The following is a 230,686-nucleotide window of genomic DNA, read 5'->3' on the forward strand; positions in this document are numbered from 1 at the left end:
GTTTTTTGTATGAAAAAGGCTATGTACGTAATATTGAACACGCCTTTAAACGTTATTTGGGAATGGGAAAACCTGCCTATGTGAAACCGAGATGGAGCAGTTTAGAAGAAGCGGTGAATGTCACCCACATCGCAGGCGGTGTAATTTCGATTGCTCACCCATTACGCTATAAAATGACTGCTCGTTGGGTTCGCCGTTTAATTGCAGATTTCAAGCAAGCCGGAGGCGATGGCATTGAAGTATCAGGCTGCGGACAAACACCCGACCAACGGCAATTACTTACCCGTTGGGCAAAAGAGTTTGATTTATATGGCTCGGTTGGTTCTGATTTCCACTATCCAACCGGCTGGATTGAGCTCGGTAAAAGTTTGGAATTACCCAAAGAATGTAAACCGATTTGGACGTTATTCTAGTGTTATCGGGGCAAATAATTTTCCCCGATTTTTTTATTTTACTTTAACTTGATTAAAGTCTGCCATTACTACACCTAGTTCGGAAACCAGCTCACTGATTTTTGCCATATCCGGCTTTTCAGCGTTCAGATTAATTCGCATTAAACCGAGAATACGTTCAAATTTGCCATAATGGGGAAGACTGATTTCCCGTACTGCTTTTTCCTGTTTTACCCAATTCTTGCCAAACTGATAAGCCGCCCATTTGATTTTGGCGATCTCTTGAGTCGGCACGGTTTGAGCAAGCTCTACATAAAGCGGTGTCATTTTTGCCACAAAATCCTGATGTTTTTTGGCATAACCGCTAGGGTTTTGTTCTTTTTCAAACGCATAGAGTTTTTTAGAAAGGCTCTCTAAGTTTTCAGCATTGGGTGTTTCAATCGCTTTTTTCAGAGCGGTCTGTACTTCAACTCCGGCGAGGGAATCGTGCTGGGTAATCTGCTCAAAATCGTGCTGTAAAGCGGTCAAATTTTGGCTGGATTTTGCAAAATCCCCTTTTTTACTCTCTGCCATTGCATCGGAAAGCTGAACAAATAAGGGGCTGACATTCACTTTGGCAAGCAATAACGTACTCGAAAAGAGTAACGGAATCAGCACTAAGGTTTTTAATTTCATTCTATTTTCCTTTTCTTCCTTAAATTAAATCAAACAAGGCTTTGCCAAGGTAGTCATTTTCATCTTTTACACCGGCAAAACAGGCAAATAAACCACTGCCGATATGAGTGATGTATTCATTCATTTTATCTACATTGCCAAGAGCATTTTGGATTTTGATAAATTGCTCCGGACTTTGTTGGAAAGAGACAAACAACAACCCTGAGTCAAATTGTCCTTTATCATCAATACCGCTGGAATAGGAAAATGAACGGCGTAGGATCTTCAGCCCCGTTTTATTGGCAATATGAGCGTGTGAAACTTCCGGAATTACTGCATTGCCTTTTTCGTCTTTTTTGGCTAAATCTAATTTATCAAATTCGTGCTGATGCCCGATACCGGCTCCGGAATCACGGTGACGACCAAAGGTTTCTTCTTGGGATTGCAGATGGGTGCGATCCCAAGTTTCCAAGAACATTTTAACACGGCGAACGGCTAAGTAAGAACCGCCTTTCAGCCAGCCGTCTTGCTGCACCCATACGGTGTTTTCCTGATCTTTTAAACTTTCTGCGTTGGCAGTACCGTCTTTAAAAGCGAATAAGTTACGAGGCGTGTCTTGATTCGCAAAGGAGTTAAACCCCATTTGCGACCATTTCATTTTGATTTCACCACGGGCAACACGCACCAAATTACGTACAGCGTGGAAAGCCACTTGTGGATCGTCTGCACAGGCTTGAATGCAAATATCGCCACCGGTGTATTCTGCTTGTAGTTGATCACGAGGAAAATGTGGTAAATCTTTTAGTGCTTCCGGCTTATGTTTTTCAATGCCGAGTTTTGTAAAGAAATTGGCACTGACGCCAAAAGTAAGAGTGAGATTTTGTGCCGAAAGGCTATCTGCCTCACCGGTATCTGCCGGTGGAACATAAGCATTGGCACTATAAGGCTTCACATTTTTGCCAAGCGTAAGGTTACGGCTATATTCCGTCCAGTTTTTAAACAGAGTTTTTACTTTGGCGATGTCGGTGGTGTCTAAATCCAATACTAAAAAGTAGATGTGTTTTTGTGCCGGCGTGGTAATGCCGGCTTGATGTTTGCCGTAAAAATCATATTGATTCGGCTGTTGCGGTAATGGGCGTGATTCTAAACCAAAAGCAGGAGCAGACAATAAGCCTGCTCCTACCAATGCGGTATGTTTTAAAAAATCACGGCGAGAAGTGGTTTCTGCCATCATTTTTACTCCATTATTTATTTAAAAGTACGCCAAGTTGAGCTAACGGCTCGCCTAATTGATTGACGGCTTCAGCTAACGCTTTAATATCGGCTTTTGAGAGCGTATCGTAGCCAACATAATCATAGCCACCTGTTTTGGATTTATTATGTTTTTCCAACAAAGCATTTACTGTAGCAAAACGAGAGGCAATCTCTGCTGAGAGTTTCGCATCAACTTGTTCTAATTGTGGTTTGAAAATCTGATAGATTTTTTCTGCCCCTTCAATATTGGCTTTAAAATCGTAAAGGTCCGTTTTAGAGAAAATTTCTTCTTCACCGGTTACTTTAGTGGTAGAAACTTCGTTTAATAAATCTACCGCACCAGTAATCATCAGCTCAGGGGTAACTTCTGCAGTGGGAATTTTCGCACGCAGCTCTTTCACATCTTTTAATAATTGTTCTGCCGTTGCTTTTGTGCCTTTAGTGGTGTTTTTCTGCCACAATACTTTCTCGATTTTATGGAAACCCGACCAATCTTTCTCGGTTTTACCTTCTTCGGCTAAATCTGCCAGACGGGCATCAATACGAGGGTCTAAATCGCCAAAACTTTCTGCAATCGGTTCAGAACGTTCAAAATACATTCTTGCAAGCGGGTAAATTTTCTTCGCTTTTTGCACATCGCCTTTGTTTAAGTAGCCGACAAATTTTTCCGTATCGGTAACCAGTTGGTCAATCTGTTCCACCACAAATTGTTTATAAGCCTCGGTTTCCTTAGTTAAGTCTAAAGCTGCCGCTTGAGTAGCCACAAAAAAGCCAGAAAGTGCAAAAGCAAGTTTGGTTAAACGCATAGAAATTTCCTTTTAATAAAAACAGTTCGGTTATCATATCCTTATTGCGAATTATTCGCAAAAAATAATGCTAATTTTGTGACGTAAATCACATTTTGTTTTGCAAATTATTGCTAAAAATAGACCGCTTGCTTGTGCTAAAATAAACCGATTTTTTAAGACAGGATTTTCTATGAGCAAGCAAGGCAAACCCTTTATTCTCCATTCCCCGTTCAAACCCTCAGGCGACCAACCAAATGCGATTGCTAAACTGACCGAAGGTTTAAATGACGGCTTGGCACATCAAACCTTACTTGGCGTAACCGGCTCGGGTAAAACCTTTACCATTGCGAATGTGATTGCAGGGTTGAATAGACCTGCGATGATTCTTGCCCCGAATAAAACCCTTGCCGCCCAGCTTTATGCCGAGATGAAAGCGTTTTTTCCGGAAAATGCGGTGGAGTATTTTGTCTCTTACTACGACTACTACCAGCCCGAAGCCTATGTGCCGGCAAGCGATACCTTTATCGAGAAAGATGCCTCTATCAATGAGCAAATCGAGCAGATGCGACTTTCGGCAACCAAATCCTTTTTGGAACGCCGAGATACGATTGTAGTGGCGTCCGTTTCTGCTATTTACGGCTTGGGTGATGTGGACGCTTATATGCAGATGATGTTGCATTTGCAAGTGGGGGCGATGATTGGGCAGCGTGAAATTCTCTCTCGCCTTGCCGAATTGCAATACACTCGCAACGATCAGGCATTTCAGCGTTCGACTTTTCGAGTGCGGGGCGATGTGATTGATATTTACCCTGCCGAAAGCGATGAAGTAGCATTAAGGGTAGAGCTGTTTGACGATGAAATCGAAAATCTGTCGCTATTTGATCCGCTTACAGGGCATAGCTTGGGCAAAGTGCCACGCTATACCATTTACCCGAAAACCCACTATGTGACCCCTCGGGAGCGGATTTTGGAGGCAATCGAGCAAATTAAGGTCGAGCTTGCCGAGCGCCGCACCTATTTCATCAAAGAGAATAAATTGCTGGAAGAGCAGCGGATCGCCCAACGCACCCAGTTTGATATTGAGATGATGAATGAGCTGGGCTACTGTTCGGGCATTGAAAACTACTCCCGCTATCTCTCGGGCAGAAAAGAGGGCGAAGCTCCGCCGACCCTGTTTGATTATATGCCGGCGGACGGTATTTTGGTGATTGATGAAAGCCACGTTACCGTGCCACAAATCGGCGGAATGTATCGAGGCGACCGAGCCAGAAAAGAGACCTTGGTGCAATATGGTTTCCGCCTGCCGTCTGCATTGGATAACCGCCCATTGAGATTTGAAGAGTTTGAACGCCTTTCACCGCAGACGATTTACGTTTCTGCCACACCGGGAGCTTATGAATTGGAGAAAAATCCGGATGTGGTGGATCAAGTGGTTCGCCCAACCGGCTTGCTCGACCCGATTATCGAAGTTCGCCCTGTTGCCACGCAGGTGGACGATTTGCTGTCTGAAATCCACAAGCGAGTAGCGGTGGACGAACGAGTGCTGGTGACAACACTCACCAAAAAAATGGCGGAAGATCTCACCGATTATTTGGACGAACACGGCGTGCGAGTTCGCTATCTGCATAGCGACATTGACACGGTGGAACGGGTGGAAATTATACACGATTTACGCATGGGAATGTTTGACGTACTGGTCGGGATCAACTTATTGCGTGAGGGCTTGGATATGCCCGAAGTCTCGCTGGTGGCAATTCTTGATGCCGATAAAGAGGGCTTTTTGCGTTCCGAACGCTCGTTAATTCAGACCATCGGACGTGCCGCCCGAAACCTCAACGGCAAAGCGATTTTATACGGCGACCGCATTACCAACTCAATGCAAAAAGCAATTACTGAGACCGAACGCCGCCGTGAAAAGCAGATGAAATACAACGAAGAACACGGCATCACGCCACAAGCGTTGAACAAAAAAGTCGGCGAATTGCTCGACATCGGGCAAAGCGACAAGCCAAAACGGGGCAAACAAGCGGTCAAAAAAGCCGAAAATTCTGCAAGCGACTACAAGCCGAAATCCCGCAAAGAGTTGGAAAAAGAGCTTAAACTGCTTGAACAACAAATGCGTGATTTTGCGAAAGACTTAGAATTTGAAAAAGCGGCTGCGGTAAGGGATAAAATCGAGCAGTTGAAGGCGTATTTGTTGGAGGTTTAAATATGATTTCTCGTTCATTATTTTCAAAATTAATCTTATTTGCCAAAATTGTTATTTTCTCTCAACTTGTTTTTATGGTGGTTATCTGGATTGCCCACCATATTATGCGGGAGTACAGTAATCCGTTTGAACGATTTGGTACCCTGTTCAATAATGTGTTTTTGACTTTTATTATTCCGATGATGGTAAGTAGTGCGGTTATTGTTTATAAAGGTTATACCCAGAAAAATGAAGATAAAGTGTTTTGGATTTATATGGGGTTCTTTTTAATTTGGATTTTGGGATTTATTTATTTTAAGCCGGCAGTTTATGATAAATCACTGAAGATTTCAGGTGCAGGATTTGGGGCGATGCTCTCTATTATCATTTGCTCGAAGTTATTGCCTAAGGAAACAAAATGAAGAGCAGCTCTAAGATTCTTGTGAAGAAATCTGTTTTCTCGGAGGAAGAAAATGCTTTTTGATAGCCATATCCACCCTGAGGGGGTTTCAGATCAAGATGATGACCGGAAGTAGCCATTATGTTGAATTATTTTGCAAATTTTAGCACTAAGTCGACCGCTTGTTTGGTACGAGCGAAGAAGCTCGCACCATCGTGTAAACAGATTTGCAAAAAAGTTACAAAATTCGACCGCTTACTTGAGCTTATTGATTGCCCAATCTAATCCCGAATGGAAGTCTTCAGTTAGAGTTGGTCTGAGTTGCTCCAGTAATTCGATTAATCGGTTTTTGTTTGGGTGAGTGAGGTTGATATGCCCAACCTTTCTGCCGGCTCGGACTTCTTTGCCATACCAATGTAGTTGGCTAAATGGGAGGCTTAGCCACTGCTTGTTATGTTCAATGCCTATTAAATTAACCATCACGCTTGGGGCAATTTGGTTGAGTGCTGGCGTAGGCAAATCTAATAACGCCCGTAAATGTAACTCAAATTGACTAATAGCAAAGCCGAGTTGTGTCCAATGTCCGCTGTTGTGCACTCGAGGGGCAAGCTCGTTGATGAGTAGCTTGTCGCCCACAACAAAGCATTCCATTGCCATCACGCCGACATACTCTAATTTTTGCATTACCGTAGTGAGCATCTGTTCGGCTTGCTGCTGGTAGAGGGCTTGGTTCGGTAAATTTACGTCAGAGACGGAGTAACGTAGAATGCCGTTTTGTTGTAAATTGTGAGAAATAGGGTAAAAACGGGTTGAGCCGTCACGGAATCTCGCCCCTACAATGGAAATTTCTCCATCAAAGGGGATAAATTTTTCGGCAATCACTTCGCCAAATAATTCAGGTGTAATTTGATCAATCGAGTCTTGGGTTACAATCCATTGCCCACGCCCGTCATACCCACCGGTTCGGCGTTTAACTACCACTTTTTCGCCAATATGCTGAAAAATATCTTGCCATTGTTCGGCATTTTCTAGCAGTTTCCATTTTGAAGTCGGAAGATTGAGCTCATCAAGTAGCGATTTTTGAGTAAAACGATCGGCTAACTTCCCAAACACATTCAGGTTCACAAAGTTAGGGTGATTACCGAGTAATTGCGTTAAAGGTGTGTCTGCCCAGCGTTCGATTTCTGCGGTAATAATGCTGTTTGGATCAATCTCAAACACAGGAGCATCGAAAGCAAGTGGTTTGACTTCAATATCAAGCGGAGCACCGGCATAGCGTAGCATTCGCCCTAGCTGACCGTTGCCTAATACATAAACAGGTGGGTAGATTGCACTTTTTTGCATTGTGATATTCTCAATGAGTTAGAAATAGTCTGATAGTGGTTTGTTTAAGGTTTGGTTGAGCAAAACCATAAGTTTAATGCGAGCTTTTTGCCCGCTTAGTCCTTTGGTAAAAATGATGCCTTGTTGTTTTAGCTGTTTTCCGCCGCCTAAATAATCATAGACATCTTGGGTAATGCCGTTGAATGCTCGGGAGACAATCACAATCGGAATATCAGCATTTACTAGAGCTTTAATCCCCTCAAGGCAGCTTGGTGGTAAATTACCTGCACCTAATGCTTCAATTACCACCCCATCGCAGTTGCTTTTCGCTAATTGTTCCAACAGAAAACTATCCATTCCAGCATAGGCTTTCAGTAGTTGCACGTTAGTTTTGGTTAATTGCTGAATCGGGAAGCGTTCGTAAGCGGTCAATTTTTGGAAAAAAATAACCGATTCTTTCGTCACTAAGCCACAAGGCCCAAAGGTTGGGGTTTGGAATGTTGCCACATTAGTGGTGTGGGTTTTGGTCACAAATTTAGCATTGTGGATTTCATCATTCATCACCACTAATACGCCTTTATCTCGGCTTTCTTCATTTAATGCCACTAAAATCGCACTTTGTAGATTGATTAAGCCATCAGCACCAAGTTCATTACTGGAACGCATCGCTCCTGTAATTGCCACAGGTATATTTACGTTGAGGGCTAAATCCAGAAAATAGGAAGTTTCTTCTAATGTATCTGTGCCGTGGGTGATCACTACGCCATCGACACTTTCCTCATTCACTGCCTTTTCAATCCGTATTTTTAACTGTTGCCAATGTTCAATATTGATATGCGGAGAAGGAATATTAAATAACGATTCTTGCACCAATTTTGCCGGGTGGTTTAAACGTTCTAAGGCTGCTAAGAGGGGGTTTTCGGTGGAAGGGGAGACTTTGCCGTCTTCCCCTTCTTTCATTGAAATAGTGCCACCGGTGTGGAGAATTAATAATTTTTTAGACATCTTTTATACAGTAGTTATTCAACACGAGGATCAGGATTATCTAATACCATCTGAGTTTGGGTTTGACGAAAAATACGCAGTTTTTCTGCAATATCAGGGTTAAAGGCTGCTAAAATTTGAGCGGCTAATAAGCCTGCATTTGCTGCACCTGCCGGCCCGATTGCCAGTGTGCCGACCGGAATGCCTTTCGGCATTTGCACAATCGAATAGAGGCTATCTACACCACTTAACATTGAGCTTTTTACCGGCACACCTAACACCGGCACAATGGTTTTAGCGGCGATCATTCCGGGTAAGTGAGCCGCACCGCCGGCTCCTGCAATAATCACTTTATAACCGTTAGCTTCTGCCGTTTCGGCAAAAGAAAAGAGTTTGTCGGGTGTGCGGTGTGCGGAGACGACTTCAACGTGATAGCTCACGCCGAATTGGTCTAAAATTTGTGTGGCTTCAGACATAGTTGCCCAATCACTCTTAGAACCCATTACGATCGCAATTTCAGCTTTGTTTGGCATTTTAAATCCTTATTGTACTAATGTAAAACAGAGTAATCATAGCATATAAAGCAAACGTTTGCGTAGTGGTTTGATATAATAAAGCCTAATTTTAGGGCTGTTATCTGTTGGTTAAAATATGGTATAATCCACGACCAATTTTATTTTTTAATTTAATCATCGGAGATATAAATGACGAGTAGTATAAACAAACGTTCGGTAATGACTCTTTTTTCGGATAAAAACGATATTTACAGCCACCAAGTGCGTATTGTATTGGCAGAAAAAGGGGTGCCTTATGAAATAGAGAACGTTATGCTAGGCAGTATTTCTGAAGATTTATTAGAATTGAATCCTTACGGTAATATTCCTACATTGGTTGATCGTGAATTAGTGCTGTTTAACCCTCGTATTATTATGGAATATTTAGATGAGCGTTTCCCTCACCCACCATTAATGCCTGTGTACCCGGTTTCTCGTGGTCAGTGCCGTTTAAATATGTATCGCATTGAACAAGATTGGTATTCACAAATTGATATTGTGAATAAAGATCCTGAATCAGCAGAAGGCAAGAAAGCGTTAGCACAGCTTAAAGAAGATGTGTTGGCATTAGCCCCAATTTTTGCGGCTAAACCTTATTTTATGAGCGATGATTTCAGCTTGGTTGATTGCTATATTGCACCGTTATTATGGCGTATGCAAATCTTAGGGGTTAAATTCAGCGGCGCAACGGCAAAACCAATCAATGCGTATATGACCCGTGTATTCCAACGTGATAGTTTTATCCAGTCTGTTGGCGGCGAAGCGCCAAAACATTTAATGGACGATAAAGACTAATGAAACCATTAAGACCTTATCTTTATAATGCCTACTATAACTGGATTATTGATAGCGATAGCACGCCTTACTTATTAGTGAATGCGGAATTTCCAGATGTTGATGTGCCGGTAGAGTTTGTCAAAGAAGGGAAGATTATTTTAAATATTTCGCCTCGTTCCATCGGGCAGTATATTGTGGCTGATGAATACATTAGCTTTAGCGCTCGTTTTCAGGGAATGTTAAGAGATATTTATATTCCTTTTGGGGCAATGGTGGCGATTTATGCGCAAGAAACCGGTGATGGTATTATGTTCCAAGAGGAAGCCTATTACAGTGAAGAGGCTTATCAAGCTAGAGTTAGAGCAGAGGAGCAGCCTAAAAAACTCAAGGCGAAGAAAACATCTACCTTAAAGTTAGTGAAATAAGAGATCTATTTCATCAAAACGCATTACAAGCGGTTAAATTTTTCTGATTATTTGCAAATATCAGTCAAAATTTAACCGCTTGTTTGTTTTGTGACGGAAATCATCAAATTCCACTTGCACTCTGACTAAAAATTGCTTATCTTTGTTTTGTGTTTGTACTGTTGTGATAGTACAGTAATAATATTAAGGAGAGAAAATGAAATTCCATAAAACCTTATTAGTGACGTTGTTAAGTTCACTTTCTGTAGCGGCATTAGCTCAAGATAAAATTCAAAATGTAGCAATTACGGCGATTGTTGAACACCCAGCATTAGATTCAATTCGTAAAGGTGTGGTTGAAGAATTAGCCCGAGAAGGGTTTGTTGATGGTAAAAACATTAAGATCGACTATCAGTCTGCACAGGGTAGTACCGCCACTGCAGCACAAATTGCGCGTAAATTTGTTGGGGATAAAGCAGATATTATTATCCCGATTACGACACCTTCGGCACAACCTGTCGTTGCTGCAACACGTTCTATTCCAATTGTGTTTTCAGGCGTAACTGATCCGGTTGCTGCAAAATTGGTAAAATCTTGGGAGCCAAGTGGCACTAACGTGACTGGGATTTCAGACCACAAATCGATCGCTCCACAAGTGAAATTAATTCAAACATTAGTACCTGATTTGAAAGCAGTTGGCTATGTTTATAGTGCAGGGGAAGTTAATTCTGCGATTGTGTTAGACGAATTAAAACAAGAGGCTCAAAAACAGGGCTTTACTATAGTGCCGGTTGCTGTTCAACGCAGTGCCGATATTGGCACTGCTGCTCGCAGCCTAAACGGAAAAGTGCAGGCTATTTATATTTCTGAAGATAATGCAGTTGTTTCGGCTTATGAGGCCTTACATAAAGCGGCTTTGGAAGCAAAAATTCCGGTGATTGCTGCTGACCGTGATACAGTACAACGTGGTGCAGTGGCAGCTTATGCGGTTAATCAATATGATATTGGTGTGGCAACCGGTAAAGTTGCTGCTCGTGTATTAAAAGGGGAAAAAGCAGGGACAATTCCAACCCAAGAAGTCAGCAAATTAGAGCTTTCAATTAATACTAAAACGGCAAAAGAATTGGGCATTACTATACCAGAGGTATTAATCAAAGAAGCTAAACAAACTTTTTAGTGTAAAAAATAAAAATTTGTTTTATTTGTCATAATCTTGTAGAGTAAAAATTCATTTCAACTCAGCTAAGGAGAATATTATGGGATGGATTGCTGCAATTATTGTTGGCGCTATAATTGGTTGGATAGCTTCGGCTGTAATGAAAAGTGAAGGCGGACTTTGCAAAAATATTATTATTGGTATTGTTGGTTCATCACTTGGACGCTGGATATTTGGTGATGTATTAGGTATTGGTTCCGCTTATAGTGCTGGAGACTTTAATATAGTCAGTATCTTTTTTGGTGTATTAGGTGCAGCTCTTTTGATTTTCATTTTGAGAAAATTAAGCATAATTAACTAATTTCGTATTTCAGAAAGGAAGCAGTTGTTTTATAACTGCTTCTTTTTTGTTAAATATACTCTTTTTGCTCTTGCATCAGTTGTGAGAAAAAATCAATTAGGATTCGCACTTTAGGAGAGAGATAACGACGGTTTGGATAGAGTAAGCTGATTTGTAAAGGTTCCTGTGTCAAAAAAGGCATAATAGGAATCAACTCTCCGTTTTTTAGCTCGTGTTTTATTAAAAACTTTGGAATGTTAATGATGCCCAAACCAGCTTTTGCCATCTGTACTAACGCATAACCATTGTTACTGTAAATTTTACCTTGTGGTTTAATTTGCATTTTTTGTCCTTGTTGAGAAAATTGCCATTGAGGATGGTATTCATAGAGTAGGCAGTCTTGTTCCACTAATGCTTCTAAGCTTTTAGGTTCGCCAAATCGAGCTAAATAATCTGGAGAAGCAACTAAAACCAAATGGGAATCTGCAATTTTTTTCGCCACAATGGAACTATCTGCAAGGCTACCAATACGCAGCACCAAATCAAAGCCTTCTGCAATCACATCTACCCGACGGTCGCTAAATTCAATATGAAGGGCTAAATTAGGGTAATCTTCCATAAATTTCCCAAGGTAAGGGGCAATAAAGCGAGAGCCAAAATCCATTGGTACAGACATTGTTATTTTCCCTTGTAGTGTTGAGTTAATATTACTTACGCTGGCATCAGCCTCTTTTAGTTCATTTAAAATAGGCAAGCATTGCTGATAGTAGAGCAACCCTGCCTCAGTTGGCGTAATTTTTCGAGTGGTTCGTTGTAGTAAACGCACATTGAGATGTTCTTCTAACTGAGCCACTAATTTACTTGCCATTGGTAACGAAATTTGAGCTTGTTGTGCTGCTTGAGTGAAACTTTGGGTTTCAATTACTTTACAAAATAAACTGATTGCGTTTAGTTTATCCATTTTCTCTCTTCTTTATATTGTAATTTGTGTTAAGGCTTGCTATCGTAAAAATAGTGTCTAAAAAAATCAACTTAAAAAGAAATAATTTCAAACAATTTAAAATAATTATTAAAAATTAGGTAATAAATCATGGGAAAATCACTAGTTATTGTGGAGTCTCCGGCTAAGGCAAAAAAAATTAACCAATATCTTGGTAGTAATTATGTGGTGAAATCGAGTGTGGGGCATATTCGAGATTTGCCGAAAAGCGGTAGTGATGAAAAAACGGAAAAAGCAAAGCCAATTTCAACTAAAGGAATGAGTGCTGAGCAAAAAGCGAAAATTAAGGCAGAAAAAGAACGTGTTGCGCTAGTTAAGCGTATGGGAATCGACCCATATAACGGCTGGAAAGCAAATTATCAGATTATGCCAGATAAAGAGAAAGTGGTTTCTGAGCTAAAATCGTTGGCAAAAAAAGCGGATCATATCTATCTGGCAACCGACTTGGATAGAGAGGGAGAAGCGATTGCGTGGCATTTGCGTGAAATCATCGGTGGTGATGACAGTCGTTTTAGCCGAGTGGTATTTAATGAAATCACCAAAGATGCGATCAAAAAAGCCTTTGATGATCCGCAGCCGCTCAATATTGATCGTGTAAATTCCCAGCAAACCCGCCGCTTTTTAGACCGTGTAGTGGGCTTTATGGTGTCGCCATTATTATGGAAAAAAGTAGCTCGTGGTTTATCGGCAGGGCGTGTGCAATCGGTTGCCGTAAAATTACTGGTTGAGCGTGAGCGTGAAATCAAGGCGTTCCAAAGCGAGGAGTTTTGGACTATTCTTGCCAATACGCAAATTAATCGTAAAAAACTACCGCTTGAATTAACCACTTATAAAGGTAAAAAATTCTCGGCAAGCAATGAGGCTGAAGCAAATGTTGCAGTACGTGCTTTGGAGCAGAGCGATTTTATTGTTTCTAATATTGAAGCCAAAGAAACCAGCTCTCGTGCTTCAGCACCTTTTATTACTTCATCGTTACAACGTGCCGCCAGCACCCGTTTAGGCTTTGGAGTGAAAAAGACGATGATGTTAGCTCAACGGTTGTATGAAGCGGGTTACATCACCTATATGCGTACCGATTCAACCAACCTTAGCCGTGAGGCATTGGCAATGGCTCGAGGCTATATTCAAGAGAACTTCGGGGCAAATTATTTGCCGGAAAAAGCAAATGTGTATCGCAGTAAAGATAATGCCCAAGAAGCTCACGAAGCTATTCGTCCGTCGGATGTGAATGTCAAAATGGCAGACTTAAAAGCAATGGATAAAGATGCCGAGCGTTTATACGATTTGATTTGGCGTCGTTTCTTGGCGTGTCAAATGTTGCCTGCTCGTTATGATTCTACCGCAGTAACAGTGTTTGCCGGAGACTATGAGCTAAAAGCAAACGGGCGTGTGATGCGTTTTGACGGCTGGACGAAAGTGCTACCGGTGCAAGGCAAAAATCCGGAAGATCAGGAGTTACCGGCGGTTGAACTGCATCAAAAATTGATGCTTGATGAAGTTTTGCCAAGTCAGCATTTTACTAAACCGCCTGCACGTTTTAATGAGGCGTCTTTGGTTGCTGAGTTAGAAGAGCGAAAAATTGGTCGCCCTTCAACCTATGCTTCAATTATTTCGACGATTCAAGAGCGTGGCTATGTGCGTACCGAAAACAAACGTTTTTATGTGGAAAAAATTGGTGAGGTAGTAACAGATCGTCTCAACGAATCGTTCAAAGATTTGATGAATTATGATTTCACCGCCAATATGGAAGAGGTGCTCGACCAAATTGCAGAAGGCAATAAAAATTGGAAAGAAGAGTTGAATACCTTCTTCAAACATTTCTCTGAAGAGCTGAGCCAAGCTGAATTAGATGAGCTGGAAGGCGGGATGAAACCAAACAGCCTTGTGCCAACCGATATTGATTGCCCGACTTGTGGGCGAAAGATGGCAATTCGTACTGCCTCCACTGGAGTATTTTTAGGTTGTACCGGTTATGCTTTACCACCAAAAGAGCGTTGCAAAACCACAATGAATTTAATTCCAGAGGCGGAATTTTTCAATGTATTGGATTCAGATTCTGAAACCAAAGCTCTAATGGCTCGTAAGCGTTGCCCGAAATGCGATTCGGCAATGGATAGCTATGTGATTGATGCCGAACGTAAATTACACGTTTGCGGTAATAATCCAAATTGTGATGGACATATTATTGAACAAGGCTCATTCAAAATTAAAGGCTATGACGGGCCGGTGGTGGAATGCGATAAATGTGGTTCAGATATGCACTTAAAACTTGGGCGTTTTGGTAAATATATGGGCTGTACAAATTGCGATAACACCCGTAAAATTCTGAAAAATGGGGAAGTTGCTCCGCCAAAAGAAGATCCTATTGCTTTCCCGGAATTAAAATGTGAAAAAGCTGATGCCTATTTTGTATTAAGAGACGGAGCAAGCGGTGTCTTTATGTCGGCTCATAACTTCCCGAAAGTGCGTGAAAGCCGTGCGCCCAAAGTAGCAGAACTGGCACAATATCGTGAACGTTTACCGGAGAAATTGCAGTATCTTGCCGATGCTCCGCAGCAAGATCCGGAAGGAAATGAGGCTATTATCCGTTTTAGTCGTAAAGAGAAACGTCAATATGTGACTTCTGAGAAAAACGGCAAAGCCACCAAATGGATTGTTGATTATCTAGATGGTAAATGGGTTGAGCGTAAGAAATAAAGCTTAAAAGACAAGCGGTAAAATTTTCTAAAAATTTTACCGCTTGCTTTTATATGTTCTGAGCGAGTAGTTCATCAATTGCTTTACTTAATTTATTGCGATCGTGTCGGTAATAAACGTCATTCGCAGATAAGTTTTTTCGCAAGATTTGAATATGTTCGGGAAGTTCAGAACCTTCATCATCAGTCGTAATTACCGCATTAATTCTAGCCTGTCCGATACAGTTCTCCATCCATTCAATTCGCTGATTAAGTGATAGTTGCCCAGCTGGACCATGTTCTTGTCCGATATTATCAATAAAAATGACTTTAGCTTGGCTTTTGGTAATCGCTTGTGCCAGTTCGGAAACTAATAAATTCGGCATAATACTGGTAAAAAAGCTACCTGGGCCTAGCAGTATTAACTCAGCACTTTGAATAGCTGAAATGGCTTCCGGTGTAGCAACAACTATAGTATCTAACGCTAAATGTTGTGGTGTTTCTGCTAAAGAGTCAATTTGCACTTCACCAAATACTGATTCGCCTGAATGCAACTGTGCAATTAAATGCACCGGTGTTTCAGACATTGGGATAAGTTGCGATCTTACGTGCAATAATTCTCGCACTAAATTAATCCCTTCTAGCGGTCGGATTTGCATATTTTCAAGGGCGGTGAGAATTAAATTGCCTAGATTATGTCCAGCGAGTTCGCCTGTGCCAGCAAAACGATACTCAAACAACCGAGAAGCTATCGTTGGTTTAACGATAATTTGATTTAAACAGTTGCGTAAATCTCCCCAAGCAATCACCCCTTGTTGTGAACGTATTCTACCGGTTGAGCCTCCATTATCGGTAGTGGCAACAATGCCGGTAAGCCGTTCCTTTAAAAAAGAGAGTGCGGAGAGCAATCGACCTAAGCCGTGGCCCCCACCTAGTGCAACAACTGCATTGAGTTGGTTTAAATAGTGATGTCGGGTAGGTTTAAAAGGAAGAATATCTGTATTTTCCATCTCTATGGGTAATTTCGTTTATTTTTCTAAAATAATGGCATCTGACTGGGCTGAAGGTAATGCTTGTAATACAGCTTTAACCAAAGTCGCTAAAGGAATCGCAAAAAACACTCCCCAAAAGCCCCATAAACCACCAAAGATGAGTACGGCAATAATAATTGTCAGAGGGTGTAGATTTACTGCTTCAGAAAATAAAAAGGGTACGAGTAAATTTCCGTCTAGCAACTGACTAATAATAAATGCGAGCATTAAATAGTAGAAATCCGGCGATAACCCGAACTGGAATAGAGCAATTAACATTACCGGAATGCTGACTAAAACCGCACCGATGTAGGGAACTAACACTGAAATCCCTACCGCTACAGAAAGTAGTAACGGATAGCGTAAATCAAAAAAGAGGAAAATAATATAAGTGACAACCCCAACAATTAGAATTTCTAAAAATTTACCTCGAATATAGTTGGCAATTTGTTGTTGCATTTCAAACCATACTCGTGTTGCAAGTCGACGGTTTTGCGGTAATACTTTACTAAAAGAACGCATTAAAACGATTTTATCTTTCAGTAAGAAAAAGACCATGAGTGGGACTAAGAAGGTGTAAATGCCTAAGCCAACTAAGCTGATGATAGAGTTGATCGAGAGTGTTAGAAGTGATTCTCCCATACGTAAAATATTACTTTTAGCGGTATTCACAATGGAATCTAGGGTCGCATAATCTACTAATTCAGGGTAATGCTCCGGTAGGGCTTGTAACCAAGCATTGAGCAGATTAAACATCGAAGGTAAATCTTGAATAAAGGTAACTGCTTGATTCCAAAGGCTTGGTAATAGCACTACGCCTAAAAAAGACAATAAAGCGATGAAACCTCCTAACACTAGAATGACACTCAAAGTACGAGGTAATTTGAGTTTGCTCGACAAAAAACGGATTGGCCATTCCAATAAATAGGCAAACACAAGTGCAACCAGAAGGGGCATAAGCAGATCGCTAAAAAAATAGATAATGCCGAAACCGATCAATAGAATACTAAACAGCACAACTATTTGGGGGTCGGTAAATTTTTTTCGATACCAATCTTGCAACATTTGAAACATATGGCGTGCCTTAGATTATGCGATGAAAATTATTTCTGGCTACAGACTGCAATGAACCCTAGCTTTTTGTCCGGATCATTAAACAGTTTGTACATTTTATTAAAGGTTTCGCGATTTTCCGGCTTTAATGCATTGCCGATAATTTTCATAGCACCTAAAACACCTTCATCATGAATCAGACCTTTAGGGGAAAGCAGGGACATTTCTCCGGAAAAGGTATCGACATTACGGAAACCACAACGTTGGAATAATGATTTCCAGTCTGCTTTAGAGAGAGGGGATACAGTGATTTTAATAGCATCACGTAATTCAGCTAACAAGGGAGCAGTGTCTTCACTATGGATAACAATATCGTGCGTTAATAAAAAACCGTTTGGTTTTAATACACGAAAATATTCACGTATTGCCTTTTCTTTCGCTTCTAGAGGAAGCATTGTCAGCATGGCTTCATTAATTACAATATCAAAACTTTCGTCTTCAAATGGCAGTTTTGTTGCGTTGGCGCGCTGTACTTGAATTAAGTGCTCAACATGGTTTTCTTTAATATTTTTACGTGCTTTTTCAAGTGCATCTTCATCTAAATCAATACCAACAATTTGGCATTCAAATTGTTGAGCTAATTGGATTGCAGTAGTCCCCATGTTGCAGGCAACTTCGAGCACTTTTTTATTTTTATCAAAATCCCCGTTTGCAATTAACCAATCGGTTGCTAATTTACCACCCGGGCGTAAACGAGTTTTGCCTAAACGAGCTAAAAAATGATGACCAACTTCTTCTTTTTTCATAAAAACCTCTGGATTTGCAAAATACGTTAAATATATGACCGCTTGTATTGTGATCTATGTTCGTTATTATACTCAATTTTTTCATTTTCTTATATACAACATCAACAGATTTTGCCAGAATACAACCTCATTTTGATATGAGGAAAATAGAATGAGTAAGCAAAAGAATGATTACCTCCACCAGCGAGGTCAAATTAAAGAAAGTGCAGTAAAAGCATTAGTGACTGATCCACTTTTTAGACAGCGTGTAGAAAGAAATCGCAAAGGGAAAGGGAGCTATCGCAGACAAGAAAAACACAAAAAAACTCTCTATGGGCAAAAATAAACCCCATTTAAAAATATTCGGTTAGAGTCTTTTTAAATGGGGTTTTATTTGTAGTTTATTGTAGTTTTATAAGCCTGATAAACACTATGGTTTACTGAAATAGGCCAACAACGGTTCTGGATTTTGAATATAAGAAGAAAGTTCTTTATGCTCTGGGTGACCCATATAGGGAATTTGCCCAAGTAAAGGCGCATTAATTTTTTGTGTCAGTAGTTCAATTAATTCGTGATAATGCCGTAGCCCTGGATTTACTCTGTTTGCGACCCAACCTACTAATTTTACACTACGCTGCAAAATTTCATTCGCAGTAAGTAGTGCATGGTTAACACAACCTTCCTTAATTCCCACCACTAAAACAACCGGCATATTGTTTTGCATTACCCAATCAGCAAAATAGTAATCCTTGTTAATAGGAGTTAGCCAGCCATAGGTTCCTTCTACGACAACATTTGGATAGGCATTTTCTAGTCGTTTTAAATCTGTGTTTAATTTTTCCAGTTGAATATGATGAACTGCATCTAAAGCTGCAAATACAGGGGTACTGGAATGAATAAAAGTATAGCTATTAATATCACGATAGCTAACATTAGTTGGACAGCTGTCTAGTATGGTTAATACGTCTGAATTATCTTCAGTAGCATAATCATATTGAGTAGGTTCTGTGGGTAATGAATCATCACCGCCACAAGCAATGGGTTTATAGCCAATTACAGGAAAACTATGTTTTGTAAGTGTCTGTATGATGGCTCGGGTAACCACAGTTTTCCCTACGTTGGTGTCTGTTCCGGTAATAAATAATGAGGGCATAAATGGCTCCTTTCGAAAATATGGCTGGTAGTTTAACCAAAAATAGATCAATTTATTCTGTCTTTGATCAAATTTCCGTCATAAATTCCTTGTTTTATTGCTGAACAGGCAATTAATGGACTATTCCAATCGTATTGACTGGTAACTAAATCGATTTTTAGGTTTATTTGTAACAAATTATCATGCAATTTTTCCGAAATTTGCGTAAATAACGGCTCTTTTATTTTGATCAATGGTGAGTTTAGCATAATTTTCTCACTAGAGAATATATTAACTAAATTCATTAATGCATAAGCTAAATTATCGGTAATATGCGATAAAATAGCTAATGCAAGCGGTTGATTTTCATCAATTTTTTGACAAAGCCAGCTGATTTTCTGTTCCTGACTTTTTAAATTATTAGGCAAATAACGATCAATGAGTCTCACAATAGCTGGGAACGTCACCTGATTGACTAATTTATAGCGATGAATTTCATCTAATTCAGGGAATATTTCATCACTGAGATGGCTAAATCTAGGCATAAGCATATTATCAACATTCATCTTTGATTGTTTAGACAGCAAACTACCGCTAAGTAATACACTTAGATTCACGGTATCATCTAATTGTAGAAAAATGGCATTATCTTGGTTAATTAATGAACCAACAGTGGATTCTGCAAGCAACCACAGCTGAAAATGTTCACTTAATAAAATAGGACAATGAAACAGCGGCGAGAGTTTAGATGTAATGTTACAGAATATATTTTTGTTTCCCAATTGAGTAATACTGTCTTTTTCTGCATTAATTTTACCGATCACACTAATAGATACAGCCAGGAGCTGACTAGTATTGACACAATATAGTTGGCGGAAATTTGTAATAAAGTTAAGAATAAAATCATTTAGCCTAGGATAATTTTCTGCTGAGATCGTATAATCTTGTTTATAAATTTCTGCACCATTGAGTTTACAAAGTGAAATTTCAATTTTATGAGATGAAACAGTAACACAAAGTAGTTGCCAAAAAAAATTAGAAACAGCTAATCCAACGGAGGGGCGACCTCTGGATAAAGTAGTCTGAACCGTACGTTCTAAAATGAAGTGGTTATCTATTAGTATTTTAGTCAGATTTGTTACTGAAGCTGGGGCTAACCCCGATAGTTTAGCTAAATCTGTTCTTGAAATGAGTTCAAATTGCTCAATTAAATGGTATATTTTACCCAAATGAAGGGCTTTGTTGTCAGAAAACATTTAAAATCCTTATGTTAGAATTTTTAGATGACAATTATTTTTTGATATGAAAAAAATAACAATCTTTTTTTGTTTATAATGAGAGACAGATCACATAATTATTTTTTACGTTTAAATATTTCAGGAAAAGTATATGGAGTCTTTGATTCACTACCAATGGGTTGAAACAAATGAGCAATTAGAGGCCGTATGTGAACAGGCCAGAAAAACAAAAGTAGTTGCCTTAGATACAGAGTTTATCCGTACACGTACCTATTATCCGATATTGGGTTTAATTCAACTCTTTGATGGCCAACAGGTTAGCCTTATTGATCCAAATACGATTTCTGACTTCTCGCCTTTTGTGTCATTATTAGCCGATAAAAATATCATAAAAGTATTACATGCCTGTAGTGAGGATTTAGAAGTTTTTGAGTATCAATTTAAGCAATTGCCAGAGCCGATGTTGGATACTCAGGTGATGGCAGCCTTTGCCGGCATTGGTATTTCGATGGGGTTTGCAAAATTGGTTTCATACTACTTAAATATTGAACTAGACAAAGGCGCTTCCCGAACCGATTGGCTTGCCAGACCGCTAAGCGCTGAACAATTACAATATGCGGCAGCTGATGTTTGGTATTTATTGCCAGTTTATGAGAAATTGGCACAAGCATTAACAAAAAGCACTTGGCAAAGTGCTGTAGCAGAGGAGTGTGTCGCTTTGTTGAAGAAAGCGAAACAGCCTATCAATAAGGAAAAAGCCTATAAAAATATTGCCAATGCTTGGCGATTGAATCGGGAAGAGTTAGCCATATTACAAATATTAGCGAAATGGCGGATTGAAGAAGCACAAAAGCGCAATCTTGCCTTAAATTTTGTCGTGAAGGAGGCAAGTTTAGTTCAAATCGCAAAAAGCTGTCCTAAACACACTTCTTCGTTGTTAGAATTTATGCACCCAAATGAAGTCAGAATTCACGGAAAAAAAATACTATGGTTGGTTGAGCAAGGAAAAGCAATAGAATCGAATGATTATCCTGAACTCATTCAGCGCTTGGTGGATGAAAAGGGTTATAAATATTATATGCAAGCGATGTTGCAAAAATTATTAGAAATTCAACCGCTTGATATCGTACCGGAATTGGTTGCAAGTAAACGCCAATTAAATCAGCTATTTAAATGGTATATTGATGGAAAATCATCAGAAAAAATTCCTGAATTATTAATCGGTTGGCGAAAACCTTTTGGTGAACAGTTGCTATCGGTTTTATCTTAAATTTCATTCGGGTTACATAGACTATTACAGTATAATTGCCTAAAAAGGAGCTTATATGGAAAATAAAAAACCACCAAAAGCATTAGATGCGATTGATTTAAAAATCTTAAACGAGCTACAACGTAACGGGAAAATTTCTAATATTGAATTATCAAAGCGAGTTGGGCTTTCTCCAACGCCTTGCTTAGAACGGGTAAAACGGTTAGAAAAAAATAACGTAATTATGGGCTATAAAGCTTTACTTAACCCTGAATTACTCGATGCCCCTTTACTGGTGATTGTTGAAATTACTTTGGTGCGTGGTAAGCCTGATGTATTTGAGGAATTTAATAAAGCGATTCAACAACTTGATGAAATTCAAGAATGCCACCTGGTATCGGGGGATTTTGATTATCTGTTAAAAACCCGTGTGGCGGATATGGCATCGTACCGTAAGTTATTAGGCACAACATTGCTTCGTTTGCCCGGCGTAAATGACACTCGAACCTATGTGGTGATGGAAGAAGTGAAACAAACCAACTATTTGTTGTTAAAGTAAGGAGAATTGGGTGATTGAACAACTTAAACCACACCTAAAAGGCAAAGAGAACTTGATCAAACTTATGCTTTTGTTGACCGGCTTTTTGGGCGTTTATTTGCTAATTGCTTGGGCAAGTTATAGTCCATTAGATAATGCTTGGTCTGTTGCAAGCAGCATTACACAAACAACCTTGAATAAAACAGGTCACTTTGGTGCTTGGAGTATTGATATGCTCTATGCAATGTTTGGTAAGGTTGCAGTTTTAGTACCTATTGCATTAATTATTTTCTCAATTTATAGCTTAGGAATGGGTTTAAGTGCCGATATGAAATGGAAAACTGTCTTCATTCGCCTAGCCAGTTTCTTATTATTAATGATCGGTCTTGCCGGGTTATTTAGCGTGCTTTTTTCAAACTCAGCTTATTATCTGTCGGGGGGCTTTGTTGGTGGAGTTTGGAAGACAATATTATTTGATACTATCGGGCAATTTGGTGCCTTACTGATTGCAATGCTTTTTACCGTAGCCGGCTTATATTTTTGCTCTGTTCAATCATTATTGCCAATATTAACGCAATTTTATGAGTGGATAATGGCAAAATCAGAGGAGAGTAAAACAGCTGAATCTCTTCAGCATTTGCAAAATACTGAGCAAAAACAACCGCTTGTAACTGAAAATGAGACGGTGGAAGTTGCAGATGATCATAAACCGCAATTTACCGATATCTCCGCCTTTAAACGCCCAAACATTAGTGGTTTAAGACACTCGGAAAATGTAGAGATAGATAACCGAGAAATGTATGAAATTGAAAGAGATCTTGAGCTACCGACTATTAATATTTTGACGCAGCCTGATATGGTTAACCAAGTTGCGGAACAAGCTACATCGGGCTATGAGTTACCAAACGAAGAATCCAATGTACTGCAAATGCCGACCATTCGCTTAAATACCGCTATTGAAAACGAGGTGGACACAATCGAAAATAGTTCATCATTGGAAGACCTGAAAATAGCAGAATCTATGTTACCTCAAATTCAGCTTGATAATGATATTGAAGATGCTGAAGAAGCTATTGACGATGTGCGTGAAATTACACCGGAATTTATGGTAACGCCGCCCAAGGCGATGAAAGATGTGTCTGAGCAGCCAGCCTATCCAAAAGGCTATGGTGATACGTTAATTCACCCGTTGTTACAACGAAAAGTGATAACCGAAAAACCGACAACACCGTTGCCAACGCTAGATTTGTTGGATAAAGCACCGATTCAAAGCCAGCAAATTACCGAACAGGAAATACGAGAAACCTCTGTGCGGCTAGAAGCAGAATTAGCAAACTTTGGCGTAAAAGCTACCGTTGAAGATGTATTGGTCGGTCCGGTAGTGACCCGTTATGAAATCCAACCGGCTGCCGGGGTAAAAGCCTCCAAAATTACCAATTTAGCGAGCGATATCGCTCGTGGCTTAATGTTTAAAGCGATTAGGATTACTGAAGTTATCCCAAATAAACCTTATATGGGTATTGAAACTCCGAATAAACACCGTGAAACAGTGTGGTTGCGTGATGTGCTAGACAGCGATGAATTCCGCAATACCACTGCAACATTGCCAATGGCACTAGGTAAAGACATCAGTGGTGAGCCTGTGGTGGTCGATATGGCGAAAATGCCACACTTACTGGTGGCAGGGCAGACCGGTGGGGGTAAATCGGTTGGGGTGAATACGATGATCTTAAGCTTGTTGTTCAAACTTACACCAGAACAAGTCCGCTTTATTATGATTGACCCTAAAGTGGTGGAGCTTTCCATTTATAACGATATTCCTCACTTATTAACGCCGGTAGTAACCGATATGAAAAAAGCCGCCAACGCACTACGCTGGGCGGTGGAGGAAATGGAACGCCGTTATTTACTGGTAAGCCATTTACAGGTGCGTAATATTGAAGGCTATAACGCCAAAATCGACCAAGCGGCAGCGATGAATTTGCCGATTCCAGATCCAACGTGGCGACCGGGCGATTCAATGGATAGCCTTCCGCCTCCGCTACAAAAATTAAGCTATATTGTGCTGATTGTCGATGAGTTTGCGGATTTAATGATGTCTGCCGGTAAAGAAGTGGAAGAGTACATTATGCGAATTGCTCAAAAAGCCCGAGCGGTAGGAATTCACTTAATTCTTGCTACCCAACGTCCGTCAACAGATGTGATTACAGGCGTGATTAAAGCCAATATTCCAAGCCGGATTGCGTTTACAGTAGCGAGCCAAATTGACTCAAGAACTATTTTAGATTCAGGTGGGGCAGAGGCGTTATTAGGGCGAGGCGATATGCTCTATTCAGGAGCTGGCAGCCCGGATATTATTCGGATACACGGTGCGTTTATGAAAGACGAAGAAGTGCAACGCGTGGCGGATAATTGGCGGGCAAGAGGAAAACCAAACTACTTGGAAAGCATTGTGGAATCCCGCTCGGAAGAGGCTGATGGCAAAAACGATGGCGGAACGGGCGATTTAGATCCGCTATTTGATGAGGTTGTTGAATATATCACGGAAACCGGTTCGGTCTCTATCAGTAATATTCAACGCCGCTTCTCGCTTGGTTTTAACCGTGCGGCTAGAATTGTGGATCAAATGGAAGCTCAAGGCATTGTTTCTGAGCCACTTAAAGGTGGCAAACGAGAAGTGCTGGCGAGGTAAAACACATACAAGCGGTTAGATTTCTGTGAAATTTTGCAAATTTTGACAAAAATCTAACCGCTTGTATTTATCTAATGCTAAATAAGCATAGTATAAGGCTAGTCTTTGGGCTAAAATTAACGCAATTTCTACATCTTTTAAGGTTGAATATATGCGATTAGATGATTTAAGACGCAGTAAAAACGTAGAAGACAGAAGAGCAAGTGGTTCAGGCAGAATGTCTGTCGGCAGAGGCAAAGGCGGTATTCTGACTTTTATTATTGTACTGGTGGGTGCTTATTATGGGGTAGATCTCACGGGTTTAATGGGAGGAGGGCAGGAGAGTTACCAACAATCCTCTAGTTTGAACAGTTCGGAAGAAGCAAAACTGGAAGAGTTATCTTCTAAAGTATTAGCCAGCACCGAAGATATTTGGAGTGCTTATTTCAAACAAAATGGACTGAGCTATAAAGATCCAACCTTAGTGCTTTACAGAGGGGCAACCTCAACCGCCTGTGGTACAGGTCAATCGGCAATGGGTCCTTTCTATTGCCCTGTCGATCAAAAGGTTTATTTAGATTTATCATTCTATGATGATATGCGTAAAAAATTAAGAGCATCGGGCGATTTTGCCTTCTCTTACGTGATTGCACACGAGGTTGGCCACCATGTCCAAAATTTATTAGGCATTACCGGTAAAACCCAACGTGCTCAAATGAAAGCCACTTCTAAAGCAGAAGCGAACCAAATTTCGGTTAATGTCGAATTGCAAGCCGACTGTTTTGCAGGTGTGTGGGGACACCAATTAGCAAAAGCCAATCGATTAGAACAAGGCGATGTAGAAGAAGCCTTTAACGCCGCACAAGCGGTGGGCGATGACCGATTACAGCAACAAAGTCGTGGCTATGTCGTGCCGGATAGCTTTACTCACGGCTCATCAGCACAGCGTTTGGCTTGGTTTAGAAAAGGGTTAAGTACAGGGAACCCTGCAGTTTGTAATACATTTAATTAAAAAATAATTAAATTATTTGAAATCTTTTTATTATCGTACTACTATGGTAGTACGATTTTATTTTCATTTTATTTAGAGAGTGAACACAATGTCTTATATCAAGAATGACGATGTCAGAATTACCAGTATTGAAGAATTACTACCACCTATTGCATTACTGGAAGCCTATCCGGCAAGTGATGTGGCAGCAGAAACTGTTGCTAAAACACGTCAATCTATCCACAAAATTTTACACGGTGCGGATGATCGCTTATTAGTGGTGATTGGCCCTTGTTCCATTCACGATCCGAAAGCCGCATTAGAATATGCACAAAAAATTAAAGCAATGCGAGCTAACCCTAAAATTAATCAGAATTTAGAAGTGGTGATGCGTGTCTATTTTGAAAAACCTCGCACTACGGTTGGCTGGAAAGGGCTAATTAATGACCCATATTTAAATGAAAGCTATGCTCTTAATGACGGCTTACGCATTGCCCGTAAAGTGCTTTCGGATATTAATGATCTTAGTGTGCCGGCAGCAGGGGAGTTTTTAGATATGATTACCCCACAATATGTGGCTGACTTTATGAGCTGGGGAGCAATTGGGGCGAGAACGACTGAATCTCAAGTCCACCGTGAATTAGCCTCTGGTTTATCATGTGCGGTAGGTTTTAAAAACGGCACGAATGGTAGTGTGAAAATTGCATTAGATGCAATTTCTTCCGCAAAATCGCCACATCATTTCTTATCGGTCACCAAATTCGGGCATTCTGCAATTGTTTCTACGCAAGGAAACCCAGATTGCCATATTATTTTGCGTGGTGGCGATAGCGCAACCAACTACGATGCTGACTCCGTTGCAGCGGCTTGTGCTGCGATTGAGAAATCCGGCGGACGTCCACACGTGATGATCGATTTCAGCCACGCTAACAGCCAAAAACAGTTCAAACGCCAAATGGACGTTTGTGCTGATGTCTGCAACCAAATCGCAAGCGGTTCAAGCTATATTTCAGGCGTGATGATTGAAAGCCACTTGATTGAAGGTCGCCAAGACTTAATTGAAGGCAAAGGTTTAGAGGCTTTGGTTTACGGACAAAGTATTACAGACGGTTGTATTGGTTGGGAAGATAGCGAAAAAGCGTTATTTGCACTGGCACAAGCGGTCGAAAAACGCCGACAATTTGCAAAATAATCTTTTCATTGAGGGCGAATACAATTCGCCCTTTCTTTGTTTAACCTTAAAGCAAATTCAATTTGTTCAAACTAAAAATATGATGAAATCTACTATTCTTGCTTTAGATACTGCCACAGAGGCTTGCTCTGTAGCGTTACAACATAACGGAAATATTACTTTCTTAGAAGAAATCAGCCCTCGTTCCCATACTCAACGTATTTTGCCGATGGTAGATGAATTACTTAATCAAGCCAATATCGAACTCAAAGAAGTAAATTATTTAGTATTCGGACGTGGACCGGGCAGTTTTACCGGCGTGAGGGTAGGTGTAAGTGTGGCACAAGGGTTGGCAATGGGAGCGAATTTGCCGGTGGTAGCCGTTTCTAACTTAAAAGCAATGGCAGAAGAGGCATATCAAAAATTAGGGGCAACAAAGGTAATTGCCTTAATTGATGCCCGAATGAATGAAGTTTACTTTGCTCAATTTGAACGAAAGGGTGCAGAATGGAATGAAGTAGTGGCTGAACAAGTCTGTTCGCCCGAAGCTGCAATAGGCCAATTTCAAGTAAGTGAAGAGACTGTGGTGGTTGGCACAGGTTGGGCGGCATATTTGCAATTTTCTGAGCAAAATCTACCGCTTGTTATCAGTGATATTACCTTGCCTTCCAGCCGATATATGCTTTCGATTGCTGAAACTGAGATTCAAAAAGGCAATATCCAATCTGCTTTTGAAATAGAACCGGTGTATTTGCGTAATGAAGTTACTTGGGAAAAACTACCTCATAAGCAATAACACTACGCTTTTTGCTAAATAAAGAAGTATTGCAAGAACCCCGTATAACAAGCAATGCCAAATAAGATCATACCTAGTAGCTTCGTGGTTAATTCGGGGCTTAAAATATTGCGCAATTTCATTGAAAAATAGACCGTAAAAAGCGAACTCATTACCACAATGCCGACAATCGCAAAATTCACATAGCCGATTTGCCAAGTTGCTAAGGTTGAATTCAACACAAAAGGGCGGGATAAGTAGCCATATAAATTGCCGATTCCGCCAATCACCATCATATAGTTAGTATAAACTGCAACCTGTTTCGGTGAAACCGAGCGTATTTGCGTGACAATCGGGGCCATAATTGAACCGCCGCCAATGCCGGTAATACCTGCAATTAAACCGCCTAAACTGCACATTGTGGCATTAGATACTGCTTCTTTTGGTTTAGGTGGTACTATTGCTTTAACTCTTGGTTTGTGAAATAGGGTTTTAAATGAAAGTGTCAGCAGGGTTAGAATAAAGATAGCAATAATGCTGTTATCAGAGAAAATAAAACTGAGCTCAAACCCAATTTGTACGCCTAACATCATCGCAAGTGACCAAATCAACACATTTGTTCGATTGATTTTTATCTGTTGATGGTGGAATAAGCATAAATTAATAGTGGCTGAACCAATCACAATGGTAAGAGAGCAGGCGGAAATCACTTGGAGAGGCAGTTCAGGAAACAGTGAATGTAAAATCGGCATCATTAAAACACCCCCGCCAATCCCAAATAGTGCAGAAGTGATATTGACTATGATGCCACAAATGATCAAAATAATTATCACGGTCATTGTCATAATCCATCTCCTAAAGTGTGATAAGTATGCAAAATTTTCTAAATAAAGGATTATGATCGCAATCATATATGGAAAAAATAAAATAATAAGGATAATCAATGAACAATATGCCAACCCCCGAACAATTGATGTCTTGCCAATTAAGTGTAATGTCTGATCTAGAAAAAGGAGTCGTTATTTATTCTCAGGGTTATCACGCCAGAGAATTTTATTTTTTAAAGAGTGGCTTGATAGGGCTATATCATATGCTGGAAAATGGCAAAGAGAGTCTGGTAAGGGTGTATAAAGCCAATGATTATTTTGGGTTCCGAACCTTTTTTGGCGATAATCGCTATCATTGCTCAGCTCGGGTGTTACAGCCGGCAGAATTGATACGAATTACTCCCTTAAATTTTATTGAGTTTTGGGCAAATAATTCTGCCTTAATTATTTCTCTGTTAAAACAACTCTCTACAGAATTACAAGATGCAGAACATCGTTTATCGATGGTGTCCTACCAAAAAACGCAAGAGCGGGTAATGAACAGCATCCATTATTTACATCAACGTTACCCCAATTATCACTGGACTAACCGTGAAATAGCTGAATTTGCAGGTTGTGAAACCGAAACGGCAATTCGGTTACGGCGGGAATTAAAGAAAATCAGTTAAATTGTCATAAATTATTCATAGTTGTGATCACCATCACATATCTATTATGACAAACATCATATTCTATCGTTAAAAATAAGATTTATGCTATTCCTGTCTCTAATGGGATATGTCATTAATATAGTCATATTGAGGTGAAGAATATGTTATTAACAATAATTACTTTTCTGGTTGTGACTGGACTAGTCGGGTATATATCCTGGCGAAAAACCAGAAATGACGATCTTTCAACATCTAAAGGTTATTTCTTGGCAGGGCGTGGCTTGAGTGCCACGGTTATCGGCTGTTCAATGGTCTTAACCTCGCTTTCTACCGAGCAACTTATCGGCGTGAATGCCAACTCTTATGCCGGTAATTTCTCGATTATTGCGTGGACTGTGCCGGCAGTGATTCCGCTTTGCTTCTTGGCACTTTATCTGTTGCCGAAATATATCCGCAACGGTTACACCACCATTCCGGAGTTCTTTGAAAACCGTTTCGACCGCCAAACCCGTTTGATTATGTCGGGCTTGTTCTTGGTGTTCTATCTTTTCATCGTCATTCCGACCGCACTTTACACCGGTGCGATTGCGTTCAATAAAATCTTCAACCTTGAAACTGCCTTCGGCTTAAGCTATGGGGCGGCGATCACCTACACGGTGATTGCGATTGGTATTGTTGGGGCTATTTATGCGATCTTCGGTGGCTTAAAAGCGGTGGCGGTGTCAGACACTTGGAATGCGGTCTTGTTAGTCATCGGGGCATTATTAGTGCCGGTGTTTGCACTCATCTATTTAGGCAACGGCAGTATGGCGGAAGGGGTGAAAATTATCACCACTACTCATGTTGAAAAATGGAATGCGGTGGGCAGTGCCACCGATGCAGTGCCTTGGCCGACCATTTTCACCGGCATTATGGTGGTGCATTTCTTCTACTGGACGACTAACCAAGCCATTGTGCAACGTGCCTTGGGGGCGAGAGACTTAAAAGCCGGTCAAAAAGGGATCTTAATTGCGGCGTTGTTCTTATTACTGCTACCGCTTATCTTAAACTTACCAGGCTTGCTCAGCTTCCACATTTTAGGCGAGGGCTTGAAACCGATTGACGTATCTTACCCTGAATTGGTGAACAAAACTTTCCCAACCGTGCTACAAGGCTTCTTTATTGCCGCATTGTTCGGGGCGATTTTGAGTACTTTCAACTCGTTCTTAAACTCAGCGGCAACCATTTACTGTAAAGACTTGCTGCCGTCTATCAGCAAAAAACAGTTCTCTGATGCAGAACTCATCAGCTATGCGAAAAAAGTCTCTGCGGTAATGGCGGTGATTACAATGATTTTTGGGCCGTTACTGATGTTCGGCACAGACGGTATTTTCTTACTAACCAAACGCTTCGCCGGTTTTGTGAACATTCCGATTGTGGCATTATTTGCGGTAGGACTATTCAACAAAACTGTATCAGGAAAAGCGGCACGCATTGCCTTGCTCGCACACGTTATTCTCTACTTCTGCATCGTTTGGGTGTTTGATGTAAAAATCAACTTTGTGTATGTGCAAGCCGGCCTGTTCGTGTTCGATGTGGCGTTAATGCTGATTTTAGGTACTTTCTTAAAACGTGCGACTCCGTACGAAGACAACAAAATCAACCACGCCAATGTGGACTTAAGCAGCTGGGAATACGCCCCACTGGCAGTGGCTTCTATCGTACTGGGCTTATTCACGCTATACGCTTTCCTCTCTCCGCTCGGTTTAGCCTCGCCAGACGGCAGCCCTGCGATGGTGCTGGCGGTGTATGCGGTGCTACAAGCGGTGGTTTGTGTCGTGTTTTTTGCAAAATGTAAAGGCAAAAAGGCGGTGAATTAACCAAATAGAAAATTCCCCTCTTTAGCAAAGAGGGGTTAGGGGAGATTTGGCAGTAGTCATTATCGAAGTGAGGGAATGAATAATCCTTAATATATTCGCTTTCCGACCATTTTTTGCTTATTTTCTCCGTTAATTTAGCCTGTCAAATCTCCCCCTGCCCCTCTTTTCTAAAGAGGGGAGTGCATATTTGGAAGACTATTTCATCAGGGTTCTTGCCCTAACAAAGAGGTCATTATGAATAACATCATCTATATTTTGTTAGATCAAGTGCGTAAAGATATGCTCGGAACTTACGGGCATCAGGTGGTGAAAACCCCGAATTTAGATCGCTTGGCGAAAGACGGCATTCGGTTTAACAACGCTTTCACGCCGGCTTCGGTTTGCGGGCCGGCTCGCACCTCGCTGTTTACCGGCTTAATGCCGTCCAGCCACGGGATTATCAAAAACGGCGAAAAAGGCGGCACTGGCGAAATTCCACAACAAAACCCCAACATTGCCGGCGTGGAGGGCTATAACTCCTTTGTGATTGGCAAATGGCACGTTGGTACAAAATCCGTTCCCGAAGATTACGGCATCGCCGGTCATAACTTTGACGGCTATGGCTATCCGGGCAGCCAAGTGTATAAAAACCTCGTGTTTAATCAGCCGCCAACACACTCCAACCGCTACCGTGAATGGTTGGCGGAAAAGGGCTATGATGCACCCGAAGTCAGCCGAGCCTATTTTGGCGACAATCCGCACCTGCGTGTGCAGGAACTCTGTGGCTTGCTTTCCGGCACTCGTGAGCAGACGATAGAGTGGTTTATCATTGACGAGGCGAAAAAATACATTCAAGCCTCCCTTGATGAGAAGAAACCGTTCTTTGCGTGGATCAATTTCTGGGGGCCACACACCCCGTGCGTGGTGCCGGAGCCGTATTATTCAATGTATGACCCAAGCCAAGTGGTGCTGGACGAAAGTTTCTTCAAACCGCTTGAGGGTAAACCGAACCACTTCCGTACCATTTCACAAATGTGGGGAATGTGGGAGGCGAGCGAAGAGCGCTGGAAAGAGGTGATTTCTAAATTCTGGGGCTACATCACGCTGATTGACGATGCGATTGGCGAGCTGTTCCGTTTCTTGGAAGAGAACCATCTCTATGAAAATACCTTCCTCGTTGCCACTGCCGACCACGGCGATGCAATGGGTGCGCATAAGATGATCGAAAAAGGCGAGTTTATGTTTGAAACCACCTACAACATTCCGCTGATTATCAAAGATCCGCACTCCACAAGAGTGAATGAAGTGGACGATAACCTCGTTTATTTGCACGATCTCACTTCCACCGTGTATGATGTAGCAAATCAACCGATCCCGACCGCTTTCCAAGGCGAGAGCATTCTGCCTATAACCAGACAAAGCCAAAACAACGACCGCAAAGGCTTGTTGTGCCAACTGGCAGGGCATTTTGTCTATTTTGAACAGCGTATGTGGCGGCGTAAGGATTACAAATTAGTCTTCAACGCCGCCGACCGCTGCGAACTCTACGATGTCAGAAAAGACCCCGAAGAGATGCACAACCTCTTTTATGACGAAGCCTATCGAGCCGTGAAAAAAGAGATGTTGGAAGAAATGCGACAGGAAATGAAACGCCTCAACGACCCACTGGAAAATTGGGTGTATCGGATTATTGATGAGATATAATGAGTTGCCCTGTACGAGCCGTACAGGGCTTCTTAATCAGAGCTACTCCGTAGCTCGCCCATAAGTCGCAGAGCGACTTGGTTTATTGAACCTAGCACGGCTCGTGCTAGGGAATGATGTAGAGAATTTATGACTACCACCTACTTCCACCTAATGGCAAAACCCAGCAGTTTTCACTGTAATATTCAGTGCGAGTACTGTTTCTATCTGAGCAAGGAACAGACCATTCCGCCGGAAAAATCGCAGTTTATGAACGATGAAACGCTGCAAAACTACATTCGCCATTATATCGAAGCCAACCAAAGCCAACGGGTGGATTTTGTGTGGCAGGGCGGGGAGCCGACCTTGCTGGGCTTAGATTTCTATAAACAAGCGGTCAAATATCAGCAAAAATTTGCAAACAGCAAGCAGATCACCAACGCAATCCAAACCAACGGCATTGCTCTAAACCGCCAGTGGGCGAGCTTTTTCAAAGAGAATCATTTTCTGGTGGGCTTATCCATTGACGGACTGAGCGACATTCACGACCGCTACCGCATTTCCACCAACGGCAAACCGACTTTTGAACGGGTGAAAAGTGCGGTCGATTTATTGAAAGAGGTTGGCGTGGAATTTAACACCCTCACGGTGGTGAACGACCGCAACTGGCAACGGGGGAGAGAAACCTACCAAGCCCTCAAAGCCCTCGGCAGCCGTTATATGCAGTTTATTCCGGTGGTAGAAAGCCACAAGGGTAAATTACAGCCCTTTTCCGTTCCGCCCCAAGGCTACGGGCAATTTTTAGTCGATGTCTTTCACGAATGGTTGCCCGACCGTGGGCAGATTTTTGTGATCGAGTTTGATAACCTGCTCGGGCAGTGGCTTGGCTATCCCTCCAACAACTGCGTCTTCCGTCCGACTTGCGGCAGCTCACTAGTAGTGGAAGCCTGTGGTGATGTGTACAGTTGCGACCATTTCGTCTATCCCGACTACCACATCGGCAACCTCAACCAACAACCGCTGGCGGAGATCGTCTCATCAGCAGCCCAGCTTCAATTCGGGCTGAATAAACAGGCAAAACTCTCGCAAACCTGCCTAAATTGCAAATTCCGCATTCTCTGCCACGGCGGCTGCCCAAAACACCGCATCGTCCCCCAAGACAGCGGTGAAAATCACAACTACCTTTGCCCCTCTTACCAACAGTTTTTTGCCGAGACTTCCGGCGTGATGAGACAAATGAGTGAACAAATTCGGTTTGCAGGAAGGTAACAGAGAGGTAAATAACACAAACAAGCGGTTAAATTTCGCTGAAAATTTGCAAAAATTCCCGAAAATTTAACCGCTTGCTGCTTGTGGCTTATAGTTTGCCTAGCTTCTGTTTGTAATGATAGCGGCAGACAGAGAGATATTTATCATTGCCGCCGATTTGTATTTGTTCACCGTCTTTAATGGCTTCGCCTTTTTCATTTAATCGAACGACAAAATGGGCTTTTTTGCCACAATCACAGATGGTTTTGAGTTCTTCCAGCTCATCTGCCCAAGCCAACAAATATTTGCTACCTTCAAATAATTCAGCTTGGAAATCGGTGCGTAGCCCGTAGCAAAGCACCGGAATTTTGAGTTTATCGACCACATCACTTAATTGATAAACCTGTGTTTTAGTTAAAAACTGAGCCTCATCAATCAAGATACAGTGTAACGCTTTGTTTGAGTGTAATGCCTTAATTTCCGCAAATAGATTGGTATCAGCGGTAAATAAATTGGCTTCTTGTGAAATACCGATACGAGAGCTGACTTTCCCCACACCGAAACGGTCATCAATAGCGGCGGTGTAAACTAAAGTGTTCATTCCACGTTCTTGGTAATTGTAAGAAGATTGAAGCAGAGTAGTAGACTTACCTGCATTCATTGAAGAGTAGTAAAAATAGAGTTTTGCCATAGCTGTAACAAATAAAAAACGGCTAAAAATTTAGCCGTTTGTGCTGAAAATAGAATTAAACGTTGTCGATTTGACCTAAAAGTGAACGTAAACGATCTTGGAAGTTTTGTTGTTCCACTTTTAATTGTTCATATTCGCTGCGCAAGGTGTCGTTTTCTTGTTTCGCTGCATCGTTTTTGCCTTTTAATTCTTCAACTTCTAATTGAAGTAATTGAATAGTTTCAACAGCTTGTTTAATTTTTTCTTCTAATTGGTCTAAAACCGATAATGACATAGTAAATTCCCTCTAAAATAATATAAAAACTTGTAAAGATTATACTCTAAATCTGACTTTATTTTTATAAAAAAGTTTGGCTATTTGTGAATTTTTATTCAAACGCTGATTTTTTAGTAACGTAGCTTGCAGGTTACTGATAAAATATAATCTCTCTTCTTTTAAAGTTTTTCTTTCAAGAAACTAAGGAACAAAAATGAAACGAACTCTTTCTTTTGAATTTTCTCGTGTTACGGAAGCAGCGGCTCTAGCAGCTTACTCTTGGCTAGGCCGTGGGGATAAAAATGCCGCTGATGAAGCTGCGGTGAAAGCAATGCGGTTTATGCTCAACCAAATGGAAATCCGTGGCGAAGTGGTAATTGGTGAGGGCGAAATTGACGAAGCACCGATGCTTTATATTGGCGAGAAAATCGGTTTATCCCGCCTAGAAGATGAGGAAATCAGTATTGCGGTTGACCCGATTGACGGTACTCGTATGACTGCAATGGGGCAGGCAAATGCGTTGTCGGTATTAGCAGCAGGCGGCAAAGAAACCTTTTTAAAAGCCCCTGATATGTATATGGAAAAATTAGTGGTGGGGCAGGAATGCAAAGGAATGATTGATTTAAATCTTCCGCTTGAACAAAATCTTCGCCGTGTCGCCTCGAAAAAGGGCAAATTACTTTCCCAATTAACTATTGCTATTCTTGCCAAACCTCGCCACGAAAAAATAATTGCCGATGTGCAAAAATTAGGGGTAAGAGTGATTGCGATTCCTGATGGCGATGTTGCGGCTGCGGTGCAATGCTGTTTGCCAGAGAGCGAATTGGATCTGCTTTATGGTATCGGCGGAGCACCTGAAGGGGTAGTGGCGGGGGCTGCGGTTCGTGCATTGGGTGGCGATATGCAAGCACGTTTAATTCCTCGCAACCAAGTGAAGGGGAATAGCCCGGAAAATTTAACTGCTACCGAAAAAGAGCTTTCACGCTGTAATGAAATGAATGTGCCGGTGAATACAGTGTTGAAATTAGAAGATTTGGTGCGTGATGACAATATCGTCTTTGTTGCAACTGGCATTACCTCAGGTGAATTGTTAAAAGGGATTAAACGTAGAGGCAATATTGCCAGCACTGAAACCTTACTTATTCGTGGTAAGTCTAGAACCATTCGTAAAATTCAATCCGACCATTATGTCGATCGTAAAGATAACGAACTCCTTTCTTTATTGGATTTATAGCTTTTCTCTGATAAATCGGGCTTTTAGCCCGATTTTTTGTCTTCCCAAAGTAATCAAAATCACTACATTGTCACGCTTACTCTTGTTTGTGAGTATTAATTGCACATAAATTAAAGCCGAGTGTTTCTGCCACAATACAAATTGTCTGAAATTTCACTTGGCTTGGGTCTTTAAATAAGCGTTTTAGGGTAGAGCTTGAAATGCCGGTTTGCATTTCAAGGGTGGTTAATTCTATGCCTAATAGTTTCCGCTGAGCATTAAGCTGCTTGCCAAAATGTGGCAAATCCCCAATTTTGTTTTTTTCAAATAATTTCTGCTCGTCTCGCTCTTGTTTGAGCGCCTGTTTTCGTAACTGATTTAGTTGGTTTATCTGATTTTGTATTTCGTTTGATAGTTTCATTTTATTTTTGAGCTAAAGGTAGATTATTTATGTGTTTATGGGTTAAATATAACCTGTTTGGATATATAAAGGTTATATTTAATCTTAATCTGTTTTGTTTTTGCAATCAAGATCTCAAATATAATCTTTCATCTGTTTTGGTTGGGCTGAATTTATGCTGCGTTTGTGCTAAAATACGTTGAGTTTCGATATAATAAAAAGGAGAAATAATGGATCTCGCTTATTTGGCTAAAATGCCACAAGAAGAATTTACCGCACGCCGTGAGCGTGTGCTTGAGCAAATGCAGGATAATTCTGCGTTATTGGTTTTTACCGAATCGGAAAAACGCCGTAATAGTGACTCTGAATACTTGTTTAGACCTGATAGTTACTTTTGGTATTTAACCGGTTTGGCAGAACCTAAATCAACCGTATTGCTGGTAAAAAGAGAAGGTAAAACAGAAAGTATTATTTTTGTGCGTAAAAAAGACCCTTTAATGGAAACCTGGAATGGCAGACGTTTAGGGGTTGAGGAAGCTCCAAAAACGTTACAGCTTAACGCAGCTTTTGATATTGATGACATGGAAACTGTTCTTGCAAAAAAATTAGAAAATCTGACCGCTTGTTATTGTGCGTTAGGGCTACAACAGTGGGGCGATAAGATTCTGTTTGCAACATTTGAAAAAATGAAAGCCAATCGGCAAAAAGTGCCGACAACCTTGATTGATTGGCAGCCAATGTTGTCGGAAATGCGGTTGATTAAATCAGAGCTTGAAGTTGCCTTAATTCAGCAGGCGTGTCATATTTCTTCAATGGCACATATTCGAGCGATGAAACAAGCTCGCCCGAATCGTTATGAATGGGAAATTGAGGGGGAAATTCAACACGAATTTAGCCGTTTTGGAGCAAGGTTTCCGGCATATAATTCAATCGTTGCCAGCGGTGAGAATACCTGTATTCTTCATTACAATGAAAATGATCAGGTGCTTAAAAACGGCGATTTATTGCTGATTGATGCCGGGGCGGAATTTGCGTATTACGCCGGCGATATTACCCGAACCTTCCCTATCAATGGCAAATTCTCCGAACCGCAAAAAGAGCTGTACGAATTAACCTTAACTATGCAAAAAGAGGCGATGAAGCTTCTTGTGCCAAACAGCTCGATTAAAGCGGCAAACGATAAGGCTGTACAGATTCTCACGCAGGGCTTGGTTCGCTTAGGGATTTTAAACGGTGATGTGGAAAGCCTGATTGAGCAAAAAGCCTATCGCCAATTTTATATGCACGGATTAGGGCATTGGCTAGGGCTAGATGTTCACGATGTGGGGGATTACGGCACGGAGCGGGATCGTCCTTTGCAGATTGGTATGGTGTTAACGGTTGAACCCGGTATATATATTCCTACAGAGGCTGATGTACCGGAGCAATATAAAGGCATTGGGATTCGGATTGAAGATAATTTGCTGATTACCGAATACGGCAACAAAAACTTAACCAGCGGTTGCCCGAAAGAAATTGCGGATATTGAGCAGTTAATGCAATCGTTAAATTAATTCGCAAATTTTTGTAAAAAAATTATTCACAATCCTTGTAAGGATTGTTCACAGCTTCGCTGCCGTTGGCAAAGCCAACGTTCAAAAAGCTATGCTTTTTGTGACCATTTGTTTGATATTTTGGGGAATTTAGCTTAATCTAACCCGACCAAACACAGTGTTTGGGCAATCACAACACGAAGGAGTGTTTATATGTATTTTGAAATTTACAAAGACGCAAAAGAAGAATTTCGTTGGCGTTTAAAAGAGGGTAACCACGAAGTTATTGCAACCAGCCAAGCTTATACGACTAAGCAAGGTTGTCAAAAAGGCATTGAAGCAGTTAAAAAAGTTACACCTGAAACAGAAGTAAAAGATTTAACTAAAGCTGAAGCATAATCTATAAAGCCCTGATATTATTTCAGGGCTTTGTTATTTATGCAAATATGATGCTTAATTATTCAATTTAAGGCTTGCGGATTTTTCTAAAAAAGATAATATGCGTTTATATTATAAAGAGGAAATATATGCAAAACACAGAACTCGCATTAGCTCAATGGTTTAGGCAATCTACACCTTATGTTAATATGCACAGAGGCAAAACCTTTGTGATTATGCTTGACGGCGATGTGATAGAAAGCCCAAATTTTGTCAATATTATCAATGACATCAGCCTACTGCACAGCCTAAATATCAAATTAGTGATTGTATTTGGAGCAAGACCGCAGATTAATCAATTACTGGCTCAAAATAATATTGAACCTGAGTATTACCACAATATCCGTGTAACTAATCCGCAATCGCTAGAATATGTAAAACAAGCGGTAGGGAAAGTTCATTATGATTTATTTGCCCGTCTTTCCTTGCGTTTACCCCATTCTGAAGTGATTAATGTAGTCAGTGGTAATATGATTTTAGCCCAGCCCATCGGCGTGGTGGATGGGGTAGATTATGCACTAAGCGGTAAAATCCGTCGTATTAATATTGAGAGCATTAAGCAGCAACTGGCACAAAATTCGATTGTATTACTTGGTCCGATTGCCCCGTCTGTCACCGGTGAAATGTTTAATCTGCCGTTTGAAGATATTGCCACACAGGTTGCAATTAAACTTCGTGCCGATAAATTAATCGGTTTTTGTGAAGAGCAGGGGATTTTAGATGAAAACGGCAAGCCAATTCCAGATTATCTTCCGCAAGATGGCGAAACCTTGTTACAGCAGTTAATCGAGCGTGGCGAATATCACACCCCGAAAGCTCGGTTTTTGCAGGCGGCGATCACGGTATGCCGAGAGGGAGTGAAACGCTCGCATTTATTAAGCTATAAAGAAGATGGCTCATTGCTTCAAGAGTTATTCTCTCGTGATGGTATTGGCACGCAGTTCTCAATGGAAAGCTCGGAGCAAGTGCGTATTGCGAACTCCAGCGATATTCCGGGATTATTAGATTTAATTCGCCCACTCGAACAGCAGGGCATATTGGTAAAACGCTCTCGAGAACAATTAGAAATGGAAATCGCCAACTATACCATTATTGAGCGTGATGGTGTGGTGATTGCCTGTGCGGCACTTAACCCGTATCCGGAAGAAAAAATGGCGGAAATGGCATGTGTGGCGGTTCACCCTGATTATCGTGATTCCTCAAGAGGGGATATTCTACTGGAAAATATTCAAAAACGGGCAGTGCAACTGGGAATGGAAAAACTCTTTGTGCTGACTACAAGAACCACACAATGGTTCCAAGAACGAGGATTTAGGCTGGCAGATGCCCAAGATTTACCTCGTTATAAACGGGAAAATTACAATTATCAACGTCGTTCTAAAGTATTAATTTTACCGCTTTGGTAAAATATTCAATGTTTTTGACCGTTTGTTACCAGGAGAACTATGAAAAAACATCAACCCATCAAAGGGGCTATGGCAATTATTACCGCAGGTGTATTATTTGCCTGTATCAATACCTTAATTCCCAAATTAACGTCCATTTCACCGATTGATTCGAGCGTGATTGCACTGGTGCAATATTTAGTCGCCTTTATTTTCCTCGTACCCAGTATGAATAATATCGGTTTCTTCTCTTCATTAAAAACCGAGCATTTTGGGCAACACTGTTTTCGGATTTTTCTATCTGCGATTGGTATTCAATGTTGGACAATGGCACTCGCTAACCAATTACCTATTTGGCAGGGCATAGCGTTATTGATGACTTCACCATTGTTTGTGACCATCGGCTCCGGTCTGTTTTTAAAAGAGAAAGTGGATAAAAAGCGTTGGATTGCAACCGCAATGGGGTTTGTTGGGGCAATGATTATTCTAGAGCCTTGGAGTGACCATTTTGAAATGATTGCGTTACTGCCGATTGCTGCGGCTTTTTTCTGGGCAGGTTATTCGCTGATGGTGAAAAAACTCTCTCGCTACGATAGCCCGACTACGATGGTTGCTTACCTGTTTATTTTAATTACGCCTTTTAATTTGTTGATTGCGCTCACAAACCTTAGTCCTAGTGGCTTTAGTTTACCTTCTTGGAGTGATTTCGGCTTTTTAATCTTACTTGGTTTCTTTACGGCTTTAGCACAACTGGCGGTAGCCAAAGCCTACAGTGTAGCAGATGCCTCCTACATTCAGCCGTTTGATTTTATTAAATTACCGCTGAATGTATTAGCCGGTTGGTTGGTATTTAACTGGGTGCCACCGGGTAAATTATGGCTAGGGGCAGCGATTATTATTGCGGCAACCATTTATATTACTCACGCTGAAACTAAACAGAGTAATTAGCAACAAATTCACGTTACATAAAAAATCCCTTTATCTTTAAGATAAAGGGATTTGCAAATTTTAAGCTAAAATTGACCGCTTACAGAGCGTTCTTATCACCACGAGATAGGCTAATCACGCCGGAGCGAACAATCTCTACAATCGTTGTTTCTTCTTTAACTGCCTCAATAAATGCATTGAGTTTCTCGGTAGAACCGGATAATTGAATGGTGTAAAGTTTCGGCGTTAAATCTACAATTTGCCCACGGTAAATATCTACCATACGTTTCAGTTCATCACGAGATGAACCTGTAGCTCGCACTTTTACCAATAACACTTCACGCTCAACGTGTTCATAAGCACTTAAGTTACTCACTTTAAACACATCAATGAGTTTGTGTAGTTGCTTTTCGATTTGTTCTAACACCTGTTCTTCGCCTTGCGCGACAATTGTCATACGGGAAAGGCTTGGATCATCAGTAGGGGCAACGGTCAAGCTTTCAATGTTAAAACCACGTTGTGAGAAAAGGGCAACTACACGAGATAATGCACCTGATTCATTTTCTAATAATACGGCTAATGTTCTACGCATCTGTTCTCTCCGTTTTACTTAACATCATTTCATTCATTGCTCCTCCACGCACTTGCATTGGGTAAACATGTTCCGTTTCATCGACCAATACATCAACAAATACAAGTTTATCTTTAATTGAGAATGCCTCAGTTAATTTTGCCTCCAATTCAGAAGGGTGGTCGATTTGAATCCCAACGTGGCCATAAGCCTCTGCCAATTTAGCAAAGTTAGGTAGAGAATTCATATACACCTGTGAATGGCGGCCAGAGTAAATAATATCTTGCCACTGTTTCACCATACCTAAGAAACGGTTATTTAAGCTGACAATCACAATCGGTGTGTCGTATTGCTTTGCGGTGGAAAGTTCCTGGATATTCATTTGGATACTACCATCACCGGTTACACAAACAACAGTGGCATCAGGGTGGGCAAATTTTACCCCCATCGCAGCAGGTAAGCCAAAGCCCATTGTGCCTGCACCGCCTGAATTAATCCAACGACGTGGTTTATCAAACCCATAATGCAATGCAGCAAACATTTGATGTTGTCCAACATCTGAGGCAACATAGGCTTCCCCATTGGTCAATTTGTGGATCATTCTAATCACTTGTTGTGGCTTAATCACATCACTGTTTTCTTCAAAGGCTAAGCAATTACGAGCTTTCCAAGCATCAATTTGTTGCCACCAAGCGGTTAAATCTACCTGATTTTTTGCAAGATTTTCCTCACCTAATAAAGATAAAAATTCTTCCATTACATTCTTAGCACTGCCTACAATTGGAATATAAGCTTGTACTGTTTTGGAAATTGAGGCTGGATCAATATCCACGTGGATCACTTTTGCATTCGGGCAATATTTTGCTAAGTTATTTGTTGTACGATCATCAAAACGTACCCCAATACCTAAAATCAAATCACTTTCGTGCATTGCATTATTTGCCTCAAAAGTGCCGTGCATTCCTAACATACCTAAGTATTGCTTATCAGAGGCAGGGTAGGCACCTAGTCCCATTAAGGAACAGGTTACAGGTAGATTTAGCTTTTGTGCAAACTCTGTAATTTCTGGGGAACACTCTGCACTAATTACACCACCGCCTACATAAAGTACTGGGCGTTTTGCCACTAATAGTGCTTTTAATGCTTTTTTAATTTGCCCTTTATGCCCTTGAACCGTTGGGTTATAAGAACGCATTGATACTTCTTGCGGATATTCATAGGGATATTTATTTAATGGATTGACTACATCTTTAGGAATATCAATAACTACCGGACCTGGTCGACCGGTTGAGGCAATATAGAAAGCTTTCTTAATGATCGAAGGAATTTCTTCTGTACTTTTTACCAAGAAACTGTGTTTTACAACCGGACGAGAAATACCGATCATATCACTTTCTTGGAATGCATCTGTTCCAATTAAACTTGATGGAACTTGACCCGACAGTATTACCAACGGAACAGAGTCGGTATAAGCGGTTAAAATACCAGTGATTGTATTCGTTGCTCCCGGACCTGAAGTCACTAGCACACAGCCGACTTTACCTGTTGAACGGGCATAGCCATCAGCCATATGTACAGCACCTTGCTCGTGTCGAACTAAAACGTGATTCAACCCAAGTGTATGAATTGCATCATAAATATCGAGTACAGAGCCACCCGGATAGCCGAAAACGTATTCTACGCCTTCATCCTTTAAGGACTGTACAATCATTTCTGCACCAGAAAGTTTTTTCATTGAATCCTCCAACAAAATAGCATTTTCTTCTCTAAGATGGTTGGATTTTGCAGTAAAATTTTATTGATGTCTAGTTCTTATTATGGGATCAAATGCTAGATTTGCTAGATTTATATTCTTTTTTATCTTAAAAGGTTGGGATTTTATAAAAATAAATCTATATATTTGTATTTTTTTGATTTTTAAATCTATATTTTACACTTTTGCTGAAATTTAAAACTTTTTTGACGATAACAGGAATCAGGAAAATAAAAAACCATCAAACAATGGTTTTTTATAAAAAGATTGTAAAAAAATCGATAAATTTAACCGCTTACAATGGCTAATTTTCATCGTTTAAAACTATTTTTTCGTTTGCTTCGGTTGTTATTTTAGCTATTGCATTACGATAGGTAATTTCTAATGTTTCTCGGCTAGTAGCCATAACACCTTGGTCAATCAAGAAACCATCTGTAACATCGTATACCCAACCGTGTAGCGAGAGGGATTTACCCTGTTCCCAAGCGGTTTTAATAATAGAGGACTGACCTAAATTATAAACTTGTTCTGCAACATTTAATCGGGTCAAGACATTTGATCGCTCTTCATAGGGAAGTTTGCCTAGTAAATGGCTGTGTTTAAACCAGATATCACGAATATGTAACAACCAGTTATTAATTAAACCAAGTTCTTTTTGTGCAATTGCCGCATTGATACCACCACAATTAGTGTGACCACAGATAATAATATGCTCAATTTCTAATACATCTACCGCATATTGAACAACCGACAGACAATTAAGATCAGTGTGAATCACCATATTTGCTACATTTCGATGAACAAATAATTCTCCGGGGCCTAACCCTGTGAGTTTTTCAGCAGGCACACGACTATCGGAACAGCCAATCCATAAATAGGTTGGCTTTTGATGTTCCGCTAATTCTTTAAAATAATCCGATTGTTCATCTTTCATCTTAGTTGCCCAGGCGTGATTATTGGCAAATAAGCGTTCAATTTTTTCCATAAATTCTCCTTTTTAACACTAATCTTGATTATATGATTAAATTGAAAAGTCGGGTAGGTAAAAAATAAAAATGCCCTTAGTTTTAAGGGCATTTGGTTTCATTTTGGGAGGGAGTTATTGCGTTGCTTGAATCGCAGTTAATGCAATAGTATAAACGATATCGTCAACTAAAGCCCCACGGGACAAGTCATTTACAGGTTTACGCATACCTTGTAACATTGGGCCGATAGAGACTAAATCTGCCGAACGTTGTACCGCTTTATAGGTGGTATTACCAGTATTTAAATCTGGGAAGACAAATACAGTTGCTTTACCTGCTACAGGTGAATTTGGTGCTTTTGAGCGGGCAACATCTTCCATAATTGCCGCATCATATTGTAATGGACCATCAATGATTAAATCTGGACGTTTTTCTTGGGCAATACGAGTTGCTTCTTTCACTTTTTCTACATCCGCACCTGAACCTGATGTACCGGTAGAGTAGGAGATCATTGCAACACGAGGGTCGATACCAAAGGCTTTGGCAGATTCTGCTGATTGAATAGCAATTTCCGCTAGCTGTTCTGCAGTTGGGTCAGGGTTTACCGCACAGTCACCGTATACTAATACTTGATCAGGTAGTAGCATAAAGAAGATAGAAGATACAATAGAGCTTCCCGGTGCAGTTTTAATGATCTGCATTGGTGGGCGAATAGTGTTAGCGGTTGTGTGAACTGCGCCTGAGACTAAACCGTCCACTTCATTAGCTTCAAGCATCATTGTACCTAATACAACTGTATCTAAAAGTTGCTCACGAGCAACAACTTCAGTCATTCCTTTTGCTTTACGTAATTCAACTAAGCGATCAACATAATTTTCACGAATGCTCGCAGGGTCAATAATCGTTACGCCTTTACCTAATACCACGCCTTGTGCTTCAGCAACACGTTGTACGTCTGTTGGGTTGGCTAATAACACACATTCTGCAATGCCACGCTCAGCACATAATGCAGCCGCTTTCACAGTACGAGGCTCATCTCCTTCAGGTAAAACAATGCGTTTTTTCGCTTGACGGGCATACTCGGTTAATTGATAACGGAATGCTGCAGGTGATAAACGTCTTGCACGAGTAGCGGCTTTAGAAACCTCATCAATGAAACCTACATTAAATTTGCTTGCCATATATTCTTTAATTGCAGCAATACGCTCTTTATCATCTACAGGCACTTCTAAGCTGAAGCTTTGTAGGCTTAATGCGGTTTGCCAAGTGTTACCTTCAATACGGAATACAGGCACACCGGTTTCAAATGCTTGTTGGCAAAGTTTTGCAATTGAGCTATCAATTTTATAACCACCGGTTAGTAAAATAGCACCAATTTCGATGCCATTCATTACCGCCAACGATGCAGCAACTAACACTTCAGGACGATCCGCAGAGGTAACTAATAAACTACCTGCTTTAAAATGATCGACCATATTTGGTAAGTTACGCGCACAGAATGTCACACCGCGAATCCGACGAGCCTTTATTTCGCCTTCATTAATAATTGAAGCGCCTAAATGTTTTGCAACATCAATTGCTCGTGTAGCAATAAGTTCTGCTTTCCAGCTAATACAGCCTAACAGCTTAATTGGACTTTTAGCAAAAAGATGCTCGACTTCTGAAGCATTATTATTTGAGTGCTGAAATGAATCAAAAATTTCAGTCAAATCTGGACGGGTTCTACCTGAATCATCTACTGGTGCATTGAATTTATTGATAATAACGCCCAGTAAATTTGGGTTGTTACGTCCACCAAATTGTGAAGCGGCAGCTTCAACTCGCTCTTTTAATTGAGCTGGTGTATCTGAGGCCGGTGCTGCAACTAATACAATTTCAGCATCAAGGGCTTGAGCCATTTCATAGTTAATGCTGTTAGCGTATGAGTTTTTACGCGTTGGAATTAAACCTTCAACAATGACAATTTCATTATTTTTTGATAATTTTTGGTGGCGTTCTACCACTTTTTCTAACAATACATCCGTTTGGTTTTGACCGATTAATGTTTCAGCTTCGCTTAACATAAACGGCTCACCAACCTCTGTTGTTTGTTCTGCTCTGATAATCGTTGTTGAGCGGTCTAACGTATCTTCACCGCTGATAGGTTGAGAAATCGGTTTTAAAAATCCTACTTTAGAACCTTTTTGCTCCAAAGCATGTACTAAACCTAAGCTAACACTGGTTAAACCAACACCAGTTGAAATAGGGATAAGAATGATCGTTCTAGACATAATATTTCCAAATTAAAAGAAAGTGAAAGGGCAGAATATCTGCCCCTATGATTATAATGCTAATTTAGCGGTATCTTGTGCAATCACGAGTTCTTCATTAGTTGGGATAACAACAGCTTTAAATGTTGACTCGTCCGCTGTAATGACTCCATCTTTACCAAAACGGGCAGCAAGGTTACGCTCTTGATCTAACTTAATGCCAAATAATTTTAAGTGATTTAAGGTTAATTCACGTACTAAGCCTGAATTTTCACCGATACCACCTGTAAATGCGATAGCATCTAAGTGGTCATCGCCTAAAATTGCCATATATGAACCAATATATTTAGCTAAACGATAGCTATATACATCTAAAGCACGTTTTGCTTCCGGTTTTGATACGTCATTGTAATTATCTTCCGCATAACGACAGTCACTAGTTACGCCAGTTAAACCTAAAAGACCAGATTTTTTTACTAGAGTAGTATCAATTTCGTCCATTGACATACCTAAGTTATTGTATAAGAAAGAGATAATCGCAGGGTCTAAGTCACCAGAGCGAGTACCCATTACTAAACCTTCTAATGGAGTTAAACCCATTGAGGTATCAATGCATTTACCATTGCGTACAACAGAAACAGAACCACCGTTACCTAAGTGGCAAATAATGGCATTGGTTTGCTCAACAGACTTACCTGCTAATTCTGCAACTTGTGAGGTGATATAGAAGTGGCTTGTGCCATGGAAACCGTAGCGACGAATACCATTTTCTTTATAGAATGTATATGGAAGTGCATATAAGAATGCGTGTTCCGGCATTGTCTGATGGAATGCAGTGTCAAATACAGCTACGTTTTTGTCTTTTAATTCAGGGAAAATGCGGAATGCTTCTTTAATACCAATTAAATGCGCAGGGTTGTGTAATGGTGCAAATTGCGTTGCATCTTCAATACCTTTAATCACTTCATCGGTAATTACAACTGATGAGGTGAATTTTTCACCGCCATGAACAATACGATGACCAATCGCGCCGATACCTGCTTTTAATTCGTCAGATAACAATTTTTCAGCAATAAAGGTAAGTGCTTCACTATGTGCTGCACCTGCACCTAAATCGGCATTACCTTTCTCCCCGTTTAACTTCCATTTGATACGTGCATCTTCTAAATGAAAAGCTTCAGCAAGTCCAGATAATTTTTCATCACCTGTTTTAGGATCTAAGATAGCAAATTTAAGAGATGAACTACCGCAGTTAAGGATTAAGATTAAGTTTTTAGACATGGTCAAATTACCTTATTTTATGAAATGAGTTTGAAGAAAATACTATTTTTATTGGTGTATTTAAGGTGTAAAGGATACACCTTTCAGCTCTTAAAATAAATGCTTGAACTCAAAGAAAGATAAAAATGTGTTTAAAATTTGATATAACAAGCTATAAATGTGAAAAAATATGGCGAACAAGCGGTTATTTTTCTAAAATATTTTACAATTTACCCTTTCATTTCATTAAGGAGATATTTTATGTTAAATAGAAGAAAATTTATCCAGCTTGGTGCAACTGCAATGCTTGTATTGGGGACACAACCGTCTGCATTTGCACAAACAGCCAAAAATAAAGCTGGCTTGCGTGTCATCGCCACTACGGATATTCACGGTTTCTTAACTGATTTTGATTATTACAAAGATGCTCCAACAGAAAAGTTTGGTTTTACCCGTACGGCAAGCCTAATTAAACAAGCTAGAGCAGAAGTTAAAAACAGTGTGTTAGTCGATAATGGTGACTTAATTCAAGGTAATCCTATTTCTGACTACCAGTCAACCAAAGGTGCAAAAGAGGGCAAACCTGAACCTTCGATTATGGCATTAAATGCGATGCAATATGAAGTTGGAACGCTGGGAAATCATGAATTTAACTACGGTTTAAGCTATTTAGATAATGCTATTAAGCAAGCAAAATTCCCTATTGTTAATGCAAACATTGTGAAGCCAGGGACAGATGAACCATTCTTTACACCTTATGTTATTCAACAAAAAGAAATTTTTGATGAAAAAGGTAACAAACACACACTTAAGATTGGTTATATCGGTTTTGTACCGCCACAAGTGATGATTTGGGATAAAGCTAATCTTGAGAGAAAAGTTGAAGCCCGAGATATTGTGAAAACCGCACAAAAATATGTGCCTATAGTTAAAAAAGAAGGGGCAGATATTGTCGTTGCATTAGCACATACCGGCCCGTCTGACGAACCTTATAAAGAAGGTGCTGAAAACTGTGCATTCTATCTTGCCGATGTAAAAGGCATTGATGCGGTTATTTTCGGGCATTCACATCGCCTGTTCCCAAATAAAGAATTTGCAAATTCGCCAAATGCCGATATTGCAAAAGGAACAATGAAAGGCGTACCGGAAAGTATGGCAGGCTACTGGGGGAATAACATCAGTGTGATTGATTTAAGCTTGGCCGAAAACAATGGTAAATGGGGCGTTGTGGACGGTAGAGCAGAGTTGCGTCCAATTTATAATACGGAAGAGAAAAAAGCAACCGTTGAGAACCACCCTGAAATCGTTGCATTATTAAAAGAAACCCATGAAGCAACCCGTCAATTTGTGTCTCAACCTATCGGTAAAGCAACTGATAATATGTATAGTTACCTTGCGTTAGTTCAAGATGACCCTACCATTCAAATTGTGAACCAAGCTCAAAAAGCGTATGTAGAAAATGTGGTAAAAGGCTTGCCGGAGCTTGCAGGATTACCAATTCTAAGTGCCGGAGCACCGTTTAAAGCCGGTGGACGTAAAAATGACCCGACAGGCTATACCGAAGTCGATAAAGGCGAATTAACTTTCCGCAATGCGGCAGACTTATACCTTTACCCAAATACCTTAGTGGTGGTTAAAGCAACAGGGGCAGAATTAAAAGAGTGGTTAGAGTGCAGTGCCGGAATGTTCAAACAAATTGATGTTGCTTCGGATAAACCTCAATATTTATTAGACTGGACAGGTTTCCGGACCTATAACTACGATGTGATTGATGGTGTGAATTATCAGTTTGATTTAACCCAACCGGCTCGTTATGATGGTGAATGCAAATTAATTAACCCTAATTCGCATCGTGTTGTGAATTTGACTTTTGAGGGTAAACCTGTTGATCCTAAACAAGAGTTTTTAATTGCGACCAATAATTATCGTGCTTATGGTGGTAAATTCCCGGGAACAGGCGATAAACACATTGTGTTCGCCGCACCGGACGAAAACCGCCAAGTGTTAGCGAATTATATTACCACCGAAAGTAAAGCTCACGGGCAGGTAAGTCCGAAAGCGGATAACAACTGGCGTATTGCACCAATTAGCTCAAATGCAAAACTGGATATTCGTTTTGAAACCTCTCCAACAGATAAAGCTAAAGCCTTCATTAAGGAAAATGCACAATATCCGATGGAGTATATCGAAAACGATGAAACCGGCTTTGCGGTTTACCGTATTGATTTAACCAAATAATCAGAGCTAAATACAAGCGGTCTAATTTGCAAAAAAATTAACAAATTTGACCGCTTGTTTCATTCCATTTTTCTAAAATTGTTGTGCTATATTTTGCCGAATTTCATCAAAATTGGTCGATTTGACTAAATTACCATTTTCAAAAACCACCTCTAAAAGATCATCTGAAAAATCATCCAGTGCGGTTAGCTCGTCAACATAATGATCATAAGAGATTACTTTTACTCGCCCTTTTTGCGATTTTTTTAAGCCGTTATCGGTTTTAGGGGCTTTGAAAATCGCCTTTTCGACACCGTTAATTGTAATTGAAGTCGCTTTGATTGCAAAACCCAGTGTATCACGAGTATTGCGTTGATAAGTTTGAGCCCCAACGCCAAACACAATATTGCTGGAAGCAAAACCTTTTGCCGTTAAGCCCTCTAAAATCCGTATCATTTTATCATAAGTGACGCCGTCACCATAAATTGCCCCAATATGCGGATTAAGCACTTTATAACCTTTTTGGTTGATACTACCACCAAAAATATCCCACAAACACTCAATTAGACCTTTGCGTTCGTGCTCAACGGGGGAAGAACTGTCACCGCAAATAATTGCAAAAAAATCACCGCTATCAGGGCGGATAACCAGTTTAGCTGATTCCGGTCGAGCTAAAATTTCTTGTTTTAATAATGGTAAATTAACAGTGATGTTATGCCAGAAATCGGTTGTATCTGCCACAATAGATAGCATATTGTTTGGATATTTTGCCATTAAATAACGGAAAGTCGGCAGCTCATCAACACCGTGTGAACTCATCACCGAATGTTCTGATGCCGGAATAGATGTACCGATTAAATGTTGAGAACCATAATAGGCTGTCACGAATGAAATTGCAGGAATGGTATCTGTGCCTAAAAATGAGGTTAGATGTCCAGCGCCGGAGCTTTCTGCTGATTCTAAGGAACTCATTCCACGCATAGAGAAATCGTGTGACTGGAAGGGTAGATGGCTATTATCATCACAGGTTTGCTCTGAAAATTCGGCTAAAGCTTTACGATAAGCAAATGCAATAGAGGCCGATGTAATCGGCTGCCATAATGACACATTAATCAGGGTTTCCAAATAATTAGTCAGCCAAAAAAAGCTTGAGTGAGTGTTTTCAATTGTCATTAAAGGAACTTTCACTGCAACAGATTTTCCTTCTGGAATAGCTTTAATTCTGATAGGTAAGTAACCGAGCTGATGCAATTGTGCAATATGTTCGCCAGAGTCCTCAATATTCAATGTGTCAGAAATAAATTGAGTATATTCAGAAACAACGTCATGTTGTGAGCGAGAAAAAAAATTATCGTTAAAATAATGAATCAAGTATTTTAAAATAAATGCCTGAAAACCAAATGATACAACACGCGCAACAAATGGAGCATAAATATTACTACGAGGTGTGAATGTACTATATAAAAACTGAGAACCTTCAGGATATTGAATTCGATGTGAAGTTTTATAAAAATCACATAATAATGATGGTATTGCAGTTGAGTTAATTTTTTTACCTAAAATACTATCCATTTTCTTAAAGTCCTTATTTAACTTTTAAGGCTAAAGATTATCATAATTCATTATGACATGAAAAGTATTTATTACAAAACGAGTGTATTTACATAATAACTCATAGATTATGTTGTTACATAGATGTGATGGTGTTTCAATAATACCGCTGATTGATAAAAATAAACAAATCCTTATAAATCAATGACTTACATCATTAATTTTCGCATAACGTATATTATGTTAAATAGATAGTTAAAATAACACATTTAATTAAATCTTTTCGTGTTCCTCTCCTCCTTTATTAAAAAAAGAAAACGGTCAGAGATTGGTAAAATCTATACCTAATATGACCGCTTGTGAATACAAAAAAATTACTTCAACTGTTTAAAGGCTTGCAGTAAATCAGCTTTAATATCTTCAACGTGTTCTAAACCAACAGAAAAGCGCAGTAAATTATTCGTAATGCCTCGAGCGATACGTTCTGCTTCCGGAATATCCATATGGGTTTGTGTTGCAGGATAAGTAATAAAACTTTCTGCACCGCCTAAGCTTTCTGCAAAGGTAATCAATTTAATTGCTTTGAGGAATTTCGGCACCCACTCTTCTTTTTGTAAACGGAAAGATAACATACCGCTTTTACCTGAATATAACACGCTGTCAATTTCCGGCTGCTCAACCAAGAATTTCGCCAACTCTGTGGCATTAGATTGATGACGCTCCATTCTTAACGCCAAGGTTTTCATACCACGCACCGCAAGGTAAGAATCAAATGGTGAAAGCACAGCACCGGCACAGTTCTGGAAATAGAATAAACGCTCAGTCAAGTTCTGCCCGTTGACTTTAGTGGCTTCAGAATCTTTTGCAACAATTAAGCCGGCTAACACATCATTATGCCCCGAAAGATACTTGGTCGCACTGTGAATAACAATATCAGCTCCGTGTTCAATCGGACGGAATAACGCCGGTGTCAAGAACGTATTATCCACAATCAGCATTAAATTGTATTTTTTAGCAATTTTAGCAATAGCGGCAACGTCGCACTCCTCCATCAATGGATTTGACGGTGTTTCTACGAAAATCGCCTTAGTATTCGGTGTAATAGCTGCTTCAATTGCCGCTAAATCCGCAGTATTAACATAAACTGGCTTTAATGTACCGTGATTTTTGTGGCTAAAATCAAACAAACGGTAAGAACCGCCGTAAACATCGCTGGAAATAATCCATTCATCGGGGGCTTTAAATAATGACATCACTAGCTGAATCGCTGCCATTCCAGATGCCATCGCAAAACCGGCATCACCACCTTCTAAATCCGCAATCCCCTGCTCTAATACGGCTCGAGTTGGGTTTTTGGTACGGGTGTAATCCCAGCCGGTAGATTCACCTAAGCCATCACGCCCGTAAGCAGTTGATAAAATAATCGGCATTGCCACCGCCCCTGTACGAGGATCAGTTCTGTTACCAATTTGCACTAATGTCGTTTCAATATTATTGAATTTTGTCATTGTTATTATCCTTCAATTACAGATTATTTAGATCCAATACGTCTGTCATATCAAACAAGCCGTTTTGTTTGCTATTTAACCATTTTGCAGCACGCACCGCACCATTAGCAAACGTCATTCGGCTAGAGGCTTTATGTGCAATTTCCACACGCTCGCCTTCATCAGCGAACCACACGCTATGCTCCCCTACAACATCACCAGCACGAATAGTTGCAAAGCCGATTTCATCACGTTTGCGTTCGCCTGTAATACCGTTACGTTCAAATACGCCGTGAGTTTTCAAATTACGCCCGAGTGTTTTAGCAATATGTTCGCCCATTGATAAAGCTGTGCCTGATGGTGCATCAACTTTATGGCGATGGTGTGCCTCAATCACTTCAATATCACAATAATCGCCCATCACTTTTGCTGCTTTTTCGAGCAGTTTAAAAACCAAATTCACTCCAACGCTGTAGTTTGAGGCAAAAACGATACCGGTTTTTTCACTTGCAGCTTTGATTGCAGCTTTACCCGCATCATCAAAACCGGTTGTGCCAATCACCATTTGTTTATGATGAGCCACACAAATATCCAAATGTTCTAGAGTGCCTTCAGGGCGAGTAAAATCAATTAGTAAATCAAAACCTGCTACATTTTGGGCGACATCATCAGAAATCACCACACCTAATGCACCAACCCCGGCTACTTCACCAGCATCACTACCTACTAATGATGAACCTTTACGCTCAAAAGCCGCCCCTAATTCTACGCCTTGTGCATTATGGATAGCTTGAATTAATTGACGCCCCATTCGCCCACCGGCACCGACGATTCCAATTTTTAATGTCATATTTGTTCTTCCTTTTTATATTTGTTTTGTTACAAGCGTCTGATTTTACAAGAAATCAGCAAGATTTTGTGAAAATTTTACCGCTTGTGAATTATTTTCCCATTACTGCAATATGTACCGTAATTTCCTCACGGTCGTGGTAGAGGTGTTTAGCTTGCATTTTGAACCAAAACCCGTGTTTGGTTAGCTCTTCTTCCAAGAAATTGAGACACAATTGCACTTCTTGATAACGTTTTTTCATCGGCAGTTTTAGGTTGAAAATCGTTTCTCGACACCAACCGTTAGTCAGCCATTTTGCAATGAGTTTCGCAATGCGAATCGGCTGTTCTACCATATCACACACCAGCCAATCGATTTGTTTACGTTTAGGCGGTTGGAATTTAAAACCGTCTTCAGGGCAATGCTCAATTCTTCCGGTTTCGTGTAAACTTGCTGCCATTTTGCCGTGATCGACTGCATAGACAAAAACACCACGTTTGACTAATTGATAAGTCCAACCACCCGGACAAGCCCCAAGATCGACCCCTACCATCGTATCATTAAAGCGTTTTTTCTCCTCTGCATGCGGAATAAAAGTTAAAATCGCCTCTTCTAGTTTTAAGGTTGAGCGGCTCGGTGCTTCAGGCGGGAATTTTAAACGGGGAATCCCCATAAAAAACGACGATTTATTATGGTTGTACGCATAGCCCACATAGCAAGCTCCCGGGCGAATAAATAAAATATGCAAGCTAACACTACCCTGCATATTTTCCGATTTACTCAACCAGCCTTGTTTTTTCAATGCAGAACGTAACGGCACGGTAAATTTACGACAGAAAGTTAATAATTCTTTCGCTTCGTTGGTATCCGGTGTTTCAACAAATACATCCGAACTCTGGCGAGGGTTAAGTTCGGCATATTGGGCTAAAATCGGCGAAATTCGGTCATTTTCAGGCAGATTTTGCAACAAATCCCCAACAACCAGCATTTGACGAACAAAAATAAGCTGTTCAAACTTTAACGTTTGAGCTAATCGATCTGCCTCTCCTGCTTGATAGCACTCAAAAATCACATAACCACTATTTTCTTTGAGATTGGCAAAGCCGAAAATGCCCTGTTGTGCAGCTTTATCGGTGATTTCACCTGCCACCTCTTTTTCAAACCCTGCTCGGCAATATAAGGCTAATTTATTGAACATTAGGCTTTTCTCACATGTAAATTAACGCAATCCAACCAAGCATAAAGCTGAGTCCACCAACAGGCGTAAGCCAATGAATAGTCGGCACATTTAACGCCAGTAAGTACAGGTTGCCACTAAAAAGCAAAATGCCTAGCGTCCAGCTTCCGCCAATCAGCTTAAAGGCTTTTGCTCTACAAGAGGGTGGATTTTGCCCAAAATTTGCAATTTGGAATAAGCCTAAGGCTAAAATGGCAAGGGTGTGAAACATTTGATATTGAATGCCCGTCTCAATCCAGCCTAACGCTTTAGGCGATAATTGAGCCGATAATGCGTGGCTGGCTATCGCCCCAAATGCCACAGTAAATAAGCCGCTGAATGCGGCAATCGCTACAAATTTGTTTTTCATAATTGAAGATAGGTATGATATTAGATGGCTTACTATATCATATTATCGAAACCAACAAGCGGTGAAATTTTGCAAAAAAATTACAAAAAATCACCGCTTGTATACTTAATGGTTCAAGATATCCACATCTTCCGATTTATCGTGAACCCCAAATCTATCCACTAAGGTTTTGCTGGCCTCATTTAATCCGATAATTTCTACCTCAACGTCACTTTTTCGATATTTCAACACAACTTTATCTAACGCTAAAACTGCCGTTACGTCCCAAAAGTGAGCGTGGGTTAAATCAATGTGGACTTTTTTCAGTTCTGAACGGGTGAAATCAAATTGTGCGATAAAATCATCAGATGAGGCAAAAAACACTTGCCCGATAACATCATAACGCAATTCATCTTTCTCTATAGCACTTGTTTTAACCACCATATAACGCCCAATTTTATTCGCAAAGAATAACGCTGAGAGTAACACGCCGGAAAATACGCCAAGGGCTAAGTTATGTGTATAAACCACAATTGCAACGGTGACTAACATCACTACATTAAAACCGATTGGGTGCGTTTTTAGCTCTTTTAAGGATTGCCAATTAAAGGTGCCGATAGAGACCATAATCATCACCGCAACTAATGCTGCCATCGGAATCACTTTTAGAATATCGCTCAAAAATACCACAAAAATCAGTAACAAAAAACCGGCGAGAAAGGTAGATAGTCTTGTACGTCCACCAGATTTAACATTAATGACCGACTGCCCAATCATCGCACAACCTGCCATACCACCAAATAAGCCACTAATAATATTGGCAATGCCCTGCCCTTTACATTCACGGTTTTTATCGCTGTCTGTCTCTGTCATTTCATCAACAATCGTTGCCGTCATTAAAGATTCCAATAACCCTACTGCGGCCAAGCTGAAAGAATAAGGCAAAATAATCCATAAGGTGTCTAAATTAAGCGGAATATCGGGTAATAAAAACACTGGTAAGGTATCGGGTAATTGCCCCATATCCCCAACGGTACGAACATCAATGCCTTGCCATAATGTGAAAAGTGTTAAAGCAATAATGGTCACTAATGGTGAGGGAATGATTTTTCCAATCACCGGTACATAAGGAAAAAGATAAATGATAGCAAGCCCTGCTACCACCAGTGCATAAGTATGCCAAGTTGTATTTTGTAACTCAGGTAGTTGTGCCATAAAAATTAAAATGGCAAGTGCATTAACAAAACCAATCACTACGGCTCGTGCCACAAACCGCATAAGCGAGCCGAGTTTTAACCAACCGGCAATAATTTGCAACACGCCTGTTAATAAGGTAGCCGCTAGCATATATTGTAAACCGTGATCCCTCACTAAGCCTGCTAATACCAGAGCCATTGCACCGGTTGCTGCAGAAATCATCGCCGGTCTGCCGCCCACAAAACTGATCATTACTGCAATACAAAATGAGGCATATAAACCAATTTGTGGATCAACCCCTGCAATAATTGAAAATGCTATGGCTTCTGGAATTAACGCCAAAGCCACCACTAAACCAGAGAGAACATCACCTCGTACATTTGAAAACCATTGTTGTTTAATTACCGTAGGCGAAAATTGCTGAAATAAAGTTGTCATTATTACCCTTAAATAAAAAGAAAAGCCGAGCAAAGTCGGCTAAAAATGAAGCGAGAGAGTAGCAAATTAGTGAAAAGTCGTCAAATAAACAAGCGGCCTTATTTCTTTCTTTTTTGCAAAAAACAGTAGAAAAATAACCGCTTGGATTAATTGCTATTCACTAAAAACAGGGGCTTTAAACACCGTCACTTCAGGTGCATCTCCCACGAATTTTTCCACTTGAATCGTGGTAGTGTTAGGTGCATTCCCCTGCCCGAGTTTTGATGAACCCTCATTACGGGTTAGCACATTCGGGTTACCATTTTTGCATAGTGGAGTGTCGGTTTTGCCTAAATCTTGCGGGTCATACCAACCGCCTTCGTATAACGCTACTGTGCCTTGAATGATGCCATCAGTCACTACTGCTCCTGCCAACACCTGCCCTCGCTTGTTAAAAATTCGCACAATATCACCGCTTGTAATGCCTCTGTCAGCGGCGTCTTTTGTGTGAATTAGCATGGGTTCTCTGCCGTTTACCTCGTAATATTGACGTAATGAGGAGTACGCAAGCTGACTGTGTAAACGGTATTTAATATGCGGTGTAACTAATGCCAATGGCTCGGCTTCGTTGGTTTTGCCTGAATATTCGTGATGCTCAAACCAAGTTGGGTGTCCTTTACAATCTTCATAATTCATCTTGGCAACGGTTTCGGAGAAAATCTCAATTTTGCCTGATGGTGTTGCCAATTTGTGTTTAATCGGATCATTACGATAATCTTGATAGCGAACGAAAGTATTATTTTGATTCTCTGCCTCAAAACTCAACACTTTATTTTCCGCCCAAAATGCCTCGAAATCCGGCAATGGCGTATTAGCTTTTTCCCCCGCTTCAAAGGCAACTTGGTAAAATTCCTTAAGCCATTCCATTTCACTTTTGCCTTCGGTAAATGCTTGTTCTTTACCTGCTCGTTTCGCTAATTCGGCAAAAATATCGTAGTCGTTCTTCGCCTCAAATTGCGGTTCAACCACCTGTTTCATCGGGATAATATGTTTTGCCACATAATCACCGGCAACGGTGAGATCGTTTCGCTCGTAGCTGGTGGTTGCCGGTAATACAATATCCGCCATTCGAGCGGTCGGCGTCCAGTAACATTCATTGACGATCACCGTTTCCGGCTGTTGCCACGCTTTCACTAAATAGTTGGTATCTGGGTGATGAGCAAACGGATTACCGCCTGCCCAATAGACTAATTTGATGTTCGGGTAATGTAATTTTTGCCCGTTGTAATCATAAGGCTGATTCGGTTTGAGCAACGCATCGGCAATTCGAGCTACCGGGAAAAACGGCATATCGGGGTTAGGTTTACCTGCATTGATTGCCCCTAGTCGAACACCTGAATTGGCATTTAGCCCATTGGTAGAATAACGATAATTTAAGCCGAAACCGCCACCCTGCAAGCCAATTTGCCCGAGCATAGCGGCAAGAGTCACTAATGCCCAGTGGCTTTGCTCCCCGTGTTGCAGGCGTTGCAATCCCCAGCCGGACATCAACATTGTGCGGTGAGTAACAAAATCATTCGCTAAGGTTTTAATCACCTCCTCCGGAATGCCACAAATTTGGCTCGCCCACTCTGCTGTTTTAGGTAAATTATCTGCTTTTCCTAACACATAATCAGCAAATTGCTCGAAACCAACAGTATATTTAGTTAAGAAGTCGTGATCGTGCTTGTTTTCAGTAATAAGGGTGTGGGCGATCCCTAAAATCAGTGCAACATCCGTGCCGGTATTAATAGGCAACCACTCTGCCTCTAAAAATTGACAGGTCTCGCTTTTCACCGGGTCGATACAAATAATCCGTTTACCGCTTGCTTTTAATTTGGCGAGATAATCAATCCCCTCCGGTTCGGCAGAGGTCCACGCAATGCGAAGTGTATTCAGTGGATTAGACGACCAAATTACCAATAATTCTGTGCTTTCTACAATCGTGTGCCAACTGGTTTGTTGAGCATACACCTCAATATTGCCTAATACATAGGGCATAATTACTTGCACCGCACCGGTGGAATAATCGCCTTTAGTATTGGTAAAGCCGCCTGTGACGTTTAAATAACGTTGCAAAAGCGTGCGAGAGGCGTGCAGTGAACCACAACTATACCAGCCGTAAGAACCACCGAAAATGGATTCGCTCCCGTATTGTTCTCTTACCCGTTGGATTTCGCTGGAAACCAGCTCGAAGGCTTTGTTCCAAGAGACTCTTACCCACTCATCTCTCCCCCGCAAAGTGGTGTCTTTATTCCCTTCCAAGTAGCCTTTCCGCACCATCGGATATTTCACCCGAACCGGGCTATAGAGCTGATCCGCCACCACATCTTGCAATTCGTTTTGGTGATTTTTGGCTAAACTGCCCTCTGATTTCACCACTTTTCCGTTTTCCACCGTTACATTTAATGCACCCCAGTGGGCGGCGGTGGTAATGGTATTTTTCGGTTTATCCAAAAAGACAAACTTCCCTTTTTCTAATGCTGTGTTCATTTAAATTAATGCCTTTTCTGTTACAAAATTGAGAGGAATTTACTGGATTAAGCCAAAAGTTGCAACCACAAGCGGTTGTTTTTAGCCAAAAATTTGCAAAATAAAACCCACCTAAAAAGGTGGGCTTCAAGGAAGTTAAACGGCAACTTGAACGATTACATTGTCCGCTTTTTTCACATAACTGTTGATTTGGTCAAAGTTCATATAGCGGTAAATATCGTCCTTATCTTTCTGCAAGTTATTCATATAGTCTAGGTACTCTTGCGGTGTCGGCAATTTACCCAATAACGCAGAAACTGCGGCTAATTCTGCTGAGGCTAAATACACATTTGCCCCTTGCCCTAAACGGTTCGGGAAGTTTCGGGTAGAGGTAGAAACCACATTAGCATTATTTGCCACTCGGGCTTGGTTACCCATACAGAGAGAACAGCCCGGCATCTCTACCCTTGCTCCGCTTTTGCCGTAAATGCTGTAATAGCCCTCTTCGGTCAGCAAGCCTGCGTCCATTTTAGTCGGCGGAGCAATCCATAATTTAGTCGGCAATTCGCCCTGTGCTTGGCTTAACAGTTTACCTGCCGCACGGAAATGCCCGATATTAGTCATACAAGAACCAATAAAGACTTCATCAATTTTATCGCCCTGTACTTGAGAAAGCAGGCGAGCATCGTCAGGGTCATTCGGTACGCACACAATCGGCTCTTTGATTTCATCTAAGTTGATCTCAATCACTGCGGCATACTCCGCATTTTCGTCTGCCTCTAAAAGCTCCGGATTATCCAACCACGCTTGCATATTGGCGATACGGCGTTCCAACGTGCGTTTATCATCATAGCCTTCTGCAATCATCCATTTTAATAAGGTGATATTAGAATTTAGATACTCGATAATTGGCTCTTTGTTCAGCTTAATAGTACAAGCTGCAGCAGAACGTTCGGCAGAAGCATCAGAAAGCTCAAAGGCTTGTTCGATTTTCAAATTTTCCAACCCTTCAATTTCTAAAATTCGACCGGAGAAAATATTTTTCTTGCCTTTTTTCTCAACCGTCAGCAAGCCTTGCTGAATAGCATAATACGGAATGGCGTGAACCAGATCGCGTAAGGTAATGCCCGGTTGCATTGTGCCGGAAAAACGGACTAAAACCGATTCCGGCATATCTAGCGGCATCACCCCTGTTGCCGCAGCAAAGGCAACTAAACCTGAACCGGCAGGGAATGAAATCCCGATGGGGAAACGGGTGTGAGAGTCGCCGCCCGTACCAACAGTATCCGGTAATAACATACGGTTTAGCCAAGAGTGAATCACACCATCACCCGGGCGAAGTGACACACCACCACGGTTCATAATAAAATCAGGTAAAGTGTGGTGGGTAATTACGTCCACCGGTTTCGGGTAAGCGGCGGTATGGCAGAACGATTGCATCACAAGATCTGCCGAGAAACCTAAACAGGCTAAATCTTTCAGCTCGTCTCTTGTCATTGGCCCTGTAGTATCTTGTGAGCCGACAGAAGTCATTCTTGGTTCGCAATATTGCCCCGGTCGAACACCTTCTACGCCACAAGCACGCCCAACCATTTTTTGGGCAAGAGTGTAACCTTTGTTGCTCTCTGAAACCGATTGCGGTTTAATAAATACATCACTTTCCGGTAAGCCAAGTGCCACTCTCGCTTTGTGGGTCAAACCACGTCCGATAATCAGCGGGATTCGTCCGCCTGCACGCACTTCATCAAGCAATACTTCGGTTTTTAGCTCAAATTCGGCTAAGATTTCATCGGAGTTGTGTTTGCAAATTTTGCCTGCATAAGGGTAAATGTCGATTACATCGCCCATATTCAGGTTGGTTACATCAACTTCAATCGGTAAAGAGCCTGCATCTTCTAATGTGTTAAAGAAAATTGGGGCAATTTTACCGCCTAATACCACACCACCGGCACGTTTGTTTGGAATGTAAGGAATATCTTCCCCCATAAACCAAAGCACGGAGTTGGTTGCCGATTTACGAGAAGAGCCGGTGCCGACGACATCACCGACATAGGCTAACTGGAAACCTTTTTCTTTTAAGGCTTCCAGTTGCTTAATCGGGCCAGTGTGACCGTTTTCATCAGGGAAAATACCGTCACGTTCATTTTTCAGCATTGCTAATGCGTGAAGTGGAATATCAGGGCGAGACCAAGCATCTTGAGCCGGGGAAAGATCATCGGTATTGGTTTCACCGGTTACTTTAAATACCGTTACCGTTAATTTTTCGGCAAGTTTCGGGCGAGAGGTAAACCAATCGGCATTCGCCCAAGATTCCAATACTTGTTGTGCAAACGGATTACCCTGCTCTGCCCGTTCTTTTACATCGTGGAAATTATCAAACATCAATAATGTTTTAGATAAGGCTTCTACCGCAATCGGTGCAAGCTCAGGGTTATCCAACGCAGACAATAAGGTTTCAATGTTATAACCACCTTGCATTGTGCCGAGTAATTTCACTGCGTGAGCAGGCGAAATGAGCGGCGATGTGGCAATCCCTTTGGTAATATCGGCTAAAAAGGCGGCTTTAACATAAGCGGCTTCATCAACACCTGCCGGAATACGATTGGTAAAAAGATCCAATAAAAAGACCGCTTGTTCAGCCGGTGGGTTTTTCAATAATTCAACCAGTTGAGCCGTTTGTTCCGCAGAAAGTGGCTGAGGCACAACACCCAGTGCCGCACGTTCATCAACCTGTTGTTGATAATTTTCTATAAAATTTTCCATTATCATTCCCTCTCCAACTTTACATATTGGCAATAATGTCTTGTGCAAATTCTGAGGTTGAGCGTAGAGTTGCTCTCTCCAACATTTCCGCAAAATCAAAGGTTACGGTTTTATTTGCAATGGTTTTAGACACGGCTTTTACCACTAAATCCGCTGCCTCAACCCAGCCTAAATGGCGTAACATCATTTCCCCACTTAAAATTAACGACCCCGGATTGCCTTTATTTTGCCCTGCAATTTTAGGGGCTGTGCCGTGTGTCGCTTCAAAAATAGCTGCTTCAAACCCAATATTCGCCCCCGGGGAAATACCAATACCTCCTACTTGAGCGGCTAAAGCATCAGAAATATAGTCACCGTTTAAATTCAGGGTAGCAATTACATCATATTCGGCCGGGTGTAATAAAATTTCTTGTAAAAACGCATCAGCAATACTGTCTTTAATAATGATTTCTTCGCCGGTTTTCGGATTGGTTAAGCTCATCCAAGGGCCTTTATCAATTAATTTTGCTCCAAATTCTTCGGCAACTTGATAGCCCCACTCTTTAAATGCCCCTTCGGTAAATTTCATAATGTTACCTTTATGCACCAGAGTCAGCGATTTACGGTTGTTATCAATCACATATTGTAATGCTGCTCGCACCAAACGTTGTGTGCCTTGCTTAGAAACCGGCTTAATTCCGATACCGCAATCTTCGGTAAAGCGGATTTTTTTCACGCCCATCTCTTGTTGTAAGAATTGAATCACTTTATTAGCTTCAGGCGAACCGGCAACCCATTCTACGCCGGCATAAATATCTTCCGAGTTTTCACGGAAAATGACCATATCCACCAGCTCAGGGTGTTTAACCGGGCTTGGCGTACCGTCATAATAACGAATTGGGCGTAAGCAGTTGTATAAATCTAATCCTTGACGCATTGCAACATTTAATGAACGAATACCACCACCCACCGGTGTCATTAACGGACCTTTAATCGCCACGTGATATTGGCGGATAAGCTCTAGGGTTTCATCCGGCAACCAAGTGTTCTCGCCATATAATTTATTCGCCTTTTCACCTGCGTAAATTTCCATCCAAGCAATTTTTCGCTTGCCTTGATAGGCTTTTTCAACCGCAGCATCTAACACTGCTTTCATTGCAGGAGTAACATCAACACCGATGCCGTCACCTTCAATAAATGGAATAATCGGATTATCAGGTACTTTTAGAGAACCGTCTTGGTTTAGTTGAATAGTTTCGCCTTGTGGAATTGAGACTTGTGTTTGCATTTGGTTTACCTCGTAGTGACGAAAAATGAATGTTGACAAGAAGAGAACAATGGATTAACTATAAACAGTAAATTTCTAAATGTAAATAAAACAGACTATGCCGAAAAGGATATTTGTGATCTAACGCACATTTATGTAAATAAAATGTAAAAAATCATTGTAGTTTGATCAGAAATCATCTAGTTTATCTTCTAAATCCAAAATAAACAGGAGTAACTTATGTCTAAAGCAACACTCACACTCGAAACGGGTGAAACACTTGAACTCAATATACAAAAAGGGAGTTTAGGCTATCAAACTGTTGATATTCAGCCTTTTTTAAAGCATAAGTTGTTTGCTTATGATCCCGGATTGGTTTCGACTGCAGTATGCCAATCCAATATCACTTATGTTGATGGCGATGAAGGAGTTTTACTCTATCGAGGCTACCCGATTGACCAATTAGCCAAACACTCTGATTACTTAGAAGTCGGTTATATGCTGTTATTCGGCGAACGCCCTACCAAAGAAGAATACAAAGACTTTGTTCAACTCATCAAAAAGCACACTCTTGTACACGAACAACTCACCAAATTCTTCTCCGGTTTCCGCCGAGATTCACACCCAATGGCGGTAATGTGTGGGGTAAGTGGAGCTTTAGCTGCCTTCTACCACGATGCTATTGATGTAAACAACCAAGCCCACCGTGAATTAACCGCCATTCGTTTATTGGCCAAAATCCCAACCCTGGCGGCGATGTGTTACAAATACTCTATCGGTCAGCCGTTTATGTTCCCACAAAACAACTTATCTTATGCCGGTAACTTCTTATATATGATGTTTGCCACCCCGTGCGAACCCTACGAAGTAAACCCGGTGTTAGAACGTGCGTTAGACCGAATTTTCATTTTACACGCAGACCACGAACAAAATGCCTCTACCTCAACAGTACGAACCGCAGCTTCATCAGGTGCAAACCCATTTGCTTGTATCGCTGCCGGTATCGCCTCGCTTTGGGGGCCTGCACACGGTGGGGCCAATGAAGCCTGTATCAATATGTTGGAAGAAATCGGCACTGTGGATCGCATTCCTGAATTTATCGCCCGAGCCAAAGACAAAAATGACCCATTCCGCTTAATGGGCTTTGGACATCGTGTCTATAAAAACTACGACCCTCGTGCAAAAGTAATGCGTGAAACCTGCCACGAAGTGTTAAAAGAACTGAATATTGATAACCCACTCTTTGAAGTGGCATTGGAATTAGAGCGTATTGCGTTAAGCGATCCTTATTTCATTGAGCATAAACTCTATCCGAATGTGGACTTCTACTCCGGAATCGTGCTAAAAGCCATCGGTATTCCAACCTCAATGTTTACCGTAATGTTTGCTTTAGCCAGAACCGTTGGCTGGATCGCTCACTGGAAAGAGATGTATCTCCAAGGCAATATCAAAATCGTTCGTCCACGTCAAATCTACACCGGACATACTAAACGTGATTTTGAGCCAATGGATAAATCATAAGATTGGCAAAAAATCGAAAAATTTTAACCGCTTGTTTATTATTACAAGCGGTTATTTTTGGGTTAAATTTTGCAAAAAAACGAATAAAAAAGACCGCTTACAACATAGAAAAGGCACAGTTTTATGCTGTGCCTTTTGGTTATATGAGATTAGCCTTGTGTGTATTTAGGCTCTTTAAATACGGTGACTTCTGGTGCTTGCCCGGTAAATTTTTCAACCTGTACCGTGGCAGTATTTGGAGAGTTACCCTGTGCTAATTTTGATGTACCTTCATCACGGGTTAGTACGTTAGGGTTGCCGTTTTTACATAGCGGTTGCTCGCTGGTGCCGAGATCGAGCGGATCGTACCATGCCCCTTCGTGCAAGGCTAATGTGCCTTTGATAATGTCATCTGTTACCACCGCACCGGCTAATACTTGCCCTCGTTTGTTAAAAATACGCACAATATCACCGCTTGCAATGCCACGAGCGGCAGCATCTTCAGTATGAATCAACACCGGCTCACGGTCATTAACCGCATATTGTTTGCGTAATGATGAGTAAGCTAACTGGCTGTGTAAACGCCATTTAGAGTGTGGAGTCACCAATGCCAACGGTTCTTCTACGGTGGTTTTACCCAAGTATTCTTCGTGTTCCATCCAAGTTGGGTGACCTTTACAGTCATCATAATTCATTTTGGCAATTACCTCAGAGAAAATCTCAATTTTGCCGGACGGTGTGCCTAATGGATTTAGGAGTGGGTCATTACGGAATTCTTCATAACGAACCCATTTTTTCGCTTTATCTGATGCTTTAAAAGAAAGTGGTTTATTCTCTTGCCAGAATTTCTCGAATTTCGGCATAATCACACGATTTTTGCGTGCTGCCTCAAATGCTGTTTGATAGAAACTTTGTAGCCAATCCATTTCAGATTTGCCTTCGGTAAATTCCGCTTCTTTGCCTGCACGTTTAGCTAGTTCGGCAAAAATATCGTAGTCGTTTTTTGCCTCAAATTGCGGTTCAACCACCTGTTTCATCGGGAAAATATTCATCATTGAATAATCGCCCGACATGGTTAAGTCATTACGTTCATAGCTGGTGGTTGCCGGCAGCACGATGTCAGACATACGAGCCGTTGGTGTCCAATGGCATTCATTGACGATAATAGTATCCGGTTTTTGCCACGCTTTCACTAAAGTGTTGGTATCTTGGTGGTGAGTAAACGGATTACCACCTGCCCAATAGACAATCTTGATATCCGGATAAGTAATTTGTGTGCCATTATAATCGATAGTTTTACCTGGGTTGAGGAGTGCATCAGAAATACGAGCCACCGGGAATGAAGATTTTGAGGTTTCATCTAACCAGGTTTTCGCCCCAGCTTCTACTGCCGGATTCGCTGTGATAGAGCCTAAAATGCCCCCTGTTGCACTCGGCACACCGCCGTTTGAGTAGTGGTAGCTTAAACCGAAACCACCGCCCGGTAAGCCGATTTGACCTAACATTGCAGCTAAGGTGACTAACATCCAATGCCCTTGTTCACCGTGTCGTTGGCGTTGAATCCCCCAGCCTGCCATTAACATTGTGCGTTTAGACTGGAAATCGGTCGCTAATTTTTTAATGGTTTCTTCCGGCACACCACAAATTTGACTTGCCCATTTTGCATCTTTCGGTTGATTGTCTGCCTTACCGAGCAGATATTCTTCAAACTTCTCAAAACCGGTGGTGTATTTTTTAAGGAATGCTTGATCGTGTTTGCCTTCAGCGACTAAGGTATGAGCCATACCGAGCATTAACGCAACATCAGTGCCGGTGTTTACCGGTACCCATTCTGCACCTAAAAATTCACAAGATTCGCTTTTCACCGGGTCAATACAGATAATGCGTTTTCCGCTCTCTTTGAGTTTTTTGAAGTATTCAATACCTTGTTGATCGGTTGAAGTCCACGCAATGCGTAGCGTATTTAACGGGTTCGCTGACCAAAGCACTACAATATCTGAACTTTCTAAAATCACTTCCCAACTGGTCTGCTGTTCGTATACTTCGATTGTACCTAAGACGTGTGGCATAATCACTTGAGCAGCACCGGTAGAATAGTCGCCTTTTACGCCAACAAATCCGCCGGTAACATTTAAATAGCGTTGTAACAGTGTACGGGAAGCGTGTAATGCGCCAGAGCTATACCAACCGTAAGAACCACCAAAAATAGCATTCGCCCCGTGAGCCTCACGAACACGTTTCATTTCATTCGCTACTAATTCAAATGCTTTGTCCCACGAAACTCGCACCCATTCATCACGTCCACGCAATGTGGTGTCTTTATTCCCTTCTAAGTAGCCTTTACGCACCATTGGGTATTTTACTCGTGTTTCACCGTGTACTTGATCTGCTACCACATGTTGCAATTCATTTGGTACAGAAATCTCAAGCACAGAATCAGATTTCACCACTTTGCCATTTTCTACCACTACGCCTAAAGGCCCCCAGTGGGCGGCAGTTACTACTGTTTTCATCTCGGCTGCTTTGGCACTGGTGGAAGCCAATGCTCCCACTACACCGGTCGTACCACTGGCTAAACCCGCACCGGCAGCTAAGCTTAATGATGAATTTTTTAGAAAACCGCGACGACTTACGTCAATACTGTCTTGTTTTTTCATAATAAACCTCGTTTGAAGTTAAGTTAAAAATAGACACCTTTCTAAAGTCGAGTGGATAAACCATTTCTCGTGTATCCATTGGTAAAGAACCGACGGTAATTTTTTGCAAAATGTTAGGAAAAAATGACCGCTTGTAATAGGTGCTTTACGGCTTGCTACCATATCTCTGCTATCAGCAGACACTTAGGCTCACAAGCTCGGTATCCTCTAAGTTACAATTAATGGGAATTGCCTGCTACATCTTTTGCATTACGTTGGAGATAGATAGTCACCGCACGCACATTATCAGCCGACATAGATGTTCGGTCTTTCATTGAATTTACTACCCCAATCCATTGATTTGCGGTGTAATGCTCTGCCCCAATCGGTGCGTGGCAACCGCTACAGTGAGATTGATTTAAGTTATCGCCAAAATGATTTAGTGCCGCAATATTGGCTGTAACTGCATTTTTAGGAGCAGTAATTTCAAAATTGATTTCTTTCCAATTTGAGTTGGTGACGTTATCAAAAACAGTTTTTGTGACATTCACTTTACTTTGAGCTTCATCAGGCAGCAGAGCAACCATAATACGCTTGCCTAAATCCATATACACTACAGACTCCGCACCTTCTTGTTGCCAGCCGTTAACCGTTGCTTTAACCTGCTCGCCTTCGGCTGTCCATTGATGTAATTCTGCATAAGGTAGCAAGCGAATTTCTCCACCTTGAGCGAGTTGCACCGGCGTCATTGCGAGCGTATAAAGGGTTTTATCGTTTGTGCTAAATTCCGCACCGTGTTTAGCTAATTCGCCCATTGCTGCGGCATTATCTACCGGCACATCAGGCATAAAATGGGCAATTCCTTTATGGCAATCAATACAGGTTTGATTAGTTTCTTGGGCTAGTTTGTGCATTTTCTGTGCCGCTTCTTTTTGTTCAGAAAGCACCATCGCATCAAAACTATGACAGCTTTTACAGGTCATAGAATCGTTTTCTTTCATTTCTCCCCAAACACGTTGTGCCATTTCTAGACGATGGGCTTCATAGGCTTCTTGATCAGGTAATTTATTGGTTACAACGGTGTGCCAAACATCTTTTAATGCGATGATTTTAGCTTTGACATAATGCAAGCCGTCTTGTGGTAGATGGCAATCCGAACACTCGGCTCGAATTCCCTTACGGTTGGAAAAATGGACACTGCCTTCCCACTCTGCCTGTGGGTGAGTCATAGAATGGCAGCTCACACAAAATTCTGTTGAGCTGGTAGCTTTCATTGCATATTGTGTGCCGCCTAATACCGCAGCACCTAATGCCATAACACCGACAAATACAGCAATTTTTTTCATCTTAGCCATAAATTACCCCACTTAATACACTAAAAATTAAAGACAGAGGCATTGTATTAACTCCCAAGAGGTATAAAAATAAGTAATAATACCTATTACCTCGAAAGAGTAAGAATAATTTGATCTAAGGCAAAAATGTAGTGAAGTTCTAGCCTTTCTCAGAGAACCACGGCGGTAAGATAAATTGTGCATTGGCAAACAACTCCGGTGCAATCACACGGCTTTTCCCTTGCTGGATTTGGTAAACCAACTGCGGCAAGCTGATAGACAAATCGTGGGTTTCTGCGTAAGTTAGCCCAATTTGGCTATCGGTATTAAAATAGTAAGTGCCGTTTACCCCGTAGTGTGGCTGTAAGCGGATCGCATTGGAGACGGCTTTAAAATGCCGTGGTGAAACACTCTGTTTCCACGCATTTGCCAGAATGTTTGCTTGGTCATAAGCAATACTGGCTTGGGAATAAGTGGGCGATTTGCCGAAAAATTGTTCGTAATGTTGGCTAAACTGTCTGCCTAAATAATTTTCGCTTAAGCCACTATTGGTACTCCAGAGAACGCCTTCGCAAAGTTTCTCGTGTGGCAAAAATGCCGAAGGTGCATAAATACTGTAAATAATGGCATTTGTTGGGTTGCAAATGAACGTTTGATAAAACTGTACAATATCTTCTGCAAAATAAGAGGCAAACACAATAATGGAAGGTGCGAGATTATGCACCTGTGCCATTAATTTGGCATAATTATCTTGCTCTTGGGTGAGTTCTAGATAATCCACATTCCAGCCTTGCTCCCGCAAACTTAGGGTTAAGCTTTCAATACCGATATCAACTTTTTGCCAACTCACCGTGACCACCATCACCATTTTATTCTGAAGCCAAGGGGCATAATGGTAACGGTAATATTGCAGAAAGTGAGATATACCTAAGCCATAGGTTACATCACTGGCACAAACCTGAAACATATTTTCAATTCGTTGATTCGGTAAATTTTGGGCAAGTTTGTTTGAGCCACTATGAGTTGCAATATGCAAATAAGGGATGCCTTTAGTTGCAATTAATTCGTGTACTTCCGGCAAGTAGCAGGCATAAGCGGTTGAAATGGCATCAACTTCTTGATCAAATAAATGATGGTATGCCTGAAGAATACTTGCTTTATCTTTAACGCAAAACCCTGCCGTTGCAATCTGTACTTCTCTGCCGTGAATCCCCCCTTGTTGGTTAATGGTTTCAACCGCAAGTTGAGTGCCGTTAAGTAGCTCTCGGGTATCAATTTGCCCGATACCCTGTTCAACATAAGGCACGCCAATAATAATCGGGCGACTATGGTGGTGGCTTATCGTAAAAATCGGTGGTTCGTGCCGAGTTGAAGGTGTTGCAAGCGGTTGTTTTTTCGCGATAATTTGCAATGCCAATTGTTCAATCTTAAAGCTGGCAAGAATGGATTGAGTTAGCTTTCCCGGTGTGGGTAAACAGATTAAATGTTCGGTAATAGCAAAAACAGCTAATAAGGTTCGGCTTTCGGTGTGTGTTTTCGCAAAAATATTTTCGATATGTTTATCAACTGTCCGTTTGCTGATACAAAGCTCATGGGCGATTTCCTCATTGCTTAAACCACTGCTAATTAGAGTGAGAAGCTCAATCTCCCTTTTACTCAGTCCATAAGGCAAATCGGTATGCTCTGCTTGAGTCAATACAAACGATTGGTGGCGTTCTAGGCTGATCTTAAGCCATTGATGGTTTGAACTATAGTAAAACTGCAAGCTATTTTTAGCTGAATAGAGCAATGCCTGTGCATAGTGGCAAATTTGCGGTAATTCAGCAAAATACTCAGCACCTGCTTTGTCTTCCCATTCTGATATTTCACCTTGTTCATTCACTAAACAAGACCATCGGCTACGTTTATCCATTCTCACCTCGAACTAAAAACGTTAGCTAACATAGCAAAATTATCTCGGCATTAATATGATATAAATCAAACTAAGCAACGGTTGCCAGATTTTTATAGGTAGAGCATACAATTTAAATTATACCTCTTGCCTAATTAGGTTTCTCACCATAAAATGAAAACCAATTTATTGAAGACTCCGAGCATTATTTCCTAACTCTAAAAATTAAAGACAAATTTTTGATATGGAATTTATGCCAGTAACAGCATAAAGCTGTTCAAAGGATAACTTAGAAATGGGTTGTCCTCTCGTGTTTAGAAAGGTGTCAAATGCAGTCTATTATCCCAATTAAAAACGTGGGTGATGATGTCGTTTCAGGTTTAGTTGATCGCTTTCAGCGTCAATACACTTATTTGCGACTGTCCATTACTGATGTTTGTAACTTCCGTTGTAATTATTGCTTGCCTGATGGCTATAAGCCGCCTTCACATAAGCAAACTTTTCTTAGCGTTGATGAAATCCAGCGAGTGGCTAAAGCCTTTGCCAATTTAGGGACGGAAAAAATCCGTATCACCGGCGGCGAGCCTACTTTACGCAAAGATTTCCTCGAAATCGCTCACACTATTTCACAAACACCCGGTATTCGTAAAGTTGCCTTAACCACCAACGGCTATCGTCTAGAACGTGATGTTGAACTGTGGCAGCAAGCCGGTATTACCGATATTAATGTGAGTGTTGATAGCCTTGACCCACGCCAATTCCAACTGATTACCGGCGAGAACAAGTTGCAATCTATTTTAAAGGGTATTGATAAAGCCTTTGAAATTGGCTACCGAAAAATTAAAGTTAATGCGGTGCTAATGAAGCAATATACCGCTCCTGAATTGGATAAATTCCTCGCTTGGATCAAAGAAAAACCGATTCAAATGCGGTTTATTGAGCTGATGCAAACCGGCGAAATGGATACTTTCTTCCAAGCTCAACATCTCTCCGGGCAATCGGTAATGACCCGCTTATTACAAGAGGGCTGGCAACTACAACCCAAAGCGATGTCCGACGGCCCGGCAAAAGTGCTTTCTCACCCTGATTTTAAAGGCGAAATCGGCTTAATTATGCCTTACGAGAAAAATTTCTGTGCCTCGTGTAACCGCTTGCGTGTTTCCGCACTTGGTAAACTGCATCTGTGCTTATTTGGTGAAGAAGGGATTAATATTCGTGATTTACTGGCAAGCGATGAACAACAATTACAGCTTGAAACACGGCTAAAATCTGCCTTACAAGGCAAGCGAGAACACCACTATTTGCATATTGGGGATAGTGGGGTTAGGAATAATTTGGCGAGTATCGGTGGTTAAACAACCACCGAGCGTGTTTTTCTGTTACTTTTCTTTGCTTCGCCAAAGAAAAGTAACCAAAAGAAAGGCGACCCCAGATTTTCCTTAATCCTTCGCTTGTTGCTAACTTTTGGGACAAACTTTTCAAACTCGCCAATTTCGTTGGCTCAAACACGAAAAGTTGTCCTCAAAAGTTTACGCAACCGCTACGGAGGAAAATAGGGGCAAGCGGTACATTATTTAAGATTTTTGCAAGTTTTTATTTAAAAATAACCGCTTGTAATGTTCCAATTTCTCCCTTCTGAACCGCCTGAGCGACTTTGAATTTGTAGGAAAAATTTAGTGTTTGAGCCAACGAAGTTGGCGAGTTTTAAATTTTTCCGTTAAACAAATTCAAATAAAGCGAAGATAGCGGTGAAGTAGGGTGTGCTTTCTTTGGTTACTTTCTTTGCACAAGCAAAGAAAGTAACAGAAAAAAATTTTACAATCAAATTCAAAGAGACAAACAAATGACAACCTTCACCCACATCAACCAAAACGGCGAAGCCAATATGGTTGATGTTTCAATGAAACAAGAAACCGTACGCATTGCCCGAGCAGAGGCATTTGTACGAATGAATGCCGAAACATTACAAATGATCGTCAGTGGTAATCACCACAAAGGTGATGTATTCGCAACCGCTCGAATTGCCGGCATTCAGGCTGCAAAGAGAACTTGGGAACTGATTCCACTCTGCCACCCGTTATTGCTTTCTAAAGTGGAAGTTCAACTGGAAGCGTTGCCGGAAAGCAACCAAGTGCGAATTGAATCACTCTGTAAACTAACCGGCAAAACCGGCGTGGAAATGGAGGCATTAACCGCAGCTAGTGTTGCTGCTCTGACTATTTACGATATGTGTAAAGCTGTGCAAAAAGATATGATTATTGAAAATGTAAGATTACTCAGTAAAAGCGGCGGAAAATCAGGAGATTTCAAAGTTGATTAAGGTACTTTTTTTCGCCCAAGTGCGTGAGCTTGTGGCAACGGATAGACTAGATATTGAGCCTACTTTTACCACCGCAGAGGAGTTGCGTGAACACTTAAGCCAACAGGGTAAAAAATGGCAACTCGCCCTTGAAAAAGGAAAACTGTTGGTTGCAATTAATCAAACGATCTGCCCGCTTGAAACAGAGATCAAAGACGGCGATGAAGTGGCATTCTTCCCACCGGTAACCGGGGGCTAAAATGTTTGAAACCCTGATTGAAGTACAAGAAGCCGAATTTGACCAAAACCGCATTTACCAATGGCTCAGTGAACAACATAGCGTGGGGGCAACTACCCTGTTTATCGGCAAAGTGCGTGAAATGAATTTGGGCGACAATGTTTCCGGTTTGTTTCTTGAACACTACCCTGCAATGACGAAAAAAGCATTGCGAGAAATTGTCGATCAAGCTCGCACTCGTTGGGATTTACAACGTGTTGCAGTGATTCACCGCATTGGGCAACTGCATACCGGTGATGAAATCGTATTAGTCGGTGTGAGTTCTGCTCATCGAGGTGATGCCTACCACGCTAACGAGTTTATTATGGATTACCTAAAAACCAAAGCCCCATTTTGGAAACGAGAACAAACCCAAGCCGGTGAACGTTGGATTGAAGGGCGAGAGAGCGATCAGCAAGCGGTCAAAAAATGGCAATAATTTGCAAAAGGTAACAAATGGAAAATTTATATATTGATTTGCAGATCGCCTGCGAAAATACCGAAAACTTACCAAGCGAACAACAATTTTATACTTGGGTACAAAAAGCCCTCGCAGTTGAGGCAAAAACCGATGATTTCCCTGCGAGTGAGATCACCATTCGGATTGTCGATGAAGCAGAAAGCCACGAGCTAAATCTGACTTATCGTGGTAAAGACAAGCCAACCAATGTGCTATCTTTCCCGTTTGAAGCCCCCGAAGGAATCGAAATGCCACTATTGGGTGATTTAGTCATCTGCCGTCAAGTAATGGAAAAAGAGGCGGAAGAACAAGACATTTCAGCTGAATCCCATTGGGCTCATTTGGCTATTCACGGCACACTTCATCTGCTCGGCTACGACCACATTGAAGAAGATGAAGCGGAAGAAATGGAAAGCCTTGAAACCGAAATTATGCAAAATTTAGGGTATGAAGATCCGTATTTGAGCGAAAAAATGTAAGGGTAATAAAATAAGCGGTTAGCTTTTATTTAAAATTGGCAAAATTCTCTTAAAACTTACCGCTTAAGTTTGACTTAGATCTATTCAAAGCGTTTTTTCAAATAGCTCTTCGGTGTTAATTTTAAAATGTCAGAACAATATTGTAAAAAATCTTTATTAACTTTCTTTTTCTCTTGTTCTGCTAGATTTTGAGCTCTTTTTCCATAACGCTCATCAATTTCCTGATAGATGTTTTCCAAATTATTTTTCACTGAAGAACATCTAACGTATGAGCTAATATCATCAGCCCACATAGTGTTATCATTAATACGTGCACCATATTCTTCTTTTAAAACACCGATAATTTCCTTAAATGCTTGTGAATTTCCGTATTGTTCATTTTTAGTGAGAATATAAGAAAAAGATAGCATAGGTAATTTAATAAGCTCATCATAATTACTAATTGTAGGATAAGTTGGACAATTAGATAGCATTTCATCCATAGCCTTTTTCAGTAGCCCTTTCTGAGCCGGAGTAAGTATTTGCGTATCAAGCATCCGCCAATCTGATCCTTTCGCACCAATTTCTCCTTCTCCACAACGATTATAAAACCCCATTTCATATTTAGCATCTTTGGTTGGGATCTTTTTCAACTCAGTTATAGCAGAATAAAGCACATCATTCCGATGCTGAATAGTTTTATCATCACATTCAACATATCTACCGCCTTTCCTTTTAGTTTGACATTCTTGATCTTGAATAATAGCCATTTCTTCAGCAGTAAGTGAATTAGCAAACGTAGGGGAAGTAAAAATTACCAAAGGTAAAATTAACAGTTTTTTCATAATAAAGTCCTAGTGAAGTTAAAATAGAGGTTATTTAATTAAGATTTCAATAAATCGAATAAAATACTCTGATTCAATTTGATTAAATTTATTAAATTCTTCTTCATTAATTTTGGAACCTAATTTTCCCAACCTTACCTTAGAAATAAAATAAACTTGCTCAATCTTGTTCTTTTGTATTGAGAAATTGACTGCAGTTAACGTTTCACCCTTTGTTCTACAAGGAGTAATAACAAGATCGCACTGTTCATTTTTTAACAAATGTTTCAGATTTTCCTCAACAGTATTTTTATCATCACCATCAAGAGCTATTTCGATTTTTTTGTTCTTAAATAAAAGTGTGAAACAAGGGCTATCATCATAATCAGCTTGGCCACAAAGAGATAAGACAATCTTTTTCAGCATCGTTGTTTTACCGCAATTTGGTGAGCCTGATAAAACGACCAAAATTTGCTCTTTTTTCATATTTCTCTCCCCAGAAAATTTTTTAACCAGAGATGTTTCCTTTACCTGTCAAGGTAAAGGAATAGAAGTGTACACTTCTATTTTTGTATAAAAATTAAGCAAACAAATCTTATGCTATTAATTCAAATTCTATCGATGTTGTGATACATTGATTTTTCTAAATTTAAATTTGGTTGGATATATGCGGAAACTTTGGATTATTAATTGTGAAAATACTGTCGATATCGAAGGTAAACAAATTCCTAGGCTTATTGCACCCGGTATTTTCATTCCGAATTCATCTAATCCTATACCTTTCGCTAAAGCCAAATCTATTTTGGGGCAAGAGTATCCTTTCGCTATTTATAATATGCGAGCGGAAAATGGTATCAATTTTCATTTTGAAGCATTTGCCATTCTTGCCGGCACAATTCAAGAAAACGGTACTTTATTTTTGCTTTGTCCTCAGTGGGATAATTTAGAAAATGAATTAGATTTCGATGCGTTACGTTGGAACGAAAATCACGCTATTGCCTGCCCTAATTTCTATCGGTATTTCAAACAATTAGTCGCTAAATTTGGTTTTGAAGTCAGAACTGATTTGCCTGAATTACCCACTGCAAGCGGTCAAATTCCTTCAAAAATTTACCAATTAACGCAAGAACAGCAAAATATTTTGCAAAATCTACCGCTTGATCCTGCCGATATTCATTTGATTACCGCCCCTCGTGGGCGGGGCAAATCTACCCTTGCAGGGCTACTTGCAACAGCGTTATTCGAACAAAATAAGGTATTAATTACCGCACGGTCTTATTCTGCATTGCCCAGTTTTTGGCGTTCAGCAGAGCAAAAAATCCCTTTTTTCGCACCTGACAATTTAATCGAGCAAGTTAAAAGTAAAAACATTTCGTCTAACCAGTGGATCTTTATTGATGAAGCAGCCAGCCTACCCTTGCCGATACTCCACACACTTTGTGCCTATTTTGAAAAAGTGGTTTTAACCACAACCACCCAAAATTACGAAGGCACGGGGCGAGGATTTGAGCTGAAATTCCCGGTAATGTTGGATAAACCGTTTAAACATTGGGCGTTATCTCAGCCGTTGCGGTGGAGCGAAAATGATCCGTTGGAACATTTTATTAATGATTTACTTCTGCTAAATGGCGATACCGTAGGGGTGAATTGCAATTCGCCTCTACAATCTACGGACGTAGCCAATAGGCGAATACATCATAAAATTGAATTTTACCGCTTACTCGCCAACGCCCATTACAAAACCACTCCAACTGACTTACGCCGCTTATTTGATGGCGAAAATCAGCTTTTGTTTTCACAACAGGAAAACGAGCAACTTATCGGCGGGATTTGGGCAATGCAAGAGGGTGGCTTAGATGAAAAATTAACCCAAGCCATTTGGCTGGGGGAACGCCGTCCGCAAGGCAGTCTGGTGGCTCAATATCTCTGCTTTCAAGGGAATTTACCGCAAGCTTGCAAACTGCACTCCATTCGTATTTCTCGGATTGCGGTGCTACCTGAAAAGCAAAATCAAGGCGTTGGTAAGCGGTTGATTTCTCTGTTTATTTTGCAAAATTCGGTAAAAAAACGACCGCTTGATTTTATCTCTGTGAGCTTTGGGCTAACTGCTCCACTCTACGCCTTTTGGCAATCTTGCGGTTTCCGGCTTGTGCAAATCACACCGAATAAAGAAGCAAGTAGCGGTTATCAAAGTGCAATGATGCTTTACCCAGTTTCAGAGCAAGGAAAGTTATTTGCACAGCAGGCAACCCAAGCCTTTGCCAGAGATTTCGCCCTTCAGCCATTTTTCACGGAAATTTGTGAGGAATTGCAAAATTTCGAACAATTTCGACCGCTTGCCGCACACAATTTAGATGAACGTGATTGGAAAAATTTAACCGCGTTTGCTCATGGCAATCGGACGTTTTCAGCGGCGTATGTGAGTTTGAAACGGCTTTATTTATCGGATAAAGCACGCTTTTCAGAGCTGGACATTTTTGAACGAAAAGGGCAAAAAATCTCCAAAATGGAGGTGGAAAATTATCGAAAACTCGTTTTGCAAAACTTAAACAATAAATCATTAAAATAATTTATAGGTTTTATTACATTTTTTGTGTTTTTGCTCTTGCTAAATCTGCAATTTAATCGTATAAATTCATTGTTTATTTTTCATTTTGATGAGGAACTCCAATGTCAATGTTTAGTCACATTCAAGCTGCTCCGGCAGACCCAATTTTAGGCTTAGGCGAAGCGTTTAAAGCAGATAGCCGTGAAGGTAAAATCAACCTTGGTATCGGTGTTTATATGACCGATGAAGGCAAAACCCCGATTGTCAAAGCGGTAAAAGAAGCCGAAAAACGTTTATTAGAGACGGAAAACAGTAAAAATTATTTAACCATTGACGGTGTTCAAGCATTCAATGCGGCAACGCAAGCGTTATTATTTGGCGAAGGGGCTGAAGTAATTACCTCAGGTCGTGCCAAAACTGCACAAAGTTTGGGTGGCACAGGGGCATTACGCATTGCGGCGGAATTTATCAAACGTCATACGAATGCGAAAAATGTGTGGATTTCCACCCCAACTTGGCCAAACCATAACGGTATTTTTGATGCGGTAGGCGTGAATGTAAAAGGCTATCGCTACTACAATAAAGAGACTAACGGTTTAGATTGGGAAAATTTAATTGCCGATTTAAGCCAAGCGGAAGCTGGTGATGTCGTATTATTACACGGTTGCTGCCACAACCCGACCGGAATTGACCCAACACCGGCGCAATGGGAACAGTTAGCGGCATTATCTGCCGAAAAAGGCTGGTTGCCGTTATTTGACTTTGCTTACCAAGGCTTTGCAAATGGTTTAGAGGAAGATGCTTACGGTTTACGAGCCTTTGTGAAAAATAACCGTGAATTGTTGGTCGCAAGCTCATTCTCGAAAAACTTTGGGTTATATAACGAGCGTGTTGGTGCATTTACCCTAATTGCAGATAATGCAGATGATGCTAACCGTGCCTTCACCCAAATCAAATCGATTATTCGTGTACTTTACTCTAACCCATCTGCTCACGGGGCAAGTGCAGTAGCAGTTGCATTGGCTGATCCTGACCTTAAAGTACAATGGATTGCGGAATTAGATGAAATGCGTAACCGCATTAAAGAAATGCGTAGCCAATTAGTGCAGAAATTAAAAGAAAAAGGGGCAAACAAAGACTTCTCTTTCATTACCGAGCAAAATGGTATGTTCTCATTTAGTGGCTTAACACCGGAGCAAGTGGATAAGTTAAAAGATGAGTTTGCAATTTATGCTGTGCGTTCAGGTAGAATCAATGTGGCAGGTATTACCAGCAAAAACATTGATGCCCTTGCCGATGCGATTGTGAAAGTGCTTTAATCACACGTTAAAGAACTGAAGATAAGGATTGATAGATGGCGCAAGCGTCCACGCTTGTGCCTCTCTTTTATCTTTTTTAGGTACAAGCGTGGACGCTTGCACCATCAATTTTTACGTTTCCAGCCAAAGCATAAAATCTGCTACCGTATGAAATGAGCCGAACACCAGCACAATATCATTTTCGTTGGCTGTTTCAAACAATACTCGGCTTGCTTGTGCCACATTTTCATAGCAACAAGCGGTTGAATTTGGCAAAACTTTTACCAATTTCGCTAACACTGCCTCGCCTGTTTGCCCACGCCAACAATCTAGCCCTGCACAATGCCATTCATCAATAATATTCGCTAATGGCTCGACAATGCCAGACAAATCCTTATCTTCTAATGCACTAAATACCGCATAGATTTTCTGATTTACTTGCTTTAATTCTGCAAGTTTATCTGCTAAATAACGTGCTGCGTGTGGGTTATGCCCTACATCAATAATTACTTTTGCAGCCGGTTTAGGTTGAGAAAAATGAGCAAAATCGCTATCCGTCAGTGTTTGAAAACGCCCTGTCATTTGAGCTTCATTTAAGGCTTGTCGAATAATTTCTTCATCAATTTCAAATGGCAGTTTCATTAACACAGCCAATGCGGTGCCGGCGTTTGGAATCGGAATAAGCGGCATTGGTAAATCTGTAAAGGATTTTTCTTTAGAATACCAATGAAACAGATTATGTTTAATTTCAAATTGCCAGTCTTTACCTCGGTAAAAAGCGTGACAATTTAACGAATTCGCAATCTGTTTCATCGAATTAGGGCAATCAGGCTCGCCGATGACAACCGGAATATTTTCACGGAAAATACCGGCTTTTTCACGCCCGATATCTTCACGATTATCGCCTAAAAACGCAACGTGGTCGATATCAATCGAGGTAATCACAGCAAGGTTTGGAGCAATGATATTGGTTGCATCTAACCGCCCACCTAACCCGACCTCTAAAATCACAATATCGAGCTGATTTTGTTTGAATAGCTCAAATGCAGACAGCGTACTAAACTCAAAATAAGTGAGTGAAGCGGTCTTTTTTGCATTAATTTTTGCAAATGCTTGGACGTGGTCGGCATCAGGTAATACTTCGCCGTTAATTCGCACCCGTTCATGGTAGTGAATTAAGTGCGGTGAAGAGTAAACCCCAACCCGAAAACCGGCTTTTAATAAGGTAACTTCTAATAAACGGCAGGTCGAACCCTTGCCGTTGGTGCCTGCAACGGTAATCACATAAGGGGCAGGCTTGAGTAAATCCAGCTCTGTTGCAACCTTACGAATACGATCTAAGCCCATATCAATCGGTTTAGAATGAGCGTGTTCTAAATAGGAAAGCCACGTTTCCAAAGAATCCGTGGCTTTAGGTATGCTTAATGTATTCATTCAGATATTTTATTCTGCATTTTCTACAATCAATTCCGCCACTTTAAACGGTGTTGGCTGATTGGTTAATTTTGCACACAGGCGGGCAAGGGTATCACGCATCTCTTTACGATGCACGATCATATCAACTGCCCCGTGTTCTAATAAGAACTCTGCACGTTGGAAACCTTCAGGCAGTTTTTCACGCACGGTTTGCTCAATTACTCGTGGACCGGCAAAGCCGATTAGAGCTTTTGGTTCAGCAATATTCACATCGCCCAGCATTGCCAAACTTGCGGAAACACCACCTAAAGTCGGGTCGGTTAATACCGAAATAAACGGCACGCCCTGCTCTTTCATTTTGGCTAAAATCGCACTGGTTTTTGCCATTTGCATTAAAGAGAATAACGCCTCTTGCATACGAGCCCCACCCGATGCCGAGAAACAGATAAACGGAATTTTTTCAGCTAGGGCTTTTTCTGCGGCTTTCACAAATTTTGCTCCCACCACAGAACCCATTGAGCCGCCCATAAACTCAAAGTTAAAGGAGGCAGTAACCACCGGCATATTATGCAATGTACCGGCAAGCACGATAAAAGAATCTTTCTCACCGGTTTGTTTTTGCGCGGCAGTTAAACGATCTTTATATTTCTTTAAATCTTTAAATTTCAGTACATCTTCCGGCTCTAAGTCGGCAGCGATTTCGACCGCAGAATCTTTATCTAACAAATTCAATAAACGGGTGCGGGCATCAATACGCATATGATGATCGCATTTTGGACAAACCTGTTGGTTGCGTTGTAATTCTTCGCTATAGAGAACTTGTTCACAACTTGTGCATTTTGTCCATACACCTTCCGGCACTTTTGATTTTGCATTGCTTGATGATGAAGAGTCTCTACCTAAAATTCTGTCTAACCAGCTCATTATTATTCCTTTTGGATTGAGTTGTTGGGTTCACTAAATGGTTGCTATTAAAGCATAATTTATCGGTTTTTGATATGTTTTATTGACATATCAGATCACTAACTATGTGTATAAGTTCGATAAAAAAACGCAATCAGAAGAATGATTAACATCACCACAATTTGAATTAAGCGTTTTTTGGTTAATTTTTCCGCTGCCATTGCTCTGCTCATACTTAATAAATTTCCGCATTATAAGCGAAAAAGTACGGGCTATGGTAGAATTTGCAAAATTTTGATCAAAAATAACCGCTTGTAAAAAGGAAATACTATGGCAACCATTGAACAATTTCTTGATGTTGTAAACCAACTTCGCCACCCTGAACACGGCTGCCCGTGGGATCTCAAACAGAATTTTGACACGATGTTGCCCCACTTGTTGGAAGAAACCTATGAGGTAGCGGAAGCGATTCACACCCAAGATCGCACTGCTCTGCGTGAAGAATTGGGTGATTTATTACTGCAAGTGGTCTTTTTAAGCCAATTAGCGAAAGAAGAAGGAGCTTTTACGTTTGATGATGTAGTAACCGATATTCACGATAAACTGATTTACCGCCACCCTCACGTTTTTGGTGAAGTAAAAGCCACTAACAGCGAAGAAGCCTTACAAAGTTGGGAAGCTCAAAAAGCGAATGATGAAAAACACCGCAATCAAGACTCGATTTTAGACGATTTGCCATTCGCCTTGCCTGCCCTCACCCGTGCGAATAAGCTACAAAAACGGTGTGCGAAAGTCGGGTTCGATTGGGATAATCCGCACGATGTGCTGGCAAAAGTCGAAGAAGAACTCGATGAAGTCAAAGCAGAAATCGTACAATATCCGGCTCGCTCCGCCGAACTTGCTGAAGAATTAGGCGATCTGTTATTTGCAACTGTAAATTTATGTCGTCATTACCATACCGATGCTGAAGAAAATTTACGCAATGCAAATCTAAAATTTGAACGTCGCTTTCGAAAAGTTGAAAAAGCTGTGAAAAAATCGGGAAGAACTGTAAAAGAATGTAAATTAGAAGAATTAGATATAATTTGGCACAAAATAAAAGTGGTAGAATAAATTACATCAATTGTTATAATGATTTTTACCTTTGTAAAGTTAGTTTTAATTTTATAGGAAATATTTTATGTCAAAAATCTTATTAATAGATGATGATATTGAGTTTACTGAGCTATTAACTGAATTACTTTCATTAGAAGGATTTAAAATGAAAGTTGTGCATAATGGTTTAGAAGGCTTAAATGAGTTAGAGTCTAATCAATATGATTTAGTATTACTAGATGTGATGATGCCGGTATTAAATGGCGTGGAAACATTAAAACGTATACGACAAAAATACTCATTACCCGTTTTAATGTTAAGTGCAAGAGATGATCAAATTGATAGAATCTTAGGTTTAGAATTAGGGGCTGACGATTATTTACCGAAACCTTTTAATGATCGTGAACTAGTCGCTAGAATGAAAGCGATACTTCGAAGAACAACCTCTCGCCCAGCTTCAACAGACCATTCTGAACAGAATTATACTGAAAACATCTCTAAATCATTACAATTTGCCGGAGTTGAATTACATTCAGGACGTCAGCAGGCTTATTATCAAGGATGTGATCTTGATTTAACGGGGACTGAATTTGCATTATTACAAATGTTAATGCGAAACCCAGGGGAGATTTTGTCCAGAGAATTATTGAGTTTAGAAATTTTAGGGAAAAATTTAACGCCTTATGATCGTGCAATTGATATGCATATTTCTAATCTTCGTAAAAAATTACCCGAACGGGAAGATGGATTACCTTGGTTTAAAACCTTAAGAGGTCGGGGTTACTTGTTAGTAACTGAATAATGTCTTTTATTAAATCCCTAAATAGTTAATATTTTAGGGATTTTTTGCATTTTTATTATTATGTCAAATCTTGTTAAAAAATATTTAGAATTTCGTAAACGCTTAGCATACAAGCTAGTGACCTCGTATGGTTTATTGCTTATATTATTTATTACCATTGCATTTAATTTAGATAAATTTGATGCTCGCAAATTTTCTCCCCTTTCTGCAAAAGACCAAATTTTCTTTAAAAATGAAAGCTTTGAAACAGAGAAAAGCTTAAATTTAGATGAAGTTTTTGATAGAAATTTATCAGTTGAAACATCTAATGGATTTGATGTAATCCTAGAAGATAAAAAAACTGGTAATTTAAGTGGCGTAAACCAAAGTAATATTAAAGCATTGCAGTTTTTTATTTATCAATCACAACAGACTGAAGAGCCGTTACAAAGACGGTTTGAAAATAGTGAAATCTATGGTCCATTTGTCGTGAAATCCGAAAACCATACTTATAACCAATATTTTATTAAAGCGGTAGATGCTCAAAAAGAGTGGATTAATACGATTTTAGACTCCCCTTTTATTATGGCGGTATTACTTATGTTTGCCGGAATTCCTTTATTAATCTGGTTATCCTTTAAAATTACCAAACCGGTTAAAGAATTAACTATCTCGGCAAATGCGGTAGCCTCTGGTAATTTGGAAACTAATCCTAAATTAGAATCAGAATGGATCTATGAAATTGGGGAAGTTGGAAAAAGCTTTAACCATATGGTGATAAGCTTAAAAAATTTAACTCAGCAGCAACAAAGAATGATTTCGGATATATCTCATGAGTTAAAAACACCTTTAGCCAGATTACAACTCGCTATTGCTATATTACGCCGTAAAACCTGTGGTCTGGCAGAAATCGATCGCATTGAAGCAGAAGTAGGTAAATTAGACCAATTGATAAAAGACTTGTTAACCATATCACGTGAACAATTAAATTATCAAATTCATAAAAAAATTTTTGCAATTGATGAAATTTGGAATAATGTAATTGAAGACGCTAAATTTGAAACCTCACAAAATAATATCATTTTTATCATTAAGCAAAATATCAAAAACCCAGAATCTTATTCTATTAACGGGGCCGTAGATTTACTGGCCAGTGCTTTAGAAAATTTGATCCGAAACGGCCAAAAATATGCAAAAAAAATGCTTTCGGTCTCAATGAATGTAGATGATGGTCATTTATTTCTCACAGTTGAAGATGATGGCGAAGGGGTTCCAGAAAACGAATATGAAAATATTCTTAAACCTTTTTACCGCATAGATGAAGCAAGAGCAAGAGAAACGGGAGGAACCGGACTAGGATTAGCGATTGTGCAAAATGTAGTTCAACAGCACCAAGGTACTATTCATTTAGATAAAAGTAATATGGGGGGATTGAAAATCGAACTGAAACTTCCCCTTTGGCATTCCTAAGGAAAAAGATCATTTCGTTTGTAAAAAACAGTCGAAAAATAACCGCTTGTATGAAATTAATTGAAATAGAAAATCTCAATAAATACTTTGGCTTGGGGCAAACTCAAGCCCATATTTTAAAAAATATCAATCTCAGTATTGAACAGGGTGATTTTGTCGCAATTATAGGTGCTTCAGGTTCTGGCAAATCTACCTTAATGAATATTATTGGCTGTTTAGATACCGCCAGTTCAGGCATTTGCCGTATTGATGGCAAAGAAACCCAAACAATGTCTGCAGATGAACTGTCTGATTTACGCCAACGCAAGCTTGGGTTTATTTTCCAACGCTATAATCTTCTTTCAGCTTTGAATGCAAACGAAAATGTTGCTCTGCCTGCCATTTATGCCGGAATGGATAGCTCATCACGCAAAAAGCGAGCTAATACGTTATTAACGAAGTTAGGTTTATCAGATAAAACCCAACATAAGCCGAATGAGTTATCTGGAGGGCAACAGCAACGAGTCAGCATTGCACGAGCCTTAATGAACGGCGGTGAAATCATTCTTGCAGACGAGCCTACCGGTGCATTAGATTCTAAAAGTGGCGAAACTGTGCTAGAAATCTTGCGAGAACTACACCAAGAAGGTCATACCATTATTATGGTGACACACGACCCAAACATTGCTGCCCAAGCCAGCCGTGTCGTTGAAATTAAAGATGGGCAAATCATTCGAGATGAACGCCAACGCTCTGATGTTCAGGAAACCGCACTCAATAAAACGACAGTACAAAAGCCTCGCTTTTGGGATCAGCTGTTTGAATCCTTCAAAATGGCAACCAGTGCGATTATGGCACATAAAATGCGGGCAATTCTCACGATGCTAGGCATTATTATTGGCATTACCTCCGTGATTTCTGTAGTTGCTCTTGGAAGAGGCTCACAACAACAAATCCTTTCTAATATCAACAGCCTAGGCACAAATACGATGGATATTATGAATGGAACCGGCTTTGGTGATAGAAGAGCCAATCTGACTAAAAATTTAACCATCAGTGATGCCTTAATGTTGGGGCGGCAAAGCTATGTGGAAAGCACTACTCCTTCAAGCAATGTCAGTGCCACATTGATTTATGGTAATACCGCAGTAACCGGTTCAGTACGAGGTGTTGGAGAGCAATTTATTGATGTGAAAGGGTTAAAGCTGATTTCAGGGCGTTTTTTCAGTGCTGAGGAAGTTAAAAATGTGGCACAGGTTATTGTCATTGACCCTAACACTCAAAAAGATTTGGGGCTAACAGAGCCTGTTGAAGGTAAAACGATTTTAGTGGATAAAAAACCGTTACAGATTATTGGTGTGGCGCAACAGTCAAACAATATGAACCAAAGTAGCCTTACCTTATGGGCGCCTTATACCACTATTATGCAACGCATTTCAGGTGCAAAACAGATAGATTCACTCACGGTTAAAATTAAAGATGATATTGAAAGCCAAACTGCCGAAAAAAGTATTACCGAATTGTTGGTAGCTAAACACGGCAAAAAAGATTTCTTTATTATGAATAGTGATACGATCAAACAAACCATTACCAGTACCACTAATACAATGACCTTGCTGATTTCCTCTATCGCCCTTATTTCGCTGATTGTCGGCGGTATCGGAGTAATGAATATTATGTTGGTTTCCGTCACTGAGCGAACCCGAGAAATTGGCGTGCGAATGGCGATTGGTGCAAAACAACGCAATATTTTGCAACAATTTTTAATTGAAGCGGTGGTTATTTGCCTGATTGGTGGTGTAATAGGCATTTTGCTCGCAAGTGCTATTATTTGGGCATTTAATACCTTAGGCACGAATTTTAAAATGATGCTTTCACCTGAATCGGTTGTGATTGCCGTACTCTGCTCTACGCTTATCGGTGTGGTATTTGGCTACATTCCTGCACGCAATGCCTCAAGACTCAATCCGATTACGGCTCTAGCACAAGAGTAAATCTATCTAATATATGTTACATTGTAGGGCAAAAAATTTTTTGCCCCCACATACATATCATCACGCAATTTTAAGGATATAAGATGACCATAACCAATACTGAACTAGAACAAATACTGAACACCAAACTTAACAGCTCCGTCATTAACGACTATGCCCCAAATGGCTTGCAAGTTGAAGGGAAAATAGAAATCAAAAAAATCATTACCGGTGTGACTGCCACACTTCCCCTGATTGAAAAAGCGATTGAGAGAAACGCCGATGCGATTCTAGTCCACCACGGTTATTTTTGGAAAAGTGAAAACCCGTGCATTCGAGGAATGAAAGGTAAACGCATTAAACAGCTTTTAGTGAATGACATCAATCTCTTTGGTTATCACCTACCACTGGATATTCACCCCGAACTAGGTAACAACGCCCAGCTTGCTAAGCATTTAGGCGTAAAAAATCTACAAGGTTTAGAAGACAGACCTAATTCAATTCCAATGTACGGTGAATTAGAAAATCCGATTTCCGCCAATGAACTAAAACAAAAACTCGAAAAAACGTTACAACGCACCGTTATTTTATGTGATGAATTTGTGCATAGCCCACAAAAAATGATTAAAACAATCGGGATTTGCTCCGGCGGAGGACAAGGCTATATTGATTTAGCCTTTGAAAAAGGCTGTGATGCCTTTATTAGCGGCGAAATTTCCGAACAGACCACCCACTCTGCCCGTGAACAAGGCATCTATTATTTCGCCTGTGGTCATCACGCCACAGAAAGAGACGGCGTAAAAGCCTTAGGTGAATGGTTAGCCGTTGAATATGGTTTAAATGTTGAATTTATTGATATTGATAACCCTGCATAAAAAATACAAGCGGTTGAATTTCCTGAAAATTTTGCAATTTGCAAAAAATCACTAAAAATCAACCGCTTGTTTATCACAGTCTAGAGTTCAAAATCGCCAAAATCACGGCTATCTACTTTAGCATCAATCTGACCAACCAAATAAGAACTGACTTCCACTTCTTGTGGTGCTACCTGTACATTATCGGAAACCAGCCATGCATTGATCCACGGAATGGGGTTGGAACGTGCCTTAAATGGCAATGGTAACCCAACAGCCTGCATCCGAATATTAGTGATATATTCAATATATTGCACCAAAATATCCCGATTTAGCCCTATCATCGAACCGTCTTTAAACAGGTATTCCGCCCACGCTTTTTCTTGTTCAGCTGCACTTAAAAAAAGCTCGTAGGCCTCTTGGCGACATTCACGTGCAATTTCTGCCATTTCAGGATCATCATTGCCATAGGTCATAATATTCAATATATGCTGAGTGCCGGTAAGATGTAATGCTTCATCACGTGCAATAAATTTGATGATTTTGGCATTTCCTTCCATAAGCTGCCGTTCCGCAAAGGCAAATGAGCAAGCAAAAGAGACATAAAAACGAATTGCTTCAAGCGCATTCACACTCATCATACAGAGATAAAGTTGTCTTTTTAGACTATGCAAACTGACCTCACAGGTTTTTCCATCAACCTGATAACTGCCTTCACCATACAAACTATAGAGTTGGCTGTCACGAATCAAATCATCATAATAGGCGGAAATATCTTTGGCACGCTTAATAATTTCTTCGTTTGTGACAATATCATCAAATACTATTGATGGATCATTGACAATATTACGGATGATATGTGTGTAAGAACGACTGTGAATTGTTTCGCTAAATGTCCAAGTTTCAATCCAGGTTTCAAGCTCGGGGATAGACACTAATGGCAAAAGCGCCACATTCGGGCTACGCCCTTGAATGGAATCCAACAAGGTTTGGTATTTTAAATTGCTGATAAAAATGTGCTTTTCATGTTCAGGCAGTTGGGCATAGTCAATGCGGTCTTGCGACACATCCACTTCTTCCGGTCGCCAGAAAAATGAGAGTTGTTTTTCAATCAGTTTTTCAAAAATTTCGTATTTTTGTTGATCATAACGCGCCACATTCACATTTTGTCCAAAAAACATGGGTTCTTTTAGTTGATCATTTTTATGTTGTGAAAACGTAGTATATGCCATCTTATTCTCCTTTATTTCTGTTCTTATTAAATTTTACAAGCACCACCAGCACAGCCTTCATCTAAGTCGTCTTGCGCATCTTCTGCTCCATCACGGGTATTTTGGTAGTAAAGGGTTTTTAACCCGTATTTATACGCCGTTAATAGATCTTTTAATAATACTTTCATCGGTACTTTAGCTTCTGCAAAGCGGTTTGGGTCGTAATTTGTATTCGCCGAAATCGCTTGGTCAACAAATTTCTGCATAATCCCCACCAAATGCAAATAGCCGTCCATATTAGGAATATCCCAAAGCAGTTCATAGTATGCTTTTAAACGTTCATACTCCGGCACAACCTGCTTTAAAATACCGTCTTTTGATGCTTTAACACTAATATAGCCACGCGGAGGTTCAATTCCGTTGGTGGCATTCGAAATTTGCGACGAAGTCTCCGATGGCATTAAGGCAGTTAAAGTGGAATTGCGCAAGCCAAATTGCAGAATATCCTGACGTAGTTGTTCCCAATCATAATGAAGCGGTTCTTGAGTTAATTCATCAATTTCTTTTTTATAAGTATCGATAGGGAGTAACCCTTTGGCATAAGTGGTTTGATCAAAATAAGCACAAGCCCCTTGTTCTTTGGCTAAATTCATCGAGGCTTTTAATAAATAATACTGAATCGCTTCAAAGGTACGGTGCGTTAAATTATTAGCACTGCCATCGGAATAACGCACTTGGTTTTTAGCTAAATAGTAAGCATAGTTAATCACGCCTACACCTAATGCGCGACGATTTAATGAGCTGTTACGTGCAGCTAATACCGGATAATCTTGATAATCTAATAGGGCATCTAGCGCACGAACTACTAAATCAGCCAATTCTTCTAACTCATCTAAATTGCTGAGTGTGCCTAAATTAAATGCCGATAATGTACATAATGCGATTTCCCCTTGTTCATCATAAAAATGTGCCAGTGGCTTAGTTGGCAAAGCAATTTCTAAGCAGAGGTTCGATTGGCGTATCGGTGCGACACGAGGATCAAATGGGCTATGAGTATTACAATGATCGACATTCTGAATATAAATTCGCCCTGTTGAAGCCCGCTCTTGCATCAATAATGAAAACAATTCCACAGCCTTAACTTTACGTTGCCGAATGCTCGGATCTTGCTCATATTGCAAATAAAGTTGCTCAAATTTAGCTTGATCAGCAAAAAACGCTTCATATAACCCCGGCACATCTGATGGGCTAAATAAACTAATCTCACCGCCTTTAATTAAACGTTGATACATCATTTTATTAATCTGTACCCCGTAGTCCATATGGCGAGCACGGTTTTCCTCCACACCACGGTTATTTTTTAATACCATTAAGCTTTCTGCTTCTAAATGCCAGATCGGGAAATATACGGTAGCCGCTCCACCGCGAACACCACCTTGAGAGCAAGACTTTACTGCAGTTTGAAAATGTTTATAAAAGGGGATACAGCCGGTATGAAATGCTTCTCCACCACGAATAGGGCTACCTAATGCCCGAATTGCGCCGGCATTAATACCTATCCCAGCACGCTGTGAAACATATTTAACGATTGCAGCAGAGGTTGCATTGATGGAGTCTAAGCTATCATCACACTCAATTAACACACAGGAACTAAATTGACGAGTAGGTGTACGCACTCCTGCCATAATTGGTGTTGGCAAAGAAATTTTGAAAGTGGAAGTCGCATCATAAAAACGGCGAATATAATCTAAGCGGCTTGCTGCTTGATACTTGGAAAATAAGCAGGCAGCTACGAGTAAATACAAGAATTGAGCCGATTCATAAATCTCCCCGCTAACACGATTCTGCACTAAATATTTTCCTTCCAACTGCTTTACTGCTGCATAGGAAAACGTCATATCCCGCCAGTGATCAATAAATCCATTCATTGTCTCCCATTCTTCGGGCGTGTAGTCGCTCAGCAAATCCGCATCATACTTACCTAGCGCAACTAATTTTTTAACGTGCTCATATAAATGCGGTGGCTCAAACTGTCCATAAGCTTTTTTGCGTAAGTGGAAAATCGCCAAGCGTGCTGCCAAATATTGATAATCTGGCGTATCCTTAGTGATTAGATCAGCTGCAGCCTTGATAATAGTTTCATGAATATCTGAAGTGCGAATACCTTCATAAAATTGAATGTGAGAACGGAGTTCTACTTGTGAAACAGAAACATTCTCTAACCCTTCTGCCGCCCAAGTAATCACACGATGAATTTTATCTAGATTGAGTTGCTCGCGCGTGCCATCACGCTTTGTTACCATTAAACTTTTATTCATAATTATTAACCCTTTATAAAATACCTTAGCAAAACACTACATATTGTGTTTTTTCATTAAAGTAAACACAAGATAGTGTGCTTAAAGCAAAACATCAACCAATAAATTTTTACTTTTTCTCTTGACAGATGCTAAGTTATTTATAAATAACCATATTTTTATAAAGGGATAAAGTTAATTGTCTTATTTAACAACAAATAGGAAATTTTGGTAGGCTCCGAAAATAACAAGAAAGGAAAAACAACACTATTTTATCCAAATTACCAATACCTGAGTTTTAAACAAGCGGTTATTTTTAGCCGTTTTTTTGCAAAATTTGAAGAAAAAATAACCGCTTGTCTTGTTATGTCGAGAACTTAAAATTTCATCTCCATTCCCAACATAAAATTTCGTCCCATTTGTGGCACAAATTGGTGATACGAAGTGTGGATATACACCGGCTGATTCAGTAAGTTTGTGCCGTTTAGACTGATTTTGTAATCCAGCTCTTTCCACTTATTGCTATACGCCAACCCGACATTCAACATCGTATTACCTTCGGTAATATATTCCAGCTGGCTCGTACGGCGTTGAGTAAATGTACGGATCAGCTCTAAATTCCCCGACCAATTTGGGGTAAATTCCGCATTAAAGCGAAAACCTAAACGCATTGGCGGTGTACGAGGGGTGTTTTGGTCAGCCCGATATAGAAGATAATCTTTCCCTTTTTCCACATTTTCCGGCAGATAATCTTTGAACACACTATAATCGCTATTTATTCTCAATGGTGGTAAATTTGTTAGCCAGCCTCGTACCATATCGCCGAAAATCGTGGCTTGGTATTGGTCGTTAAAGCGGTAGCTTGCCTCGGCTTCTACCCCGTAAAAACGGGCTTTTGCCTGATTATAACGGCGCATAAATAGCTGATTTTCACGGAAAAGATTTTCATTGTAGATGTAGTTTTTAAAGTGATTGTAATAAACACTCACTTTATAGCCAATACGTTCAGCTTGATAGCCCAAGCCCAACTCCACATTATTTGACTGCTCTTTTTTCAAGTCTTTATTGCCGTATTCAAACGAATTAGTAGCAATATGCTGCCCGTGGTAATACAGCTCCATCGGCGTTGGCAAGCGTTCATTGTGCGAGGCAGTAAACGAAAGCTGATAGTCAGGGTGGAAGAACCAGTTAAGCGTGCCGGAATAGGCATAAGCCGTTTCATCATAGGGTGAAAGATCTGGCTCAACCTGTTTGCCGCCACTGATACGATAATGTTCCTGTAACCGTTTAATTTCATTGCGATCATACTCAATCTCAATCTTCTGCTTTTCCATTCGTCCGGCAAGCTCAACGGCAACACTATCCCACATATACTGCTCAACCCCAAACAGGCTGATCTGTTTATTGGTATTTTCAACCAGCGGGAATTTCACTTCACGATCTTTCGGCGCATTCATACTGCTTTTTTGAGTTTGATACTGAACGCCCCACATACCGGTTAGCCCTCCCAGCGGTGCGTGATAAATCTCCAAGCGGGTATTTTTGCCCCGATTTTTGAAAATATTGACCGGCTTACCATAATCCTGATCTTTTTTTAGCTGTTTATGGTAACGGGTTGCCAACACGCCGGCATCTTTTTCATCGTGATAGTAATCGGCATCGGCATAGCTCGCTCGGATTTTGTCCACCCCTTTAAACGGCTGGCGCAGTTCGGCTTTCACATCAATCCGTTTCGATTCTAAATCCACCCAAGGGCCTTTATGTGTGTGATCGTGGGCGTGTCCGAACGGGTTATCGTGGCTGTGTGTGCCGTCTTCGGCGTGGTTGGTTCCACAGTGGAAGTGCGGATTGCTCCCAATATTTTCCTCACCAATCAAATGCGGATAGAGATAGGTATAAGCGTATTTATCCCGCTTATTGCCGTAGATATGACCGGTACAGAAATCAAATTTATGGTTATGCCCCGGCAAGCCATAGTTATCCCGCCGTTTGCTGTATGACGCACCAATATAGCCTCGTTCACCGACAAAGGATAAACCGAGAGTGCCGACTTTGGATTTATTGTAAGTATCCGGCACATAGTTTAAGCGCTCGCCTAAGTTGATCCCCGGTACACGGTAGTTATCACTATGGCGGGTCAGCCCTTCGGCTCGCACCGCAATGTGTTTACCGATGCCAAAGGTTGCCCCTAATGCACCGACTTTCTCTTTGGCGGCGGTATCAAAGCGGCTGTTGAGTTCAACCTCATACCCTTTTTCAGGAATGGCGGTCGGAATGCGTTTATCTACCACATTTACAATTCCTGCCGGCGAACTGCTGGCATAAAGCAAGGTGCTGGAACCACGCAAGATTTCGACCTGATCGGCAAGCAGTGAATCAGCAACAACGGCGTGATCAGGAGATAGGTTCGACATATCAATCACGTCTGAACCGTTTTGCAAAATGCGAATTCTCGCCCCTTCCTGCCCACGAATAATCGGCTTACTCGCTCCGCCACCAAACGGGTTACTATGCACGCCTAATTCTGACGCCAACGCATTACCCAGCGTTGCCGAACGCTTTTTAAATTCCTTACCTGCAATAATTTTATCACTGACTTTTAGCAAGGTAACTTCACTCCCCTGCGATATACTTGGGGTGCTGCCAACGACCGAAACTTCATCTAACACCGCTACATCGTTATTTTCCGCCCAAACAAGCGGGCTAAATTGAGCCGAAATCAGCAATGCCAATCCTGTTCTCTTAAACACAATCTTTCTCCTTAAAAAAATTAAGGATAATAAGGTACTGCAAAATATGAGTCTTTACAACAATAACCATAAAAAAATTATAGTTTTTGCATTTTTCCTATTGCCAAGCAGGAAATATATCCATTAAAATTTTATGGATTTAATCTAACGGAGACAAAATATGCGTTCTACATTCAAACTTACTCTTGCAGCTTTAGCTGTTTCTATTGTTTTAAGTGGCTGTAAATCTAGCCAAGGTCCATCTATTGTTGCAGACAGCCCTCCACCTAAGGAAATAACAGCTACTGATGGCAACGATAAAGAGAAAACCGATAACAAAGAGAAAAAGTCTGCGCAACCAAATAAATCCGATCCTCAACCGGATAAACCTGCTAACGCAAAAGACCCAGTAAAACCTGATACGGAGACAAATAAACCAAGTAAAAAAGATAAAGAATATACACCACCTGCTACTGAAAAAATCGATAACTCATCAGTACAGCCGGATAAAATGGTGCCTAATCCTATCGAGAATAAGGAAAACGACAGTAATAAACCTAACCCCAAAGAAAGCGATAGCGATAATAATGACAAAGTCACTGAAGGCAATAAACCAAATACCCCAACAGAAACAGTAAATAAAGATAAAGAAGCTGAGAAAAGTAAAAAGGAGAATAAAGAGGACTCAAGCAATAATACTCCTAACATTAATTTTGACGGGGCAAAGCCTATAGATACAGATAGTAAAGGTAGCCCGTACCGAGTAATAAACCTAAACCCGAGAAAAAGCGTAGTAAATGCAAGTGCTATGCAAAAAGTAGATTTCGACTCTTTTACGGATGAATCTGTTGAAAATTCACCATTTGTCAGTAGCGATACTGAAAAAGAATACAATAATACACTTGTTTTTGGGCTTGGTGCCGGAGATAAAGATTCTTATTTTAAGAACTTAAATCAAAAAGGGGATAAACATTTAGGTATTCATCGTGGCACTTATGAAGATGAGAAAATAGAAGGTGATTCTCAAGCTATCAATTATCTTTATGTGAACCAACCGTATTCAAGCTATGGGGCATTATTTACCAATGAAAACGATAGCCATCTATTTAGCGTGCATTTAGCGGCTGGGCAAAAAGGCGAGAATACCAGAGGTGATGCTTATGCAGAATATGGTGTATTTAGCAATGAAGATAAATGGAATGAGAATTTAGTCGGTAATGCAACTTATAAAGGACAAACTATTGCCAGAGTGGTTCGCACCGAAGAAGGCAAACAAGTTGCAAGTTTGCCGCAATTTGACGGAGATGTAACCTTAAATTTAGATTTAGCTGAAAATTGGGAAGACAGCAAACTTAGCGGTCAAATCAACAGCAAAACGTTAGGTAAAATTTCCTTAAATGAAACGCAAATTACCCCAAGTTCTACTGTAAACAGTAACCTTAGCTTTGGTGAGGAAGCTACTGTAGAAGGTAATGATAGCTTTGAGGGCGAGTACCACGTGGAATTCACCGGACCAAACTTAGAAGATGCAGTCGGTGGCGTTGAGTTAGAAAATGAAGAGCTGAAATACAACGCCGTATTCGGTGCGACTAAATCTGCCAACTAATCTTTTATTTCTGATAAGGGCTGGCAACAGCCTTTTATTTTTAAGGACAAAAAATGAAAAAAATTGCATTACTGGCATTTTTCCCAACACTACTCTTTGCCCGAGATCCGAATACGACACCTGCTCATCTTGAGCATACAGCACAGCCAACTACAACCCCCCAAAGGATCAAGATCGAAAAATCAGTGCCTATTTTTAACGAAACTGAATTACGTGCTAATCAATTATTGACCGAAAAGCTACTTATCCAAGCTATTTATAGTCGTAGGCTTGCTAACATGGAAAAATTAACTGCGATTTATCGGGATTTTACCCACATTGACCCGGTTTTATTGCGTTATGCACAAGGTAAAATTGCTCTACTTAAAGGTAATTACCCGAAAGCCATTAATGACTTTCAAACCATTCTCGCTAAACAGCCAAACCTAAACACGGTACGCATTGAGCTAGCGATTGCTCTATTGTACGATCAGCAACTTAATCAAGCCAAAGCACAATTTGAACAAGCCAAAAAAGCCGAACATCTACCGCCTAAAGTTCACGCATTAATTGAGCAATATCAGCAACATCTGGCTAAAAAACAGGAATGGAAATTCAGTTTCTCAGCCAATTATGTACGAGACGGCAATATTAATCGAACCTCGAAACAACCGAACATTGAACAAACCGGTTATGTAAAACAACCTAATTTGCTGCCCCAAACCGCACATGGCGTTCAGTACTCGTTTGGATTACAGAGAGATTTCAACCTGTTTGGCTCGCACTATGTGAGTTTTGATAATCAAACCCAAGGCGAACTTTATTGGGATAACCACGATTATGATGAAATCACTAATCGTACCTTGCTTGGCTACGCTTACAAAAAATCCGACCAAACCACCCGCTTGTTACCGTTTTATGAAAAACGCTGGAAACATCACCGTTCGGAACGCTGGACAAACGGAATTCGACTTGAACACGCACAATGGTTTTCACCGCATTGGCAACTCGCCACCGCATTGGAATACGGCAAAAAACGTTATTTTGATTTGCCGATTTATAACGGCAGCTACAAACTTGCCTCTGCCACATTGCTTTGGTTACGCAATCCACAACAATTTTTCTTTGTCGGCACTGATTTCAATCGAGACAAAACTCAGTTAAAACAATATAGCTCCGACACCAAAGCAATACGCTTCGGCTGGCAACGAGAATGGAAAATGCTTGAACTTTCCAGTCGCCTCACGCTTGGCTATACCGATAGACGCTATAAAGACATTGCAACATTGGGCGGAAAACTCAATCTTGGCAAAATCCGCCACGACCGTGTACAAAGTGCCAACCTTACCCTTTGGAAACGCGACTGGCACTGGCTTGGGTTAACCCCGAAACTACAATTTGCCTACGCTAAACACCGTAGCAACCTACCAAGCCTCTATGCTTACACCGATAAAAACATCAATTTAATTATTGAAAGTCGGTTCTAGCTCCATAAAAACAACAAGCGGTTAAAATGCCTAGAAATTTTGCAAATTGCAAAAAAATGTAGAAAGTTTAACCGCTTGTATCTATACTGCAGCTTCTTTTCCTTCAGTATAAATAATATACCACCGTTGCAACAATAATGGCTGCTCCCGGTCATCACCTTGAACTGAAAATTGCTCAAGGTGGATATGACTATCGCAGCCGCTTCCACCGCACCCAGTAATGCGTGGGCAGGTTAGCTTGGGAGGCGTCTTCGGTGTACTTTTTGATTTCTGCATTTAAGTATGGCGAAGCTAAACCCACTGCCGCTTGCCCCACGTCTTGTGTGGCTAAGCCTTGCAAGACTTTGGATTAGCCAATGCTTCGCAATCGTTACTATCGTTTCATCAAAGTGCTGAACTACCTCTATCGCACCTTCTATACCTTCAATTAAGGCTTTTGCCATTACCACTATCGTTTGTTTTCGCTCTTCTGAAGGGTGAAGGTCATCAAAGAAATTATTCTCCACCGCATTTTTCCCTATTCCCAGCCCTGTTTTCACTGCTTGAGCTGTAGATAACGAGCTACCTGAACTGGAGGCTAAACCACCAGCCAACCCAGCCGCAACTTGGCTTAGCTCCGATACCGTCCGTTTTTCCGCTTCCGTCAGGTTTTCAGGCTCTTTGCCGAAGAGATTTTGAGAGATGATATTTGCACTCACTTCACCTGTCACCGCTGCAACCGCTCCTGCACCAGCCTTACCACCTTGTGCATAGGCCTCCACCGCTCCCCAAAGGGCGTGAGCTATCAGGTTCGCTTCTGTATTACCCTCTGTTGCCTGTTTGATTTCTGTGTTGATATAAGGCGAAATCGCTCCAGTTACTACCCCTGCCGTTGGGCTACCGCCTAACGCTAACCCTACTGCATTGGTTACAGCATCAACGCCTTGTCGGTAAGCCCCCGATGGTGCGAGCGTCCTCGCTCGTACCAAAACAAGCGGTTGATTTACCTCGAAAATTTGCAAAATATTCAACATAATTAACTGCTTGTAACTTATATTAAATAGCACTAATGTGAATTCTAGTGCTATCGGGGTACTTATCTAGTTAACTTTATTATTTAACATTAAATTTATTTGATATAAATTTTTTTACACATAACCCTATAAACAAAGGGATTGCAAACGATAAAATATCATTTAAAGCGTCTTCAGCCCAATAAAAATCACTATAATTCCAATATATATATAAATATCGCTATATGCTTTAATGATGCAACAAAGAATGTCGCTAAAAATAACACAGCTAAATAAATTACTTTCTTTATCATTTTGTCAACCCCTTGTTATCTAGGAGTTTTTTCAGTTCTTCATAATTTTTTACCCTATTATCAAAATCTCCACCATATTCTCCCATAGCTCCCCCAACAATATTCCCGAGAGCTGAATCTTTCATACTAAATGGCTTGTTAATTACAGGAGAAATTACTGCTCCAAAATAATCGTTACCTAAACTATTTCCACTTGGATCTTTTGATAAGCTCGTTACTGTACTAATCCCAAGATTGATTCGTATCTGATTTCCAACAGATTGATTCCTTGTTAAAGCTCCTGAACCAAATGCTCCTATTGCCTCATAAGGATTAATCTCTTGCCCTGTAGAAACTTTATAACCGGAATGAACCCCTAATGCTATTGTTCCATCTGTAACCATTCCCGCCGCATTTGGATATTTAACTGCAAATTCGCCTATTTTATTGACAGCTTTCTGTGCAGCAGAGGAAACACCTTTAGCTACATTGCTAGAATATTGCACACCTTTTATAACTAAACTATTCCCCCCTGTTCCTACAACAGAAACCCCAGTATTCAAAGATTCGCTCAAACGTCCTTGGACACTTCCCGAGTAGTTATATACTTTCTGTGCTTCAAGTTTTAAATCAGAATAATCAGGTTTCATTACTGATGAATTAGCCGGAGTATTTAACAATTGTATTTGTTGCGGAATATTTCCATATTCTTTTACCCATTTTAACAGTAAATCTCTCCCTTCTTGCGATAGGCTTTCCGGCTGAGTTTTATAAATATGCAATAATCTATCTGAAACTTTATCTTTCTCTAATAAATGTTGCACTCTAATAGATTCTTCTTGAGTCAGGATTTTTTTCTTCATTAACCGTTCAAGTTCTGCATATTCAGATTGTGATAAGAAATTATTCTCCACCGCATTTTTCCCTATTCCCCGATAGTACGAGCGTCCTCGTTTGTACCAAAACAAGCGGTTGATTTACTTCTAAAATTTGCAAAATACTCAACATAATTAACCGCTTGTAACTTATATTAAATAGCACTAGTGTGGGTAATAGAACTATCTAAGGAATTTAGATTATATAACTCATCTAACTTCACCTGCATACCATCACTATATTCGCTGATAGTTTTGCAAAATTTAATTTTTATTTTTATTCCCTCATATCTAGGATAGGCTACTAAATTTTCGTTTGAATACTCGCCGCCTAGTGAAAACGGAATTATAGGCATAAGAATATTATTTATATCCAACACATTATTATATTTCATCCAGTCCTTAGCTAATTCATATCCAGTATAATAATTATATTTTGATAATAATGTATAAGAAAATTCTTCTATTCCCTTCCCCATAAACTCTAACTCATCAAGTTCAAAGTCATACTTATGAAAATCATCACCTTTGATGCAAAATCCCTCACCTAAAGCATTATCACCAAAAAATATAAGTCCTATGCTCAATTCTAACTTAATTAAGTTATTAATATTAAGTAGGGTTTCTATATCATAAATACGGAAAGTACCTTCAAATGCTACAAAACCATTTTTTTCTCTATATAGTTTTTTTAACTCAACTGGCAAATCTACATTCCTTATACTATTGATAGATTCACTTGATATACTGATTAATTTATTGAAGTACTTCACAAGTTCACTCCTTAATTTCAATTTTGACTTTATCACCATCAGAATACTGCTTACACTGATGCCCTATACAACTACCAGCACCTCTATTATCTTTTGGGGAGATATATCTCACTGATGCTCCTTTACCACCTTCTTTAAACATAGCAGGAGGATACTCATCTCGATCATAGCCTGCTTTACTTGGAGTATCCATTAATGCCTCTTTTCTCCGTTGAGATGCACCTTTTCGATCAATTGTTAAAACTGCTGGCTTACCTTGACCAATTGAATCTTCTATATGGGAAACGGTTTCTGGATATTTAGATCTTGATACAGAAACTGTTCCAAGCGGTCATCATCATTTTTATTCATAATGCCGTGAGCGTACATGCTGGCTAGTTGTTCATTTTCTATATTCATTATATCGATCACAAATTTCTCTAAATTTATAACAGTATTTATAACTGGCATTAAATATAAAACCTTTTCTTCTTAAACAAGAAGCATATATTTTTTCTGATTTTGCCCGATTATCCTCTCCTACTACCCTTGGTAGTCCTGATATATTTTTAATCTCAAATCCTTCAAGGGACTTATTAAAGCAATCCATATCAATATCTCTATTTAAAGGTTGCTTGGTATTTTTATGTATCCAAATATCTTCATCCCAATACGAGGAATATGACGGCATTAACTCCCAAAATAAACATCCAGTCAGAACTAAGGAGGCTAATAAACAAGTAAACAATCTCATTTATTCACCTCATTTACTTTATTAAATTCTCTAATACCACTATTCGGATACACTTTGTTTAAAGTATCTTCTGCTTTTTCCCATTGTTTTCTTTCCTTGTTATCTTTTTTGTCATAAACATACTTCAAATTATTTATATTCTGATTAGCTTCTGAATGTGCTTGACCGAATGACAACCCTGCTACTTGTTTAGCATTAGGATTATTTCCGATAAATAGTCCTCCAAAGCCTGAATAGACAACATCTCCTTTCACACCGTGATATTCGGTATTCACACTGCCAAATAGCTCTTTCGCTTGTTTGTCTATTTCTTCAGACGGATAAGAACCACCTAAATGCAAGAAATTAATCTTCGTGTTCTTATATTCATTTCCAATATACTCCGACCAATTCAACATATTTTTATTGCCCGAAACACCCCGATGGTGCGAGCGTCCTCGCTCGTACCAAGAAAAGCGGTTGATTTACTGCTAAAATTTGCAAAATACTTCACATGATTAACCGCTTGTAACTTATATTAAATAGCACTAGCGTGGACGCTAGCGCTATCGTGGCTCGTATCTAAATTAATGATTGAGGTTGATATTCAAACTTTGTCTTTATTTCATTATTTTCAAACAACAAAATAAATTTAGTCCATTCACCACCCGTATGTTTAAACATGGTGATTTTTAACTGTTCACTTAGCTCCTCCAGCAAATCACTATCAACATACTTAAAATCATTCTGCAATACTATAGAATTATTTAATTTATAAATTAACCCCATACTAACCCAACCTTCATCTTTATTTAACACATACTCATACTCAAATGAATTATATTTATACTTATCCATTTTCATAACAGACTCATATATTCTATTGATAATTTTAACTTCTTCATTGATCATTTCTTACTCGCCTCATTGTTAAATCTTAATAGCTTTTGTTCTACACCATTGATAGAATAATTTACTTCTAATCTGTCTGGTCTACTTGAACTAGGATCCTGTCTAATAAATCTTGTGTTTACATTAACTGTTTTCCCCTCTTTTACGGCTTTGTTTATTATATTCTCAAAATAAACTTTATATGCAGAGTTATTAAAATTAGCATCTTGTGGGAATAAATTATATCTATCACAAGTGCCACCTTGACTACAAGCCTGTATATGACCTCCTACATCTGTTGGTAATCCTTCTTTACCAACCTGAGTCTGTCTTTTATCTCTTGGCATTTTCATATCTATTGGAGAATATGAAATTTCTTCTACATATCCATAATTATTTGTCTTAAATTTAGTTCCATTACTTAGCTCATAATTTGTATTAGCTGCTAAGTTATTAACTAGATGACTTTCATCACTTCCTTTAATTAAAGACTTATTAAAATCTACATGTATGGTTTTATAACCTAATGTTTCTCCAACTACTGATAAATCACTACTCGCATTAATACTATTTGGAGCTTTCCTAGAAAAATCACCTAGCTTAGAATTATTAGGTAAAACTTTTGTTGGCAATAACAACCCTGTTAATATTCCAGAGAAATTCTCTAACGCTTGTTGATCCCCTTCATAAGCTTGCTTCGCAACTGCTTTTACACCTTCCCAATATTCTCCCGTCATCAAAGCATTTAATGTATTTGATACTGCTTGGTTCTTTCCTGCTAGATCAATCTTTGCCTGATTACAATAACTATCGCCGACAGCACAAGTAGTTAACAGAGCAAATGTATCAAATACTGTATCTCCAACGAATAAAGCTGAATCAGCACCTTCCTCAACAACATCAATTACACCATTAATAAACTGTGATGCAGTATTATGACCAATTTTTTCTCTGACTTTTAGTTTCCACTTTTCAGCATCTGCTTTTTTATTTTCTCTCAACCTATCAACTACAAGTGAATTATTCTCCACCGCATTCTTCCCTACCTCTTGCCCAGTTTTCATCGCTTGAGCCGTTGATAGGGAATTTCCTCCGCTTGTAGATAATCCACCAGCCAACCCAGCCGCTACTTGGCTGAGTTCCGACACCGTTTGTTTCTCTGCTTCCGTTAGGTTTTCAGGGGATTTATCAAACACTTGCTCTGAAATAAGTTTTGCCCCCACTTCGCCTGTTACCGCTGCAACCGCTCCTGCACCAGCTTTGCCGCCTTGTGCATAGGCTTCCACCGCTCCCCAAAGGGCGTGAGCTATCAGGTTCGCTTCTGTATTACCCTCTGTTGCCTGCTTAATTTCTGTGTTGATATAAGGCGAAACCGCTCCCGTTATTACCCCTGCCGTTGGGCTGCCACCTAAGGCTAACCCTACTGCGTTGGTAATCGCATCCACACCTTGTCGGTAAGCTCCACCGGTTTCCCATTTCTCCGCTTCGTTTTCCAGTATTTTGGCTTTGGCAAGATTGCCTGCGGCTTTGGCTTGTTCTGCCTCTACCCGTTTACTTTCTGCGTGAGTGGCAACTTTTTCATTGATAGTTGCCAGCGTGATGGTTTGGAAATCGCTTAGGGCTTTTACCTGATAATCCAGCTCTTTTTGGAGTTTGGTTTTATCAAAGTTATTCTCGAGCTTGCCTGAACGGCTTTCCGCTGTTTCAGTTGTGATGTCGGTTTTGATTCCTTCCTTGATTTGAGCCGCAGTTTTGCCTGTTTTGTTTAATTGTCCTTGTTCATCTCGAATAATCAGGTTCTGCGTGTTAATGCCGAATCTTGTTTGGCTGGATTGGCTGTCTTGGTCTTTACCATAACCAATCGCATTGCTTAGGCTGTGGGTTGGCTTGCCCTCTTTATCTACCCTTTGCCCGTTAACCCCCCGATGGCACTCGTCTCTGACGAGTGCCTGTATCTCATATTTTAGATAAATTGTTTAGCACCCGTCTGGAGGCGGGCGCTATCGGGGGATATATTAAATAATATCACTTGCTACTGCTATAATAGTAACAAACAATACTACAAGATATAATTAAAGGAATTATTAATATAATCTTCACTTCACTCCACTCAATCAGATAATCTAAATGATAAACTCCATGCACAGCTCTAATTAAATATTTACCACCTATTAAAACTACAAAAATAGAAATAAGAAAATAGATATAGAAATAAAAAAACATTTTTGCTTTATTACTTAGATGGAGCTTCATTGTTACCCCCATTTAAGTATCTATAATTATCCCAAATCATTTCCAATGATTTACTTGTAGAGCTGTCAAACATATTTCCGACCCCTACAGGGATTGAACTAGGTTTAACAAATCGAATGATTGGTTTTCCTTCTTTAATAAACTCCGTTCTTAGACCATTTCCATAAGTATTAATATTTCTATTTAGAGGGTTTTCTACTCCTTTACCAAAGCCATAACCTATACTACTTGTTACTGTTTTTACACCCGCTCTTTCCAGCGCATTTTCAACCGAGAAACCTTGTAATTTCCCATCTTGCCATTTAGCATTTTCTAAGCCTCCCTCTAAAAAACCTGTTCCAATATTCCAAGCCGTATATCCTTTAAAACTAAAGTCTTTCGTAATATAGGCTTCTCCCATATCTTTTAAGGTTTCTTTTACACTAATCTCTCCATTAGTCAGGTATTGAGCACCAGCACTCACCGCACCATTCGCTCCCACTATCACACGGGTTGATGTTGATGAGAGGTCAAATAGTGCTTTACCGACTTTGCCTGCTCCCAATACAGTAGAGAAATAAAATTCAGGAACAACAGGTTCAGCACCTAATTCTCGTCCAAATACGCTATAATCATTTGACAGCCCTGATATATTTGGATATTCCCATTTTGAACTAAATTCATAGGCATTCGCTTTTTCAGTTCTAACTGCACTAGCTGCTTGGTCAATGCCTTGTGTCAGTGCTTGTTTTACAACAGGATCATTTTCAACTTTATTTCTAATCTCTGGATTAGATAAGGCATTCTCTATATGAGTAATAGCTTCACTACCTAATAGCCCTTCTGTTGGTTTGACTTTAGCTTCCGCTTTATTGGCATTCATTATTTTTGCCATCCAGCCTGAGCCGTCAAAGCGAACATTCTCTCTAGCATAATCAAATCCTTCTTTAGCAAGAGATGTATGTTTAGCACATTCCTCTGTATTTCCTCCTAGCCTACAAGCAGCTTTTAATGTTTCACTATTTGCTTTATTAATATCAGTAAATTCTTCTTTTACCTGTTCAATACATTCTTGATTGTTACCACAAGCACTTATATCTCTTTTATAGTCAATCCAATCTTGCTTAGATAGATAGTTATTCTCCACCGCATTTTTCCCAATTCCCTGCCCTGTTTTCACTGCTTGAGCTGTAGATAACGAACTGCCTGAACTGGAGGCTAAACCACCAGCCAATCCAGCCGCTACTTGGCTTAGCTCCGATACCGTCCGCTTTTCCCCTTCCGTTAGATTTTCAGGAGATTTACCAAACACCTGTTCTGAAATCAGTTTCGCCCCCACTTCGCCCGTTACCGCTGCAACCGCTCCTGCACCAGCTTTGCCGCCTTGTGCATAGGCTTCCACCGCTCCCCAAAGGGCGTGAGCTATCAGGTTCGCTTCTGTATTACCCTCTGTTGCCTGCTTAATTTCTGTGTTGATATAAGGCGAAACCGCTCCCGTTATTACCCCTGCCGTTGGGCTGCCACCTAAGGCTAACCCTACTGCGTTGGTAATCGCATCCACACCTTGTCGGTAAGCTCCTCCCGTTTCCCATTTCTCCGCTTCGTTTTCCAGTATTTTGGCTTTGGCAAGATTGCCTGCGGCTTTGGCTTTTTCTGCCTCTGCTCGTTTGCTTTCAGCGTGAGTGGCAACTTTTTCATTGATAGTTGCCAGCGTGATGGTTTGAAACTCTTGTGTCGCTTTAACCTGATAATCCAGCTCTTTTTGCAACTTATCTTTGTCAAAACGGTTTTCAAGTTTACCTGAATGGCTTTCAGCACTATCTGTTGTAATATCGGTTTTTACCTCCTCCTTTATTTGTGCTGTCGTTTTGCCTGTTTTATCAAGCTGGGCTTGCTCGTCTCGAATTATCAGGTTTTGGGTGTTAATGCCGGATGTTGTTTGGCTGGATTGACTGCCTTTATCCGAACCGTAACCTACATTCACCCCGCTTTGTAATGACGCTACACCTGTGGCTAAAACTCGGTTTCCACTTTCATCTTTGACTGTTTTTGAACTCTGTGCTTGACCTTTATCTCCCAATGGCGTATCAAAATTCGCCGCTGCACTCGCACTTACTCCCACACTACTGCCTTTGTAGTTAGCATGATTATCCAAGTTTGTGGCATTCAGCGTGCCTGTGCTGAAACGGTTTTTGCCTTCCGCTTCGGCTTTTTCAGTTGAGGTCACTAATCCGCCGGTTAATTCAGTATGCTGTTTCACCTCTACATCATACCCCTCATCCCCTGCAAATATCCCTGCCTGTTGATTGACACTGGCATAGTCGGCATTCATTTTCGATTTGCTGTAACTCGCACTGCCTGAAACGCCATAGCCTACCGTCACTTGTCCGCTCACACTTTCTTGCTTACCCTCATACTTCATTGTGTCTTGTAAACTTTGAATGTTGAGATTTTCTGCATTCACTTTGACAGATTTGCCTTTGACTTGTGAGCCGATGATATTCGCATCACCCCCACTTTCAATCGTGGTTTGGCTGGAAAGGCTACCTACTTGGCTACCGACCCACGCTTGGCTTTCGCCGTTGCCGTAGCCTTTTGCCACGTTGCCGCCTGCTGTCACCCCAAACGCAAAACCACTTGAGCCGTAGCTAATCGCCACGCCGGCATTAAAACCACTCGATTTGTTTTTACTCCGTTCAAGGTGGTTTTCATCCACTGCTAACATATTTACACCACCTTCGCCTTTTAAGTGCGTGCCGCCTTTGCCTGATACATCGCTACCTGCAATAGTCAAGGTCGAGTTTTTGCCGTCTCCTTCGGTTTTGATATTTACCTTACCGCCGGCGTTGATTTGGCTTTTCTCTACCTTGTTCCCTTCGCTATGTTGGGTTTCTACGCTTTTTTGCTCGCCATAGGTAATCGACACACTCACATCTTGGCTTAAGGCTTGCGTTGGGTTTTGGCTTAATGCTTCGGCTAATTTACCTACTTGCTCCGCTGTCCGCATTGCTTCAAAACCGGCATTCACCGCCCCTAATGCATTAATGCGATCATTTTTACTGCTCCCTATCGCTTTTGCAGAATTTACGGTGTTTTCGACCGCTTGTATCGCATTCGTTATCGGTGTGCTAATTGCCACCGTCACCCCTTTTTGCTCTGTGGTGCGTTTGTAATTGCTTTCATAATCCGAACGTGCTGCCGTAATGTTGGCTGATTTGGCGGTGATATCTACATCACCATCTCGGGAGGTCACGACGCTGCCGGTTTGTTGGTAATGATTGCCTGCTTGAATGGCGGTATTCCCCGACAAGCTCCCCACTTGGCTACGAGCTGCACTTTGTTGAGTGCGGTCTTGTTCGATTTGTTCTTTTTTCGAGCCGATGGTAAAACCAAAACCACTGCCCATTAAGCCCGATTTTTTCGTGCTGCTCATTTCATCTTGGTAATGGGTATTGACATCAGACACAATAGCAACATTGTTGCCATAAATACCCAAGGCTTCATCGCCCACCAACGAGGAGCCTTTCACTAACACATCGCCAGATTGTGCAATTACATTCACTTTGCGTCCGTCTATATTGCTACCGATGGCTTCACTGATGTCGTGTGTGTAACGGTAAGTTGACGTGGTTTTATTGAAAATACCTCGGCTGGTCGATTTTCTGGCGGTTTCCAATCGCTCTTCCGCTCTGCCTGCCTCAATCCGCACATCCCCTTGGCGTGAGCCGAGCAACACTTCGCCCGATTCACTGCTGATGTCAGACTGGCGAACTACCATATCGCCACCGCTTACCGCACGAATATTGCCTTTTGCCGAAATCCTATTGCCGACCTCTTGTGTTTGGTCTAAGCGGTAGTAGTTATCCGCATTGCCGTTGTAATGCTCTCGGTTTTGCGTTTTTAACGTGGTAATGTTGAGCGAGTTCTTCGCATCAATATCTATTGAGCCTTTACTCTCTAGCGAAGTCGCTTTTAAGGTTATATCGCCTCCGCTCTGAACGCTTAATCTGCCGTTATTGCCTGTGACAGCGACACTGGCAAGCTGGTCTAATTGCGTGCGGATAAAGGTTTTATCTTGATTTTCGGTATGGCTTAGGGTGCTGGCAATTTCTACCCCTTTTCCACCATAAAGGGAAAGGGAATCCACCGCCTCAATTTTACCGCCTAAGTTAATTAAGGTCTGTTGTGCCGATAAATCCACATTCTTACCTAACACAATGCCTCTGTTTTCAAGCTGGTTGCTGTGTAAACGGGTTAAATCTAAACCTGCAATCACACCACTGTTTTCCACTTTATCTACACTACCAATAATTTGATTAGCCGAAATCACCGCCCCACGAGAAGTGATATCACTATTGCGAGCCACTAAATAAACCTGCGGCACAAGGGCGGTAACTTTTCGACCATCTGCAAGGGTGATTTCTTTATTGACCAGCCACACCATATCGGTAGTAAGTTCCGACATCTGTTTTGCCGTTAAACCCACCCCAACCGCAAGATTAAACTGTTTGGCATATTTTACTCCGCTGTTCATCAGGGCTTTATATTGCTCTAAATCATCGTTGTAACCTGCAATAAAACGTCTGCCTGTCAGTTGGTTAATCTGCTCATTCACCAGCGTACGCTCATAGAACCCATCGCCCAAGCGTTTATGCACGTTGTCGTGGTTATGGCGAAGCTGTTCAAACATATAATCTGAACTTAGCCATTTTCGACGGTCGGTAAATTTAGGGTCGGTTTCCACTATGTAGCCGTTGGGTGCATCAGGGGTGATTTTGTATAAACTCGCCTGCGGTAAACTCACGTCTGCTAAATGGGTTTTGATAGTTGGCATTTCTAACTCGCCTAGTTTATTCGCATCAAAATTATCAACAGTTGTATTTAATTTGCCGACAACCTGCCCTGAATCAACGATTTTGTTTTTATCTTGCTCACTAATCGTTGGCGTAAGTTTGACATTTACCGTACCGCTGTTTGGGTTGGTATCAGACCCTGTAATACTGACGGTTTCTAGGGACACATTTTGGGCTTTGGTTTGTTCATCAACAGTCGCATTAGATGAAATTGGAGTGCCGATGGTGTTTAGCACCAAATCAAACTTAATCTGCTTTGATGGTTCTTGATCAATATCTTTTTTAATCTTTTCATCAAAGAAAAACCGTTTAGTTTGCCATTTTTTCGGTCTATATCTATCTTGATAATAACGATAAAAATAACCGTCATTATGGATATTCATAGTAGCTTCCAGATCCTTATTAATCAGAACCCCTTGATTTGAAATAATTTTTTCATTTGATTCAGTAATTTCTTTGCTATTAAAAAACAGCTTTCCGCCAACCATAAGTTGGCTATAGAGATTTAATGCATTTTCACTATTCAAATTCAAATTTCCACCCACTAAAAATTTAGCAGAAGCTTGACTTTGAATTTCTGGAATATATTTAGTTTGCGTATATTTTTTCCTTTGCCAATATTCGTCTCTATAAGCTACTTCGTTAGATCTAGTTTTATCATAAAACATAAATACTGCCCGCTTATGACGCTGCCCATTATTGTATTCCATTTCTCCATCAACACCGTTTCTATACCATTCATTAACTGTATGAGTAGTACTATTTTCTCTGCCATATAGATCAAATTCTTCTTTTTCTTCACGTATTGTAGTACTGACATGAATATCTCGATTTTCTATTTTCTGAGCATTAACTGTAGAATTACCTAAAAATTCAATTGTGGCACTTTCATTCTGAATTAAACTTGCATTACCTATAACGTTCCCATTTTCATCAAAACTATTCCCTATATCGGCTTGACCTAATGATAAGATATATGCCCCATCACGATTTATTAAAGTATCTATACCAAGAGCTAATCTTTCCCTTGCAGCGATAGTGGCAGAACTTACTTTTCCATCAACTGTTTCCGCAAGATTGTTTATATTTTTTGCTTTAAGCGAGAGATGATCACCATAAATCCGCCCCGTACCAATATTGTTAATTTCAGTGGCATTTAGCAGGGTTTTCTCGCCGTCAATTAAACCTCTATTGGTTATTTCATTGGCGGTTAATTTGCTGTTTTTTGAGGAAATTTCACCGCTTGCGGTATTGATAATTTGATTGGCAGCAAGCGTTGCTTTATTGCCAATCAATAAAGCGACATTATTGGTAAAATTGCCTTGCGTGCTAAAATCTAAACTATTGCCCACTTCAAAGGCGTTATTTAAGGTAAAGCTGTCTTTTAAGCGAACAGTTAAATCCCCTTGCGTTTTAATTGAGCCTTCCTGTTCCAACGTTTTTGCCGTTAAGTTAAGGCGATTTTTCGCTTGAATTAAGCCCTCTTGGTTGTTAAGGCTTAAATTGCCATTATCTTTGATGGTAAGTGTATTCTCTGAAAGTACTTCTCCCTGAAAATTATCTAGGGTTTGATTAACCGTTATCGCAGCAGCATCAGTAACATAAACACCACCTCGTTGATTAGAGAACATATTGCTGTTTAGCGTTAATTGCCCTGCTTGAATACCTTGTGTTGGGGCTTTATCTGCGGTTTTTCTTTTCGTGTTTTGGTTATCTAGTTGCTCTGCATTTAACACAAGCTGAGTTGTGCCTAAAATCAATGAGCCTTTATCACTCATGGCAGTATTATCTATCACTTTTGCATTCACTTCTGCCGTTTTCGCGGTAATTGAGCCAGCTTTATTGTCAATTTGTGCAGCATTGAGCGTTAAACCTTCGTTACTATTTAAAATGCCTTGTTGGTTATTGATATTTGAAGCCACAGAAACGTCTAGCTGTTTATTTGAATGGATAAACCCTTGTTCATTATTCAATGATGAAAGGTTATTTAGAGAGAGTTTATCTACGCCAATAATACCTTTATTTTCAGCCTGCGTATTACGGTTATCAATTTGATGTTGCTGTGTATTAATTTCCGTTTGTTTGGCAGAAATTAACCCGGCTCGGTTATCTATCTTACCGCTCTGAATATTTAAAGATTGGTTGGCAAACAATGTGCCATTGGCATTATCCAACGTTGATTGGTGGGTATTAATAGCAAGAGAAGCTGTTTTACTGGCAATAATGCCATTCTGGTTAGTAATGCCCTGTTTGGCTTCTAGTGTGAATGATTTCTCTGCTTGTAAACGGCTATGCTGATTAATCACTTTATCGGCATTGAGGGTAATTTCATTCGCACTAATTTCACTATTTTGGCTTGAATTAAGCTCTGATAAAGCAAGTGTTGCTTTACCTGCGGTAATCAATCCATTTTGTTGTGACAAATTTTTCGCTTGAATATCAAGATCACTGCTGATACGAATTTGCCCGCTATCATTGGTTATTTCGGCTGTATTGAGTTGAGCATTATTAAAGCTGATAATATTACCCACTTGGTTATCTAGCACTTTTGTATTTAATGCTAAATTTTGCTGAGCGATAATCCCTTTATCTTTTTTGCTCGTCAGCGTATTTTGATTATTTAATGTTCCGTTACCCGTATCTAGGCTAATATTATTTGCTGTGATAAGACCCTGCTCATTAGATAATGAGCCACTTTTTACATTCAATTGTTGAGCGGCAACAATTTTACCTGCTGTATTATTGAACTGATGGTTATGCGTATTTAACTGTAAATCCGCAGTTTGGCTGCCAATAACTCCGCCAATATTGGTTACATTTCCTTCTGTTGTTATATGAGCCGCTTTTTTCGCAACAATATGGCTATTTTGATTATTCAATTCGCCTTTGGTGGTAAGATTAAGTTGCTCTGCAAAAATAAGGCTATTTTCTGTTGAAGAAAGTGTGTTTGAATTTAATTGTAGATTTTGAGCTTCAATAGTTCCTTTTTGCTGACTAATTTCACTCACCGTTAAATTCGCTTTTTGAGCCGAAGAAATAATGCCTTTATTGTTTAACAATGTGTCGGCGTTAATCTCTATCTTCTGTTCAGCACGAATAGCCTCTTCTTCATTATTGATTTGAGAAGCGGTTAAACGACTATTTTTACTGATAATTTTCCCGTTTGTATTATCTAGCGTCTGACTTTCTAATAATAATTCTTTACCTACAATGATACCTTTATCTTCTGCGTTGGTATTTTTATTACTCACCACACCATTTTTAACCGTAATGCCGGCTTTTTGTTTCGCATAAATTAAGCCGTTGTCATTATTTAAGTGTTGGCTGTTGAGTTGTATATTTTCCCCTGAAAATAATTTTCCATCCGCAGAATTTACACTGCCGTTTAAATTCAAATAAAGTGATTTTCCACTGCTTAGCGTACCTTGTTTATTGTCTAATTGCTTAGCATTAATCGCAAAATTACCCTGTGTGCTAAATTCACCACTTTGTGTATTGATTATCTCACCGTTTAAATGCAGATCCTGCTCACCCGTTTGTTTCCAGACGGCATTTTGTGCATTTAAGACTGTTTGTGAGGTATTTATCGCTTTTGCCGTTAAAGAACTACCTTGTGTAGAAAGTAAGTTTGGCGTGGTTAGAGTGAGTTGTTCTGCCGTGAAATAGGCACTATTCGCCTGAATATCGCCCGATTTGGCACTGTATTCAACGGTATGGGCATTATTTTGGCTCTGATTGGCATCAATCTCAGCTGCCGCAACGTGAATTTTCCCCGAAGCTAAATTTTTGCCCTGCAACGTGGCTTTTTCGGTGGTTGCAACCGTGATAGCTTTCCCGGTTACAGATTGAGCTTCCAACTTCCGCACTTCGCCCTGTGCTGTGTTTGTAATATCTACCCCTGCGGCAATCAGTGAGTTTTTGTCGGCGTGAATTTGGCGGGCGGTGTAGGTGATATTGCCTTTTGCCACCGTTTCGCCGCTTTGTTGGATTTTAGTATCAGCTTTTTTCTGAATATTGCCGCCCCTCGCCACGATGGAACCGCTATTTTGAATATCGGCTTTCGAGTTAAACTGAATATCGCCCTGTTTATTTTCAATTTTGCCGTGGTTTTCAATGCCGTGTTGGGCGTTGAGTTGCACGGATTGTTGGGCGTTTAACGTGCCGCTGTTTACAATCCGCCCTTGACTGTCAATGGTGAGCGTATCGGCACTTGCACCGATGTGCCCAGCGTTACGCACGCCCACGCCCTGTTCCGTACCAATCAGGTGGATTTTGCCCGAATACATTCCGCCCAGTTCGCCCACATCAATCGCAACTGTGGGCTTTTCTTCCCCTGCAAGCGGTTGGTTTGTGTGAATAATTTGCAAATTTTTATCAGAAGCTGACCGCTTGACGGTGTTTTTGCCGGTAATTACGGTGGTCTCTTTTTTCGACCAAATCCCTGCATTGGCTTGGGTTTCTCGGGCAATGATATCGGTGTAATCCACACGGCTGTTATCCATTCCTTTGCCCGATACTTTTACCTTGCCTTTTTCCACCACAAAGCTATCCAGATTGCCGTTGTTAATCTGTGGTTTACCTGTGGTAAAAGTTGCTCGGTCTGAATTGATAATACCGCAGCCGTCACAATGCAAGCCGCTCGGGTTGGCGATAATCACTTCGGCTTTTTTACCAGCCACTTCCACATAACCTTTCATTACCGAAGGCTTGCTGGAATTGACTTCATTTAAAATCACCTTCGCTTCGCCACGGGCAAGATAGGGGTTGCCTTGCACCATACCGGCTTGTTGGGTAGCGGTGTTGGTGCGGCTGTTGTTGAGGATTGCCCCCTTCTCCGCTACGTCAAATTGGCTGTATTTATTGTGGGAAAGCCCTTTATCGTTCGGGGTTTGAATATTGATTTGCGGCAGCCCGTTGGCGGTTTGCAAAATAATCGGCTGCTGATTTTTCGGTGCAGTGCTATCGGCTTGAATAATCAAGGTTTCCGCCATAGCGTTGTCTGATAAGGTAACGAATCCCAACGCACAGAACAAGCTGAACGCAAGCGGTCGAATTTTGCAAATTTTTTGTAAAATTGCACCGCTTGTCATACTTTCACTTTCTGATTTACCTGCTGATTTTGCTAATTCAGATACCACCACGATACGTTTTAAGGTCTTGCTGAAAATAGTGCGAAAACAATGCTTATTCATAATAATTCCTTAATAGCACAATATACTTAATACAATATGCCCAATCATTCATTAAAAATTGTAACCAATATTAAAACCGGCAACGGTGTCTGAGGTTTTAAACCCTTCCGGTTTTCGCATCGGTCTACCGGCAAACACGTCATAACTAAATCCTTTAACTCCACCCCGAAACCCAATGGCTGTTCCCATTAAATGATGTCCGAGCTGATTTTCCGTTGCCCAACCGGACACTCGACCACCATCTACCGCCCAATAAAAAGCGTGGCTCGGATTAAATTGCCAGCTCAACTCATTACGCCAGTTCCAGCCCCGCTCACCGGAAAGTGTCAGTTCACCGTCAAATCCACGTATGGTGTAACGCCCGCCAATCGAAAAACGGTCTTGAGGAACCAGTGGAGTTTTATTCCACTGAGCATTTAGACTACTTTGCCACTGCCATTGCTGTTCGCCCCATAAAAATGGCTTCGTCAGGCTTGCATTTGCCGTGATGATTTTAGGGCGAGAAGTCCCTTCACCATAATCTTCCTCGGGAGCAGATAATGCTCCTCGTGCTGCCGTACCTCGTTTGAAATTAGCCGAAAGCTCAAGCGTAGCGGTCGGGAAATATTCTTTATGCGAAAAACCCGCTTCCCAGCCCGCCATTCGGCGTTTGTTGACACTGATTTCTGCTCCATCAATATAGTTTTGCGACTGGCGTGACCAAAGTGAACCGGACAAGGTCGTTTTGCGTTTGGCATCACGATAAAGCAAATAAGAGAGCGTTAATTTATCGGTATCACTTTCACCGGCGTAGAGATAGCTCTTATCAAAGGCACCAAATACTTCTTGGTGATAGCGACTGTGAGTGTGCGAAAACGCTAACTGCCAATAGCCAAACGGCACGGAATAGTAAAGCGTGAGATTTTTACTGGCACGTCTGCCGTTATCATCGCCTTTTTGTTTCATCGAATGGGTAAAAGAGGTATAGAATAGGTCATTTGCCGAAAAAATATTATCTATAGACAGAGTGGCGGAGGTTTGTAATTTGCCTGTGGATTTCGAGCCGGCATCGTCCAGCCCAAGATTTAAGCGAAATGGAAACGCTTGCGAATAGCTGATTTTTAAATCACTCTCGCCCGCCTCCGCTTTTTCGCTTGAGCTGGGTAAAATCTCAATATTTGCCTCCGCCGTCGGCACCCGTTTTAGGTTTTCCAACGACTGCTCAATATCTCGCACATTCAGAATATCGCCTTCAGCAAAAGTAAAACCGGTTAAGGCGTGCAGCTTGGTAAAACGCGGTACTTTGCCGCTATCTACCACTAAAGTATTGCGTATTTTGCCCGGAATCACGGTTAAGACTAATTTTCCGCCACGTAAATCTTGTTCTGCAGTGACCACTCGTGTGGTGACATAACCTTTGCCGATAATTTCGTTTTGGATTTGCTTCATCAACACGCCTACCCCTTCACCGCCGAAACAATGCGGTAATGTCAAATGAAGTGATTTTGCTGCTTTTTCAAACGCCCATTGGAATTGGCTGGTAGTCAGAGAATTATCAGGCGAATAGTCAATGAGGGTGATTTGATGAATGGGGTAACAAGGCGATTCGTGATTGGAAAGAGTAAGTGTATCAGTGATTTGTGTCTCGAGCCGCACATCAGCTTTCGGCTGAAATTTTTCTGCTTGGCTTTGTTGGTATTGCTGTTGACGGTGTTGCTGGGCAGCATCAATTTGTTGTTGAGTTGCATCAATGTGTGTTTGTGCAGCTCTTGAGTCTGCCTCCGCAACGAAAGAAATACTTAACAACAGCGAACTTAAAATTAAATTTTGTGAATATTTCATAGGATTACGCCAATAAGATATTGAATCTTTTTTAGTCTATAAAAATTTATGGTGTTTTGCAAACTCCAATTTTTGAAGTGCTTTACATCTTCTGACGTCAATCGGTTTTTATGCTAAAATCTCCGCCATTTTTATACTATAAGAGAATAAAATAACCGTGTTAGTTTCAGATTTTCATTTCAACTTACCCGATGAGCTGATTGCTCGTTACCCGACTGCTGAACGCTCTGCCAGCCGTTTACTACATTTAAACGGAGAAACAGGGGTATTTGCCGACCAACAATTTGTGGATTTATACGACCATATCAACGAAGGTGATCTGTTGATCTTCAATAACACCCGAGTGATCCCGGCTCGCCTTTATGGTCGAAAAACGAGTGGTGGTAAAGTGGAAGCATTAGTAGAACGGGTATTAGATGGACACCGTTGCTTGGCTCACGTTAAAGCCTCAAAAGCACCGAAAGAAGGGGCTGAATTGATCTTTGGGGAAGATAAATTAGGTGAAGGTAACGGCTTTACGGCGACAATGGTAGCCCGCCACGATACCTTATTTGAATTGGTGTTTAACGGAGATCAGCCATTATTTGAATTGCTACAGCAAGCCGGTCATATGCCACTTCCACCTTATATTGACCGCCCCGATGAAGATGCCGACCAAGAGCGTTATCAAACGGTTTACAGCAAAGTGTTAGGTGCAGTTGCCGCTCCTACCGCAGGTTTGCATTTTGACAATGCAATGCTTGAAAAACTAAAAGCAAAAGGAGTCGAAACCGCTTTCGTGACACTACACGTTGGTGCAGGTACTTTCCAGCCGGTACGGGTAGAAACCATTGAAGATCATAAAATGCACGCCGAATATGCCGAAGTGAGCCAAGAAGTCGTTGATAAAATTCTTGCAACGAAAGCTAAAGGAAAACGAGTCATTGCGGTTGGTACGACATCAGTGCGTTCGGTTGAAAGTGCCGCCCAAGCGGCTGAAAAAGACGGGAAATTAATTGTACCGTTCTTTTCTGACACCGCTATTTTCCTTTACCCGGGAAAAACCTTTAAAGTCATTGATGCGTTAGTAACCAATTTCCATTTACCAGAATCCACGCTAATTATGTTAGTCTCGGCGTTCGCCGGCTACAAAAATACGATGAACGCCTACGCCCACGCAGTAGAAGCAAAATACCGTTTTTTCAGCTATGGCGATGCGATGTTTATCAATAAAAACCCAAATGCGTTGAGTGATGTTCCTTAATAAAACTGCTTATACCAAGGGGAGACTCCTCCCCTTGCTTGTTCAATTTCAATAGAATTTGGGTAAAACTTTACTCTTATCATTCCTGTTTCTGCGGTGTTTAATACGCTAATATGCTTTCTGTTTAATCGCTCAATAATCTGCTTATTCGGTAATTTCCACGGGTTCCATCTGCCGGCAGAAATTAGTGCAAATGTTGGCTGAGTAGCTGCTAATAAGGTTTCACCGGTGCTACTTTTACTGCCGTGATGCCCAACCTGTAGAAAATAAATTTTGCCGAGCTGATGGGCAAATTGGCGTTCTTGTTCCACGCCGGAATCTCCTGTCAACAAAATTTGCAAGCGGTCGTTTTTGGCTAAAATAACGCAAGAGTCTTGGTTTTTAGCTCGTTCTACAATGTGTGATGGGTAAATTGCCGATAACTGCCATTCGCCAAATTGCCACGATGTTCCGGCAATACAAGGCTCGGGATTTAGATTGTGATACGCCACCTTGCTTGAACTAATTAGCCCTGCTTTGGGATAGGCTTTCAATAATTCCTCAACCCCACCTGAATGATCATTATCATCGTGGCTTAAAAAAATCGCTTCAACCTCAACCCCATTTCGCTTTAAATACGGCAAAATTTCCATTTTTGCCATTGAGTTGATCTCGCCATTCTTCGATTGCCAACTCGATCCCGTGTCATAAATCACCGCTTTGTTCTGCTCATAAATTAACGCCATTGCCAGCCCCTGCCCGACATCAAATACTACCCACTCTGTTTTGGCTTGATTTAAAATCTTAGGCAGATAAAAACTCAGATTGAACAATAGGGATACCGCTACTGCACTCAACCATTTTTTATAAGCCAGCCGATATAATTTGCAATAAAGCAATGCTAAAACCAATAAATTAAGCGAAAGCAACTGCCATTGCTGCCAATGGCTTAATGCAAACCACGCATTAGAAAGCGGAGCTAACAGCCATAAGCTAAATTGAGCTAGATAGTCCGCCAGCTGCCACGTTGAAAACAGATTGTCGGTTAAGAGCGTAAATAAAATAAGCGATACAAGCAAAAAGCTATACAGTGGCACAATAATCAAGTTGGCAAGCAATGCAAAAGCAGAGATTCCCTCAAAAAAGTAGAGTTGAACCGGTGAGAAAATCAGCCAAATGCCGATTTGTAAGTGTAAAAGCGATAACCACAAGTGGTTAAATTTTGTGATTTTTTTACGATATTCATCGTTTAAAAATCGGCTAGGGGGAAAATATTGATACCATAAAATTAAACTTGCTACCGCTAAAATTGAGAGCCAAAAACTATCAGACAGCAGGCTCAATGGGTCAATTAAAATCAGTAATGCCACTATTCGCCCCCAATATTGCCAAGGGGTATAGTGTCGCCGCAGAACTTGGCAAAGCAAGACAAACGCAATCGCCAGCAACGCTCTGACGGTCGGCACGGCAAAACCGGCTAAATAGCTGTAACCGAATGCCGTAATTAAACCAACTATTCTTGCAAAATAAAGCGAAAATCCGACCGCTTGTAATGCGGTAAGCTCGCTTTTTAAACAGAGCCATTGCACGCCTTTGGCAAAGTAAACACCAAACAACATTGCCAGCCCGATATGCAAGCCTGAAATGGCAATTAGATGGGCAGTAGCGGTTTGTTGGAATTGCGCCCAATGTTCTGTTTTCAGCCACGCCCTTTCGCCGAAAGCCAGAGCCAATAATAAGCCTTGCGTAGGCAAAGAGTCCGTTTCAGCTTTCACCTTATTCAGCCAATTTGTTCGCAAGCTATAATCAGTTTTGGCTAATGTTTCTACCTTGCGAACCGTTGCTGTTATATTGATATGATTGGCAAAATACCAACGTTGGCGGTCAAAATTGCCTATGTTACTACGGGCTGAAATGGGGCGAAGAGCCAGTTCGGCTTGATAGAATTGATTAAGTAACAACGGCTGTTCCGATTGCCAGTTCAAGTAGATCTTCTCGCCTGTATTTAGTGTCGCAATTGCTGTTTGATAATCGGTTTGTTTTAAGATTTTACTGATTTCAAATTGAACAGGCGTTTTACTAGCGGTCGTTTTTTCCGCATTTTTTGCAACTTGAATGATCTGAATATAGCCAATACAAACCAATAAGCCGAGTACAGCCGTTAATTTTGAGCGTAGATAAACACTCAATATCAGCACTAAAGTTCCTATTACTATACCCACAAATAGAAACGCTTTAGGCAACCATAAAATAGGCAGATGAAATAGAATCAGGGCAATACAAAGACGATCTAAAGTCATAATTCGGCTTACTTTTTAAACCTGAGTATGCCGTTTATGCTTAATATTTTCAGAATAAATTTTCAGATTTTCGACACAGATCGCAAAAATACCTGAAAAAATAAAGGCAGACTTTTTAGCCTGCCTTATAAAGAAGAGATATTATGCTGATTTTTGATCTTCAGCGTAACTTACCGCTGCGGTAAATAATACGTCTGTTGAAGAGTTTAATGCGGTTTCAACTGAGTCTTGAATTACCCCAATCACGAAACCTACCCCAATCACTTGTGCTGCAATATCGTTTGGAATATTAAATAAACTACAAGCTAATGGAATCAATAATAATGAACCACCTGCCACACCAGATGCGCCACAAGCACAGATTGATGCAACTACGCTTAATAAAAGTGCTGTTGCAAAATCAGGCTGAATACCTTGTGTATAAGCTGCTGCTAGGGTTAATACGGTAACAGTAATCGCTGCTCCTGCCATATTAATACTTGCACCTAATGGAATAGCTACAGAAGCGATCTCATCACGAACGCCCAAACGCTTGGCTAAATTCATATTTACCGGAATGTTGGCTGCTGAACTGCGGGTAAAAAATGCCGTTACACCACTCTCTCGTAAACAGGTAAATGTAAGTGGGTATGGGTTACGACGAATTTTCCAATAGACTAATAATGGATTTAGTACTAATGCCACAAATAACATTGCACCAACTAAGACAACTAATAAACGTGCGTAATCTTCAAACGCATCAATACCATTGATGGCAACAGTTTCAGCTACTAAACCAAATACCCCAATAGGCGCAAATGCAATCACAACTTTCACAACAAACGAAACGGCATTAGCTAAATCATTTAAGAATGCTTTTGAAGTTGCCGAACCGTGGCGGAATGCAATCCCTAAACCGATAGACCACGCAAGAATACCGATAAAGTTTGCATTACTTAATGCGACTAATGGATTATCAACTAAGTTAAAAATAACGGTTTTTAGAATTTCACCAATGCCTTGTGGCGGGGTTAAACCGTCTGGGCTTGCAGTAAGCTCTAATGTAGTTGGGAACATAAAGCTTAAAACAACAGCCGTTAATGCCGCAAAAAATGTACCTAATACATAAAGCACCAGAATCGGCTTTAATTTGCTATCTGAACCAACTTCTTTATTTGCAATCGCTGCCAAAACTAATACAAATACTAAAATAGGCGCAATGGCACGTAATGATTTCACAAAGAATTGACCTAATACACCAACGCTGGTAGCCCATTCTTTATTAATAAATGCCAGCAATACCCCTAGCACTAAACCAATGGCGATACGTAATACTAAATTACCGCCAAGAATTTTTGATGATAATGATTGACTCATAACCCTTCACTTCTGTAAGACAACAAAAAAATAAGGATAAATAAAATTTATCCGCCTGAAAAAATAGGTTTATAAGATTAGCGGAAAATAAACAAATATGGAATAAACAAGCGGTTTATTTTTCAGATTTTTTTACAAAAAAGTGAAGTTTTTTACATTCCATGGCTATCATATTATTTTTTCCTTAGGTTCTTTGAACATCACTATTCTTTCAGTACAATAGTTCTCTAAACTCTTTTATTTATTTTATTTACTATGAAACCAACCAATAAAGCAGATTTTCAACGTGTGATCAATGCAGCTGGCTACTCTATGAAGGGGTTAAAAGCCGCTTATATTAATGAAGCCGCCTTTCGCCAAGAAATTTGGTGCGCTACTATTTTATTCCCTCTAGGGCTTATTCTAGGCGAAACCAATATTGAAAAAGCATTATTAGTAGGCACAGTTTTACTTGTTTTAGTTACAGAACTACTCAATAGTGCGGTTGAATCTGTTGTTGACCGCATTGGGGCTGATTTCCACGAGCTTTCTGGTAGAGCTAAAGATATTGGCTCTGCAGCTGTATTTATGGCGATGGTTTTACTCGCTATAACTTGGATATTAATTTTGTTTTGTTAACTCTATTTTTCAACCAACACTCTTACTGAGGTATTTATGCGCTTAAAAAAAACATTACTTTCGGTAGCACTACTTAGTGCAACATCAGCAATGGCCTACGAGACAGGTAAAACATATCGTTTTACGGTTTTACATACTAACGATATACACGGTCACTTTTGGCAAAGTGATAAAGGCGAATACGGTCTCGCTGCTCAAAAAACATTGGTTGATAATATTCGCAAAGAGGTCGCAGAAAAAGGTGGTTCGGTATTAATGCTGAATGCAGGTGATGCGAATACAGGCGTGCCGGAGTCAGATATGCAAAATGCACGTCCTGATATTGAAGGAATGAATGCGATTGGTTACGATGCAATGGTTCTAGGTAATCACGAATTTGATTACCCACTGCAAATTCTCTCTATGCAAGAAAAATGGGCTAAATTCCCCTTTATTTCGGCCAATGTCATTAATAAAAAAACGGATAAACCCATTGTAAAACCTTACGTGATGTTAGAACGAGGCGGACTAAAAATTGCTGTTATCGGATTAACAACCGAAGATACCGCAAAATTAGGTAATCCAGATGTAACGGAAAATGCCTTTTTCAAAAACCCTATTGAAACAGCAAAAAACACATTAGCTGAAATTAATCAAAAAGAAAAACCCGACGTACGTATCGCTTTAACCCATATGGGTTACTATTTTGACGGTAAACATGGTACTAATGCACCAGGTGATGTAACAATGGCCCGTACCTTAGAAAAAGGAGCGTTCGATTTAATCATTGGCGGTCATACCCACGATACTGTTTGTATTGATGAAAAAGGTCAATTCAAAGCCAAATATACGCCAGGTGAGGAATGTAAACCAGACTTCCAAAACGGTACTTGGATTGTGCAAGCCGGCGAATGGGGCAAATTTGTTGGACGGGCTGATTTTGAGTTTAAAGATGGAAAAACCACCTTGGTAAAATATGAATTAATTCCGGTCAACTTAAAAAAAACCATTAAAAAAGAAGACGGTACTAAAGAATACCAACTTTACCAGCCTGAAATCAAAGCCGATGAAGCGACCTATACCTTATTGAAAAAATATCAAGATGAGGGCGATAAAAAGCTTAATATTGAAGTTGGTCGTGTGAAAGGGTTATTAGACGGCAAACGTGAGCATATTCGCTTCCAACAAACCAATCTCGGTCGTTTAATTGCACAATCGCAAATGGAAAGGGTAAAAGCCGATATCGGGATTATGAACTCCGGCGGTATTCGTACCTCCCTTGAAGAAGGTGTAGTAACTTATAAACATATTCTGACTGTTCAACCTTTCGGTAATATGATTGCAACGGTGGATTTAAAAGGACAAGAATTGTTAGATACCCTCACCACTATTGCTCTGAAAGAAGTTGATACTGGCGCTTATCCTCAATTTGCCGGCATTTCAATGGTAGTCGATCGTACAGCAAAAACTATTTCTGATGTTAAAATCGGTGGCAAACCTTTTGATAAAGAGAAAACTTATAAAGTTTCTCTGCCTGACTATGTTGCGGCTGGTGGCGATGGCTACCCATTACTGAAAAAACACCCTAGCTATGTCAATACAGGCTTTATTGATGCCGAAATGCTGAAAAAATTCTTCGAAGAAAATAAAATTATTGAGGCAGATAAATACGATCCAAAAAACCAGATCATTTTCAAATAGAGCTATAGAAAATGAAACTCACTCTGGCAGTCTCTGCTCAAAAGAGCTGTGGCTGCCAGTAGATTGTTTTCTTACTTTCAAGTGTTATAGGAAATCGATAAAAATCCCTACCAAATTAATTCATCACCATATGATGAAAATTAAAAAACCTCTGGCAATACTTTGCCAAAGGTTTTTGACTTTTATAGGGTAATATCACTGCTTATTAGCCTTTAACACGTTGTTCCAAAATCACATTCAGTGTTTTTTGTTTCTGTTTCAACGCATTTTCGGGTTCGGCTTTAACTAGTAAGGTATAAATTAAATCAAGAACGAAAAGTTGTGACATTTTAGTACCGATAGAATCTCCTTGCATATGCCCCTGTCGATTACCATTAATTAACACATAATTAGCCTCTTCCGTGACGGGGGAGCGTAAATTGTGTGTAATCGCAACCGTTGTAGCTTTATTTGCACGAGAAAAACGTAGTGATTTCACTATTTCTTCAGAATAGCCTGAATGGCTAATCCCTATAACTAAATCCCCCTCTTTCACTAATGCCGCCTGCATATACATAAAATGATTATTTGTGACTGCATCGGTTTGTAGCCCAATACGCATTAATTTATGTTTTGCATCTTCTGCGGTTAACCCAGAAGAACCCACTCCAAATAAAAAGATCCGTTTTGCCTTACGTAATTCTTCAACAACTTTTTCCAACACGTTAAAGTCAAGCAAATTAATAGTCTCTTCAATAACGTTATCTAAACTCACTTTGAGCTTCTCAGCAATATCTTTCGATGTATCCGATTCTGAAACATCCGTATCAAGCAATACTCTATTATCTTGATTTTGCGTAGCCAACTCTATTGCAAGCTCTAATTTAAAGTCGGTATAACCTTTAAAACCTAATGTACGACAAAAACGAATAAAAGTTGCTTCACCAACATCTAATTGTTTGGCCACTTCAGATAATGAACATTGGCTTAGCAATTCCGGCTGAGATAAAATAGCAGCAGCTATTTTCTTCTCTGTTTTGGTTAAACTATTTTGTAGCGAGCTAATTGTATTAAGAATTTTTCCCCGACTAGACATAGTAGCCTCCTAAATCAATTCAACAGGTACTTTCACCACCAGCTTTTTCAATGTTTTGTTACCATTCACCGAATTTCCAGGCTTATGTGGTTCATAAGGGAGGAAAATAGCGAACATATTTGGCTTGAGGATCAAGTTATTTTTATCATCAATCTCAGCTGTTAATTGGTAGTCATCTTCATCTCGATATTCATCATACTTAGATAAATCCGGCTGACTTAATCCGTATTCAATCATTTCTTCACCGTCTATTAATAATTGAATATCGATAAATTTTCGGTGTAACTCTGCTTTTTTTCCCTCAGCTGGCGTAGTTTCAAATGACATCACATTCATGCGAATACCATTTTCTAATTCTTGCCAGCCTAATTCCAAATTAACTAAATCTAAACTTTTTAATTTTTTACAAAGGCGAGCGAATACTGGTGGAAGTGATTTTAAATAATCGTCTCTTGATAAATCGGCTAATATCATATAATTCTCCTAAAAATAACTAATCCTAATAATCTGCTCCATACTACTAAAATTTATGAAGATACACTCCAATAAAAGTAGGATAATTCGTAAAATATATAATCTCAATAAGCAAACATCAAAAATGAGAAGTTGATCAAATTTTAAAAAATACTTTTTGCAAAAAATTAGCTAAATTTGACCGCTTGTTCGCAAAAGGGAATGCAATAAACGAAAAAGGAAGCCTTCGCTTCCTTCATTTAAATGTTAAGAGACCGCAAACTGAAGATTTGTACTCGCCAATATTTTTTGCTCTTCTTCTAAATCTATTGAAATCAGTGGATTATTCGCTAAGAAGCCCTGTTCAAAGGTAAGTTGCCAAGCATTATTTTCAATCACCAAATTCAACTGTTTCGGCACTACAGTCGCTTGGCGAGAACGGTTTAATAGCACCGCTAGCCGGAAAACCCGTACCAACGTTAATACATCTCTACATTGGTAACGGTTGATACTACGAATATCCGAGCGTTTGAATCCTTTAAGATGGTATCGCATTAATACCGATAGAAGGGTTTGCTGTTCAAAATCAAATCCCGGTAAATCTCGGTTTGCAATCAAATAAGCAGAATGACGATGCACATTATTGTGGTTTACTACAATGCCGATCTCATGCAATAAGCTTGCCCATTTTAAGATTGAACGCAAATCTTGCACTTGGCGGCGGTTTTTCCAAGTTTTGATTTGGTCAAATAAAATCAACGCCGTATGTTCCACCCTTTTTGCTTGCTGTTTATCTAAATCAAATTGCTCGGCTAACGCCTCTGCGGTACGCTGGCGAATATCCCCAACTTGGAAACTTTTCTCCAAACCATACATTACCCCTTCTCTTAAAGCTCCGTTGGAATAACGTAATACCTCAATTCTAAAGGTGTGAAAAAGTGCTAAAAGAATAGCTAAGCCCGGAACTAGCACGTCTGCTCGTTCATCAAGTAAGCCTCGTAGCTTAATCTCATTTAACGATTTAAACTCTAGGCAAATATCAATAATTTTCTGTAGGCGGCTTTCTGTAATTAAGCCATCACGATAGCCATTGGCAATCAGCACTTGATGAACAGTTTTAATCGTGCCGGAAGAACCTAAAGCATAGTCCCAACCTAACTCTTTGTACTCCCACATTAAATCTTCGATTTTTTCCATTGCAAGCTGATAGGCGCTATCAAAACGCTCAATCGTTAATTCTCCCTGCGGGAAAAAGCGTTTTGCAAAACTCACACAACCCATATGACGACTTTCCGCTCGAATCGGGGTAAAATCATCACCGATAGTCATTTCAGTTGAACCACCGCCAATATCTACCACTAATTTTCTGCCAGTTTCGGGTTGGGTATGGCTAACGCCCGAATAAATCAGCCTCGCCTCTTGTTGTCCGGAAATAATGGAAATAGGGTAAGGAAATACTGCTTTCGCTTGCTCCAGAAAATCTTGGTTATTGATTGCTCTGCGTAAGGTATAAGTGCCAACCACTTTCACATTCTCCGCAGAAAATCCTTCTAAACGCTTGGCAAATAAGGCTAAGCAAGCAATCCCTCTATCAATCGCTTCTTGGCTTAACACTAAATTCTCATCAAGCCCATCTGCCAGCCGTACACGCCGTTTCAAGCGGGAAAGCACTTGAATGGAACCATTTACGATACGGGCTACAATCATATGAAAGCTGTTCGAGCCTAAATCAATAGCTGCAAACTCTCTAGGAGCAATATTTGATGACATAATGAAACCCTGTACCAATAACTGAAATAAGTAAGATATTACCATTTTTGAGCCCTAGATATCACTACAAATTTAGCGTTATTCGCGAGAATTAATTTAAATCATAAAATGTGATAAATTTTTTTGACGAATTGACGGAAAAAGAATAGGATTTACGAGCTTACTTAATTCAACACTACATCAAGGGAGATTGATATGTCTGAAGTGAATAAATCATTCCACGATATGCTGGAATATGTGCATCTTTATCGTCTAAAAAACAAACTACATCGTGAAACTGCGGATAATGATCGCAAAATTCGTGACAATCAGAAACGTGTTCTTTTATTAGATAACCTAACGCAATACATTACCGATGAAATGTCTATCGAGGAAGTTCGAGCCATCATCTCCAATATGCGTGATGACTATGAAAATCGGGTGGATGATTATATGATCCGTAATGCGGAACTTTCCAAACAACGCCGTGAAATCCGCCAAAAAATGGCCTCTCACAAACAAGCACCAACCAATAAAAAAGCATAAAAAGCCAAGCGGTCTAATTTGCAAAAAAATTCGCAAATCAGACCGCTTGTGATTCATACGGTTAATTCAGTTTTTTCATTGCATCTGCCACAAATTCTGCTTCCGGCCCTAAAATCACTTGGTAGCCATTCTCACCTAATTTGATATTGCCTTTTGACCCTAAGGCTTTCAATTTATCATCATCAGCTTTCGCCGTGTCATTTAAGATTAAGCGTAATCGGGTAATGCAAGCATCAATGCTGGTAATATTCTCTTTACCACCTAATGCTTCAACAAATTTGGCAGCTTGTTCACTACGAGAAACCGCATTCACTGTTTGCACTTCGGTATCATCTTCACGCCCTGGCGTTTTTAAGTTAAAGGCTTGGATCACCACACGGAATAATACATAGTAAATTACCGCGAACACGATACCTTGAGCCAATAACATATACCACTGTATAGCCAGCGGATTTCGTGTCGATAACACTAAATCAACCAAACCTGCACTAAAACCGAAACCGGCAATCCATTCCATTGAGGCAGCAATATAAACAGATAATCCGGTTAATAAAGCGTGAACCACATAAAGCACAGGTGCAACAAACATAAAGGCAAATTCAAGCGGTTCCGTAATGCCGGTGAAGAACGAAGCTAAAGCAGCAGCAAACATAATAGAGGCTACTTGCACTTTCTTAGCCAGTTTCGCGCTGTGGTAAATAGCTAATGCTGCCGCAGGTAAGCCAAACATCATCACCGGGAAGAAACCAGCTTGATACATACCTGTTACCCCTATCACTGCTTTGCCCTCAGCCAATGATTTTGCTCCACCTAAGAAGTTTGGAATATCATTAATACCTGCAACATCAAACCAGAAAACCGAGTTTAATGCATGGTGTAATCCAACCGGAATTAACAAACGATTAAAGAAAGCATAAATACCTGCCCCTAACGCTCCCATATCTTTGATAGATTCCCCAAAAGAGACTAAAGCACCAAAAATAACCGGCCAGACATAGAGTAAGATAAATGACACCACAATCATTACCACTGACACCACAATCGGTACCAATCGTTTACCGCTAAAGAAAGACAATGCTTTCGGTAACTCTACTTGGTAGAAACGGTTATAAATTTCGGCTGAAATAACCCCTACTAAGATCCCGATAAATTGGTTGTTGATTTTACCGAATGCTGCAGACACTTGATCAACTGCAATCCCCTTTAGCTGAGCAACAGCCCCCGGAGACAACAAAGTGGTAATCACTAAGTACCCGACTAAACCGGATAATGCGGCTGCCCCATCTTTTTCTTTTGACATACCAAATGCCACGCCCACAGCAAACAGAATAGACATATTATCAATAATTGCCGCCCCAGACTTAATTAGCAATGCCGCTAATTGGCTATTCGCTCCCCAGCCGTCCGGATCAATCCAATAGCCTATACCCATTAATAATGCAGCTGCCGGTAATGCAGCAACCGGCACCATTAATGCACGCCCAATTTTTTGTAAATAGGTTAATGTACTCATAAAAGCCTCCAAAAATACCTCATAATGAGTAACTTAAGCATAGGAAAAAACCGATTAAAGAACAATCAAATAAATTTGGTTTTGTGATCCATTTCAAAATATTTTTTAGGAGTTTTTATTCAATATTAGAAATATGTTCACTTTTTATCGTGATATTTTAAATAATTATCTAAATAGCACTGGATTACCTAAATATTCATTGACAAAACATTAATAAAACGGTATTTCTATGCACACTTTTCAATACTGTTGAAAAAGAGTAATGGGCTTGCCATTACGGGAGAGGTGCAACACTCAGGCAACTTGATTTTAGGCAACTAGGGCCGTTTGAGAATTAAGTGATGGGAGTGATTGCCGAGGTGTGAATTCACTAGACTGGAATTAACATCGGCTGAATAGGTTGAATCCTATCAGCTGTCATTTAATAGGTTATTTTACCATATTAAATGGAGTGCTCTGATTAATTGGTTCAACAATAAAACCGTATAATCTACTCAAATTTCCTTTCCGAATATCCCCTAACACAATATTTATCTATTTTTGTTTTAAGGAAATTTTTATTATGTCTCATCTTTCTGTGGCTAAATTTGGTGGTACAAGTGTTGCAAATTTTGATGCAATGACCTCTTCTGCCAATATTGTAATTGCTGATGCAAATACTCGTGTGGTTGTGCTTTCTGCCTCTGCCGGCGTAACAAATTACTTAGTGGAACTTGCTAACGGCTGTGAAAAAGAACACCGTGATGAAGTCATCGCAGCAGTCCGCCAAATTCAATACAATATTATTGAAAAATTACAACATCAAGATGCCGTTAAAGCGGAAATCGACGAATTATTAGAACGTATTGAAACATTAGCAGAATCAGCCAGCCTAGCTACCTCAGCCGCCTTAAGTGATGAGTTAATCAGCCACGGGGAAATGATGTCCACCAAAATCTTCACGCAATTATTAATTGAACGTGGACACCCGGCAGTATGGGTAGATGTGCGTGACGTTGTGGCAACAAACAACCATTATGGAAAAGCAGCACCAAATGACGAGAAAACCCAGCAACAATCAGACAATGTGATTAAGCCATTAATCGCATCAGGCAAAATTGTGATTACACAGGGCTTTATCGGTCGTGATGATGAAGGCAAAACCACCACTTTAGGACGTGGCGGTTCAGACTACTCTGCTGCATTGTTAGCAGAAGTATTAAATGCTAACGATGTACTCATTTGGACAGACGTACCGGGGATTTATACTACCGATCCTCGTGTTGTACCGAACGCTCAACGCATTGACACAATGGCATTTAACGAAGCGGCAGAAATGGCAACCTTTGGGGCAAAAGTATTACACCCTGCAACCTTATTGCCGGCAGTGCGTAGTAATATTCCAGTATACGTAGGCTCAAGTAAAGCACCGGAACAAGGCGGTACTTGGGTAACCCGTGATCCACAACCACGCCCGACTTTCCGTGCGATTGCATTACGCCGCAACCAAATCTTACTCACGCTTTCCAGCCTTTCAATGCTACACGCACAAGGTTTCTTAGCGAATGTATTTGCGATTTTAGCAAAACACAAAATTTCGGTTGATGTGATTACCACTTCCGAAGTCAGCGTTGCATTAACCCTAGATAAAACGGGCTCAGCCTCTTCGGGTGCGGATATGTTATCAGCCGAACTACTCGATGAACTCAACGCATATTGCAATGTGCAAGTAGAAAGCGACCTCGCTTTAGTCGCTATTATCGGCAACAACTTACACGCTCAGTCCGGTGTGGCGAAAAAATTATTCCACACTCTTGAGAATTACAACATTCGCCTAATCAGCTATGGAGCAAGCAGCAATAATGTTTGCACCTTAGTGAAAAATGCAGAAGCAGACGATGTGGTTCGTTCGCTTCACAAAGGCTTATTTGAATAAGCAATAACTCCATTGCAAGCGGTTATTTGGGGCAAAATTGTTGGATTTACCCCCTAACCGCTTCTTCCCTTTACTCCACAATCTCCACCGTCGCATTAGTACTAAGCCCTCTTACAAGCTGTGAGCCTTTTCTTGCACGTTCGCCGCGGTAGTTGTCAATATCGCTCGGTTTTAATGTAATTTTACGTTTGCCGGACACAAAAACCAATGAGTTGGTTGGTTTGATGACCAATAAACGGGCTAAATATTCATCACCGGATTTTGCTGAGGCAGCGGAAATATTGATAATTTTATTGCCTTTACCTTTGGAAAGTGCCGGTAGTTCACTCACCGGGAAAACCAACATTCTGCCGACATTACTCATTGCCACTAAAGATAAATTGTCATCGCTCTCAAGCAGTTGTGGCGGAAGCACTTTTGCATTTTCGGTTAAAGAAATAACCGCTTTGCCGGCTTTATTACGAGAAACTAAATCTTCAAAGGTACAAATAAAGCCGTAGCCAGAATCGGATGCCATTAGCACTTTGGTTTCAGGACTTGCCATTAGCACTTGCTGCACTACTGCACCTTCCGGCAGGGTGATTTTGCCTGTAAGTGGCTCACCTTGCGAGCGTGCCGAAGGCAGTGAAGTTGGTTCGAGAGCATAAGCTCGGCCTGTGCTGTCTAAAAATACCACCAGCTGATTACTTCTACCCCTTGCGTGGGCAAGATAACCATCTCCGGCTCGATAGCTAAGGGCTTGAACATCAATATCGTGTCCTTTCGCACAACGTACCCAGCCTTTTTCAGACAAAATCACCGTCACATCTTCGGTTGGAGTCAAGTCACTTTCCGCAATCGCTTTAGACTCCGCTCGTTCAACCAATGGTGAGCGGCGTGGGCTGGCAAATGCTTTGGCATCGGCTTGAATCTCTTTCTTGATCAGGCTGTTCAAACGGCGTTCCGAGCCTAAAATCAGTTGCAATTCATCACGTTCTTTTTCCAGTTCGGATTTTTCCGCCTGTAATTGATGTTCTTCCAATTTGGCTAAGTGGCGTAAACGTAAGTTCAGGATCGCCTCTGCTTGCACATCGGTCAGGTTAAAACGAGCCATTAACTCGGCTTTCGGCTCATCTTCATTGCGAATAATCTCAATTACTTCATCAATATTGAGAAATGCAATCATCAAACCGTCTAAAATATGCAAGCGGTTTAAAATTTTATCTAATCGGTAATTCAAGCGGCGAGTGACCGTGGTACGTCTAAAACTCAGCCACTCATTGAGAATAGTCAGTAAATTCTTCACTGCCGGTTTGCCGTCTAAGCCAATCATATTCATATTGACTCGATAGCTTTTCTCCAAATCGGTTGTCGCAAACAAGTGATCCATTAACGCTTCAAAATCAATGCGATTAGAGCGTGGCACAATCACAATCCGAATTGGGTTTTCGTGGTCAGATTCATCACGAATATCGTCCACCATCGGCAGTTTTTTATTCCGCATTTGCGTTGCTACTTGCTCAATAATTTTTGAAGGCGAGGCTTGGTGAGGCAAGGCTGAAATCACAATTTCACCCTCTTCTTTTTTCCATACTGCACGCATTTTAATGGAACCACGACCCTGCTCATACATTTTGGCAATTTCGGCTTTTGGCGTGATGATCTCAGCCTCTGTCGTGTAATCCGGCCCTTGCACCACGCTTAGCACATCATCAAGCGTGGCTTTAGGGTTATCCAGCAACATCACACTAGCATCAGCCAATTCATTAATGTTATGAGGCGGAATATCAGTTGCCATTCCCACCGCAATCCCCATCGTACCGTTCAGCAAAATATGCGGTAAACGAGCCGGCAGATATTTCGGTTCTTCCAACGAGCCATCAAAATTGGGCTGATAATCCACCGTTCCTTGCCCTAACTCGCCCAATAAAATTTCTGCAATTTTAGACAATTTCGATTCGGTATAACGCATTGCAGCGAAGGATTTCGGATCGTCCGGTGCCCCCCAGTTGCCTTGCCCGTCCACTAATGGATAGCGGTAAGAGAACGGTTGAGCCATTAACACCATCGCCTCATAACAAGCACTATCACCGTGCGGGTGGAATTTACCTAATACATCCCCCACGGTACGGGCTGATTTTTTATACTTTGCCGAAGCATTTAGCCCAAGTTCTGACATCGCATAAATAATACGGCGTTGCACAGGTTTCAAGCCATCACCAATAAACGGCAATGCCCTGTCCATAATTACATACATCGAATAATTGAGGTAAGCATCTTCGGTAAAACGCTTAATCGGCATCTGCTCAATGCCTTCATAATTGATTTCTGTGGTCATTTTTATTGATATTTATATTAAAAAAACGAGGGGTATTTTCTACGATTTAGCCTGTTTAGTCTAGCCTGAAACACAAGCGGTCGTTTTTTGCCATTTTTTTACTCAAAATAACCGCTTGTAGAAAGAAAATAATAGGCGATTTTTTATAAAAATCACGCTATACTAGACAAGTTTTATTTCTTGTTATTGAGAGGCGGCTATCAAAAATGTTTTACTTAAAAGCCTTTTTGCTAGTCGCAATTTAGAGAAATAAAACGACAATAATAGTAAATTCTTTAAAAGGAAAATTTCAATGACTCCAATTGTAAAACAGTTTAAATACGGTCAGCACACCGTGACCTTAGAAACCGGTGCTATCGCACGCCAAGCGACGGCGGCAGTAATGGTAAGTATGGACGACACCACGGTTTTCGTGACTGTGGTTGCGAAAAAAGACGTGAAAGAAGGACAAGATTTCTTCCCTTTAACCGTAGATTATCAAGAGCGTACTTACGCAGCCGGTCGTATTCCGGGCGGTTTCTTCAAACGTGAAGGGCGTCCTAGCGAAGGTGAAACCTTAATCGCTCGCCTGATCGACCGTCCTGTGCGTCCACTTTTCCCAGAAGGTTTCTTCAACGAAATTCAAGTGATTGCGACCGTAGTATCGGTAAACCCACAAATCAGCCCTGATTTAGTGGCAATGATCGGTGCATCGGCTGCTCTTTCATTATCCGGCGTGCCGTTTAACGGCCCAATCGGTGCGGCTCGTGTTGGTTTCATCAACGACCAATTCGTGCTAAACCCAACCACCAGCGAGCAAAAAATCAGCCGCTTAGATTTAGTGGTTGCCGGTACAGACAAAGCCGTGTTAATGGTGGAATCTGAGGCTGACATCTTAACCGAAGAGCAAATGTTAGCGGCGGTGGTGTTCGGTCACGAGCAACAACAGGTTGTGATCGAAAACATCAAAGAATTTGTTAAAGAAGCGGGCAAACCACGTTGGGATTGGGTTGCACCAGAGCCAAACACAGATTTAATCAACAAAGTAAAAGCATTAGCAGAAGCACGCATTGGCGATGCTTATCGTATCGTCGAAAAACAAGTTCGTTACGAGCAAATCGATGCGATTAAAGCAGACGTGATTGCACAACTTACCGCAGAAGATGAAACCGTTTCCGAAGGCGCAATCATCGACATCATTACCGCATTAGAAAGCCAAATCGTACGTAGCCGTATTATTGCAGGCGAACCACGCATTGACGGTCGTACGGTAGATACCGTGCGTGCATTGGATATTTGCACTGGCGTGTTACCACGCACCCACGGCTCTGCCCTCTTTACTCGTGGCGAAACCCAAGCATTAGCAGTAGCAACATTGGGTACAGAGCGTGATGCCCAAATCATTGATGAATTGACCGGCGAAAAATCTGACCGTTTCTTATTCCACTACAACTTCCCTCCATACTCTGTGGGCGAAACCGGTCGTATCGGCTCGCCAAAACGCCGTGAAATCGGTCACGGTCGTTTAGCAAAACGTGGCGTATTAGCCGTGATGCCAACCGCTGAAGAGTTCCCGTATGTAGTGCGTGTGGTGTCTGAAATCACTGAATCTAACGGTTCTTCTTCAATGGCATCTGTGTGTGGTGCGTCTCTTGCGTTAATGGACGCTGGTGTGCCAATCAAAGCAGCGGTTGCGGGTATCGCAATGGGACTCGTGAAAGAAGACGAGAAATTCGTGGTACTTTCTGACATTTTAGGTGACGAAGACCACTTAGGCGATATGGACTTTAAAGTCGCAGGAACCCGCACCGGTGTGACTGCGTTGCAAATGGACATCAAAATCGAAGGGATCACCCCTGAAATTATGCGTATTGCCCTAAACCAAGCTAAAGGTGCAAGAATGCACATTTTAGGTGTAATGGAACAAGCTATTCCGGCACCTCGTGCGGATATTTCTGACTATGCGCCACGCATTCACACAATGAAGATCGATCCGAAGAAAATCAAAGATGTGATTGGTAAAGGCGGTGCAACAATTCGTGCCTTAACCGAAGAAACTAATACCTCTATCGATATTGATGATGACGGTACAGTGAAAATTGCGGCAACTGACGGTAATGCAGCGAAAGCGGTAATGGCTCGCATTGAAGAGATCGTTGCCGAAGTGGAAGTAAACCAAATTTACAACGGTAAAGTAACCCGTGTGGTGGACTTCGGTGCATTCGTTTCTATCTTAGGCGGCAAAGAAGGCTTAGTCCACATTTCGCAAATCACTAACGAACGTGTTGAGCGTGTAGCAGACTACTTAGCCGTTGGTCAAGAAGTACAAGTGAAAGTGGTAGAAATTGACCGTCAAGGCAGAATCCGCTTAACGATGAAAGACATCAATAATACCAACGAAGCAAATACAGAGGAAACTGTATCTGAAAATGTGGTGGAAACAGAACAAGAAACTAATTTCTAGTTCTCACTAATAAAGATGAATAACGGGCTTCAACCGCCCGTTATTCCATTTTATCATTGATTAATTTAAAGGCTATTTAGTAATGGCACAACTGTTTAAGTTGTTACGAATTCGTTTCTTATTGCTGAATTTAATTTCTGTTTTAGTGCTAAGCGGTTGTGCCGGTCGGTATGCCGATTTGGTATCAATTAAAAACTTAGCGTTAGCAGAGCTCAACCCTCAACTTCGCTTTGAACAAGAAGCAATGGTTGTAAGGCTTAGTCAAGTATTAGAAGAAGCTGAATTAAGTTCATCTGAACAAGCTGACCTCTATTTTGAAAGAGGCGTTATTTACGACAGTTTAGGTTTATGGTCGTTAGCCCGTTATGATTTTGCCCAAGCCATTTCGTTAAATCAACGTATGGCGGCAGCTTATAACTATATGGGATTATATCTGCTGTTGGAAGGTGATTATGACAGTTCGATTGATGCGTTTAATGCCGTATTAGAATTAGATCGAGAATATAGTTATACCTACCTCAATCGAGGTTTAGCCTTCTACTACAGTGGTCGATATTCTGAAGCCCAGCGTGATCTTCTTCATTTTTATGAAGAAGATAAAAAAGACCCTTATCGAGTATTATGGCTATATTTCAATGAGCTGGAAATTACACCACTTGAGGCTAAAAATAACTTACAAAAACGGGCAAAATCGGTTTCAGCCGAATTTTGGGGAGCCAATATCATAAATTATTTTTTAGGTAAGTTAAATTTAGCTGAACTTCGTGCTATAATCGATCGTGATGCTAAAGAAAATAGCTCACAATATGCAGAAATACTGACAGAAACGTATTTCTACTTAGCAAAACAACAACTCAAATTAGATCATAAAGATGAGGCAATCAGCCTCTTTCGTCTTGCTCTTGCAAATCAAGTGTTTAACTTCGTTGAGTATCGTTTTGCCCTGTTTGAGTTATCACAAATTCGTGGTATGACTCAAACGACTCCCGTTGTTGATAAAGAATAGGGAAAGATTAGGACAATACAAGCGGTTAATTTCGCAAAAAATTTTGTAAATTTAACCGCTTATACTCAGGGGATTTTTAAAGCATCACTTGCTTTGTTATTTCATTTCTTCCTAAATTTCAACAATATAATTTTCATTAATGGCTGTGCAGAAAAATAGTCAATATTTTCTGCTTTCCGCCGTTCCAAACAAATGGTTTTTTATGACAACTGAATCTTTAACTTTCGCCGATTTAGGCTTACCCCAACCAATCCTTGATGCTGTAAATGAAATGGGTTTTGTAAACCCATCACCAATTCAACAAGAATGTATTCCTCACTTATTAGCCGGTCGAGATGTGCTTGGTATGGCACAAACCGGGAGCGGTAAAACCGCCGCTTTCTCTTTACCGTTGTTGGCTCAAATTGACCCAACACAACGCCACCCACAAATGTTAGTGATGGCACCCACCCGTGAGCTTGCCATTCAAGTAGCCGATGCTTGTGAGCAGTTTGCAAAAAATATGAAAGGCATTCGTGTTGTGACGGTTTATGGTGGACAACGTTATGACATTCAATTACGTGCTTTAAAACAAGGCTCACAAGTAGTAGTGGGTACGCCGGGGCGTATTCTTGACCATATCCGCCGTGGCACATTAGATTTATCCGAATTAAAATTCATCGTGTTAGATGAAGCTGACGAAATGCTGCGTATGGGCTTTATTGACGATGTTGAAACGGTAATGGCTGAATTACCGGAAACACATCAAACTGCCCTCTTCTCTGCTACTATGCCGGAGCCAATTCGCCGCATTACCCGCCGCTTTATGAAAGATCCGCAAGAGGTAAAAATTAAGGCAACCGAGCGTTCAGCCCCGGATATTGAACAAAGCTATTGGTTAGTTAACGGTTTCCGTAAAAATGACGCATTATTACGTTTCTTAGAAGTGGAAGAATTTGATGCGGCAATTATCTTTACTCGTACCAAAACCGGTACTATTGATATTACCGAACTATGTGAACGTAACGGCTATCGCACCGCAGCATTAAACGGCGATATGACTCAACAAGCTCGTGAACAAACTTTAGAGAAATTACGCTCCGGTCGTTTAGATATTTTAGTCGCCACCGATGTTGCCGCTCGTGGTATTGATATTGAGCGAATCAGCTTGGTCATTAACTACGATATTCCGTTAGAAGAAGAATCTTATGTTCACCGCATCGGGCGTACCGGTCGTGCCGGTCGTTCAGGTCGTGCCTTACTGTTTGTTGAGCCTCGTGAACGCCGCTTATTACGCAATATCGAAAATTTAATCAAAAAACCAATTAATGAAGTGGCGATTCCAAACCACGAAATTTTAATGGAAAAACGCCGTGAGAAATTCAAAGCCCGCATTTCTAAGCAGTTAGAACATCACGATTTAGAAAAATATCGTGAATTGTTGGAAGATTTATTTACTGCGGATCAAGACCACGAAGAATTAGCGGCGGCGATGATGATGTTACTGCAAGAAAAACAAAAACTGATTCTGCCACCGGATCCGGTTGTTCGTGCAGCCCGTTCTGAACGTGGACGTGACCGCAATGAGCGAAACGATCGTCGTAACGGTCGTGAACACCGTGAAAACAATGGTGTGGCAATGGATTTATACCGCATTGAATTGGGGCGTGAAGACGGTGTGGAAGTTCGTCACATTGTTGGTGCGATTGCCAACGAGGGTGATATCAGCAGCCGTTACATCGGGCATATCAAACTTTATGATAAATACTCAACCATTGAGTTGCCGCAAGGAATGCCAAATCATCTCGTACAACATTTCGCTCACAAAGCACGTGTATTAAGCAAACCAATGCAGATGACATTACTTGGCTCTGCAAACAGTGCAAGTAATGCAAATCCATTTGAAGGTCGTGGTCGCCGTAGTAACGATCGTAATGATCGTGGTGGTCGCCGAGACGGTGGTTTCAATAAAGACCGCAAAGGTGGCTTTAAAGAAAAACGCTTTAGTGAAAAACGTAGCCGCCGTGATTAATTAACCCAATGCCCTAGTCAATAGGGCATTTTTCATATTACACTATTTTACAAGCGGTCTTTTTCTTACATTTTTTTGCAACTATGTTTATTAAACCTAACCAAATGTCTTGCTCAACCACAATTTCCGAACAAGACATCGCATTTATGCAATATGCTCTTGATCTCGCTGATTTAGCCGAAGCAAAAGGCGAAATCCCAGTTGGGGCGGTACTGGTTGATAAAAACCAACAAATTATCGGCAGAGGCTGGAACCAAACCATTCAACTTTCCGACCCTTCTGCCCACGCTGAAATGCAGGCAATTCGTCAAGCAGGCCAAACTTTAGGGAATTATCGCCTATTAGATTGTACCCTTTATGTCACGCTCGAGCCTTGTCCTATGTGTGCCGGAGCTATTTTACATAGCAGAATTGGTCGTTTAGTGTTTGGAGCGAGTGATTACAAAACCGGAGCAGTAGGCTCACGTTATCATCTATTTGAAGATTATAAAATGAACCACTTTTTAGAAATACAAGGTAATGTACTAGGCAAGGAATGTAGCCAAAAGATCAGTGATTTTTTTAAGCGAAGACGTGAAGAGCATAAAGCTCAAAAAAAAGCATAGTAGAATGTTCTACTATGCTTTTTAACTTATTGACCAACTGAAGCTAAAATTCTGTCGGCAAATTTTCCGATACTGATACCGAAGTTGTTTGATTTATTCCAATCCATTAAAGTACGGAAATTATTAGAAACTAAAAACGCTCTTCCCGCTTCCTTATCCGGACGAATCAACCAAACCTTTTTGCCGTGTAATTGAGCTAATTTTGCCGACTCTTGTCCATTCGGATAAGCTAAATAAACACCTAAGGCTTGCCATTCAGCCAATGTTTTCGCTTTATTGATTTCAAGACCGGCAAAACTTAAATCCATCGGTGAAGCTAATTTAACCTCAACACCCCAAGGTAGTTGATTATCCCAACCTACTGTTGAAAGATAATTGGCAATAGAGGCAAACGCATCGGCTTCATTCTCCCAAATATCTTTTTTACCGTCATTATTGCCATCAGCTGCATAGATTAAGTAAGAAGTTGGCATAAATTGAGTTTGTCCCATCGCCCCTGCCCAAGAACCAAGCAATTCATAACGTTTGATTGTACCATCATCAAGCATTTTCATCGCATTCACAAATTCTTGCGTGAATAACTTCTCACGGCGACCGTCAAATGCAAGCGTTGCCAATACTGAAAGTACATCAAAATCCCCTTGGTTACGCCCAAAGCTGCTCTCCATTCCCCAAAGTGCCAAAATATACTCTTTTTGTACCCCATATTTTTGGCTGGCACGGGTAAGCTGGCTATTATATTCATACCAACGTTCGCTTGCCTGATTCACCTTCGCTTGGGTTAAGACTTTATTTAAGTAATTGGTTACACCATTTGGGTTAGGAGGTGGAGGCGGTAAATTCGGGTCGCGTCTTCGTGCAGCTTGCTGTTGATCCAACTGCACCGCTCTAGCGTTGTAATGAATGAATTTCTGAGCATTCAACGTTTTTGCAGACACGCCTGCACCCGCTGCTTTTTGTTTCAAAAAATGCACATAATCATTAAAATGACTGACCGAGCGAGATTTGCTGTATTTAGCATCTAAGTTTAAGCTTGAATAGTTTTCCTTATTATCACTTGCACAACCAGCTAAGGCTATAATCGCTAAAGGTAAGGTAAAAATTGTCGATTTCATCTTTATTCTGTTAGGTTAATCATTCGGTTGGGTCGAATCACGTTATCCTGAGTGATCTCCGCCACACCTAGAAATTGTCCGCTATCGGAATACAAACGCACCTGTCCATAAATTTGGTCCGGATTGTCAAACTTAATTCTTTGACCAAAGCCCACCGCTTTAGTTTGCTCTGAAGTTAAATTTATTTTCGCTAATGCAGAAACTGCCGTGTCCATCGGCAATAAGTGCTGGTCTAACTCTGCAAGCGGTTGATTTTCGGCTAAAGTTTGCAAATCTGCATAGCTCATCATTTTTTCAATCGGGTAATCTGCCACCGCGGTACGACGTAGCATCGTAACGTGTGCACCACAACCCAACTCTTCGCCTAAATCATCCACCAAAGTTCGGATATAAGTACCTTTAGAACAATGTACATCAAGGGTTAAAAATGGGGCGTTATATTCAATGAAATTCAGTTCAAAAATCGTAATCGGGCGAGCCTCACGCTCCACTGTAATCCCTGCTCGGGCATATTCATACAAGGGTTTGCCATTATGTTTTAAGGCTGAAAACATTGTTGGCACTTGCAAAATATCGCCTCTGAATTTATCCAAAACAGCCAAAATTTGAGATTCTGTCACTACAACCGCTTTTGTTTCCACCACTTGCCCTTCAGCATCTGAGGTGTCGGTTCGTTCGCCCAATTTTGCAGTAACGAGATAACGTTTATCAGAATCCAACAAAAATTGCGAAAATTTGGTCGCCTCACCTAAGCAAATCGGCAACATACCGGTTGCAAGTGGGTCTAACGCTCCAGTATGTCCGGCTTTATTCGCTTGAAAAATTCTCTTTACCTTTTGCAGAATATCGTTTGAAGACATTCCTTGTGGTTTATCTAATAAGAAAACGCCGTGAATATCACGGCCACGTTTGCGAGGTCTAGACACAATTAGTCCTCTTTATGTTTTTCTTCGTCATTTTTAATAACACTGGAAACCAAGTTTGACATACGCATACCTTCGACTAACGACTCATCGTAGATAAAACGCAGTTCAGGCACAATACGCAAACGCATTGCTTTCCCCAAAAGAGTACGAATATAGGGGCTTGCTTTCTCTAAGCCTTGCATACCTTGTTTGATAGCCTCAGCATCGTTATCAAATAAGAAAGTCACAAAAATTTTGGCATACGCCAAATCTCTTGATACTTCCACATCAGAAACAGTCACCATACCAATGCGAGGATCTTTTACCTCACGTTGTAAGATCACCGCCACTTCTTTTTGTAGCTCCTGTGCCACACGATCACTACGTTTAAATTCTCTGGACATTTATTTCTCCACAATAAAAAATAGGACGCACTGCATATGCCCCAACGATCTTGATTTGTAAAATATATTATAAAACAGATCGCTTGCGGACGCACACAGTACGCTCCTACATTTCAATTTATTAAATCGAACGTTTCACTTCAACAATTTCAAACACTTCGATTTGGTCGCCGACTTTAACATCGTTGTAGTTTTTCACGCCGATACCGCATTCCATACCGTTACGCACTTCAGATACGTCATCTTTGAAACGGCGTAGCGATTCTAACTCGCCTTCAAAAATCACCACGTTATCACGTAGAACACGGATTGGGTTGTTACGTTTAACGATACCTTCCGTCACCATACAACCGGCAATCGCCCCAAATTTCGGGTGGCGGAACACATCACGCACTTCTGCCAAGCCTATAATTTCTTGTTTAAATTCAGGCTGTAACATACCGCTCATTGCGGCTTTCACGTCATTTAATAGTTCATAAATGATGGAATAGTAACGTAAGTCGATGTTTTCGTTTTCAATCACACGGCGGGCAGAGGCATCAGCACGCACGTTAAAGCCGACCATAATAGCATTAGAAGCTGCGGCTAAGGTTGCATCAGTTTCGGTAATACCACCCACACCGGAGCCAACAATTTTCACTTTCACTTCATCGGTTGAAAGTTCCATTAATGATTGGCTAATCGCTTCTACCGAGCCTTGTACGTCTGCTTTAACGATGATGTTCAATTCTGCCACATCACCGGCTGCCATATTGCTGAACATATTTTCCAGTTTGGCTTTTTGCTGACGAGCCAGTTTCACTTCACGGAATTTACCTTGGCGGTAGAGTGCTACTTCACGGGCTTTTTTCTCATCACGCACGACGGTTGCTTCATCACCCGCAGCCGGTACGCCGGATAAGCCTAATACTTCCACCGGAATAGACGGGCCTGCCGATTCAATCTCTTTACCGTTTTCATCACGCATTGCACGCACACGGCCGTATTCAAAACCGCACAGAACAATGTCGCCTTTGTTTAACGTACCGGACTGTACCAAAATGGTTGCTACAGGGCCACGACCTTTGTCTAAGTAAGATTCGATTACCACGCCGCTTGCCATACCGTCTTTTACTGCGGTTAATTCAAGCACTTCGGATTGCAGAATAATGGCTTCTAGTAAATCATCGATCCCCATACCTTTTTTCGCAGATACCGGCACGAATTGCACATCGCCACCGAATTTCTCAGAAATAACCTCGTGTTGTAGTAACTCTTGTTCTACACGGTCAGGGTTTGCTTCCGGTTTATCAATTTTATTCACCGCTACCACTAATGGCGCACCCGCCGCTTTGGCGTGCTGGATCGCTTCGATAGTTTGTGGCATTACACCGTCATCAGCCGCAACGACGAGAACAACGATGTCGGTTGCTTTCGCACCACGCGCACGCATTGAAGTAAAGGCTGCATGCCCCGGGGTATCTAAGAAAGTGATCATCTTGCCGTCATCGGTTTCAACGTGGTATGCACCAATGTGCTGGGTAATACCACCTGCTTCACCTGCCGCCACTTTGGCTTTACGAATGTAGTCAAGTAACGAGGTTTTACCGTGGTCAACGTGGCCCATAATAGTCACTACCGGTGCACGGGTTACTTTTTCTGCGTGAGTATCACGATCTTCTAAAACCGCTTCTTCTAACTCATTTTCTTTACGCAAAATCACTTTATGCCCAAGTTCTTCCGCCACTAATTGTGCGGTTTCTTGGTCGATAACTTGGTTGATCGTCACCATTTCGCCCATTTTCATCATCATTTTGATGATTTCAGTCGCTTTCACCGCCATTTTATTTGCTAATTCAGCTACAGTGATAGTTTCACCAATCACCACATCGGCTTTAACAACTTGAGCAGGTTTGGTAAAGGCTTGTTGTAAAGCTGCACCTTTCTTACCTTGTTTACCTTTGCCTTTTACTTCTTTATGGTTGCGACGATCTGCACTGCGTTCGTTTTTATCCTCTTCACGTCCGCCTTTTTTCGCTTTAGCCACATTGCCCTTGCCGTTACGACCACGATTTCCCTCACTACGGCGGTCATTATCACGCTCAGCCTCTCTAGCATAAGAAGAAGTAAAACGCTCATCATCAAAATCTTCGTTGCCGTTATCTTCCGCTTCTTCACGAGCAATTTCAGCTAAACGGCGGGCATTTTCTGCTGCACGTTTTGCTTCCATTTCCGCTTTTTGCTGAGCTAATTCCTCTTGCTTACGGCGTAACTCAGCTTCTTCTTTGCGTTTAGCTTCTTTTTCAGGATCAATCGCTTTCTCTTGTTTTGGCTGTGTCTGTTGTGCTTTCGGTTTTTCTTCTTTTGCTTTGCTGCTTGGCATTACCGGCACAGAAATCGGTTTACTAGCGGTCGATTCTGCTGCTTTTTTTGCAGCTTCTTCTTTTGCAGCTTTCTCTTTAGCTTCAGCTTCGGCTTTTTCTTTGGCTAACTTTTCAGCTCTAGCTTTCGCTGCGGCAGCTTCTTTTGCTGCTTTTTCTTGCAATGCTTTTGCATCAATTTTCGGTTTTTTCTCTTTTACTTCAACCGCTTTTACTTTACCACTGGTTGTGGTTGTATTCACTTTACTCGCTTTGCGAGCGCCACCAAGCGAAAGTGTTTTTTTCTCTTCTGTCATTTTATTATCCTCTTTGCTTAGTTGAACCAACAAATTTGGCGTGCTGCCATAATTAGCTCGCCTGCTTTCTCTTCTGAAAGTTCTTCAATATCGGCTAAATCATCCACGCCTTGCTCTGCAAGTTCTTCAAGAGTCGTAATCTGTTTTTCAGCTAATTTGAATGCGATATGGCGGTCCATACCTTCAAGCGTTAATAATTTTTCTTCAATTTGAGCTGATTTTAATAACTGCTCTTCTTCTAACGCTTTTTTCGTGATCGCATTTTTAGCACGAGATTGTAATTCTTCAACTAAATCTTCATCTTCTAAACCGTCAATTGCCGTTAAAGCATCAACCGGCACATAAGCAATCGCTTCAAGAGACGTAAAGCCCTCTTCAATTAAAACTTGAGCGAATTCTTCATCAATTTCTAAAGCAGAAGTTAATAAATTGATGACTTTGCCATCTTCTTCTTCGCTCTTCTTCGTTAGCTCTTCAACGGTCATTACATTTAATGCCCAACCAGTTAATTGTGTCGCCAAACGCACGTTTTGACCGTTACGACCGATAGCTTGAGCCAGATTTTTCGCTTCAACCGCAATATCCATTGAGTGAGTTTCATCGTTAATCACAATAGAGCTTACATCTGCCGGAGCCATTGCATTAATCACAAATTGAGCCGGATTTTCGTCCCAAAGTACGATATCCACACGCTCGCCGCCTAATTCATTGCTGATAGCTTGAACACGAGCACCACGCATACCCACACAAGCCCCTACCGGGTCAATACGTTTATCGTGGGTTTTCACGGCAATTTTTGCACGAGAGCCGACATCACGGGCTGAACCTTTGATCTCAATTACGCCTTCGCCAATTTCAGGCACTTCCAATTTGAATAGCTCTTCTAACATCACCGGTTTAGCACGGGTAACGAAAAGCTGAGGTCCTTTTGATTCAGGCTTGATTTCGTATAACACACCACGCACACGGTCACCCGGGCGGAAGTTTTCACGTGGGATCATATCTTCACGCACAATGACCGCTTCGCCTTTGATATCTTCTGATTTACCTTGTAACTCAAGGAAAATATTATCACGGGTTACTTTTTTCACAGTGGCAAGAATAATTTTGCCTAAATCCGAACGGAATTCATCAATGATTTTCGTCTTCTCCGCTTCACGAATTTTGGTTTTGACTACCTGACCAAAAGTCTGAATCGCCACACGACCGAACTCGATAGACTCTACTTCATCTTCAATAAAATCGCCTAATTGTACGTTTGGATCTTCAAATTGTGCCGCTTCTAAGCTGATTTCACGGGTCATATTATTCACATTTTCAACCACAGCCCAACGACGGAAAGTTTGGAAATCACCGGTTTTACGATCTACCACCACACGCACGTCAATATCTAAATCACGGCTCTTTTTGGTTGCAATGGTTAAAGCGGTTTCTAAGGCTTCAAAAATTGCCTCTTTTGGTAATTGCTTTTCGTTTGAAACTGCTTCCGCAGCTAATAAAATCTCTTTACTCATTTTGTCAGTTTACCTTTATCTTAAAAATTAAAAACCGGAACTAAATTTGCTTTTTGAATATTGCCAAATGCGAACTGGCGATCTTCATTTTCTACCGTTAAAGTGATGAAATCACCTTCTACTTGTTTGATTTTACCTTGCCATTTACGGCGATCGAACATCGGAATGCGTAAATGAATCACTACATCTTGCCCGATAAAACGCTCATAGTGGGCAACGGTAAATAATGGACGATCTAACCCTGGTGAAGAAACCTCTAAGTTATATTTATCGGCAATCGGATCTTCCACATCAAAAATCGCACTCACTTGGCGGCTGACATCGCTACAATCATCAATCGTCACGCCACCTTCTTTATCAATATATAAACGCACCGTTAAAAAACGGCCTGCACGTTGGCATTCAATGCCGACTAATTCAAAGCCTAATGCTTCAATAGAATCGAGCACTAAATCTTCTAGTTTTTGTTCTAAAGTTGCCAAGTCATAATCTCCAAATATAAAAAAAGCCGGATAAACCAGCTTTGATACGTTAATGCTGTACCAATTTCCGCAAAAAAGCCCCAGACGGGAAACCGTGGGGCTTTAAGCGGTTTGTTTTTTGCTGTAGCAACCACAACAAGCGGTCTTTTTTGCCAAATTTTTTGCAAATTTGCTACAGCATATAAAACAAAACTCACAACTTTAACCAAAGCTGTGAGCTTAAAACTGGTTGCGGGGGCCGGATTTGAACCAACGACCTTCGGGTTATGAGCCCGACGAGCTACCAAGCTGCTCCACCCCGCGTCTGATGGGGTGCATTATAGAGGTTCTACACAAAAACACAAGCATTTTTTAATATTTTCTTGTTAATTCCTCTTGATAGAACATTTTTAATCCATTTTTATCATTTGTATCGCTATAGAGCATTTGATAATAGTAGTCATACGCCAGCACATTTTGTACATAGCCTCTGGTTTCATAAAACGGGATACTGGCAATAAATTCATCCATTGCTAACTGCCCGTTACTACGTTTCAGCCACTGCTCAACACGCCCTGCTCCTGCATTATAAGCAGAGGCAATCAGAATCCGATTATTCGGATATTTTTCGTTTAACTCCATTAAATGGGTTGTGCCTAACATAATATTGTTAAACGGTTGAAAGAGATCATTGCCATCTTTGAAGGTTAAACCGTTATCTTTAGCGGTTTTTTGTGCTGTTGTCGGTAACAGTTGCATTAGCCCTCTCGCATTAGCGTGCGATTGAGCCTGAGCATTCCACGCACTTTCTTGACGAGCAATCGCCTGAGCAAACGTTTTGCTGATTTTTTTATCTTGCAGATGTAAATCGAACGAATCCGAATAGGCATTCGGTAATCGCAAATCAAGATAATCAAAGGCTTTTGTTTGAATTGTACCTTCCACCGCCAAATCATACCAATTTTTATCCTTGGCATATTTTATCAGGGCTAACTGGATTTTAGTTGGTGTATTTTCACCTGCTTCCGGCTTGATGTTTTTTATCCAGTCAATCCATATTTTTCTTGCCTGGTCAAACTGCCCTAGCTCTCGCAACTCTTGAATACGAGCTAATTGGTTTGCATACAATTCAAGCTGTGCTTGTGTCAATTCAGGCACTTCAAGCATCGGGATTTGGTAAACAATGCCTAATTGTTGAGCAGCCAACATAGCATAAAAGCCTCGCTCTTTAGCTAAGTTTTCAAAATCAGCTTTGCGTTTCGCCTCATTTTTCTCCTCTTTCGCTGCCCAATAACGCCACTCTGCTTTATCTTTCACTTCAGTTGAGAGTAAATCCAACCACTCATTTAACGCTGTTTGCTGCCAAATTGCCATTCGTAAACGGCGTTCGGTTAAATTGTCTGCCTTGAGCAGTTTAATTTGCTCATCACGCCAAAGCTGGAATGTTGGTTCTGGGTTATCAAAAAGCCGAGTGATAAAGGCATTTTTCCAGCTATTCATTTCCTCATTGGAAAATTGATACTTCTCCGCCCACGCTTGGTATTGCTGGAAACTCGGGTTCTCCATATTTTCCGATAAAGTTCGCACATATTTAGCAAAGAGTTGCTGAATAATCGCTTTATTTTCAGCATAAAATGGGGAATCAAGCGGTTGATTTTCGATAAAATTTTGCAAATCTGCTGGATTATTCGCTACCTTTTCAACTGAAGATAGCCAGCTTTTCAAATTCTCATTATTTACATTTGCAGCCAAATTCGCCAATTCAGCATTTGCATTCTGTTTAATTAATTCGACCGCTTTCAACCGTACTTTTTCATCGGTTTTAAGCCCCTGATCCCGCCAATAACTTTCTAAATTCGCACAATCAGAAGTTAATTTCGGCGTAGCAAGCCAAAAGCGATCAAACTCTTGCACCAAAGCAAGCAGTTCTGCATTTTCTGCTTTTTGCTCAGTTACTTGAGAAACTTCTGGATTGATTTGAGCTTTACTTGCTGCCAGTTCATAACGAGCAGAAAATAAACGGCATTGGTCGGCAAGACTACTCGGTTTTACATTTTGAGCATATTCCAGTAACTCCGGAAATTTCTGTTCACGATAGAGCAGCTCAAACATCAAGTTCTGTAACTGCCTTTGATACAAAGAATCAGGATATTTTGAAATAAATGCTTTAACTTCATTTTCTGTAGCTTGTTTTAACGTTATTTTAGCATTTAGCAGCTTCCATTCAGCTTCCATCTCCAACGGATAGCCCGCTAAGGTTAGTAATAAACGCTGAATTATCTGCTCCGTTGAAAGTGATAAATTCTTCTGACTAACCACTGCATCTGCCAAATAATTAATTTGCTGAAAATTTTCTCTCTGTTTTAAACGCAAATTTTCTGCATACTGTAGCTCTTTTTGATAAATCGCTAACCAATCATTTTTTAATTGTTTTAATTCTGTTTCAGTATAACTTTTTGATGGTTCTTTCCCGGTTCCTACCGCAAAAGCATATTGGCTTGCTAAAAATACAGCAATCAATGTTTTCTTCCACATTAGTTTTTCTCCTTAATCGTGAGTTTTAGGCAGAAAAGTAGGAATGAAGTTTCAAATAAAATGAAGTTATTTAAAAGCTGCCAGCTGATAATTGTTTAAAACTCAACCACCTGCCAGTTTCACTTTGAAACCTTTCTGTTCTAAGATTTGCTTAATGAATTCTCGATTATCGCCCTGGATTTCAATTACTTCATCTTTAAATGAGCCACCACAACCCAATTTACGTTTAAGCTCTGAAGCAAGAGAATTTAAGGCTTTATCCTCTAAATCAAGACCGGTAATGAGGCAAACACCTTTCCCTTTTCTACCACTTGTTTGACGTTGAATGCGCACAATACCATCCCCTTTAGGGCGTTCTTCTTTTATTACTTCGGGCTTTATTCTGCCTGTTTCCGTTGAATAGACTAATGTCATTTACAAATTTTTCCTCAAAAATAACCGCTTGTTTGATTAAAAAAGGCGGAAATTTTTCCGCCTTCATTAAAAATGCAATGAATTAACTGATAGATTGGTTAATAGATTTTAATACCGCAAGCGGATCTTGAGCTTGGGTAATAGGACGACCAATAACCAAAAAATCTGAGCCTGTTTCTACTGCTTGTTTTGGTGTCATCACTCGGCGTTGGTCACCAAAATCTGTTCCTTTTGGTCGGATTCCTGGAGTCACTAATTTAAAATCTTGACCACAATGGGTACGTAATACCTCAACTTCTTGTGGAGAACATACCACGCCATCTAAACCAGCCCGTTGTGCTAAATGTGCTAAACGAATAACTTGTTCCATCGGCGAAGCATTAATACCTATTTGAAGCAAATCCAAATCTTCCATACTGGTTAGAACCGTCACTGCAATTAATAATGGTGCCTCTTTGCCATAAGGCTCCAAAATTTTCTTTGCCTCTTCCATCATGGCTAAACCACCAGAAGCATGCAAGTCAACCATCCACACACCAAGATCAGCAGCAGAACGTACTGCTCGAGCAACCGTATTTGGAATATCATGATATTTTAAATCAAGGAATACATCAAATTTACGTTCGTGTAATTGTTTGACAAAATTTGTGCCTAAGGTTGTAAACATTTCTTTGCCTACTTTTAAACGACAAAGCGACGGATCGACTAAATCCACAAATTCTAATGCTTCACGTTCAGTTTCATAGTCTAACGCAACAATTACTTTATTGTTCATATTCAATTCCTCAGATTCTTTCTTTATTGAATAAACCTTCGATACTTTGTACCGGCTTAATTTTTTCCCATTGATTACAAGAAGGACATTGCCACATTAAGCGATAACTTTGATAACCACAATTCAAACAGCGATATTGGAAGCTGCGTTTTATCTGATTTCCCACCATATTATGTAATAAAACTAAGCTTTCTTTACCATTTCCTTCCTCCGCAAAATCTGCTTGATAGCGAATAAAGCGGTGAAAAGTAATTAAATTCGGATAAGTACTCAACTGCTGGTATAGTTTAGAATGTGCAGCATTGATACCATCTTTTTCTTCAATAAATTCAGTTAAAGCAATATCTACACTACTATTATGTTTTACTCGGTTTGCTCGAATGAGAAATAATTCATAGCCATTTAAATCCTCAAGAGCCATATAGCTTTGCTTAATTCGTCCAAGCACTTCACTAATATAATCAGGGTCTTGCACAAGAATCTGCTCGAAATAGCTTAATGCTCTTAGATATTCTCCCTCTTCTAAATAGAAGTCACCTAACATTATAGAAGCTCGAGTGGATTGAGGATAATATTCTAACGCTTTATTTAAGGATTCAATAAATGCCGCTTTATCATCAAATTTAACTCCTTGCGCATATTCACAATAAAAATGTGAAAGCGGTATTTTATCTGTATCTGGCTCTATTCTAAGCCGTTTTTCTGCAACATTAATCGCTTTTTTCCATTCTCTGGTTTTTTGATAAATAACAGCAAGCTGTGATAAAGAATATTTAGCAAACTCAGGTTCATCAACTAATGAAATGTAATAATTTTCTGCACGATCATAGAAACCTGCAACCATAAAGTCTTTAGCTAATTGCTGTTTTGCTAATAATTTTTGATCAAATGAATAATGAGGGCTATTCACTAATGTTTGGTGAATACGTAAGGCGCGATCTACCTCACCTCTTGAACGGAAAAGATTACCTAGGGTTAACTCCGCTTCAAATTGGGATTCAGATGCAATATGATTTTCGGATTCTTGTTTTTGTAACATAGAGAGGAAAAGATCCACCGCCTTTTCCTGCTGATTAGATAAAAGAAAATTTAATCCCGTAACATACTCACGAGAAAACTTGTTACTAACGGTTTCTTGATCCTTCTTTGCACTACGTTGCCCCATATACCAGCCATATAGTGCTGCAATAGGCAATAAAAGGAACAATAATTCAAGCATTGATTATTCAGCCTTTGGAGTCGTTAATTCAGTTATTTGTTGAGCTTGGCGTTTTACACGACGATTTAAAGCAACGTTTTGAAGCTTAATTTTTAAGTAAAAAATACCCGTTATCAACCAACCAAGAATCAATCCCAAGCCAAATAAAATCGCAACTAACGTTGATAAGCGTAATTCACTCTGAGCAAAAATATAGTTAAAGGTGATAAGTTGATCATTATTGGCACCAATCGTAACAGCGACAATAATAACTGCAATCACAATTAAAATACCTAAAATATACTTAATCATATAATCTCCTTACTGCGATTATTGAATTAATAAGACTTAAAGCAAATCAACTCTCTCTTTTAGATCTTTACCTGCTTTAAAATGTGGTACATATTTAGCGCCTAAAAGAACACTTTCTCCTGTTTTGGGATTACGACCTAAACGCGGCTGCCGATAATGTAGAGAAAAACTACCAAATCCTCTTACTTCTATCCTTTCACCTTCTTCTAAAGTAGCCGTTAACTGCTCTAAAAGCTCTTTTACACAATGCTCCACCATTTTAATTGGTAAACTTGGATTTTTAGATGCTAAACTCTCAATTAATTCAGATTTAGTCATATTATTTCTACCAAAAATTAATTCTATTTTGAATAATCATTTATTATGAAAATAAGCATTCAAAATGGCATTTCTAAGTTTAAATGGGTATGTTCAAAACATACCCATTTTAAATTAGTCTATACTAATTATTCGCCTTTAGCTGCTTTGAAAGCTTCAGCAAATGCATTAGGTACAACAACTTCCTCTTTGTTCACTTGTGCAATTGCTGCTGATTCTTCAGCTTCGTTTTTTGCACGAACAGATAAGTTAACTACGCGAGATTTACGATCAACGCCGGTATATTTCGCTTCGATTGAATCGCCAACAGAAATAACAGAAGTGATGTCTTCTACACGCTCAGCAGTTGCTTCGTTTGCACGAATAAATGCTTCAACGCCGCCTTCCAATTCAACTTTAACGCCTTTAGCATCAACTTCTACAACTTTACCTGTTAAGATTGCACCTTTTTTAGTAGCATCTACAAAGTTTGTGAAAGGATCAGATTCTAATTGTTTGATACCTAAAGAGATACGCTCTTTTACTGCATCAACTTGTAGAACAACTGCTTCTACTTCATCACCTTTTTTGTAGTTACGAACTGCTTCTTCACCTGAAACATTCCAAGAAATGTCAGATAAGTGAACTAAACCGTCAATACCACCTTCTAAACCGATAAAGATACCGAAGTCAGTAATTGATTTGATTTTACCTGATACTTTATCATTTTTGCTGTGAGTTGCCGCAAATTGTTCCCAAGGGTTTGCTTTGCATTGTTTTAAACCTAATGAGATACGACGACGTTCTTCATCAACTTCAAGTACCATTACTTCAACTACATCACCTACATTAACCACTTTAGATGGGTGAATATTTTTGTTTGTCCAGTCCATTTCTGAAACGTGAACTAAACCTTCAACACCGTCTAAAATCTCAACGAAGCAACCGTAGTCAGTTAAGTTAGTTACTTTACCAGTTAATTTGCTGTTTACCGGGTGGCTTTCAGCAATTACAGCCCAAGGATCTTGACCTAATTGTTTTAAGCCTAATGATACACGAGTTTTGTCTTTGTCAAATTTTAATACTTTAACAGTAACTTCATCGCCTACATTAACCACTTCACTTGGGTGTTTAACACGTTTCCAAGCCATATCTGTGATATGTAATAAACCGTCAACGCCACCTAAATCTACGAATGCACCGTAGTCAGTTAAGTTTTTAACTGTGCCTTTAACTTCAGAACCTTCAACTAAGTTTGCTAATACAGCATCACGATCTTGGTTGCTTTCTGTTTCGATAACAGCACGACGAGATACTACTACGTTGTTACGTTTTTGATCTAATTTGATTACTTTGAATTCGTACTCTTTACCTTCTAAGTTTAAAGAATCACGAACCGGACGAGTATCAACTAATGAACCTGGTAAGAACGCACGAACACCGTTTAATTCAACAGTGAAACCGCCTTTTACTTTACCATTTACGAAACCGATAACTGTAGCTTGTTCTTCAAATGCTTTCTCTAAAGCAATCCAAGCTTCGTTACGTTTTGCATCACCACGAGAAACTACTGTTGCACCAAAACCGTCTTCTACAGCTTTAAGAACAACATCAACTTCATCACCCACTTGAACTTCTAATTCACCTTGAGCGTTAGTAAATTCTGAGGCATCAATTGCAGATTCAGATTTAAAACCTGTATCAACAATAACTAAGCCTTTTTGGATAGCAACAACAGTACCTTTAACAACATCACCTAAACGTGGTGTAGCTGCAAATGATTCTTCAAGTAGTTGAGCAAACGATAATTCTGACATAATAAATCTTCTTAAAAATAAACATCCATCTAACGTCCTGTTAAACGGGGTTGGTAATAAAAGCTAAACAATTCCTGTGTAAAGCCGACAAACTAAAATTTAATGTATTGAGAGATGTGATTTAACGCTTGGTTAATCACCTCTTCAATGGATAAATGCGTTGAATCTAAAAGCAACGCATCTTTAGCCGGAACAAGAGGTGCAACCGCACGATTTCTATCGCGAAAATCACGTTCTTTTATCTCAGCTAAAATCTCGTCAAAGTTAGCATTAAATCCCTTTTCTTGCAACTGTTTTACACGTCTTTTTGTGCGTTCTTCGGCACTTGCATCTAAAAACAGCTTAATTTGAGCATCAGGAAAGACAACTGTCCCCATATCTCTGCCGTCAGCAATAAGTCCTTTTTCTGTACTAAAGGCCCTTTGACGTTCTAACAATGCCTCTCGAACCCGAGGAAACGCAGCCACTTTCGATGCGTTTTGCCCAGCTTCTGCACTGCGGATCTGGTCGCCGACATTTTCTCCGTCTAAAATTACTCTAATTTCGCCATTTTCAGGCAAAAACTGAATATCGAGGTAACGGGCTACTTCGGCTAATTTAGCCTCATCATCAAGTGCAATTCCTTTTTTAACTGCACTTAATGCAGTAATTCGATATAAAGCACCTGAATCTAAAAAATCAAACCTTAATTTTTCAGCCAATGCATGACATAACGTTCCTTTACCTGCACCACTCGGCCCATCAACTGTAATCACTATTTTTTTCATTTTCTACCCTATTGAGTCTGTAACTCAGTAATAGTTACATCAAAGTTAAGTAATTGTTCATCACGTTGAACCAATACTTTTACTGTAGTATAAGGTTTCATTTCAGCAAGCTCTTCCATCATTTGAGAAGGAGAGAATGCCTCAATATCTCCGACTTTAAGCACTAAGTCACCTGCTTGAATCCCCGCTTTTGCGGCTGGCCCATTTTTATCTACATTAGCAATGATCACCCCTTTTTCATAACCTTGCATTTTTGCGGTGTCAAGCAAATCTGTACTTACCCCAAAATAGCCACGAATAACTCGGCCATCTTTAATGATCTTACTCATAATCTGATTCGCCAGATTAATGGGAATCGCAAAATTTAGGCCCTCTGATAATTCATTCGTATTTTTCCCAAAACGCAAAGTGTTAATACCTATTAGCTCACCAGCAGTATTAATTAAAGCACCACCTGAGTTCCCTTGATTAATGGAAACATCTGTCTGAATAAAATTTTGTCTACCACTTTCTGTTAAGGTTTTTCGCCCAATAGCACTGACTATCCCTTGCGTAATGCTCTGTCCTAAATTCAAAGGATTACCAATTGCCAACACCACATCGCCAATTTGTAGTTTGCGCTCCAGATTTTGTGGAATAGTAGGTAAATTCTCACCCTCAATTTTTAAAACAGCTAAATCAGTTAAAGAATCATCGCCGACTAATTTTACATTAGTCGAAATAGCACCGTTTTGCAAAGCAATCACGATTTGATCCGCATCTTCAATCACATGCCTGTTAGTTAAAATATAGCCATCACTACTCATAATCACACCCGAACCTAAATTCTTAACTTCAAATGTTTCATTTTCAGAACTAAAATTTCGGCTATATACATTAACGACTGCGGGGGAGGCTATTTTAACCGCTGCATTGTAGCTTACAATCTCTTTTTGAGTGAATGCTGATAATGAAAACGAACTCCCTTTACTCTGAATAATTGGAGCTACAAACAAAATTAAAATTGCACAAAAAAGTCCAAATATGACCGCTTGTCCGATTTTTTTCAGCATGTATGTTACCCTAAATTATAAACGACGAGCCTGCCAGAAAGCCTTAGACCAATATGGCGAATCCAAATCAGAATAAATCACCCCTCCCTTTGTTGAGGCGTGAAGAAATTGCCCATTTTTTACATAAACACCAACGTGTTTCCCATTTGGACCACGCCCTGTCTTGAAAAAAACTAAATCACCTGTACGCAATTCGTCTTTGGATATACGCTCACCAGCCTTAGCCTGCTCTGTGGTGGTTCTCGGCAAATCTATCCCAAAAAGATCTTTAAAAGTGACTTGCATAAAACCAGAACAGTCGATGCCAGCCTTGCTATTGCCACCTAAACGATAGCGAGTGCCTTTCCATTCGTGTTGGTGTTCACTTAATCGACTAATTGCCATAATAGGATCAGAAAGGTCTGATTGGTATATTGAACGATAAACTTTACTTTTTACTTGAGACTTAGAGGTTGTATCTGAACTTGAACAAGCCACTAACATCGCTGTAGTAGCTAACAAACAACCTAAGGAAAGCCACCGTTTGGTTAATTTCATTTATTACTCCACATTAAATCTAACTAAGATAACTGCCCCTATGATTGGTAGCTAGCTTGCTCAACACGTTCTCGTAATTTTTGCCCAGCTTTAAAAACTACTACTCGACGGGCTGAAACAGCCACATTTTCCCCCGTTTTAGGATTTCTTCCTGGACGAGCTTTTTTTTCTCTCAGTGAAAAATTACCAAAACCAGATAATTTCACTTCTTCACCATTTTCCAGGGAGGATCGGATCTCTTCAAAGAACAATTCAACAAATTGCTTCGCTACACGCTTTTCTAACCCAAATTTTTCAATCAGGTTTTCTGCAATTTCAATCTTGGTAAGCGCCATCATTTATCCTTAGTTTATTGTTATGGCTGATAAAATAAATCAGCCATATTTTACTGATTAATCACGAAGTACCGCATTGAAACGTGTTGCTAATTCAGCTAATACCGCTTGAATTACCGCATTGATTTCATTTTCTTCTAATGTTTTTTCATTATCTTGAACCGTTAAGCTAATAGCTAAACTTTTCTTACCGCTTTCTAAATTCGCACCACGGTAAACATCGAATAAATTGAGTGCTACTAATTTATTCCCACCAGCTTTACGACAAGCCTCTAGCACCTCACCGGCTGGAACAGTTTCATCTACCACGACAGCAATATCACGGTTATTTGCAGGGAATTTAGAAATTTCGCCCGCTTGTGTCACCGGACGCTCTGCAATGGCTGAGGCTAGAATTTCACATACAATCGGTTTACCTTTGATACCCAATTTTTGCACGATTGATGGGTGAACAGTACCGATAAAACCAATTTCCTTGCCATCCAGCATAATCGCCGCTGATTGCCCCGGGTGTAATGCTGGGAACTGTTTTGCAACAAATTGCAAATCGTGACGAATAGAGGTTAAAGAGAGAATACGTTCAATATCGCCTTTTAAATCAAAGAAATCAGCCGCTTCTGCTTTATTTTCCCAATGGACCGGACGTTTATCGCCCACAATCGCCGCACCAAAAACAAATTCTTGACGCACACCTGATTCCGCATTGTTATCCGGAATAAAGCGTAAACCTGCCTCAAAAATACGCACACGGTTTTGCTGACGGCTTTGGTTATACACGATAGTGTCCAATAAACCGGTTAAAAGGGAAACACGCATTGCCGACATTTCACTTGAAATCGGGTTTGGCAAAATCAACGCTTCTTGTTGCGGGTGCAATAGTGACTGTTTCTTCGGATCAACAAAGCTATAAGTAATCACTTCTTGGTAATCACTATCTACCAATGCCATACGAATACGGTTTGCTTCAAGTAATTTTTCCGGCGTACCTTTCATCGTTAAATGAGCCAGCGGCGAGTTATTCGGGATACTGTTATAACCGTAAATTCGAGCAATTTCTTCAATTAAATCTTCTTCGATTTCAATATCAAAACGCCAACTTGGAGCAACTGCCGTCCAACTGTTCTCAGCAAATGTGACGTTCAAGCCTAAGCGGGTCAAGATATCAGTTACCGTTTCATCGTTAATATGATGACCAATCACCGAATCTAATTTACTGCGTCTAAGCGTGACAGTATTGCGTTTTGGTAGATTTTCTTGGCTCACGGCTTCTACAATTTCACCTGCTTCACCGCCGCAAATTTCCAGTAATAATGCCGTTGCACGCTCCATTGCTTGACGAGTTAACTCTGGATCAACTCCACGTTCAAAACGGTGTGATGCATCGGTATGTAACCCATATTGACGAGCGCGACCGGTAATCGCTAACGGAGCAAAAAATGCAGACTCTAACACCACATCTTTCGTATTCTCGCTCACCCCGCTGGCTTCGCCACCGAAAATACCTGCCATTGCCAATGCCCCTTTGCTATCAGCAATCACTAAGGTATTAGCTTGTAATTTAGCGGTTGTGCCATCTAACAACACCAATTCTTCACCGTCTTTTGCCATACGCACTTGAATGCCGCCTTCAATTTTCGCTGCATCAAAGGCGTGCATTGGCTGTCCTAACTCTAAAAGGCTTAAGTTAGTAATATCAACGATTGGATCAATTGAACGAATGCCACAACGGCGTAATTTTTCTTGCAGCCACAGTGGCGATGTCGCTTTGACATTTACATTTTTCACCACACGGGCTAAATAGCGAGGGCAAGCCTCCGGTGCTTGTAATTCCACTGAAACTTTATCTGAAATCGTGGCTTTCACCTCTGTAATGGTCGGTGCTTTCACATCAGCACGGTTAATCACCCCCACCTCGCGAGCAATACCGGCAATGCTTAAGCAGTCTGCACGGTTTGGTGTGAGGCTGATTTCAATCGCCACATCATTTAAATTTAAATATTCACGGAAATCTTGACCGATAGGTGCATCAGCCGGCAATTCAATAATACCGCTGTGATCTTCTTTGATCCCTAGTTCTGAGTAAGAACATAACATCCCCTCTGAAGGCTGACCACGCAATTTGGTTTTCTTGATTTTGAAATCTCCTGGTAGCACTGCACCATCAACGGCACAAGCCACTTTTAAACCTTGACGACAGTTTGGTGCCCCACATACGATATCTAATAAACGCTCTCCGCCAACATTCACTTTAGTCACACGTAATTTGTCGGCATCTGGGTGCTGGGCACATTCTACCACTTCACCTACAACCACGCCTGAAAACGCACCCGCTACCGGCTCTACATCGTCAACTTCTAAACCTAACATGGTAATTTGGTCGCATAATTGCTCTGTGCTAATTGCAGGGTTTACCCATTCACGCAACCAAGATTCATTGAATTTCATTATTTCTATCCTATTTGTAAAATTTTCTAAATTTTTAACCGCTTGTATTACTTAAATTGTTTTAAGAAACGTAAGTCATTTTCAAAGAATGAACGTAAATCCGTGACATTGTATCGCAACATCGTTAAACGCTCGACCCCCATACCCACAGCAAAACCGCTATATTCTTCAGGGTCAATTCCTACATTACGTAACACGTTCGGGTGTACCATACCGCAACCAAGCACCTCCAACCATTTACCGTTTTGACGCATTACGTCAACTTCCGCAGAAGGCTCGGTGAACGGGAAGAATGATGGGCGGAAACGCACTTGTAAATCTTCTTCAAAGAATGCTTTGAGGAAATCGTGAATTAAGCCTTTTAACTCGGTAAAGTTCGCTTTTTTATCCACATATAATAATTCAATTTGGTGGAACATCGGTGTGTGAGTTTGGTCGTAGTCGTTACGATATACACGCCCCGGTGCTACAATGCGGATAGGCGGTTTTACATTTTCCATTGTACGAATTTGCACGCCGGAAGTTTGAGTTCTTAATAAACGATTAGCATCGAACCAAAATGTATCGTGATCCGCTCGAGCCGGGTGATGAGCCGGAATGTTTAAAGCATCGAAGTTATAGTAATCGGTTTCAATTTCAGGCCCGTTTGCCACCGTAAAACCTAATTCAGAGAAAAATTTCACCACACGTTCAATGGTAATAGAAACCGGGTGTAAACCACCTAGTTCGGTTTTACGCCCCGGAAGTGAAACATCAATGCTTTCGTTGGCTAGTTTTGCATTTAACTCTGCCATTTCTAATGTTTCTTTCTTCTCATTTAGTGCGTTTTGTGCAATTTGTTTGGCGTCATTAATTTTTTGCCCAACCGCCGGCCTTTCTTCTGCTGGCACGTCACGCAAGCCTTGCATTAAGGCAGTAAAGTGACCTTTTTTACCGAAATATTCCACTTTTAACGCTTCTAATGTGGCAATATCGTTTGCTGCATTAACAGCCTCAACTGCCTGAGCAACTAAACCCTCTAAGTTTTGCATTCTATCCTCTAAAGTTTTACTGATTTAAAATTGCAGAGATGATAATACTTTAGCAAAAAAAAGTAAATCAACGGATTCGTTAAATGATTGATTTTTAAGGTAAAGCAATTTTAAACAAGCGGTCATTTTTTCCTAATTTTTTGCAAATTAACAGGCGTGAAATTCGCATTCTGCTCTAAATCAAGTTATCATTAATCTACTTATTTCACTTATAAAAGGAAAAACGATGTTTAACATTAGCAAACAGCAAGTTTTAGATGCTTTTCACTTCCGTGCCGCTTGCCGTAGTTACGACCCAAACAAAAAAATCAGCAAAGAAGATATGGATTATATTTTGGAACTCGGACGTCTCTCGCCAAGCTCTGTCGGTTCTGAACCGTGGAAATTTTTAGTGCTGCAAAACCCAGAAATCCGTCAGAAAATTGCTCCTGTTTCGTGGGGAATTAAGCACCCGATGGAAGAAATGAGCCATTTAGTCGTCATTTTAACTAAAAAGAATGTTCGTTATAACACCCCATATATGCGTGATATGTTAGCTAAGCGTGGCTTAACCGATGAGCAGATTGAAGCCTCATTAGTGCGTTATAAATCGTTCCAAGAAGAAGATATGAAATTACTCAGCGAACGTGAAATATTTGATTGGAGTACCAAGCAAACCTATATTGCATTAGGTAATATGATGACCGGTGCGGCTCTGATTGGTATTGACTCTTGCCCGATTGAAGGTTTTCATTACGATACCGTAAACCAAATTTTATCGGACGAAGGCTTATTTGACCTAAACGAATATGGTGTGTCTTGTATGATAACTTTTGGCTATCGCAACAAAGAAATTAAGAAAAAATCCCGCAAACCTACCGAAGAAGTGATTGCGTGGATTGAATAATCCCCTTAACTTATAAAAACGGGCGAATTAATCGCCCATTTTTATATCTTTAGTTTTGACTACTCGGCTTTCACCCATTTATTGGTTAATGTGCCCGCCACCATTGCACCATTCACGTTTAAGGCGGTGCGAGCCATATCAATAATCGGCTCAACTGAAATGAGTAAGCCCACTAATTCAATTGGCAGATTCAAGGTTGATAGCACCACAATCGCTGCAAAAGTTGCACCACCACCCACACCGGCAATACCAAATGAGGAAATTGCCACCACTAAAATTAAGGTTAAAATATAGTTTAAGCTAAACGGATCCATTCCCACTGTTGGAGCGACCATCACCGCCAACATTGCCGGATAAATTCCCGCACAGCCATTTTGCCCGATGGTTGCCCCAAAGGTTGCAGAAAAGTTGGCGATCACACTGTTATTACCTAATTTATTGGTTTGCGTCTCAATATTCAGCGGAATGGTTGCCGCACTGGAACGAGAAGTAAAGGCAAAACTTAGTGTCGGCAATACTTTTCTGTAGTAATCAAACGGATTGATTTTTGCCACAAAGAGTAAAATGCCGTGCACAATAAACATCAAACCAATCGCAATGTATGATGCCACAATAAAGCTACCCAAGTTTACAATATCGCTCCATTGAGAGGTTGCTGCCATTTTGATCATCAACGCAAATACGCCATAAGGGGTTAAGCGAATCACAAAACGGACTAAACGCATAATCAATTTATTTAAGGTCTCCACACCTTGTGCGATACGTTCGCCCAACGCTTTATCTTCTTTGCCTAAGCTCAGTGCAGCAATGCCTAATAAAGCCGAGAAAATAACCGTGCTGATAATCGACGTTGGGTTTGCCCCAGTTAATTCTAAAAACGGATTTTTCGGAATGAAAGAAAGCAACATTGCAGGCACAGATAAGTTGCTCACCTGCTCCGCACGCCCTACCACTTTCTCTTGAGCAGCAAGCTCACGAGAACCGGCAACCAACCCTTCGGCAGATAAATCAAACAGATACACTAACGCAATACCAATCGCCGCTGCAATCGCAGTGGTTACTAATAGCACAGACAGTACACTAAAACTGATTTTGCCTAAAGATCCTGCCTCTTTTAAACGGGTAATTGCCGATAAAATAGAGACAAACACCAATGGCATTACGATCATTTGTAACAAACGAACATAGCCGCTGCCGATTAAGTTAATCCAATCAAGTGTGGCATCAACGGTTGCTTTCTCGTAAAAAGTTTGCAAAAAAGCACCGCTTGCAAGCCCCAACACTAAGCCGATAAACACGGTTTGCCCGAGTTTTTGAGTAGATTGATAGATTTTGGCTAACAAAAATAAAATTGCTACAAAAATAGCTAAGTTAAGAATAAACACAGAGCCTCCAACATAACTGCACAAAGTAAAAATGCGATAAGATTATTCCTCTTATCGCATTAATTCAAGACAATTTGTTACTTGATTATAACCAAAAGTTATAACAACTCCCAGCTCAGGTTCGAAATCAAACGGCAAGGCTCACATTTAAAATGGAAAATATCGTGCAACGGCTCAGTTAATTTCCATTCTCCGCCACAACAAGGGCATTTGCGTTGATATTCACTTTCATCACGCCCTAAACGGTAGAGGTAATAAAAGGTGGGAATGTGGGTTCTCTGCTCAATTTGCTGACATAGATCTCGACCGATCATTGCAAGATCGCTTGTTTCATCGCTAATTTGAGCAAGTGCGTGGCACTCTAGCACATTGCCGTTCATTTGCAGCAGATCGCACGCTTGCCAATTTTGCTGCCATTCCAATATCGCTTCGCTGAGAGGCTGATCTTGCAAATGATAAAGCGGAATTGGAGCAAACTGCTCTCCATCATAGAGTGGCGAGCAGGTATCTAAATGGGTGGTATATAATATTTGAAACGCTGGCGATCGGTTATGACTGCTTTCTTCGCCCTGATAATCTCGCCCGACAAGCTCAAAACTTGCAAAATTTACGCCGATTTCGACCGCTTGTTGCAACGCTTCATTCACTTCATCACTATTATATTGTGGCAACAAGCTTTCTTGTGTCGGCACACAAACCCGAGCTTGAAACTCGTTTTGATGAAAGGTAATCGGCATTTCTCTGCCAATGACTTGCCCGTTATATAACCATTGATTTAAGACTTGGCTGATTGCCGTCACCGGATCTTGCTCAAAATTATGATAGCTGAAATGCACTATCGCCTGATACATTAAATATTCTCCGCCATATCTTGAAATTCTTGTTTGACCACCGTAGTCGGCTCTTGATGAATAATCACGTGAGACATCGGAAATGCCGCCAGTAATTTTTGCTCAAGACTATCGGTGATCTCGTGAGCCACTAGCAGGGTTAAGTGATCGTCTAATTCCAAATGCAGTTGGATAAAACGCACCGCACCGGCACGGCGAGTTAAAATATCGTGAATGCCTAAAATGTTCGGGTGTTGCGAAGCAATCTGTTTTATCTGTTCAATTTCTTCATCGGGCAAGGCTTGGTCTAGCAAAGTTTGTACCGCACACCAAAACATTTTTACCGCATTGAAAGCGATGTAAAGAGCGATGCCAATCGCAAAAACCGCATCGGCATATACAAAGCCGGCACTATTGAGCAACATTGCCACTAAAATTGCTGCGTTCATTAATAAATCAGTTTGGTAATGTAATGAATCCGCTTCAATCGCCGGACTTTTCGTGAGTGTGACAACATAACGTTGATAAAAGACTAAAAGTGCAGTGATCACAATGGAAGCAATACTCACAATTACCCCAATATCAGATTGAGCAATTAATTCCGGATTGGTGAGTTTATGGAAACCTTGTAGCAACAGGAAAACCGCCGAGCCGGAAATAAAGGCACTTTGAGCAAGTGCCGCTAAAGATTCCGCTTTGCCGTGTCCGAAGGCGTGATTCTCGTCTGCCGGTTGCAACGCAAAACGCAACACCAAAATATTAGTCAGCGAAGCAAACAGATCTACTACCGAGTCCGTCATTGCTGCCAAGATTGAAATCGAGCCGGTTTTCCACCACGCAAAGGCTTTAATCACAATAAGCAAGATCGCAACAATAATCGCTAAATTTGCGGCTCGTTTAACTAATTTACTGTATTTTTCGTTCATTAACTGCATTATTTACTGCATTGGACTTGCCAAGCAAGTTGGTTAAATTCAAGAGAAAGTCTGGCGATTTCGTGACTGTAAGCGGTCAAATTTGGCAATTTTTTTGCAACCGCCTTTCCGACTTCTCGTTTATCTGCAAATTGTATCTGGCCATAACCACAAGCTAAATTCCGCCCACGGGTTACTTCCAACATCACATCATTAAAGCGTTCTGTCGGTGGGTAAATCACACCACTGCGTAATTCATTTTGTTCGATAACAACCTCTGCTTTTATGTTCGGCTGTTTGACAAAACCGGCTTGGCGGAATGCGGCTCGTTGCTCTAAAGTTTGATTTTTACTGTTTTTATCTAGGAAAAATAAAATCCCTTTTTGCCAATTTTCCGGATTTTTCTCACTGTTTTCGGGCAAGTAAAGCAAATGTTGCATTTCGTCAATTTGGCTGTGCGTAACTTTCACAAAATTATCCTGCCCAAAGCGAACAACATCGGGCATAGCAAATTGTGAGACATTGGTTGCACACCCGGCCAACGAGAACGCAACGAAAACTATCCCCTTTTTGATAGCCGACATTATGCCTGTTCCTCGCGCTTAAAGACCAGCTCGTTTTCGCTAGAACTATCCGCATCAAACCAATAGCCGCCGTAGTTAAACTGTTTGAGTTGTTCGATATTAGTCGGTTGGGTTTCTAATATAAAGCGAACCATCATTCCACGGGCTTTTTTCGCATAGAAACTGATGACTTTATATTTGCCGTTTTTTTCGTCTAAAAACACCGGTTTGATAATAGTTGCATTCAGATTTTGCGGCTTAACTGCACCATAATATTCATCAGAGGCAAGATTAACTAAAATATTATCGCCCTGTTCATCAATCGCTTGCTGCAAGTGTTCAGTAATAATATTACCCCAAAACGCATAAAGATCTTTGCCCTTCGGATTTGCCAACTTAGTTCCCATTTCTAAACGATAAGGCTGCATTAAATCGAGCGGCTTTAATAAACCATACAAGCCTGAAAGCATACGCAAATGTTGCTGGGCATATTCAACCTGCTCTTTAGTTAGCGTTTCTGCATCTAATCCTGTGTAAACATCGCCTTTAAAAGCAAAAATGGCGGCTTTAGAGTTTTGTTGGTTATGCTCAAACTGCCACTCGGCAAAGCGAGCGACATTTAGAGCGGCTAATTTATCGCTAATTGACATCAAACTTCCTACTTCGGCAGGTGAAAGCTGTTTACAAATATCAATTAACTCTTGGCTACAAGCGGTCAAATTTGGTTGAGAAAATGCAAAACCGTCAATATTGGTTTCAAAATCAAGGGTTTTGGCAGGGGAAATAATGGCTAACATAAATGCCTCTATCAAATAGTTAATCAGGGCGGTTATTCTACCACAGTCATAAAAACAAAAAAGGCAGGAAACCCTGCCTTCTTGAAAACGAAAAGAAAATTAACGTTTTGAGTATTGTGGACGACGACGTGCTTTGTGTAAACCCACTTTTTTACGTTCAACGCGACGTGCGTCACGAGTAACGAAGCCTGCTGCACGAAGTGCTGGGCGTAGAGTTTCATCGTATTCCATTAATGCACGAGTGATACCGTGACGGATTGCACCCGCTTGACCAGAAATACCACCACCTTTAACAGTGATATAAAGGTCTAATTTATCAGTTAATTCAACCAATTCTAACGGCTGACGTACGATCATACGAGCTGTTTCACGACCGAAGTAAACTTCAAGTGAACGTTGGTTGATAGTAATGTTACCTGAACCCGGTTTGATAAATACACGGGCTGAAGAGCTTTTGCGGCGACCTGTGCCGTAGTTTTGATTTGCTGCTGTCATTTTTATGCTCCGTGAATTAGATATCTAAAACTTGTGGTTGTTGTGCTTGGTGGTTGTGTTCTGAACCTGCGTAAACTTTTAATTTACGGAACATTTCACGACCAAGTGGACCTTTTGGTAACATACCTTTCACTGCGATTTCAATCACAGCTTCAGGACGACGAGCAATCATTTCTTTGAAGGTTGCATCTTTGATGCCACCTACATAGCCAGTGTGCCAGTAGTAGATTTTGTCAGTTTGTTTTTTACCTGTTACTGCTACTTTGTCTGCATTGATCACGATGATGTAATCACCGGTATCAACGTGTGGAGTGTACTCAGGTTTATGTTTACCACGAAGACGGCGTGCCAATTCAGTCGCTAAACGACCTAATGTTTTACCCGTCGCATCTACTACATACCAGTCACGTTGTACTGTTTCTGGTTTTGCTACAAAAGTTTTCATTAATTAAATACCAAATTTAAAGTTTAAAACCCAATACCTCATTGAGGTATTTCCTATTATTTTACGGTGAACCCGACCCCTTCGAGTCTGATTCAGACCAAACTTGTGTAGCGGGAAAAACCACACAAAAACAGGGTGGCGAAATTATACAGAGATTTCACTCAAAAATCTAACGTTTTTTGCGGATAATCTTTCAAAATTGAACCTATATCACATTTTAATCATTTGGAGCTTTTCAAATAAAAACTGAAATGTTAAAAATAGCAGTAATCAATCACTAAAACATAAGGAGTTTATGATGGAACAATGGACAACAGATGTTTGGGCAGCCATTATGGCAGCATTTATTGTAGGAGCTGTAATAGGTTGCACTCTAGTTAGAGTATTTAACAGTAGTGTCAGAAAACAGCATGAACTGGAAAAAGAGTTGAAGCAAACCAAAACTCAAGTGGATGAGCAAAAACAAAAACTTGAACAACACTTTGAGCAATCAGCCCAATTACTTTCAAGTTTAGCTTCTGATTATAAAAAGCTTTATACCCATTTAGCACAAAGCTCTGAAAAGCTATTACCAGAAGCATCAAAAAATATTACCTTTTTCCAACAAACCAAGTTACCTATTCCGGCAGAAAAAACGGAAGAAGATCAACCTAGAGATTATTCCGAAGGTTCATCTGGCTTACTGAAATCATAAAACTAAAAATTGAATATTTAGTTTTACTAAAAGACACTTAGTTTAAGGATTGATTCCGTTGGAATCAATCCTTTATTCTAAACCGCTACATTAAGCAGTTAACAACATTTTTCAGCTTTAGATACTGAACTTAGGTTATAAGAAGCCTATTTTGTAAGAGTTATTCCCACTCAATCGTCGCAGGCGGTTTTCCGCTCACGTCATACACCACACGGGAAATGCCATTGACTTCGTTGATAATGCGATTGGAGATTTTACCTAATAAATCATACGGCAAGTGCGCCCAGTGGGCGGTCATAAAGTCGATGGTTTCCACCGCACGCAGGCTGACAACCCAGTCATATTTGCGTCCATCACCCATTACACCCACCGATTTCACCGGTAAGAACACGGTGAAGGCTTGGCTGACTTTGTAGTACCAGTCGGCTTTGTGCAGTTCTTCGATGAAGATCGCATCGGCTTTACGCAGTAAATCGCAGTACTCTTTTTTAATTTCGCCCAGCACACGCACGCCTAAGCCGGGGCCGGGGAACGGGTGGCGGTTGAGCATTTCAGCTGGTAAGCCGAGTGCCAAGCCGATTTTACGCACTTCGTCTTTAAACAGTTCACGCAATGGTTCGACTAAGCCGAGCTTCATATAATCCGGCAAGCCGCCAACATTGTGGTGCGATTTAATCACGTGGGCTTTGCCGGTTTTGCTGGCGGCGGACTCAATCACATCAGGGTAGATCGTGCCTTGGGCAAGCCATTTGACTGAACTGAGTTTTTTGCTTTCGTCATCAAACACGTCCACAAACACTTTGCCAATGGTTTTGCGTTTGGCTTCCGGTTCGTCTAAGCCTTTTAACGCTTCCAAGAAACGATCTTCCGCATTCACTCGCACAATGTTCAAGCCGAATTTGTTGCCGAACATTTCCATGACCTGATCGCCTTCGTTCAAGCGGAGCAAACCATTATCTACAAATACGCAGTGCAGTTTTTTGCCGATGGCACGGTGTAATAACAGTGCGGTGACGGAGGAATCCACCCCGCCCGACAAGCCTAAAATCACCTCGTCATCGCCCACTTGCTCACGAATGCGTTTAACGGCATCTTCAATGATGTTTTCTGCCGTCCAGTTGGTTTCGCAGCCGCAAATGCCGACCACGAAGTTTTTCAGCAACGCCAAGCCTTGTTTGGTATGGGTTACTTCGGGGTGGAACTGCACGCCATAGAAACGGCGGTTTTCGTCCGACATTGCAGCAATCGGGCATGTTGGGGTAACGCCTGTGATGGTAAAGTGCGGTGGCAATTTGGTGACTTTATCGCCGTGGCTCATCCAAACGTCCAATTTGGGCTCGCAAGCGGTTAAATCATCGTTTAAATTTGCAAAAAGTTGATCGGCAGATTTGAGATTCACCGAGGCATATCCAAATTCACGGTGATCGGAATTTTCAGTCAAACCGCCCAGTTGCATCGCCATTGTCTGCATTCCGTAGCAAATACCTAGCACCGGCACACCTGCGTTAAACACATATTCCGGCGCTCGTGGGCTGTTTGCCTCAGTGGTACTTTCCGGCCCGCCAGAGAGAATAATCCCCGTTGGGTTAAATTCACGAATTTGCGCTTCGGTCACGTCCCAAGCCCAAAGCTCGCAGTAAACCCTAATTTCCCGCACACGGCGTGCAATTAACTGAGTATATTGTGAACCAAAGTCTAAAATTAAAATTTTGTGGTGGTGGATGTTTTTCATCTTGTTTCTCTATTTATTCAATATATTAGAAACGTGCGTAAAAATAGTGTTTGCTAAATTCTTAGCACGTTTATTAGTTAATTCTTCTGTCCATTCATCCGTATATTTAAATTCCTCACAAAAACCTAACACTTGCTTAAGTTCAGAGTTTTTAAAAATTGGCATTTTATCTTTAAGAGAATAATCTTTACATTCTTCATTTAATTCCTTTGATAAAGGTATAATATTTCCTATGTTATGAGACCAAGATGTATTCTTCTGCTGAGTGTATATGTGTTCTAAACTAATGAGATTAACTTTCAACTCTTGTGTGTTTTTTAAAATCTCATCTTCTATAATGGAAAATATTAATTGTATCAATCTTTTATCCTTTGTTATTTTGTTTGAATACTTTATATCAATAAATTTTCTCTCAAAATCAGGATAAGAAATATCCTTTAATTTTGTTTTTAGTCGTTCATCAACTATATCTAATACATTTCTTGCATCTGCTCTATCCTTGATACTAAAAATATCCCTAGCAAATTTAGAATATGTTTTCTCTAATCCCGATAGCCTTGTAGAGGTTATAGCTGAAAATATTAAATGAAATAGTGCTACTTTATGTAAAGAATTAGACAAATCATGAACATTAACTTTTTTTTCTTTATATTTTGTCAAGGAAGCCAATAAAAACGTTCTAGGTATTTTTAAATTATTTATTTTACTAAATATACTCAACCATTTTAATGAATTTAACAACTTTTTCTCTTCTTGTTGTTTCCAATCGTTTTCTTGAGGAGAAATTATTTGAATATAAGTTTCAGAGGCACTTAACAATTCTCTTAAAAACTTAGTAATCCCATCTTTGTTTTTTTCTATAGCAGAATTCATAAAAGAATCATATATTTTATGATTAGGTATAGCCTCATACTTTGATATCCAAAAATGATAGAAAAACTCTGACAAATTTACTTGTTCTTCTCGAGAATTTAAATTAAATTTAATTTTATCCCAATACTCCTTTGCTAAGTCATTAGGATGTTCATCAGAAAGTATTTCGAATATCTTGTTTTTAATTAAATCAATAGGCTCTAAATCTTTTCCTTTTGTATTTAATGTTTCAAAAATTGTTTGAGCATTCTCACGGTTATCTACAGTAATATATACTGTTTGAAACCTCATAACCTGGTTAAATATTGCTCTTAAGAACTCTAATTGAGAATTTTTAAAATCCTTAGATAATAAATTATTCTCTATTTCTTCATAAAAGAAATCATATGCTTCATTTAATCTTTTTTCTTCAATTGTTTCTGGCTTTATTTTTTTATCCTTATCTATGAATAAGATTTTTTTCTGAAAAAATGGTTTTGGAGTTTCGTTATCAAGTTTAAAAAACTTACTAAAAGTTTCATTATTGGTTCCCTCGATAAAAGAATAACATAAATCAGAAAATGCTTTATAATCCTCTACACTAGTTTTCTTATAGATTTCGTTTCCTATTTCACAAAGTACAGATAGAAGTATTGTAATTGTAGTTATCCTTTGTTGCCCATCAATAACAAAAAACGTAGTATCTCTAGAGTCATCTCCGATTAGTACTAATGAGCCAATAAAATAGTCTTTTACTATTATAGGAGTTTCATTAAAGTTGATTTGTTTTAATAAGTCATTCCAAAATTCTGAAACTTGTTCATATTTTTCCCAAGAATATTCTCTTTGATATCTTGGAATCACATGTTGTCTAGGTAATGAAAGAATGTCTCTAATATTTCTTGGATAAGCTGCAAATTTCATAGTTTTACTCCTAATATAAATGAGCCCTATATGTAAAAGGTGAGTTAATAGGTCACTATAACATATAAGATTTATGCCTAATCTAGGCTAATAAGTTTTGCCTAAAAGTGAGCGGTTGAAGGTAATTATGATATCTCAAAAGTACAGTCTTTGCTGCTTTTAAGCACAATGTTATTCCTGAATAATAGCCAAAATCTCGTTCATATCTTTGCCCATATAATCCGCTAAACTTTGGTCGATCAGCATTCGTTTTTCTTCGTAGCCAATCACCGTTAAGCCGGCGGTTTTGGCAGAAAGCATTCCGTAGTAGGAATCTTCAATCGCCACCGCATTTTGTGGCTCAACGCCTAATTTTTCGCAGGTGTAGCGGTAAATAGTCGGGTCTGGTTTGCTGTGTTCAAACTGTTCACCGCTGACGATCAAGTCAAATTCGTCTTTAATGCCGCAAATCGTGAGAATATTCTCAATATGCGAAAGGGCGGAAGAAGAGGCAACCGCAAGTTTAATGTGATGTTGCTTAGCAAATTGAATAATCTGCTGAATATCGGCTCTGAAAATGGTTTTAAAATCCACTTTGCTAAACAGATCTTGGAAAAAGGCGTAGTAACGCTCACGAATTTCTTCAATCGGCAAGCTGGATTCGCTTAGTTTTTTGATAACCACCGGAATTTCTTTTAAACACTTACCCACCACTTCCGATTGTTGTTCTAAAGTAATCGGGCGTTTGTGTTCTTTGATGTCGTCAATAAACTGTTTTTGTAAGGAAAATTCCAAATATTCGGTATCGACAATCACACCGTCCATATCGAAAATAATAGCTTGGAGCATAGTTTATCCTCTGTGCCTGTTTGCAAGCGGTTAAATTTGGGCAAAAATTTGTAATGAGCAATATTGGGGCGAATATGATTCGCCCCAGCAAAGTTAGCCCATACGGTAGTTTGGAGCTTCTTTGGTAATCGCCACATCGTGGACGTGGCTTTCTTTGATCCCAGCCCCACTAATGCGGACAAATTCAGCTTTGGTGCGGAGTTCCTCAATAGTGGCACAGCCGGTTAAGCCCATACAGGAGCGTAAGCCCCCCATTTGTTGATGGATAATTTCTTTCAAATAGCCTTTGTAAGCGATACGCCCTTCAATGCCTTCCGGGACGAGTTTATCGGCGGCGTTGTCGGATTGGAAATAGCGGTCTGAGGATCCTTTGCTCATTGCACCCAATGACCCCATTCCACGGTAAGATTTAAAAGCTCTGCCTTGATAAAGTTCGATTTCGCCCGGGGCTTCTTCTGTGCCGGCAAACATTGAGCCGACCATTACGCAACTTGCACCGGCAGCAATCGCTTTTGAAATATCGCCTGAATAACGAATCCCGCCGTCAGCAATCACCGGAATGCCTCGATCTTTAAGAGCAGCAGCCGCTTCTGCAATCGCCGTGATTTGTGGCACACCTACGCCGGTAACAATTCGAGTGGTACAAATTGAACCCGGACCAATGCCTACTTTCACCGCACTGGCACCGGCATCAGCTAAGGCAATTGCCCCTTCTGCGGTGGCGATATTACCGGCAACAATCGGTAAATCCGGATATTTGGCACGGGTTTCACGCACACGTTGTAATACGCCTTCAGAATGCCCGTGTGAAGAGTCGATCAATAGCACATCAACACCGGCTTTAACTAAAGCGTCAATGCGTTCTTCATTGCCCGGGCCGGCACCCACCGCTGCCCCAACACGCAAACGACCAAACTCATCTTTACACGCATTCGGTTTGCTTTCGGCTTTTTGGTAGTCTTTTAAGGTAATCATTCCTTTTAAGCGAAACTCATCGTTTACTACCAACACTTTCTCTACACGGTGTTCGTGCATTAAATGGAAAATTTCCTCACGGGTTGCCCCTTCTTTTACCGTGACTAAACGCTCCTTCGGTGTCATAAACTCACGCACGGTTTTACTTAAATCGCTGACGAAGCGGGTATCTCGTCCGGTAATAATACCCACTAAATTTTGCTGTTCATCAATCACCGGATAGCCTGCAAAACCGTTCTTTTTCACTACATCGGCTAATTCGGCTAAGGTCATATCAGGAGAAACGGTTACCGGTTCAGACACAATGCCACTTTCAAATTTTTTCACTTTACGCACACGGTCAGCTTGGCGTTCAATCGACATATTTTTATGGATAAAACCAATACCACCTTCTTGAGCAAGGGAAATTGCCAGCTTGGTTTCGGTCACGGTATCCATTGCCGCAGAAAGCATTGGAATGTTTAAGCGAATGGTTTTGGTTAATTGAGTGGAAAGGTCGGCAGTATTAGGAAGCACCGTGGAGTGGGCTGGAATGAGTAAAACGTCGTCAAAAGTCAGGGCTTCTTGTTTGATGCGTAGCATTGCAATTATTCCTTTAAAAATGATTAATTTGAAAAATCTGTACTGGAAAATTGCGAGCGGATTATACAGAGGATCGCCGTTTTTGTAAATAGGCAAACGATTACGTAAACCAAAAACAACGCAACAAGCGGTCAAATTTTGCAATTTTTTTGCAAAAAACAACCGCTTGTAGGCAACAAAAAGGGCGTATTTATGAATACGCCCTTAAGTTATTTTATGCTACTGTTTTGACCGGGAAATATTTTTCCTCATCAAATTCACGCAGCGGTTTGTGCTCTTGACCTAAGAAGGTGTAGATCACCGGTAACACAAACAGGGTGAATAATGTCCCGATTGCCAAGCCTGCTACAATAACCATTCCCATACTGAAACGGGCTATCGCACCGGCACCGACTGCGAATAGCAGCGGGATCAAACCTGCGATCATCGCAGCGGTCGTCATCATAATCGGACGTAAACGAATGGTTGCCGCATGAATAATCGCTTCATAGCGTGATTTGCCGTGTAGTAACTGCTCTTCTTTTGCCACTTCACACATTAAAATACCGTGTTTAGTGATTAAGCCTACAAGGGTAATCAAGCCTACTTGCGAGTAAATATTCAAGGTGTAGCCTGCCGTCCAAATACTGTTGGCAAATGCCATCATCTCTTTAGAACCTGTGCCGGCAGCAATTCCCATAAATAAGCCTTTCATCGCTGTTGGAATATTCATCACCAGCAATGCACCACTTACTGCAAGCGGTACAGATACCAGAATCACCAGCGGATCGCGCCAAGATTCAAATTGAATTGCAAGCACAAGGTAGATAATGATAACTGCAAGAGCAAATGTCATTGCCATCGCATTACCCTCTTGGACGAATTGACGAGATTCACCACGGAAATCGTATTGATAACCCGATGGTAAAGTACGATCTAATTCTGCTTTTGCCCAATTTACTGCATCACCGATTGAACCTGATACTACACCGCCAATGGTTGCAGAGTTTAATTGGCTCATACGAGGTAATGAAGACGGTGATGTTTTTAATTCCATTGTCACAAATGAGCCTAGTGGAATAGATTCGCCTGATGCTGTTGTGACATAGTAATTCATTAAATCTTCAGGATTTAAACGATCATTACGCACCGCTTGTGAAACAATCGGGTAAGCACGAGAGTCAATATCTACACGGGTAATAATTGCACCGGATAAGAATGCCCCTAATGTCCCACTCACTTGCTGCATAGTGATGCCATAAGCCCCCATTTTTTCACGGTCGAATTTCATATTCATTGTTGCCGTGTCAAATTTTAGGTCTAAGTTGGCAAAAAAGAACTGACCGGAGGTTTGTGCTTTTTTCAAGAATTCAGAGGCAACAACCGCTAATTTCTCATAGCTATCGGCAGTCGTGATCACCAATGAGAACGGTAAACCGTTTTCACCGGTTGAAATTTCAGGGAATGAAATCGCATTCACGTCCATACCCACTACTTTTTTACCGATAGCCGCAACATCATTAGAAATAGCTGCACGTTCACGCGTACGGTCATTCCAATCTTTTAAGGCAATAATCGATAATGCACTGTTTGTGCCGTTAAAGCCCGAAACTGTCATTAAAGATGAAACTTCAGGTAATTTGCTCACCTCATCATTAAATTGAGCCAATGCAGCTTCAGTATAGTCTAGGTTGGTATTTGAAGGACCATTTGAGATCCCTACCACAAAGCCACGGTCTTCTGTTGGTGCAACTTCACTGGAAAGTGAACCAAATAACATTGGTAAGCTGGCAAAAATCAGAATTGCAAAAAATAGCATAAAGCCACGAACCGCCATCACGCCGTTAAGCATTCCGGTGTAACAGCTGGTCATTTTATCTAATGATTTATGGATAAAACGAGCAAATGCTGATTCTTCCCCTTCTTTATGCTCTTTTAGCACCTTGCTTGACATCATCGGAGAAAGGGTTAATGCTGCAATACCCGAAATAAATACCGCACCCGCAAGTGTTAAGGCAAACTCTTTGAAAAGCGTGCCGGTTACACCGGTCATTAACGCCATTGGCGAATATACCGCACCTAAGGTAATTGTCATTGAAATAACAGGTAATGCAATTTCACGCGTACCAATAATAGCAGCATCAAACGGCGTTTTTCCTTCTTTAACGTGACGCTCTACGTTTTCAAGTACCACAATCGCATCATCTACTACCAAGCCGATAGCCAATACTAATGCCAACAAGGTAAGAAGGTTGATGGAGAAACCAAACATTTGCAGGAAGAATAACACCCCAATTAATGAAATTGGAATGGTAATTACCGGCACGATCATCGCTCTCAATGAACCTAAGAACAAGATAATCACCACTAATACGATAACCGTTGCTTCTAAAATGGTATGAATTACCTCATGGATTGAGCTATCAATCGCAACCGTTTTATCATACACAATATCGCCTTGAATGGTGCTTGGGAGATTTTTTACCACTTGATCGAACATCGGGTAAATATCTTTCGCAACGGTTAACGAGTTTGCCGTAGCTGCTACCGACACCGCTAATACCACCGCATCTTTACCACTTACACTTGCTCTGGCTACATCTTGATATTTATCAAGCTCAACGGTCGCAATATCTTTTAATTTAATGGTTCGACCGTCTTTAGTGGTAGAAACTGTAACCTCTTCAAGTTCTGATACTGAAGGGGTGGTAGAAAGTACCTTGTTTCGATAAACCGTGTAATAGCCGTTTGAGTTACCGGCGGCAGTTTGTAAGTTATTGGCACTTAATGCCCCTAATACTGTCGCACCTGATAGGTTATTACTTGCCATTTTGTCCGGGTCAAGCCAAATGCGTAAGCCGAAAACAGAGCCATACACATCAACACTGGATACCCCATTTACCGTAAAGAACTGTGGTTTTACCACGCGGTTAATGTAATCCGTAACCTGTGAGGTACTTAACTCATCAGAGACAAAGCGGATATACATTAACGCATCGTTTGAACCGGTTGAGACACTAATTGATGGGTCATCAATACCACTCGGTAAGTTGGAGCGTACGGCATTTACTTTTGCCGAAATATCAGAAAGTGCTGCATTCGGATCAGTATTTAACTTCATTTTCGCTGTTACCGTAGTTGTACTCGGTGAACTTGATGAAGTCATATAGTCGATATTATCCGCTTGAGCAACGGCTTCTTCTAACTGTGAGGTAACCAGTGCTTGCATTAAACTTGCATCAGCCCCTGAATAGTTAACCTTTACAGTTACAATCGAAACCGTCATCTCCGGATATTCACGCACCTGCAATTTTTCAATCGCTTGTAAGCCTAAAATAGTAATCAATAGGCTGATACAAACAGCTAAAACAGGGCGTTTAATAAAGATGTCAGTAAATTTCACTTAACTCACTCCACTACAGTTTGCTATTTTTTGCCGGTGTAGTAATGCCTACCGCTTCGACATCAGAAACTTTAACTAACGCATTGTTGCTTAAACGTTGCAAGCCACCTGTAACGATTAAATCACCTGCTTTCACGCCTTTGATTAACTGTGCATAATTTCCTTTGCGGTCAGCAGTTTTAACTTCTGCCTGTTTGGCACGGTACATTTTATTCACATCTAAACTTGGGTTTTGAGCAGCCATTTTATTTACCATTTCTTTATCTTCATCAGATAATGGCTGTAACACATACACTGTTTCACCATACATAGTGTAAGCGACCGAAATTTGTGGTACTACTACTTGCCCTACTTGGGTCGGTAATGCCACATTTAAACGGGCAAACATACCGGAAAGTAATTTTTCTTGTCCTTCCTCAATAACCGCTTCAACATTAATTAAACCGGTTAGACGATCAACTGCCGGATCAATCGCTACAATTTTAGCCGGGAAAGTTTGTGCAGGTAATGCATCGATCACTGCTGTAACTTTTTGACCAATCGAAATCTGCTCTAAATTAGTTTGTGGTAAAGTGAAACGTACTTTCATAGAAGATTGGTCTTCCACACGCACAATTTCAGTACCCATTGTGATATATTGACCTACGTTTACATTCACAATACCAGCTACACCACTAAATGGAGCATAAATTTGACGGCGTTTAATAGTTGCTCGTAATGCTTCAATATTTGCCAATAATTGGTTGTAGGTAGATTGTGCATTATCAAACTCAGCCTTAGACGCACTATTTGATGCAACCAAGTTACGGTAACGTTCAAAATTTGCTTTCGCAGTAGATAACTGAGCTTCTGATGCTCTTAAGTTTGCAATTTCAACACTGCTGTCAAATTCTACCAACAGATCACCTTTTTTCACACGTTGCCCTGAAGTGACCAAAACACGGCTAACCACGCCTGAGGTTTCAGCACTTAACATCGCACCTTGATTTGGGCGAATATAACCCACCGCAGAAATGGTTGGTGTCCATTCTTGGGTCGTCACTTGCATAGCGGTAACTTCACTCACCGCTTCTGGCATATTAGCCGCAGCTTCTGCTTTTTTCATCGCCCCGATTTTTTGTAACCCTACGACTGCGGCAAACACAATCAATACGATTAACAATGTGAGTACAATTAAAAACTTTCTGCCTTTACCCGGCTTCTGTGTTTCCGTTGTCATACATTCTCCATAAAACATAAAACTAATAAAAAGAAACTTAAAAAGTGATTGCTTTCCAAGTGCGTAAAATAATCTCGTCTAAATATCCGTCAAACTGATTTTCTTGATTCAGATTTTGCAGATATTGGATATCCACCAATGTGCCGATGCTTAATCCATAAAGCAACTCATTAGGTAGATCAGCAATAATCCTTTGCTTTTTCCCTTCTAAAATTAATTTATTCCAAAAGGAAGTTTCATCAGCTATGGTTTCCCGAATCAATTCATCAATCCCTATCACCGCTTGAAACTGTTTTACCAAATCTAAACGCTCGATTAAAAACTGCCATTTTTTATTGACCAACGCTTTATATTGCTCAAATAACGCCATTTCAGGCTTAAACTCAAAATGCATATAACCGTTATAACATTCGAGTAATTGGGCAGCCAATGAGTGTAATAAATCATCTTTAGTTTTAAAGTAAAGATATAATGTGCCGGAAGCGATCCCTGCTTCTTTTGCAATATTACGCATTGAAAGATTTTGCAAACCTTCTTGAACAATTAACGACTCGGTTGCCGATAAAATACGGTTTACCATCTCTTCTTTTGGTTCGCTTCGCCTAGACATTTTATCTCCTTACCTATAATGAACAGCCGTTCATTTTAGCTTTTTTTATGAAAAAAGAAAGCAGAAAACACCTATCAAATTAAAATAAAATAGTTGCAAAATTCCTCATTTATTGAACAAGCGGTCATTTTGGGCTAAAACTTTGCAAAAATCACTCAAACAATAACGCTTAACGCTACTTTATTATTATTTTTGTGCTACTATTTGTACCTAATTATAGGATCATCTTTATTTCAATATGGCAACGAAATCTAAATACCACACCAAACAATTTGAGCAGCTATTGGCTGACCTCATCGCCACCGTAGAAAAGCATAAAGCACCGGTGGATTTATCCTTAATGGCATTAGGCAATATGATAACTAACATTTTAAGTGAAAATATTCAAAGCCCGGCACAAAGAGAAGCTCTCGCTGATGCCTTTGCCGATGCATTAAAACAATCACTAAAAACCAAATAAGATGATGTTTGCACGCCTACGCAGTTTATTGCCGACCAATTCTCGCCAATATCGAGAAGAAACCTCACAGAAAATCACGTGGGGGCATTGGTTTGCACTATTTAATATTGTGTTGGCACTACTCATTTCCTCTCGTTACGCATTCAATGCCGACTGGCCGAATACCCTTGTAGGTAAACTCTATTTCTTTGTCAGCCTGTTCGGACATTTCAGCTTTGTGGTCTTTGCAGGATTTCTATTAATTCTGTTTCCGCTCAGTTTTATTGTTAAGAATCATCGCACCTATCGTGGGCTTTCCGTGATTTTAGCCACCATCGGGCAAACCGTGTTATTGGTGGATACTGAAGTCTTCAAGCAATTTTATCTGCATTTATCACCGCTTGTATGGGATCTGTTAGTTAATCCGGAAGAAGGGGAACTGACCCGTAAATGGCAACTGCTGTTTGTGCCAATGCCGCTGCTTTTACTGGCAGAAATGCTCTACTCTCGCTGGTGCTGGCAAAAACTGCGTAGTTTTAGCCGCCAAAAATGGGGCAAATATGTTGCTCTGTTCTTCGTAATCAGTTTTACCGCCACTCATTTAATTTATGCGTGGGCAGATATGAATGCTTATCGCCCAATTACCGCTCAACGGGCAAACTACCCCCTTTCTTACCCGATGACCGCACGCAATTTCTTAGAAAAACACGGCTTTATTGACCGAGCAGAATTTAACCAAGAAATTGAAGAAAGCGGCAGACTAGATACTTTTTATCTGAATTACCCAAAATCGCCGTTGATTGCGACCAAAACGCCGTCAACCAATATTTTACTGATTAATTTATCAGGTTTATCTAAACAGGCAATAAATGCCGAAACAATGCCTAAGCTGACAGAAATCAGCCAACAAAGCCACCGCTTTATGCAGCATTACAGCAGTGGTGATTCAGCCTCTGCCGGTGCATTGGGCTTATTTTACAGTTTAAGTGGCAAATACTTGGATTCCGTTTTAGCCGATAAAACCGTGTCGCCGCTGGTTCAAATTGCCAGAAAATCAGACTATCAATTAGGGCTGTTTTCACATAACGGCTTTGCCGACCCGATTTACCATCAAGCGATCTTCTCCGGCATTTTATTGCCTACTGCTCATAGTAATGTCGGAGCAATCGGGCAATGGAAAAGCTGGATCAGCTCTCGTTCATTGGAAAATCCGTTCTTTAGCTACTTAGACTTAAGAATGCCTGTCGCCCACACTACTCAAGAACAGGCAAAATTGTTAGATTGGCAATTCGCTGAAATCTGGCAGCATTTAACCCAAAACGCCTTGCTAGCAAACACACTGGTGATTATTACCGCTGATATTGCAAATGAAATTGAGGCAGAAAATAGCTTCGATAAACAGCACATTCAAGTGCCGATGATGTTTTACTGGCAAGGCGAAAGCAAGGAGTATCATTTCCTTTCAAGCCATTTAGATATTATGCCAACCTTACTGAGCCAATTCTTCGGCGTGCAAAATCCGCTGAATGATTATGCACAAGGTATGGATTTAAGCACCCAGAACCAACGTTTATGGGTATCCAGCTCTAATCATAAATGGAATGTGGCGATTATGCCGAATGGCGAGCAGTATCAAATCGATCGTAAAGGCAACTTCAAGCACTTTAACAGCGATGGCGAACACGAGAAAGAAACCCGACCGCCATTGGCATTGTTTTTACAAATGATTCAACAGAGCAATCAGTTTATTGCGAAGTGATGATCAAGCGGTCATTTTTACCGGAACATTTGCAAAATTTCAGCAAAAACTGACCGCTTGTTAGCTATATACCCTTCCTATATTTCAGGCTAATAAACACAAACCAAACCATTGCAACAAAGGCAATGCTTCCACCAACAAAACCAATGTTAGCTAAACCCAGTTGTTGAATGGCGACACTCCCCAGTAATGCTCCACCACCAATGCCTAAATTATAAGTGCCGGAAAAAATTGCCGTTGCGACATCAGTAGCATCAGGGGCAAGTTCAAGTACCTTCATTTGTAACGCAATGCTCATTCCGGTAATACCAATTCCCCATACAAAAGCGAGCATAAACATCGCAACTGTTGAGCCACTCAAAAACAGTAAACAAAGCTGGCTAAACATAATAATGGCAATTCCACTTAAGATAAATTTATTCGGAGCTTTGCCATATAACCGACCAAATAAAAAACTTGCCACTACACCAGCCAAACCGAAAACCAGCAAAATAAAGGTGGTGTTTTCCGCACTCACCGAACTAATTTTAATCATAAACGGCTCAATGTAGCTGTAAGCGGTAAAATGCCCGGAAACAATCAATGTCACCAGCAAATAAATGCCGATTAACATCGGGCGTTTAAATAGCAAGGGTAAACTTTTAATCGAGCCTGCGTTTTTGCTCGGTAAATAGGGCAATAAGTGCCAAATCATCAGTAGCACAATCAAGGCGATAACACCAATAATGCCAAAAGTTGCCCGCCAGCCTAAGGCTTGCCCGATCATTCTCCCAAGAGGCAATCCTAAAATCATCGCCAGTGAACTACCCAATGCCAGTAACCCTAACGCTTGTTTTTTCTTATCTTTCGGCGCAAGGCGAATGGCAAGTGATGCGGTAATTGACCAGAAAACAGCGTGAGCAATCGCAATTAACACCCGAGAAATCAGTAAGATCCAAAAATTAGTTGCCATTACCGAGACAATATGGCTCAAGGTAAACACCGTAAATAACATCAACAACAGCCGTTTTCTTTCCATATTCGCGGTAAGTAACATCAGCGGTAACGATAACGAAAATACCACCCACGCATAAACCGTCATCATAATGCCTGCCGCTGAAGGCTCCATTTGGAAACTGGTCGCAATATCTGAAAGCAACGCAATAGGAATAAATTCGGTGGTGTTTACCATAAACGCCGCAAAGGCAAGGCTAAATACTCTAAGGAACGATAATCTCCGTTGAGCTTTTCGAGCAAGTTTCATATTAATTAAATCCGAGAAAAACACATTTATTTTCAAAATTTTAAAAATAAATGTAAAAACAAAATCAAATTTCCAAATTTCTGAAAATAAAAAGATTGCCAATGTTTCCATCAGCAATCCTTTAATTCACATTTAGCTTAAATGTGCTAATTTTACTTAGCAAAGCCCTTCAATCCAACCACGTGAACATACTCTTGGTTATTGGTAATTTTACGCACCAATTTATAAGTTGTGCCTCGTTCAGGGCTGATATTTTCAGGGGCGGCAATTAATAGCTGCATATCTAAGCGTTCGCAGAGTTCAAATAGCGTATTAATTGAGGTTGCATCTAATCGAGCCGCTTCATCTAAGAACAATAAGCGAGCCGGCAGAATATCTTTAGCACGCATACGGCGAGCCTCTTCTTCCCAGCTTTGTACTACCATTAAGAGAATCGACATACCGGTACCGATCGCCTCACCGGTCGATAACGCACTACTTTCTGCACGCATCCAGCCGTCTGCACCACGGAAGGTTTCCACTTCTAAATCTAAGTAGTTGCGGTAATCCAATAACTCTTCGCCAATGGTTTGCGGTGTACGTTGCCCCATCTCAATATGTGGATTCACCCGTTTATACAACATTGCTAAGGCTTCGGAGAAGCTCAATTTTTGGCTGTCGAATAAATCTTTGTGTTCCTCACGATTATTGGATAACGCATTGAGTAAAATGGCGTGCGTATCTCGGATATTCACCACCAAACGCACCCCTTTTACCTGACCGAACGCAATATTTTGTAAACCTTGGTTCAGTTGCAAAATACGTTGCTGTTCACGCTGAATGGTTTTGCGTAAAATATTCGCCACACTTTCCGCACTAATCGCCAGTTTTTTCTCACGACTAGTTAATTCATTGGTTAGACGTGAAAGCTCGATTTCCATCTGCTCAATCGCATCAATCGGATCATCGGTTTTGATAATGTCTTGGCGAATCCGCTCACGCAAATGCTGATAAACCGCAATAAAGAACGCCACTTTGTTTTCCGGCTTACGGCTATCTTCTGAGGCTCGCAAACTATCACGCAGGTATTCATTATCCGCTACGGCGGTGCGTAGTGCCCCGAGGGCTTTATCCGAAATCGAACGCAATTCTTCTGCCGATTGATACGCCAATTCACGGCGATTTAAGCGTTTTTCCACATCACTGTTACGAGATAAACGTTGCACAATACACCAGCTGGCTTTTGCCTGCACCACTAATTCACGTTGTGTATGGTAATCACGTTCAGCTTTGCGTAAGGTGCGGTTAAGGTTATCCACTTCCGCTTCAATCACCGCAATTTGTTTATCTAAATAACCTTTGCGGGAACGTTGCTGGCTTAAGCGTTGTTGTAATTCATCACGGCGGAATCTGGCTCGCTCTTCCGCTCCGCTATCGCCACGCACCCCTAAATCGTCAATTTCACGAATTAACTCTTGTAGCATTTGGTTTTTCGCCTCATAAGAACTGCGTAAACCGGTTAATACTTGGTTATATTGCGAAAGTTGGGCTTGAGCTTGACGCAGCTGATCACGAGCCTGTTCACGCTCACGTTGTGCATTTTCCAAACGTTGACGTAGTTGTTCGGTTAATGCCGAGCCTTCTGTTCCCACCGTTTCTTGATAGCTAAAATGTAGTCGGCGATTCATTACATCAGCCAAACTGAACACTTTTTGCTGTAACACTTTTTGCTCGGCAACCGAACGGCGGTAATCGGCTTCCAACTGCTCAAATAAAGCCGGATCACTTTTTAATGCAGCGGCAATCGGCTCGAGTTGGCTCAGTGTTGCCCCAAATTGGCGGATAAACATCTCATCTTCTTCCGCCAACTCTAATTGTTCACGGCACTCTTCCGCTCGTGCTTCCAGCGTTTCATCAGCTAGTAAAGTCGCAAGCGGTAGAATTTTATTCAACATTTGCAACTGGCCTTTTACGCTTTCTAATTGGTGGCGTAATTGCTGTTCGTTACCGGCTGATTGTGCCAATTCACGTTCGATTTCCACCCGTTCTGCCGCAATCTCTTGCATTAACATTTCAGGGTTTTCTTGGAATGCTAAATTTAAGTGCGTGCCGACAAACTGGCTTAAGTGTTGATGTAAACGTTGGCATTTCTGCACATCAAAGGCACGTTCAGCGTGTTTCTCTGCGGTTTCATCACGCTCTGCTTTTAAAGTTGCTAAATGTTTTTCACGAGCAGCACGTCCAAATAGCGGTACTTCAGGGAATTTAGAATAACGCCATTGGCGATCAGAGACTTTAACCACCACGCCTTCGCCTAATTCTTCGGCACTAAATACCGCATCGTCAAAGGCAGATGGATCGCCCTCAATTAAATAGAGATCGCTTGGGCAATCGTCTAATTTCTCAAGCTGTGCTTTAACCGCTTCTAAATCACGCACCACGATTGCATGGCGAGCCTCACCATATAAAGCGGAAAAATAAGGTGCATCTTCTATTGATACATCATCATATAACTCAGAGAGTAACACTCCGCCAAAACGTTCTGCCAACTGGTTTAAGCGGGCATCTTCCGAGCCGTCCGGCTGGCTTAAGCGGTTAATTTGCTCATCAAGCAGTTGTTCTTTACGAGCCAATTCATCACGAGCAAGGGTTGCTTCACGCTCTTTGCTCAGCATATTTTGCATAAACTGCATCACTGATTGGCTGGATTCAAACTTCTCGCCACATTGCTCTTCCAAACGAGTTAATGCAGATTGTGCCGTATGCCAAGCCGGTGCGTTTTTCGCTAATTGCTGATATTGTTGATTAAGCTGTTCACGTTGTTGGCGTTGGGTTGAACGTTGTTCTACAAAGTCCGAAAGCTCTGCCTCTAAATCTTCTAAGCGAGCTTGCTGCTCTTCAAAATAGGCGTCTAATTCTTCCGCTGAATTGAGCTGCTGTTGCGATTTTTGGTTAAATTCCGCTACTAAACGCTGGGCATTTTGCTGTTGTTGCAAACGCTGTTCTAAATCGTTAAGTTTTTGGCGTAAACTCACCGCTTGTTGAGCCTGCATTTTTTGCTCAGGGAAGGCAGAAAGTAACGCTCGAGCCTCTTCCCACGCTTGCAAGCGGTCAATTTCACCTGAAATTTTGCAAACCAATTCAAACGCTTTTTCAAATTGGGTTTTCGCCATATCCGACACGCTTAAGCGTTGCTCCAGCTCAAATACTTGATCGGTAAGATCTTCAGCTTGAGCCACAAATTCTGCGTGGTAATCTTCAATATTATTTAAATCTAAATTCACTAAGCCGGTCAGCTGCTTGGCTTTTTCTAATGCGTTCACCGCTTGTTGGTATTGCAATGCGCGAGTTTGCTGTGCGTCTAAGGCTTGTTGGTAATCCGCCATTTGGGAACGCAATTCTTCAACGTGATCATCAGCCTCATCCGCACGAGCCTGAGCATTTTCGGCAATTTCTGCAATTTCTTCTAATGCCTCTTGCTGTTCTTCCAGCTTAATATTCAGCTCTTCAACTTCGTCTTGGTAGCGTTCGATTTTCTCTTGGTGGCGTAACGCATTCATTACTAAATTTAGATGATCGTTCGCACTATTGTAATCTGCCTCTAACGCCTGCTCTGCCTCGGCAATATCCGCACTTTCACGGCTAAATTCCACAAAGCGTTGCTGTTCGAGCAAAATTTTAGATTTTGCCGCATACCACTCTTTACGTTGTTCTAAAGCTTGCTGCACATTACCACGGCGTTCATTCGCATTACGCATATAATCGGCTGATACATAATTGGTCGATTCGGTAATTAAGCGTTTGAACATATCCCGATCCGATTGCGTGACCTTAATCGCCTCTAAGGTCATACGGTTTTCACGCAGAGCTGATTCCATATCTTGGAACGCTTGGCGAACGCCCGTATTTTCCGGTAACAAATAATCACGCAAGGATTTGGTGATCACACTTGAAATACCACCGTAAAGCGAGGCCTCGATTAGTTTGTAGAATTTGCTACGGTCGGCTGCCGAGCGAAGGCGTTTTGGAATTACGCCTAAATCGAACATAAAACTGTGGTAATCGGTAATCGAATGATACTGTTTGAATTGAACTTCGCTGTTCTCAAATTGATCTTTGAGTTCATTTAACGCCAGCACTCTAGCCTTATTCCCCACTTGTTCGGTGAGTAGGCTGATAATGCTTTGCTCTTGGGGAATATTCTGGAGCGAGAACGAACGAATATCGACTTTTTTATCCCGTCCGACAATTTGTTGCAAACGCACACCGGTAATAATCCGTTGCCCACGGGAATTGAATGACTCTAACACCGCATAGCAAACACCTGCTTTTAACTTACCGTATAAGCCTTTATCACGAGAACCGGCGGTTGAGCCTGCCTCAGTTGTATTGCGGAAATTAAGCAAGGTTAAATCGGGGATCAACGCGGTTACAAACCCAGCCATTGTAGTGGATTTACCTGCGCCGTTACCACCTGAAAGCGTGGTTACTAAGTCATCTAAATCAAAGGTTCGAGCAAAAAAACCGTTCCAGTTAATCAACGTTAAAGAGAGAAATTTACCGCGTTGTACATCATTTGGTCGTGCAAGCGGTGCAATTTGAGGATTAGTTTGCAATTCTGTGGTATCAATCATTATGTTTTCTCACTAATTGTCCTAGCACGCTAAAGCGTACTAGGTTAGGTATAGGTGAGTAGCTCCGCTACTCTAATCGCAACTTCAGCCTTGGAGGGCTGCTTTATGCTTAACCTAGTTCGGCTTTACCGTGCTAGGGCAGACTCATTAAATGCTGAATCTATTCGAATGAAATCACTCATTTTCTCCGTCAAAGGGTTCTTCATCTGCAATATTTTCATCTATTTCGACCGCTTGTTCGTTTAACAAAGCTGGAGTTGTCGCTTCACCATCACGGATTAAGCGAAGTTGGGCCTCTCTTGGGTCATCACCGGTACGCACATCAGCCCCAAAGCGGAAGACTGATTCTGAAATCACAAATTTTTTGCTGTTTTGCTCGCCCACTCGGGTAATAATGCCGATACGGGCTAATCTGCGTAATGCTCCGCCGACTTTTTCTGCCAACTTGGCACGGTCTAAATCAGAACCGGTCGAACGTGGGTTTACCGCTTTTAATAATTTGCTTTCATCGGCAAGACTGAGTAATTCTTCATACACATCATCTTGGCTGAAAATCCCCTGCTGAGCCAAACGCTCCGGGCTTAAATAGAGGTAGCACAACACTTTACCCACTAACATTTCCATTTCCGACATTGCCGAACGGGCAATCAGAGTCGAGGCTTTCGGACGTAAGTAAAAAAAGCCTTCCGGAGCTCGAATCAACTCAACGTGATAACGGCGGTAAAAACTCTCTAGTTCCGCTTGAAAATCCATCAAAAAGGCGTGTTGGTCAAGCTGCTCGGTATTAATGTGGCGACCGGCACGTAATTGGCTGTCCAGCTCCGGAAAAATCGGATTGGCAATCGCAAGTGCCAGTTTTGGGGAAATGAGATCTTGGATATTGTCTGTCATTGTCATTCTCTTTAATTTTGCAAAATTTTGGGTAAAAACGACCGCTTGTTATTTATTGTATTGGTCGATAACGTTCGCCTGCACTTCTGCCCCTTGCTCGTTAATCGGCTGCCATTGTGGGTAAACGGCTTGGCTGTCTTGGCTTGCCATACCTAACTTAACGGCTTGATCCACAATAATACGGGCTACGTCAAAGTGACGGGATTCCGGGAATCGGGCAAGCTGTTCACGCAAGATAACGCCTAAATCTATCGGTTTACCTTCAGCACGGAACGGCGCTAAATGAGCTTGCATTGCCGAAACAATTTGCTCTTGCACATCTGAAAGCGACTCATACTCTAACTCACTTGGCAACTCGCCCACCGATTCTGCCTCATTTAACATCGCCTCATCATCACGCAAGTCTAGTAATGAATCGGCTTTTGCAGTATAAAGCAGCCAAGGGTTGTTGTAATAATCTTGGATCGATTGGCGTAAACGTTGCCCGAATACACGGTTTTTGTCCATATCAATCGCAGTACGAATAAATTTATGCACGTGGCGGTCATAACCGATCCAAAGATCGATAGCTTGCTGCCCCCAACTGATAATGCGGTCTAGCTTATTTTGTAAATTCACAATCAGCTGATCGATAAAATCCAAATCATCACGAGCCATCAGGCAACTTTGAATCCGTAATAATTGAGCTTGCAGTTTATCGCCGGCTGCATTTAAGGTATCTTGCAACTCACGCAAATTCCCCGAGGTTTCGTCTAACAACTGCTCACAACTCATAATTGCTTCGTGCCAGTTTTGGCTAAGCAGTTCGGCTATTCGCTCACGAATTTGGTGTTGGTTTTCATCCATAATCCGTTGCGAAAGATCGATGCTGTCAAAAATTTCCGCCACCGAATATTTCAATGGGGCAAACACATTGTTTCGCCAAAAACGTTCATCTGCCGCCTGTTCAGTTCCCTCTTCGGCTGCTACTGATGCTCTCTGAATTTCATCTGCCACAATCGAAAGTTGGATTGATAAGCGCAGGGTAGAAAATTCCCGCTGTCGAACGTAATAATTTGAAATCCCTACCCCTAACGGCGTAACACGGTAAATTGCCAAACCTTCCGTAAATTCGCTACTGAAACGGTTTAACAAACGTTGTCTGACTAAATCATTAATCGCATTATTGGCACGCTGGATAAAAGTGGCATCAGATTGCTCAAACGAATTTGAAACATAACGGAAAAGATCAACAAGATCGCTTTCTAACAATTCACCATCTGTCTGTTCTTGATTATAAATAGAGATAGCAAGTAGAAACGCTAAGCGGTCGGAAGAGAGTGAAAGCGAAAATTCACGATCTTTCGTCCAAGAGATGAGTTCTGGAATAGTCTGTGCCAATTCGTTCTGCATACGGGCTTAATCTTTAATTTCTATACAAAAATGGCATTTATTGTAACTGAATGTAATCAAAATGGGAATGGATAAAACGCAGACAAGAGAAATGAACAATACAAGCAGTCAAATATGGGGGATTTTTTGCAAAAAAGCATTTTAAAGGTAAATGAATCTGAAAATTTATTATGACTACACTAATTTATGATGCCATAAATAGAAAGGACTGAATCCAATAGAATATCGGACACAGCCCTTAAGCTCATAGTCTAAACTTTAAAACTTAAAGTGATTTAGCTAACTCTTTAACAAATGCTTTAAATTCTTTTCCACATTTGTCGTGGTTTAAACTATATTCCACAAATGCTTTCATATAGCCGACTTTATCACCACAATCAAATGAGCGCCCTGTCATATGGAAAGCTTCAACCGTTTCTTGGTGAATCAACATATCAATTGCATCCGTCAACTGAATTTCATCACCTACGCCTACTGGCGTTTTTTCTAATAAATTCCAAATATTTGAGGAAAATACATAACGTCCTACTACAGCTAAATTAGAAGGCGCCTCTTCAATACTTGGTTTTTCAACCATTTTTGCAATAGGCGCTGAACCCCCGAGAGGGATATCTACACCATGGCAGTCTGCAACCCCATAGCTACTTACATTTTCCATTGGAACCGGCGCAACCATAATTTGGCTATATCCGGTTTCTTGGAAACGCTTCACCATCGCAGCTAAATTTTCTGTTTTTTGGTTTGCTGTAAATTCACCAAGTAACACATCCGGTAATACAACCGCAAACGGTTCATCGCCAACCACTGCTCGTCCACATAGAACCGCATGACCTAAACCTTTAGCTTGCCCTTGGCGAACGTGAATTAAGGTAACATCTTTTGGTACAATAGAACGTACATCATCTAATAATTGACGTTTTACTCGTTTCTCCAGCATCGTTTCCAATTCAAAAGAGGTATCAAAATGGTTTTCGATAGCATTCTTTGAAGAGTGAGTAACCAATACAATTTCTTTGAAACCTGCAGCCACACATTCATTTACAATATATTGAATAAGAGGTTTATCTGCAAGGGTAAGCATTTCTTTTGGAATAGCTTTGGTTGCGGGTAACATACGCGTTCCCAGTCCAGCAACAGGAATAATGACTTTCATTTGGAATCCTTTGATGACTTAAAATATTAGATATAACTGAAATAAACCGCTTAGACATAACAAGCGGTCAATTTTCAGAAAATTTTGCATTGCCTGCTTCGCTGTTATCATCTAGCAGCTTTACAGTTAAAATGCTTATTCCGCATTTTCCTCTTCTACTGAGGCTTTTATTCTTTCATAAATCTCTCGGCGGTGTACAGAGATTTCTTTTGGTGCATTCACACCTAATTTAACTTGATTTCCTCGGATGCTGAGTACCGTAATCTCAACATCATCTCCTACGAGTAAAACTTCCCCAATCTTACGAGTTAGAATAAGCATAATTGTCTCCTAAAAAGTGAAAAACTCTATAAATACTTAAATATAGAGTAAAGTTTTAAAGGCGAGTTCAGCTCGCCTTGTTATTATTTTTAAAGTTTTGCTGTAATCCATTCTTGAGCAAGTGACAATGCTTGCGATAAATGTTGTGGTTCTGAGCCTCCGGCCATTGCCATATCAGGACGTCCGCCCCCTTTACCTCCAACTTTCTCCGCCATTGCACCAACTAATTGACCAGCATTGACTTTATCAGTTAAATCTTTTGTAACACCTACAATCAGATTTACCTTATCTTCGGAAGCTGTAGCAAATACAATTACTGCACTTCCTAATTGATTTTTTAGATCATCAACCACCGTTCTCAATGCTTTTGGTTCAACATTCTCTAATTGTTGAATTACTACATTCACGCCATTGATTTGGGTAGCTTGTTTCGCTAAATCTGAACCTGCTTGAGCCGCCAGCTTATCTTTTAGCTGTTGAAGCTCTTTTTCTGTACGTTTAGCCTTCTCTTGTAATTGAACAATTTTCTCAACGAGTGAATGACTGTCTGCTTTTAACAATTCAGCACTTTGTTGAACGGCTTGTTGTAAGGTATGTAACCAAGCAATCGCATTTTCTCCAGTGACAGCCTCAATACGGCGTACACCTGCCGCTACTGCGCCTTCAGAGGTAATTTTGAATAGCCCAATATCACCGGTTTGTTTGACGTGTGTGCCGCCACAGAGTTCAATCGAGAAATCTGACATTTCCACTACACGCACTACTTCGCCATATTTTTCACCAAATAACGCCATTGCACCTTTCGCTTTTGCAGATTCAATATCCATTTCTTCAATGATTACCTGAATATTTTCACGCACTTTAGCATTCACGATACGTTCAACTTCTTCAAGTTGTGACTTAGTAATTGCTTCCGGCTGAGAAATATCAAAGCGTAAAATATTTTCTGACACTAATGAGCCTTTTTGTGCCACATGGTCGCCTAACACTTGGCGTAACGCAGAATGCAGTAAGTGAGTAGCACTGTGGTTGAGTGTAATAGCGTGGCGACGCTCTCTATCTACTATCGAATTAACTTTGTCACCAACAGCAAGTGAACCTGAGGTTAATTGCCCTATATGCCCAAATACTTGCCCATATTTTTGTGTATCTACTACCTCAAAATTGCAAATTTCTGTAGAAATTTGACCGCTATCTCCCACTTGTCCACCCATTTCTGCATAAAATGGCGTTTTATCTAAAATAACGACTGCATTCTCACCCGATTGAATTGATTCAACCGATTTTCCATTGCTGAATAAAGCAACTACAGTAGCATCATTTAAGTTGGTTTCAGTGTGTCCGCTAAAGATTGTTTTACCGTCCACTTTAATCACATTGTTGTAATCTGTGCCGAAGCTACTGCTGGCTTTCGCACGCTCACGTTGTGCGGTCATTTCTGCATTGAAGCCGTCTTCGTCAATTTTAATATCACGTTCACGGCAAACATCTGCGGTTAAATCTAACGGGAAGCCATAAGTATCATAAAGTTTGAACGCAACTTCGCCAGATAAGGTGTTATTTTCAACCTTCGCTAATGCTTCTTCTAATAAATTCAATCCACGCTCAAGAGTACGGGCAAATTGCTCTTCTTCTGCTTTGAGTGTCTTTTGAATATGCGCTTGTTTTTGGGTCAGCACCTCACCAGCTTGCCCCATTACCGTTGCAAGTGTTGGCACCAATTTATAGAAAAAGGCTTCTTTTGCACCCAAAATATTACCGTGACGAACCGCACGGCGGATAATACGGCGTAATACATAGCCTCTTCCTTCATTTGAGGGTAAAACACCATCGGCAATCAGATAGGAACAAGCACGAATATGGTCTGCCACTACACGTAAAGATTTATTATCTAAATCTTTCACATTAAGCAAAGTAGCGACTTCTTTAATTAAAGTTTGGAAAATATCCGTTTCGTAGTTGGAGTTTACGTGTTGCATTACCGCAGTCATACGTTCTAACCCCATCCCTGTATCTACAGAAGGCTTAGGCAGTTTTTCCATCGTACCGTCGGCCAAGCGGTTGAACTGCATAAAAACGATATTCCACACTTCAATATAACGGTCACCATCTTCTTCTGGGCTACCCGGTAAGCCACCCCAATGATCAGGCCCGTGATCATAGAAAATCTCGGTACAAGGACCACAAGGGCCGGTATCGCCCATCGCCCAGAAGTTATCTGAAGCATAAGGTGCGCCTTTATTATCGCCAATGCGAATAATATGTTCCGATGGTACACCGACTTCTTTATGCCAAATATCGTAGGCTTCATCATCAGTTTCATACACAGTTACATATAATTTTTCTTTTGGTAAGCCAAGCCATTGTGGAGAAGTTAAAAACTCCCAACCGAATTTGATTGCATCTTGCTTGAAGTAATCACCAAAGCTGAAATTCCCCATCATTTCAAAAAAAGTATGATGGCGAGCGGTATAACCTACGTTTTCTAAATCATTGTGTTTACCACCTGCACGTACACAACGTTGTGCCGTAGTCGCTCTGCTATAAGGGCGTTTTTCTAACCCAAGAAAAACATCTTTGAATTGGTTCATGCCCGCATTGGTAAATAATAATGTCGGATCATTCTCGGGAACAAGAGAGCTGCTTGGAACAATCGTATGTCCTTTAGTTTGGAAAAACTCTAGAAAAGATTGTCTGATATCTGAAGTTGTTTTCATTAAAAATCACTCTTTTTGTAAATAGAAGTTAAACATTTAGTTATCTTGCTATTTTACACATTTTTTATGCTATTGGGGGAGCTATATGCTACTTATTTTTTCAATTAAATAATTTTTGTAAATTTTCCTAAAAAAATAACCGCTTGTAAGACAGATAAACTGTCTCAAGCGGTTATTTTTTATTCACCTTCTTGCTATTCATCTGCTAATGGCACAACCAGCATATCAACAGTGATATTATTCATGACTTGACGAGTTGAAGACATAAATTTACTCCAGAAGTCCTGATGATGGCCAGTGATGAGTAAATCGACATTGTGTTTTTCTACGGCCTCTTCCAAAACTTGACTAAAATCTCCCGTTCCGTTTAAACATTCAGATACAGGATAATTTACTTTTGAGGCAAGTTCAGCCAGTGCCGTATTTGTTTCTTCAACAACACTGTCTTGTACCGAAGACATATTAATATCAATTAATCCTGTATAGAGATCCGAAAAATTAACATCAACGTGAATGAGGGAAAGTTTAGCTCCGCATTTTTCTGCTAACGCAGCCCCCTTACGCACTAAAACAAGACTTTCTTCAGAAAGATCCACTGCAACTAAGATATGTTTATACATAATATGCTCCTTGCTTGTGAGAGTTGTTTACTTTGTGTATAAACATACTAACACACTCTTTTTGATAAAAACTTGAAGTAGATCTCAAAAATAAAAATTTGATTATATTTTTTATACCTCTTTGTAAGTATTTTTATTTTTCCTTGGTATACTTTGCTTCATGTAAATTTAATGGTAAACTTTGTTCTAAATCAAATTTAGGAATACTTTTCTAATTTAAGGTTGAATGGATGAAAATTGTATCAGAACCTAAAACAAGCGGACGTCATACTTGCACAATTCATTGTCAAAATTGCAGTATTAGCCAACTATGCTTACCTTTTACTCTTAATGAAACGGAATTAACTCAATTAGATAATATTATTGAGCGTAAAAAACCGATTCAAAAATCGCAAGTCATTTTTAAGTCAGGTGATGAACTGCGTTCGCTTTATGCTATCCGTTCTGGGACATTAAAAGCCTATACCTTAAGTGAAAGTGGTGAAGAGCAAATTACCGGTTTCCATTTACCTGGCGATCTGATTGGCTTTGATGCAATTACCAATATGCAGCACGAAGGCTATGCTCAAGCACTCGAAACCTCAATGATTTGTGAGATTCCATTCGATATTTTAGATGATCTTGCCGGCAAAATGCCAAAAATTCGCCATCAAATTATGCGTTTGATGAGTAATGAAATTAAAAGTGATCAAGAAATGATTCTATTACTCTCAAAAATGAATGCGGAGGAAAAACTGGCGGCATTTTTGTATAACCTCTCCCAACGTTACTCAGCCCGTGGTTTCTCTGCAAAAGAATTCCGCTTAACCATGACCCGTGGAGATATAGGCAATTATCTTGGTTTAACCATTGAGACCATTAGCCGTTTACTAGGGCGTTTCCAAAAAAGCGGTATGATTTCAGTACAAGGAAAGTATATTATTATTAACCGTATGGAAGAATTAGCCGAATTAGCCGGAGCAATCAAACCGCAACAAAATATTATTGCTCAAACTACCGCTTAATTTATCTTACCAAATCCCTTTTTGAAACCTCGTTCAAAAAGGGATTTCTGATCCGATGAGCCTCTAACTCTATTTGCCCGTTTTTCCTATATCCGTTATAATCGACACAATTTTGACCCCAATTAATAAATAGAGGAATTTTTATGGGTATCTTAACTGGTAAACGTATTTTAGTAACAGGTTTAGCAAGCAACCGTTCAATCGCATACGGTATTGCAAACGCAATGAAACAACAAGGTGCAGAACTTGCATTCACCTACTTAAACGATAAATTAAAACCACGTGTTGAAGAATTTGCCAAAGAATTTGGTTCAGATATTGTCCTTCCGTTAGATGTAGCAACTGATGAAAGCATTACCGAGTGTTTTACTGAATTAAGCAAACACTGGGAAAAATTTGACGGTTTTGTTCACGCTATCGCATTTGCGCCGGGTGATCAGTTAGACGGTGATTATGTAAATGCCGCAACCCGTGAAGGCTATCGTATTGCCCACGACATCAGTGCTTACAGTTTCGTAGCAATGGCTCAAGCGGCTCGCCCGTTCTTAAATGAAAACGCCTCACTTTTAACCTTAAGCTACTTAGGTGCAGAGCGCGCAATTCCTAACTATAATGTAATGTGTTTAGCCAAAGCTTCATTAGAAGCCGCAACTCGTGTAATGGCAGCCGATTTAGGTAAAGAAGGCATTCGTGTAAATGCGATTTCAGCCGGCCCGATCCGTACATTAGCTGCTTCAGGAATTAAAAACTTCAAGAAAATGCTTTCTGCTTTCGAGAAAACCGCTGCTTTACGCCGCACCGTAACTATTGATGATGTAGGTAACTCTGCAGCTTTCTTATGCTCAGATTTAGCCTCTGGTGTAACAGGTGAAGTGTTACACGTTGATGCCGGCTTCAGCGTAATGGCAATGGGTGAATTAGGTGACGATTAAAACGATTAATTAATAGAAAAAACGGACTTAATTCTTAAGTCCGTTTTTTCTACATTTATATTAGTATTATTTACAATATACGTTTGCTGTACGAGGAGTATAAATACCAAGGGTAACAATACCAACTAGAATATTACTACCAGATAAAACAGTTTCTACTTGATTAACTTTATCTGTCGAACCACAAATCTCGGTAACGTTCAATGTTTCTTCTTGTCCAATCCCGCCTATAAAGAACGACTGAGTTACACTCTTAGTTGGTTTAATATTATCAGTAACTTTGCCGCCAATATGGGCAGTTTGTGTTGTACATGCCGTAGTCAGCAGGGCTGTTAATACAGATATAGCAAGCAATTTTTTCATTTTAAACTCCTTAAATTACTAGGATTAGTTACAATATACACGGATTTGGCGAGGTGAATAGATACCATAAGTAATTGTACCTAACAAGCCATTAAAGAAAGTAGTTTCAGTTTCTACCTTACCTACCTTATCTGCACCATTACAAATTTTTGCCGCATCTATCTCTTGTTTTTGAGCAAGCCCTGAAACAAAGAAGTGTTGAACACGATCATATTGAGCTTCCTTGGCAGGAGATAGTTCAAGTGTTTGAGTCGAACAGGCTGCTAAAGAAAATACTGTTGCAATTGCAAGTAATTTTTTCATTGAAAAGTCTCCATTATTTTTAAATGGATTATATTCTACTAACCTTTATAAGTTATAGCAACAGCATTTATTTGCTGAACTTGGTTCAAATCCGTTATAATGCCATTGTTTTTTCGGTGCAACGATAGCACCTTTTTTTATTTTTAAAATGAGAAATTATGTTTCAAAACAATCCCCTTTTAGCTCAACTCAAACAGCAAATCGAGGCAAGTAAAGAGTATGTCGAAGGTACGGTAAAAGCCTCAGACAAAGCCTTCGGTTTTTTAGAATGCGATAAAAAAAGCTATTTTATTCCACCTGCGGAAATGAAAAAAGTAATGCACGGTGATAAGGTAAAAGCCGTAGTCAAACGTGATGGCGACAAAGAACAGGTAGAAATTGATTCACTACTTGAGCCAATGCTGGATAGATTTATTGCCCAAGTTCGCTTGAATAAAGAGGGCAAATTGCAACTTGCGGTTGATCACCCAAGCATTAAGCAAACTATCCCGGCAAATACCCATAAAAAAGTCACTGAAAAATTAGAAAATGGCGACTGGGTGGTTGCACAATTAAAAACGCACCCATTGCGTGACGACCGTTTTTTCTTTGCTCAAGTTACCCAATTTATCTGTAAAGAATCTGATAATTTTGCCCCTTGGTGGGTCACACTTGCCCGCCACGAACAGCCTCGTGAACCGGTCGCAAATGAAAAAAACTATGAATTACACGATGAATTAGCTCGTGAAGATTTATCTCATCTTTACTTTACCACTATTGACAGCCCAAGCACGCAAGATATGGACGATGCTCTGTTCATCGAACCAATTAAGCAAAATGGCAAGCAAACCGGCTGGCGTTTAGTAGTAGCGATTGCTGACCCAACCGCTTATATCCCAGAAAATTCCCATATTGAAAAAGCCGCTCGCCAGCGTTGTTTCACCAACTATTTGCCGGGCTTTAACATTCCAATGTTACCTCGAGAACTCTCAGACGATCTCTGTTCGCTTGTCCCGAATGAAAAACGCCCTGCCCTCGTTGGCTTTATTGAAACCGATTTAAACGGCAATCTCATTAAAGAGACAACCTTTACCTCTGCTTGGGTCGAATCAAAAGATCGCTTGGCTTACGACGATGTTTCCGATTATCTCGAAGGCGTGGAAAATGCGTGGCAACCTCAGTCTGAAGAAACAAAACAACAAATCGAATGGTTACATCAATTTACTCAAGCCCGTATTCAATGGCGTGCTGAGAATGCGTTGCTATTCAAAGAACAAGGCGATTATGCCTTTGAGTTAAATGAAGATGGCTCGGTAAAAGATATTCACGTTGAATATCGCCGTATTGCGAATCAAATGATCGAAGAGTCAATGATTCTTGCCAATATTTGTTGTGCGAAATTCTTGAGCCAGCACGCCAAAACCGGTGTATTCAATACCCATTCAGGTTTTGATCCGAAAAATTATGAATTGGTAAAATCATTTTTACTCCAAACCTTAGCCAACGATGACAATCGTGATGAGCTTGCCGAACGCTACTCTTCCGAACGTTTAGCCACCTTAGAAGGCTATTGCAAAATGCAGCGTGATATTCAAGACTTTCCGGAGAAATTCTTAGAATTACGGTTACGCCGTTATTTAACTTTTGCTGAATTTAAAGCCGAAGTTGCCCCACATTTCGGGCTAGGCATTACCGATTACGCCACTTGGACATCACCCATCCGTAAATATGGCGATATGGTAAATCACCGTTTAATCAAACAAGTATTACTGGGCAAACAAAGCCAAGCGGTGGAAGAATCAATATTAAGCCGTTTACAAGAGGCTCGCCGTCAAAACCGTTTAGTAGAACGTGATATTGCCGACTGGCTTTACGCCCGCTATCTTGCCCCAATGGTGGAACAAGCGGTCGAATTTGAGTGCGAAATTGCAGATGTTTCCCGTGGTGGCTTGCGTGCGAAAGTCATAAAAAACGGTGCTCAAATTTTTGTGCCATTCTCCAGCTTGCACGACAACAAAGAGGAAATGGAATACCGCCAAGAAGAACTTGCACTTTATATTAAAGGTGAAAAAGCCTATCAGATCGGGCAAGCGGTGAAAGTGAAACTCACCGAAGTACGCTTAGAAACCCGCTCAATCGTAGGAAATATCATTTAAATTTCAAGCGGTTATATTTTGATGAGATTTTGCAAATTTTCTCTAAAATATAACCGCTTGTTTATAACTTTAGGGGAACAAAGGAGAAACAATGGCAACTTATATTGTGGGTGATTTGCACGGCTGTTTCCAAGAATTTCAGCTTTTATTAGAAAAAGTCAATTATAACCCCAAGCAAGACGAACTCTTTTTAACCGGGGATTTAGTCGCCCGTGGTGAGGACTCTTTAGCCTGTTTACGTTTTGTGAAAGACTCTGCAAACAATGCCAAAACTGTGCTAGGCAATCACGATTTACACTTGCTTGCCACAATGCTTGGCATCAAACGGGTAAAACCAAATGATAAGGTTGATGCTATTTTTGAGGCTAAAGATCGGCTCGATTTGCAAAATTGGCTCAGAAATCAACCGCTTGTAATTCATCACCCCAAACATCAATTTTTGCTCGCTCACGCAGGAATCGGCCCTGAGTGGGATTTGGCAACTATGCTAGCTTGTGCCAAAGAGGCAGAAAAGGTGCTACAAAGTGATCATTATGCGGACTACATCGGCCAAATGTATGAGAATAAGCCCGAACGCTGGAGTGAAGATTTGCAAGGTGTTGAACGCTGGCGTTATATCATCAATGTGTTTACCCGTATGCGATTTTGCTACACCGACAAGCGGTTAGATTTTGAGTGTAAATTACCGCTTGAACAAGCCCCTCAAGAACTGCTGGCTTGGTTTGACTTGGATAATCCGTTATTTACACAGAAAAACATTATCTTTGGTCACTGGGCAAGCCTAATGGGCAAATGCACTCGCCCAAACATCTATGCCCTTGATACCGGCTGTGCTTGGGGAAGCTATTTAACAATGCTCCGTTGGGAAGATAAACAAATTTTTACCCAAAAGCGTCTAAAATAAAAGCACTCGACCAAAAGCATATTGCACTAAGTTCCTTTTTCCAATAGAATGCACACCGTTAACGCGACTATAGCTCAGTTGGTTAGAGCACCACCTTGACATGGTGGGGGTCACTGGTTCGAGTCCAGCTAGTCGCACCATTATTTTTAAGCCTGAATATCCCCATTCAGGCTTTAATCTTACTATACTTATAAATCAATAAGTTAAATCATCTCTCAAAGTGCAATATGGCATTAATAAAAACATTATTTTTCATAGGAAACTTGATATTTATTAATCGTTTGTAGCCTCTAATAATATTCTTTTACACAAAATACACAGCAAAAAGCAAGAGAATTTTCCTAATTGTACTTAGTCTCTATTTGTAGGAAATAATCTTACAGGAAAACGGAAACTATCTTCAATTTATTGTTCGCAATAAAAGAGCCAAATCCCATTCAGAATTTAGCTCTATATTTAAAATATAACTTAGCAATTAACCTTTGTAGTTATATACGTGAGCAACTAAGTCTAATACTTTGTTTGAGTAGCCAACTTCGTTATCGTACCAAGATACTAATTTAACGAAAGTATCAGTTAATGCGATACCTGCTGCTGCATCAAATACTGAAGTTTCAGTTGCACCGTTGAAGTCTGTTGAAACAACTGCATCTTCTGTGTAGCCTAATACGCCTTTCATTTCGTTTTCTGAAGCACGTTTGATTTCAGCACAGATTTCTGCATAAGTTGCTGGTTTTTCTAAGTTTACAGTTAAATCAACAACAGAAACGTTAGTGGTTGGAACACGGAAAGCCATACCGGTTAATTTACCGTTTAATGCAGGTAATACTTTACCTACTGCTTTCGCTGCACCTGTTGATGAAGGAATGATGTTTTGTGACGCGCCACGACCACCACGCCAGTCTTTCGCTGATGGACCATCTACTGTTTTTTGCGTTGCAGTAGTTGCGTGAACAGTTGTCATTAAACCTTCTTTGATACCGAATTTTTCGTGAATAACTTTCGCTAATGGTGCTAAACAGTTAGTTGTACAAGAAGCGTTAGATACGATGTCTTGACCTGCGTAAGTATCAAAGTTTACGCCGTTTACGAACATAGGTGTTGCATCTTTAGACGGACCGGTTAAAACAACTTTCTTCGCACCTGCGGTGATGTGTTTGCGAGCAGTTTCATCATCTAAGAATAAACCTGTTGCTTCAACTGCGATATCAACACCGATCTCATTCCATTTTAAGTTAGCTGGGTCACGCTCAGCTGTTACGCGGATCGCTTTACCGTTAACTACTAATTGACCGTCTTTAACTTCAACAGTACCGTCAAAACGACCGTGAGTTGAATCATATTTCAGCATATAAGCCATATAATCAACATCGATTAAGTCGTTGATACCTACCACTTCGATGTCATCACGGTGTTGTGCTGCACGGAAAACGATACGACCGATACGGCCAAAGCCGTTAATACCAATTTTAATTGCCATAGATTTTTCTACCTATATTAAAGTTAAACAAAATTTGTTCTTTATGTACTACACTAAAGATGCTTGAATTATAGCACATCTTTTCACTTTCCTGACAAGCCAAAAGAACCCTTCCAATATAACAGATAAATTTTTTGTGATCTATGTCAAATTTTGAAATTTATAACGATTTTCAGGTCAAAAAAAGCTACAATGACTTCGCTACTATCTTAGGAGAATTGCTGATGATTAAACCTATTCACGCCCTGACAGAACAACAAGTTGATATTTTAATCAACCACGGTACGGAACGTCCGTTTACAGGAAAATTTTTGAATGAACATCGGGTAGGAATTTATCGTTGTGCCAGGTGCCATCACGATTTATTTCACTCAGATACTAAATTTGATGCTGGTTGTGGCTGGCCAAGTTTTTACCAAACGATTTCAGAATCGTCACTACGTTACTTAGATGATTACAGTTTAGGACGTCATCGTATCGAAATTCGTTGTGGGAATTGTGATTCGCATATGGGACACGTTTTTCCGGACGGCCCACCACCAACGGGGTTGCGTTTTTGCCTTAATTCTGTGGCATTGAATTTTAAGTGGGAAGAAACAGGCGAAGAGATTGATGGCTAGCTATTAATCAACAAGCGGTCATTATTAGCAAGAAATTTGCAAAAATTTAGCTAATAATGACCGCTTGTGCTATTCAGATTCAACCTTAAGCGAGAATATTTTTCGCAATAATATCGCCCATTTCTGAGGTAGAAAGTGGTTTGCTGTCATCGGCTAAATCAGCGGTACGGTAGCCATCGGTAAGGGCTTTTTGGATCGCTGTCTCAATCGCATCAGCAGCATCACCTAAGTTAAAGCTATAACGCAACATCATTGCGGCTGATAAAATTTGCGCAATCGGATTCGCAATATTTTTACCAGCAATATCCGGTGCTGAACCGCCTGCCGGTTCATATAAGCCGAAACCTTGTTCATTGAGGCTGGCTGAAGGCAACATTCCCATAGAGCCTGTAATCATCGCTGCCTCATCAGAAATGATATCACCGAAGATGTTTGAGCATAATAAAATATCGAACGATTCAGGTGCTTTGATTAGCTGCATTGTCGCATTATCAATATACATATGTTCAAGCGTGACTTCTGGGAACTCTTTAGCTACTTCCGTGACGGTTTCACGCCATAAAATCGAGCTTTGTAACACATTGGCTTTATCCACAGAGGTTACGTGTTTTTTACGTTTCATTGCAGATTCAAACGCCACACGGGCAATACGCTCGATTTCATATTTGTAGTATACTTCGGTGTCAAACGCTCTCGTTTGCGCACCTTCACCATCACGGCCTTTCGGCTGACCGAAATAGATGCCACCGGTTAACTCCCGTACCACCACCATATCAAAACCTTTAGCAGCAATATCGGCACGCAATGGGCAGAATTTTTCCAGCCCTTGATACAATGCAGCAGGGCGCAAATTACAGAATAGCGAGAAATGTTTACGCAGTGGTAATAGCGAACCTCGTTCAGGTTGCTCATCAGGTGGTAAATGCGTCCATTTCGGGCCACCTACCGAGCCAAACAAAATCGCATCTGCCTCTTCACAGCCTTTTAAGGTATTTTCGGGTAACGCTTTACCTTGAGCATCAATCGCAGCTCCACCAATGTTATATTGATTAAAATTTAGTTTAAAGCCAAATTTTTGTTGAGTCGCTTCAAGCACTTTGATAGCTTCTGCCATCACTTCCGGCCCAATGCCGTCACCGGCAAGCACTGCAATGTTGTAAGTTTGCATATAAGATCCTCTTAGTATATTTAATGTCGATTCGGCTACATTCTGCCTGAAAATAGCTGTTTTTAAAATGAATTTTCCGCCAACCTGATAAAAATAGCGTAGAATAAAAGTGTATTTGGAGATTTTTTGATGAAATTGACCGCTTGTAAACTCATTTTTCTGCTCTATTTGATGTTTAACCTCACCGCTTGTGGCACAGTGCTAAGCTTGGTTGAACAGGATTACCGTGTTTATGCCGGCGTAATAAAAGATTTCCAAGCAATGCAAGGAGGAGGCATATTCGCAGTGCTTGCAGTGATCGATTTACCCTTGAGCTTTGTATTAGATACTTTAATGTTACCCGTTACACTTAGCCAATAATAACCACATTAAAACGCCTCTTTTTCTGCTATTTCGGCCACCACAAACGGCGTATTTTCTGTTTTATTTTTAAGCAAATTTTGTTCTCTAAAGTTAATTGGGAAATGGCAGGCAAACTCGTGCTGTTTTACTTTCACTAATGGCGGTTTGTTGATACATTTTTTTTGTGCAAAAGGGCAACGAGGGCCTAAACGACAACCAATCGGCATTTCTTGTAACATCGGGACTGAGCCTCGTAGCGTATTTAAGCTACTTTTAAAGGCTAAAGGCTGAGAAAAATCCGGTGAACTATTGAGTAACACTCGAGTATAGGGGTGGTAAGACGATTCCAGAATGCTCTCTTTATCCGCAATTTCAACGGTTTGTCCACAATAAAGCACATTGTAAGAATCCACCCAATTTTGAATGCTACGCATATCATTACTCACCAGCAAGATTGAGGTTCCCAAATTCTGATTCATACTGGAAAGCAAGCGATAAACCTGCAACTGCGTGGTTGATTCCATAATATTAGTCGGCTCATCTGCCACCAATAATCGGGGCTGATTTGCCACCGCCATTGCAATCATCACTTTCTGAGCTTCGCCTTCGGTAATATCGCTTGGGTAGCTTTTCATAATATCTTGATGATCACGAATACCAACACGGTGTAGTAGCTCGATTGCTTTTTTCTTTTTCCACCCAAATCGTTGCCACCACTTCCCTCTAAATTGAATGGTTTGCATCAGTTGTTTACCAATTTGCTGGCTTGGGTCAAGGCTAGTAAGCGGATCTTGGAATACCATTGAAATATGATCGCCTACCAATTTTCGGCGTTCCGCTGGCGAAAGTTTCAGTAATTCAATATCGTCAAAGCGAAAGCGATCTGCACTCACAATCCATTCATCTTTAATCATACCGCAAATCACTTTGGCTATGAGGCTTTTTCCCGAACCAGATTCTCCCACCAAGCCACAAATTTCGCCCTCATCAACAGTCAGGTTGATGTTATCCACCATTTTTACTCTGCCTTTTGGCGTATCAATTTCAATACTTAAATGGCGAATATCAAGTAATGCCATACTATTCCTTAATCTGTAAAATTTTACTTAAAAATGACCGCTTGTTATGTGTCAGTATCCTATTTAAATACTATTCTTTACGGTATTTTTCAAAAATCACGCTTAAGCGTGTACCAAGTATTGTAACGGTAAAAATACTAAAAATAATTGCTAAGCCAGGTAATATCACCGTCCAAGGAGCTATATAAATCAGTTCCATGGATTCACGAATCATCGCTCCCCATTCAGGGGTCGGGCTTTTAGCCCCCAGCATAATAAAACTTAACGCACTAATATCTAATATGGCGATCACAAAAATATGTGAAAGTGCTTTAATTGCCACGCCGGTAAGATTAGGAATAATCACTTCTCGAATTAAATACCAGCGGCTTGCACCGTCTAGCTTTAAGGTAATGATGTACTCTTTTTTGAGTTGTTTTTCGGTTGCTTGATAAATTTTATGGATAAAATGCGGCAACATCGCTAAAAAAATCGCCAACATTGCATTGACCAAACTCGCTTCCATTAAGGTTGCAATGATGATCGCAATCAATAAAATCGGCATAAATAAAAAGGTATCGAACAAATGGCTAATCAACCAAAATGAACGCCCTTTTTTCAGCCCGGCATAAATCCCGATCATACCGCCGATAATCGCAATTAATAAGGTAATCATCAGTGCGGAACCAAGCGTGTAGTAAAAACCATACATAATACGGCTTAAAATATCCCGTCCTAAATCGTCAGTACCTAAAAAATGGCTGATTTGACCTTTGTCGTCCCAAGAGGGAGGCATTAATTCTAAACCAACAAATTGTTGATTGTAATTGTAAGGCGCAAGTACGCTCCCCATAAAAATAAGTGCTACTAAGAGTAAAAAAAGATAGAAACTACCAAGTGCTAGCTTATCTTGTTGAAAATAAAACCAGAATGTCTTAAATCCGTTACTTTCTCTGAATTGCTCGGGTTCTTTAATAACTGCCATACCAATCCTTTTTATCTGATGGATCTAACATCACCCGCACAAAGCCTGTAACCATATCTACTAATAACACAAACACCCCGATTGCAACTACTCCCGCTGAAATCGCATTATAGTCTTGAATAGCAAGGGCATTTATCAGCCAACGTCCAATTCCTCCCCAGCTAAATATGTTCTCAATTAACATACCGAAGGCAAAAATTAAAATAAAGGTACGGGCAATCATAGGTAATAATGCAGGTAAAGTATTACAAATAATATGCGTTCTCCAAACTCTAAACGGTGTCCAGCCACGCGTTTTCGCTATTTTAATGTAATTTTGTTTCATTACATAACCTGCTCTAGCTTGAGTAATATGCATAACTTCTAATGTAGCTGGCACAGCCAAGACTAATGTCGGCAAAGCTAAGTGATGTAAAGCACTCTGCATCATTTTTAATTTATAAGGTACATCAGATAACCAAATATCTAATAGCAAAAAGCCGGTTACCATCTGTTTCGGATAAAGCGAATGGATTTCTCCAATTGCTGACACTTCCCACTGATTGAGAGAAGCGTAATACATTAGCACTAATGCCAGCCAAAATACCGGCACGGCTAAACTCAATGAACCTAGTGTATTTAATAATCGCCCAACCATATTTTTTTGCTGAGTAGCTGCAAAAAAACCAAGAGGCAAACCAATAATTAAAGAAACAATGAGAGCCGATAAACAAAGCGTAATTGTAGCCGGGAACACCTGTAAAATTTGCGCTGTGAGCGGTTCTCCATTACTGAAACTAATACCAAAATCACCATTTAGCAGAGATTTTACATAATAACAATAAGCCTCAAACCAGCCTAACTCGGCTAAGTGGTTTAATGGATCTCGTAACAGAATATTAAAACTGATAAGTGACAAAAAAATCAACGTAATCAAGGTTAGAAAAATTTTTCGAAAAAAGACAATCAGCATAATTAGTTTCCTTTTTTATGCCCCAAGCCCAAACGTAACTCTGATAATTTTACCTGGCCGAAAGGGGAAATATCTGCCTGTTTCACTCCATCTTTTATGACTAATACACGATTAGCATTCATTAAAGGGAGAATAGGCAATTGCTCTTCTAATAATTTTTGTGCAAATTCATACAATAAATTAGCTGATGCCGGATCATCACTTAGACGGGCTGTTTGTAACCAAAAATCAAAATCTTCATTGCACCAATTTGATAAATTAGTCACCGTTTCCGCAGCTTTACAACTGAGTAAGGCCTCCAAAAAACTGTTAGGATCAAGATTATTTGCTAACCAACCACCTAAAATCAAATCATAATCCGCACTTTTATTAGCAAGCTGTTGCACCAAATAAGCTCGACTTACTGCGCGAATCTCGACCTCTAAATTTTGCGTAGCTAAATCAGCACGTATCATTTCTGCCATTTTTAATGGGTGTTGATTATAAACTCGTTTTTCATCAATTACCCACAGTTTTAAGCGCTGTTTTTGGTTTACTTCTTCGGTCTCTGTTTTGCTATCTAAAGACCGATTTATAATACTGTCATGCATTTCAACCGCTTGCTCACCTGAATTTTGGTGTGGTTGATAAGGGTAGCTTCCATTATTTTTTTTCGACCACAAAGCTGTTGGTAATAGGTTATCCGCTACTTCACCTGTACCATAAAATAATTTCTCTGCAATACGTTTGCGATTTATGCCGCGTGCAATACGTTGGCGTAATGCCAAATCCTGCCCAATACCCCGTTGCATATTGAATGCTAAATAAACCAAATTAGCACCTTTACTACTAATAAGCTGCCGATTATTTAACACTGATAATTGGCTAGGTTCCGGAAAAGCAACCACATCACATTCATTATTTAAAAATTTTGCCATCCTGCCGGTCGCTTCTGTGGAAAAATCTACGACCATATTTTGAATATGTGCTTTTTTGCCCCAGTAGTTCATATTTGGTTTTAAACGCACATAATCATTATTTTCATAACTTTCAAGTTGATATACGCCTGTTCCTACCGGTAACAAATCCAGTTGAACTAAGTTATCATCTGCATTGAGCTGTAAAGCATATTCTTTAGACAGAATAACTGCATATTGGCTGGCTAAATGCGCCAACAATGCTGAATCAGGGCGGACTAATTCAATTTTTACAATGTCATTTGACGGAGAATGAATGCTGGCAATTTTATTCGCTAAATCAACACTTTCAAAATAAGGAAAATAAATCTGCCCCGCGGTTTTTTGGTAAATATAGCTTTGTCGCTGGTGGTGTAATGCACTTTCAGGCTCACTTTTCACTTCAGGTAAATCACTTTCTTTACCAATCATTCGTTTTAGCGAAAACACCACATCTTCTGCGTTTAATTTACGACTCGGAGTAAACCATGGAGTTGTATGAAAAGCGACATTTTTTCTTAAACGTAATGTAATCACTAAACCATCGTCGCTGATTGAATAACTTTCAGCTAAAGCAGGCTCTAGTCGATTTTTTTTCGGATTAAACTCAACCAATTTATCGTAGATCTGCTCTGTTACCACATTCATATTCGAACTCACATCAGATTTTTGTGGGTTAAAAGAGAATCCCGATGAAGTCGTGCAATACACAAGGCTATTTTCAAGTAGCTCTTGAGGAATACTTGGCGCTGCGTAAGCGGTCGAATTTAGCCCTAAATTTGCAAAACATACTGAAAAAATGACCGCTAGTTTATTCATCTTTACTGTTTCCATTTTTTGTTAACCCGTATTGACGCAATTTGTTTGCCACCGCAGTATGTGAAAGTCCGAGCCGTTGTGCTAATTTTCGGGTACTCGGATATTCTGCATAAAATTGGTGCAATAATTGGGCTTCATACTGGCTCATCATTTCCTCAAGCGTCGCCTCCTCACGTACTTCAATCATCGCCTCCATATCTCTGGGTAAATGAAGATCTTTTACCGCTAAACGGTAGCTATGAGAAAGTGTACAAGCTCGATAAAGTGCGTTATAAAGCTCTCTTAAGTTGCCTCGCCAGTGATAATTCTGCAATGCTTGCAAAAAAACATTATCATACTCTAATTTGCTCACCCCCAACTGATTGCTAATTTGGGCGATAAAGTAATCAACTAATAATGGAATATCCTCTTTTCGATCTCGCAAAGGTGGTAAATTTAAAGTGAGAACATTTAAACGATGAAACAGATCTTCTCTTACTTTGCCTTGTTCAACTAATAATGACAAAGGCTGTAATGAAGTACAGATCACCCTAACATTGACTTGAATCTCTTGATCTTCGCCCACTCGACGAAAAGAGCCATCATTTAAAAAGCGCAATAATTTGGCTTGCATTTCCAGCGATAACTCAGAAATAGAGTCTAATAATACTGTACCACCGTGAGCATATTCAAAGAAACCGACGGACTCAGCGCCATTGCCACGATGTCCGAACATTTCCGATTCTGCTTCTTCAGCAGGTAAACCGGCACAGTTCACGGCAATAAATTTTTGCATTCGACGAGATCCAAAATGGTGACAAGATTTGGCAAATAAATCTTTTCCTGTTCCCGTCTCACCTTGAATCAATAATGGTGCATCAAGGTTGGCAAATTTTTTTGCTTGTTCAACAACCTCTTTTATCTTTACAGATTGTCCAATTATCTGTTCAAAAGATTCTGGATTTACGACCATATAGTCTCCTATAAATAGCAAATTTGTGCATTGTTTAATACGCTTAAAGCCTGATATTAGCTACTAGAGTTAACAATGCGAGAGGGATTGTGAGGCGATCATACCGCTATTTTTCTCTTTTGGAAACTTTTGTTTACAACCCTATTCAGATTATTTAAGTTATTAGGTTTACAATACAGCATAGATCTTCTAAACTTATTGCACTTTTTATGCCTCAAGCGGTCATAAAAAACGAATTTTTTACTCGCTACCCCCATTGGTAAAGCCGATGTTTAAAGGTATGCGTTTTGCAAACAAAGGAGCAAATGATGTATTTAGAACAAATTAAAGCTGAGCTTCAAGAAGCTGCAGATGTATTAGACAAATTTATGTCTGATGAAAAAAATATTAAATTAATTCAAGATGCCGCCATGCTGATTGCAAATAGTTTCAAGCAAGGTGGTAAGGTGATTTCTTGCGGTAATGGCGGTTCGCATTGTGATGCGATGCACTTTGCCGAAGAATTAACGGGTCGTTACCGTGAAAACCGTCCCGGATACCCGGCAATCGCTATTTCCGATGTCAGCCATTTAAGCTGTGTAAGTAATGACTTCGGTTATGAATATGTCTTCTCTCGTTATCTAGAGGCAGTTGGGCAAAAAGGCGATGTACTCTTTGGTCTATCAACCTCTGGTAACTCTAAAAATGTGTTAAATGCGATCAAAGTTGCCAAAGAAAAAGGCATGAAAGTGATTGCAATGACCGGCAAAGATGGCGGGCAAATGGCAGGATTAGCCGATGTGGAAATCCGAGTACCTCATTTCCGTTACGCAGACCGCATCCAAGAAATTCACATTAAAGTGATTCATATTTTGATGATGTTAATTGAATTTGAGATGGAAAAAGCCTAATCTCTATAACAAAAAGGCGTTTGCACCAAACGCCTTTTTCTCATACTTCATCAATAACAAACTCAAACCAATCAATCACATCTTTTTCGTGAATACCGTTAGCAATCAGCATTCCGGCATTTTTTACAGAATCAGGATCTTTAGAGATTAAAGGGTGCCAATCAAAAAGAGGCTTTCCTTCATAAAGTAAACGATAAGCACAGGTTTTTGGCAACCAGCCAAAATCAGGTAAGTTCTTTTTAGTTAATTTTGTACAATCCGACTCAATTTTAAAACGGTTCGAGTAATTCATACAACGGCCTGTATTCACATCTAATAAATTACAGGCAACCGAGGTATAGTAAAGCCGTTCACGCCGCCCTCTTCCCTGAATATATTTCCGGTAGCAGCACTTACCACAACCATCACATAATGCTTCCCATTCAGCATCATTCATTTCAAGTAGCGATTTTTTCTGCCAGAAATTTGCTTCAAAGTGTTGTTCAAACTGCATAAATTAACGTATTACAACCGCAGTACCAGTCGCTACCACGATGAACATTCCTTTATCGCCGCCCATTGATTGATACTCCATAGAAACGCCAACCACCGCATTTGCCCCCACTTTTTGTGCCTCTTTAGCTAATTCAGCTAATGCCTCTTTTCTTGCACCGTTCAGTTTGCTTTCATAAGCGCCTGAACGTCCGCCAATAATATCAGTGATGCCTGCTAAGAAATCACGGATAAAATTAGCCCCAGAAACTACTTCGCCAAATACTAACCCTTTGTATTCTACAATTTGTTTACCCTCTATCGTGGGTGTAGTTGTAATAATCATTTATTCTCTCCTGCTAACTGCTGTTTTAATTGCTCTAGGGCGATTGCACGGTGTGAAATCGCTTTTTTCTCTTTGGTTTCTAATTCTGCAAAAGTGCAAGCTTTCGATGGGTAGAAAAACAGGGAATCGTAGCCGAAACCATTTTCACCTCTTTCTTCCGTCAAAATTTCACCAAAACATTCACCCAACGCAATATAAGGTGTCGGGTCAGTTTCGTGTTTTAAAAACACGATACAACTGACAAATTTCGCCAGACGATTCTCTTGCCCTTGCATTTTGGCTAGTAATTTTTGACGATTATCCGCATCGGTTGCCTGCTCCCCAGCATAACGTGCAGAATATAGCCCCGGTTCACCACCAAGTGCCACAACCGACAAACCTGAATCATCAGCAATCGCCGGTAAACCTGTCATTTTAGCGGCAAAACGTGCTTTAATCAGTGCATTTTCGACAAAAGTCAATCCGGTTTCTTCCGGTGATTCAATGCCAAATTCACTTTGAGCCACCACATCAAAACCAAATTGTGAGAGTACATCTGCCATTTCTTTAACTTTACCTGCATTACTTGTTGCAAGTACAATTTTTGTCTTTTCCATATTGTCCTTATTTGCAAAAATATTCTAAAAAATCACCGCTTGTTATTCGATACCTTTTTGGTAAGACATCATCAGCAACGTTCGCCATTTATCCTCACCTTTCTCATCTTTTCCCATATTAGCAATATTAGGAAATCTTCCCCATTGTTCAAAGCCGTGTTTTCTCATTAGATTTTGGCTCACTGTATTTAATTCAAACACATACGCCATCAACGTATGAATATTGTGATTAAGCATTTCAGCTTGCATAAACTCAATAATTTTTGAGCCGTAACCTTTACCTTTGGCATCGTGATCTAAATAGATACTGATTTCCGAAGTATGTAAAAATGCCGGTCTTTCATAAAATGGTGAAAAACTAAACCAGCCAGCAATGCCTTTTTCATCTTCGACCACCCAAATAGGATATTGGGCTGTTTCAAGGTGAAAATCGAACCACTTCCGCCGATTTTGCGTAGTTACCAATTCTAAATCGGCGGTAATTTGGTGAGTGGGAATTGCTTGATTATAAATTGCCAATATTGTCTCAAAATCCGCTTCTACTGCTTTTCGGAATTCCATTTGTTATCCTTTTATTCGTTGCCAATAATATGCAAAAAATTAATATTTTATTACCGCTTGCTAATCATACTCGGCAATAAAACCTGTACTTTTACTCCGCCACTTTCCACATTTTCAATCGAAAATTCGGCTTTGAGTTCAGCCGCCCGTTCTTGCATAATCGTCAGTCCATAATGCCCTTCTGGTTGCGTATGGGCAGCAAGCCCTACGCCGTTATCTTGAATAATCAAACAATGCTCACCATCATCATTTGTTTCAGCAATCACATTAATTTCAGTGGCTTGCGAATGCTTAATAGCATTAATCACAGCTTCTCGTACAATTTGCAATACGTGAACTTGCTGCTGAGCATTAAACATATGCGAAGGTAATTTGCAACTTAAGCGAATCTGTGCTGAGGTTTTCGGTCTTAAGCTTTCTAAAATTTTTTCTAACGCTTGTTGTAAATTCGCTTCTTGAATCGTTAGCCTAAATGTTGTCAACAGCTCTCTTAATTGGCTGTAAGCATCATTTAACGCTTTTTCAAATACAGTTAAAATTTCATTACGCTTTTCATCTGTTTTAGCAAGCTTAAGCAGGCTAACCTGAATTTTGAAAAACGTAAGAGACTGGGCTAAGGAATCGTGTAATTCACGAGCAATAATTGCACGCTCCTCCATGAGTACCAATTGTTGCTGTTGCTTTTGCATCTGCACTACATAAAGGCTACGACCAATCATTTCCGACACATTTTGGATCAATCGTTCATCTGGACAAACCAGTGAGGGTTTCCAGCTTAAGACACCCAGTTTTTCATTTTCTATTGCAATTTCAGCAGAAACCCAATCTAAACTTGGTTTATTGTCTATTGATACATTCCAATATTCAGCCCCATACACTTGTAAATCAATCCCTAGCAAATGTTCATTATCAAATACAGTTTTAAGTACTTGATTTAACACTTCTTTATTAATCGGTTTAGCAGTTAATAATTGAGAGCATTGATATAATACCAGTAAAGAACGATTTACCGCCAATAGACGACGTGTTTTATCCTGAACTTTATCTTCTAATGAAGTATATAATTTTAATAATTCATTAGACATATCAGTAAAAGTAGAGGAAAGTAGCCCTAATTCATTGGGTTCATTAACCGCTAATTTTACGTGGTCAAAATCTTTATTTTGAATTTGCCAACTCGCTTTTACCAATTGCCTTAAAGGTCCAATAATCTTTTTTCGAGTATACCAAACGCCAATATAAGCAAGGGCAATAATCAGTAACATTGCAATCGCAATCACGCCTGTTGCAATCTTTAATTTTAACTCAGCGAACTCTTGTAAACGGAAAACAAAATCATCAACTCTCTGCACATAATCTTCAATGTGTGAAGCATAATTAACTTTATCTCCCTGAGCGACATAAGATTGCATTTCATACCAATCTTTAAGTAATTGTTGATAGCTTTCTATCACGCTATCTGGCAATAAAACACTTTGCTTTAATGAACTAAGCTCTGTAGCATGTAGCGTTCGATGATATTCCAACAATCGCTCAGGTAGCAGTGCTTTTTTTGAATCCATTTCTGATAACAATCGATAACTTTGCATACGAAGTGAGCCTGAAACATTAATCAGGCTCGCATCAGATTTATTGCTCCACATAATACCAAGTGAGATTCCACTGATAATCGAAGCAAATCCGATCATAATTAAAAAATAGAGTCCTATCCGTCTAGCAATAGAGTATTTTGCTTTTATCATAATTAAAGATTAAATTGAGCTTTCAATTCATTAGCAATACTATCTTCATTATTTGAACCTATAGTTTTCTTCGCTTTTTGCTGAATATCTGGTTCTGAATTTCCCATTGCAATACCTAATCCAACGGTTTCTAGCATAGAAACATCATTGAAATTATCGCCAAAGGCAATCACCTTTTGTAAATCAATACCTTCTGTTTTTAATACTTCCGCTAATCTTGCACCTTTGCTGTTACCAACACTGGTAATGTCAACCCTATCAACCCAAGACCATTCCGGGCTTACTTGATCAAGCGGTAATTTTTCGACAAATTTTTGCATTTTGGCAAGATCTGGATCGCTAATAAGCACTTTCCATACGGTTACACCTTTATCAATTTCTTGTTGGAAATTTTCTACCTGATAAACATTCGGACGAACTTCTGGTGCGCAAGACTCAACCCATTTTTGGAATTTAGTGAAGTGAATATTCAAAGACTCATAAGTCATTGCATCTTCAAAATAAACAGCAGTATGAATCCCTTGAGCTTGTGCATCATTAACTAATTTTGAAGCAATTTCTGCTGATAACGGATTACCGCTTAATACTTTTTCATTTTTAAAATCATACACATAAGTGCCATTGCAACACACAACTGGCGTATCCAGCCCTAGTTCTACATAATAAGGGCGAACCGCAGTATGGTGCCTACCGGTAACAAAGTAGACTTTAATTCCCTTTTCTCTTACCTTTTTAATAGCCTCTTTACTGGATTCTAAAATTGTTGCGTTCGATGAAAGTAGTGTTCCGTCTAAATCAAATGCAATAGCTTGGTAGTTCATAGTATTCCCCTATAAATAAATAGATAAAAGAAAAGGCAACCATTTGGTTGCCTTAATATTCTACTCTAAGTTAGTCAAAACTAGAAATTATTTACTGCCATCATATGCTGGGGTTTGATAAAGTGGAGCCGGACCATTAGGACCTGCAACATTGCCACCTTCATTTTGTTTCATTACACCACCATTTGCAGAAATTTCAACACGACGGTTAGGGCGTAAACAATCTTTTAATGCTTGACCAGTTTCACCATCACAAGCTTTTACTTGATTCGCTTTACCATAACCTACCGCTTCAATTTGTGCTGTAACGCCTTGTTGTACTAAACGAGCTTTAACTGTATTAGAACGACGCTGTGATAGGTCTAAGTTATAAGCAGCAGAGCCTAAACGGTCTGTATAACCTGCTACTTTAACTTGTTGTGCTTTAGATGCTTTTAATTGTTGAGCAACATTATCAACAACTTCTTTACCTTTTGTAGTTAAAGTCGCTTTATCGAAATCGAATAAGAAATCGCCAGTTAAAGTAAATGATGAGTTTCCATTACATCCATTTGGATACCAGAAGAAACTTTGTGCATTCATATTTTTATCGAATAAAATTTTAAATTGGCAAATTTTATGTACGCCGTTTTCACGGTAATTGAATGCATAGTCCCATTCACGAACACCATATAAGCCTTCTTCGAAATGAGGACGACCAATTAGATTATATAATTGATCTTTGTTCATCCCTTTTTCAATTTGACGAACGTTTTCCCAGTTTGGCCATGAACCAAATTGTGAACCATCGTGGTTAAATTCAGATTCTGAGATTTTCGGGAATACCGGGTTTTCAGTTGTTCCTTCATCACTCACTTTACTTAAGTTACCACAAGCAGCCACTGCTAATGCCACTGTCGATAATAAAAATCCACGGAAAAGGGCTTTTTTTTCCATTTTCATATTAAGTTTCCTTATAGTAATCTATATAAAAAATAGCTTCACAACCTATTAAAGTCGCATTCGGACGGATTCTACAATACAAATATAATTAATTCTATTAAATTTACGTAAAATAACATTTCAAATATATTTAAGATACTCCACTTTTAATTGCAAAGATTTCTCTCCTCGAAATTCATTAATATCCAACCTATAAACTAATCTTGCCTTTTTGATCGATAAGTCAGGAAACGCCCTTACATCCACATTAAACCAAATTGCATCAAATAGTTGTCCTTTCTCTGATTGCAACATTAATTTTAAATGCTTACCTGCGAGTAATTTTTGTTGGAGAATGCTAAACTCCCCTTCAAAACTAGGTTCTGGAAAATGTTGTCCCCAAGGCCCACCTTGCCTAATCATCTCGGCATTGGCTAAAGTAAACTCTTGTGCATTTAACTCACCATCGGTATAAATGATGCCTTGTAATTGCTCAGGCTCGATAATTGCATTAATAGATTGGTCAAATATTTGTTTAAATAAATCTAATTTTGATTGATGGATAGTCAAACCAGCCGCCATTGCGTGTCCACCAAATTTTTCAATCAAGTCTGGATGTCGCATATCGATATGTTCCAGTAAATCTCGCATATGTACTCCGTTGATCGAGCGAGCAGAACCTTTTAGATATTCACTTTCCTCACTTTCTTGTGCAAAAGCAATAACAGGACGGTTAAATTGATCTTTAATGCGAGAAGCTAAGATCCCAATTACACCTTGGTGCCAATCTGCTTGATATAACACTATTCCGTGTGCCTGTTCAGACTGCGCAAGACTTGGCAAATTCGCACAAATCGACAGTGCTTCTGCTTTCATTTCTTGTTCAAACTCTTTTCGGGTTTGATTAAGAGAATCAAGCTCAAGCGCAAGCTGGCGAGCTAATTCCATATTTTCACAAATCAGTAACTTAACCCCTAACGACATATTTTCTAGCCGCCCTGCTGCATTCAGACGCGGCGCAATAGCAAAACCCAGATCTGCGGCTTGTAAAGTAGAAAGATCTCGTTTTCCCACTTCTGCTAAAGCTTTTATTCCTAAACGACAATGTCCCGAACGAATTCGCTGTAGCCCTTGGTGAACCAAAATTCGATTGTTTTGATCTAACGGCACTACATCAGCCACTGTGCCTAAAGCGACTAAATCCAGTAATTCAGCAAAATTTGGCTCTGGTTTATTTTCAAATAAATGTTGTTCTCTCATACGAGAACGCAATGCCATCATTACATAGAAGATCACGCCTACCCCGGCTAAAGATTTAGACGGAAATTCACAAAAAGCTAAATTGGGGTTTACCAGTGCATCTGCATTGGGTAGGCTCTCTGGCGGTAAATGATGATCGGTAACCAAAACTTGAATCTGATGGCTTTTTAGCAGAGCAATGCCTTCAGTCGAAGAAATCCCATTATCTACCGTTAAGACTAAATCCGCCCCTTTTGCTAATACCATTTCAGCAACCGCCACACTCAATCCGTACCCCTGAGAAAAACGATCCGGAATTAAATAATCTACCTTATCGAAACCCAATTGGCGTAACGCAATAAGGGCAAGCGATGTACTGGTTGCACCATCTGCATCAAAATCACCCACAATAATGATCCGGCTTTTTTCACGAAAGGCTTGTAATAGCAAGTCAACGGCTTGCTCAATATTGGCAAGTTGCTGTGGTCTATGCAAATTCTTTAAATTATGCTCTAGTTCTTGCGTATTCTTTATGCCTCGACTTTGATAGATTCGATTTAATAACGGGTTTGTAGATACTATTTCCGTTGTTAATAATGGGCGCCTTTTAATTATTTTTTCCACAATACTCTTCTTTAATGAAACAACAAGCGGTCTTCTTTTGCAAAAATTTTACAAAAAAAGACCGCTTGTATTCAAGTTAATGAATTACTCACTTAACATTTTCGCTAATTCTTTAGGCTCTACATAACCACCAATCAACTCACCTTCTGAAGTTACCATATTTGGGGTACCTGTCACACCAAATTTAATCCCTAATTGGTAATGTTTTTTCACAATATCCGGCGTTTTTATTTGGGTTGGTAATTTACCATCTTCAGCATCATTCAGTGCTTTTACTTTATCTGCTGATGTCCAAATCGCTTCCATTTGTTTTGCTGTTTGGGTATTCATTCCACCACGCGGGAATGCCAAATAGCGAATGGTAATACCTAAATCATTATATTCTTTGATTTTAGTATGTAGTAAATGGCAATAATGGCAAGTAATATCCATAAACACCGTAATCACATGTTTCTCATTTTTCGCTGGATATACGATCATTTCATTAGTGTATGAATTCAATTCTGCCAACAATCCTTGATTAGTAATATCAATCGCTTTACCATTTTTTAGCTCAAATACTTTACCTTGAATTACATAACGACCGTCTTGGCTGATATATACAACACCTTCATTTGAAGTCGCCATTTTAAAGCCTGTTAATGGAGAATCTGAAATTTTAACATCTGTGGCTCCAATTTTTTCAAGCTGGCTTTTTAGTTTTGCATCTGAAGCAAACGTGATGGTTGATAAACACATTAATCCTAAAGTGATTAGATTTTTTTTCATTGAGAATCCTTACATTTTTAATCTACTTTCTACATTCTTCGCTTTATTTAAGAATGCTTGACGTTCTTTATTACCCATACCTGAATTTGAGCCGGGCAATTTTACCGTAATCGGGTTGACCGGTCGACCATTAATATGGAATTCATAGTGTAAATGAGGCCCGGTTGAACCGCCTGTATTACCCGATAATGCTATCCGCTCCCCTTTTTTAACACTCTGCCCTGGTTTTACCAACGTTTTGCTGAGGTGCATATAAACAGTCGTAATGTGTCCGTGTTTTATCCGAATATAACGTCCTGCTCCACGGGCTTGATATGCAACATGCTCTACGACACCATCACTTGGTGCGATGATCGGAGTACCTATTGGCACACCATAGTCAACCCCTTTATGCGGACTAATTCTCCCTGTAATAGGGTGTCTGCGTTTGGGGTTGAAAGAAGAAGTTACTCTTGCTGCAAATAATAATGGATGACGAGCAAACCCTCCACTTAATGTTTCACCATATCGACTATAATAGCGTCCATTATCTGCTTGAATAGCATAATAACTTTTTTTACTGCTAATTACATGGATTCCTTCCACATTTCCTAAATCCGTTACTTTACCGTCAATATATTCCCGCTTAATCAGAATTGCAAACCTATCCCCTTTTTTTAATTTATTCGTCGCAATTTGTGACTGCAATCCAACCGCTAGCTGGTTAATTTGGCGGTCTGATAAGCCAACGGCTTTTAAGCTAACCGCAAAACTATTCTGAATAGTTCCTCTTACAACATCTAACTTCCATTCCCCTTTTTTCTCAAATCTTTGAAAAGAAAATTTACCATTTTCTTTTCGCTCATAAACCCGTTCCTCTTTTTCGGAAACCAGCCAGTTCATATATTCTAATTCACCGTCATTATCTAATACCCAATAAAATTGTTGACCTGGTTCTAATTGTGCTAATGCCGAATGCTGCTTAATTAAATTTTTCGCAACGGATGCAGTTAAGCCTGATTGCTCTAATACATCTTTAAGTTTATCGCCTCGAGCTACGGTATAACTGAATTGGTTTTGAATTCGTAGTGCTTGGTCAGCCACATCAAGTAAATCTTCTAATGCTTTTTCAGCTTCTTCTGGGAGTTTTTCCCCAGGAACTTGATTTTCAACCGTTTCAATCCCTTCTTCTACTTCATCGTCTTGCCCAACTAATTCATCTTCATAAGAAGTCGCTGTTTGATCATCAACAATTTCGTCGTCATGTTCGATTACTAATGCCGACTGAGTCAGTAAATCAGTCACATAATTAATAAAACTGGAATGTTGCTCCTGATGGAGAGTATTATTTTCCGCCAAATTAGTGTTGATACTCTGATATTTTTCCTGTTTATCAATGGCAATAATATCTTCCTGTGAAGATGTATTATTGATTGAGGATTGATCTTTTAGTGCGAGAACAATACCAACAAATAGACTAAATACCGCTAATAAGAAAACCGCAATCTTAAAATGTTTTTTATGTCGCTTACGATCTCTCGCTAAAATTACATGTTGCAAAATATATCCCGCTATTTTTAAAATTTACTAAAATTTACATATTTTTCTGAGTAGACTATTTTACCAAGAAAAAATTCATTTAATCTATTGTCACAACACGAAAAATCAGCTAATTTTAACTTAATACCCCTAATTTTTTTATATCAATGAAAATCCATCATCTTAAACCGAATCTAAATACCACTAAATTTGAACTATTCAAACAGAATTTATCCGCGACAGCACTGGTTTCTCTTGAGAATATTGAAGTGTCTTTCAATGGACAAAAAGCATTACAAAATATTAATTTATCTATTTATCCTAACTCTATCACGACGATAGTCGGGCCAAATGGTGGAGGAAAATCTACCCTGCTTAAAATATTGCTAAAATTACTTAGCCCAAATAAAGGAAAGGTTATTCATCAAAAAGGACTCAAAATTGGCTATGTACCACAAAAATTGCATTTAGAACCCTCGATGCCCATTACTGTTTATCGATTTCTTGCGCTAAAACCACATACTACCAAAGAAATGATTAACCAAGCACTAGATCTGTTTTCTATTACCCATCTCACTGAAAATAGTATGCAAAAATTATCGGGTGGTGAACTTCAACGTGTATTGCTGGCTCGGGCAATTTTAGATCGTCCGCAACTTTTAGTGTTAGATGAACCAATGCAAGGCGTTGATATTATAGGCCAAACCGAACTCTATCAATTACTTAATAAAACAAGGGATCTCCTTAACTGTGCTATTTTAATGGTCTCACACGACTTAAATATTGTGATGGCGAATACAGATGAAGTGCTTTGCATCAATAAACATATTTGTTGTGCCGGTAGCCCCGAAGTCATTACACACGATCCGAGCTTTATCCATTTTTTTGGCGACCAATTTGCACGTAATGTTGCATTTTATTCACATAAACATAACCATCACCATAATTTACATGGCGATATCTGCCTTGGTGAATGTAGTTGTAAGCACTAATAGGCGTCCTTTTTACTAAATGTTTAAAATTTGTAAAAATAATGCTAAAAATAACCGCTTGTAGCACAAGATTTATCTAAAAATCAGACTTACTTCACATTTTATTTGCTTAAATTGGAGTATAATAAGGGCGTGATTTCATACCACAAACAGGTCAGGTCTTTATGCAATATACACATTTTGATGATTGGCTTGCATCATCTGCATTAGGCGGTGCAAACCAATCTTATATAGAAGAAATTTATGAACAGTATCTAGAAAATCCAGCAAATGTTGATGAAAGCTGGAGAAACATCTTTGATTCATTTCCTAAAACTCCCCAAGTTGAACAAGCTCACACCCCTATTCGTGACTATTTCCGTAAATTAGCCCGTGAACAGCAACCTCAATCCGTCACTATTATTGACCCAGAAGCAGGGGCGAAACAAGTTCGCTTACTGCAATGGATTAACGCTCATCGTTTCCGTGGCTATTTAGAGGCAAAACTTGACCCAATTAACTATTACCGTTGGAAAACCTCCAGCGTGCCTGAATTGGACTACAAATATCACGGCTTCACCGATGAAGATCTCAACGAGACCTTTACGGTCGGTCGCTATGTGTATGATAAAGACACAATGAAACTCAGCGAACTGGATAAAGCATTAAAAGAAACTTATTTAGGGCCTATTGGTTTAGAATTTATGCACGTTCAAGATATTGAACAACGCAACTGGCTTCAAGCCAAAATGGAAAGCGTGCTAAACAAACCACTGTTCACCAAAGCAGAAAAACTGAATTTATTAAGCGAATTGACCGCTGCCGATGGTTTAGAGCGTTACTTAGGGGCAAAATTCCCGGGGGCAAAACGGTTCTCATTGGAAGGTAGTGATGCCTTTATTCCGATGATGAAAGAAATTATCCGCCACGCTTCCCGTCAAGGTATGACCGATGTGGTTTTAGGTATGGCACACCGTGGTCGTTTGAATATGTTAGTGAACGTATTTGGTAAACGCCCGGCAGAATTGTTTGATGAATTTGCCGGCAAACACGCTGATGAAAGCCGCACGGGCGATGTGAAATACCACCAAGGTTTCTCCTCAAACTTTGCCGTAGATGATAAAAACGTTCACCTTACCCTTGCTTTCAACCCATCGCATTTAGAGATTGTTAGCCCGGTGGTAATCGGCTCAGTGCGTGCAAGACAAGAACGTATGCGTGATACCGAACACGAAAAGGTGCTTGCGGTGACCGTTCACGGTGACTCTGCAGTGGCAGGGCAAGGTGTAGTGCAAGAAACCTTAAATATGGCAAATGCTCGTGGCTATAAAGTAGGAGGCACTATCCGTATTGTCATAAACAACCAAATCGGATTCACCACCTCTAACCCAAATGACACCCGCTCCACCGAATTTTGTACCGACATTGCCAAAATGATTCAGGCACCGATTATTCACGTTAATGGTGATGATCCGGAAGCTGTTGCCTTTGCAGCGAGAATGGCTGTGGAATATCGTACTAAATTTAAACGTGATATTTTTATTGATTTAATCTCTTACCGTCGTCACGGTCATAATGAAGCCGATGAGCCTTTAGCAACTCAGCCGATGATGTATAGCATCATCAAAAAACACCCGACACCTCGCAAAGTCTATGCGGATCGTTTAATTACCGAAGGTGTTTTAACCAACGAGCAAGAAATCGAGATGTTAAACCTGTATCGTGATGCCTTAGACAACGGCGAATGCGTTGTGCCGGAATGGCGTGAAATGGATATGGCAGCGGTCGATTGGCTACAATATCTCAATTACGACTGGACTGCCCCATACGAAAGTAAATTCCCTGAAGAACGATTCTTAACCATTGCCAAACGGGTGTGCGAATATCCGGCTTCGCTTAAAGCTCATTCTCGGGTGGAAAAGATCTATGCTGATCGTAAAGAGATGTACGAAGGCAAGAAATTATTCGACTGGGGTATGGCTGAAACAATGGCATACGCTACGTTGTTAGACGAAGGCACACACGTTCGCCTTTCAGGGGAAGATGCAGGTCGTGGAACATTCTTCCATCGCCACGCAGTAATCCACAACCAAAATGATGGTACGGGCTATGTGCCATTAACGCAATTACACGCTAACCAAGGACGTTTCCAAGTGTGGGACTCCGTACTCTCTGAAGAAGCGGTACTCGCCTTTGAATATGGCTTTGCCACTACCGACCCGAAAACGCTCACCATTTGGGAAGCTCAATTTGGGGATTTCGCTAACGGGGCTCAAATTGTCATCGACCAATTTATCAGCTCAGGCGAACAAAAATGGGGCAGAATGTGCGGTTTAGTGATGTTATTACCACACGGCTATGAAGGACAAGGTCCGGAACACTCCTCTGCTCGAGTGGAACGCTATTTACAGCTTTGTGCCCAACAAAATATTCAGGTTTGTGTGCCATCAACGCCGGCACAGGTTTACCATATGTTACGCCGCCAAGCGATTCGCAAAATGCGTCGCCCATTAGTTGCGATTACACCGAAATCATTGCTACGCCACCCACTTGCGGTGTCGTCTCTTGATGAGCTGATTAACGGTTCATTCCAAAATGTGATTGGTGAGATCGATAACATTGACCCTAAACAAGTCAAACGTGTGGTGATGTGTTCAGGTAAAGTGTACTACGACTTAATTGAAAAACGCCGTGAGAATAACCAAACCGATGTAGCGATTATTCGTATTGAGCAACTTTACCCGTTCCCGCTGGAGGAAATGCAACAAATTCTTGCCCCTTACGCTCACGTTAAAGACTTTGTATGGTGCCAAGAAGAGCCGCTAAACCAAGGGGCGTGGTATTGCAGCAAGCACAATTTTGAGGCTTCTCTGCCGGAAGGTGCAAAATTGACCTACGCAGGCAGACCAGCTTCCGCCTCACCGGCAGTGGGTTATCCGTCTTTACACGCAAAACAACAAAAACAACTTGTTGAAGATGCTTTAACGATCGCTTAATAACAAAAATGGGCGTGCATACGCCCTACAAGCGGTTGATTTTTAAGAAAAGTTTACCATTTACGCTGTTGGAGTTTTAAAACTCTCTCGAAAAAAGGAATAAGTTATGACCATTGAAATTTTAACCCCCGATTTACCCGAATCTGTTGCCGATGCAACCGTTGCCACTTGGCATAAAAAAGTGGGCGACAATGTAAAACGTGATGAAATTTTAGTCGAAATTGAAACTGATAAAGTTGTTTTAGAAGTGCCTGCTTCAAGCGACGGAATCCTTGCTGAAATTACGCAAGAACAAGGTGCTACAGTTGTTTCTAAGCAATCACTGGGTAAATTAGTGGTAGCTAAAGCCGGTGATATTAGCCCAGCAACTATCGAGCAACAAACAGAGGCAACCCCTTCAGATCGCAAATATGCCGCGATTGAAAACAGCCATACCAATGCAGATGATCAAGGCCCAGCGATTCGCCGTTTATTAGCCGAACACGACTTACAAGCCGCTGATATTCAAGGCAGTGGTGTAGGCGGCAGAATCACCCGCGAAGATATTGAAAAAGAGATTGCCAAACGAGTGCAAATCAACCAAGTGAAAGAGTCTGCAACCAGCCAAAACACCGTTAGCACTGTAGCATTTAACAGCCGTAGCGAAAAACGTGTGCCGATGACACGACTCCGCAAACGTATTGCCGAACGCTTACTAGAAGCAAAAAACACTACCGCAATGCTCACTACTTTTAATGAGCTGGATATGCAACCGATTATGAATTTACGCAAGACCTATGGCGAAAAATTCGAAAAACAACACGGCGTGCGTTTAGGCTTTATGTCGTTCTATATTAAAGCAGTGGTTGAAGCGTTAAAACGCTACCCTGAAATCAATGCCTCGATTGATGGCGATGATGTGGTTTATCACAACTATTTCGACATCAGCATTGCGGTTTCTACCCCACGAGGCTTAGTCACACCGGTGTTGCGTGATTGCGACAAAATGAGTATGGCGGATATCGAGAAGAAAATTAAAGAACTTGCCGAAAAAGGGCGTGACGGCAAATTAACCGTTGAAGACTTAACCGGCGGTAACTTCACTATCACTAACGGCGGCGTATTCGGTTCTTTAATGTCCACCCCAATTATCAACCCGCCACAAAGTGCGATTTTGGGTATGCACGCTATTAAAGACCGCCCTGTCGCCATTGACGGGCAAGTGGTAATCCGCCCGATGATGTACCTAGCCTTAAGCTATGACCACCGTTTAATTGACGGCAAAGAATCTGTCGGTTTCTTAGTGACAGTCAAAGAGTTATTAGAAGACCCAACCCGTCTTCTTTTGGAAATTTAATCGAAAATATGACCGCTTGTACTTTTAGCTGCAAGCGGTCTGTTTTTAATAAAATTTGACAAAATCCGATAAACGCTCTATTTGAGTTCCCTTCTGAGCCACCTGAGCGACTTTGAATTTGTAGGAAAAATTTAGTGTTTGAGCTTGCAAGGCAAGCGAGTTATAAATTTTTCCGTCAAGCAAATTCAAACTAAGCGAAGAAGGTGGCGAAGCAGGGTGTGCTTTCTTTTGGTTACTTTTCTTTGCACAAGCAAAGAAAAGTAACATAAAAAAACCAAACGAGGAAACTCTATGAACCTACACGAATATCAAGCAAAACAAATATTCAAACAATACGGGCTTCCCGTAAGCCAAGGGATTGCTTGCAAAACGGCGGAGGAAGCCGTTGAGGCAATCAACAAACTACAAGGCGAACAGTGGGCGATAAAATGCCAAGTTCACGCTGGTGGGCGTGGCAAAGCCGGTGGAGTAAAGTTGGTTCGCAATGAAACAGAAGTTCGTGAATTTGCCGATAAATGGCTCGGCAAACGCTTAGTAACCTTTCAAACCGATGCTAACGGACAACCGGTTAATACCTTATATTTAGAAGAAACCTGCAATATTGACCGTGAATTGTACTTAGGGGCAGTGGTTGATCGCTCTGCTCAAAAAGTGATTTTTATGGCATCAAGTGCCGGCGGTATGAATATTGAAGAAGTAGCGGAGAAAACCCCTGAATTAATTCACAAAGCAGTAATTGACCCACTCACCGGTGGACAAGCTTATCAAGGGCGTGAGTTAGCGTTTAAATTAGGCTTAAAAGGCGATGAAGTTAAACAATTTGCGGATATTTTCGTGAAACTGGCTAACCTATTTGTTGAAAAAGATTTAGCTTTATTAGAGGTAAATCCACTTGTCATCACTAAAGAAGGGCAACTACTCTGCTTAGATGCAAAAATGTCGATTGACAGCAATGCTCTCTACCGCCACCCGGAACTTAAAGAGTTACAAGACCCATCGCAAGATGATGAACGTGAAGCCGAAGCAGAAAAATGGAATCTTAACTACGTTGCATTAGACGGCAATATCGGCTGTATGGTAAACGGTGCAGGGCTAGCAATGGGGACGATGGATATCGTCAAACTTTATGGCGGTAAACCTGCTAACTTCTTAGATGTTGGTGGTGGGGCAACCAAAGAGCGTGTAGCAGCAGCCTTTAAATTGATTTTATCTGACCCGAATGTAAAAGCTGTGTTAGTCAATATTTTTGGTGGTATTGTCCGCTGCGATTTGATTGCTGATGGTGTGATTGCAGCAGTTAATGAAGTAGGCGTAAATGTGCCTGTTATCGTACGTTTAGAAGGCACTAATGCTGCACAAGGACGAGAGATTTTAGCCAATAGCGGACTCAGCATTCTGGCGGCATCATCACTCAAACAAGCGGCTGAATTAGCGGTAAAATCTGCAAATTAGGAGGAAAAATGTCGATTTTAATTGATAAAAACACAAAAGTAATTTGCCAAGGTTTCACCGGCGGACAAGGTACTTTCCACAGCGAACAAGCCCTTGCTTATGGCACACAATTAGTCGGTGGAGTTTCGCCGAATAAAGGTGGTACAACCCATTTAGGCTTGCCAGTTTTTAACACCGTGCGTGAAGCGGTAGAAACAACAGGTGCAACTGCAACCGTTATCTACGTTCCCGCTCCCGGCTGCAAAGATGCCATTTTAGAAGCCATTGATGCCGGCATTCAACTGATTGTCTGTATTACCGAAGGCATTCCAACTTTGGATATGTTACAAGTCAAACAACGCCTAAACCAAACCGGCGTAAGAATGATCGGCCCGAACTGCCCGGGTGTGATTACCCCTGATGAGTGCAAAATCGGCATTATGCCGGGGCATATTCATAAAAAAGGTAATATTGGCATTGTTTCCCGTTCTGGCACTTTAACTTATGAGGCAGTTAAACAAACAACTGACGAAGGGTTTGGGCAATCTACTTGTGTTGGTATCGGTGGCGATCCTATTCCGGGTTCTAACTTTATTGATATTTTAAAGTTATTCCAAGACGATCCTGAAACTGAAGCGATTGTGATGATTGGTGAAATCGGTGGCTCTGCCGAAGAAGAAGCGGCTGCCTTTATTAAAGAAAATGTCACCAAACCTGTAGTCAGTTACATTGCCGGTGTCACCGCACCTAAAGGCAAGCGTATGGGACACGCCGGAGCCATTATCAGTGGCGGTAAAGGCACTGCCGATGAAAAATTTAAAGCCCTTGAAGAGGCAGGTGTGACAACAGTCCGGAGTTTAGCCGAAATCGGCTCCGCACTGAGAAAAATTTTAGGCTAAACTAAAAGTTCAAGCGGTCATATTTACCCATTTTTTTGTAAATATGACCGCTTGTTTTTTGCCATTAAATTACTCTTTCGATTTCCAAATTAATGGGTCAACACCTTTATGGATAAGGTCTTGATGTTCTTCAATTCTAAACACTGGCTCTTTGCCACTTTTCACTTGGCGAAGATAGTCTTTTAAAATAATCCAGACAATCGGAGCAAGAATTAAGATAGCCACCAAGTTAATTACCGCCATTGATGCCATCACTGTATCGGCAAATGCCCATACAATACCGCCGTCTCTTACTGCACCGAAGTACACAAAGAATAAAACGATGGCACGGAATCCCCACACAAACCACGGACTGTTTTTAATGTAGCGGATATTAGTTTCTGCATACGCATAGTTACCAATAATGGAAGTGAAACAAAATAGTAAAATCACAAAGGCCAAAAAGTGTAATCCAAATTCGCCTAAATGGAATTGTAATGCAGTTTGAGTAAGTGAAATACCTCTTAAAGTTTCACCACCATAGTTATTTGACATAAGAATGATCACTGCGGTACAAGTACAGACTACAATCGTATCAACAAATACGCCCAACATTTGAATTAAACCTTGGCTTGCCGGGTGTTTAGCATCAGAAGTTGCAGCAGAGTTTGGTGCAGACCCCATACCGGCTTCGTTTGAGAATAAACCACGTTTAATCCCCATCAGCATAGTTTTGGATACCAATGCTCCAAACATTCCACCTGCAGCAGCAGAAAAATCAAAGGCGCTTTCAATAATTAAAGAGATTATACTTGGCACTTTTTCAATATTCATACCTAAAATAATTACTGCAATAATCAAGTAGAATAATGCCATCATTGGAACAACTTGAGCAGAAACTTTACCAATACGCTTGACCCCTCCAGAAATAATTAACCCTGTAATCACCACTAATGTCATGCCTACGTAGACTGGGTTCCAATCCCACGCATTTTTGGTTGCTTCCACAATAGAGTTAGATTGCACAGCATTAAAAGCAAAACCAAAGGTGAAGATAAGCGTTACTGCAAAAGCAATCGCAAGAGAAGGAAGTTTTAAGCCACGAGTGATGTAATAAGCAGGTCCACCACGGAACATACCATTTGGATCCCTAGTTTTATATAGTTGAGCTAAAGAAGATTCAGCAAAGGCAGAACTCATTCCCATTAGTGCTGTAATCCACATCCAGAATACCGCACCTGGCCCACCAAGAGCAATCGCAGTAGCAACCCCACCAATGTTGCCAACTCCAACACGGCTGGCTAAGCCAGTAGTAAAGGCTTGGAATGGAGTTAATGATTTCCCTTCACTAGAACGTCCCCCCCACATTTCACGCAAACTTTGCGGAAGAAGACGTAGCTGGACAAAACCTGTTGTAAGAGTGAAAAATAACCCTGCACCGAGCAATAGGATAATCGTTACGTCCCAAAGTGGACCGTCGATTGTGTTCACAATCCAAGTCAGTACACTCTCAAAGAATAGAATAATTGAATCCATAAAGACCTCTTAATTGAAAATAAAACTTCCACATTGTAACTGATTTAATATTTTTAAAAAGTTTTTTTAATACTTTTAATAAAAATTTTTAATAACTTATTAATTTAGCGTTTGAAAAAAATGCCTGTACCAGTATCAATGAAACTACTGTGAAATAATACCATTCCAAATAGAATTAATGCGAGTCCAAGTGTAAATTTTAATATCCAAACGATATTTCGATTAATTTGAGCTGAAAAATACCATTGGCTAACCTTAACTGCCTTATTTCTCGCAATGATAACAAGATAAGCAAATAAGCTTAAAGTCAGCCCTGTTCCTACTGCCATAGCTAATGCTGAAATAACCCCCCAAGCATAGAGATTGAGCGTATAAGAAAGAAATAAAACAAGAATAGCACCAGAGCAAGGTCTTGAGCCAATACTCAATACTAACATCAGCCGTGCTTTCCAATCTTTCACTTGCTGCATTTCATTTGAAGTTGGCAAATGTTTATGGCCACAGCTACAATTTTCGGTATGAATATGCCCTTTCTGCGTAACAAGCGGTAATTTTCCAGCTTTTTTTTGCGAAATCCGAATGGATTTAATGATAGGCTTTCGTGCTTTATTAACCGTTCGATACACCTGATAACACCAGTAAATGCCGAACAAGATCATCAAACCAAAGCTCCCCCGCTCAACCCATTTTAGGGTTAAATTAAAATATTGGCGAGAGAGAGTAAAAATCACCACAATGACCGTCACCAATGAAATTGCCACTGAGCCCTGCACCAATGCTGAGGCAAAAGTGATTTTCATCGCCTGATTTAATTTTGTTTTTTCAAAAGAAAGATAACTACTCAGAATAAATTTTCCGTGACCGGGCCCAACTGCGTGAAATACCCCATATAAAAAGCTAATAAATACTAAGGTAATACCGGCTTTACTTTGATTTTCAGCCAATTCATTGAGAGAAGCGGAAAGCTGTAAATTAAAATTTTTTTGCCATTCCATCACTTTAAACAATATCATTGGATAAAGCTGATAAAGAGCAAATAGGCTCAAAAATCCTATCGATATCATCCCCCAATGTGTTACTTTTAATCGCATATAATCTCCACTTTTTGGGCAAATTGGGCACCAAGAGAGTAATCTCCATTTTCAGGCATATCCGGTGATTGGTTTTTATCCAAACCAGAAGCATATAAGCGTAACTTACTATCTACTTGAGGTTGCACCAATGTTGCTTTACAACTTGCATTACTGATATTGACATCAGCAGGGCGATTATATTCCATCGCAATGTAATAACTCGGTTCATAAGTATAGAATCTCACTTTACTCTGCTTTAATTCATAAGGATTAGCTAAATGAAAAGTAATATAAAAAATCACTCTGTTATTCTTGATTTCAAAGCGAGTTTCTGTGGGTTTTGTCGTAAATTTTATCGGCTGATTTTGGCTATCATATAAGGTGCTAAAATAATGATTTTGCAGTGCAGTTTGCACCATCTCTGCGGTGATATTTTGCTGAGTTTTTTCTTTATCTTGACTGTTTTTCACTTCATAAATTAACTCAGAAGAAGCGATTTCATCCATCATCCATTCCATCTGAAAAGATTTCAACATTGAACCTTCCACAATAACATTCGTTTTCAAATCAACAAATGAATGTGGGTGAGAAAAAACTGGCATTGAATATAATGCAATTAACGTGATAATCGTCTTAATAAATTTCATATTTACTTTCACTATAAAATAAAAAAGCGAACAAGTTCCCCCTGTTCGCATTTCAAGAATTTAGTGAGTTGGTCGATAAGCCGAGTTCTGTCGTGGACAATCATTCCTCTAGGCGTACATTTACATATACGCTCAAGCAACCTACCCGAACTCTCAGCGGGCCACCGATTGAGTTCCTATTTGGTCTTGCTACGAGTGGAGTTTACCCTGCTGTGGAATGTTACCACCCACACGGTGCGCTCTTACCGCACCCTTTCACCCTTACCGACAAAGCCGGCGGTCTGCTCTCTGTTGCACTGGTCGTAGGCTCACGCCCCCCGGACGTTATCCGGCACTCTGCCCTGTGTAGCTCGGACTTTCCTCTCGTTTACTTGTCCCCCAGTTTACATTTTCACGAATTTAGAGGCTTCAATAAACCAGCGATTGCCTAACCAACTCAGCACTAGAGTATAATGCTTTCGCAAAAAATTGCAAGGAAATAACCGCTTGTAGCTATTATGGCAAAATAAAAAAGGATTAAGTTCATTTAAAAACTTAATCCTCTTCGCTTTAATTCACTCGTAAAAATTACGCACGTTTGAAGTCTAAGTGAACTAATTTTGGTTTAGTTGGGTGGCGTTGAATTGCTTGTACTTTTACTTGCTCTTCTTTACCTGCAACAACGATAGTTAATACTTCGTTATAGAATGAATCGTGAACTTGTGCGTTGTTCACTTTATCGTGATCTAAAATGATTGATACAGGCTCTGCATTACCACCGTAGATGATTGCAGGAACTTGACCATTGTGACGCAGGCGGCGGCTCGCACCCTTACCTTGCGCAGAACGAACTTCAGCTTCAAATTTGAATGACATAGTTTTATTCTCTTAAATAAAATGGGGAAATCCCCGTGAATAGAAAAAACAGCAGGCGACCCAGCTGTTTCCGAAAAAATATCGGCATATCCGTCTCGATATGCCGACTGCGTATTTTACTAAAGTTGCAGAAAAATGCAATGTAAAAATATTAAGCAACCAGTTTTTTCAACTGCTCTGCATAAGCTTCCCAATCTGTAATTGGTCGAGTTGCTACACCTGATTGAATTGCTGCTTTTGCTACACCAATCGAGACATTCACGATCAAACGTGGATCAAATGGCGTTGGAATAATATATTCCGGGCCAAACGATAATTCGCCATAAGTTGAAATAACTTCAAACGGCACAGGTTCTTTAGCCAACTCTGCAATCGCATGGGCTGCTGCCATTTTCATTTCTTCATTAATGGTTTTTGCCCCAACATCTAATGCTCCACGGAATAAGAACGGGAAACAAAGCACATTATTCACTTGGTTTTTAAAGTCTGAACGACCGGTACATACAATCGCATCTGGACGGACAGCCTTCGCTTCAGCAGGTGTAATTTCCGGCACAGGATTCGCTAAAGCAAGAATTAATGGATCTTTTGCCATTGTTTTAACCATTTCTTGCGTTAAAGCTCCGCCTTTTGAACAACCTAAGAAAACATCTGCATTCGCAACAGCATCTGCCAATGTTCTCCAACCATTATCTTCTATTGCATAGAATTGTTTGGTTTCGTCCATCTTATCACCACGACCTTGGAAAATAACGCCCTTAGAATCGCACATTGTGATATTTTCTTTTTTCACACCTAATGAACGGAGTAAGTTAGTACACGCAATCGCTGATGCTCCAGCACCGTTTACCACTAAACGTACTTCTGAAATTGCTTTACCTACCACTTGTAATCCATTAATCACCGCCGCACCGGTAATAATTGCCGTACCGTGTTGATCATCGTGGAACACAGGGATTCCCATACGTTCACGTAATTTTTGCTCTACATAAAAACACTCAGGTGCTTTAATATCTTCCAGATTAATGCCACCAAAAGTCGGTTCTAACGATGCAATAATCTCTACTAATTTCTCCGGATCAGTTTCATTAATTTCAATATCAAACACATCAATTCCGGCAAATTTCTTAAATAAAACCCCTTTTCCTTCCATCACAGGCTTACTTGCTAAAGCACCAATATCGCCTAAGCCTAACACTGCTGTACCATTAGAAATAACTGCAACTAAGTTACCTCGTGCCGTATAACGATAAGAAGCTGAAGGATCTTTTTCAATCGCTAAGCAAGGCTCAGCAACCCCAGGAGAGTAGGCTAAAGCTAAATCATGCTGAGTATCTAATGCTTTAGTAGGAGTAACGGAAATTTTTCCGGGGATTGGGAACTCGTGGAAATCAAGCGCCTGTTGTTTTAAATCGCTCATTTTAGAAACCTTATAATCTATAAAAATAAAAGTAATCAATAGCCAAAGAGTAGCCATTTTACCCTAAATTTTTTCGCATTTTTATGGCTTTACTCTCATTTTTTATGATATTTACAAAAAATAATACAAAAACGACCGCTTGTTTTACTCAAATCAAGCATTCTTCATCTTATTGATAAAATAAGAGACCATTTCAGAAGCTATATCAACATCATTTACTCTCTCTATGCCTTCAAATCCTGGGCTGGCATTGACTTCTAAAATAACTACGCCTTTCTCTATCCGCAGAAAATCAACGCCTGCAATATCAAGCCCTATCGTTT

The 230,686-nt window shown here is 40.4% G+C and carries 188 protein-coding genes, 2 tRNA genes, 1 other RNA gene and 3 riboswitches (2 of these 194 only partly in view); of the genes, 66 read left to right on the forward strand and 125 right to left on the reverse strand.

The annotated features are described in order from the left end of the window. A protein-coding gene (locus ACJ7Z2_RS07890) for a PHP domain-containing protein (RefSeq protein ID WP_409499922.1) crosses the window boundary here: on the forward strand, nt 1-413 show its 3' portion. Its footprint begins 406 nt before the window's first position; 413 of the gene's 819 nt are visible here — the last part of the coding sequence; its start codon lies beyond the left edge, outside the window; its stop codon occupies nt 411-413. Between the two features lie 33 nt (nt 414-446). On the opposite strand, the gene ACJ7Z2_RS07895 is transcribed toward ACJ7Z2_RS07890, so the two are convergent. The 3 genes from ACJ7Z2_RS07895 to efeO are packed head-to-tail and all read right to left on the reverse strand — an operon-like array spanning nt 447 to nt 3,106. Next, nucleotides 447-1,067 carry a Fe2+/Pb2+ permease gene (locus tag ACJ7Z2_RS07895; RefSeq protein WP_409499923.1) on the reverse strand — a complete coding sequence of 207 codons (621 nt, stop codon included), beginning with the start codon at nt 1,065-1,067 and terminating at the stop codon, nt 447-449. 19 nt (nt 1,068-1,086) lie between these two features. Continuing rightward, on the reverse strand, nt 1,087-2,280 hold the full coding sequence (gene efeB / locus ACJ7Z2_RS07900) for an iron uptake transporter deferrochelatase/peroxidase subunit (RefSeq protein ID WP_409499924.1): 1,194 nt from the start codon (nt 2,278-2,280) through the stop codon (nt 1,087-1,089). 10 nt (nt 2,281-2,290) lie between these two features. Then, nucleotides 2,291-3,106 carry an iron uptake system protein EfeO gene (gene efeO / locus ACJ7Z2_RS07905; protein ID WP_409499925.1) on the reverse strand — a complete coding sequence of 272 codons (816 nt, stop codon included), beginning with the start codon at nt 3,104-3,106 and terminating at the stop codon, nt 2,291-2,293. A gap of 172 nt (nt 3,107-3,278) precedes the next feature. Between efeO and uvrB the strand changes: the two genes are divergently transcribed. Beyond that, nucleotides 3,279-5,297 carry an excinuclease ABC subunit UvrB gene (uvrB, locus tag ACJ7Z2_RS07910; RefSeq protein ID WP_409499926.1) on the forward strand — a complete coding sequence of 673 codons (2,019 nt, stop codon included), beginning with the start codon at nt 3,279-3,281 and terminating at the stop codon, nt 5,295-5,297. 2 nt (nt 5,298-5,299) lie between these two features. Next, nucleotides 5,300-5,698, forward strand: coding sequence for a hypothetical protein (locus tag ACJ7Z2_RS07915; RefSeq protein WP_409499927.1), 399 nt, complete (start codon nt 5,300-5,302; stop codon nt 5,696-5,698). A 233-nt stretch (nt 5,699-5,931) separates the two neighbouring features. Here ACJ7Z2_RS07915 and purK read toward each other — a convergent pair whose 3' ends face one another. Genes purK through purE form a run of 3 tightly spaced genes read right to left on the reverse strand, consistent with a single transcriptional unit; the run spans nt 5,932 to nt 8,516 of the window. Beyond that, complete coding sequence (gene purK, locus ACJ7Z2_RS07920; protein ID WP_409499928.1) at nt 5,932-7,020, reverse strand: 5-(carboxyamino)imidazole ribonucleotide synthase; 1,089 nt, start codon at nt 7,018-7,020, stop codon at nt 5,932-5,934. 18 nt (nt 7,021-7,038) lie between these two features. After that, a complete protein-coding gene (locus tag ACJ7Z2_RS07925; RefSeq protein WP_409499929.1) occupies nt 7,039-8,004 on the reverse strand; it encodes an asparaginase in 966 nt (321 codons plus the stop codon). A 14-nt stretch (nt 8,005-8,018) separates the two neighbouring features. Further along, nucleotides 8,019-8,516, reverse strand: a complete 498-nt coding sequence (purE, locus tag ACJ7Z2_RS07930) for a 5-(carboxyamino)imidazole ribonucleotide mutase (protein WP_409499930.1) — start codon at nt 8,514-8,516, stop codon at nt 8,019-8,021. A 171-nt stretch (nt 8,517-8,687) separates the two neighbouring features. Here purE and sspA point away from each other — a divergent pair, with 171 nt between their 5' ends. From sspA to ACJ7Z2_RS07950, 4 genes are all read left to right on the forward strand, one after another. Next, nucleotides 8,688-9,332 carry a stringent starvation protein SspA gene (gene sspA / locus ACJ7Z2_RS07935; RefSeq protein ID WP_006249369.1) on the forward strand — a complete coding sequence of 215 codons (645 nt, stop codon included), beginning with the start codon at nt 8,688-8,690 and terminating at the stop codon, nt 9,330-9,332. Next, nucleotides 9,332-9,739, forward strand: coding sequence for a ClpXP protease specificity-enhancing factor (locus ACJ7Z2_RS07940; RefSeq protein WP_154704303.1), 408 nt, complete (start codon nt 9,332-9,334; stop codon nt 9,737-9,739). The genes sspA and ACJ7Z2_RS07940 overlap by 1 nt, the downstream gene beginning before the upstream one ends. Nucleotides 9,740-9,935: 196 nt before the next feature. Beyond that, nucleotides 9,936-10,895, forward strand: coding sequence for an ABC transporter substrate-binding protein (locus ACJ7Z2_RS07945; RefSeq protein WP_409499931.1), 960 nt, complete (start codon nt 9,936-9,938; stop codon nt 10,893-10,895). Nucleotides 10,896-10,974: 79 nt separating this feature from the next. Next, complete coding sequence (locus tag ACJ7Z2_RS07950) at nt 10,975-11,235, forward strand: GlsB/YeaQ/YmgE family stress response membrane protein (RefSeq protein WP_409499932.1); 261 nt, start codon at nt 10,975-10,977, stop codon at nt 11,233-11,235. 49 nt (nt 11,236-11,284) lie between these two features. Here ACJ7Z2_RS07950 and ACJ7Z2_RS07955 read toward each other — a convergent pair whose 3' ends face one another. Then, on the reverse strand, nt 11,285-12,175 hold the full coding sequence (locus tag ACJ7Z2_RS07955) for a LysR family transcriptional regulator (RefSeq protein ID WP_409499933.1): 891 nt from the start codon (nt 12,173-12,175) through the stop codon (nt 11,285-11,287). A gap of 129 nt (nt 12,176-12,304) precedes the next feature. Between ACJ7Z2_RS07955 and topA the strand changes: the two genes are divergently transcribed. Next, nucleotides 12,305-14,911: a type I DNA topoisomerase gene (topA, locus tag ACJ7Z2_RS07960; RefSeq protein WP_409499934.1), complete on the forward strand. Its 2,607-nt coding sequence runs from the start codon at nt 12,305-12,307 to the stop codon at nt 14,909-14,911. 49 nt (nt 14,912-14,960) lie between these two features. On the opposite strand, the gene yvcK is transcribed toward topA, so the two are convergent. The 3 genes from yvcK to ACJ7Z2_RS07975 are packed head-to-tail and all read right to left on the reverse strand — an operon-like array spanning nt 14,961 to nt 17,779. Then, on the reverse strand, nt 14,961-15,899 hold the full coding sequence (gene yvcK, locus ACJ7Z2_RS07965) for a uridine diphosphate-N-acetylglucosamine-binding protein YvcK (RefSeq protein WP_409499935.1): 939 nt from the start codon (nt 15,897-15,899) through the stop codon (nt 14,961-14,963). Nucleotides 15,900-15,917: 18 nt separating this feature from the next. Further along, nucleotides 15,918-16,994 (reverse strand): AI-2E family transporter, encoded by a 1,077-nt coding sequence (locus ACJ7Z2_RS07970; RefSeq protein WP_409499936.1) that lies wholly within the window; start codon nt 16,992-16,994, stop codon nt 15,918-15,920. A 29-nt stretch (nt 16,995-17,023) separates the two neighbouring features. Further along, nucleotides 17,024-17,779, reverse strand: a complete 756-nt coding sequence (locus ACJ7Z2_RS07975; protein WP_126302073.1) for a class I SAM-dependent methyltransferase — start codon at nt 17,777-17,779, stop codon at nt 17,024-17,026. Nucleotides 17,780-17,930: 151 nt separating this feature from the next. On the opposite strand from ACJ7Z2_RS07975, the gene ACJ7Z2_RS07980 reads away from it, so the two are divergent. Further along, nucleotides 17,931-18,104 (forward strand): alternative ribosome-rescue factor A, encoded by a 174-nt coding sequence (locus tag ACJ7Z2_RS07980; protein ID WP_409499937.1) that lies wholly within the window; start codon nt 17,931-17,933, stop codon nt 18,102-18,104. A gap of 84 nt (nt 18,105-18,188) precedes the next feature. Here ACJ7Z2_RS07980 and bioD read toward each other — a convergent pair whose 3' ends face one another. After that, nucleotides 18,189-18,911, reverse strand: a complete 723-nt coding sequence (bioD, locus tag ACJ7Z2_RS07985; protein WP_409499938.1) for a dethiobiotin synthase — start codon at nt 18,909-18,911, stop codon at nt 18,189-18,191. 47 nt (nt 18,912-18,958) lie between these two features. After that, on the reverse strand, nt 18,959-20,146 hold the full coding sequence (locus tag ACJ7Z2_RS07990; RefSeq protein WP_154704311.1) for an ROK family protein: 1,188 nt from the start codon (nt 20,144-20,146) through the stop codon (nt 18,959-18,961). Nucleotides 20,147-20,279: 133 nt separating this feature from the next. On the opposite strand from ACJ7Z2_RS07990, the gene rnd reads away from it, so the two are divergent. From rnd to tsaB, 6 genes are all read left to right on the forward strand, one after another. Further along, nucleotides 20,280-21,398 carry a ribonuclease D gene (gene rnd / locus ACJ7Z2_RS07995; RefSeq protein WP_409499939.1) on the forward strand — a complete coding sequence of 373 codons (1,119 nt, stop codon included), beginning with the start codon at nt 20,280-20,282 and terminating at the stop codon, nt 21,396-21,398. Nucleotides 21,399-21,453: 55 nt separating this feature from the next. Further along, the gene (gene lrp, locus ACJ7Z2_RS08000) at nt 21,454-21,936 is read left to right on the forward strand and encodes a leucine-responsive transcriptional regulator Lrp (RefSeq protein WP_006251058.1); all 483 of its coding nucleotides are present in this window, start codon (nt 21,454-21,456) and stop codon (nt 21,934-21,936) included. Between the two features lie 10 nt (nt 21,937-21,946). Further along, nucleotides 21,947-24,607, forward strand: a complete 2,661-nt coding sequence (locus tag ACJ7Z2_RS08005; RefSeq protein WP_409499940.1) for a DNA translocase FtsK — start codon at nt 21,947-21,949, stop codon at nt 24,605-24,607. A 151-nt stretch (nt 24,608-24,758) separates the two neighbouring features. Further along, nucleotides 24,759-25,598 (forward strand): neutral zinc metallopeptidase, encoded by an 840-nt coding sequence (locus tag ACJ7Z2_RS08010; RefSeq protein ID WP_409499941.1) that lies wholly within the window; start codon nt 24,759-24,761, stop codon nt 25,596-25,598. An 88-nt stretch (nt 25,599-25,686) separates the two neighbouring features. Next, the gene (gene aroG, locus ACJ7Z2_RS08015) at nt 25,687-26,769 is read left to right on the forward strand and encodes a 3-deoxy-7-phosphoheptulonate synthase AroG (RefSeq protein ID WP_409499942.1); all 1,083 of its coding nucleotides are present in this window, start codon (nt 25,687-25,689) and stop codon (nt 26,767-26,769) included. An 82-nt stretch (nt 26,770-26,851) separates the two neighbouring features. Beyond that, nucleotides 26,852-27,544, forward strand: coding sequence for a tRNA (adenosine(37)-N6)-threonylcarbamoyltransferase complex dimerization subunit type 1 TsaB (gene tsaB / locus ACJ7Z2_RS08020; protein ID WP_409501127.1), 693 nt, complete (start codon nt 26,852-26,854; stop codon nt 27,542-27,544). Nucleotides 27,545-27,558: 14 nt separating this feature from the next. Here tsaB and ACJ7Z2_RS08025 read toward each other — a convergent pair whose 3' ends face one another. After that, a complete protein-coding gene (locus ACJ7Z2_RS08025) occupies nt 27,559-28,368 on the reverse strand; it encodes a TSUP family transporter (RefSeq protein WP_409499943.1) in 810 nt (269 codons plus the stop codon). Between the two features lie 98 nt (nt 28,369-28,466). Here ACJ7Z2_RS08025 and ACJ7Z2_RS08030 point away from each other — a divergent pair, with 98 nt between their 5' ends. From ACJ7Z2_RS08030 to ACJ7Z2_RS08045, 4 genes are all read left to right on the forward strand, one after another. Then, entirely contained in the window at nt 28,467-29,018 is a 552-nt protein-coding gene (locus ACJ7Z2_RS08030) for a Crp/Fnr family transcriptional regulator (RefSeq protein ID WP_021279870.1), read from the forward strand. Nucleotides 29,019-29,161: 143 nt separating this feature from the next. After that, nucleotides 29,162-30,859: a solute:sodium symporter family transporter gene (locus ACJ7Z2_RS08035; protein WP_409499944.1), complete on the forward strand. Its 1,698-nt coding sequence runs from the start codon at nt 29,162-29,164 to the stop codon at nt 30,857-30,859. A gap of 234 nt (nt 30,860-31,093) precedes the next feature. Then, nucleotides 31,094-32,542 (forward strand): sulfatase-like hydrolase/transferase, encoded by a 1,449-nt coding sequence (locus ACJ7Z2_RS08040; RefSeq protein WP_409499945.1) that lies wholly within the window; start codon nt 31,094-31,096, stop codon nt 32,540-32,542. A 129-nt stretch (nt 32,543-32,671) separates the two neighbouring features. Continuing rightward, a complete protein-coding gene (locus ACJ7Z2_RS08045; RefSeq protein ID WP_409499946.1) occupies nt 32,672-33,790 on the forward strand; it encodes an anaerobic sulfatase maturase in 1,119 nt (372 codons plus the stop codon). Between the two features lie 88 nt (nt 33,791-33,878). On the opposite strand, the gene ACJ7Z2_RS08050 is transcribed toward ACJ7Z2_RS08045, so the two are convergent. Both ACJ7Z2_RS08050 and zapB read right to left on the reverse strand, forming a co-directional pair. Beyond that, the gene (locus ACJ7Z2_RS08050) at nt 33,879-34,460 is read right to left on the reverse strand and encodes a thymidine kinase (RefSeq protein ID WP_318007149.1); all 582 of its coding nucleotides are present in this window, start codon (nt 34,458-34,460) and stop codon (nt 33,879-33,881) included. A gap of 55 nt (nt 34,461-34,515) precedes the next feature. Next, a complete protein-coding gene (zapB, locus tag ACJ7Z2_RS08055) occupies nt 34,516-34,734 on the reverse strand; it encodes a cell division protein ZapB (protein ID WP_006249013.1) in 219 nt (72 codons plus the stop codon). 196 nt (nt 34,735-34,930) lie between these two features. Between zapB and glpX the strand changes: the two genes are divergently transcribed. Next, nucleotides 34,931-35,950 carry a class II fructose-bisphosphatase gene (gene glpX, locus ACJ7Z2_RS08060; protein ID WP_021279864.1) on the forward strand — a complete coding sequence of 340 codons (1,020 nt, stop codon included), beginning with the start codon at nt 34,931-34,933 and terminating at the stop codon, nt 35,948-35,950. A gap of 76 nt (nt 35,951-36,026) precedes the next feature. On the opposite strand, the gene ACJ7Z2_RS08065 is transcribed toward glpX, so the two are convergent. After that, nucleotides 36,027-36,350 (reverse strand): transcriptional regulator, encoded by a 324-nt coding sequence (locus ACJ7Z2_RS08065; RefSeq protein ID WP_409499947.1) that lies wholly within the window; start codon nt 36,348-36,350, stop codon nt 36,027-36,029. Nucleotides 36,351-36,559: 209 nt separating this feature from the next. Between ACJ7Z2_RS08065 and pepP the strand changes: the two genes are divergently transcribed. The 4 genes from pepP to ACJ7Z2_RS08085 all read left to right on the forward strand — a co-directional run bounded on the left by pepP (nt 36,560) and on the right by ACJ7Z2_RS08085 (nt 40,632). Beyond that, nucleotides 36,560-37,882: a Xaa-Pro aminopeptidase gene (gene pepP / locus ACJ7Z2_RS08070; RefSeq protein WP_409499948.1), complete on the forward strand. Its 1,323-nt coding sequence runs from the start codon at nt 36,560-36,562 to the stop codon at nt 37,880-37,882. Nucleotides 37,883-38,074: 192 nt separating this feature from the next. Then, nucleotides 38,075-38,260, forward strand: coding sequence for a YegP family protein (locus tag ACJ7Z2_RS08075; RefSeq protein ID WP_409499949.1), 186 nt, complete (start codon nt 38,075-38,077; stop codon nt 38,258-38,260). 128 nt (nt 38,261-38,388) lie between these two features. Continuing rightward, nucleotides 38,389-39,705: an amino-acid N-acetyltransferase gene (gene argA, locus ACJ7Z2_RS08080; protein ID WP_409499950.1), complete on the forward strand. Its 1,317-nt coding sequence runs from the start codon at nt 38,389-38,391 to the stop codon at nt 39,703-39,705. Between the two features lie 39 nt (nt 39,706-39,744). Further along, the gene (locus ACJ7Z2_RS08085; protein ID WP_409499951.1) at nt 39,745-40,632 is read left to right on the forward strand and encodes a DMT family transporter; all 888 of its coding nucleotides are present in this window, start codon (nt 39,745-39,747) and stop codon (nt 40,630-40,632) included. 79 nt (nt 40,633-40,711) lie between these two features. Here the strand turns inward: ACJ7Z2_RS08085 and ilvN are convergent, their stop codons facing one another. The 5 genes from ilvN to ACJ7Z2_RS08110 form a co-directional block, all read right to left on the reverse strand. Beyond that, nucleotides 40,712-41,203 carry an acetolactate synthase small subunit gene (gene ilvN, locus ACJ7Z2_RS08090; protein WP_006250071.1) on the reverse strand — a complete coding sequence of 164 codons (492 nt, stop codon included), beginning with the start codon at nt 41,201-41,203 and terminating at the stop codon, nt 40,712-40,714. Further along, nucleotides 41,196-42,917 carry an acetolactate synthase 3 large subunit gene (locus ACJ7Z2_RS08095; RefSeq protein ID WP_154704326.1) on the reverse strand — a complete coding sequence of 574 codons (1,722 nt, stop codon included), beginning with the start codon at nt 42,915-42,917 and terminating at the stop codon, nt 41,196-41,198. The genes ilvN and ACJ7Z2_RS08095 overlap by 8 nt, the downstream gene beginning before the upstream one ends. A 322-nt stretch (nt 42,918-43,239) precedes the next feature. Further along, nucleotides 43,240-43,920: a carbonate dehydratase gene (can, locus tag ACJ7Z2_RS08100; RefSeq protein ID WP_006250068.1), complete on the reverse strand. Its 681-nt coding sequence runs from the start codon at nt 43,918-43,920 to the stop codon at nt 43,240-43,242. A gap of 114 nt (nt 43,921-44,034) precedes the next feature. Next, a complete protein-coding gene (gene pta, locus ACJ7Z2_RS08105) occupies nt 44,035-46,170 on the reverse strand; it encodes a phosphate acetyltransferase (RefSeq protein WP_409499952.1) in 2,136 nt (711 codons plus the stop codon). A 51-nt stretch (nt 46,171-46,221) separates the two neighbouring features. Beyond that, nucleotides 46,222-47,430: an acetate kinase gene (locus tag ACJ7Z2_RS08110; RefSeq protein ID WP_006250066.1), complete on the reverse strand. Its 1,209-nt coding sequence runs from the start codon at nt 47,428-47,430 to the stop codon at nt 46,222-46,224. Nucleotides 47,431-47,670: 240 nt separating this feature from the next. Between ACJ7Z2_RS08110 and cpdB the strand changes: the two genes are divergently transcribed. Further along, nucleotides 47,671-49,647 carry a 2',3'-cyclic-nucleotide 2'-phosphodiesterase gene (gene cpdB / locus ACJ7Z2_RS08115; RefSeq protein ID WP_409499953.1) on the forward strand — a complete coding sequence of 659 codons (1,977 nt, stop codon included), beginning with the start codon at nt 47,671-47,673 and terminating at the stop codon, nt 49,645-49,647. Nucleotides 49,648-49,719: 72 nt separating this feature from the next. Here the strand turns inward: cpdB and ACJ7Z2_RS08120 are convergent, their stop codons facing one another. The 9 genes from ACJ7Z2_RS08120 to icd form a co-directional block, all read right to left on the reverse strand. Further along, a complete protein-coding gene (locus ACJ7Z2_RS08120; RefSeq protein ID WP_409499954.1) occupies nt 49,720-51,198 on the reverse strand; it encodes a nicotinate phosphoribosyltransferase in 1,479 nt (492 codons plus the stop codon). A 353-nt stretch (nt 51,199-51,551) separates the two neighbouring features. Beyond that, nucleotides 51,552-52,685 (reverse strand): methionine biosynthesis PLP-dependent protein, encoded by a 1,134-nt coding sequence (locus ACJ7Z2_RS08125; RefSeq protein WP_409499955.1) that lies wholly within the window; start codon nt 52,683-52,685, stop codon nt 51,552-51,554. 16 nt (nt 52,686-52,701) lie between these two features. Next, nucleotides 52,702-53,514, reverse strand: coding sequence for a 4-hydroxy-tetrahydrodipicolinate reductase (gene dapB, locus ACJ7Z2_RS08130; protein ID WP_409499956.1), 813 nt, complete (start codon nt 53,512-53,514; stop codon nt 52,702-52,704). Between the two features lie 91 nt (nt 53,515-53,605). Continuing rightward, a complete protein-coding gene (gene rlmM, locus ACJ7Z2_RS08135; protein ID WP_409499957.1) occupies nt 53,606-54,691 on the reverse strand; it encodes a 23S rRNA (cytidine(2498)-2'-O)-methyltransferase RlmM in 1,086 nt (361 codons plus the stop codon). A 10-nt stretch (nt 54,692-54,701) separates the two neighbouring features. Continuing rightward, the gene (locus ACJ7Z2_RS08140) at nt 54,702-55,079 is read right to left on the reverse strand and encodes a DUF423 domain-containing protein (protein ID WP_409499958.1); all 378 of its coding nucleotides are present in this window, start codon (nt 55,077-55,079) and stop codon (nt 54,702-54,704) included. 105 nt (nt 55,080-55,184) lie between these two features. After that, entirely contained in the window at nt 55,185-56,693 is a 1,509-nt protein-coding gene (locus ACJ7Z2_RS08145) for a SulP family inorganic anion transporter (RefSeq protein WP_409499959.1), read from the reverse strand. Between the two features lie 153 nt (nt 56,694-56,846). Further along, a complete protein-coding gene (locus tag ACJ7Z2_RS08150) occupies nt 56,847-59,204 on the reverse strand; it encodes a molybdopterin guanine dinucleotide-containing S/N-oxide reductase (RefSeq protein WP_409499960.1) in 2,358 nt (785 codons plus the stop codon). 135 nt (nt 59,205-59,339) lie between these two features. Beyond that, the gene (acnB, locus tag ACJ7Z2_RS08155) at nt 59,340-61,946 is read right to left on the reverse strand and encodes a bifunctional aconitate hydratase 2/2-methylisocitrate dehydratase (protein WP_409499961.1); all 2,607 of its coding nucleotides are present in this window, start codon (nt 61,944-61,946) and stop codon (nt 59,340-59,342) included. A gap of 19 nt (nt 61,947-61,965) precedes the next feature. Beyond that, nucleotides 61,966-63,213 (reverse strand): NADP-dependent isocitrate dehydrogenase, encoded by a 1,248-nt coding sequence (icd, locus tag ACJ7Z2_RS08160; protein WP_409499962.1) that lies wholly within the window; start codon nt 63,211-63,213, stop codon nt 61,966-61,968. 219 nt (nt 63,214-63,432) lie between these two features. Here icd and ACJ7Z2_RS08165 point away from each other — a divergent pair, with 219 nt between their 5' ends. Beyond that, nucleotides 63,433-64,713, forward strand: coding sequence for a citrate synthase (locus ACJ7Z2_RS08165; protein WP_409499963.1), 1,281 nt, complete (start codon nt 63,433-63,435; stop codon nt 64,711-64,713). 149 nt (nt 64,714-64,862) lie between these two features. Here the strand turns inward: ACJ7Z2_RS08165 and torA are convergent, their stop codons facing one another. The 3 genes from torA to ACJ7Z2_RS08180 form a co-directional block, all read right to left on the reverse strand. Continuing rightward, the gene (gene torA, locus ACJ7Z2_RS08170) at nt 64,863-67,349 is read right to left on the reverse strand and encodes a trimethylamine-N-oxide reductase TorA (protein ID WP_409499964.1); all 2,487 of its coding nucleotides are present in this window, start codon (nt 67,347-67,349) and stop codon (nt 64,863-64,865) included. Between the two features lie 18 nt (nt 67,350-67,367). After that, nucleotides 67,368-67,564, reverse strand: a riboswitch (molybdenum cofactor riboswitch). Nucleotides 67,565-67,567: 3 nt separating this feature from the next. Further along, the gene (locus ACJ7Z2_RS08175; protein ID WP_409499965.1) at nt 67,568-68,683 is read right to left on the reverse strand and encodes a NapC/NirT family cytochrome c; all 1,116 of its coding nucleotides are present in this window, start codon (nt 68,681-68,683) and stop codon (nt 67,568-67,570) included. A gap of 139 nt (nt 68,684-68,822) precedes the next feature. Further along, nucleotides 68,823-70,574 carry an ABC transporter substrate-binding protein gene (locus ACJ7Z2_RS08180; protein ID WP_409499966.1) on the reverse strand — a complete coding sequence of 584 codons (1,752 nt, stop codon included), beginning with the start codon at nt 70,572-70,574 and terminating at the stop codon, nt 68,823-68,825. Between the two features lie 163 nt (nt 70,575-70,737). Further along, nucleotides 70,738-70,894, forward strand: a riboswitch (molybdenum cofactor riboswitch). Between ACJ7Z2_RS08180 and moaA the strand changes: the two genes are divergently transcribed. The 5 genes from moaA to ybeY all read left to right on the forward strand — a co-directional run bounded on the left by moaA (nt 70,883) and on the right by ybeY (nt 74,068). Further along, nucleotides 70,883-71,908 carry a GTP 3',8-cyclase MoaA gene (gene moaA, locus ACJ7Z2_RS08185; RefSeq protein WP_409499967.1) on the forward strand — a complete coding sequence of 342 codons (1,026 nt, stop codon included), beginning with the start codon at nt 70,883-70,885 and terminating at the stop codon, nt 71,906-71,908. Its footprint overlaps the riboswitch before it by 12 nt. 488 nt (nt 71,909-72,396) lie before the next feature. Next, entirely contained in the window at nt 72,397-72,873 is a 477-nt protein-coding gene (moaC, locus tag ACJ7Z2_RS08190; protein WP_006248611.1) for a cyclic pyranopterin monophosphate synthase MoaC, read from the forward strand. Continuing rightward, on the forward strand, nt 72,866-73,111 hold the full coding sequence (moaD, locus tag ACJ7Z2_RS08195; protein ID WP_409499968.1) for a molybdopterin synthase sulfur carrier subunit: 246 nt from the start codon (nt 72,866-72,868) through the stop codon (nt 73,109-73,111). Before moaC ends, moaD begins: the two co-directional genes overlap by 8 nt. Before the next feature lies 1 nt (nt 73,112). Further along, the gene (gene moaE, locus ACJ7Z2_RS08200) at nt 73,113-73,568 is read left to right on the forward strand and encodes a molybdopterin synthase catalytic subunit MoaE (protein ID WP_409499969.1); all 456 of its coding nucleotides are present in this window, start codon (nt 73,113-73,115) and stop codon (nt 73,566-73,568) included. Nucleotides 73,569-73,585: 17 nt separating this feature from the next. Next, on the forward strand, nt 73,586-74,068 hold the full coding sequence (gene ybeY, locus ACJ7Z2_RS08205; protein ID WP_409499970.1) for an rRNA maturation RNase YbeY: 483 nt from the start codon (nt 73,586-73,588) through the stop codon (nt 74,066-74,068). A gap of 80 nt (nt 74,069-74,148) precedes the next feature. Here ybeY and ACJ7Z2_RS08210 read toward each other — a convergent pair whose 3' ends face one another. Together ACJ7Z2_RS08210 and ACJ7Z2_RS08215 are read right to left on the reverse strand one after the other, a co-directional pair. Beyond that, nucleotides 74,149-74,892 (reverse strand): hypothetical protein, encoded by a 744-nt coding sequence (locus tag ACJ7Z2_RS08210; RefSeq protein WP_409499971.1) that lies wholly within the window; start codon nt 74,890-74,892, stop codon nt 74,149-74,151. Nucleotides 74,893-74,922: 30 nt separating this feature from the next. Next, nucleotides 74,923-75,357 (reverse strand): hypothetical protein, encoded by a 435-nt coding sequence (locus ACJ7Z2_RS08215; RefSeq protein WP_409499972.1) that lies wholly within the window; start codon nt 75,355-75,357, stop codon nt 74,923-74,925. A gap of 181 nt (nt 75,358-75,538) precedes the next feature. Here ACJ7Z2_RS08215 and ACJ7Z2_RS08220 point away from each other — a divergent pair, with 181 nt between their 5' ends. Together ACJ7Z2_RS08220 and ACJ7Z2_RS08225 are read left to right on the forward strand one after the other, a co-directional pair. Next, nucleotides 75,539-77,440, forward strand: coding sequence for a tRNA(Met) cytidine acetyltransferase TmcA (locus ACJ7Z2_RS08220; RefSeq protein WP_409499973.1), 1,902 nt, complete (start codon nt 75,539-75,541; stop codon nt 77,438-77,440). 101 nt (nt 77,441-77,541) lie between these two features. Next, the gene (locus ACJ7Z2_RS08225) at nt 77,542-78,738 is read left to right on the forward strand and encodes an amino acid aminotransferase (protein ID WP_409499974.1); all 1,197 of its coding nucleotides are present in this window, start codon (nt 77,542-77,544) and stop codon (nt 78,736-78,738) included. A 111-nt stretch (nt 78,739-78,849) separates the two neighbouring features. Here the strand turns inward: ACJ7Z2_RS08225 and folC are convergent, their stop codons facing one another. Both folC and accD read right to left on the reverse strand, forming a co-directional pair. Beyond that, nucleotides 78,850-80,151 carry a bifunctional tetrahydrofolate synthase/dihydrofolate synthase gene (folC, locus tag ACJ7Z2_RS08230; protein ID WP_409499975.1) on the reverse strand — a complete coding sequence of 434 codons (1,302 nt, stop codon included), beginning with the start codon at nt 80,149-80,151 and terminating at the stop codon, nt 78,850-78,852. 9 nt (nt 80,152-80,160) lie between these two features. Beyond that, nucleotides 80,161-81,057, reverse strand: coding sequence for an acetyl-CoA carboxylase, carboxyltransferase subunit beta (accD, locus tag ACJ7Z2_RS08235; protein ID WP_154704347.1), 897 nt, complete (start codon nt 81,055-81,057; stop codon nt 80,161-80,163). Nucleotides 81,058-81,366: 309 nt separating this feature from the next. On the opposite strand from accD, the gene mazG reads away from it, so the two are divergent. From mazG to ACJ7Z2_RS08260, 5 genes are all read left to right on the forward strand, one after another. Beyond that, nucleotides 81,367-82,149: a nucleoside triphosphate pyrophosphohydrolase gene (gene mazG, locus ACJ7Z2_RS08240; RefSeq protein ID WP_409499976.1), complete on the forward strand. Its 783-nt coding sequence runs from the start codon at nt 81,367-81,369 to the stop codon at nt 82,147-82,149. A 67-nt stretch (nt 82,150-82,216) separates the two neighbouring features. After that, nucleotides 82,217-82,933, forward strand: a complete 717-nt coding sequence (locus ACJ7Z2_RS08245) for a response regulator (protein ID WP_126302026.1) — start codon at nt 82,217-82,219, stop codon at nt 82,931-82,933. Between the two features lie 60 nt (nt 82,934-82,993). Further along, nucleotides 82,994-84,382 (forward strand): envelope stress sensor histidine kinase CpxA, encoded by a 1,389-nt coding sequence (gene cpxA, locus ACJ7Z2_RS08250; RefSeq protein ID WP_126302025.1) that lies wholly within the window; start codon nt 82,994-82,996, stop codon nt 84,380-84,382. Nucleotides 84,383-84,432: 50 nt separating this feature from the next. After that, nucleotides 84,433-86,355, forward strand: a complete 1,923-nt coding sequence (locus ACJ7Z2_RS08255) for a MacB family efflux pump subunit (RefSeq protein WP_409499977.1) — start codon at nt 84,433-84,435, stop codon at nt 86,353-86,355. Nucleotides 86,356-86,438: 83 nt separating this feature from the next. Beyond that, nucleotides 86,439-87,209: a Nif3-like dinuclear metal center hexameric protein gene (locus ACJ7Z2_RS08260; RefSeq protein WP_409499978.1), complete on the forward strand. Its 771-nt coding sequence runs from the start codon at nt 86,439-86,441 to the stop codon at nt 87,207-87,209. Between the two features lie 80 nt (nt 87,210-87,289). Here the strand turns inward: ACJ7Z2_RS08260 and nrdB are convergent, their stop codons facing one another. The 3 genes from nrdB to ACJ7Z2_RS08275 all read right to left on the reverse strand — a co-directional run bounded on the left by nrdB (nt 87,290) and on the right by ACJ7Z2_RS08275 (nt 93,422). Continuing rightward, nucleotides 87,290-88,420, reverse strand: a complete 1,131-nt coding sequence (gene nrdB / locus ACJ7Z2_RS08265) for a class Ia ribonucleoside-diphosphate reductase subunit beta (protein ID WP_409499979.1) — start codon at nt 88,418-88,420, stop codon at nt 87,290-87,292. A gap of 26 nt (nt 88,421-88,446) precedes the next feature. Further along, nucleotides 88,447-90,717: a class 1a ribonucleoside-diphosphate reductase subunit alpha gene (gene nrdA / locus ACJ7Z2_RS08270; RefSeq protein ID WP_409499980.1), complete on the reverse strand. Its 2,271-nt coding sequence runs from the start codon at nt 90,715-90,717 to the stop codon at nt 88,447-88,449. 356 nt (nt 90,718-91,073) lie between these two features. Beyond that, nucleotides 91,074-93,422 carry a TonB-dependent receptor gene (locus ACJ7Z2_RS08275; RefSeq protein ID WP_409501128.1) on the reverse strand — a complete coding sequence of 783 codons (2,349 nt, stop codon included), beginning with the start codon at nt 93,420-93,422 and terminating at the stop codon, nt 91,074-91,076. A gap of 184 nt (nt 93,423-93,606) precedes the next feature. Here ACJ7Z2_RS08275 and ACJ7Z2_RS08280 point away from each other — a divergent pair, with 184 nt between their 5' ends. Both ACJ7Z2_RS08280 and ACJ7Z2_RS08285 read left to right on the forward strand, forming a co-directional pair. After that, nucleotides 93,607-95,031 carry a hypothetical protein gene (locus tag ACJ7Z2_RS08280; RefSeq protein WP_409499981.1) on the forward strand — a complete coding sequence of 475 codons (1,425 nt, stop codon included), beginning with the start codon at nt 93,607-93,609 and terminating at the stop codon, nt 95,029-95,031. A gap of 53 nt (nt 95,032-95,084) precedes the next feature. After that, nucleotides 95,085-96,497, forward strand: coding sequence for a surface lipoprotein assembly modifier (locus tag ACJ7Z2_RS08285; protein ID WP_409499982.1), 1,413 nt, complete (start codon nt 95,085-95,087; stop codon nt 96,495-96,497). Between the two features lie 233 nt (nt 96,498-96,730). Here the strand turns inward: ACJ7Z2_RS08285 and ACJ7Z2_RS08290 are convergent, their stop codons facing one another. The 10 genes from ACJ7Z2_RS08290 to ACJ7Z2_RS08335 form a co-directional block, all read right to left on the reverse strand. Further along, complete coding sequence (locus ACJ7Z2_RS08290) at nt 96,731-97,510, reverse strand: VENN motif pre-toxin domain-containing protein (RefSeq protein ID WP_409499983.1); 780 nt, start codon at nt 97,508-97,510, stop codon at nt 96,731-96,733. Nucleotides 97,511-97,799: 289 nt separating this feature from the next. Beyond that, the gene (locus tag ACJ7Z2_RS08295) at nt 97,800-98,696 is read right to left on the reverse strand and encodes a hypothetical protein (protein WP_409499984.1); all 897 of its coding nucleotides are present in this window, start codon (nt 98,694-98,696) and stop codon (nt 97,800-97,802) included. A 116-nt stretch (nt 98,697-98,812) separates the two neighbouring features. After that, nucleotides 98,813-99,430, reverse strand: a complete 618-nt coding sequence (locus ACJ7Z2_RS08300; RefSeq protein WP_409499985.1) for a hypothetical protein — start codon at nt 99,428-99,430, stop codon at nt 98,813-98,815. Between the two features lie 4 nt (nt 99,431-99,434). Further along, complete coding sequence (locus ACJ7Z2_RS08305; RefSeq protein ID WP_373612290.1) at nt 99,435-99,707, reverse strand: NucA/NucB deoxyribonuclease domain-containing protein; 273 nt, start codon at nt 99,705-99,707, stop codon at nt 99,435-99,437. Nucleotides 99,708-99,812: 105 nt separating this feature from the next. Further along, on the reverse strand, nt 99,813-100,163 hold the full coding sequence (locus ACJ7Z2_RS08310) for a hypothetical protein (RefSeq protein WP_373612288.1): 351 nt from the start codon (nt 100,161-100,163) through the stop codon (nt 99,813-99,815). After that, nucleotides 100,160-100,561 (reverse strand): hypothetical protein, encoded by a 402-nt coding sequence (locus ACJ7Z2_RS08315; RefSeq protein WP_373612289.1) that lies wholly within the window; start codon nt 100,559-100,561, stop codon nt 100,160-100,162. Before ACJ7Z2_RS08315 ends, ACJ7Z2_RS08310 begins: the two co-directional genes overlap by 4 nt. A gap of 163 nt (nt 100,562-100,724) precedes the next feature. Then, the gene (locus tag ACJ7Z2_RS08320; RefSeq protein WP_409499986.1) at nt 100,725-101,054 is read right to left on the reverse strand and encodes a hypothetical protein; all 330 of its coding nucleotides are present in this window, start codon (nt 101,052-101,054) and stop codon (nt 100,725-100,727) included. After that, nucleotides 101,051-102,478 (reverse strand): VENN motif pre-toxin domain-containing protein, encoded by a 1,428-nt coding sequence (locus tag ACJ7Z2_RS08325; RefSeq protein ID WP_409499987.1) that lies wholly within the window; start codon nt 102,476-102,478, stop codon nt 101,051-101,053. Before ACJ7Z2_RS08325 ends, ACJ7Z2_RS08320 begins: the two co-directional genes overlap by 4 nt. Before the next feature lie 788 nt (nt 102,479-103,266). Beyond that, entirely contained in the window at nt 103,267-113,310 is a 10,044-nt protein-coding gene (locus ACJ7Z2_RS08330) for a hemagglutinin repeat-containing protein (protein ID WP_409499988.1), read from the reverse strand. Between the two features lie 51 nt (nt 113,311-113,361). After that, on the reverse strand, nt 113,362-115,131 hold the full coding sequence (locus tag ACJ7Z2_RS08335) for a ShlB/FhaC/HecB family hemolysin secretion/activation protein (protein WP_409499989.1): 1,770 nt from the start codon (nt 115,129-115,131) through the stop codon (nt 113,362-113,364). 157 nt (nt 115,132-115,288) lie between these two features. Here ACJ7Z2_RS08335 and queA point away from each other — a divergent pair, with 157 nt between their 5' ends. Then, nucleotides 115,289-116,374 (forward strand): tRNA preQ1(34) S-adenosylmethionine ribosyltransferase-isomerase QueA, encoded by a 1,086-nt coding sequence (queA, locus tag ACJ7Z2_RS08340; RefSeq protein WP_409499990.1) that lies wholly within the window; start codon nt 115,289-115,291, stop codon nt 116,372-116,374. Here queA and ACJ7Z2_RS08345 read toward each other — a convergent pair. Beyond that, complete coding sequence (locus ACJ7Z2_RS08345) at nt 116,371-118,653, reverse strand: DNA internalization-related competence protein ComEC/Rec2 (RefSeq protein WP_409499991.1); 2,283 nt, start codon at nt 118,651-118,653, stop codon at nt 116,371-116,373. The genes queA and ACJ7Z2_RS08345 overlap by 4 nt on opposite strands. 141 nt (nt 118,654-118,794) lie before the next feature. After that, nucleotides 118,795-120,009: a serine/threonine transporter SstT gene (sstT, locus tag ACJ7Z2_RS08350; RefSeq protein WP_126302010.1), complete on the reverse strand. Its 1,215-nt coding sequence runs from the start codon at nt 120,007-120,009 to the stop codon at nt 118,795-118,797. A 255-nt stretch (nt 120,010-120,264) separates the two neighbouring features. Between sstT and ACJ7Z2_RS08355 the strand changes: the two genes are divergently transcribed. Further along, the gene (locus tag ACJ7Z2_RS08355) at nt 120,265-120,627 is read left to right on the forward strand and encodes a diacylglycerol kinase (RefSeq protein WP_006248602.1); all 363 of its coding nucleotides are present in this window, start codon (nt 120,265-120,267) and stop codon (nt 120,625-120,627) included. A 36-nt stretch (nt 120,628-120,663) separates the two neighbouring features. Continuing rightward, nucleotides 120,664-122,307 carry a bifunctional UDP-sugar hydrolase/5'-nucleotidase UshA gene (gene ushA, locus ACJ7Z2_RS08360; RefSeq protein WP_126302009.1) on the forward strand — a complete coding sequence of 548 codons (1,644 nt, stop codon included), beginning with the start codon at nt 120,664-120,666 and terminating at the stop codon, nt 122,305-122,307. A 205-nt stretch (nt 122,308-122,512) separates the two neighbouring features. Here ushA and ACJ7Z2_RS08365 read toward each other — a convergent pair whose 3' ends face one another. From ACJ7Z2_RS08365 to ppx, 3 genes are all read right to left on the reverse strand, one after another. Further along, on the reverse strand, nt 122,513-123,382 hold the full coding sequence (locus tag ACJ7Z2_RS08365) for a MurR/RpiR family transcriptional regulator (RefSeq protein WP_006248604.1): 870 nt from the start codon (nt 123,380-123,382) through the stop codon (nt 122,513-122,515). A gap of 9 nt (nt 123,383-123,391) precedes the next feature. Next, nucleotides 123,392-123,856 (reverse strand): N-acetylneuraminate anomerase, encoded by a 465-nt coding sequence (gene nanQ, locus ACJ7Z2_RS08370; RefSeq protein WP_006248605.1) that lies wholly within the window; start codon nt 123,854-123,856, stop codon nt 123,392-123,394. A gap of 246 nt (nt 123,857-124,102) precedes the next feature. Continuing rightward, on the reverse strand, nt 124,103-125,605 hold the full coding sequence (gene ppx / locus ACJ7Z2_RS08375; RefSeq protein ID WP_126302008.1) for an exopolyphosphatase: 1,503 nt from the start codon (nt 125,603-125,605) through the stop codon (nt 124,103-124,105). Nucleotides 125,606-125,800: 195 nt separating this feature from the next. On the opposite strand from ppx, the gene ACJ7Z2_RS08380 reads away from it, so the two are divergent. Beyond that, the gene (locus ACJ7Z2_RS08380; RefSeq protein ID WP_006252310.1) at nt 125,801-126,130 is read left to right on the forward strand and encodes a DUF496 family protein; all 330 of its coding nucleotides are present in this window, start codon (nt 125,801-125,803) and stop codon (nt 126,128-126,130) included. Between the two features lie 61 nt (nt 126,131-126,191). Here ACJ7Z2_RS08380 and nagE read toward each other — a convergent pair whose 3' ends face one another. Then, nucleotides 126,192-127,643: an N-acetylglucosamine-specific PTS transporter subunit IIBC gene (gene nagE / locus ACJ7Z2_RS08385; RefSeq protein ID WP_409499992.1), complete on the reverse strand. Its 1,452-nt coding sequence runs from the start codon at nt 127,641-127,643 to the stop codon at nt 126,192-126,194. Between the two features lie 272 nt (nt 127,644-127,915). Then, nucleotides 127,916-128,107, forward strand: a riboswitch (Lysine riboswitch). Nucleotides 128,108-128,205: 98 nt separating this feature from the next. Between nagE and lysC the strand changes: the two genes are divergently transcribed. Beyond that, complete coding sequence (gene lysC / locus ACJ7Z2_RS08390) at nt 128,206-129,558, forward strand: lysine-sensitive aspartokinase 3 (protein WP_409499993.1); 1,353 nt, start codon at nt 128,206-128,208, stop codon at nt 129,556-129,558. Between the two features lie 70 nt (nt 129,559-129,628). Here the strand turns inward: lysC and parC are convergent, their stop codons facing one another. Continuing rightward, nucleotides 129,629-131,875 carry a DNA topoisomerase IV subunit A gene (gene parC / locus ACJ7Z2_RS08395; protein ID WP_409499994.1) on the reverse strand — a complete coding sequence of 749 codons (2,247 nt, stop codon included), beginning with the start codon at nt 131,873-131,875 and terminating at the stop codon, nt 129,629-129,631. Between the two features lie 292 nt (nt 131,876-132,167). On the opposite strand from parC, the gene pnp reads away from it, so the two are divergent. From pnp to tadA, 4 genes are all read left to right on the forward strand, one after another. After that, nucleotides 132,168-134,318 carry a polyribonucleotide nucleotidyltransferase gene (pnp, locus tag ACJ7Z2_RS08400; RefSeq protein ID WP_409499995.1) on the forward strand — a complete coding sequence of 717 codons (2,151 nt, stop codon included), beginning with the start codon at nt 132,168-132,170 and terminating at the stop codon, nt 134,316-134,318. A gap of 82 nt (nt 134,319-134,400) precedes the next feature. Continuing rightward, the gene (gene nlpI, locus ACJ7Z2_RS08405) at nt 134,401-135,324 is read left to right on the forward strand and encodes a lipoprotein NlpI (RefSeq protein WP_409499996.1); all 924 of its coding nucleotides are present in this window, start codon (nt 134,401-134,403) and stop codon (nt 135,322-135,324) included. A gap of 202 nt (nt 135,325-135,526) precedes the next feature. Continuing rightward, nucleotides 135,527-137,335 carry a DEAD/DEAH box helicase gene (locus ACJ7Z2_RS08410; protein ID WP_409499997.1) on the forward strand — a complete coding sequence of 603 codons (1,809 nt, stop codon included), beginning with the start codon at nt 135,527-135,529 and terminating at the stop codon, nt 137,333-137,335. 83 nt (nt 137,336-137,418) lie between these two features. Further along, complete coding sequence (gene tadA / locus ACJ7Z2_RS08415; protein WP_409499998.1) at nt 137,419-137,940, forward strand: tRNA adenosine(34) deaminase TadA; 522 nt, start codon at nt 137,419-137,421, stop codon at nt 137,938-137,940. Between the two features lie 26 nt (nt 137,941-137,966). Here tadA and ACJ7Z2_RS08420 read toward each other — a convergent pair whose 3' ends face one another. From ACJ7Z2_RS08420 to pheS, 20 genes are all read right to left on the reverse strand, one after another. Continuing rightward, nucleotides 137,967-139,055, reverse strand: coding sequence for a lytic transglycosylase domain-containing protein (locus ACJ7Z2_RS08420; protein ID WP_409499999.1), 1,089 nt, complete (start codon nt 139,053-139,055; stop codon nt 137,967-137,969). 2 nt (nt 139,056-139,057) lie between these two features. Next, on the reverse strand, nt 139,058-139,981 hold the full coding sequence (gene truB / locus ACJ7Z2_RS08425) for a tRNA pseudouridine(55) synthase TruB (RefSeq protein ID WP_409500000.1): 924 nt from the start codon (nt 139,979-139,981) through the stop codon (nt 139,058-139,060). 2 nt (nt 139,982-139,983) lie between these two features. Next, nucleotides 139,984-140,364, reverse strand: a complete 381-nt coding sequence (gene rbfA, locus ACJ7Z2_RS08430; protein ID WP_006248565.1) for a 30S ribosome-binding factor RbfA — start codon at nt 140,362-140,364, stop codon at nt 139,984-139,986. Between the two features lie 121 nt (nt 140,365-140,485). Beyond that, nucleotides 140,486-143,020 (reverse strand): translation initiation factor IF-2, encoded by a 2,535-nt coding sequence (infB, locus tag ACJ7Z2_RS08435; RefSeq protein WP_409500001.1) that lies wholly within the window; start codon nt 143,018-143,020, stop codon nt 140,486-140,488. 17 nt (nt 143,021-143,037) lie between these two features. Beyond that, on the reverse strand, nt 143,038-144,534 hold the full coding sequence (gene nusA, locus ACJ7Z2_RS08440; protein ID WP_409500002.1) for a transcription termination factor NusA: 1,497 nt from the start codon (nt 144,532-144,534) through the stop codon (nt 143,038-143,040). A 20-nt stretch (nt 144,535-144,554) separates the two neighbouring features. After that, entirely contained in the window at nt 144,555-145,016 is a 462-nt protein-coding gene (gene rimP, locus ACJ7Z2_RS08445) for a ribosome maturation factor RimP (RefSeq protein WP_006248562.1), read from the reverse strand. A 226-nt stretch (nt 145,017-145,242) separates the two neighbouring features. After that, nucleotides 145,243-145,319 (reverse strand) — tRNA-Met (locus ACJ7Z2_RS08450). Nucleotides 145,320-145,367: 48 nt separating this feature from the next. Beyond that, entirely contained in the window at nt 145,368-147,530 is a 2,163-nt protein-coding gene (locus tag ACJ7Z2_RS08455; protein WP_409500003.1) for a transglycosylase SLT domain-containing protein, read from the reverse strand. A gap of 102 nt (nt 147,531-147,632) precedes the next feature. Further along, nucleotides 147,633-147,944, reverse strand: coding sequence for a stress response translation initiation inhibitor YciH (gene yciH / locus ACJ7Z2_RS08460; protein WP_409500004.1), 312 nt, complete (start codon nt 147,942-147,944; stop codon nt 147,633-147,635). A gap of 82 nt (nt 147,945-148,026) precedes the next feature. Further along, nucleotides 148,027-148,719 (reverse strand): orotidine-5'-phosphate decarboxylase, encoded by a 693-nt coding sequence (pyrF, locus tag ACJ7Z2_RS08465; protein WP_006248559.1) that lies wholly within the window; start codon nt 148,717-148,719, stop codon nt 148,027-148,029. A gap of 10 nt (nt 148,720-148,729) precedes the next feature. Then, nucleotides 148,730-149,938 (reverse strand): lipopolysaccharide assembly protein LapB, encoded by a 1,209-nt coding sequence (gene lapB / locus ACJ7Z2_RS08470; protein ID WP_409500005.1) that lies wholly within the window; start codon nt 149,936-149,938, stop codon nt 148,730-148,732. A 3-nt stretch (nt 149,939-149,941) separates the two neighbouring features. Then, nucleotides 149,942-150,229, reverse strand: a complete 288-nt coding sequence (locus tag ACJ7Z2_RS08475; protein WP_172595351.1) for a LapA family protein — start codon at nt 150,227-150,229, stop codon at nt 149,942-149,944. Nucleotides 150,230-150,265: 36 nt separating this feature from the next. Continuing rightward, a complete protein-coding gene (locus tag ACJ7Z2_RS08480) occupies nt 150,266-150,547 on the reverse strand; it encodes an integration host factor subunit beta (protein ID WP_006248556.1) in 282 nt (93 codons plus the stop codon). 128 nt (nt 150,548-150,675) lie between these two features. Beyond that, nucleotides 150,676-152,343 carry a 30S ribosomal protein S1 gene (gene rpsA / locus ACJ7Z2_RS08485; RefSeq protein WP_409500006.1) on the reverse strand — a complete coding sequence of 556 codons (1,668 nt, stop codon included), beginning with the start codon at nt 152,341-152,343 and terminating at the stop codon, nt 150,676-150,678. A 92-nt stretch (nt 152,344-152,435) separates the two neighbouring features. Further along, a complete protein-coding gene (gene cmk, locus ACJ7Z2_RS08490; RefSeq protein WP_409500007.1) occupies nt 152,436-153,110 on the reverse strand; it encodes a (d)CMP kinase in 675 nt (224 codons plus the stop codon). Nucleotides 153,111-153,118: 8 nt separating this feature from the next. After that, nucleotides 153,119-154,162, reverse strand: a complete 1,044-nt coding sequence (gene degS / locus ACJ7Z2_RS08495; RefSeq protein ID WP_409500008.1) for an outer membrane-stress sensor serine endopeptidase DegS — start codon at nt 154,160-154,162, stop codon at nt 153,119-153,121. A gap of 15 nt (nt 154,163-154,177) precedes the next feature. Further along, on the reverse strand, nt 154,178-154,699 hold the full coding sequence (locus ACJ7Z2_RS08500; RefSeq protein ID WP_006251185.1) for an NlpC/P60 family protein: 522 nt from the start codon (nt 154,697-154,699) through the stop codon (nt 154,178-154,180). Nucleotides 154,700-154,737: 38 nt separating this feature from the next. Further along, on the reverse strand, nt 154,738-155,034 hold the full coding sequence (locus ACJ7Z2_RS08505; RefSeq protein ID WP_409501129.1) for an integration host factor subunit alpha: 297 nt from the start codon (nt 155,032-155,034) through the stop codon (nt 154,738-154,740). Between the two features lie 57 nt (nt 155,035-155,091). Next, nucleotides 155,092-157,479: a phenylalanine--tRNA ligase subunit beta gene (pheT, locus tag ACJ7Z2_RS08510; RefSeq protein ID WP_409500009.1), complete on the reverse strand. Its 2,388-nt coding sequence runs from the start codon at nt 157,477-157,479 to the stop codon at nt 155,092-155,094. A gap of 47 nt (nt 157,480-157,526) precedes the next feature. Beyond that, nucleotides 157,527-158,510, reverse strand: coding sequence for a phenylalanine--tRNA ligase subunit alpha (gene pheS / locus ACJ7Z2_RS08515; protein WP_409500010.1), 984 nt, complete (start codon nt 158,508-158,510; stop codon nt 157,527-157,529). A gap of 226 nt (nt 158,511-158,736) precedes the next feature. Between pheS and ACJ7Z2_RS08520 the strand changes: the two genes are divergently transcribed. Then, complete coding sequence (locus ACJ7Z2_RS08520; protein ID WP_126301985.1) at nt 158,737-159,396, forward strand: NAD(P)H-dependent oxidoreductase; 660 nt, start codon at nt 158,737-158,739, stop codon at nt 159,394-159,396. A 59-nt stretch (nt 159,397-159,455) separates the two neighbouring features. On the opposite strand, the gene ACJ7Z2_RS08525 is transcribed toward ACJ7Z2_RS08520, so the two are convergent. The 7 genes from ACJ7Z2_RS08525 to rplM all read right to left on the reverse strand — a co-directional run bounded on the left by ACJ7Z2_RS08525 (nt 159,456) and on the right by rplM (nt 164,825). Continuing rightward, nucleotides 159,456-160,781, reverse strand: coding sequence for an L-cystine transporter (locus ACJ7Z2_RS08525; protein ID WP_154704380.1), 1,326 nt, complete (start codon nt 160,779-160,781; stop codon nt 159,456-159,458). Between the two features lie 98 nt (nt 160,782-160,879). After that, entirely contained in the window at nt 160,880-161,632 is a 753-nt protein-coding gene (locus ACJ7Z2_RS08530; RefSeq protein WP_409500011.1) for a Zn-ribbon-containing protein, read from the reverse strand. Beyond that, nucleotides 161,632-162,537, reverse strand: a complete 906-nt coding sequence (locus ACJ7Z2_RS08535) for a cation diffusion facilitator family transporter (protein WP_409501130.1) — start codon at nt 162,535-162,537, stop codon at nt 161,632-161,634. The genes ACJ7Z2_RS08530 and ACJ7Z2_RS08535 overlap by 1 nt, the downstream gene beginning before the upstream one ends. An 8-nt stretch (nt 162,538-162,545) precedes the next feature. Continuing rightward, on the reverse strand, nt 162,546-163,109 hold the full coding sequence (locus ACJ7Z2_RS08540) for an ABC transporter ATPase (RefSeq protein ID WP_126301982.1): 564 nt from the start codon (nt 163,107-163,109) through the stop codon (nt 162,546-162,548). Continuing rightward, a complete protein-coding gene (yaaA, locus tag ACJ7Z2_RS08545; RefSeq protein ID WP_409500012.1) occupies nt 163,109-163,885 on the reverse strand; it encodes a peroxide stress protein YaaA in 777 nt (258 codons plus the stop codon). Before yaaA ends, ACJ7Z2_RS08540 begins: the two co-directional genes overlap by 1 nt. A gap of 99 nt (nt 163,886-163,984) precedes the next feature. Then, nucleotides 163,985-164,380, reverse strand: coding sequence for a 30S ribosomal protein S9 (gene rpsI / locus ACJ7Z2_RS08550; protein WP_006249344.1), 396 nt, complete (start codon nt 164,378-164,380; stop codon nt 163,985-163,987). Between the two features lie 16 nt (nt 164,381-164,396). Beyond that, on the reverse strand, nt 164,397-164,825 hold the full coding sequence (gene rplM, locus ACJ7Z2_RS08555; RefSeq protein ID WP_006251543.1) for a 50S ribosomal protein L13: 429 nt from the start codon (nt 164,823-164,825) through the stop codon (nt 164,397-164,399). A 298-nt stretch (nt 164,826-165,123) separates the two neighbouring features. Between rplM and ACJ7Z2_RS08560 the strand changes: the two genes are divergently transcribed. Further along, nucleotides 165,124-165,519, forward strand: coding sequence for a YhcB family protein (locus ACJ7Z2_RS08560; RefSeq protein ID WP_006248128.1), 396 nt, complete (start codon nt 165,124-165,126; stop codon nt 165,517-165,519). A gap of 160 nt (nt 165,520-165,679) precedes the next feature. Here the strand turns inward: ACJ7Z2_RS08560 and guaA are convergent, their stop codons facing one another. The 7 genes from guaA to ACJ7Z2_RS08595 all read right to left on the reverse strand — a co-directional run bounded on the left by guaA (nt 165,680) and on the right by ACJ7Z2_RS08595 (nt 176,623). Beyond that, nucleotides 165,680-167,251 (reverse strand): glutamine-hydrolyzing GMP synthase, encoded by a 1,572-nt coding sequence (gene guaA / locus ACJ7Z2_RS08565; protein ID WP_409500013.1) that lies wholly within the window; start codon nt 167,249-167,251, stop codon nt 165,680-165,682. Between the two features lie 9 nt (nt 167,252-167,260). Continuing rightward, nucleotides 167,261-169,027, reverse strand: a complete 1,767-nt coding sequence (locus tag ACJ7Z2_RS08570; RefSeq protein WP_409500014.1) for a DUF262 domain-containing protein — start codon at nt 169,025-169,027, stop codon at nt 167,261-167,263. Nucleotides 169,028-169,198: 171 nt separating this feature from the next. Continuing rightward, nucleotides 169,199-169,855 (reverse strand): HAD family hydrolase, encoded by a 657-nt coding sequence (locus ACJ7Z2_RS08575; protein ID WP_409500015.1) that lies wholly within the window; start codon nt 169,853-169,855, stop codon nt 169,199-169,201. A 93-nt stretch (nt 169,856-169,948) separates the two neighbouring features. After that, nucleotides 169,949-171,412, reverse strand: a complete 1,464-nt coding sequence (gene guaB / locus ACJ7Z2_RS08580; protein WP_409500016.1) for an IMP dehydrogenase — start codon at nt 171,410-171,412, stop codon at nt 169,949-169,951. 214 nt (nt 171,413-171,626) lie between these two features. After that, entirely contained in the window at nt 171,627-174,794 is a 3,168-nt protein-coding gene (locus ACJ7Z2_RS08585; RefSeq protein WP_409500017.1) for an efflux RND transporter permease subunit, read from the reverse strand. A gap of 13 nt (nt 174,795-174,807) precedes the next feature. After that, the gene (locus tag ACJ7Z2_RS08590; protein ID WP_126301975.1) at nt 174,808-176,013 is read right to left on the reverse strand and encodes an efflux RND transporter periplasmic adaptor subunit; all 1,206 of its coding nucleotides are present in this window, start codon (nt 176,011-176,013) and stop codon (nt 174,808-174,810) included. A 37-nt stretch (nt 176,014-176,050) separates the two neighbouring features. Further along, on the reverse strand, nt 176,051-176,623 hold the full coding sequence (locus ACJ7Z2_RS08595) for a TetR/AcrR family transcriptional regulator (protein ID WP_409500018.1): 573 nt from the start codon (nt 176,621-176,623) through the stop codon (nt 176,051-176,053). 238 nt (nt 176,624-176,861) lie between these two features. Here ACJ7Z2_RS08595 and ACJ7Z2_RS08600 point away from each other — a divergent pair, with 238 nt between their 5' ends. Next, nucleotides 176,862-177,083 carry a DUF1414 domain-containing protein gene (locus ACJ7Z2_RS08600; RefSeq protein ID WP_409500019.1) on the forward strand — a complete coding sequence of 74 codons (222 nt, stop codon included), beginning with the start codon at nt 176,862-176,864 and terminating at the stop codon, nt 177,081-177,083. A 4-nt stretch (nt 177,084-177,087) separates the two neighbouring features. After that, nucleotides 177,088-178,821 (forward strand): DUF3413 domain-containing protein, encoded by a 1,734-nt coding sequence (locus tag ACJ7Z2_RS08605; protein ID WP_409501131.1) that lies wholly within the window; start codon nt 177,088-177,090, stop codon nt 178,819-178,821. Between the two features lie 64 nt (nt 178,822-178,885). Here ACJ7Z2_RS08605 and ACJ7Z2_RS08610 read toward each other — a convergent pair whose 3' ends face one another. From ACJ7Z2_RS08610 to ACJ7Z2_RS08645, 8 genes are all read right to left on the reverse strand, one after another. Further along, nucleotides 178,886-180,064 carry a sugar transporter gene (locus ACJ7Z2_RS08610; RefSeq protein WP_409500020.1) on the reverse strand — a complete coding sequence of 393 codons (1,179 nt, stop codon included), beginning with the start codon at nt 180,062-180,064 and terminating at the stop codon, nt 178,886-178,888. 152 nt (nt 180,065-180,216) lie between these two features. Beyond that, on the reverse strand, nt 180,217-184,677 hold the full coding sequence (gene mukB, locus ACJ7Z2_RS08615; RefSeq protein WP_409500021.1) for a chromosome partition protein MukB: 4,461 nt from the start codon (nt 184,675-184,677) through the stop codon (nt 180,217-180,219). Between the two features lie 174 nt (nt 184,678-184,851). Further along, entirely contained in the window at nt 184,852-185,568 is a 717-nt protein-coding gene (gene mukE / locus ACJ7Z2_RS08620; RefSeq protein ID WP_154704391.1) for a chromosome partition protein MukE, read from the reverse strand. A 48-nt stretch (nt 185,569-185,616) separates the two neighbouring features. Further along, nucleotides 185,617-186,960: a chromosome partition protein MukF gene (gene mukF / locus ACJ7Z2_RS08625; protein WP_126301969.1), complete on the reverse strand. Its 1,344-nt coding sequence runs from the start codon at nt 186,958-186,960 to the stop codon at nt 185,617-185,619. A gap of 265 nt (nt 186,961-187,225) precedes the next feature. After that, complete coding sequence (galU, locus tag ACJ7Z2_RS08630) at nt 187,226-188,113, reverse strand: UTP--glucose-1-phosphate uridylyltransferase GalU (protein WP_154704393.1); 888 nt, start codon at nt 188,111-188,113, stop codon at nt 187,226-187,228. Nucleotides 188,114-188,248: 135 nt separating this feature from the next. Further along, nucleotides 188,249-188,434 carry a carbon storage regulator CsrA gene (csrA, locus tag ACJ7Z2_RS08635; protein WP_006248142.1) on the reverse strand — a complete coding sequence of 62 codons (186 nt, stop codon included), beginning with the start codon at nt 188,432-188,434 and terminating at the stop codon, nt 188,249-188,251. Between the two features lie 89 nt (nt 188,435-188,523). After that, nucleotides 188,524-191,151, reverse strand: a complete 2,628-nt coding sequence (gene alaS, locus ACJ7Z2_RS08640; RefSeq protein WP_409500022.1) for an alanine--tRNA ligase — start codon at nt 191,149-191,151, stop codon at nt 188,524-188,526. Between the two features lie 194 nt (nt 191,152-191,345). Further along, nucleotides 191,346-191,771, reverse strand: a complete 426-nt coding sequence (locus ACJ7Z2_RS08645; RefSeq protein ID WP_006252799.1) for a universal stress protein — start codon at nt 191,769-191,771, stop codon at nt 191,346-191,348. A gap of 230 nt (nt 191,772-192,001) precedes the next feature. Between ACJ7Z2_RS08645 and ACJ7Z2_RS08650 the strand changes: the two genes are divergently transcribed. Further along, the gene (locus ACJ7Z2_RS08650) at nt 192,002-192,775 is read left to right on the forward strand and encodes an FNR family transcription factor (RefSeq protein ID WP_126301966.1); all 774 of its coding nucleotides are present in this window, start codon (nt 192,002-192,004) and stop codon (nt 192,773-192,775) included. Between the two features lie 143 nt (nt 192,776-192,918). Beyond that, on the forward strand, nt 192,919-193,707 hold the full coding sequence (locus ACJ7Z2_RS08655) for an enoyl-ACP reductase (protein ID WP_409500023.1): 789 nt from the start codon (nt 192,919-192,921) through the stop codon (nt 193,705-193,707). Between the two features lie 66 nt (nt 193,708-193,773). Here the strand turns inward: ACJ7Z2_RS08655 and ACJ7Z2_RS08660 are convergent, their stop codons facing one another. Then, nucleotides 193,774-194,070: a Bor family protein gene (locus ACJ7Z2_RS08660; protein WP_409500024.1), complete on the reverse strand. Its 297-nt coding sequence runs from the start codon at nt 194,068-194,070 to the stop codon at nt 193,774-193,776. A 24-nt stretch (nt 194,071-194,094) separates the two neighbouring features. Further along, nucleotides 194,095-194,373 carry a Bor family protein gene (locus tag ACJ7Z2_RS08665; RefSeq protein WP_006248149.1) on the reverse strand — a complete coding sequence of 93 codons (279 nt, stop codon included), beginning with the start codon at nt 194,371-194,373 and terminating at the stop codon, nt 194,095-194,097. Between the two features lie 158 nt (nt 194,374-194,531). On the opposite strand from ACJ7Z2_RS08665, the gene ACJ7Z2_RS08670 reads away from it, so the two are divergent. From ACJ7Z2_RS08670 to ACJ7Z2_RS08680, 3 genes are all read left to right on the forward strand, one after another. Beyond that, nucleotides 194,532-196,508, forward strand: a complete 1,977-nt coding sequence (locus ACJ7Z2_RS08670; protein WP_409500025.1) for an exoribonuclease II — start codon at nt 194,532-194,534, stop codon at nt 196,506-196,508. A gap of 91 nt (nt 196,509-196,599) precedes the next feature. After that, entirely contained in the window at nt 196,600-197,412 is an 813-nt protein-coding gene (gene apaH / locus ACJ7Z2_RS08675; protein WP_409500026.1) for a bis(5'-nucleosyl)-tetraphosphatase (symmetrical) ApaH, read from the forward strand. Between the two features lie 63 nt (nt 197,413-197,475). Beyond that, a tRNA-Val gene (locus ACJ7Z2_RS08680) sits at nt 197,476-197,552 on the forward strand. A gap of 335 nt (nt 197,553-197,887) precedes the next feature. On the opposite strand, the gene gap is transcribed toward ACJ7Z2_RS08680, so the two are convergent. Then, on the reverse strand, nt 197,888-198,892 hold the full coding sequence (gene gap / locus ACJ7Z2_RS08685) for a type I glyceraldehyde-3-phosphate dehydrogenase (protein ID WP_006248201.1): 1,005 nt from the start codon (nt 198,890-198,892) through the stop codon (nt 197,888-197,890). A 224-nt stretch (nt 198,893-199,116) separates the two neighbouring features. On the opposite strand from gap, the gene msrB reads away from it, so the two are divergent. After that, entirely contained in the window at nt 199,117-199,512 is a 396-nt protein-coding gene (msrB, locus tag ACJ7Z2_RS08690; protein WP_409500027.1) for a peptide-methionine (R)-S-oxide reductase MsrB, read from the forward strand. Nucleotides 199,513-199,597: 85 nt separating this feature from the next. Here the strand turns inward: msrB and leuB are convergent, their stop codons facing one another. Next, a complete protein-coding gene (gene leuB, locus ACJ7Z2_RS08695; protein WP_409500028.1) occupies nt 199,598-200,680 on the reverse strand; it encodes a 3-isopropylmalate dehydrogenase in 1,083 nt (360 codons plus the stop codon). A 129-nt stretch (nt 200,681-200,809) separates the two neighbouring features. Here leuB and ACJ7Z2_RS08700 point away from each other — a divergent pair, with 129 nt between their 5' ends. Next, the gene (locus ACJ7Z2_RS08700; RefSeq protein ID WP_409501132.1) at nt 200,810-201,040 is read left to right on the forward strand and encodes a YceK/YidQ family lipoprotein; all 231 of its coding nucleotides are present in this window, start codon (nt 200,810-200,812) and stop codon (nt 201,038-201,040) included. Nucleotides 201,041-201,048: 8 nt separating this feature from the next. Here ACJ7Z2_RS08700 and ACJ7Z2_RS08705 read toward each other — a convergent pair whose 3' ends face one another. From ACJ7Z2_RS08705 to ACJ7Z2_RS08725, 5 genes are all read right to left on the reverse strand, one after another. Continuing rightward, nucleotides 201,049-202,101 (reverse strand): oligopeptide/dipeptide ABC transporter ATP-binding protein, encoded by a 1,053-nt coding sequence (locus tag ACJ7Z2_RS08705; protein WP_021279297.1) that lies wholly within the window; start codon nt 202,099-202,101, stop codon nt 201,049-201,051. 70 nt (nt 202,102-202,171) lie between these two features. Then, entirely contained in the window at nt 202,172-203,065 is an 894-nt protein-coding gene (locus ACJ7Z2_RS08710; protein WP_409500029.1) for an ABC transporter permease subunit, read from the reverse strand. Further along, the gene (locus tag ACJ7Z2_RS08715; RefSeq protein WP_006248207.1) at nt 203,052-204,017 is read right to left on the reverse strand and encodes an ABC transporter permease; all 966 of its coding nucleotides are present in this window, start codon (nt 204,015-204,017) and stop codon (nt 203,052-203,054) included. The genes ACJ7Z2_RS08710 and ACJ7Z2_RS08715 overlap by 14 nt, the downstream gene beginning before the upstream one ends. Before the next feature lie 2 nt (nt 204,018-204,019). Further along, nucleotides 204,020-205,771, reverse strand: a complete 1,752-nt coding sequence (locus ACJ7Z2_RS08720) for an ABC transporter substrate-binding protein (RefSeq protein WP_154704402.1) — start codon at nt 205,769-205,771, stop codon at nt 204,020-204,022. Then, nucleotides 205,764-206,723 (reverse strand): sigma 54-interacting transcriptional regulator, encoded by a 960-nt coding sequence (locus tag ACJ7Z2_RS08725; RefSeq protein WP_409500030.1) that lies wholly within the window; start codon nt 206,721-206,723, stop codon nt 205,764-205,766. Before ACJ7Z2_RS08725 ends, ACJ7Z2_RS08720 begins: the two co-directional genes overlap by 8 nt. 308 nt (nt 206,724-207,031) lie before the next feature. Here ACJ7Z2_RS08725 and lpcA point away from each other — a divergent pair, with 308 nt between their 5' ends. Beyond that, nucleotides 207,032-207,613, forward strand: a complete 582-nt coding sequence (gene lpcA, locus ACJ7Z2_RS08730; protein WP_006249151.1) for a D-sedoheptulose 7-phosphate isomerase — start codon at nt 207,032-207,034, stop codon at nt 207,611-207,613. 40 nt (nt 207,614-207,653) lie between these two features. Here lpcA and ACJ7Z2_RS08735 read toward each other — a convergent pair whose 3' ends face one another. The 10 genes from ACJ7Z2_RS08735 to mepM all read right to left on the reverse strand — a co-directional run bounded on the left by ACJ7Z2_RS08735 (nt 207,654) and on the right by mepM (nt 217,241). Then, nucleotides 207,654-208,106: a YcgN family cysteine cluster protein gene (locus ACJ7Z2_RS08735; protein WP_154704404.1), complete on the reverse strand. Its 453-nt coding sequence runs from the start codon at nt 208,104-208,106 to the stop codon at nt 207,654-207,656. Between the two features lie 3 nt (nt 208,107-208,109). After that, a complete protein-coding gene (locus ACJ7Z2_RS08740) occupies nt 208,110-208,430 on the reverse strand; it encodes a YbjQ family protein (RefSeq protein ID WP_006249153.1) in 321 nt (106 codons plus the stop codon). Further along, nucleotides 208,427-209,026 (reverse strand): RdgB/HAM1 family non-canonical purine NTP pyrophosphatase, encoded by a 600-nt coding sequence (gene rdgB / locus ACJ7Z2_RS08745; protein WP_409500031.1) that lies wholly within the window; start codon nt 209,024-209,026, stop codon nt 208,427-208,429. The genes ACJ7Z2_RS08740 and rdgB overlap by 4 nt, the downstream gene beginning before the upstream one ends. A 42-nt stretch (nt 209,027-209,068) precedes the next feature. Beyond that, nucleotides 209,069-209,587 carry an N-acetyltransferase family protein gene (locus ACJ7Z2_RS08750; protein WP_409500032.1) on the reverse strand — a complete coding sequence of 173 codons (519 nt, stop codon included), beginning with the start codon at nt 209,585-209,587 and terminating at the stop codon, nt 209,069-209,071. 50 nt (nt 209,588-209,637) lie between these two features. After that, complete coding sequence (narQ, locus tag ACJ7Z2_RS08755) at nt 209,638-211,329, reverse strand: nitrate/nitrite two-component system sensor histidine kinase NarQ (protein ID WP_409500033.1); 1,692 nt, start codon at nt 211,327-211,329, stop codon at nt 209,638-209,640. Between the two features lie 2 nt (nt 211,330-211,331). Further along, complete coding sequence (locus ACJ7Z2_RS08760) at nt 211,332-212,150, reverse strand: pyridoxal phosphatase (protein WP_409500034.1); 819 nt, start codon at nt 212,148-212,150, stop codon at nt 211,332-211,334. Between the two features lie 87 nt (nt 212,151-212,237). Continuing rightward, nucleotides 212,238-213,086: an OmpA family protein gene (locus ACJ7Z2_RS08765; protein WP_126302725.1), complete on the reverse strand. Its 849-nt coding sequence runs from the start codon at nt 213,084-213,086 to the stop codon at nt 212,238-212,240. 126 nt (nt 213,087-213,212) lie between these two features. Beyond that, nucleotides 213,213-214,934 carry a single-stranded-DNA-specific exonuclease RecJ gene (gene recJ / locus ACJ7Z2_RS08770; RefSeq protein WP_409500035.1) on the reverse strand — a complete coding sequence of 574 codons (1,722 nt, stop codon included), beginning with the start codon at nt 214,932-214,934 and terminating at the stop codon, nt 213,213-213,215. A gap of 84 nt (nt 214,935-215,018) precedes the next feature. Then, complete coding sequence (gene dsbC, locus ACJ7Z2_RS08775; protein WP_006249160.1) at nt 215,019-215,702, reverse strand: bifunctional protein-disulfide isomerase/oxidoreductase DsbC; 684 nt, start codon at nt 215,700-215,702, stop codon at nt 215,019-215,021. A 9-nt stretch (nt 215,703-215,711) separates the two neighbouring features. Then, nucleotides 215,712-217,241 (reverse strand): murein DD-endopeptidase MepM, encoded by a 1,530-nt coding sequence (gene mepM, locus ACJ7Z2_RS08780; RefSeq protein WP_006250755.1) that lies wholly within the window; start codon nt 217,239-217,241, stop codon nt 215,712-215,714. 146 nt (nt 217,242-217,387) lie between these two features. Here mepM and znuC point away from each other — a divergent pair, with 146 nt between their 5' ends. The 5 genes from znuC (at nt 217,388) to sucD (ending at nt 224,853) form a co-directional block, all read left to right on the forward strand. Next, nucleotides 217,388-218,212 (forward strand): zinc ABC transporter ATP-binding protein ZnuC, encoded by an 825-nt coding sequence (gene znuC / locus ACJ7Z2_RS08785; protein ID WP_409500036.1) that lies wholly within the window; start codon nt 217,388-217,390, stop codon nt 218,210-218,212. 164 nt (nt 218,213-218,376) lie between these two features. Further along, nucleotides 218,377-221,187: a 2-oxoglutarate dehydrogenase E1 component gene (gene sucA, locus ACJ7Z2_RS08790; protein WP_409500037.1), complete on the forward strand. Its 2,811-nt coding sequence runs from the start codon at nt 218,377-218,379 to the stop codon at nt 221,185-221,187. A 106-nt stretch (nt 221,188-221,293) separates the two neighbouring features. After that, complete coding sequence (gene odhB, locus ACJ7Z2_RS08795) at nt 221,294-222,523, forward strand: 2-oxoglutarate dehydrogenase complex dihydrolipoyllysine-residue succinyltransferase (protein ID WP_126301945.1); 1,230 nt, start codon at nt 221,294-221,296, stop codon at nt 222,521-222,523. Between the two features lie 291 nt (nt 222,524-222,814). After that, nucleotides 222,815-223,975, forward strand: coding sequence for an ADP-forming succinate--CoA ligase subunit beta (gene sucC, locus ACJ7Z2_RS08800; RefSeq protein ID WP_409500038.1), 1,161 nt, complete (start codon nt 222,815-222,817; stop codon nt 223,973-223,975). Nucleotides 223,976-223,983: 8 nt separating this feature from the next. Further along, nucleotides 223,984-224,853: a succinate--CoA ligase subunit alpha gene (sucD, locus tag ACJ7Z2_RS08805; RefSeq protein ID WP_409500039.1), complete on the forward strand. Its 870-nt coding sequence runs from the start codon at nt 223,984-223,986 to the stop codon at nt 224,851-224,853. A 69-nt stretch (nt 224,854-224,922) separates the two neighbouring features. Here sucD and ACJ7Z2_RS08810 read toward each other — a convergent pair whose 3' ends face one another. The 7 genes from ACJ7Z2_RS08810 to ACJ7Z2_RS08840 form a co-directional block, all read right to left on the reverse strand. Next, the gene (locus ACJ7Z2_RS08810; protein ID WP_126301941.1) at nt 224,923-226,368 is read right to left on the reverse strand and encodes an alanine/glycine:cation symporter family protein; all 1,446 of its coding nucleotides are present in this window, start codon (nt 226,366-226,368) and stop codon (nt 224,923-224,925) included. A gap of 104 nt (nt 226,369-226,472) precedes the next feature. Next, nucleotides 226,473-227,459, reverse strand: a complete 987-nt coding sequence (locus ACJ7Z2_RS08815; protein ID WP_409500040.1) for a nickel/cobalt transporter — start codon at nt 227,457-227,459, stop codon at nt 226,473-226,475. Next, nucleotides 227,450-228,088 carry a DUF1007 family protein gene (locus ACJ7Z2_RS08820; RefSeq protein WP_409500041.1) on the reverse strand — a complete coding sequence of 213 codons (639 nt, stop codon included), beginning with the start codon at nt 228,086-228,088 and terminating at the stop codon, nt 227,450-227,452. The genes ACJ7Z2_RS08815 and ACJ7Z2_RS08820 overlap by 10 nt, the downstream gene beginning before the upstream one ends. A 60-nt stretch (nt 228,089-228,148) precedes the next feature. Then, nucleotides 228,149-228,527: RNase P RNA component class A (rnpB, locus tag ACJ7Z2_RS08825), an RNA gene on the reverse strand. A gap of 128 nt (nt 228,528-228,655) precedes the next feature. Then, nucleotides 228,656-228,943, reverse strand: a complete 288-nt coding sequence (rplY, locus tag ACJ7Z2_RS08830) for a 50S ribosomal protein L25 (protein WP_006247821.1) — start codon at nt 228,941-228,943, stop codon at nt 228,656-228,658. Between the two features lie 151 nt (nt 228,944-229,094). Continuing rightward, the gene (locus ACJ7Z2_RS08835) at nt 229,095-230,363 is read right to left on the reverse strand and encodes a malic enzyme-like NAD(P)-binding protein (protein WP_154704420.1); all 1,269 of its coding nucleotides are present in this window, start codon (nt 230,361-230,363) and stop codon (nt 229,095-229,097) included. Between the two features lie 153 nt (nt 230,364-230,516). After that, on the reverse strand, nt 230,517-230,686 hold the final stretch of the coding sequence (locus tag ACJ7Z2_RS08840) for a RimK family alpha-L-glutamate ligase (RefSeq protein WP_409500042.1). The gene runs 742 nt beyond the window's last position; the window shows 170 of its 912 coding nt (coding positions 743-912); its start codon lies off the right edge, out of view — the gene reads right to left on this strand; its stop codon occupies nt 230,517-230,519.

This window comes from Mannheimia glucosida (assembly GCF_046267875.1).
Lineage (GTDB): Bacteria > Pseudomonadota > Gammaproteobacteria > Enterobacterales > Pasteurellaceae > Mannheimia > Mannheimia glucosida.

Bases quoted from the DNA above. Each gene is read 5' to 3' on its own strand.
- ACJ7Z2_RS07895 (WP_409499923.1), bottom strand. From the start codon at position 1,067: ATGAAATTAAAAACCTTAGTGCTGATTCCGTTACTCTTTTCGAGTACG.
- efeB (WP_409499924.1), bottom strand. From the start codon at position 2,280: ATGATGGCAGAAACCACTTCTCGCCGTGATTTTTTAAAACATACCGCA.
- efeO (WP_409499925.1), bottom strand. From the start codon at position 3,106: ATGCGTTTAACCAAACTTGCTTTTGCACTTTCTGGCTTTTTTGTGGCT.
- uvrB (WP_409499926.1), top strand. From the start codon at position 3,279: ATGAGCAAGCAAGGCAAACCCTTTATTCTCCATTCCCCGTTCAAACCC.
- ACJ7Z2_RS07915 (WP_409499927.1), top strand. From the start codon at position 5,300: ATGATTTCTCGTTCATTATTTTCAAAATTAATCTTATTTGCCAAAATT.
- purK (WP_409499928.1), bottom strand. From the start codon at position 7,020: ATGCAAAAAAGTGCAATCTACCCACCTGTTTATGTATTAGGCAACGGT.
- ACJ7Z2_RS07925 (WP_409499929.1), bottom strand. From the start codon at position 8,004: ATGTCTAAAAAATTATTAATTCTCCACACCGGTGGCACTATTTCAATG.
- purE (WP_409499930.1), bottom strand. From the start codon at position 8,516: ATGCCAAACAAAGCTGAAATTGCGATCGTAATGGGTTCTAAGAGTGAT.
- sspA (WP_006249369.1), top strand. From the start codon at position 8,688: ATGACGAGTAGTATAAACAAACGTTCGGTAATGACTCTTTTTTCGGAT.
- ACJ7Z2_RS07940 (WP_154704303.1), top strand. From the start codon at position 9,332: ATGAAACCATTAAGACCTTATCTTTATAATGCCTACTATAACTGGATT.
- ACJ7Z2_RS07945 (WP_409499931.1), top strand. From the start codon at position 9,936: ATGAAATTCCATAAAACCTTATTAGTGACGTTGTTAAGTTCACTTTCT.
- ACJ7Z2_RS07950 (WP_409499932.1), top strand. From the start codon at position 10,975: ATGGGATGGATTGCTGCAATTATTGTTGGCGCTATAATTGGTTGGATA.
- ACJ7Z2_RS07955 (WP_409499933.1), bottom strand. From the start codon at position 12,175: ATGGATAAACTAAACGCAATCAGTTTATTTTGTAAAGTAATTGAAACC.
- topA (WP_409499934.1), top strand. From the start codon at position 12,305: ATGGGAAAATCACTAGTTATTGTGGAGTCTCCGGCTAAGGCAAAAAAA.
- yvcK (WP_409499935.1), bottom strand. From the start codon at position 15,899: ATGGAAAATACAGATATTCTTCCTTTTAAACCTACCCGACATCACTAT.
- ACJ7Z2_RS07970 (WP_409499936.1), bottom strand. From the start codon at position 16,994: ATGTTTCAAATGTTGCAAGATTGGTATCGAAAAAAATTTACCGACCCC.
- ACJ7Z2_RS07975 (WP_126302073.1), bottom strand. From the start codon at position 17,779: ATGAAAAAAGAAGAAGTTGGTCATCATTTTTTAGCTCGTTTAGGCAAA.
- ACJ7Z2_RS07980 (WP_409499937.1), top strand. From the start codon at position 17,931: ATGAGTAAGCAAAAGAATGATTACCTCCACCAGCGAGGTCAAATTAAA.
- bioD (WP_409499938.1), bottom strand. From the start codon at position 18,911: ATGCCCTCATTATTTATTACCGGAACAGACACCAACGTAGGGAAAACT.
- ACJ7Z2_RS07990 (WP_154704311.1), bottom strand. From the start codon at position 20,146: ATGTTTTCTGACAACAAAGCCCTTCATTTGGGTAAAATATACCATTTA.
- rnd (WP_409499939.1), top strand. From the start codon at position 20,280: ATGGAGTCTTTGATTCACTACCAATGGGTTGAAACAAATGAGCAATTA.
- lrp (WP_006251058.1), top strand. From the start codon at position 21,454: ATGGAAAATAAAAAACCACCAAAAGCATTAGATGCGATTGATTTAAAA.
- ACJ7Z2_RS08010 (WP_409499941.1), top strand. From the start codon at position 24,759: ATGCGATTAGATGATTTAAGACGCAGTAAAAACGTAGAAGACAGAAGA.
- aroG (WP_409499942.1), top strand. From the start codon at position 25,687: ATGTCTTATATCAAGAATGACGATGTCAGAATTACCAGTATTGAAGAA.
- tsaB (WP_409501127.1), top strand. From the start codon at position 26,852: ATGAAATCTACTATTCTTGCTTTAGATACTGCCACAGAGGCTTGCTCT.
- ACJ7Z2_RS08025 (WP_409499943.1), bottom strand. From the start codon at position 28,368: ATGACAATGACCGTGATAATTATTTTGATCATTTGTGGCATCATAGTC.
- ACJ7Z2_RS08030 (WP_021279870.1), top strand. From the start codon at position 28,467: ATGAACAATATGCCAACCCCCGAACAATTGATGTCTTGCCAATTAAGT.
- ACJ7Z2_RS08035 (WP_409499944.1), top strand. From the start codon at position 29,162: ATGTTATTAACAATAATTACTTTTCTGGTTGTGACTGGACTAGTCGGG.
- ACJ7Z2_RS08040 (WP_409499945.1), top strand. From the start codon at position 31,094: ATGAATAACATCATCTATATTTTGTTAGATCAAGTGCGTAAAGATATG.
- ACJ7Z2_RS08045 (WP_409499946.1), top strand. From the start codon at position 32,672: ATGACTACCACCTACTTCCACCTAATGGCAAAACCCAGCAGTTTTCAC.
- ACJ7Z2_RS08050 (WP_318007149.1), bottom strand. From the start codon at position 34,460: ATGGCAAAACTCTATTTTTACTACTCTTCAATGAATGCAGGTAAGTCT.
- zapB (WP_006249013.1), bottom strand. From the start codon at position 34,734: ATGTCATTATCGGTTTTAGACCAATTAGAAGAAAAAATTAAACAAGCT.
- glpX (WP_021279864.1), top strand. From the start codon at position 34,931: ATGAAACGAACTCTTTCTTTTGAATTTTCTCGTGTTACGGAAGCAGCG.
- ACJ7Z2_RS08065 (WP_409499947.1), bottom strand. From the start codon at position 36,350: ATGAAACTATCAAACGAAATACAAAATCAGATAAACCAACTAAATCAG.
- pepP (WP_409499948.1), top strand. From the start codon at position 36,560: ATGGATCTCGCTTATTTGGCTAAAATGCCACAAGAAGAATTTACCGCA.
- ACJ7Z2_RS08075 (WP_409499949.1), top strand. From the start codon at position 38,075: ATGTATTTTGAAATTTACAAAGACGCAAAAGAAGAATTTCGTTGGCGT.
- argA (WP_409499950.1), top strand. From the start codon at position 38,389: ATGCAAAACACAGAACTCGCATTAGCTCAATGGTTTAGGCAATCTACA.
- ACJ7Z2_RS08085 (WP_409499951.1), top strand. From the start codon at position 39,745: ATGAAAAAACATCAACCCATCAAAGGGGCTATGGCAATTATTACCGCA.
- ilvN (WP_006250071.1), bottom strand. From the start codon at position 41,203: ATGCGTAGAACATTAGCCGTATTATTAGAAAATGAATCAGGTGCATTA.
- ACJ7Z2_RS08095 (WP_154704326.1), bottom strand. From the start codon at position 42,917: ATGAAAAAACTTTCTGGTGCAGAAATGATTGTACAGTCCTTAAAGGAT.
- can (WP_006250068.1), bottom strand. From the start codon at position 43,920: ATGGAAAAAATTGAACGCTTATTTGCCAATAATCACGCCTGGGCAACT.
- pta (WP_409499952.1), bottom strand. From the start codon at position 46,170: ATGTCTAGAACGATCATTCTTATCCCTATTTCAACTGGTGTTGGTTTA.
- ACJ7Z2_RS08110 (WP_006250066.1), bottom strand. From the start codon at position 47,430: ATGTCTAAAAACTTAATCTTAATCCTTAACTGCGGTAGTTCATCTCTT.
- cpdB (WP_409499953.1), top strand. From the start codon at position 47,671: ATGTTAAATAGAAGAAAATTTATCCAGCTTGGTGCAACTGCAATGCTT.
- ACJ7Z2_RS08120 (WP_409499954.1), bottom strand. From the start codon at position 51,198: ATGGATAGTATTTTAGGTAAAAAAATTAACTCAACTGCAATACCATCA.
- ACJ7Z2_RS08125 (WP_409499955.1), bottom strand. From the start codon at position 52,685: ATGACAAAATTCAATAATATTGAAACGACATTAGTGCAAATTGGTAAC.
- dapB (WP_409499956.1), bottom strand. From the start codon at position 53,514: ATGACATTAAAAATTGGAATCGTCGGTGCCGGTGGGCGAATGGGGCGT.
- rlmM (WP_409499957.1), bottom strand. From the start codon at position 54,691: ATGTTCAATAAATTAGCCTTATATTGCCGAGCAGGGTTTGAAAAAGAG.
- ACJ7Z2_RS08140 (WP_409499958.1), bottom strand. From the start codon at position 55,079: ATGAAAAACAAATTTGTAGCGATTGCCGCATTCAGCGGCTTATTTACT.
- ACJ7Z2_RS08145 (WP_409499959.1), bottom strand. From the start codon at position 56,693: ATGACAACTTTATTTCAGCAATTTTCGCCTACGGTAATTAAACAACAA.
- ACJ7Z2_RS08150 (WP_409499960.1), bottom strand. From the start codon at position 59,204: ATGAACACAGCATTAGAAAAAGGGAAGTTTGTCTTTTTGGATAAACCG.
- acnB (WP_409499961.1), bottom strand. From the start codon at position 61,946: ATGGAAAATTTTATAGAAAATTATCAACAACAGGTTGATGAACGTGCG.
- icd (WP_409499962.1), bottom strand. From the start codon at position 63,213: ATGCAAACACAAGTCTCAATTCCACAAGGCGAAACTATTCAACTAAAC.
- ACJ7Z2_RS08165 (WP_409499963.1), top strand. From the start codon at position 63,433: ATGTCTAAAGCAACACTCACACTCGAAACGGGTGAAACACTTGAACTC.
- torA (WP_409499964.1), bottom strand. From the start codon at position 67,349: ATGAAAAAACAAGACAGTATTGACGTAAGTCGTCGCGGTTTTCTAAAA.
- ACJ7Z2_RS08175 (WP_409499965.1), bottom strand. From the start codon at position 68,683: ATGGCTAAGATGAAAAAAATTGCTGTATTTGTCGGTGTTATGGCATTA.
- ACJ7Z2_RS08180 (WP_409499966.1), bottom strand. From the start codon at position 70,574: ATGGATAAACGTAGCCGATGGTCTTGTTTAGTGAATGAACAAGGTGAA.
- moaA (WP_409499967.1), top strand. From the start codon at position 70,883: ATGCAGTCTATTATCCCAATTAAAAACGTGGGTGATGATGTCGTTTCA.
- moaC (WP_006248611.1), top strand. From the start codon at position 72,397: ATGACAACCTTCACCCACATCAACCAAAACGGCGAAGCCAATATGGTT.
- moaE (WP_409499969.1), top strand. From the start codon at position 73,113: ATGTTTGAAACCCTGATTGAAGTACAAGAAGCCGAATTTGACCAAAAC.
- ybeY (WP_409499970.1), top strand. From the start codon at position 73,586: ATGGAAAATTTATATATTGATTTGCAGATCGCCTGCGAAAATACCGAA.
- ACJ7Z2_RS08210 (WP_409499971.1), bottom strand. From the start codon at position 74,892: ATGAAAAAACTGTTAATTTTACCTTTGGTAATTTTTACTTCCCCTACG.
- ACJ7Z2_RS08215 (WP_409499972.1), bottom strand. From the start codon at position 75,357: ATGAAAAAAGAGCAAATTTTGGTCGTTTTATCAGGCTCACCAAATTGC.
- ACJ7Z2_RS08220 (WP_409499973.1), top strand. From the start codon at position 75,539: ATGCGGAAACTTTGGATTATTAATTGTGAAAATACTGTCGATATCGAA.
- ACJ7Z2_RS08225 (WP_409499974.1), top strand. From the start codon at position 77,542: ATGTCAATGTTTAGTCACATTCAAGCTGCTCCGGCAGACCCAATTTTA.
- folC (WP_409499975.1), bottom strand. From the start codon at position 80,151: ATGAATACATTAAGCATACCTAAAGCCACGGATTCTTTGGAAACGTGG.
- accD (WP_154704347.1), bottom strand. From the start codon at position 81,057: ATGAGCTGGTTAGACAGAATTTTAGGTAGAGACTCTTCATCATCAAGC.
- mazG (WP_409499976.1), top strand. From the start codon at position 81,367: ATGGCAACCATTGAACAATTTCTTGATGTTGTAAACCAACTTCGCCAC.
- ACJ7Z2_RS08245 (WP_126302026.1), top strand. From the start codon at position 82,217: ATGTCAAAAATCTTATTAATAGATGATGATATTGAGTTTACTGAGCTA.
- cpxA (WP_126302025.1), top strand. From the start codon at position 82,994: ATGTCAAATCTTGTTAAAAAATATTTAGAATTTCGTAAACGCTTAGCA.
- ACJ7Z2_RS08255 (WP_409499977.1), top strand. From the start codon at position 84,433: ATGAAATTAATTGAAATAGAAAATCTCAATAAATACTTTGGCTTGGGG.
- ACJ7Z2_RS08260 (WP_409499978.1), top strand. From the start codon at position 86,439: ATGACCATAACCAATACTGAACTAGAACAAATACTGAACACCAAACTT.
- nrdB (WP_409499979.1), bottom strand. From the start codon at position 88,420: ATGGCATATACTACGTTTTCACAACATAAAAATGATCAACTAAAAGAA.
- nrdA (WP_409499980.1), bottom strand. From the start codon at position 90,717: ATGAATAAAAGTTTAATGGTAACAAAGCGTGATGGCACGCGCGAGCAA.
- ACJ7Z2_RS08280 (WP_409499981.1), top strand. From the start codon at position 93,607: ATGCGTTCTACATTCAAACTTACTCTTGCAGCTTTAGCTGTTTCTATT.
- ACJ7Z2_RS08285 (WP_409499982.1), top strand. From the start codon at position 95,085: ATGAAAAAAATTGCATTACTGGCATTTTTCCCAACACTACTCTTTGCC.
- ACJ7Z2_RS08290 (WP_409499983.1), bottom strand. From the start codon at position 97,510: ATGTTGAATATTTTGCAAATTTTCGAGGTAAATCAACCGCTTGTTTTG.
- ACJ7Z2_RS08310 (WP_373612288.1), bottom strand. From the start codon at position 100,163: ATGAGATTGTTTACTTGTTTATTAGCCTCCTTAGTTCTGACTGGATGT.
- ACJ7Z2_RS08315 (WP_373612289.1), bottom strand. From the start codon at position 100,561: ATGTTGAATTGGTCGGAGTATATTGGAAATGAATATAAGAACACGAAG.
- ACJ7Z2_RS08320 (WP_409499986.1), bottom strand. From the start codon at position 101,054: ATGATCAATGAAGAAGTTAAAATTATCAATAGAATATATGAGTCTGTT.
- ACJ7Z2_RS08330 (WP_409499988.1), bottom strand. From the start codon at position 113,310: ATGAATAAGCATTGTTTTCGCACTATTTTCAGCAAGACCTTAAAACGT.
- ACJ7Z2_RS08335 (WP_409499989.1), bottom strand. From the start codon at position 115,131: ATGAAATATTCACAAAATTTAATTTTAAGTTCGCTGTTGTTAAGTATT.
- ACJ7Z2_RS08345 (WP_409499991.1), bottom strand. From the start codon at position 118,653: ATGACTTTAGATCGTCTTTGTATTGCCCTGATTCTATTTCATCTGCCT.
- sstT (WP_126302010.1), bottom strand. From the start codon at position 120,009: ATGAGTCAATCATTATCATCAAAAATTCTTGGCGGTAATTTAGTATTA.
- ACJ7Z2_RS08355 (WP_006248602.1), top strand. From the start codon at position 120,265: ATGAAACCAACCAATAAAGCAGATTTTCAACGTGTGATCAATGCAGCT.
- ushA (WP_126302009.1), top strand. From the start codon at position 120,664: ATGCGCTTAAAAAAAACATTACTTTCGGTAGCACTACTTAGTGCAACA.
- ACJ7Z2_RS08365 (WP_006248604.1), bottom strand. From the start codon at position 123,382: ATGTCTAGTCGGGGAAAAATTCTTAATACAATTAGCTCGCTACAAAAT.
- nanQ (WP_006248605.1), bottom strand. From the start codon at position 123,856: ATGATATTAGCCGATTTATCAAGAGACGATTATTTAAAATCACTTCCA.
- ppx (WP_126302008.1), bottom strand. From the start codon at position 125,605: ATGTCATCAAATATTGCTCCTAGAGAGTTTGCAGCTATTGATTTAGGC.
- ACJ7Z2_RS08380 (WP_006252310.1), top strand. From the start codon at position 125,801: ATGTCTGAAGTGAATAAATCATTCCACGATATGCTGGAATATGTGCAT.
- nagE (WP_409499992.1), bottom strand. From the start codon at position 127,643: ATGAGTACATTAACCTATTTACAAAAAATTGGGCGTGCATTAATGGTG.
- lysC (WP_409499993.1), top strand. From the start codon at position 128,206: ATGTCTCATCTTTCTGTGGCTAAATTTGGTGGTACAAGTGTTGCAAAT.
- parC (WP_409499994.1), bottom strand. From the start codon at position 131,875: ATGACCACAGAAATCAATTATGAAGGCATTGAGCAGATGCCGATTAAG.
- pnp (WP_409499995.1), top strand. From the start codon at position 132,168: ATGACTCCAATTGTAAAACAGTTTAAATACGGTCAGCACACCGTGACC.
- nlpI (WP_409499996.1), top strand. From the start codon at position 134,401: ATGGCACAACTGTTTAAGTTGTTACGAATTCGTTTCTTATTGCTGAAT.
- ACJ7Z2_RS08410 (WP_409499997.1), top strand. From the start codon at position 135,527: ATGACAACTGAATCTTTAACTTTCGCCGATTTAGGCTTACCCCAACCA.
- tadA (WP_409499998.1), top strand. From the start codon at position 137,419: ATGTTTATTAAACCTAACCAAATGTCTTGCTCAACCACAATTTCCGAA.
- ACJ7Z2_RS08420 (WP_409499999.1), bottom strand. From the start codon at position 139,055: ATGAAATCGACAATTTTTACCTTACCTTTAGCGATTATAGCCTTAGCT.
- rbfA (WP_006248565.1), bottom strand. From the start codon at position 140,364: ATGTCCAGAGAATTTAAACGTAGTGATCGTGTGGCACAGGAGCTACAA.
- infB (WP_409500001.1), bottom strand. From the start codon at position 143,020: ATGACAGAAGAGAAAAAAACACTTTCGCTTGGTGGCGCTCGCAAAGCG.
- nusA (WP_409500002.1), bottom strand. From the start codon at position 144,534: ATGAGTAAAGAGATTTTATTAGCTGCGGAAGCAGTTTCAAACGAAAAG.
- ACJ7Z2_RS08455 (WP_409500003.1), bottom strand. From the start codon at position 147,530: ATGTGGAAGAAAACATTGATTGCTGTATTTTTAGCAAGCCAATATGCT.
- yciH (WP_409500004.1), bottom strand. From the start codon at position 147,944: ATGACATTAGTCTATTCAACGGAAACAGGCAGAATAAAGCCCGAAGTA.
- pyrF (WP_006248559.1), bottom strand. From the start codon at position 148,719: ATGAACAATAAAGTAATTGTTGCGTTAGACTATGAAACTGAACGTGAA.
- lapB (WP_409500005.1), bottom strand. From the start codon at position 149,938: ATGCTTGAATTATTGTTCCTTTTATTGCCTATTGCAGCACTATATGGC.
- ACJ7Z2_RS08475 (WP_172595351.1), bottom strand. From the start codon at position 150,229: ATGATTAAGTATATTTTAGGTATTTTAATTGTGATTGCAGTTATTATT.
- ACJ7Z2_RS08480 (WP_006248556.1), bottom strand. From the start codon at position 150,547: ATGACTAAATCTGAATTAATTGAGAGTTTAGCATCTAAAAATCCAAGT.
- rpsA (WP_409500006.1), bottom strand. From the start codon at position 152,343: ATGTCAGAATTATCGTTTGCTCAACTACTTGAAGAATCATTTGCAGCT.
- cmk (WP_409500007.1), bottom strand. From the start codon at position 153,110: ATGAAAAAAATAGTGATTACAGTTGATGGGCCGAGTGGTGCAGGTAAA.
- degS (WP_409500008.1), bottom strand. From the start codon at position 154,162: ATGCTGAAAAAAATCGGACAAGCGGTCATATTTGGACTTTTTTGTGCA.
- ACJ7Z2_RS08500 (WP_006251185.1), bottom strand. From the start codon at position 154,699: ATGAAATTAACCAAACGGTGGCTTTCCTTAGGTTGTTTGTTAGCTACT.
- ACJ7Z2_RS08505 (WP_409501129.1), bottom strand. From the start codon at position 155,034: ATGGCGCTTACCAAGATTGAAATTGCAGAAAACCTGATTGAAAAATTT.
- pheT (WP_409500009.1), bottom strand. From the start codon at position 157,479: ATGAAATTCAATGAATCTTGGTTGCGTGAATGGGTAAACCCTGCAATT.
- pheS (WP_409500010.1), bottom strand. From the start codon at position 158,510: ATGCAAAACTTAGAGGGTTTAGTTGCTCAGGCAGTTGAGGCTGTTAAT.
- ACJ7Z2_RS08520 (WP_126301985.1), top strand. From the start codon at position 158,737: ATGTTTAACATTAGCAAACAGCAAGTTTTAGATGCTTTTCACTTCCGT.
- ACJ7Z2_RS08530 (WP_409500011.1), bottom strand. From the start codon at position 161,632: ATGTATCAGGCGATAGTGCATTTCAGCTATCATAATTTTGAGCAAGAT.
- ACJ7Z2_RS08535 (WP_409501130.1), bottom strand. From the start codon at position 162,537: ATGAACGAAAAATACAGTAAATTAGTTAAACGAGCCGCAAATTTAGCG.
- ACJ7Z2_RS08540 (WP_126301982.1), bottom strand. From the start codon at position 163,109: ATGTCGGCTATCAAAAAGGGGATAGTTTTCGTTGCGTTCTCGTTGGCC.
- yaaA (WP_409500012.1), bottom strand. From the start codon at position 163,885: ATGTTAGCCATTATTTCCCCTGCCAAAACCCTTGATTTTGAAACCAAT.
- rpsI (WP_006249344.1), bottom strand. From the start codon at position 164,380: ATGACAGCAGCAAATCAAAACTACGGCACAGGTCGCCGCAAAAGCTCT.
- rplM (WP_006251543.1), bottom strand. From the start codon at position 164,825: ATGAAAACTTTTGTAGCAAAACCAGAAACAGTACAACGTGACTGGTAT.
- ACJ7Z2_RS08560 (WP_006248128.1), top strand. From the start codon at position 165,124: ATGGAACAATGGACAACAGATGTTTGGGCAGCCATTATGGCAGCATTT.
- guaA (WP_409500013.1), bottom strand. From the start codon at position 167,251: ATGAAAAACATCCACCACCACAAAATTTTAATTTTAGACTTTGGTTCA.
- ACJ7Z2_RS08570 (WP_409500014.1), bottom strand. From the start codon at position 169,027: ATGAAATTTGCAGCTTATCCAAGAAATATTAGAGACATTCTTTCATTA.
- ACJ7Z2_RS08575 (WP_409500015.1), bottom strand. From the start codon at position 169,855: ATGCTCCAAGCTATTATTTTCGATATGGACGGTGTGATTGTCGATACC.
- guaB (WP_409500016.1), bottom strand. From the start codon at position 171,412: ATGCTACGCATCAAACAAGAAGCCCTGACTTTTGACGACGTTTTACTC.
- ACJ7Z2_RS08590 (WP_126301975.1), bottom strand. From the start codon at position 176,013: ATGACAACGGAAACACAGAAGCCGGGTAAAGGCAGAAAGTTTTTAATT.
- ACJ7Z2_RS08595 (WP_409500018.1), bottom strand. From the start codon at position 176,623: ATGTCTAGGCGAAGCGAACCAAAAGAAGAGATGGTAAACCGTATTTTA.
- ACJ7Z2_RS08600 (WP_409500019.1), top strand. From the start codon at position 176,862: ATGGCAACGAAATCTAAATACCACACCAAACAATTTGAGCAGCTATTG.
- ACJ7Z2_RS08605 (WP_409501131.1), top strand. From the start codon at position 177,088: ATGTTTGCACGCCTACGCAGTTTATTGCCGACCAATTCTCGCCAATAT.
- ACJ7Z2_RS08610 (WP_409500020.1), bottom strand. From the start codon at position 180,064: ATGAAACTTGCTCGAAAAGCTCAACGGAGATTATCGTTCCTTAGAGTA.
- mukB (WP_409500021.1), bottom strand. From the start codon at position 184,677: ATGATTGATACCACAGAATTGCAAACTAATCCTCAAATTGCACCGCTT.
- mukE (WP_154704391.1), bottom strand. From the start codon at position 185,568: ATGACAGACAATATCCAAGATCTCATTTCCCCAAAACTGGCACTTGCG.
- mukF (WP_126301969.1), bottom strand. From the start codon at position 186,960: ATGCAGAACGAATTGGCACAGACTATTCCAGAACTCATCTCTTGGACG.
- galU (WP_154704393.1), bottom strand. From the start codon at position 188,113: ATGAAAGTCATTATTCCTGTTGCTGGACTGGGAACGCGTATGTTACCC.
- csrA (WP_006248142.1), bottom strand. From the start codon at position 188,434: ATGCTTATTCTAACTCGTAAGATTGGGGAAGTTTTACTCGTAGGAGAT.
- alaS (WP_409500022.1), bottom strand. From the start codon at position 191,151: ATGAAAACAACTTCAGATATCAGACAATCTTTTCTAGAGTTTTTCCAA.
- ACJ7Z2_RS08645 (WP_006252799.1), bottom strand. From the start codon at position 191,771: ATGTATAAACATATCTTAGTTGCAGTGGATCTTTCTGAAGAAAGTCTT.
- ACJ7Z2_RS08650 (WP_126301966.1), top strand. From the start codon at position 192,002: ATGAAAATTGTATCAGAACCTAAAACAAGCGGACGTCATACTTGCACA.
- ACJ7Z2_RS08655 (WP_409500023.1), top strand. From the start codon at position 192,919: ATGGGTATCTTAACTGGTAAACGTATTTTAGTAACAGGTTTAGCAAGC.
- ACJ7Z2_RS08660 (WP_409500024.1), bottom strand. From the start codon at position 194,070: ATGAAAAAATTGCTTGCTATATCTGTATTAACAGCCCTGCTGACTACG.
- ACJ7Z2_RS08665 (WP_006248149.1), bottom strand. From the start codon at position 194,373: ATGAAAAAATTACTTGCAATTGCAACAGTATTTTCTTTAGCAGCCTGT.
- ACJ7Z2_RS08670 (WP_409500025.1), top strand. From the start codon at position 194,532: ATGTTTCAAAACAATCCCCTTTTAGCTCAACTCAAACAGCAAATCGAG.
- apaH (WP_409500026.1), top strand. From the start codon at position 196,600: ATGGCAACTTATATTGTGGGTGATTTGCACGGCTGTTTCCAAGAATTT.
- gap (WP_006248201.1), bottom strand. From the start codon at position 198,892: ATGGCAATTAAAATTGGTATTAACGGCTTTGGCCGTATCGGTCGTATC.
- msrB (WP_409500027.1), top strand. From the start codon at position 199,117: ATGATTAAACCTATTCACGCCCTGACAGAACAACAAGTTGATATTTTA.
- leuB (WP_409500028.1), bottom strand. From the start codon at position 200,680: ATGCAAACTTACAACATTGCAGTGCTTGCCGGTGACGGCATTGGGCCG.
- ACJ7Z2_RS08700 (WP_409501132.1), top strand. From the start codon at position 200,810: ATGAAATTGACCGCTTGTAAACTCATTTTTCTGCTCTATTTGATGTTT.
- ACJ7Z2_RS08705 (WP_021279297.1), bottom strand. From the start codon at position 202,101: ATGGCATTACTTGATATTCGCCATTTAAGTATTGAAATTGATACGCCA.
- ACJ7Z2_RS08710 (WP_409500029.1), bottom strand. From the start codon at position 203,065: ATGGCAGTTATTAAAGAACCCGAGCAATTCAGAGAAAGTAACGGATTT.
- ACJ7Z2_RS08715 (WP_006248207.1), bottom strand. From the start codon at position 204,017: ATGCTGATTGTCTTTTTTCGAAAAATTTTTCTAACCTTGATTACGTTG.
- ACJ7Z2_RS08720 (WP_154704402.1), bottom strand. From the start codon at position 205,771: ATGAATAAACTAGCGGTCATTTTTTCAGTATGTTTTGCAAATTTAGGG.
- ACJ7Z2_RS08725 (WP_409500030.1), bottom strand. From the start codon at position 206,723: ATGGTCGTAAATCCAGAATCTTTTGAACAGATAATTGGACAATCTGTA.
- lpcA (WP_006249151.1), top strand. From the start codon at position 207,032: ATGTATTTAGAACAAATTAAAGCTGAGCTTCAAGAAGCTGCAGATGTA.
- ACJ7Z2_RS08735 (WP_154704404.1), bottom strand. From the start codon at position 208,106: ATGCAGTTTGAACAACACTTTGAAGCAAATTTCTGGCAGAAAAAATCG.
- ACJ7Z2_RS08740 (WP_006249153.1), bottom strand. From the start codon at position 208,430: ATGATTATTACAACTACACCCACGATAGAGGGTAAACAAATTGTAGAA.
- rdgB (WP_409500031.1), bottom strand. From the start codon at position 209,026: ATGGAAAAGACAAAAATTGTACTTGCAACAAGTAATGCAGGTAAAGTT.
- ACJ7Z2_RS08750 (WP_409500032.1), bottom strand. From the start codon at position 209,587: ATGGAATTCCGAAAAGCAGTAGAAGCGGATTTTGAGACAATATTGGCA.
- narQ (WP_409500033.1), bottom strand. From the start codon at position 211,329: ATGATAAAAGCAAAATACTCTATTGCTAGACGGATAGGACTCTATTTT.
- ACJ7Z2_RS08760 (WP_409500034.1), bottom strand. From the start codon at position 212,150: ATGAACTACCAAGCTATTGCATTTGATTTAGACGGAACACTACTTTCA.
- ACJ7Z2_RS08765 (WP_126302725.1), bottom strand. From the start codon at position 213,086: ATGGAAAAAAAAGCCCTTTTCCGTGGATTTTTATTATCGACAGTGGCA.
- dsbC (WP_006249160.1), bottom strand. From the start codon at position 215,702: ATGAAAAAAAATCTAATCACTTTAGGATTAATGTGTTTATCAACCATC.
- znuC (WP_409500036.1), top strand. From the start codon at position 217,388: ATGAAAATCCATCATCTTAAACCGAATCTAAATACCACTAAATTTGAA.
- sucA (WP_409500037.1), top strand. From the start codon at position 218,377: ATGCAATATACACATTTTGATGATTGGCTTGCATCATCTGCATTAGGC.
- odhB (WP_126301945.1), top strand. From the start codon at position 221,294: ATGACCATTGAAATTTTAACCCCCGATTTACCCGAATCTGTTGCCGAT.
- sucC (WP_409500038.1), top strand. From the start codon at position 222,815: ATGAACCTACACGAATATCAAGCAAAACAAATATTCAAACAATACGGG.
- sucD (WP_409500039.1), top strand. From the start codon at position 223,984: ATGTCGATTTTAATTGATAAAAACACAAAAGTAATTTGCCAAGGTTTC.
- ACJ7Z2_RS08810 (WP_126301941.1), bottom strand. From the start codon at position 226,368: ATGGATTCAATTATTCTATTCTTTGAGAGTGTACTGACTTGGATTGTG.
- ACJ7Z2_RS08815 (WP_409500040.1), bottom strand. From the start codon at position 227,459: ATGCGATTAAAAGTAACACATTGGGGGATGATATCGATAGGATTTTTG.
- ACJ7Z2_RS08820 (WP_409500041.1), bottom strand. From the start codon at position 228,088: ATGAAATTTATTAAGACGATTATCACGTTAATTGCATTATATTCAATG.
- rplY (WP_006247821.1), bottom strand. From the start codon at position 228,943: ATGTCATTCAAATTTGAAGCTGAAGTTCGTTCTGCGCAAGGTAAGGGT.
- ACJ7Z2_RS08835 (WP_154704420.1), bottom strand. From the start codon at position 230,363: ATGAGCGATTTAAAACAACAGGCGCTTGATTTCCACGAGTTCCCAATC.